Origin of the sequence: Candidatus Poriferisocius sp., assembly GCF_965208475.1 — a bacterium.
Classification (GTDB): domain Bacteria; phylum Actinomycetota; class Acidimicrobiia; order Acidimicrobiales; family Bin134; genus Poriferisocius.
Genome location: NZ_OZ242338.1, coordinates 973,053 through 1,199,239, shown reverse-complemented (window position 1 = coordinate 1,199,239; position 226,187 = coordinate 973,053). Strand labels below are relative to the sequence as shown.

Below are 226,187 nucleotides of genomic sequence, written 5' to 3'. Positions count from 1 at the left end.
GGGTTATCTGGCGGTGAATTGGGAGGCCACTGTGCCGGAAGTCGCCGAATTCGTTCAGCCCCACCCCACCATGAGCGAGCTGTTCGGCGAATCAGTGCTGTCGCTCACTGGTCGGGCCCTGCACTGAGGCCAATGCAGGCTGAGGGGCGACGGCAAGAGGCGACAACGCGGGCTGAGCAACCATGGCGACAATGAACGAGGAGGATTGATGTCTGAGGTCAAGATGCCGCAGCTAGGTGAAACCGTGATGGAGGGGACCATCACCCAGTGGTTCAAGCAGGTGGGCGACGAGGTGGCTGAAGACGAGCCGCTCTTCGAGGTGTCCACCGACAAAGTGGATTCCGAGGTTCCTTCCCCCATCTCCGGAGTGCTGGTGGAGATCGTGGCCGCAGAGGGCGACACGGTGGAGGTTGGCGAGGTAATCGCCATCCTGAGCGAGGACGGGGCTGTCGTCGAGCCCGCCCCTGCGCCCGCGCCCGCGCCGGTTGAGCCGGCGGCAGAGCCTCAGCCCGCCCCTGCTCCCGACCCTGCCCTCGAATCTGCGCCCGGTGCCCCAGCCGCCTCAGAGGGCATCGTCTTGTCGCCGGTGGTGCGCCGGCTCATCTCGGAGCACGGACTCGACCCTGCCCAGATCACCGGCACCGGCAATGGCGGGCGCATTACCCGCTCCGATGTGGAGGCCTTCATCGCTCAGAGCCGCTCGGCCGGCGGCCAGGCTGCTCCGCCGACTCCCGCTGCTCGGCCTGCTCCGCCCGCGCCGCCTGGCCCGCCACCCACAGCCGGGCGAGACACGATCGTCCCGTTGAGCAACATCCGCCGCATCACCGGAGAGCACATGGTGCGGTCCAAGTCGGTGTCGCCCCACGTGCTTACCGCGGTGGAGGTCGACTTCGAAGGGGTGGAGCAGGTGCGCCGGGCCCACCGGGAGGCGTTCAAAGCCGACCGCGGCTTCAGCCTGACCTATCTGCCGTTCATCGCCCGGGCGGTGTGCGATGCCCTCCACTCCTATCCCCACATCAACGCCACGGTGGGCGAGGGCGAGTTGGTGGTTCACAACTACATCAATCTGGCCATCGCGGTGGACCTCGACTTCCAAGGGCTCCTGGCGCCGGTGGTGGTCGATGCCGACCGCAAGCGGCTGGTGCCGATCGCCGAGGAGGTGGCCGACCTGTCGCGGCGGGCTCGGGCCAAGAAGCTGAACGCCGATGAGATCTCCGGGGGCACGTTCACCATCACCAACCCCGGCCAGTGGGGCACGATGATGCAGTTCCCGATCATCAACCAGCCCCAGGTGGCCATCTTGTCCACCGACGGCATCCGCCGCCGCCCCGTGGTCGTAACCTCCGAGGACGGTGGCGAGGCCATCGCCATCCACTCGGTGGGAGTGCTGGCCCTGGCCTGGGACCATCGGGCCTTCGACGGGGCCTACGTGGCCGCGTTCTTGGACCATGTGCGGTCGATCATCGAGACCCGCGACTGGCACGCCGAGATGCCGTGAGCATGAAATGAGCCTTCGCGTCCGATGGCTGGGGCGGGTGCCGTACCGGGACGCCCACGCCTGCCAGGAGGCCATGTTCGAGCGCAGCGGCAACTACCTGCTGCTGCTGGAGCATCCCCATGTGTTCACCCTGGGTTTGCGGGGCGACGAGGCCAACATCCTGGTGGATCCGGCCGAGGTGGGCGCCGAGGTGGTGTACACCAACCGGGGCGGCGACGTCACCTACCACGGCCCCGGCCAGCTCGTGGGCTATTCGGTGATGACCGTGCCCGGCAAGCGGGGCGGAGGCATGGCCGACACGGTGGCCTACGTCCGCTCGGTGGAGCAGTTGGTGATCGACGCATTGGGCGACCTGGGCCTGCCCGGCTGCGGTCGGCTGAGCGACTACCCCGGAGTGTGGGTGGACCCCGACGGCGAGAACCCCCGCAAGATCGCGGCCATAGGGGTGCGCCTAAACCGCACTCGGACGATGCATGGTTTCGCGCTGAACGTGGACTGCGACTTGGAGTGGTTTGGCCGCATCGTGCCCTGCGGGATCCCCGACAAGGCAGTCACCTCCCTGACGGCCGAGGGGCGCAGAGCCACCATGCAGGACGTGGTGGACGCGGTGGCCGCCCGGGCCGCCGACCGCTGGGGCGCCGGAGGAGCGGACCGGGCCGACGTGGCTTGGCGCCGGCGGCCAGAGGAGCTGAGCCCGTTCAGCCGAGGTCTGGGACCGGGCGAGGTGCCCGGTCGACCAGTTCGCCTTCAATCTCGCATGGACGAGGCGGGGCTGACCGATGGGCTGGCCATCAACGGGCGCAAGCCCGAGTGGATGCGGGTGCCGTTGCGAACCGGCCCCGAGTTCCGAAGGCTGCGGTCGGTGCTGCACAGCCGGGACTTGGTGACGGTGTGCGAGGAGGCCGGCTGCCCCAACATCTACGAATGCTGGAATGAGGGCACGGCCACATTCATGATCAACGGCGAGCGCTGCACCCGGGCCTGCGGGTTCTGCCTGGTGGACACTCGGCGCCCCGAACCCCTAGACCCGGCTGAGCCCGAGCGAGTGGCCGACGCGGTGGAGGCTATGGGGTTGGATTACGCGGTGATCACCGCAGTGGCCCGCGACGACCTGCCCGACGGGGGCGCCGCTGGGTTCGCGGCGGCGGCGGCGGCCATTCGCCAGCGCAGCCCTGATGTGCGAGTCGAGGTACTCATTCCCGACTGCAAGGGGGATCCCGAGGCGCTGGCCGTGATATTCGGCGCTGAGCCCGACGTGTTGAACCACAACATCGAGACGGTGGCCCGGCTCCAGCGGGTGGTGCGACCGTCGGCAGGCTATGCCCGCAGCCTCGCCGTGCTGGCCCGGGCCAAGGCCGCAGGGCTCACCACCAAGTCGTCGATCATCGTCGGCATGGGGGAGACCGACGACGAGGTGGCCCAGACCATGGCCGATCTTGCCGCGGTGGGCGCCGACATCGTGACCGTGGGCCAGTATCTACGGCCCACCACCCATCACCTGCCAGTGGCCCGATGGGTGCCGCCCGACCAATTTGAGCAATTCCAGGCCATCGGCCAGTCGCTGGGCATCGCCCACGTGGAGGCCAGCCCCCTGACCCGCAGCTCCCACCACGCCCAACACGCCCACGCCCAGGCTGTGTCGGCTTCAGTCGGAGTAGGAGTGGGCGCCGGGGCTGTGGGGCCTTCAGTCGGTGCAGGAGCGGGCACTCAGGCTGCGTCGGCTTCAGTCGGAGTTGGAGTGGGCACCGGGGGATAGTTTGTTGTCGGTGTTCCAGCCGCGGATCGATCGGGTACGGCGTCTCATGGCCGAACAGCAGGTAGACATGCTGTTGCTCTCCGTCGGGGCCGACCTGCCCTACTTCTGCGGCTATGAGGCCATGCCCCTGGAGCGATTGACCATGCTGGTGGTGCCCCGCGACGGCGACGCCCGGCTAATTGTGCCCCGGCTGGAGGCCCCTCGGGTGATAGAGCGGCCCGGCGTGTTCGATATGGCGGTGTGGGATGAGACCGACGACCCCATCGCGTTGGCCCGGTCGTTCATCGGCTCGGCCTCGGTGATAGCTGTGGGCGACCACATGTGGGCCGGATTTCTGGTGGACTTGGCCCGCCTGCTGCCCGGGGCCGAGTTCCGCCGGGCATCGGAGGTGACCAGCCCGCTGCGTTCGGTGAAAGACGCCGCTGAGGTGGAGTCGCTGCGGGCCGCGGCCGCCGCCGCCGACCGAGTGGCTGTCGACCTTCGTTCGGGCGATATCGAGTTGGCGGGGCGGACCGAGGCCGATGTGTCGGCCGAGTTGGGCCGGCGGCTGTTGGCTGAGGGTCACCAGAGGGTGAACTTCGCCATCGTGGCCGCAGGGGAGAACGCGGCCAGCCCCCACCACGAGCCGGGAGAGCGGGTGATCAAGTCGGGCGAGGTCGTGCTGTGCGACTTCGGGGGGACGATGGCCGATGCCGACGGGGTGGGGTACTGCTCCGACATCACCCGATGCGTACACCTGGGCGAGCCGCCGGCCGACTTGGTCGAGGCCTACGACGTGCTGTTCGAGGCCCAAGCCGCCCAGGTGACCGCTGCGGTGGTCGGCCAGCCCTGTCAGGAGGTCGACCGGGTGGGGCGGGCCATGATCGCCGAGGCCGGATTCGGCGACAACTTCATCCACCGCACCGGCCACGGCATCGGTGCCGAGGCCCACGAGGACCCCTACATTGTGGAGGGCAACACTGTGGAGTTGCGCGCCGGCCACGCCTTCTCCATCGAGCCCGGCATATATCTTGCCGGTCGTTGGGGATTGCGGCTGGAGGACATTGTGGTGGCTGCTTCAGATGGCCCCGACAACCTCACCACCACGGATCACCGCCTGGCCGTGATCGACGCGTGATCGAACTTCAACCGGCCACGCTCCTATTGCAATTGGCCGTCGGGGGTTTGGCGTTCACCTGGCTCACCACCCGGCGGCGGGAGGCCGGGTTGGGCTACGGGTGGCTCATGCGCAGCATTTTCGGGGTCATGGCCGCAGGTGGGGCCTGGCTGGGATTCGCAACCGACCCGCTGGCGGTGCGGGACTGGACAGCGGCAGCGACCGCCGCGGCCGCCGTCTTGGCGCTGACGATGTCGATCATCCGGCGGGGGGCTGGAGTGAGCGGCCAGCGGGAGCGTGTGGAACGGCGTAGTGCCGAAATCGCAGCCATGACCGGCATAGACCGAGAAGAGCAACGCTTCGATCGCAGCCTGCGGGAGTTCCCTCCGGTGTTGGATCTGATTGCGCCGGTGGTGGGTTTGGTCGGCGTGGTGGCCGGAGGGCTGGATGCCGGCGATCCCGCCGCGTTGGCGGTGGCCCGGACCGTGATCGGAGCGTTCTTCTTGGGAGCGGTCACCGACGCCATGCTCTTGGGCCACTGGTATCTGGTGCAGCCAGGTTTGGCCCGGGGCCCCCTGTTGGAGTTGGTCCGCTGGACCGGGCTGCTATGGCTTCCCGAACTGGTGGTGATGCTTTGGCCCACTGGTATGGCCTCGGTCCTCAGCGGAACGATCGACGACGGCTACAACGGGCTTTTGGGCTGGTTCTGGGCCGCGTGTGCAGTGACGACGGCAGGGCTGGTGATCTTGGCCCGGGCGGCGCTGCGAGAGCGGTTCTACTCCGCGGTAATGGCGGCTACGGGGCTCTTATATTTGGGGATTCTGACCGGGTTTGGGATGGACCTAGTGGCCCGAGTTCTGCTCGATACCACTTAGCGGGCGACGAAGTACTTGGCTTGGGGGTGGTGGCAGATGAGGGCGGAGGTGGTTTGCTCGGGCTGGTATTGATAGCTGGTTTCCTCGCCGACTTCGATGCCGATGCGGTGGGCTTCGAGGAGTTGGGCAACGGTGAGGTTGTCCTCGAGGTCGGGGCAGGCGGGGTAGCCCCAGGAGTAGCGGCCGCCTCGGTACTGCTGGCGGAACAGGCCTGCCAGGGTGGGGCCGTCCTCTTCGGCGAAGCCCCAATCGGTGCGGATGCGATGGTGCCAGTACTCGGCGAGAGCCTCGGCCATCTCCACCCCGAGGCCGTGCAGCAGCAGGTAGTCCTGGTAGCGGTTGTCGGCGAACAGCTTGGCGGCCGCCTTGGAAACCTCGGCGCCCATGGTCACGATATGAAAGGCGGCGTAGTCCACCTCGTCACCGGCGGCCGGGCGGAAGAAGTCGGCGATGCACAGGAATGGGTCTTTGCGCTGGCGGGGATACCGGAAGCGGCAGATCTCGGCAGTTCGTCCGGGGTTGTCCCACACCACCAGGTCGTCGCCGCTGCCGTTGACCGGGAAGTAGCCGTACACCACCTGGGGCACCAGCAGGCCCTGGGCGGTGGCCGAGGTGAGCTGCTCGCGCATGGTGGGGCGGATGCGCTCTTTGAAAGCGGCGTCGTCTTCGCCGTCGGTGGGGCGGAACTGCCATTGGTTGCGGAACAGGGCGGTCTCGTTCACGTACTCGGCGATGTCGGCCACCGGGACGCCCTTGACCACCCGGGCGCCCACAAACGGGGGTTCGAACACCGGGTTGTCTGCCGCCACCGAAGGAGCTCGTTCGGGCAGTTCGTCGCCCACCCCGCTGGCCGCGTCGCGGCGCGGGCGGCGGGGCAGGTCGCGCCCCCCGGGGCGGCGACCGAACTCGGGGTCGTCAACCCCGGTGCGGCGCAGCTCGCCCAGCCGGTCCATCACCGCTAGGCCCTCGAAGGCGTCCTTGCCGTAGAACACCCGGCCCCGGTAGGTCTCCCTCATGTCCCGCTCCACATAGGTGCGGGTCAAAGCCGCACCTCCCAGCAGGACCGGGAGGTGGTGGAGGTCTCTGGTGTTCAGCTCCTCCAGGTTGTCGCGCATGATGAGCGTGCTCTTCACCAAGAGCCCGCTCATGCCGATGGCGTGGGCGTCCACCTCTGACACCCGGTCGATCATTTCGCTGATCGACACCTTGATGCCCAGGTTGTGAACCTCATAGCCGTTGTTGGTCAAGATGATGTCCACCAAGTTCTTGCCGATGTCGTGAACGTCGCCCTTCACGGTGGCCAGCACGATTCGGCCCTTGCCCCCGGTGTCGTCGGCGCTCTCCATATGGGGCTCCAGATACGAGACCGCAGCCTTCATAGTCTCGGCCGACTGGAGCACGAACGGCAGCTGCATCTCACCGGAGGCGAACAGCTCGCCCACCACCTTCATCCCGGCCAGCAGCGTGTGGTTGACGATGTCCAGCGCCGGGGCACCGGCCAGGGCCTCGTCCAGATCGCTTTCCAGGCCATCTCGCTCGCCATCGATGATGCGCCGCTCCAGCCGTTGCTCGACCGGCCAGCCGGAGCGATCCTCATCGACGGCGGCTGCGGCGGTCACGTTCTCGAATGCGGCCAGCAACTCTGTCAGCGGGTCGTAGTCGGCTCGGCCCTCCGAAGCGATTCCGGCCGGGCCCCTCCGGTCGTAGATCAGATCCAAGCACACGTCGCGATGGCGGGGATCCACCCGGTTCAGCGGGATGATCCGCCCGGCGTGGACGATGGCGGAGTCGAGCCCGGCGTCGAGGCACTCATGCAGGAACATGGAATTGAGCACGTGGCGGGCAGCGGGCCTCAGCCCGAACGACACGTTGGACACCCCCAGCGTGGTGTGGGCGCCGGGCAGCTCGGCCTTTATCCGGCGGATGGCCTCGATGGTGGCCAGGCCGTCTTTGCGCAGGTTGTCGTCGCCGGTGGACAGCGGGAAGGTCAGGGCGTCAAAAATCAGATCGGACGGGGCCAGCCCGTAGCGCTCTGTAGCCAGGCGATACAGGCGGTGGGCCACCCGCATCTTCCACTCCAGATCGCGGGCCTGGCCCTCCTCGTCGATGAGCAAACACACCACCGCAGCGCCGTATTCTCGGGCCAGCGACAGCACCCGATCGAGGCGCGACCCCTCTGCCTCGCCGTCTTCCAGGTTGGCCGAGTTGAGCACGGCCCGGCCGCCGATCCACTCCAGCCCGGCCTGCATCACGTCGGGCTCGGTGGAATCCAGCACCAGGGGGGCGGCCACTCCGGTGGCGAACCGCCGGGCCAGTTCGTCCATGTCGGCGGCCCCGTCGCGGCCCACGTAGTCGACGCACAGATCCAACAGGTGGGCCCCCTCGCCCACCTGGTCGCGGGCGATCTGGAGGCAGCCATCCCAGTCGGCCTCCAGCATGGCGTCGCGGAACTTGCGGGAGCCGTTGGCGTTGGTGCGCTCGCCCACGATGAGAAACGAAGTGTCTTGGGCGAAGGGCACCGCGGTATAAATCGAGGTGGCCGACGGGGGCAGCTCGCCGGGCCGGGGCCCGGGAGCGAGGTCGGCACAGCGTTCGATCACGGCCCGCAGGTGATCGGGGGTGGTGCCGCAGCAACCGCCTATCACGCTCACCCCCAGTTCGGTGACGTACCGAGCCAGATAGCCGGCGAACTCGTCGGGGCCGACGTCGTAGTGCATGCGGCCGTCCACCACTTGGGGGAGCCCGGCGTTGGGGATGCAGGCCACCGGCATCGGGCACTGCTCAGACAGCACCCGCAGGTGCTCGCCCATCTCGGCCGGGCCGGTGGCGCAGTTCAATCCGAACACCGCCGGACTCAGGGGAGCCAGCGCCACCAGCGCGGCGCCGATCTCGGTGCCGGGCAGCATCCGGCCGGTCATCTCGATGGTGACCTGCACTTGCAACGGCACTTCTCGTCCCGCCGCGGCCATGGCCCGGCGGCATCCGTTGATGGCCGCTTTGGCGCCGAGCAAGTCGAACTGGGTCTCGATGACGAACAGGTCGACCCCGCCGTCGAGCAGGCCCCGGGCCTGGATCTCGAAGGCGTCGCGCAGCTCGGCGTAGCGGATCTGGCCGAGCGAGGCCAGCTTGGTGCCCGGCCCCACCGATCCGGCCACCCACCGGGGCCGCCCATCTGAGGCATGGCCCTGTGCTGCTTCCTTGGCGATGCGGGCCGCGGCCAGGTTGATCTCATAGGCCTGATCGGCGATGCCGTACTCGGCCAGCGGCACGGCGAAGGCCCCGAAGGTGGCGGTTTCCACTGCGTCCACCCCCAAGCCCAGATACAGGTCGTGCATCTCGGCTATGAGCTCGGGCCGGGTCAAGCACAAGAGTTCGTTGCAGCCTTCCAAGTCGGGGCCGCCGAAGTCGTCGGCGCTCAGGGGCTGCTCTTGGACATAGGTGCCGAAGGCGCCGTCGTAGATGAGGACGCGCTCTCGGGTCGCATCCTCATAGGAACCCATGGAAGGCGAGGCTACTGGGCATCGGGCGGCAAACCCGTGCCAGATAACATCGCAGGGCTTGAATCAATTCGAGGAGACCAGGTGATCGCGTTTCGAACCGGTAGAAGAAACCCGGCCAGTGCCGAACTGCACGCGGTGGGGGTGTGCTCGGGCGAAGACGCCGAGCGGCCCGACGGGCTGGACTGGGGGGTGCTCGACGGCCGCGGATTCGAGGCCAAGGCCGGGGAGGTGGAGATCGTCTCGGGACAAGACCGTCCGATTGCTGTGGTCGGATTGGGGCCGGCCGACAAGATTACCGCCGCGGTGATCCGAAAGGCAGCGGCCTCGCTGGCCCGGTCGGCCAAGCGGATGAAGCGCATCGCGGTGTCGGTTCTCGACGCCGTGCCCGACAGCATCGACCGCGCCGACGCGCTGGAGGCCCTGGCCGAGGGTATGACCCTGGGGTCTTACTCCTACGGCGAGTTCAAGTCGGAGCACCATCCCAACAAGCTGGAGAACGTGCATGTGATCGGCCCGGGAGGCAGAGCGGTGGCCGAGGCGCTGGAGCGGGGCCGGCGGGTGGCCGAGGCGGTGTGCTTTGTGCGCGATCTGGTCAACGAGCCGGGCGGGTCTCTTACCCCCACCCGGTTTGCCGAGATCGCGGCGGAGATGGCCGAGCGGGAGGATCTGGAGATCACCGTGCTCGACTTGGACGCCATCCGCGAGGCCGAACTGGGCGGACTGCTGGGAGTCAACCGGGGGTCGGAGCAGCCGCCCCGTTTCGTGGAGGTGTCGTACGCTCCCGGCCCGGAAGCCGAGTGCCGGGGGTCGGTGGCGCTGGTGGGCAAGGGCCTCACATTCGATTCCGGTGGGCTGTCGATCAAGACCGGCACCGGCATGATGACCATGAAGTGCGACATGAGCGGGGGTGCCGCGGTTCTGGGAGTGATGGCTGCCATTGCCGCAGTGGCGCCGCCGGTGAAGGTCACCGGCTACGTGCCCATGACCGACAACATGCTGGGGGGCGACGCCACCCGACCCGGCGATGTGCTCACCATGGCCAACGGCAAGACCGTCGAGGTGCTCAACACCGATGCTGAGGGCCGCCTAGTGCTGGCCGACGCCCTATCGCTGGCCTGTCGGGCTGAGCCCGACGCCATTGTCGACCTGGCCACCCTCACCGGAGCGTGCATGGTGGCGCTGGGCCCCAAGGTGGCCGGACTCATGGGCAACAACGAGGCGTGGATCAACCAGTTGGCCGACGCCGCCGAGCGCACCGGTGAGCGGGTATGGCGGCTGCCGTTGCCCGACGACTACAAGGCCCAGCTCGACTCGTCGGTGGCCGACATGAAGAACATCGGCGGCCCCCACGGCGGCGCGCTGACCGCCGGGCTGTTCTTGTCCAATTTCGTGGACGACGGTATCGCCTGGGCCCACCTCGACATCGCCGGTCCCGCCTTCACCGACGCCGAGGACGGCGAAACCACCAAGGGGGGTACCGGCTTCGGCGTGAGGATGCTCCTTGACGCCCTGGTTAACTTCGAGGTGCCTGCGGCCGGTTGAGTCATTGGGGAACTTGCCTGCCTAGAAGCCCACGGCATTCGGCTCGACATTGAGGCTCTGCTTTCCGATCTCGATGCCGAACGTCGGTGAGCCCAAGTCCCGTCGTTGCTGACGCCTCGGCTCTGGTTACCGCGGTTGCCGATGCTGACTTGATCGGAACCCGGGCGAGAGAGCGATTGCGAGATTGTCGGCGGGTCGCCCCGTTCTTGATCGATGCCGAGGTTGGCAGCGCCTTTCGCTTCATGGTCCTGCGGGGTGAACCGGTCGTCCGATATGTCTTTTGGATACCGTCCATTTTGTCACTTCGAGGATGTCCATTTTGTATAGTTAGATAGATGGACAGCTATCTGCCCAGGATTGTGGATCTTGAGATTGACGAACTGCTTGCTGGGTTGCCTGCGATTTCCATTGAGGGCCCCAGAGCGGTGGGGAAGACCGAGACAGCACAGCGCAGGGCAGCCACTGTGTATCGCCTCGACGATGCGGCTCAAGCAGAAATACTGCGAGCCGAACCTGAGCGCGTGGTCAGCGGCGATTCCCCGATTCTCATCGACGAGTGGCAGAGGATGCCGAATTCGTGGGATTTGGTGCGACGGGCCGTCGACCATGACCCGATCGCGGGCCGGTTCTTGCTCACTGGGTCGGCTGCGCCGTCTGTGGCTCCGACCCACTCAGGTGCTGGGCGTATTGTCATGGTCAGGATGCGGCCGCTCTCGCTGGCCGAGCGCAGTCTCGGCGAGGCAACTGTGGCCCTCAGTGAACTCCTTAGTGGACGAAGGCCCCTACTAGCGGGTGAGACTGATGTCAGATTGGCCGACTACGCAGCTGAGGTAGTCAGGTCGGGTTTTCCCGCAATCAGAGCCCTGCCGGATCGACTGCGACGGGCACAGCTTGATGGCTATGTGGAGCGCATTGTGGAACACGATCTGGGTGAACTAGGCCGCAATGTCCGAGATCGCGCCACCATGCTGAGTTGGATGACCGCATTCGCGGCGGCAACCTCCACCACCGCGAGCTACGCGACCATCCGAGATGCCGCAACCCCAGGAGAGCCGGACAAACCAGCGAGAGCGACGACAACCGCATATCGCAGCATGCTGGAGCAGCTATGGATGGTTGAGGAGGTGCCAGCGTGGTTGCCGACTGGCAACCGCTTCCGTCGACTGGCCGCTTCTCCTGTCCACCAGCTTGCCGATCCTGCACTGGCTGCACGCCTACTCGGCGTTGATGTCGACGCTCTCATCGAAGGTGCTGACATCGGACCTCACATTCCTCGGGATGGGACGCTGTTGGGCGCGCTGTTTGAGTCCCTTGTCACCCTGTCGATTAGAACATACGCCCAGCACAACGAGGCACGAGTCTCACACCTGCGCACCCGCGCTGGCGAGCAGGAAGTCGATCTAATCGTCGAGCGAGCCGATGGTGGAATTGTGGCCCTAGAGGTGAAGCTCTCGGCGCTGGTCGACGACACCGACGTGCGGCACCTTCACTGGCTTGCCAAGCGAATCGGACCGCGCTTGGCAGACGCCGTCGTTATCACTACCGGCCGAGAGGCCTACCGCCGCCGAGATGGCATCGGCGTGATCCCAGCAGCCCTGCTCGGCCCCTGAATCCTAGGAAACCCAGTTGGCTGCCCGTTGACCGAATGTTGGGGCGGTGATGCCATATCGGCACCATATCCACTCTGATTTCCTAGTTGATGTGGGGTGTTCTGGGGATTCGGTTCGACGCCCTAGTCAACTTCGAGCCGCCGCCGACGGCGTATGGACATTTGCTTGCAAATCAGCGCTGTAGCGCTATCATTTGGGTATGGCGACTATTCAGATTCGGGATGTCTCCGAGGAGGCCTATGAGGTCATCCGCCGACGGGCCCGAGCTGAGGGGCAGTCGATTCAGGGGTACATGAAGGGGCAGATCGAGCGGCTGGCCCGCGAGCCTGATGAAGGTGCGCTCTTCGGCGATGTGGAGCGCTTCGTGGATGCCCACGGCATTCGGCTCGACATCGAGGCCCTGCTTTCCGACCTCGATGCCGAACGTCGGTGAGTCCAGGTCCCGTAGTTGTTGACGCTTCGGCTCTGGTTGCCGCGGTGGCCGATGCTGACTTGATCGGAACCCGGGCGAGAGAGCGGTTGCGAGATTGTCGGCGGGTCGCCCCGTTCTTGGTTGATGCCGAGGTTGGGAGCGCCCTTCGCTCCATGGTCCTGCGGGGCGAGATTGGCGAAAAAGCTGCTGAATCGGCTCGGCTGCTTGCTGAGCGCATGGTTCACCGTCGCCACCCTCACCACGGCGTGCTGGCCTCTCGGGCATGGCAGCTTCGCCAAAGCGTCAGCTTCTACGACGCCCTATACGTGGCACTAGCCGAAAGACTCGACTGCCCCCTGATCACCGCCGACAAGCGCATCGCCCGAGCCCTGCCCCACAACGACCAGATCTACGTCATTGCATCTACACGAAGTTAGCGGGTAGGAGGCGAAGTTCTGGGTGATCCATAGCCATCCGGCTTTGAGGACGATGCCGACACCCATGTGGGTGGTTTCGGGGTCGACCATGGCGGCGTAGTGCAGTGGGCTGTTGACGAAGTCGCCAAAGGATTGCTGTACTGCGTCGGAGGTAGTGGTGGTGAGCTTGTTGAGGGCGATGTTCTCTCCGTTGAACAGGTACCCGGTTGGGTAGTCGGCACCGGCATTGGGATTGTGGTTGAAGTCGAATCCGGCACCCATGATTTGCGACCAACGGCGGGCCGCGGCCGCCACACCGGGGTCGTAAGCCAGCGTGTTAAGCCCGAGGCTGGATCGCAGCTCGCTGACCAGGGCGGCCATTTCAGCCTCGGCTGCTGCCATTTCTGCTTCGGTGAGCTGACGGCCGGAATCGCGCCCAGCCATCATCACGGTGACATAGGAGGTACCGTCGGCGGCGGTTGCGATGCCGGTGGCAAGGTGGGTGCATACCCCGCATGCCGGCAGCCGCGAGCCTTCTTCTCCCAAGAGGGCGGTGCTGAGTTCGGCAGGGGCTTGCGGGTCGTAGATGTCGCCGGTGATGCTCGCCGATTTACCGATGCTCCAAAAGTCCCAATCGGGTTCTAGGTGCGCCCAGTAATCGAACGGGGTCCGAAAGCTCTGCGCGTCGGCCATGGCCTGCGCGTGTGCCAGGGCGGTTGCTGACAGACCTGTGCTTGACCTGAGGACGGGCAATGATGTCGCAGGGCCGCGGATCTCGTTCATCGCGTCGAGCGTCAGAGACTCCAGCTGTGCTCTTAATCGGTCGAGGCGGGTGAGGGGACGTCCCGAGGCGCAGTCGTAGGGAACGATATGGGTGTCGACGTCGAACTGGCAGCGGTAGGAGTTCAGCAGGGATTCTTGGGCAGCAATCAACTCGTCGCGCACAGAAATGTCGCTCAGGGAGGGACCTCCGCCTGTATGCGATTGCCCTCCGACATTTGCGCCGAGCAAGGGAAGCATCAAGCACTCAACCGCCACCGCAATCGCCGTTCGCTTACGGATGCTGCGGCCTTGTTGTGTATTCATGCGGCGATCAAGAGCCAGGACGCCTCAAGGTGGTTGTGTTGGACTTGATGCCGTTCACAGTTACGTACACATTCGCGCTGTTTTCGGCCACGTCGTCGTACCAGCCGTTCCAGCAGACTCGCGAGTTGACGCCTGTGCCATCGTCCCCGACCGTTACGGTGTACTGGTCTGACAGATGGTATCTGAAGGCGGTCCCGTCCGCGGAGTCGAGCGACCAGCACTCGACTGTATAGGTGCCCAGCGGGAACCCCGACAAGGTGACTTGTTGCCATGTGCAAGAGAAAGTGCACCTCCCGTCGAGGACGGCGTCTGCGTCGGTCTGGGCCAACTCGACTGATGTGGCGCTGCTGTTGGGTTGGGGGTCCGGCGTGGCCGGGGGTGTGGCAGGGTAGCGGGCGAAGTTCTGGGTGACGTAGAAGCCGCCGCTGCCCACAGCGATGCCCGCTCCCACATGGGTGTAGTCGGGGTTGACCATGTTTGCGTAGTGGCCGGGACTGTCCACCAGGTTGTCGAAGGACTGGTGCACCGCGTCGCTGAGCGAACTGAACTGGAAGATCGAGGCGACGTTCTCGGAGGCGAGACGCCACCCTGACGGGTACTGGTCGCTGTAGCTGGGGTTGTGCCGGATCTCTCTTTTTGCGGCCATGGTCTGGGACCAGCGGCGGGCCACCGCTGCAACCCCGTCGTGATAGACGAGGCGGTCAAGCCCGAGGCCCACCCGAAGCTGGTTCACCAGTGCGGCCATTTCGGCCTCAGCGTCGGCAATCCGGGCCTCTGCCGGGGCGTGCCCGCCGACCACGAACGTAGCGAATGTCCGCCCGCTGCGCGAGGCAACGCCCACGCCCAGATGGGTGCAGATCTCGCAGCGCAGCGTCGCAGCTCCCGTCGAGCCCACCAGCAACCCGCTCAAGCGCACGTCGAGCTCCCTGGCCCTCGGACCGGCCCCGACCCTCGCTGACTGGCCCTCGAACCAGATGGCCCAGCCCGACAAAAGCGGGACGAAGTCGAAGTCATGCTGCCAGTCGTCGGCGTCGGCCTGTGCTTGGGCCTTTCGCTGCGCGGCAGCCGACAGGTTCGCGTCGAGCGCCAGCGGCGCCAGCCCGTCGCGCAGTTCGTTAGCCCCGTCCAACAACAGATGAGAAACCCGTTCGCCCGACTGCCGCTCCCAGAACCCAGTGCACCCGCCTGCCACGACCTGTGTGTCGATGTCGAACCGGCACCGGTAGGTGTTCAACAGCGCCTCCTGGGCCGCGATGAGCTCGTCGCGCACTGCAACGTCGCTGCGGTCCGGGACCCCGTCGAACACCGCGGGCTGAACCGGCCCCGACCGGGGCACCCCGACCACACAGCCGCCGCGCACAACCTCGGTGTCCACGAAGAACCGGCACCGGTAAGTGTTCAACAGCGTCTCTTGCGCCGCGATGAGCTCGTCGCGCAAGACGACGTCCTCCCGGGTCACCGCTGACTCACCCGAGCTCTGCGCCGGCACAGGAGCACCTGCCGCCAGCACCACCAGGACACAAGCCGCAGCCAGCGCCCGAGCAGCAAGACAACCTCTACGCCCCTGGCGATGTGCGCCGACGGTCCTCTTGGCGAACGATGGATCAGTTGCCACAGAACAAGCCTTCCAGACGAGTCTGGCCTGCCAATTCAGCCCGCCCGGGTCAGGCCATCGCAGGGCGCAACCTTCCGGTCGGGCGGCCTTCGCCGCGAGCGCACACGCAGCCAACCCGTCGTTTTGCGATCAGGTCCGACAGCCGCCGGGGGCCACTTGGGTATCGACGTTGAATTGACAGCGGTACACGTTGAGAAGCGCTTCTTGGTCGGCGATGAGCCGATCTCGCACTACGACGTCTTCCAGTGCGGGCCCACCAGCACCGGGCGGTCCGTCACCTCTCATGTCTGGTTCGGCGGAATCCTCCCCGGCGGAATCCTCCCCAGCAGGCTCCTCGACATCTTCGACTAAGCCCATTTCGGCGGCATCGCTGCCGTCAGGCAGAGAGGTCCCACTTTGGGCAAAGGCGGTGCTCATACCTGTCCAGGCCACAAGCGCCAATACCACGGCGACAAGAGTCAACTTGTTCTTATTCATTCATCGCTCCTTGGCTCGCATCGTCGGATAGCTGGCTTTTTCTTGTTTGGGCCGTAGCGTCGTATCCAGACCCTTGGAAGCTTGAAGCAGTCCATCCGAGCCGCATCAAAGGACATTGGCCTTCGCCCACTCTTGGAGCACCTTGTCCCGGTCGATGGTGCTGCTGAGGTTCTCGGCTGCGAGGAACTCGCGGATCATCTCTGCCCCGAGTTCCTTGGCGTTCTCGGCAGACCAATTGTCGGTGTCGATGGCGTGGGTCACGCAGTTGAAGACAAAGGCAAGCACATCCACCGCTGCTCTGGCAGCAATGGCCTTGCCCATCTCTTTGATCAGGGTAAGGATAAACTTCTTCAAGCTGTAGTCAAAGAGAACCTTTTTGACTATCTGCTTGGCAGCGATGATGATGGCTGCCTTAGCGCCCTGGGTGGCCATCACAGAAGTTCCTCCGGTGAAGATGGCGCCAGCGATACCCCCAATTGTGAGGATTAAATTGGCTGCGTCAATGGCTTTCTTCACATCTTCGATGGTGTTGTAGACCTGAATGGCCTGGCAGCCGGCTGTCAGCTTCGAACTGGGGTGATAAACCCAGTCGGACCAGTTTGTCTGCCACCAGGTATCGGCAGCGCTGCCGGTGAGGCCGTAGCCGTGGGCGCGAACACGCGCCTGCAACACATACTGCTTCTGGTTGCTGTGAATTCGGAATTCAGTTCTGTCTGGATTCCAATTATCGACCTTGTCGGGATTGGGCCGGGTATCTTGGTATGTACGAATATTGACATTGAAATTGATTTCAGGGTGCCCAGAAGAGGCAGGTCTAGAGTCTCCTGAAATCCTGCTGGCTCTTACTTCTTCACCTTCCAGCAATTCGGCAGCTCGACCTGAATACTGCTGGGCTTGACCTGATGACAGCCCTCCAGATTCAAGTCGGTTGTAGACACGCCTAAGAGCATCCGTGTCTATCTCAATATACCGCCAGTCAAGTTGATATTGTGTTGCACCCTGAATGGGTTCCCAGAACACAAGTGCATCGTCGTCATCTATGGGATTCCACCAAGGGCTCCCTTCCAGCTCGACGCTCACCCGCGGCGACGTTGTGACGTACGCAGTAGAGCATCTGCCCGTCCTGCCGTCTTGGTTTCTGGCGGTGACCCTTACGCGGTATCTCATCCCCGTATAAAGGTCGTCGGCTGTATATGACGTGCCGGTTGCCCTCCGGGTGGTAGTGAACTCGCCCAACCTTCCATGCGCGGGGTGGTTGTTGTAAGCGGGCCGGGAGAACACAACGTCGTAGTTCCTGATCGCCGAGCTGCCGCTGTCAGCCGGGGCATCCCAAGTGACGTTGACGATCCCCTCTCCTATTGATGTGGCGCGCACGTTTCTCGGCGGGCCCGGGGGGCCGACGGTTTGTTCTGGGATGGTTATGTCGCGGGCCGCTGCCCGGCTGGTGCTGTTGGAATTCCGGGCGGTCACCGAGACCGAATATGTGGTTCCGCGGAGCGGATTGCCGAAACTGAAGCTGCGCGAGCTGGCAGATGCGGAAAAGGGGCCGAAGGTGCGGCCTGGCCGCGAGACGGTGATTCTGTAGCCGGCGATCGCCGAGCTCCCGCTGCTGGCGGGCTGTGACCACGAGACGGCGATCTTGCGGTCTCCGGCCGTGTCCACGTAGCTCAATCGCACATTTGCCGGGGGCGACGGCGGCTGGGCGGCCCGGGTGGTCGCGGTGGCTGTTACCGGGCTGCTGGACAGGCCCTGTTGGTTCATGGCTGTGACCGCGACGGTGTAGGTGACCCCGAACCTCAAATTGCCGCTGGTGTGAGACGTGCCGGCCACGGTCGCAGATCCGCTCCAGGGGCCGCTTGCACCAATGGCGGGACGGGACCAGACGACCCTATAGCCGCTGATGGGCGAGCCGCCGTCGTCAGACGGCGGACTCCAACTCACGCGAATCTGGTTCGAGCCGTGGGCCGCGGCGTTCACACTGTGCGGCGGTGACGGAGGCAGTTGGGGTTGTGTCGTCTCGGATCTCGTGGGGACGGGACTTGGCGTGACTGAGGATGTTGGCGGTTGAGTCGTCGGATCGGGGGTTGGATTAGAGGCCGTACAATTGGAGACGCAGCGCATCATTATTGCGTCTACGCCGATCCTGCTATTCGCTTTGCCGTCGGTTTGGTAGTGCTGGAGGGCATCGTTGTCATTGAGGGTGATGGTGACATCAGCGCCGTTGAAGTCCCAGGTTCCGAGATTTATCCATTTTCCAGCATTGAGATTCTGATGAATCTGCGTTGAGTACTGTGCGGCCCCGTCGAATACAACAACGTAAGTAACAGCGGCAGTCGCCTTTGTCCCGGGGATATAAGCAGCAACTTGTTGTCTGCCAATGCGTTCGCCCATATACCAATGGACCCAGTTGTCTGCTGACCGCGCACCCCCGATGGCGTATGTCCACCGGTAGTTGTTAGTTCCGTGGCCTTGGCCCGCATCACCTTCGAACCACGCCTCTTGCGGACCCCACAGGATGGGCTTGTCGTTGACATACCAGTCGGTCTGCTGGGCTTGCTGGGCGTTGGCTGTCGTGACCGCGGTAGCCAACCCGGCGGCCAAGACGCAGATGACCAATAGGGGGATTGAGAGTCTTCGGTAGAGGCGTCTGGCCTTGCGGCCTGCTAGTTCAGGGTGTTCGTGCTTATCGGGGGGAGGAGGGGGGGGAGACTGAAGACTTCACGGTGTCAAGGTACTACGAGTCCATGCGGCCACGCCAAGCTTATGATGTCGTTACAAAAGCCACATGGCCACAACTCCAGCAAATCAACCTGTGCGGCAGGCCAACGTGGTGTGAATCACCCCGTGTTTTGTGGAGGCTCTGTTCCTTGAGAGGATGGAGCAATGCCAAATCATGGGAGATATCCCGCCGAGTTGCGTGAGCGGGCGGTGCGGATGGTGCTGGACAACGAGCGGCATCACGGGTCGCAGTGGGAGGCGGTCTGCTCGGTCGCTGACAAGCTGGGCCCGTCGGCGGAGACGGTGCGCAATCAGGTGCGCCGAGCGGAGGTCGACGGCGGGATGCGCCCGGGGGTGACGACCGCGGAGCGCGGGCGGCTCCAAAAGCTCGAGCGCGAGAACCGCGAGCTGCGCCGGGCTAACGAGATATTGAAAGCGGCGTCGGCTTTCTTCGGGGCGGAGCTCGACCGCCAGTCCAGGCTGTAGTGGCGTTCATCGACGCCTACCGGCACCGGTTCGGGGTCGAGCCGATCTGCGCGGTGCTCACAGAGCACGGCGTCGGGATCGCCCCGTCCACCTACTGGGCGGCCAAAAAGCGGGCCCCGTCGGAGCGTGCTTTGCGCGACGCCCGGCTGCGCCCGGTGATCGCTAGGGCGCACAAGGCGAACTACGGCGCCTACGGCGCGGCCAAGGTGTGGGACCACCTAAACCGCGTCGAGGGCGTGCGGGTGGCCCGCTGCACCGTCGAGCGGCTGATGGGCCAGATGGGCCTGGCGGGCGCCCGCCGGGGCAAAAAGCCCCGCACCACCACGCCCGCCGCCGGCGGCGAGATGCCCGAGGACATCGTGAACAGGGACTTCGGCGCCGACGCCCCGGATCGGCTGTGGCTCGCTGACCTCACCTGGGTGCGGACCCGCTCCGGCTGGGTCTACATGGCGTTCGTCGTCGACGCCTACTCCCGCCGGGTCCTGGGCTGGCAGGCGTCGCGCTCTTTGCGCACCGAGTTGGCGCTCGACGCTTTGGACATGGCCATCGCCGCCCGCCGGCGCTGCGGCCACAGCATCGACAAAGCCGTCCACCACAGCGACCGCGGATCGCAATATGTGTCGATCCGCTACAGCCAGCGCCTCGACGACAACGACATCGTCGCCTCGGTCGGCAGCAAAGGCGACAGCTACGACAACGCCATGATCGAGAGCTTCAACGGCCTGTTCAAATGGGAACTCATCTACCCGCACGGCCCCTGGCAGGGACAAAGCGACGTCGAGTTCGCCACCCTCGAATACATCGACTGGTACAACAACCGACGCAGCCACAGCCAACTCCTCAAAGGCCGATACACCTACACCACCCCCGCCGACCACGAAACCGCCTACCATAACAACACCACAGCCACCCCGGCCGTGACCCAACAAAAACAGTCTCTACCAAACCCGGCGTGATTCAATGGAGTGGCTTTTGCGATTCGGAATCTGCCTGGATTAGGCGTTGGAATGGGGTGGTCTCGATGAGATCAACTGGGGACAGGGCGACTGAGCCACGCGAACGCTCCGTAGGCCCCGGCCACTACTACGACAGCAAATGGGGCGAACAGCCATTGGCGGGTGTCGAACAGCTTGTCGATGGCCTCGAGGGGCCAGGAGGCGGCCAGCAGGCCGACTGCGACGGCTAGGACGTTCATAGTTACATGGCGCCTGGTGGCGGGCATTTCGATTCGGCCGAAACAGCCGCAGGGTTCTGCTGATCCTGAGCGGACCATGGCCGCGGCTACTACGGCGAATCCGGCATAGAGGGCGGCGAGGGCGGTGGCGGGGACGATGCCCCCCACAATGAAGGCGCTGGCGGCCACGATGAGCTCTATCAGGCCCAGCAGCCGCACTGCCCAGTGGCGGTGGTAGAGCTGGAGCCGGGCTAGGGCGGCGGACGCCGGCTCGGGGGTGACCGCCTTCGACGCTCCTGCCGCGCCCAGCAAGACCGCGGCCATGAGATAGACCGCGGCGACAGCTTCCACGGACTAGCCCTCAATCCCCGAAGGCTGTTGACGCCCGCAACGAAAGGGCCGCGGCCACGTACTCCATGGGCTACCTCAGGAAGCGGCGCAAAGCATGGCGGCGGCGCTCGGCGTTGATGGCAGCGCGGTCGTCGGCGCTGAGCCGGGGGGTGTCGGGGTGCAGGCACCCGGCGATCTCAGAGACGGGCATGAGCCGCAGCGTGGGCACCGGCGCGGAGTCGGCATTGTTCCACCGGTAGGTGAGTGCTCCCTGGGGGCAGCCGCCCAGGGCGATCCAGTTCTGGATGCCGGGGTCCTGGTGGGAGATCACCACCCGGAGCACGCCGTCGGGGTCTAGGCGGGCCTGGGAGTCGTTCATGGTGGTGGGGAGATTCACGTAGTCGAGGCTTTGGTACCAGGTGTCGCCCACCTGGATGTTCCAGTACAGGCAGTCGGGCGGGGTCACCTCGAATAGCAGGGCCTCGTCGGGGCCCACCTCGTACCAGCACTGCCCGTAAGACTGCTTTTCGCTTCCCCCCTGGGCGCTCTGACTCACCTTGTGAGGGGGAACATGGTCGAAGGAGTTGATTTGGCCTCGGTCGCGCTGACCTCCGGCAAAGTCGGTCCAGAACTTGGGTACGGTCTCGACCTCCCGGGCCAACTCGTCGAACAGCTCACAAGTCCGCACCGGATCGAGCCGGCTGGGAGGGCCCGACGGGTCTAGGCATTTGAAGTGCAGATCGGCCTGGTCCTCCGACGCCCAGTTAGAGAAGAACTGGCGCACAAACAGCCGGCAGGGGTGCGGCTCGACTTGGAACCAGTCGCCGACGTGGTCGCCGGGGTCCGGGTCGGGGCTGAAGACCACGTCGATGCGGCCATTGCCGATGTCGGTCAGGTCGGGACTGCCCACGTCGACGAGCTGAGTGATGCGCCCACGGCCGAAGCTGTGGTCCATCAACGACAGTCCCAGGTAGCGCAGGGTGTCGATCCGGCCGGTCAGGCGGTAGGTGTGGCTCAGGTCCACCGGCGCGGTCATGTACATCGCATCGGGATTGTCCTGGCCCACCTTGAAGGGGTACACCCAGCCCAGCTCGGGGTGGTCGGGGTCGTTGTTCTCCACGATTCGGTCGTAGGCCCAAAAGAACATCCGAATCTGATGGCGCAGACCCTCAGCCTGCTCGGATGCGTCGGCCCCCCGTGCTGGGTCGAAGATGTAGTCGGCCGACTCCTTGAGGGTGTCGCACAGCCGGTTCCAGGATGCTCTCAGATCGTTGTCCACGGCTTATTTCTAGCCGCGGCGCTTCCAACCGGGCAGACCGAGGGCCGGTGTTCTATCGAGTGAATCGGCGCAGGGCGTGGCGGCGGCGCTCGGCGTCAATCGCGGCACGTTCGTCGGCGCTGAGCCGGGGGGTGTCGGGGTGCAGGCATCCGGCGATCTCGGAAACGGGCATGAGCCGCAGCGTGGGCACCGGCGCGGAGTCGGCGTTGTTCCACCGGTAGGTGAGTGCTCCTTGGGGGCAGCCGCCTAGGGCGATCCAGTTCTGGATTCCGGGGTCTTGGTGGGAGACAACCACTCTCAGCACGCCGTCGGGGTCGATGCGGGCCTGGGAGTCGTTCAACGTGGTGGGGAGGTTCACGTAGTCGAGGCTCTGGAACCAGGTGTCGCCCACTTGGATATTCCAATAGAGGCAGGTCGGCGGGGTCACCTCGAACAGCAGGGCCTCGTCGGGGCCCACCTCGTACCAGCACCCTCCGTACGCCTGCTGGTCGCTGCCGCCGAGGCCTTCCCCGCTGAACTTACCCTCTACGTGGGCGAAGGTGTTTATCTCGCCCCGGTCGCGGTAGCCCACCGCATAGTCGGTCCAGAACTTGGGGACGGTGTTGGCCTCTTCAGCCACCGCGTCGATCAGTGACGCGGTGCGAACTGGGTCGAGTCGGGCGGGCGGATCTGTGGGGTTGAGGCACTCCAGGTGCAGCTCGGCATGGCTCTCGGTGGCCCAGTCGGAGAAGAACTGGCGCACCAACAGCCGAGAGATCTCGGGCTCAACCTGGTACCAGTCGCCGACGTGGTCGCCGGGGTCGGGGTCGGGGCTGAAGACGACGTCGATGCGGCCTCCGCCTATGTCGGTGAGGTCGGGCGTGCCGACGTTGAGCTGTTGGGTGATGCCTCCTCGGCCGGAGACGAAATTCAATATCGACAAACCCAGGTAGCGGACGTTGTCGATACGGCCGGTGAGGCGATAAGTGCGGCTCAGGTCTAGGGGCGCAGTCTGGTACAGCCCGTCGGGATTGTCCTGGCCGAACTTGGAGGGATAGGTCCACCCCAGTTCGGGGTGTTCGGGGTCGTTGTTCTCAAGGGTTCGGTCAACGGCCAGAAAGAGCATCCGCAGGTGGTGGCGGAGCCCTTCGGCCTGCTCGGAGGCATCTGCGCCCAACTCGGGGTCGAAGATGTAGTCGACCGACTCCTTGAGGGTGTCGCACAGCCTGTTCCAGGATGCTCTCAGGTCGTCTTCCACGCCAGATGTCTAGCGCAGTCCGACTCAGGCTGCGGACTTTGGCTGCGAGTAGCAGGAGGAGTGGGAGCGCTGGAGGTGCTGGGGCAGGCGGCGGAGTTGGGCGTTGTTGAGCGGGGGCAGGCGGCGACGGACGGCGAAGCTGGCGTGGCCCTCTGCGGCCAGCCGGAACATCACCAAACGATCCATCGTGCGATAAAGGCCCCCTCGCGGTCCGGCCTTGGGGCTGATCCCCAGTTGCAGGGCGATGTCATTCACGGGAAGCTCGAACCCGTCAGGCGAGTCGTCGAACTCGTAGGCCACATAGCGCATGAGCCAGGCGGCGGTGGGGCCGATTACCCCCAGCCAGTACTGCTCCACATATCTTGACCGAGGGTCGTGCCCGCTTTCCTCGGTGATCTGGTCTCGCCATGGCTCAATCCACAACGATGAGTGCTTGAAAGAGGAGTTCATGCAAGGATCGTTTCTGCCGGCTCTCACCATGCTGACTATAAGGGGGAAGATATAAGTGTATTTTGCTCATTTCCATATCAAACTGTCAATAGTCGAATAGGCGTTAGTCAGATAGGTGTTTGTCAACTAGGCGATTCTTATGCGGCCCATCGAAGAGCTGAACAGCGAGATTGAAACAGCCCGTGCAGTATTGCGGGGAGCAGGCAGGGTGGTGGTGCTCACCGGGGCGGGTATCTCCACCGACAGCGGCATCCCCGACTTCCGGGGGCCGGAGGGGCTGTGGACCAAGAATCCCGAGGCGGAGAAGACGGCCACCCTGTCGTCGTATGTGGCTGACCCCGGGCTGCGGAAGCGCAACTGGCAGCGGTTGTCCGAGGGGTCGATGTGGGCGGGGAAGGTGCCCAACGCCGGCCACCGGGCGCTGGTGGAGTTGGAGCACCAGGGCAAGCTGCACACCTTGATAACCCAGAACGTGGATGGCCTGCACCGGGCGGCGGGCACTTCAGAGGAGCGCTTGGTGGAGATCCACGGCACGACGTCCAAAGTCCGCTGCCTCGACTGCGGCGACACCGCCCCGATGGAGCGTGCTCTGGAGCGGGTCAGAGCAGGAGAGGCCGATCCTCCGTGCCGGCTGTGCGGGGGGATATTGAAGTCGGCCACCATCTCGTTCGGCCAGAACCTGGTTATGGCTGATCTGCACCGGTCAGAGCAGGCCGCCGTGGACTGCGATGTGATGCTGGCGGTGGGCTCCACGCTGACCGTGTACCCGATCGCCAACGTGGTCCCCATAGCCCATCAAGCCGGTGCTCAAGTGGTGATCGTGAACGCCGAGCCCACCCCGTTCGACGGCTTGGCCGCCGCGGTGGTGCCCGCATCGATCAGCGAGGCGCTGCCGCTGATCGTGGCTCCGTGAACAGGCGGGGGATTGGTAAAACCGGACTAACCCGGTAGGGTTTATGGGAGTTCCTTCCCCTGTCCGGCCCGATGTCCCGCCAACACCGAGGTGACCGTAGCGATGCCCACATTCAGAGACCTCCTGAGAGAAGCCAGAGCTGAGATCACTGAGACCGACCCCGCTGGCGCCGAAGCGATGCTGGCCGGCGGCGCAGTGCTGCTCGACGTGCGAGAGCCCGACGAGTTCGAGCAGGGGGCAGTGCCCGGCTCCGTACACATCCCCCGGGGCAACCTGGAGCCCAACGTGGAGAACCGCCTGCCCGACAAGGACGCCGCGGTGGTGGTCATGTGCGCGGGTGGGGTGCGCTCGGCGTTCGCCGCCCACACCCTCCAGGAGATGGGCTATGGCGACGTGGTGTCCATGGACGGCGGGTTCAACCGCTGGAAGGACGAGGGCCGGGACTGGGCCCTGCCGACAACCCTCACGCCCGACCAGCGCAACCGCTACCACCGCCACCTGCTGTTGCCCGAGGTGGGCGCCGAGGGGCAGCTCAAGCTGCTGGAGGCCAAAGTCCTGTGCCTGGGCGCCGGCGGGCTGGGCTCTCCCGCCGCCCTGTACTTGGCCGCCGCGGGGGTGGGAACCGTGGGCATTGTGGACATGGATGTGGTGGACGCCTCCAACCTCCAGCGCCAGATCCTCCACAACGTCGACCGGGTGGGGGACCGCAAGGTGGACTCGGCCAAGAAGACTCTCAACGCCCTGAACCCCGATGTGAACGTGGTGGCCTACGACGTGCGGCTGGGGGCCGACAACATCGTGGGCATAATCGGCGACTACGACGTGATCGTGGACGGCGCCGACAACTTCCCGGTGCGCTACATGCTCAACGACGCCTCGGTGAAGCTGGGCATCCCCGTGGTCCACGGGTCGATATTCCGGTTCGAGGGCCAAGTCACGGTGTTCGACCCCCGCAACGGCCCCACCTACCGGGACATGATCCCCGAGCCGCCTCCGGCCGAGATGGCCCCGAGCTGCGCCGAGGCCGGCGTGCTGGGCGTGCTGCCCGGCATCGTGGGGTCGATCCAGGCCCTAGAGGCCATCAAGCTGATCCTGGGCCACGGCGACACCCTGGTGGGCCGGCTGCTGGCGTTCGACGCCAGCGAGATGTCGTTCCGGGAGTACAAGCTGCGGCCCGACCCGGACCAGCCCATCACCTGGGAGAACCGAGACAAGATCCAGGTGGTGGAGCTAGACGGCCTCTGCGCCCCCGCCCCCGTGGGCTAGCCCGACGCGCTGCTAGCGCAAGGCCTCTCCGGCCAGCTCCCGACCCCAGCATTCCACACTGTGGTCGGGGCGCAGCCCGCACGAGATGTTCCCCCCGGCGTCCAGCGACAAGAACACACCGGCGGGGGGGTCCGCCCGGCCGTGGTCGTTGTTGCCCCAGCAACGGGCCTCACCGCTGGCCAGCAGGCCGCAAGAGTGCCGCTCTCCGGCGGCCACCGAGGTGAACTCCCCATCGGGCGCCTCGGTTTCGCCGTGCAGATTGGCGCCCCAGCATTCGACCGATCGGTCTGTCCTCAGGCCGCAAGTGTGGATCTCGCCCGCGCTCAGCGACGTGAACTGCCCGCCGGGCGGGTCCGCCTGGCCGTGGGAGTCGTCGCCCCAGCACACCGCGGACAGGTCGGGAACGATTCCGCAGGAATGCCACCGTCCCGCGCTGACCATGGCGAACTCGATGTCGGGCACGGCGCGGCGGTTGCGCTCGTTGTCGCCCCAGCAATCGACCCGGCCATCGGGCTTGACGGCACAGGAGTGGCGCTCGCCGATAGTGACCTCGGTATAGGTCCCGGCCGGGGCAACCGCCATGTTCGCCACCGGCGTGCCCCAGCATTGCACCTGCCCCGACGGCCTGATCCCGCACGCATGCCACGCTCCGGCCACGACCGACTCGAACGCTCCCCCCGGTATGTCGGCCCGACCGTCGAGGTCATCGCCCCAGCATGTGGCGGTCGAATCAGCAGCCCTCAGGGCGCACACTTGGTTCCAGCTGGCCGACACCGAGACATACTCCCCCGGGGGCTCGAATAGCGGTGTTGCCCGATCGTTCGGCCAGCAGACGAGTTCTCCGTTGGGCAGCTCAGCACAGGTTTCCGGCGCCGGGGCGCCCCCTCCGCTGTCTCGACCGGCCTCCCCCCTCGCTCTCCAGCAAATGGCGCCGTCTTCCGCGAGGCTGTCGCACCTGCCTTCCCAGACTGCGGCAACTTCCGCCACCACCTGGTCGGACACCCAAGACGAGCCGGTGCGATTCAGGTGTATCCCGTCATCCATGCGAACTCGCACCGGCGACCCCCCAGCCGGTGGTGCCACCCTCTCCGCGTAGGCCTCTCCTCCGAACAGATCCCAGATGTCGATCATCACCGCCTGGGGGAAGTCGGCGACAACGGCCGCGGCGGCCGCATTGATGGCGGGCACCCCGGCGGCGCTCCAGGCGGGCCGCATCGGCGGAAGGCCGACCCAGACGATCAGCCGATGGTCGGCCGCGAGTATGTCGAGGGCCACGCTCAAACGCCATGACCACTCTTGCAGCCATTCCGGCGTCCCCGGCTCGACCAGACTGCCGTCGGTGGTCTCCATGTTCTGCCATTCGCTGGCACCGAGGAACAGCACCACCACGTCGGGGTCGTCTCGTATGGACACCTTCAACAGCTCCGCCGGCCAGTTGAAGTAGTCGGGTCGAGCCAAGCTGGTCGAGTTGCGGCTGTTGACCGATACGTCGAACAAGCCGCCGGAGGCCCCTGCCAGCGTGTGCCCGACTTCATCGGCCTGGCTGTCGCCTGCCACATGCACCCGCAACGGTCGGTCGGGGGAGACCACCGCGAACTGCGCGGCGACCCCTGTCGGCGCCGGTCCGGCGCGGCCTCCGGCGCCGGCGGATTCAGCCGACACCGTCGGGACTCCGCCAATGCCGGCATCTTGGCGGGCCTCCACCACCTGGGCGACGGTGTCCACCCGCTCCCCCACATCTTGGCCCAGGCCCCGCCAGTCTGCGATCAAGTCGTAGGGCCGGTTCAACGACAAGAAGTTCGCGGCCCGGTCCACGGCCTCAGCCGCACTCACCCAGCGGTCCCGGCTATCTCCCAACGGCTGGCGCCCCGCGATCTCAACCAGCTTCCCGGTGGTCAACAGGGCGGTCGAGACAAGGCACAGCAAAACCAGAAAGGAGATTCGCAGGCCCATATTCGTGTGTCGGCTCATTGGGGGTCCCAGATCATCTCATGTGCTGGGCCGGCAGCACTCTTCAGCCCATTGCGTGTGTCGGGTCATGGTGTCTGGTGTGGCCCCCTCTGGGTGGTCTCGCGCCCAGACTCAGAGTCTGGCCAGCAGGTCCTCTTTGGTGGAGGCGGGGGCCTCGCAGGCGTAGTCGCGGCACACGTAGGCCAACCCCTCGGCGCGGCTTTCCCACAGTGGCGAGTCATAGGGCTCTCCCCAGGCCAGCACGGTGTTGGGCCGGTAGCCCTCCCATACCGCGTCCACCAGGTCGGGGCGGTCGCCGCCCACCACCACCTCGGTCAAACCTGTGGCGCTCATGTCAGCGGCCTCGAGCAGGTGGCCGAAGCCGCTGGGGTGGTTGGCGGCCACCTCGCCCAGAAGTCCCAGAATGTCCTGGGCTCGGTCGAGGTAGCGGGAATTGCCGGTGAGGGTTCCCAGCCGCAAGAGGGCCACGGCCGCGGCGCTGTTGGCCGAGGGAACGGCGTTGTCGGCGATCTCCTTGGGCCGGCAGATCAGCTCCTCGGCGTCCGAGCCGGTGGTGAACACCCCGCCCCGCTCGTGGTCCCAGAACAGCTCCAGCAGCCCATCGGCCGCCCTGACGGCCTCGGCGATCCAGCGGGCCTGGCCCGAGGCCTCGCCCAGCCGGGTGAATGCGTCGGCTGCGGCCGCGTAGTCGGCGGCGTAGGCCAGATGGCGGGCCTGGGCCGGGCGATCGCCGTCTCCCGCCTGCCAGGAGCGCAGCCAGCGGCCGTCGGATCGGCGGAGCCGGTCCAATAGGAAGCCACCGTTCTTGATGGCCGCTTCCAGCCACTGCTGGTTTCCGGTGGCCGCCGCCGCCTCGGCCAGAGCAGCCAGCATGAGGCTGTTCCACTCCAGCAGCACCTTGTCGTCCAAACCGGGGGGTATGCGCAAGTTCCGGGCCGACAGCAAGCGCTCGCGGCCCAACTCCACCGCGGCCGGGCGGAGCAGGTCGCCCCGAACCGGTCGCCACAAGATGTTGTGCCCTTCGAAGTTGCCGGCTTCGGTTACCCCATAACACGCCATGAAATCGGCCGCGTCGTCGCCCAGCACCGAGGTGATCTGATCGGGGGTCCACACGTAGAATCGCCCCTCCTCGCCTTCGGAGTCGGCGTCGAGGGCGGAGTAGAAGCCGCCGCTCTCGTGGCGGAGGTCTCGCAGCACGAAGCCGATGGTCTCGTCCAGCACCTGACGGAAGCGGGGCCGGCCGGTTACCTGCCAAGCGTGCAGGTACAGCCGGGCGAACAGGGCGTTGTCGTACAGCATCTTCTCGAAGTGGGGCACGATCCATTGGGCGTCCACCGAATAGCGGCTGAATCCGCCGCCCAAATGGTCGTAGATCCCCCCTGAGGCCATGGCGTCGAGCGAGTTGATCACCATGTTGAGCACGTCTTGGTCGCCGCTGTGGAGGTAGGAGCGCAGCAGCACCTCATGGCTCATGGTCTGGGGGAACTTGGGGGCCCCGCCGAAGCCGCCCCAGGCGGCGTCGTACTGCTGGCGCAGAGCGGCGGTCGCCTGGTCCATGGCCTCAGAGCCGGTTCTGGCCGCGCCCCACTGGGGATCGGGTTGGATCAATGCGGTGCGGTTCAGCGACTGGGTGATCTGGTCGGCCTGGTCGTCCACGTCTCGGCGGCGGTTGGCCCACACGTCTTTGATCCGGCGCATGATCTCGGTGAACGACGGCATCTGGCCTCGGCTGACCCTCGGGTAGTAGGTGCCACCGTGGAACGGCCGGCCGTCGGGGGTCATGAACACCGTCATGGGCCACCCTCCCCGGCCGGTGAGGGCCTGCACGGCCTCCATGTAGATGGCATCCACGTCGGGGCGCTCCTCCCGGTCAACCTTGACGTTCACGAACAGGTCGTTCATCATCGCCGCCGTCTCCGGGTCCTCGAACGACTCGTGGGCCATTACGTGGCACCAGTGGCAGGCTGAATAGCCCACCGACAGTAGAATTGGCTTGTCGGCGGCCCGTGCGGCGGCAAAGGCCTCGGTGCCCCACGGGTACCAGTTCACCGGGTTGTCGGAGTGTTGGCGTAGATAGGGACTGGTCTCGTCCCCGAGTCGGTTCATGGCTGCGACACTAACGAACGCCGGCGATGGACAAGACTTACAGGAGCGAGGCGGCAATGAGGCTTTGGATTCAGGGGGCTCGACCCCGGACCCTTCCCGCGGCGCTGGTGCCGGTGGCGGTGGGCACGGCGGCAGCGGCCCCCGATGTGGTGTGGTGGCGGGCCGTGGCTGCCCTCATTGTGGCGGTGGCCCTCCAAGTGGGGGTGAATTACGCCAACGACTACTCCGACGGCATCCGGGGCACCGACGCCAATCGGGTGGGACCGGCCCGGCTGGTGGGCGGTGGCGCGGTGGCGCCCGCTTTGGTGCGCCGAGCCGCATTCGGCGCGTTCGCAGCAGCGGCGGCAGCCGGGTTGGCCCTGGCGGTTGCGGTGGCTCTTTGGCTGGTGGCGGTGGGGCTGGCCTGCATAGTCGCCGCGTGGTTCTACACCGGTGGTCGGCGGCCCTACGGCTATTCCGGCTTCGGCGAGCTGTTCGTCTTCGTGTTCTTCGGGCTGGTGGCCACTGTGGGCGCGGCCTTCGTGCAGACCGAGGAGCTCACGGCGCTGGCCGCGGCTGCCGCGGTGCCGGTGGGCCTGATGGCCTCCGCGCTGTTGATGGCCAACAACCTGCGCGACATTCCCCCGGACCGGGAATCAGGCAAGTCAACCTTGGCTGTTCGCCTCGGGGAGCGCCGAGCCGGCTGGTTCTACGCCGCCTTGGTGGTGGCTGCCTTCGCGGTGACAGCCTCGCTGGCCGTTGTCCGTCCCTGGGCCCCGATTGCTTTGGCCTCGCTGGTGTTTGCCATCCCCGCTATGGGCCTCGCTCTTTCCCGGGCGCCCAAATCCCCCCTGCTCAACCAGACTGCTCGCCTTCATGTGGTGTTTGGCGCTCTGCTCGCGGCGGGACTGGCCCTCTAGCCCTCGAAACGGGGGACGCGCCGGCCGGCTGCCCGGAGGCCCCTGGCTGCGCCGTGCTCCAGCCCTTCCAATAGGGGGCCCGCAGAGCCTGCTTGTTGATCTTGCCCATGGCGGAGCGGCCCAAGAGCTCTTCGCTGACGAACTCCACCGATCGAGGGCACTTGTAGTGGGCGATGCGGTCGCGGCAAAAGGCGATGATCTCGGCCTCCGAGACCGGCTGGGCCGGGCCGGTTGGCACGACTAGGGCCTTGAGCTGCTCCCCCATCTCCTCATCCGGCACCCCGATGCAGGCCGCGTCGGCCACCCCGGGGTGCTCCACCAGCACTTTCTCGGCTTCAGCCGGATAGATGTTCACCCCTCCCGATACCACCATGTCGGAGAACCGGTCGGTCAGGTACAAGAACCCGTCTTCATCGACGTAGCCGATCTCGCCCAGCGTGAACACTCCGGGGCGCAAGTGGGCGGCCGCCGTCTTCTCCGGGGCGTTGCGATAGCGGATGCCCCGTCCGCTGCCGTCGGCGAAGTACACCCGCCCCTCTTGGCCCGGCGACAGCGCGTTGCCTTCCTCGTCGACGATCAGCACCTCGAACGGGGCAACCGGACGACCCACCGAACCGGGGTGGGCCAGCCAGTCCTCGGAGTTGATATGGCACGATCCGCCCACTTCAGTGGACCCATAGCCCTCGTACACGACGGGCCCGAGCCACTCGATGATGGCCCGCTTGACCGAGACCGGGCACGGCGCCCCGCTGTGGGTGACCGACACCAGGCTGTCGGTTCTGTACCGATCCCTGACCTCTGCCGGCAGGGCCAGCAGGCGGGTGAAGTGAGTGGGCACCATGAACACGGCGTTCACCCGGTAGCGGTCGATGGCCGCCAGGGTGCCCTCGGCGTCGAAGCGGCCCATGACCACCACTGGAGCACCGCCCATCAGATTCCGGGTGGCTGCGAACGGCCCGGCGTGATACATCGGTCCGACGACGAGGTGGGTGCCGATGGCGGCGTTGGGGGTGGCACAGGTGGCGAAGTACTCCGCCACGGTGGCGCCGCCCCTGAACAGAGCAGGGGGTGCGTCCACCCCCTTTGGCCGCCCGGTGGTGCCCGAGGTGTAGAAGAGATGGGGGACCGGCGGCATGTCGGCAGGCGGAGGCCGGTCGGGTGCCTGGGCCAAGCGCTGCTGCCAGGGAATCACCCCGGGATGGTCGGGGCAGCGCCATCCCATCACCGCGATGGGTGGCCCGCCGGTGGTGCTTGACACCGCGGCGGCCGCCAGCACGCCCCGTTCGGCGGTTTCGGGGCCCACCAGCAGCAGTGCCGCAGCGGAGTCTTCCAATATGTAGGCCAGCTCGTCGGGGGTGAGGTGGAAATTAACCGGCACGGCCGAAGCCCCGGCCAGCGCGGCGGCCACATAGGCCAACACCGCCTCAACCGAGTTCTCGGCGAACACCGCCAGCCGGCGCTCCGGACCCAAATCGAGGGCGCCCAGCAGGTTGACCGCCCGGTTCATCACCCCGTCGAGCTCGGCCCAGCCCAGGGTGGTCCGCTGGTCGGCCAGCGCCATCCGATCGGGCTCTTCGGGGGGAATGTGCTGAGCCAGCAGCGACATGGCAGAAGCAGCAGTCAGCGCTTGCGGGCGTCGGGAAGAAGTTGGGCGAGCAGCGACATGGTGATGGGCTGAGTCAGTCTTGGCGGGTGGCGGTAATCATCTGGGCGATGCCGCCGGACAGCAGGGCATGATCCAGCCCGCCGAAACCGTGCCCGGCCAACAGTCCGAGCATCTCTTCTGCGGGGGGCAGGTAGGCCACCGACTTGGGGAGGTACTCATAGGCCGCCCGGTCCGATAGCAGGCCCCCCACCAGGGGGATCACCCTGCCGAAGTACAGGCCGTGGCCGAACCGCAAGACCGGGTTGGGCGGTTCGGCCACCTCCAGCAGCGATACCCGCCCGCCCGGGCGCACCACCCGGGCCAGTTCGGCGAAGAGCCCGTCCAGGTCGACCACATTTCGCAAGGCGAACCCGCAGGTGATCCCGTCGACGCTTCCGGCTCGGACCGGCAGGCGCAGGGCGTCGCCCAGCACCATCGGGGCATTCAGCCTGCCCGACTCCCGGCGCCTTTGGGCTGCCTTGAGCATGCCGGACGAGAGGTCGAATCCCACTGGTTCGAGCCCGGCAGCCTCCAAGTCTCGGCACAGGTCGCCGGTACCGCAGGCCAGGTCGAACACCTGGGCCCCGGCGGGCAGCCCCAGTTCCCGAACAGACCGCCGTCGCCAGCGCCGGTCCATCCCGAAGGTGAGCAGCCGGTTGAGCAGGTCGTATCGGGGGGCGATGGCGTCGAACATCGAACGCACCGCGTCGGCCTTGGCCTGTCCTTGGGGCAGTGCTGAGCCGGCGGTCATTGAAGGGCTATTCGGTAGGCCCGGTTGGTGGAGTGGTGGTCGAAGCCCAGGCCGCGGTAGGTGGCCACCGCGGGTTGGTTGTCCGACTCCACATACAGGAATCCCACGGTGAGCCCCCGGTCGGCCAGATGGTCGAGCCCGGCCAGGGTCATGGGCTTGCCCAGGCCTTGGCCGTGGAAGTCGGGGTCGACGGCGATGGCGTAAATCTCCCCGCCCGGCGGCACCTCGTCGGGGTGGACCTTTGTCCAGCAGAAGCCGGCCAGGCGCCCGTCCTGCTCGTAGAGGCGGAAGCCCTCGGCGTCGAACCAGTGCTCGGCCATGCGGTCGGCCAAATCCCGATGGGTCATGCCCCCTTGCTCGGGGTGCCAGTGGAAGGCGCGGTTGTTCACCCGCAGGAAGTCATCCTCGTCAGAGCCGGGCACAAAAGCCCGGGTGGCGACGGTGGAGCGGTCGGCAGGCAGGGGCCGCTGCATCCGCCACAGGTCCCGGTAGGGGGCAAATCCAAGCCGGCCGGCGAATTGATCGTCGTTGGGACCGGCCCCCTCAATCCAGAGCTGTGCCGACACCGGGGTCTCCGCCCGGCCGAGGACCGCTGTGATCTGGCTGGCTGCGCCGGCGTCACGGGGCTGGTCGGATCCCAACGTGATCGACAACGCGAACTCTCCCTGGTCGGGCCGGACAACCGTAAGCGCCACAGGGCCACGGTAGCGGCCCCAACTCCAGACACCGAAGACGGGCCGCTACCATCCCGGCGATGGGCAAGCCGCGCACTCCCAAGGGCCGAGCCAGGCGCACGCATGAGCTGTTGGCCGAGGAGTACCCCGAGGCAGTGTGCGAGCTCGACCACGAAAACCCGTTCCAACTGCTGGTGGCCACCATCTTGTCGGCCCAGTGCACCGACAAGCGGGTCAACATGGTCACCCCGGATCTGTTCGCCGCCTATCCCACCCCTGAAGACCTGGCCGGCGCGCCCCTGGCCCATGTGGAGGAACTGGTGCGGTCCACCGGCTTCTACGCCAACAAGGCCCGCAACATCGTGGGCATGGCACAGGGTCTAGTCAGCCGTTTCAACGGCGAGGTGCCGGGCGCGATGGCCGATCTAGTGAGCCTCCCCGGCGTGGGCCGCAAGACGGCCAACGTTGTGCGCAGCGTGGCCCTCGGCCGGCCCGGCTTGCCGGTGGACACCCATGTGGCCCGCATAACCGGGCTCTTGGGCATCACCGATCAGAAAGACCCGGTGAAGATCGAACTGGAGCTCAATCCGATGGTGCCGGCTGCCGAGCGGGGCGAGTTCTCCCTGCGCCTCATCCTCCATGGCCGACGAGTGTGCGTGGCCCGCCGCCCTCGCTGCCACGACTGCGTGCTGGCCTCCTTCTGTCCCTCTGTCGGCGCCTGATGGCCGACTGCGGGGAACGGGACACTAGGGTTGATTGTCGCAAAGAGCGCTGGAGACGGGAGATGGCCGACAATGAAGGCAGCACGATTGGTCGATGGCGGACTGGCAATTCTGGATGTGCCGGTGCCGGAGCCGGGCTACGAGGAAGCGCTGGTGCGAATATCCTCCTCGGGGGTCTGCCACTCAGATCTGCACCTGGCCAGAGGGGACTGGGGCGTCGGCGGTGAGATAGACGCGCTGGGCCATGAGGCCGTTGGAGTGGTTGAGGCTCTGGGGCCCGGGGCCGACCGCTATACCCAAGTGGGCGACAGGGTAATCCTCGGGCTCGGCGGCACCGGCGGCGGCTATTGGTGCGGGGCCTGCGAGTGGTGCTTGCAGGGGGAGCAGCGGCACTGTGCCCAGTCCCAAGGGATCATGGGCACCTTTTCCGAACAGTTCTGCGTGTGGGCCAAGTCTCTGGTCAAGCTGCCCGACTCGGTGGGAGACGAGCAGGCGCCCCTCGCCTGCGGCGGGCTTACCGCCTACGGGGCGCTCAAGAAGCTGTTTCGCCACAATGTGACCCCCGGTCAATGGGTGGCCCTCGTCGGGGCCGCCGGCGGTCTTGGCCACTACGCGGTGCAGATGGCCAAGGCCCTGGGCTACAAGGTGCTCGGCGTGGACATCGGCGCTGAGCGCCTGTCATTCGTGGAGGCGCTGGGGGCCGATATGGTGGTCAGCGCCGAAGATGCCGCCAAGACAGTGGCCTCCGAGATCGGCGGCGTGAGCGCCAGCATCATATTCTCGGCCCAGATGGCCGGGTTCAAGCTCGGATTCAAGATATTGCGGCCCAAGGGACTCTTCGTGGCCGTCGGGCTGCCCCCTCTCAGCGAGGGCAAATTCGAGTTCAACCCGTTCCATTTCTTCGCCCTGGATGCCACGGTCATCTACTCTGCTGTGGGCAACGTGCAAGACATGCGCGAGGTGGTTGGCATGGCCGCATCCGGGCAGGTGACGACCCACATCGGGCGCACCGGCGCCCTGTCGGAGCTGGAAACCATCTTCGACGAGCTCGGTGCCGGAAAATATGTCGGCAGAGCCATCGTCGACGACATGGCCAACTAGTTTTCCGGCAACCCCTCCGGGGCTCTGATGCGCCGGGCTAGGTCCCCTCGGCGAGGGCGGGCATGACCTTGTCCACAACCAACTCCAGGGTTTCCCAGCCGATGGCGGGGTCGATGCCGCCGCACAGGGGATGCAGGGTGGCCGCCCCCTTGGTTCGGACCAGCTCGACGCATTCGCCGGGGGTGAGCACCTCGAATTGGCCGGAGGCCTTGAGGCCGGCGACGTCATCGGCTTCCACGTGCCAGCCGGAGCGCTGGTCGGGGTACTGCCAACTGGCATAGGCCTGGGCGTCGTACAACATGTTGGGGCCGATCTTGGCCCACAGCGCCTCGGGGTCTTCGGTCACCAGCACCAGGCCGGGACCGTCGGGGGCCATGGCGAACGCCCCCTCGAATCCGATCTCGGAGGCTTCGGCGTAGTAGAGGTCCACCAGATCCTGGTCGCCGATAGGGGGCATGTAGGGCAGCCTCAGCCGGGCGGCCCGCTTGGCCGACGCCGGCACCGAGCCGCCCACCATCACGAGGGGATGGGGCTGGGTCACCGGCTTGGGGGTCACCCACACTGTGCGGCCCTGGTACTCGAACGGCTCCCCGGTCCAGGCCTGCTGCATCACCCTGATGGCCTCCTCGGTGTCGCGGCCCCGCCGGGTGCGGTCTTTGCCGAACATCTCGAACTCGAACTCCCGGTAGCCCAGCCCGGCGATAATGATCAACCGGCCGGGGGCCATCAAGTCGATGGTGGCGATGTCCTCGGCGAGGCGCAGCGGGTCGTGGTAGGGCACCAACAGGGCCGACAACGTACACATCAGGTTGTCGGTCGACCCCAAGATGGCGGCTGAGATGGCTAACGGTGCCGACATGAACCCGTCCTCAGTGCCGTGGTGCTCGCTGGTGATGGCCCCGGCGAAGCCTCGGGTGTCGGCCCACTTCACCATCTCAAGCATGGCGCGGTACTGATCGCCGTGGGTCACCTCGGTGAATGGAGGGGTCCGCAGATCGAAGCGCAGATTGAACATTTCTTCTCCCGGTCAGGTCATTGGGTATGGGTAGGTTTGCAGATTTACAGACTTCGGGTGAGACGGTCGAGACGGCGGGTAGCTCCCCGCAAGCCTCGCTCCACCTCGTACAGCTCGAAAGAAACGTCCTCACGGTCGGTGCCCTCGTAGCGCCGGGACACTTCCGACACTCGCTCCATAAGATCACGTATCACGCTGCTCAGCGAGCTGAGTTCCGCCCCATCTGCCGTCATCGACCGGTCATCCACGGCCAAGGTTCTACCGCAAAACCGCGTGGCTCATTTCGGAGATTAGCGATGCTAGCAATACTGATAGCATCAAGTGATGGCGACAACGCGAACCACGTTTACTCTTGACGAGCAGCTAGCCGAGCAGGCTCGCAAGCTCGAGATCAACATGTCGGAGGCGGCTCGTGAGGGTGTTTTGGCTGCCGTGAGACGCGCGCTGGGGGAGGCTGACAGAGCGGCCTATCTGCGACATCCGGAAGAACCGGACGACTTCTGGGATGAGGCTCAGGCGTGGGGCGCCTGGGATGGGCCCAAACCGGGGAGTGATGGGTGAACCGCGGCGAAGTGTGGTGGTCTGAAATCGGCGGCAAGCGCCGTCCGGTGGTAATTCTCACCCGACCGGAGGTTGTCGACGTACGAGAGTTGGTTACGGTCGCCGAGCTGACAACAACGATTCGAGGGCTTGCCGTCGAAGTGCGAGTTGACAAGCACGAGACCGGTGTCTCCCAGGCGTCGGTGGTGAACTGCGATGGGTTGTACACCGTGCGGCGTTCCACGCTTTCGAACCGTGTCGGCAAGCTGAGCGACCTGACAATGCGGCACATCTGCCAATCGGTGACGTTCGCCCTCGGCTGTTAGCGGCAAACCCTTCGTCGGACGGTCATGTGGGCCAGTAGATTTCAAGGTCGTGCTTGACCGTGTGGACTTGCGGGGCGTAGATGACTTAGCTGCTTGCCTTCCCCGTCCTGAGCCTGTTTCCGAGGGCTCGGTGGCCGCGGTCCGCGAGATCGTCGAAGTGGTGCGAGCCGACGGCGACGCCGCGCTGGCCCTCTATACCGAGCAGTTCGACGGTGTCGTCCCCTTTAGTTGGCAGGTTTCTCCAACAGAGGTAGCCGCGGCCCGAGATGGCATCGATGCCTTGCTGCGGGTTGCTTTGGAATCAGCGGCCGACTCCGTCGCCGAGTTTCACCGGGGACAAGCTACGAAAGAGCAGACCCACAATCGCCAGGGCATCGCCATCCGGAGCTGGGACCAGCCGGTAGGCCGAGCTGGTTGCTACGTGCCCGGAGGGAGGGCCGCCTACCCCTCCACCGTGCTGATGACGGCGCTGCCAGCTCGGGCCGCCGGAGTAAGCCAGGTGGTGCTGTGCGTTCCCCCCGGCCCCGACGGCCGAGTGGCCGATGTCACCTTGGCCGCGGCCGCCATCGCCGGGGTCGACGAGGTTTACGCAGTGGGCGGCGCGCAGGCCATTGCCGCCATGGCCTACGGCACCGAGTCGATTGGGGCGGTGGACGTGATCGTGGGGCCGGGCAACGTGTACGTGGCCATCGCCAAGCAGCTAGTGGCCGGGGCCGTCGGCGTTCCCGCATCGTTTGCCGGGCCATCGGAGGTGGTGGTGGTGGCCGATGGCACTGTTCCGGCGGAATATGCCGCCATCGACCTGATCGTGCAGGCCGAACACGGCCCCGACGGGTTGGCCTGGCTCGTTACTTGGGATCCCGTCGCCGCCGACGCGGTGGAGGCCGCGGTGGCCGAGCTGCTGTCGGCGGCTGCTCGACGAGACGACGTCACGGCCACATTCAGCCGTAGCGGGCACACCGTGCTGGTCGACAGCCCCGAGGCCGCTGCCGAGGTCGTCAACTTCATCGCCCCCGAGCACCTGCAAGTGATGACTGAGGCGCCAGAGGCGGTCATCGACCGGGTGCGAAACGCCGGAGCCATCTTTCGGGGGCCGCTGGCCCCGGCGTCCATCGGCGACTATGTGGCCGGCCCGTCCCATGTGCTGCCCACCAACGGGTCTGCCCGATTCGCCGGCGCGCTCGGCGTTCGAGACTTTGTCAAGTCCATGCACGAGATCTCCGTGGCCCCTGAGGGGTTGGCCGTAGCCGGCCCACATGTGACCGCCATCGCCGATGCCGAGGGTTTGGATGCCCATGCTCAGTCGGTCCGCTTGCGCGGCATCGACGACAAGGTTCAGAGAGGAACTGACAATGAGTAGCCCCGATCAGCTCTTGGTGAGAGAGAGCGTGGCTCTGATGGACGGGTACCACTCGCCACAGCTCGATGTGGCTGTGCGGCTCAACACCAACGAGTCACCGGTACCACCGCCTGAGGGGTGGGCTGAGGCCTTGCAAGCAGCCCTGGTCGAGATCGATTGGCACCGCTATCCCGACCGGGCGGCGCACGAGCTGCGGGCGGCCCTGGCCAAACACGAACGGGTGGCGCCCGAGCAGGTGTTCGCGGCCAACGGCTCCAACGAAGTGCTCCAGTGCCTGATGCTGGCCTTCGGCGGCCCGGGCCGCTCCGCGCTGGCTTTTGAGCCCACCTATGCGCTCCATTCCCACATCTCCCGGCTGGCCGCCACCGAGGTGGTCACCGGCGAGCGGCGCGACGACTTCTCATTGGACGCCGACTACGTCTCGGCCATGGTGGCCGAGCACCGCCCCGCCGTCACCTTCTTGTGCTCTCCCAACAACCCCACCGGCATGGTGGAGCCACCGCAGTTGGTGGAAAGGCTCCTAGCCGAGGTTGCGGCACTGCCCGGCCTGCTGCTGATGGACGAGGCCTACGGCCAGTTCGACCCTCACACCGCGGTAGACCTGATCGATGAGAGCCGCCCCCTGGCGGTGGCCCGCACTTACTCCAAGACGTGGTCGATGGCCGCCGCTCGCCTCGGCTACGTCGTGGCCCCATCGTGGGTGGTGGCCGAGCTGGACAAGGTGACGCTGCCCTACCACCTGGACTCGTTCAAGCAGATCGCCGGTCGCCTGGCGCTGGACTACGAGGATGAGATGAACGACCGAGTGGCCGTGCTGGTAGCCGAACGGGAGCGGATCGCCTCGACGCTCGACCAACTGCCGGTTCATCACTGGCCCTCGGGGGCCAACTTCATCTTGCTTCGCCCTGACTCCGACGACGGCAGCGGGAGTGGGGTCTGGCAGGGTCTCGTGGATCGGTCGGTGCTCGTGCGAAACTGTTCTTCCTGGCCCCGGCTGGCCGGTTGCCTCCGGGTCACCGTGGGATCGCCAGCCGAAAACGACGCGTTTCTGTCTGCCTTGAGCGAGGTGCTGACATGACAACCCCATCCCGCACCGCCACTGCATCTCGGAGCACCGCCGAGACCAGCATCGACATCGCCATAGACCTTGACAGCGACGGCAGCGGCACGGCAACCACCGGCCTGCCGTTCTTCGACCACATGCTGAGCCAGCTCGGCCGCCATGGCGGCTTCGAGCTGCGGGTGGAGGCCACCGGTGATCTGGAGATCGACGCCCACCACACCGTGGAAGACGTGGGCATCCTGCTGGGCTCGTGCTTTGCCGAGGCCCTGGGAGACAAGGCCGGAGTGCGCCGATTCGCTTCGATCTCGGTCCCGTTGGACGAGGCCCTGGTGGAGGCGGTGGTCGACCTGTCGGGCCGGCCCTTCTTGCACTACGACGTGAACCCGCCCGGCCAGAAGATACTGGGCGATCCGCCGTTCGACCCCCAGCTCTGCGAGGAGTTCTGGCGGGCGTTCGCCACTTCGGCCGCTTTGACCCTGCACATCACGCTGGTGCGGGGCCGCAACACCCACCACATCATCGAGGCCAGCTTCAAGGCAGTGGCCCGGGCGCTGCGCGACGCCGTGCGGGTGGAGGGCGCTGGCATTCCCTCCACAAAAGGCGTTCTATGATTCGCCAGCTTGATGGTTCTCGGTGAGCTGGGGAGTTTCGTGAGCCGACCGCTCATCGCGGTGTTGGACTACGGCATCGGCAACCTCCGCTCGGCTCAGAAGAGCCTGGAGCGCATGGGTGCCGACGCCCGGCTGACGGCCGACCCCGGTTTGATCGCCGAGGCGGCCGGGGTGGTGCTGCCCGGCGTGGGCGCCTTCGGGCCGTGCATGGTCGCGCTCCGCGACACCGGGCTCGACGAGCAAGCCCGCGCCGCCGCCGTTTCCGGCCGTCCGTTTCTGGGCATCTGCATCGGCTTGCAGCTTCTCTACGAGGGCTCCGAAGAGGCGCCGGGCACAGCCGGCTTGGGCGTTCTTCCCGGCACCGTGCGCCTGCTTTCCGGCACCGTGAAGCGGCCGCAGATGCAGTGGAACCGCTTGGAGGCGCGAACCCTCGACCCCATGCTGGAGGGCTTGGGCGATGCCTGGGTGTACTTCGTCCACTCCTATGCCGCGCCGATGGCCGACAATGTGGTCGCCACGTGCGACTACGGGGGTCCGGTGGCCGCGGTGGTGGCCGACGGGAACGTGTGGGCCACGCAGTTCCACCCCGAGAAGTCGGCCCGCCCCGGTCTGCGGCTGCTGGAGAACTTCGTCAACCATGCCCGAACCGCAGCAGTGGGGGCGTGATGTCAAGATGCAGCTCTATCCGACAATGAGGGCGTGAGGTGCAGCTCTATCCGGCCATTGACCTGCGGGGTGGCCGCTGCGTGCGGCTCTACCAGGGGTCGTACGACGACGAGACCATCTTCAACGACGACCCGGTGGCCCAGGCCCGGCAGTTTGCCGACGGCGGGGCATCGTGGCTGCATGTCGTGGACTTGGACGCGGCCCGCACCGGCGAGCCGGTCAACCTGCCGGTGATCGCCGCGGTTGCCGCGGCAGTGGATGTTCCGGTGCAGGCCGGCGGCGGGGTCCGTAGCCTGGATGCCGCCGCCGCGCTGGCCGAAGCCGGGGTGGCCCGGGTGGTGATCGGGACTGCCGCGGTGGAGAATCCCGGGTTGGTAGAGAAGGTGGCCGCCCGCCAGCCCGTGGCGGTGGGACTGGACAGCCGGGGCCGGGAGGTGGCCACCCACGGCTGGGAGCGAGCCGGCGGCAAAGATCTGCTGGAGTTGGCGGCCCGATTCGAGTCGTCCGGCGCCGAGGCGGCCGTGGTTACCGAGATCAGCCGGGATGGAACCATGAGCGGGCCCGACACCGATGGGCTGGCCGCCGTTCTGGCCGCCACCGGGCTGGCGGTGATCGCGTCGGGCGGGGTGGCGGAACTGGGCGACTTGACCGCGCTGGCGGCAGTCAGGGGCGGAAACCGGCGGTTGGCCGGGGTGATCGTGGGCCGGGCGCTGTACGAGGGCCGCTTCACCGTGGAACAGGCCCTGGAGACGCTGGCCTTATGAGCACGCCGGCCACCGGGCCCAGCAACGCCCGGGTCGTCCAGCCGGGGAAAACCCGCAGACCGTGACCACAGCAACCCCGCCCAGCAACGCCCGGGTCATCCCGTGTCTGGACGTAGATGGCGGCCGGGTGGTCAAGGGGGTCAACTTCGTGGACCTCGCCGACGCCGGCGATCCGGTGGAGCTGGCCGCCCGCTACGACCAGCAGGGGGCCGACGAGGTGGTGTTCTTGGACATCACCGCGTCTTCGGACCGGCGGGAGACCACGGTGGAGTTGGTACACCGCACCGCCGAGGAGGTGTTCATCCCGTTCACCATCGGCGGGGGCATCCGCACCGTGGACGACGCCCGCCTCCTGTTGCGGGCCGGGGCCGACAAAGTGTCGGTGAACACCGCGGCGGTCAACCGCCCCGAGTTGGTGGCCGAGATCGCCGACGAGTTCGGCAGCCAGTGTGCAGTGGCGTCCATTGATGCCCGCCGCACCCAAGGCGGTTCATTCCTGTTCGAGATATTCACCCACGGGGGCCGCACCCCCACCGGGATAAACGCCATCGAATATGCCATCCGGGTAACCGAGCTTGGCGCGGGGGAGATCCTGCTCACTTCCATGGACCGCGACGGCACCCGCGACGGCTTCGACTTGGAGCTGACCCGGGCGGTGGTCGAGGCGGTAAACGTGCCGGTAATCGCCAGCGGGGGAGTGGGCACCCTGGACCATCTGGTCGAAGGCGTGCTCGAAGGCAAGGCAGACGCCGTTCTGGCCGCCTCCATCTTCCACTTCGGCGAGCACACCGTGGCCGAGGCCAAGTACCGCATGGCCGCTGCTGGCATACCCATCCGCCCCGCCGACGCGTGAGCACCATCGCTGCGGACTGAGCAACATCGCCGACGCCTGAGCAGCATCGCCGCGGCGGCGGCAATCCCCGGCGCCAAACCGGCGGCGCACCACTAGAGGGTGGCCAAGAAGCTGTCGATGAGGGCGTTGAGCTTGTCGGTGCGACCGACCAGGAAGTGGTCGGCCCCGCCGACGGGGCAGATCTCGGCGTTGGCCCAGTGGGCTATGGCAGCTTGGGCCTGCTCGGGGGGATTGAACTGGTCGCGCTCGGGCACCGCCAGCCACTTGGGTCGGGGGTCGGGGGCGGCTTTGAGGCGGTCGTGGCCCAGCACCCGCAACGGGGGCGCGACCAGGAACCAGCCGGCCAACTCGGGGGCATCGCAGGTCAAGGCCAGATCGGCGCCGAACGACCATCCGGCCAGCACCAGGAGGCTCCGGCTGTCGCCTGCTGCGGCCAGGGCGGAGACCGCGGCCCGCACGTCGAGCTGCTCACCCTCGCCGAAATCGTGCTCGCCCTCGGAGCCGCCCACTCCTCGGAAGTTGAAGCGCAGCACCGCGCAGCCGGCCCCCATCAGATGGGTGAATAAGGTCGAGACCACCAGCGAGTGCATGTTGCCCCCGTGCTGGGGGTGGGGGTGGGCGATCACCACCCGGGCCCGATGGCAGGGGGGAACCGCCCATTGGGCCTCCAGGCTCAAGCCGTCGGCCGTGGTCAGCGTGGTGGGGGTCGGCCCGAAGTCGTCTGCCATATGTCGGCCACGGTAGCGTTGTCAGCCCATGGCCAAGGCAGCAAACTCCAGTAGCAAGGTCGCGCCCGAGGACAAGCTCCCCATCAAGATGCTGAACGACCGCATTCTGGTGCAGCTCGATGCCCCCGAGGGGGAGCGGCGGTCCACCGGGGGCATCCTCATTCCGGCCACAGCCCAGGTGGGCAAGCGGCTGGCCTGGGCCGAGGCCATTGCGGTGGGTCCCAACGTGCGCACAGTGGAAGGCGGCGATCAGGTTCTGTTCAACCCCGAGGACCGCTACGAGGTGGAGGTGAGGGGCGCCGATTACCTCATCTTGCGCGAGCGGGACATCCACGCGGTGGCCGCCCCCCGCCTCGACGAGGGCAGCACTGGCCTGTATCTCTGAGTCTGGCGGGCAGATGGATCGGTGTCTCAGATTTGAGCGGGCAAATGGCTCTTTGCAAAACGGACTGTGATCCTACGATGGGGCGATGCCGGCAACGACGCCCATAGAGGCTGCGCCTGGTGCGCTGGACGAGGTGGCTTTCAACGACGACGGGCTGGTGCCCGCAATCGTGCAGGAGCACCAGGGGGGGCGGGTGCTGATGATGGCCTGGATGAACCGGGAGTCGCTGGAGCGCACGCTGGAGACCGGTCGCACCTGGTTCTGGAGCCGGTCTCGACAGGAGTACTGGTGCAAGGGAGAGACCTCCGGCGACCGCCAGTACCTGCGGGAGGCGTACTACGACTGCGACGGAGACACCCTGCTGCTCACCGTGGAACAGGAGGGCCGAGGGGCGTGCCACACCGGGGAGTACTCCTGCTTCTTCCGGTCATTCGACGAGCCGGTATCGCCTGCTCGGTGATCGAGATGGCGCATAACGATGGTCGTTTCGGATTGCTCGGAGTTCCCGCCATCCCGGTAACGCAGACGGCATGTCGGTGATCAGCCCGGATCGCCGGGAGTTCCACCGGCTGGCCGCCGAGTGGACGGTGGTCCCCGTGTGGCGGGAGCTGGTGGCCGATCTCACCACCCCGGTGGCCGCCTTCGTGCGAACCGTGGGCCGCGAGCCAGGTTTCTTGCTGGAGTCGGTAGAGCACGGCGAGCGCTGGAGCCGCTTCTCCTTCATCGGACGACGGCCTCTCGGCACGCTGGTTGCCCGCGGTCGTCGAGTTGCCGCCACCGGCCAATTTCCTGAGGGTACCCCTCTCGACCAGGGGATTCTGGCGGCCGTCGAGCATATCTTGGCGCAGTGGCGCTCCCCGGCAATCAAGGAGCTGCCTCCGCTGCACGGCGGCCTCATGGGATATCTGGGCTACGACGTGGTGAGGGAGGTGGAACATCTGCCCAACGTGCCCCACGACGACCAGGGACTGCCCGACGCGGTGCTGTCGGTGATCGGGGAGTTGGCGGTGTTCGACCACTGGCGCCAGCGGGTAACCCTTATCGAGAACGTGATCATCCCCCCCGGCGCATCATCGGCTGAGATCGACGGCGCCTATGACCGGGCCGCTGCCTCTCTTGAGAAGCTGGCCGCCGACGGCGCCCGCCCAGTGGCCGAGCCGCTGCTGGAATCCCCAGAGGAAGAAGGGGAGCTGCCTGAGGTGGTGTCCAGCATGGGCGCCCAGAATTACTGCGACGCGGTGGAGGCCGCCAAGGAGCACATCCTCGCCGGGGACATCTTCCAGGTGGTGCTGGCCCAGCGATACGACTTCGACCTGCAAGCCGAGCCGTTCGACGTGTACCGCTCGCTGCGCCAGGTGAATCCCAGCCCCTACATGTACTTCGTGCGCCTGCCCCAGGTGTCGCTGGTGGGATGCTCGCCGGAGCCGATGGTGCAGCTTCTCGACGGGCGGGTCATTTCCCGGCCGATTGCCGGCACTCGCCGCCGGGGCCGCACCGACGCGGAGGAGCGCCGCATGGCCGCCGAGCTGTCCGAGCACCCCAAGGAGGCAGCCGAGCACATCATGCTCTTGGACTTGGCCCGCAACGATGTTGGCCGGGTGGTGGCCTTCGGCTCTGAGACGGTGGACGAGATGATGACTCTGGAGCGCTACAGCCACGTAATGCACCTGACATCACAGGTATCGGGCGATCTGGCCCCCGGGCGCACTCCGGTGGACGTGCTGCGGGCCACTCTGCCCGCGGGCACGGTGTCGGGCGCGCCCAAGGTGCGGGCCATGGAGATCATCGACGACTTGGAACCGGTGAAGCGGGGCCCCTATGCCGGAGTGGTCGGCTATATGGACTTCTCGGGGAACATCGACACCGCCATCGCCATCCGCACCATGGTCATCCAGGGGGGCAGGGCATCGGTGCAGGCCGGCGCCGGCATAGTGGCCGACAGCATCCCCGAACAAGAAGACCTGGAGTGCCGCAACAAAGCCCGGGCCCTGCTTCTGGCCGTGCCCGCCGCCCGGCGGATGAGCCGGAGCCGGCCATCATGATCGGTGCGGCGTGACCAGGCCCGCGGACCGGTTGGCCGCGGTCGGCGCCTGCCCCGCAGAGCGAGGGGTGCTGGCCGTGTCCGGGCCCGATGCCGAAGATTTCTTGCAGGGCCAGCTCAGCCAGGATGTGGCCGCGTTGGCCGAAGGCCAGTCGGCCTGGTCGCTGATCCTTCAACCCCAGGGGCGCATCGACGCCTTCGTGAGGGTCACCCGGCAGGCCCCCGACCGGTTCGTCTTGGACACCGACGGCCCGCTGGGACAGGTGGTCGCCCGGCTGAAGCGCTTCATGCTGCGCACCGATGTGACCCTGGCGCCGCTGGACTGGCAGTGCATCGCGGTGCGCGGGCCGGGCGCGACCGGCGCGGCCGTCTCCGGGGAGATCGTCGCCCCGGTTCCCGCTGGCGGCGTCGATGTGCTCGGTGTTGCCCCCGCGGTGGCCGAGGATGTTCCCAGAATCGACCGGGAAACCCTGGAGGTGCATCGGATCAGGGCGGGGTTCCCCCGCATGGGGGTGGACATCGACGACCGCACCATCCCCGCCGAGGCCGAGGTGGTTTCCTTCACGGTGAGCTTCACCAAGGGGTGCTTCACCGGTCAAGAGCTGGTCGCCCGCATGGACTCCAGGGGCAGCACCGCTCCTCGCTACCTGCGGCTGTTGACCGTCGAAGGCCGGGTTGACCTGCCCGGCGGAGAACCCATCACCGTCGCCGACGGCACCGATATCGGGACTGTCACCAGCGCGGCCTGGGACGCGGCCGCCGGATCCACCGTGGCCCTGGGCTACATCAGGCGCTCCGTGGAGATGCCCGCTGTGGTGCAGGTGGCCGGCTGCTCGGCCCAGGCAGCAGCCGTCCCCCGCTGATCGGGCACAGAACCCATCCATTGGGATATTGAGCCGGTAGTTTTGGGAGCAGTGTTCATCAAGATCTGCGGTATCACCACGGCCGACGATGCCCTGCTGGCCACCGCTCTGGGCGCCGACGCGTTGGGATTCATCATGGCCCCGTCGACCCGCCAGATCGCCCCGCCCCGAGTGGAGGAGATCGTCCGCCGCATCCCGTCAGGCGTTCTCACTGTGGGCGTGTTCCGAGACGAAGCCCCCGGCCGGGTGATCGAGATCGTCAACCGCTGCGGCCTCGGCGCCGCCCAGCTTTCCGGCCGGGAGAGCGTGGAGGACACTCGCCTGATCCGAGAGGATGTGCCCGCGGTGATCAAGGCCTTCGCCGGCGGCAGCCCAGCCCTGTCTGCGGCCGACCGGTACGGCGCCGACATCGTGATGGTGGACTCCGACACCCCGGGGTCGGGCCAGGTGTTCGACTGGTCGTTGGCCGAGGGGGCCCCCGGCGGCATCAGGCTGCTTATGGCCGGTGGGCTCACCCCCGAGAACGTGGCCACGGCAATTGCCAAAGTCCGTCCCTGGGGGGTGGATGTGGCCACCGGGGTGGAGATGTCGCCGGGCCGCAAAGATCCGGCCCTGCTACGGGCCTTCATCAGCGCCGCCCGAGGGGTCGAGCCGGCCCACCCCGACCCGGCCGAACAGGCGGTCGATGAATACGCCCCCTACGACTGGCGGGAGGAGGAACCGCGGTGGCAATGACCGAGCCCGTTGGCGGTCGGTTCGGGGAATTCGGGGGGCGGTTCGTCCCCGAGACCTTGGTGCCGGCCTGCGAGGAGCTTGAGGCTGCGTTCCGATCGGCCTGGGCTGACGAGGGCTTTCGAGGCGAGCTGAACCGGCTGCTGGCCGACTACGCCGGCCGCCCGTCTCCGCTCACCGAGTGCCACCGCCTGTCTGGGGAACTCGGATTGCGCCTGCTGCTGAAGCGGGAAGACCTGAACCACACCGGCTCTCACAAGATAAACAACGTGCTAGGCCAGGCTCTGCTGGCCGTTCGCATGGGCAAGTCGCGACTGGTGGCCGAGACCGGCGCCGGGCAGCACGGCGTGGCCACTGCTACCGCCGCAGCCCTGTTGGGCCTGGAGTGCGTGGTGTACATGGGCGAGGTGGACATGGAGCGCCAAGCCCTCAACGTGTTTCGCATGCAACTGCTTGGCGCTGAGGTGCGGTCGGCGCTGTCGGGCAGCCGAACGCTGAAGGACGCCATCAACGAGGCCATGCGCGACTGGGTGGCCACCGTGGAGAGCTCCCACTACTGCCTGGGCTCGGTGATGGGGCCCCATCCCTATCCATGGATGGTGCGGGAACTGCATCGGGTGATCGGATCCGAAGCCCGCGAGCAGTGCCGCGGGCTGCTGGGGGCCGATCCCGACGTGGTCACCGCCTGTGTGGGCGGGGGCAGCAACGCCATAGGGATCTTCAGCGGCTTCGTCGACGGCGATGCCGCACTGGTGGGGGTGGAGCCGGCCGGGGGAGCGGCCATCGGCCGGGGCGTGCCCGGCGTCGTCCACGGGTCCAAGTCGTTTCTGATGCAAGACGAGCACGGCCAGGTTTTGGAGGCCGAATCGATCTCCGCCGGACTCGACTATCCCGGCATCGGCCCGGAGCATTCCCATCTGGCGGCCATCGGCCGGGCCCGCTATGAAACTGTCACCGACGACGAGGTGGTGAGGGCGTTCGAGCTGCTATCGCGCTCTGAGGGAATCATCCCCGCGCTGGAGCCGGCCCATGCCCTGGCCTGGGTGTCGCGGGCCCGAGAAGAGCTGGCCGGCCAGTCGGTGCTGTTGAACCTCAGCGGGCGGGGCGACAAGGACGTCGACCAGATGATGGGCCGGCTGGTGGTCAACGGCGGGCGAGCTGGGTGAGCGCCGGCATGGGGCCCTTGGAGGCTGCGCTGCGGGCCCGCCGATCCCGCGGCGGCAAGGCGCTGGTTCCCTATCTCACCGGAGGGCTGGGCAACTGGCAGAGCGCTTTGGCCGCAGCCGCCGACGCGGGGGCCGACGCGGTGGAGGTGGGCATCCCGTTCTCCGACCCGGTGATGGACGGACCGGTCATCCAGGAGGCCAACGACCGGGCGCTGGCGGCCGGGACCACCCCGCGGGGCGTGCTCGACGCCCTTGGCCGCCTCGACATCGGCGTGCCGCTGGCGGTCATGACCTACTACAACATCGCCTTTCGCTTCGGACTGGAGAGGTTCGCCTCTGTTCTCGCCCAACAAGGGGTGGCCGCGGCCATCTTGCCCGATCTCCCCTTGGAAGAGGCAGGGCCGTGGACTGAAGCGGCCGATGCCGCTGGGGTGGAGACCGTGCTGTTGGCCGCACCCACCGCCTCCGAGGAGCGGCTCAGCCGAATCTGCCGCCGGACGAGGGGATTCGTCTACGGAGTGGGGCTTTTGGGGGTGACTGGGGTGCGCGACGAGCTGGCATCGTCAGCGATGGTCATGGCCGAAAGGCTCAAGCAGGCAACCGACGTGCCTGTGCTGGTGGGCGTGGGGGTGGGCACTCCCGAACAGGCCGGGGAGGTATGCCGCGTGGCCGACGGCGCAGTGGTGGGTTCCGCAGTGGTTCGCCGGATGCTCGACGACCAGGGGCCGACGGCCGTAGGCGAGCTGATCGGGCGATTTCGCAGAGCCCTGGATTGAGCCTGAAGAACTTTGCATTTCCCGCGTGGGCTGCTTGACTCTGAGGACTTTGCGTCCAAAGCCGTAAGAATTACAATTCTGTGATTCACTATCGAGGAGGATTCCATGAACAAGTCTGAGTTGGTCAGCGCCATCAGCGATCGCACCGGCGAGAGCAAGAGCACGGTGGAGTCGGTGCTCAACAGCCTGGAGAAGACGGTCACCGAGCAGGTGATCTTGGGCGAGAAGGTGGCTATCACCGGATTCGTGTCGTTCGAGCAGACATCGCGCGGGGCCCGCAAGGGTCGGAACCCCCGAACTGGCGAGAGCATCGAGATCGCGGCGGCCAGAGGCTGCAAGGTCAGCGCCGGCGCCCGGCTGAAGGCGGCGGTCAAGGGCACCTGATCCGCTAGGTTTGCCCCATGGCTGATTGGCTGTTGTCACCCGGTGATCCTGCGCCGGCGTTCACTTTGACGGATCAGAACGGCGATGCTGTGTCGCTGGGCGACTTCGCGGGACAGAGATTGGCGGTTTTCTTCTACCCGAAGGCCCTCACGCCTGGTTGAACCACCCAGGCAATCGGCGTGCGTGACATCGCCGCAGAGAGAGGCATAGCCGCGGTGGGCATCAGCGGGGACAAGCCCGGCCGCCAGAAGCGGTTCGATGAGAAGTGCGGTCTCGGCTACACCCTGTTGTCGGATCCCGCCCATGAGGCCGCCGAGGCCTTCGGCGTGTGGCGGGAGAAGAAGATGTACGGCAAGACCTACCTGGGCGTCGTACGCTCGGCTTTTCTGATAGGGGCCGACGGCCGCATCGAGCATGCCTGGTACAAGATCAGCCCCAAAGACACTCCCGCCAAGCTGGCCGCAGCGCTGCCAGAGGAATAGCGGAACAAGAGCGTCTCCATGAGGCCTCCGGCCGAGGTTCTCCCGCACCGTCCCCCGTTCCTGTTCCTGGACGAGGTCGTCGCCATGGTGGCCGGGGAGCGGGCCGAGGGCTACTGGCAGCTCACCGGCGAGGAGCCGTTCTTTGCCGGGCACTTCCCCGGCCGTCCTACCCTTCCCGGCGTTCTGATGGCCGAGGCCATTGCCCAGCTCGGGGCCTACATCGTGCTCCACGACACGCGGTTCGCCGACAAGCTGCCCCTGTTCGGCGGCCTCGACGGCGCCCGTTTCCGCCGCCAGGTCACCCCCGGCGATCGCCTGGACCTCGAGGTGGAGATGACCCGTCTGTCGGCCCGTGGGGGCCGGGGGGTGGGAAAGGCGTCGGTGAGCGGCGAGTTGGCCTGCCAGTGCGAACTGCTGTTCGTAGTGGTGGATCCCGGCTGATAGAGGTCGATCAGCGGTCTCGGGTCATGCAGGAGGGGGCCCGATGACGATGGTCCCGTTGTGCCCGCCGAAGCCGAAGGAGTTGGACAGAGACGGCCCGGGAGTCCACGGCGCCGGTGTTCCGGCCACGATCTGGATGGGCGCCATGTCGGGGTCGGGGGTCTCATACCCGTAGGTGGGGGGGACAAGCCCGTGCTTCATGGCCAACAGCACGGCCACCGCCTCGATGGCGCCCGCCGCGCCCAAAGCATGACCGGTGACTCCCTTGGTCGAGGTGACCAGCGGCCCCGGGGTGCCGAACACCTTCTGGATGGCCTCGGCTTCGGCGGCGTCGTTCAGCGGGGTGGAGGTGCCGTGGGCGTTGATGTGGGCGATGTCTCCAGGCTCCAGGCCGGCATCAGCCAGGGCCAGTTCCATGCACCGCACCGCGCCGGCCCCCCCCGGTGACGGGGCGGTGATGTGGTAGGCGTCGGCCGTGCTGGCCCCGCCCAAGATCTCGCCCAGAATGGCCGCCCCCCGGCTGCGGGCCGTCTCCAGTTCTTCCAGCACCAGCACTGCCGCACCCTCGGCCTGGATGAACCCGTCTCGTTCCAAGTCGAACGGGCGGCTGATGTGGCATCTGGAGACCGCGGTCATGTTCTTGAAGGTGGCCTCGCCGGTTGCGGAGTTGGAGGCCTCGCTGCCGCCGGTGATGACCGCGTCGCAGCGATTGGCGCGGATCAACATGGCGGCGTTGGCAATCGACTGGGTGCCGGCCGCGCACGCGGTGACCGTGTTCTCGCACGGCCCCGAGTAGCCGTAGCGCATTGAGATGGCCGCCGACGCGGCGTTGGCCATCAGCATGGGCACCAGAAACGGGGAAACCCGGCGCTCGCCCTTCTCTATGCGGACCTGGATCTGATCCTCCAGTGTCCGAAGGCCGCCTACGCCGGTTCCCACCCACACGCCGATCCGGTCGGGATCGGCGCTGAGCTCGCCGGATTGCTCCAGCGCCTCTGCGGTCGCGGCCAGGGACATCTGGGCGAATCGGTCGGTTCGGCGGGCATCTTTGGGGCTGTCGAAATGGGGGAGGGGGTCGAAGTGGTCCATCACCCGTCGGCCCTCGGCGGGGGCCTCCAGCAGTCCCTGCCAAAAGGCGTCGCGACCGAGTCCGGGCCAGGCCAAGACGCCCATGCCGGTGACCGCGACCCGGCGCGGGGAAGTCATCGGCCGATGCCCTTCAGCCGGAGGCCGGTACTGGTCTCGTCGGATGGCTGTGGGGTCATCCCAGTTTGACGGTCACCAAGTCGAAGGCCTGGCCCACGGTCTCGATGCCCTCTAGCTCTTCTTCGTCGATGGCGATGTCGAATTCCTCTTCGAGCGCCATGACCAACTCGACCAAGTCGAGGCTGTCCGAGTCCAAGTCGTCGGCGAAGCTGGCCTCGGGGGTGACCTGGCCGGCCTCCACCGAGAGCACCTCCATGGTGCAGTTCTGGAAACGGGTGAAGTTGTCGTCGCTCACGCTGATTCTTCTCCTAGTCGTGGACGTTGAAGTCCTTGGACGGGGTCGATCGTGTGTTGTACGGGCATTTATCCTCCCATGCCCAAGCCTCCGTCTACCGGAATTACCGCCCCGGTGACATATCCGGCGGCATCGGAGGCCAGAAATGAGATGGCGGCAGCCACTTCGGCGGGATCGCCCAACCGCCCGAGGGGCACCGCTTCAATGATGGCCGAGCGGCGATCCTCGTCCAATTCGTTGAGCATGTCGGTGCCCACTGGGCCGGGCGCCACCACGTTGACGGTGATGTTCCGGCTGGCCAGCTCCTTGGCCAGCGATCGGCCCAGACCGATTAGCCCGGCTTTGGATGCGGCGTAGTTGGCCTGGCCGGCCTGTCCCATAATCCCCACCACCGACGACACGAACACGATGCGCCCCCAGCGTTTGCGCATCATCGACCGGGCCGCCCGTTTGGCCACCCGGTAGCCCGCGGTCAGGTTGGCGTCGATCACCTCGGTGAAGTCGTTCTCGCTCATGCGCATCACCAGCTTGTCCCGGGTGATGCCCGCATTCGATACGAGCACTTCGACGGGCCCCAGTTGTTCTTCGATCTCGGTGAAGGCGGCGTCGATCTGGCTCTCGTCTGTTACATCGCAGTGTACGCCCAGCAGATCGACCTGGCCGTTGGCCGATGGGCGTCCGCTGCGGTAGGTCACGGCCACCCGGTGGCCGTCTTCGGCCAAGTCGATGGCGGTGGCCAACCCGATGCCCCGGTTCCCCCCGGTAACCAGGACGACCCTGGATGTGCTCACTGGCCCCAGCGTAGCAGCGCGGCGGCCACGCTCATGCCCGCGCCGAAGCCCACGAGCAGCACCAGGTCGCCGTCTTGGATGCTGCCCTTGCAAACGGCCGAGTCCATGGCCAGAGGGATCGACGCAGAGGAGGTGTTGCCGGTGGACTCGAGCACGGTGGCCGCCCTCTCCAAGGGGATGCCCAGGCGTTTCATGGCGCTCTCTATGATTCGGGCGTTGGCCTGGTGGGGCACGACTGCGTCCACCTCGGATGCCTCCATCCCAGCGTCGGCCAGCACCCGCCTGCTGGCTGAGACCATGACCCGCACTGCTTGGCGGAACACCTCTTTGCCGTCCATGCGGATGAAGAGGTCGCTGAAGTCGCATGTCAAAAGGTCGGCGAAACGGCCTTCGGAGCCCATGTAGGTGCTGAGCACCCCCCGGTCGTCGCGGCTGGTCGGCTGCATGACCACCGCACCGGCGCCGTCGCCGAACAAGATGGCGGTGGAGCGGTCGTCCCAGTCGGTGAACCGGCTGAGGGTGTCCACCCCCACCACCAGCACCCGCTCCATGCCGGCGGCAATCTGGGATTGGGCCAGAGAGATCCCGTAAGTGAAGCCAGAGCAGGCGGCGTTCAGGTCGAATGCGCCGCACGTTGCCCCCAGCTCATTCTGTATGCGGTTGGACACCGCGGGGAACACTTGGTCGGGGGTGCAGGTGGAGCAGATGATCAGGTCGAGGTCGGTGGCGTCGATCTCGGCCTGCTTCAGGGCGATCTTGGCGGCTTGGCCTCCCAGCTCCAGGCAGCTGCCCCCTATCCGGCGCTCGTGGATGCCCGTCCGCTCCACGATCCACTCATCGGTGGTGTCGAGGGTTTTCGCCAAGTCGTGGTTGGTCACCACCTTGTGGCCCTTCGCGGTGCCCAGGCCGGAAATGGCCGCCCTTGTCATCAGTCCTGTCTCCTAGCTGGTCCGCAGCCAGGCGATGGGTTGGCTGGCGGTTACCCGCTCGCCGGCCACGGCCAGAAATCCCATGATCACACCGCCCCAGGGGGTGCGGACCTCGGTGTCGCCCACTTGCCCCAAGAGCTTTCCGGCGGGCACGGCGGCGCTCACAAGATCGTCATCGGTGGGTTGGAACACTCCGGCAGCGGGGCTCACCACCAGCCGCTCGGTGGCGAACAGGGCCTCGCCCTCCAGCGGGCCCGCGGCGGCCACCGGCGGCCCGGCTAGGGCCTCCAACACCGCGTCGATTTCGGCGGGGGCGCTCACCTTGAGCGGCTGGCATTCCTTGGCGGTTCTCTTGACCGTGCCGGTGAGCACTGCTCCCGGCCCCAACTCCACGAACGTGGTGTACCCGGCATCGCACATGTTGTGGACCGACTGACGCCACCGCACCGGGCTGGTCAACTGCAAGCTCAGCAGGTCGGCCCAGGCGTGGGCGCCGGTGTGGGCGGAGGCGTCCACGTTGGCATACACCGGATGGTCGGGAATCCGGAACTCGGTCTTGTCCACCGCTTTGGCCAGCCGGTCGCGAGCCGACGACATGAAGGGCGTGTGGAAAGCGCCGCCCACTGGCAGAGGCATGACCCGCTTGGCGCCGAGCTCTTTGGCGATGGCCCCGGCCGCCTCCACCATGGGAGGGGACCCGGCGATCACCACCTGCCCGGGGGCGTTGAAGTTGGCCACCCACACGTCTCCGTCGGCCTGAACGCAGGCCTGCTCCACCAGGTCGTCGTCGAGGCCCATGACCGCGGCCATGGTGCCGTCCTGCTCCTCGGCGGCAACCTGCATGGCCTCGCCGCGCTCGGTCACCAAGCGGACGCCGTCGACGAAGTCGACCACCCCAGCCGCCACCAGCGCGGAGTACTCGCCCAGGCTGTGTCCGGCATGGCCCGCGGTCTCGATGCCCACCCGGGTGATGGCGTCGAGGGCGATCATTGACGCTGTGAAGGTGGCTAGTTGGGAGTTGCGGGTGTGGCGCAATTCGTCGTCATCGGCGTCGAGCAGGAGACGGCCCACATCGCGCCCCGCTGCCTCAGAGGCCTCGGCCACCAACTCCCACGAGGGATGGTCGACCCATGCCGAACCCATGCCGGCCTTTTGGGATCCCTGGCCGGGATAGGTGAAACAGATCATCAGGGGTCAGACCTCTCAGACGGCAGTGGGGTTTCAACACTCTATGGGAGATAGGCGCTCAGACAAGATATCCGGCGAGGCTCCAGGGCCATGTGCTCTGTACACTTATCTTTCCTCAGCCAGCCCGCTGAGCAGCCCAGTGCCCTCCGCACTGGCCACCCCGCCCGGGTGGTGGAATTGGTAGACGCGCCGGACTCAAAATCCGGTTCCCGCAAGGGAGTGAGGGTTCGAATCCCTCCCCGGGCACCACTGTGATGTGTCAGGACATCGGAAACTTGTGAACCCACGGGTTGGGGTTTTTCAGGGTTGGTTTCGGGGTTGGTAGTCGCGTTCGGTGTTGACGGTGCGGGACCTTCCCGAGGCCATGTGTGATCCGCAGTTCCGCCATGGGCGGTTTCGGCCGGTGGTGCAGTTCATCATGGACTGGAACGACCAGCCGCAGCGGCGGGCGGAGATGCTGTGCGGAGGTGAGGCTCCCCCCGGCGGCACCCCTGGTGATCTGGCATTGGTGGCCGCAGTCGTGCACGGCTTGTGCGAGCGCGACGGGATCGGCGTCCCGGAGTGGGTTTTGTCACAGCGATTGGATTCTCCGGTGACGATGTCTGGGCGTCCGGCCGACTCTGATTGGGGGAGATGGGTAGTGTCTCAGGCGCCCCCGGTTTGCGAGGTGCACGGGGTGTTCTTCGAGGCCGATCTGCTCTCAGCCCGATGAGCGGGCCTGCCTCGGAGTCCTTCGACGCCGATTGAATAGGTGACTTGTATGTACTTTCGAGTGTAAGGTGCTCTTGGCGGAGAGGACCGTACCTATTCGGTTCCGTGAGCTTGCTCCTCTGCCGACAAAGCAGAACGTGCCCCGCCTCTGGCGGGGCACGAACGCGTAGGAGGGACTGGTGTATCTGTGCTTCGTTGACGAGTCTGGAACACACGGTGGAAGTCCTGTCTGATGTCCCAATGTTCGCCGATTCCCGAGCGTCTAGAGCTCTCCAGGCAGCAGATCTGGTCGCGTGTGCCTTGTACAGGTATTACTCAAAGCCAAGAGGAAGGAGGGATGAGCGCTACGTGCGGCGGCTTTGGTCTCAATTCGATGTGGACAACGGTCGGATGCGTGGGCTAATCCATGGCAGCGCCTACTTCAAGAGGTGCCAGTGCCCCGCATGTGTTAGTCGGCGGCAGGCATAATGTTGTACCTGGACTCTCGATGCGCATCGAAGGCATCTCTAATGATCGTTGCACGTGCCGGGTAATCGACAATCAGATTCGCTTCTATCTCGTTGAGGCGTTCTCGGAACACCTTCTCCATGATCTCGTCGATCGCGCTGGGCTCGTGACAGGACACCGGTTTCGACTCATCTGGCACTGTGCAAGCATGGGCACCGTGAGACAGGGCGACCCGGCAGAACAGCGCCACATCCGGTTTGAGCCCGACGACAGGCCGCCGCCAGCGCTGACTGTGGGAATGGGCCTCCAGTTTGCGGTGCTGACCATCGCGGGCATTGTGCTCACACCGGCGATCGTCATTCGAGCCGCGGGCGAAAGCGACTCGTACCTGACTTGGGCGGTGTTCGCGGCGGCCGCGGTCAGCGGTGTCAGCACAATTCTCCAGGCGGTGCGGTTTGGGCGCATCGGCGCCGGGTACGTGCTGCTCATGGGGACTTCGGGGGCGTTCATCGCCGTGTGCGTGACGGCGCTGGTCGAGGGAGGTCCCGGTTTGCTGGCGGTGCTGGTGGTGGCGTCGTCGCTGTTCCAGTTCCTGCTCGCCGCCGGACTCTCGCTGTTCAGGCGACTGGTCACGCCCGTAGTGGCCGGCACCGTGCTGATGCTCATTGCTGTGACCGTGATGCCGCTGATCTTCGACATGGTTAGGGCCTCACCGGAAGGCAAATCCGACTGGAGTGCGCCGACAAGCGCCCTCGTCACCATCTTGTTGGTAATCGTCATCGCGTTGAAGTCCTCCGGTGGCCTGCGCCTCTGGGCGCCGGTAATCGGCGTGGCGGCCGGCTCTATCGTGGCCGCCGCCTTCGGGCTTTACGACTTCGACAAGGTTGCCGACGCCGCCTGGATCGGCGTGCCCGACAGCGGATGGCCCGGCTTCGACTTCTCATTCGACTCGGCGTTCTGGGGCCTTTTGCCCGCGTTCGTATTGGTCACGATCATCGGTGCGGTCGAAACCATCGGCGACTCCGTGGCCATCCAGCGTGTGTCGTGGCGCAAGCCGCGAGCGGTGGACTACCGCGTCGTGCAGGGAGCGGTGGCCGCCGACGGCGCCGGCAATCTGCTGTCGGGGCTGGCCGGCACCGTGCCGAACACCACCTACTCAACGAGCGTCTCAATTGCCGAGCTGACCGGCGTCGCGGCGCGTCGCGTGGGTGTCGCCATCGGGGCCATATTCATCGTCTTCGCGTTCGTGCCCAAGTTCTTGGCGCTAGTGCTCGCTATCCCCGACGCGGTGGTCGCGGCTTACGTCACCGTTCTGATGGCGCTGCTGTTCGTGGTGGGTATGAAGATCGTGTCTGAAGAGGCCGCGGACTACCGCAAGGGACTGATCGCGGGCGTCGCATTCTGGCTCGGCGTCGGATTCCAGAACAGCCTGATCTTCCCGGAATACCTGGAGGGCTTCGCCGGTGGGTTCTTGGAGAACGGCATGACATCGGGCGGCCTCGTGGCCATCGTGCTGACGCTGTTCACAGAGGTCACCCAATCCCGCCGCCATCGGCTGCGCGCAAATCTGGCATTGCCGGAACTCCCCCGCATCCAAGAGTTCCTGAACGCCTTCGCAGCCCGCCACGGCTGGGGGACGCCGATGACGCAGAGGCTCGACGCGGTCGCCGAGGAGACACTGGTGACGCTGCTCGACGCCGAGCAGTCCGGAGACGCCCCAGACGACCGGGCGCTGCGCGTCACGGCCAGCAAGCAGGACGGATGGGCCGTGCTCGAGTTCGTGGCGGCGGCCCGGGGGGAGAACATCGAGGACCGGCTGGCTGTGCTCGACGAGCCGACGGCAGACAGGCCCGTCGAGCGCGACGTCTCATTGCGGCTACTTCAGCACTACGCGACGTCAGTCCTCCATCAGCAGTACCACGAACTCGAGATCGTCACCGTCCACGTCAACCCAGCCAGCGAACCGACCGAGAGTTAGCCCAGTTTCAGACCTGGGGTAGGGTTCTTGACCCCGCTTGTTCGGCATGTCGGATTGTGCCGTAGGCCATGGAGGCTCCGAGATAGCGTCGGAACCATGTTGGGAATGTGAGCCTCCACAGAATCCTGGCAGCCTGCGCAACACCCGGGGAGGTTCACTGGCGGACACTCGGTGATATGTGGTAACATATAGTCGTGTTGGTCGGGTCCTGGTCTTCTGGGCGTCAGCGAAAGGGTGAGGTCTTGTGAGTGGTTCGAAGGTTAATGTGAGTGGTTCGAAGGTAAAGGGGGGGGGGGGGGGGGGTTCTTAGGAGCCTCTTGACGGTGGCGGTGTTGGCTGCATTGCTGGTTCCGGTGCCGTTGTCGTCGGCTGGGGCGCAGTCGCCGACTGGGTCGGTGTTGGTGAGTAATTTGGGTCGGGGTAGTGTCAGTTTTCGCAATTTGATTCTCCACGATTTTGCTCAGGCGTTTACGACTGGCAGCAACTCGGCGGGTTACTCGTTGAGCAGTGTTGATGTGCATTTCGAGGGGTTGACGGATGCTGTTTGGGCTTCGAAGCTGGCAGTCACGGTGAATGCTGCTGCGTCCGGGAGTCCGGGCGCGGTTCTCGGGACTTTGACGCCGTCGTCAACCGGCACGTTCTCTACCGCCCAGAATTTGAGGTTCGCGGCGCCGGGGGGTGGTGTCGATCTTGCGGCGTACACCACTTATTTCGTTGTGTTGGATGTCACTGCTGGGTTCGGGCCCACTAGAAACGCGTTGCGGTCCACCTCGTCGACTGCCGAGGATGCCGGCGCGGCGGCGGGTTGGAGCATCGCCGACACGAGCCTGAACCGAACCCGTAGTAGTGGCGGTGCCTGGTCGGGCTATCAACAATCCCTCAAGATCGGTGTCAACGGCGTGGCGCTGGTTCCGTTGGTGTCTGCGCCGTCGGTGGTGTTTGTGGGTGAGGGTGAGACGGTGTCTGTGCGTTTGGATTTGGCTAAGGAGGTGACTGGCCGGGTGGAGGTGACGGCGTCGTCGTCTGATCCGTCGCGTTTTTTGGTGAATCATCCTGCGGTTTTGTATATGGGCCGCAAGTACGTGAATGTACACGACCGACGCGAAGGCGTTGAGGGCCATCAGGTGCAGGATGGTTATGTCTCGGGCCCTGGTCGTCTTGTTAGAAAGGGCACTATCACTCAGGTCGTGTATAGCGAGAGGCGTGAGCCGTCTGAGTCGATCAGTTTCGATTTCGGTGCTCGGGACTGGGCGGGCTATACGGATATTGACGAGCCTGCGCTGCACAAGGGCTATCGGGTGGTGGAGGTGACCGGTGTGGCTACTGGCGCGGACGGCCTGCCCGCGAATGGGCCTGACGCGAAGTTCCAGTTGTTGTTGTCGTCGTCTGACGCGTCGGTGGCGTTCGCGCCGATCACGGTGGTGGTGAAGCGCTCCCGGGGGTTGGATCCGGTGTTCAGCCCCGACCCGCGTTTCAGTTTCGGTTGTCGCGAGCGGGAGTGTCTGCGCGTCGATGAGGGCGGCACGGTGCAGTACACGGTGCGGAATTCCAACGTTCCGGCGGCGGGGTCGCCGTTGACGATCACCCCGGTGGGCGAGGGGCTGTCGTTCGACCCGCCGGTGGTGTCGTGGACTCACCGCGACCACGACGAGCCGCGCACGGTGACGGTGACCGCCGCTCACGACGGCGATGTGAGGTCCGAGACCCGCATCATCCGCCACGTGTTCAGCGAGAACTGGGACACGTCGGGGTCGCTGTCGAAGATCCTGCGGCGAAGCGAGTCCAAGGCCGAGGCGGAGTCGGACTTCAACATGGCGGTGCGGGTGGTCGACGACGACCTGAGGAGCTTCGATGCTGTGGGCGCCGATGGGGCGGTGATCGGTCAGGTCAGCGTGTTGAGCCGTGCGGGCGAGAGCCGTTCGGGGCTGGGAAGGTTCTGGCTCAGGGTCGGCGGGCCGCCCGACTGCACGACGGGCTACGGCCGGTCTGCGGGGTTGTGCTGGGATACGTTGCGCATCCGGCTGCGGACCGGCCGCCCGGACGGGTCGTGGGACAACGCGCCGGTGGCCGCGACGGTGCATCGCGCCGATCAGGCGGGCGCCGGTCCGTCGTCGTACACGAAGGTCGCGGGGCCCAGGCACTGGTTCGCGATGCATGTCAAGCCGGGCCACTGGGACAGGCTGTTGCGGGTCGATTTGACGCTGGACCCGGCGTTGTACGGTTCCACCGGCGCCTATGACATCTCGATGAGCCTGGAGCGCGACAACGGCGAGCCGTCAGCGCACCGCCAGGTCACAGTCAGCTACGGGCCGAACCTGGAGACCTCTCCCAGCGTCGACGACAACGCCCACCCGGTGTCCGACGGCGATCCGGTGCCCGACGACCAGCAGGCACCCCCCCACGACCAGGACCAGGCCGACCAGCAGCAGGCCGTCCCCGACGCGGACAGCGGCGGCGCGGGCATCTCGCCGGCGCTGGTCGCGGAGGTCGAAGCGCACATCGCGTCGTTCAGGGCGCGCCGCCACCAAGCAGGGGTGCGCGACTGGACTGCGGTGCTCGACCGGCTCGGGGGCCGCAGCGGCGGCATGAGCGACGAGGACATCGCGGCGTGGCTCGCCCGGTCGCGCCGTCACGGCTGGGCCGACGGCGTCGGCACGCTGCCCAAAGTGCAGGCAGCCCTCACCGCCCAGGCAGCCGCCCAAGCCCAGCAGCAGCAGGATCCCCCGCCGGTCGTAGTGCCTTCGGTGACCGTCAGCGCCGGCGGCGACGTCACCGAGGGCGACCCGGCGACGTTCACCGTCACCGCTGATGCTGCGCCGGCAGCGGACCTGGCTGTGACCGTCACGGTTGCTGCGTCGGGCGACTACGGCGTCGCTGCCGGCGCCCGCACCGTCACGATCCCCGCAGGCGCTACCGACAAGGTCCTGTCCGTGGCCACGACCGGCGACTCGGTCGACGAGGCTGACGGGTCGGTCACCGCGACCGTCGCCAACGGCGACGGCTACGACGTGGGCACCGCCAACTCGGCGACAGTGGTCGTCGCAGACGACGACGACCCGCCGCCGATCGCGCCCGACACCGGCACAGCCGACAGCGACACCGGCACAACCGGTTCGTATGCCGCGGATCCGCAGGTCGTCGCGGCGGTGCAGTACCTGGCGTCTCAGACCCACCACGGCTTCGCCCACGTCAACCGCTGGCAGCGGGCGCTCGCCGCGATCGGCGCACTGGATCCCGCCGACGTCGCCGGCGGCGCGCTCACCCTCGCCGAAGCGAGGCAGAACGCCCAGAGATACAGCAGCCCCGTGTGGGACCAGGTAGTCGCCGAGATCGAAGCCAAACAAGCCCACGACACATAGCAACAGCAGCCCCAACAGCAGGTGCCCCGACAACCACATCAGCCGCAGACGCGGCAGCCTGCCGGTACTGGTGGTGTGGTGGTCTGTGAGGGCAAGCCAACACCCCTAACCCTCATAAACAAACTCTCCACGATTAGGGGGGAATCTCCCATGTCGCGGTCTCCCATATAGTTCCGAAAGACCCCGGCGAGGACTGAAGGAGCGACTGGGTGGAACAGCACAGAACGGACATGGGGGGTGTTGTGGAGACGACGCATGGCCAGGTTCGGGGCAATGTTGTCGACACGCCCTATGGGGCGGTCCGGCAGTTCTTGGGGATTCCGTTTGGGAAGCCGCCGGTGGGGGAGTGGAGATTCTGCGCTCCTGAGGCGGTGGAGCCTTGGAGCGGCGTGCGGGAGGCTGTGTCGTTTGGGCCCGATCCTATTCAGTCGGTTGACGGGCCGTTCACCGGGATGATTCCGGGGACGAGCACGACCGCGGTGTCGGAGGACTGCTTGACCCTCAATCTGTGGGCGCCTTCGGAGGCTGAACCGGATTTGCCGGTTTTGGTGTGGATTTATGGTGGTGCATATTTGACTGGGGGAAGCTTATTCCCGCTCTACAACGGAGCGAGGTTGGCTGCCGAGCAGCAGGTGGTGGTGGCGTCGGTTAACTACCGGGTGGGGGCGCTGGGGTTCATGGACCTGCGCCAGATTCCGGGTGGCGAGGGCACTACGGCAAACTGCGGTCTCCACGACGTGCGGCTCGGGCTTGAATGGCTCGGGGCCAACGCGGCCCGCTTCGGCGGCGACCCGGCCACGCTTACCGCGTTCGGCGAGTCGGCGGGGGCGGGGTCGATCCTGCACCTGCTCGGCTCCCCCGACATCTCGTCAGTGCTGCGCCGGGCCATCATGCAGAGCCCCGGAGTCGAGATGACCCAAACGCCCGACACAGCGGCCGAGGTGGCCCGGGCCTTCATGGACCACGCCGGCGTAAGCGATGTCGCCGGGCTTCGGCAACTCAGCACCGAGGCGGTGGTGGCGGCTCAGTCGCAGACCGTGATGGGCCTTCTCGCCAAAGTCGGGCCGATGCCGTTCCACCCCGTAGTCGACGGATCGATCATCCCGGAGAAGCCCTTAGAACTGCTTGGCACCGGCGCAGTCACCGACATCGATGTGCTGCTCGGCGCGACAGCCCACGAGCTGCGCCTGTTCAAACAGGAACTGCCCGCCCAGAGCTCCGAGCAGATTCTGCATCGCACGGTGAGCGGCCATATGGCAGAGAGAACCGGCGCTGAGCCGACCGCAGCCGAAGTGGACGCGGTAGTAGGGGAGTATCGCCAAGGCGCCGCGGGCACTGCGTGGACATCGGATTCAGACGTCCTGACCGCCATCAACACCGATGTCTCCATGCGAGAGCCCATCCAGCGGATCGCCGACTTCCGGGTCGCCGCCGGAACCCTGACCTATATGTACGACTTCCGTTGGTGTTCGCAGGCCGATCCTGACATGGGGGCGTTCCACGCCATCGACCTGCCCTTCGTGTTCGATGGCTTCGGTGTGGACGGCTGGCGTGAGTTCATCGGTGCCGACGAAGCCGCCGAGGCGCTCGGCCGGGGCATGAGATCGGCGTGGGCCGCTTTTGCCCGCTCCGGCGATCCCTCCACATCCGAGCTCGGCCACTGGCCCAGTTACGAGCTCGACGAGCGGATGACGATGATCCTCGACTCGGACTCAACCCTGGCGTCCGACCCTCTATCGAGTGAGCGGGCCATGTGGCGGCCATCAGCCAGTGAGAATTGAAGGAGGACAGATGCGCGTCATCGTATTCGGAGCGACGGGCAAGACCGGGCGGCACATCTTGAGCCGTGCGCTAGAGCAAGGCCACGAGGTCACAGCCTTTGGGCGGTCCGTGGACAGGCTCGACGCAGAGTCGGGCCTGCGCCTTTCAAGAGGTGATGTGTTCGACTCCGACGTAGTCGAAAAGGCGGTTGCGGGCCACGATGCCGTCATCGTGAGCTTGGGCAGCACCGGCTTGCGGGACCGAACAACCCTTGCCGGTGGCACGGCGAATATCATCGATGCTGCGTGCAGCGGGAACATCAGGCGCCTCGTCGTTGTTTCCGCGGCAGGAGTGGGGGGCAGCTGGGCTCAGATTCCGTGGAGTTCGCGGCTGATGTTCAAGACCATGCTGCGCAATGTCTTTGCAGACCACCAGTCTCAGGAGGCCCTCGTTGAGCGGAGTTCTGCCAACTGGACGATTGTCCGCTCAGCCGTGCTGACTGACAAGCCGGCTACGGGTGCCGTCATCGCCGCCAATACAGGAGCGACGAAGCGCATCAGCCGGGCAGATCTTGCCGGTTTCCTCGTCGAACAACTCACCGACGATTCCTACATCCGGCAAGCGATTTCCATTACGTCGTAGCTTTCATTTCGCCCTGCGTCTTGGTCAAGGCTCAGTAGATCTCGGGGACGAAAGTCTGGTCCGTGATCGGCGGGCGCACGTAGCCGGTTCGGTCTTGGCGCTCGGGGAGCTCGACTTCCTCCCAGGGCACTTCCTCGTAGGGGATCATCGACAAGAGGTGCGAGATGCAGTTCAGCCGGGCCGCCTTCTTGGAGTCGGCGTTGACCACGTACCACGGCGCCTGCTTGATGTCGGTGTGGGCGAACAGTGTGTCTTTGGCCTTGGAGAACTTAACCCAGCGGGTGCGGCCCTCGATGTCTATCGGCGAGAGCTTCCAGCGCCTCATCGGATCGTTGATCCGATTGTGGAACCGGCGCTCTTGCTCCTCGTCGCTCACCGAGAACCAGTACTTGATCAATATGATCCCCGACCGCACCAGCATCCGCTCGAACTCGGGGCAGGATCGCAGAAACTCCTTGTACTCCTCCTCAGTGCAGAATCCCATCACCGGCTCCACCACCCCCCGGTTGTACCAACTGCGGTCGAACAGGATCATCTCGCCGGCGGTGGGCAACTCGGCCACATAGCGCTGGAACCACCACCCAGTCTTCTCCCGGTCGCTGGGCGTGCCCAGCGCCACCACCCGAACCACTCGGGGATTCGTCCGCTCGGCGATGCGCTTGATCACCCCGCCCTTGCCGGCCGCGTCGCGTCCTTCGAAGATCACCACCACCTTGAGGCCCTTGTGGCGGATCCAGCGCTGCAACCGCACCAACTCCTCCTGGAGGCGGGCCAGTTCGCGCTCGTAGTCCTTCTTCTTGATCCTCTGGCGCGGCTCGACAGACGGTGTGTCTGCTCCTGAGATTCCCAGAACGTCGTGGCCAGGTTCTGGACTCATGTCATGAGGGTAGTTCCAGCACCTTTTCCCGACAATAGGGCCAATTGATCGGGTCAGAAGCCGCAAGGGGAGACCCGACCAGCAATTCACGCGGCGGAGTCATATGATCCTGGTCGCGGGTGGGTCCACAGGGGGGGCGCAGGCAAGTCTTCTGGGGACCACAACAAGTGAACTATTACGTGATAGCCGCCGGCATGGTGGCCGGGGTGGCCATGGGTGCGGCTTCGGCCTATTGGATTCACCGGGGGGTCGGAACCGGCTGGGTTGTGCTGGGCGCGGCGGGTGTCGGCGTCGGCTGCACCATGGTCTTGACTGCGGTCGCTCTGGTTTTCACCGGACCAGACCACTTCATGGTCGTCCATGTCGTATATCTGGTTCTAGTGGTCGGCCTTCCGTTGGCCGGGGCGATCGTGCTGGCGTTTGGCCGCCCTTGCCCCGCGATCATCACCGCCCTCTGTCTCGTCTCGTTCGCGGCGATACCGGCCGGTGTCTACGCCACCCACATCGAGCCGTTTTGGCTGCGGGTGGATGCGGTGCAACTGACCGTCGAGGGCATCGGCGATGACATCCGCATCGGTGTGATCGCCGATCTTCAAACCACCTCCATCGGCAGCTATGAGAATGAGGCGATAGACCGCCTGATCTCCTTGGAGCCCGACATCGTCGTGTTCCCGGGAGACGTGCATCAGATCGAAACTGGTCAGTTCGATGAGCGGGCCCCGGAATTTACACAGCTGGTTGAGCGCCTAGTCAGCGCGGTGCCCACCGTCTATCTGGTGAACGGCCATTCCGACACTGTCTCCGACCTCTGGCGGATCACCCGGGGAACCGGCGCCAGGGTGCTCGACAACGAGATCGACACGTTTGAGATCAACGGCGCTGTCGTCCATCTTGCCGGAGTGTCGCTAGATGGCCGCGACTATGAGCCAGCGGCGCGACAGATCGCCGAGCGGATAACCGACCAGGATCTCCCTGGCGTGCGCATACTTCTCGCCCACGAGCCAGATGCGATCAAACTGCTTAATGGATCAACCGTGGATCTGCTTGTCTCGGGCCACACCCACGGCGGTCAGGTCGCGATCCCTTTCTTCGGCCCTCCAATCACTGCGTCCAGCGTGCCCCGGCAGGTCGCGGCCGGCGGGCTGCACGAACTGCACGGAACGCCGGTCTATGTGTCCACCGGGGTAGGCCGCGAGCGGGGCAATGCCCCTCAACTTCGGTTCGGTGTCCGCCCGACAATCGGAATCATCGACCTTGTTGCCAAGGGCTAGCTGGTCAATTCGGCCACGTCCATCACCCGGAGTGAGGGCGGGATGTCCTCCACCACCTGGTTGTAGCGCAGGCCCATGGTGCCGTGGCGGCGGTATGCCGTGTCGATCCAGTTGGCGAATCCAGGGTCGTCGTCGGCCACGATGATACGGGCCGTGCCGTCGGGCTCGTACACCGCGGTGTGCTTGTTGACCGTCACTTGAAGCCAGTCGTAGTCGAGCGACTCCTCCCAGATGTTGTTGAGCTGGAAGTTCCAGTAGTACGCGTCGATGGGCGGCACGTCGATCACCAGCGCTTGGCCGGGCTGAAGCGTCCAGTAGCCGTGGCGGAACAACTGGGTGGGGTCGCCCCAACCGCCGGGACCATCCCGCTTTGGAAGGAATTCGAGCGTGTTGGGCCGCTCCTGGAACATGTCCAGCCAGTCGACGAATCGCCGGGCGATGCCGTGTACCCCTAGCGCGGCCCGGGCGAGGCCGTTTGTCAGGCGTTGCGCGCTCAGCGGAGGAGGTAGTTCGTCGGGGCCGTTGAGGCACTCGATGTGGAGCTCGGAAGGCCGCTCGGCGGTGCGGTCGAGGTAGAAGTTGCGGATGGCGATCTGATTGCTATCGGGTGCCAGCCGGAGCCACCGCTGCCCGGGCTCGAGCTGCTCGGGTTCGCTGGCGCTGGCGATCACATCGACCTGCTCGCCCGGTTGGGGATCGTTGAACGCCAGAGCCCCTTGTCGGTCGGGCGGGGCCGACCCCATCCCAAAACCGCCCGAGAACGCGTTCAAGCTCAAGTAATTGACCGTGCCCCGCGGTCCGCGTATGCGGTAATCGTAGGACCCGCTTATGGGCACACCCTGGTAGAGGGCATCGGGGTTGTCGCAGCCGATCTTCACATTGTGGGGTATTGGCAAGATCTGGGTGTAGGCCGGGCCGTGGTTCTCCAGGCGCCCGAGCTCTCCTCGGGTGAGGCGTGTCAAGTAGCGGAAGCCCTCGAGCCGGTCGAGGTCGTCGGTGCTGTTGTCGAGGATGATCTGGCCGGCGTCCTTCAGGCTGTCGCAGAAACCGGCCCAGGCCTTGCCGCTCACCGCGTTGTCTCGGATCTCATCGCTCATAGGTGTGCTCCTTGTGTCGTCATGTCGGCTCAGCCGAGAAGAATCTAGCGATAGCATCGGCTCGTGACCCAGAGCAGGGTGGAACGCCGATTGTCAGATGTGGCCGACCGGTTGAAGCGGCTGAGAGCCGATCTCGAGGTTGCCGAGGAGCAGTGCCTTCATTTCGAGGATCTGGCCGACGATGCCCGTTTGCGGGCACTGGTCTCGGAGACCCCCGCCTCAGAGCGCCAGCATCGCGACGCCGCCCGCCAGGCGGAGACGATGGCCCGGCATCGGGCCCGGCTGCGCGAGGAGATCCATAGCCTGGAGGAGCAGCAGGACGATCTGCTGGACAGGTTCTACTCCGATGCCTGACCCGTCGGCCCAGACCGGCGCCCCTCAGCCGTCCGACCAGGTTCGCATCGTGCTGGCCGAAGACGAGGCCATCATCCGGCTCGACCTGCGAGAGACTCTGGAGGAGGAGGGATACCTCGTGGTGGGTGAGACTAGCCGGGGCGACCAAGTGCTGGACTTGGTGAGGGAGAAGCGTCCCGACGTGGCCATCCTCGACGTGAAGATGCCGGGGACCGACGGCATCACCGCAGCGGGCCAGATCCGCGACGAGCGGCTGTGCGCCGTGCTGCTGCTCACCGCCTTCAGCCAGCGCGACTTGATCGCCAGGGCCGCCGGCGCCGGGGCGCTGGCCTATCTGGTCAAGCCGTTCGAGCGGGCCGAGTTGGTGCCCGCGGTCGAGGTGGCCCTGGTGCGCTTCCGGGAGCTGGTGGCGCTCAATCACCAGGTGGAGCGGGCCGAAGCCCGGCTGGAGGCCCGCAAGGCCATCGATCGGGCCAAGGGGCGCCTCATGGACGTCTGCTCCATGTCGGAGGCCGACGCCTACAGCCTCATCCAGCACCGGGCCATGGGCGAGCGCCGGCCAATGGCCGATGTGGCCAACGAGATCATCGACATGAGCGCAGACCAATTGAAGGCGCTGAGTGGAGACAAGACCTATGGCTGAGCGAACAACGGTGATGCTGGTGGACGGCAACTCGCTGGCCTACCGGGCTTTCTTCGCCCTGCCCGAGGACATGGTTACCGCCAGCGGACAGGTGACCAACGCGGTGTACGGCTTCACCATGATGCTGTTTACCCTGCTGCGCGACCACCGCCCCGACCGGGTGGCGGTGGCATTCGACCGGCCCGAGCCCACCTTTCGCCACGAGCGGATTGCCAGCTACAAGGCCAATCGGCGGGAGACCCCCGAAACCCTGCGCCAGCAGATGGGGCTGGTCCGCAAGCTGGTGGACACTCTCCAGATCACTGCGGTGGAGCACGCCGGGGTGGAGGCCGACGACGTGATCGCCACGCTGGCCACCCAGGCCCGCGACCGGGGTGAGGACGTGATCGTGGTGACCGGCGACCGGGATGCCTACCAGCTGGTGGAGGATCCCCATGTGCGGGTGCTCTACAACAAGCGGGGAGTGTCGGACTACGCCCTCTACGACGAGGCCGGCATCGAGGAGCGCACCGGGGTGAGGCCGGCCGACTATGTGGCCTACGCCGCGCTGCGGGGTGACCCCTCCGACAACCTGCCCGGTGTGGACGGGGTGGGGGAGAAGACCGCGGCCAAGCTGATCAACTCCTACGGCGATATCGAAGAGCTGTATCGGCATGTGGAAGACCAGACGCCCAAACTCCAGGAGAACCTGGGCGCGGCCGAGGAGCGGGTGAGGCTGAACCTGGAACTGATGGAGCTGCTGCGAGACGTCCCCCTCGATGTGAGTGTGGGCGATCTGGATTTCGGCCGGCCCGATCCCGCCGAGGTCAAGGAGCTGTTCGACTTCTTGGAGTTCAGAAGGTTCGACGGCTTCGTGGCCGATGTGCTGAGCGTTGATCTGGGCTATGCCGACGGCAGCGCTGGGGTGCTGGAGGCCGAAGTCGAGACGGTGCCGACCGCCGAGGCCGCATTCGACACGCTCAGCCGTCTGGCTGCCGGCGGCGACCCGGTGGCGCTGGCCGCGGGCTGGGGCGACCCGGTAGATGAGCGCCAGCCCCATCGTCGCCGGCTGCTGGGCTTGGCGTTGGCCACCGACCGCGAGGGCGGCAAAGCAGTGTGGCTGTCGGCGGAGTTGCTGGAGTCTGCGGGGCTCACTGCGCTGGCTGAGTTCTTCGGTGCGGGCACCCCATTTTTCGCCCACGATGCCAAGCCGCTCGTCTTGTGGCTGCTGTCGCGGGGGGTCGATGCCGCGGGACTGGCCGTGGACACCAGGATCGCGGCCTATCTGCTGGACCCGGCCAGCGGTCGCTACGAGCTGGACGAGTTGCTGAGGTCCCGAACATCGTTGGAGCTTCCCGGACCCGGTCAGCCCGGTGAGGGCCAGCTGTTCGGCGACGATTCCGGGGACGCGCTGGCACCGTCGGTGCAGGCCGGCCTCCAGGCCCTGGCCGTGGCCCACCTGGCCGAGCCTCTGCGGGACGCGCTGGATGCCGAGGGCCTGCGCCTGCTCAACGACGACATGGAAGTGCCCCTGGTTCGGGTTCTGGCCCGGATGGAACACGTGGGCATCGGGGTTGACGTGGAGGGCCTCACCCGTTTGCGAGACCAACTGGCCTCCGATGCCGAGCGGCGCCGGGCTTCGGTGATCGACGCGGCCGGCGGGGGGAGCTTCAACGTGAACTCCCCCAAGCAGATCGGCGAGCTGCTGTTCGACAAGCTGGGGCTCGCCCCCCAGAAGAAGACCCCGGGCGGGGCCTACAGCACCGATGCCGCCACCCTGGAGAAGCTGCGGGGCGAACACCCGGTGGTGGACGAGTTGCTGGACTACCGGGAGGTCGAGAAGCTGCGGTCCACCTACGGCGAGGGGCTGGTGGCCGCGGTGGCCGCGGAGCCCGACAACCGCATCCGGGCCATGTTCAACCAGACGGTGGCCCGCACCGGGAGGCTCAGCTCCGACGCTCCCAACCTGCACAACATCCCGGTCCGCACCAAGACCGGCCGGGTTTTCCGGGAGGTCTTCGTGGCCGCCGCCGGCTGCGAGCTGCTGGTGGCCGACTACAACCAGATCGAGCTGCGCTGCATCGCCCATCTGGCCGAGGATCCCGGCCTGATCGGGGCCTTCGAGTCGGGCCAAGACATCCACACCTCCGTGGCCGCCCAGGTGTTCGGCATCGACCCCGAGGCGGTGGGGATCGAGGAGCGGTCCACCGCCAAGATGGTGTCCTACGGGTTGGCCTACGGCATGGAGGCCTACGGACTGGGCCAGCGGCTGAACGTCCCCACCGGAGAGGCCGCGGTGATCCTCGAAGCCTATTTCGAGGCGTTCCCCGCGCTGCGGGACTACATGGACAAGACGGTGGCCGAGGCCCGTGACCGGGGCTACACCGAGACCCTGTTCGGCCGGAGGCGCCGGATCCCCGAGATCAGCTCCTCCAACTTCCGGCTTCGCCAGGCCGCCGAGCGCCAGGCCATGAACGCGGGCATCCAGGGTTTGGCCGCCGACATATTCAAGGTGGCCTTGGTGAGGCTCGACCGCGCGCTGCAAGACCGGGGGCTCGAAAGCCGGATCATCCTCCAGGTACACGACGAAGTGATCTTGGAGGTTCCCGAGGGCGAGCACGACGTCGCGGCCGAGCTCACGGTGGCGACCATGGCCGGGGCCTGCCAGCTGAGAGTGCCCCTCGAGGTGCATCTGTCGTCCGGGCGCACCTGGGCCGACGCCAAATAGCCCAGAAGCAGGTAGATCGGCAGCGAGAAGTCGGGCAGCAAGTAGCCCGCCGGGGCGGTGGCTGTTAGCATCAGCGGGCCGGTTCAGGCTGCTGTGCCGCGCCCTGTGTCCCATCCATCTCCTCCCGTGAGGCTCAATCCAACGTGTCCGACCTCGATACCACCCCATCCGCCCCTCCCGCCCCGCCGTCGGCAACCGCAGTGCTAGACGCCCCCGACGGCGTGGGAACCTATGACGCCGAGGGCAACTACGTCCCCCGCCAGATCACCGACCACGACATCGAAGAGCAGTTCTTGGACGACGCCTACGCCGCCACCATGGTCCAAGTGGAGGACGGCCAGATCGTCTCTGGCAAGGTAGTCAAGGTGGACCGCGACGAGGTGCTGCTGGACATCGGTTTCAAAGCGGAAGGGATCATCCCCTCCCGGGAGCTGTCCATCCGCAACGTGATCGACCCCGGCGAGATCGTGACCCTGGGGGAGGAGATCGAGGCTCTGGTCCTCCAGAAGGAGGACAAAGACGGCCAGCTGATCCTGTCCAAGAAGCGGGCCCAGTACGAGCGGGCCTGGGGCAACATCGAGGAGGTCAAGGAGAAGGAGGGCACGGTCTCGGGCCCGGTGATCGAGGTGGTCAAGGGCGGCCTGATCGTCGACATCGGCCTGCGGGGCTTCTTGCCGGCCTCCCTGGTGGAGCTGCGCCGGGTGCGCGACCTACAGCCCTATATCGGCCAGACGCTCGAGGCCAAGATCATCGAGCTGGACAAGAACCGCAACAACGTCGTGCTATCCCGCCGGGCTTGGCTGGAGGAGACCGAGAAGGAGCAGCGCGAGGCGTTCTTGGACAACCTCAAGCCGGGAGAGCGCCGCAGCGGCGTGGTCTCCTCAGTGGTGAACTTCGGGGCGTTCGTCGACTTGGGCGGCATGGACGGCCTAGTCCATGTGTCGGAGCTGTCGTGGAAGCACGTCGACCATCCCAGCGCGGTGGTGCAGGTGGGCGATGAGATCGAGATCCAGGTGCTCGAAGTGGACCTCGACCGCGAGCGCATCAGCCTGTCGTTGAAAGCCACCCAGCAGGATCCCTGGCAGGAGTTCGCCTCCAGCCACCAGGTGGGCGAGCTGGTGTACGGCCGGGTCACCAAACTGGTGCCGTTCGGCGCCTTCGTCCAGGTGGGCGAGAGCATCGAGGGGTTGGTCCACATCTCGGAGATCTCCTCCCACCACATCGACTTGCCCGAGCAGGTGGTGACCCCCGGCGAGGAGCTGTGGGTGAAGATCATCGACCTCGACGTCAATCGCCGCCGCATCAGCCTGTCCATCAAACAGGCCGCCGAGGGCGGCGTGGTGGCCGCCGAGTTCCAAGAGCACTTCGGCGAGCACGCCTACGACGCCGAGGGGAACTACATCGGTGCGGTCGACGAAGTAGTGGCCGCCGACGAAGACCAGGCCTGGGCCCAGTACTACTCCGAAACCGGCGAGGCCATCAACCTCCCCCCCGGAGCCGAGGAGGGCGAAGCTGCCGCTCCCGCCCCCGGAGTAGAGGGGGGCGAAGATGTTGCTCCTGCCCTCGAGTTGGAGGGGGGCGAAGATGTTGCTCCTGCCCCCGACCTCGCGGCCGCCGATGACGGTGCCGAGATTGTCGAGGCGCCCGTCGAAGAGGCAGTCGAGGCGCCCGTCGAGCAGGTCTAGCCCTCTCGTCCTTCTGGCAGCCCGGCAGCCGATGGGAAAATCGGCGCTTCTTGTCTCCCTATGCCAGCGCTGGGTCTTGGCAGGGAATTGAGGCTGGCGGTGGGTCGAACGAGCGCGGCTCGGGGATGAACCCAGCGCCGGGACGATCGGTTTGCAGATAGGCGCTGATGGCAGCGGCTGTGGCTTTGGCGGCGATTCGGATGTATTCGTCAGTGGCGAACAGGGCGGCTTCGGAAGGATTGGAGAGGTACCCGTACTCGACGAGCGCGGCGGGGACAGCCGGGCCGCGCAGCATTCCGTAGGTGTCTTCACCGCTGGGAAGCAGCACTCGCAGCACGCCGGCGTCGGGTAGGCGGCTCCAAGAGACGTTGTCCAAGGTCGACATCGCGGCGGTGATCTCCTCATAGAGCAAGCCGCCGAGTCGAGCCGAGTCAGTTCGGGCTTGTTGGGCGGTCGCCGATTGCACGAACACCTCCGTGCCCGGAAGCTCGCTGAGGCTCCACGTAGGGGCGTTGTGGTGGATCGATACCAGTGCGTCGGCGCCGAGGGCATCGGCAAAGGCGGCGCGGACCGAGAGAGATGTCCCGTAGTCGCCCGTCCGGGTGGTGGCGGCGGGGATGTCGCTCTGGGAGAGTTCTTCGAGGACGGCACGGCTGAGTTTTAGATTCAAGTCACGCTCGATCAGCCCGTTGGGTCCAACCGCCCCGGTGTCCCACTTCCCGCCGTGTCCCGGATCGATGACCACCCGCGGGCTGTCAATCGGCACACCGGCAGAGACCTCAGCAGTACTGCCGCACGGAGTGCGGATCAGGTAGCCGGCCTCAGATTGTCCCAGCACTGCGACCGGGATGCCCGACGGGGTGAGCACCGCCGACGGAATGCCTCGCTGGGGTCCCGCCAATGGTTCATTTCCTTCTGAGGCTGGGCTTCCCGGCGACGCTGGCGGTGAATTCGCCGGCAGGCCAGGCTCGCCAGCGTCCTCATAGGCGAATTGGGATGGTTCATTGTCATCAGCGCTTGCCCCGCAGGCCGCGAGGATCACGAGTCCACAGACGAGTGCGATTCCCGGGCGTTGCAAGGTCAACTCGCAAGGTGTCTTTTGCCTCCGCGGCGGTCGCCTCTGAACTTTTTGGTGCGCCCAGGGCGCTCTCCGTTGACCAGATCGGTGGCCTTTTCCTCCAAACCGGCGATCATCTCATCAGCCTGGTCTTGGTCCAGTGCTCCGTCGGCCACCTTTGCTTCGATCCGGTCGGTCCAATCTTGGACCAGGGCCGCGATCACATCGTCAGCCCGGCCACCAGCCAATTGGGCCACGGTTTGGCCATTGCGCAAGGTCTCCACCAGGGAATCTCGATCCATGTCCAGAGCCTCGGCCAGCGTCGTCAAGGCGCTCGCTCGGATTCCATGGCGAGAGGATTTGCCCAGACGGCTTTGGCGCCCGTCACAACTGCCGTCATCATCCGCGGAATCGTCTGCTGTTGTGCTTTCGATCGAGGTTGCCTCGCTGGTGGCTGACACCGCCGTCAGGGTGGGCTGGGCCTCTGTGGGTTGTGGGGAAACCTCTTGGGCGCCGGCAAGTCCGAGTGGCGACACAGCGGTGACGACAAGCAGGCCCGCGGCCAGTGAAATAACGGCCACTCCGCCGGCGAGTAGCTTCTTGATGGTCGATATGCCCATGTTTGCCGCCTTTCTGCGGAAGGTAGGGGTTGTGTTGAATTGAGCACAGCTATTGTCCACGCCCTTTGTGAGCGAACAGTTAGCTCCTGGTCAGCGTTTCGCTAGGGAGCTCGTGAAGGCAGCACTACGGTGAATCGAGTGCCTTCGGGATGTCGGGCGGCAACGCTGGCCGTACCCCCCATGGCCTCAGCCAACTCGGCCACGATCGCCAATCCCAGGCCGGAGCCCACCTCTTGGGGGAGGGGTGTGTGCTTGGCGACGTAGATGCGCTCAAAAACGTGGGGCAAGTCCATCTCGCTGATACCGGGACCGTCGTCGGCCACGGAGATGACGGCCGTCTCCTCGTCGTCTTGGGATTCTCTCCGGTAGTTCACTTCCACCCGTGAATAGGCAAATTTCAGTGCATTCTGCACCAGATTGGCCACGATTTGGCTCAGCCGAACGGGGTCACACCATGCCGAAACCGACTCTTGACGGCTCCGCTCGAGCATGCCCACCTCCAACGCAATCTCCCGTTCAGCGGCTTCTTGGGCGAATCCGGCACATGCTTGGCGCACCACTGCGTCCACATCCACGAGTTGGTGCTCAATGGCGAATTCCCGGGCATCCAGGCGGGCCAGATCCAGCAAGTCGCTCACCAGTCGCTCGAGGCGGGCCGACTCGGCAATGATGACTCTGGCAGCCTGCTCCTGATCCGCTGCTGTACCGTCGGCGATGGCCTCGCTGTATCCCCTGATCGAGGTGAGCGGGGTGCGCAGATCGTGGGATACGGACATCAAGAATTGCCGTTCCAGATTCTGGGAGCGCTCCAGCGATTCCGCCATGTTGTTGATGGAAGTGGACAGGTCGCTGATCTCGTCGCCCCGGCGTTTTGCGACCGGCAGTCGGGTCTTGAGGTCGCCCTCGGCAATCTGCCGAGTGGCATCGCGGGCCCGTTGTATTGGCTCAGATATCCTGCGGCTCAACGCCACGGCCACCAAGGCGCCCAGTCCCAGGGAAATGGCCGAGGAAACCCCCAGCCATAGCAGCACTGTTCCCAGAAACTGGTCGGCGTCGTCGGTGAGGACTATTGCAGTGAAGTGCCGTCCGGGCCGCTCGCCGATGGCGGCTGCCCACGCGGTCGAACCCCTTATGCCGCTGACGGACTTCTTGTCGCCCGCGACCAGGGGGAGCAAGTCCTCTGGAAGGACGTTATCCGGGAACTCTCCCGAAATGGACTGGTTTCTCACCCGTAGGACGCTCACGTCGTTGCGTCGCAATTCCTCCACCGCCCGGAGCAGGCGTTGGCTGCGGCGCCGTTCTTCGAACGGGGTTGTCTCCATCAGCACAGCTAGTACGGTTGCCTCCTGCTCCAGTTCCGTTTGTGTGGCATGGCGGTCGGCCCAGCGCACTAGCAACAGCGAGACCAGGCCGGCCAGCAGAAGGGATACTGCCGCTGTGCCCAGCACCGCCACGATAAGCCGTCGCCTCATTTCGGGCCTTCAGTCCAGCCGGTAGCCCACGCCCCGCACCGTGGTGATCCTCAGGGCGTCACCCAGTTTCTTGCGGAGCTGTAGCACATGGACGTCAACGGTGCGCTCGTCGCCCACCCAGTCGTATCCCCACACGCCGTCCAGCAACTGGCGGCGGCTGAGAGCCAGCCCCAGGTTCTCGGCCAGGTATTGGAGCAGGTTGAACTCCCGAGCGGTGATGGCGACCGGTTGGCCGCCGAGCCGGACCTCGCGGCGGGCGATATCGACTTCGACCTCTCCTATATCCAAGACCGGGGGCAGGGAGGTTCGGGCCGCGCTGTCGGTGCGCCGCAGAACGGCCCGAATCCTGGCTACCAGCTCGCGGGGGGAGAAAGGCTTGGTCACGTAGTCGTCTGCCCCCAACTCAAGCCCCAGTATCCGATCGATCTCGCCGTCGCGGGCGGTGAGCATGATGATCGGGATATCGGAGGTAGCACGCAGCTCACGGCAAATCTGGATGCCGTCGAGATCGCCGGACAGCCCGATGTCGAGGATCACCAGTTTGGGCCGATGCTGTTTGATGCGGTCTATTCCGGTTTCGCCGTCGGCCGCCTGGTAAACCCGGTAGCCGTCTTGGCGTAGATACATGTCCACCAAACTGGCGATATTGGGGTCGTCTTCCACTAGGACCACGACTGGTTCTTCTGCTCCCGTCACAGCCGCCCATGCTCCTCTCAGGCCATCGCCCGCAGGTCGCGCTGCAAGTCCTTGATCTCGTCGCGCAGGCGGGCGGCGTACTCGAACTTCAGGTCGGTGGCGGCCTCGTTCATCTCCTCGGTGAGGGTGTGGATGAGGCGCTCGATTCCGCCTGTGTCCAGGTCGATCACCTCTGCGCTGCGCCGGGACCGGTCCATCGTTCGGGATCGCTGGCCACCGCCGGGAATGGGCACACCGTCATCGGCCGGTCGCAGCTCGGCCAGGATGTCGCTGACCGCCTTGCGGATGGTCTGGGGGTTGATGCCGTGCTGTTCGTTGAAGGCCTGCTGCAACCCCCGCCGCCGATGGGTCTCCGAGATGGCCCTCCTCATGGAGTCGGTCACCATGTCGGCGTACATGGTCACTTGGCCGTCCACGTTGCGGGCCGCCCGGCCGATGGTTTGGATCAGCGAGGTCTCGCTGCGCAGGAACCCCTCCTTGTCGGCATCCAAGATGGCCACCAGCGACACCTCGGGAAGGTCGAGGCCCTCTCGCAGCAGGTTGATGCCCACCAGCACGTCGAATTCACCCAGCCTCAGGTCGCGAAGGATCTCGATCCGCTCGATGGTGTCCACCTCGCTGTGCAGGTAGCGGACCCTCACCCCCAGCTCCAGCAGGTACTCGGTGAGATCCTCGGCCATCTTCTTGGTCAGGGTGGTGACCAGCACCCGCTGCTCCTGATCGATGCGGCCCTCGATGAGCTTCATCAAGTCGTCGATCTGACCCTTGGTGGGGCGCACCTGGACTTCGGGGTCCACCAGCCCGGTGGGGCGCACGATCTGCTCGACCACCTGATCGGAGACGTTGAGCTCGTAGTCGCTGGGCGTGGCCGACAAGAACACCACCTGGCCCACCCGCTCCATGACCTCCTCGAACCGCAGCGGCCGGTTGTCGGCCGCCGAGGGGAGCCGGAAACCGTGCTCCACTAGGGTCAGCTTGCGGCTCCGGTCGCCCTCGAATTGGCCGTGAAGCTGGGGCACGGCCACATGCGACTCGTCGATCACGGTGATGAAGTCGTCGGGGAAGTAGTCCAAGAGCGTGAAGGGCCGCTCTCCCGGGGCCCGGCCGTCTATGTGGCGGGAGTAGTTCTCGATGCCGTTGCAGAAACCGATCTCCTGCATCATCTCCAGGTCATAGGTGGTTCGCATCCGCAGCCGCTGGGCCTCCAGCAGCTTCCCCTCCTTGTCGAAGTAGGCCAGCCGCTCCTGGAGTTCGGCTTCGATACCCGTGATAGCCCGCTGCATCCGCTCCTCGCCGGCCACATAGTGGGTGGCGGGGAACACGACCACTTCGCTCAGGGTGTCGAGCCGCTCGCCGGTCACTGGGTCCACGGTGGTGATCTGCTCCACCTCGTCGCCGAAGAGTTGGATGCGCACCACATATTCCTCGTAGGCCGGGTGGACCTCGATGACGTCGCCCCGCACCCGGAACCGGCCCCGCACCAGGTTGGCGTCGTTGCGCTCATATTGCATGTCCACCAGCCGACGAAGCAGGTCCCGCTGGTCGTAGCTCTGGCCCACTCGGGAGATGCACAGGAGGTTTTGGTACTCCTCGGGCGCACCCAGCCCGTAGATGCACGACACCGACGCCACCACGATCACGTCGCGGCGGGTGAGAAGGGCCTCGGTGGTGGAGTGGCGGAGCCGGTCGATCTCGTCGTTCACCGACGAGTCCTTCTCGATGTAGGTGTCGGAGGTCGGCATGTAGGCCTCGGGCTGGTAGTAGTCGTAGTACGACACGAAGTATTCCACCCGATTGTCGGGAAAGAACTCCCGCATCTCGTTGGCCAACTGGGCCGCCAGCGACTTGTTGGGGGCCAGCACCAGCGTGGGCCGCTGCACCTGCTCAATGGTCCAGGCCATCGTGGCGCTCTTGCCCGACCCGGTGATGCCCAGCAGGGTCTGGAAACGGTCGCCCCGCCTCAATCCCTCAGAAAGCGCCGCAATCGCCTTAGGTTGATCTCCAGCGGGCTCGAACGACGACACCATCCGAAAGGCCGAGTCCCCCAAGCTGCTCACCGAACTGATGCTACCGACCTCATTAGTTGTTGAAGACTCTGGTCATTTCTCAGATCTCCCGGCCGACCCGGGCGCCGGCGTGGATGGCGGCCATGATGCTGTTGGTGCCGTTCACGTCGCCCACTAGGTGCATGGTGAACTTTGGGGCATCGGATCGATCAGACATCTCGGCGCGCAAGTAGTCGGCCAGCTCGTTGTTGCAGTCGTGGTAGCTCACGATCACCACGGTGTCGGCATCGAAGCCCCGCTCGTTGTAGGTGCCCAGGTCGCGGGTCATCACGGCCTCCGGGGTGATCTCCCGCAGAGCCACTGCGGGGGTGAATGAGAACCGTCCGCTGAACAGCCGCTCCCGGCTGGCCTCCACGGTGGCGGGCGGATAAAGAATCGCCGCTCCTAGTTGCTCGTGGCGGCTGAGGAGGGTGACCTCGGCGCCGGCGGCCATCAGGGCGTCGCACACTGAGATGGCCTCGAACGTGCCGGTGTCGTCGTATACCACGGCCTCTTGGCCAATGGAGGCCCGGCCGCCGAAGCCGAGCACTTCCCAGCTGGTGAACACGTGGGGCAGGTGGGCGCCGGGGATCGGATTCGACGGGGCGGAGATCTGAAAGCCTCTTCGGGGGGTGGTGCCGGTGGCGATGATCAGCTCATCGGGCCCCTCGTCGGCCACGACATCAGGGTCGACGGGGGAGCGGAGCTGCACGGTCACCCCCAGGCGGTGGAGCTCGTCGGCCAAGAAGGCGGTGATGGCCCCCAGGTCGGATCGGGGCGGGGCCGACGCCGCCATCCGCACCTGGCCGCCCAACTCGCCGGCCATCTCGCAGAGCACCACCTCGTGACCCCTCAGGGCTGCGGTGCGGGCCGCCTCCAAGCCGGCCGGTCCGCCCCCGGCCACCAGCACCCGCTTGGGCACGGCCACCCGGTCGGCGGGCTCGAACGGCACCCTGGTCTCCTGGCCGGCCGCGGTGTTGACCACACAGCGCATCTTGCCGGCCACCATGAACCGGGCCACGCAGCCCACCGAGGTGCCGATGCACGGACGGATCTCGCTCTCCCGGCCGTCGCGGGCCTTGGCCACCAACTCGGGGTCGGCGATCATGCCCCGCACGATGGACACCAGATCGGCCACGCCGCTTTTGATCAGGTGCTCGGCGTGGTCGAGCGTGGTGATGCGTCCGGTGACGATGGCGGGCACCTCAACCGCCGTGGTCACCACCTCGCTGGTGGGCACCTCGTAGCCCAGTCCTTCGTCAAGGGTGGACAGCAGCCGGTGGAAGCGCCAGTACGACGAAAGCGACACGTCCAAAAAGTCGATGTCGGGCTCCACCTGCTTGGCGATGGCGGCGGCCTCCTCAGGGTAGACCCCGCCCTCGATCTGGTCGTCAGCCGAGATGCGGAGGCCGACCGGGAAGCCGGGGCTGGTCTCGGCCCGGATGGCAGCCAGGATCTCCCGCAAGAAGCGAGTGCGGTTCTCCAGGCTGCCGCCGTAGTGGTCGTCGCGCAGGTTGGTGGCAGGGGACAGGAACTGGCCGATGAGGTAGCCGTGGGCGCCGTGGAGCTCCACCCCGTCGAGCCCGCCCGCCTCGCACCGCAGAGCGGCCGCCGCGAACGCTTCCACCAACTCGTCGATCATGGTGGTGGTCAGCACCTGGGGAACCACGCCCACCATGGGGCTGGGGATGGGGCTCGGGGCCAGCGGCTGCTGGAAATTGCTGAGCGAGCGCTGCTCGATGGCCGCTCCACCGTGCCATAGCTGCTGGAAAACCTTGCCTCCGGCGGCGTGCAGGCGGGCCGCCATCTCCTCGTAGAGCGGGAGCACCCGGTCGGTGTACACCGGGATGTCGGTGGGGGAGGTGGGGTGGACGCCCGCGATCTGGAGGATGGTGAGCGCCGCGCCCCCCTTGGCCCGGGCCTCGTGGTAGGCGATCAGGTCTTCGCCGACCGCCCCGGTGCTGTGGGCGGCCCTCACGATCCGGTTGGGCAGCGTGCAGCCGCCGATGTCGAGCGGCTGGAACACGTGGGGGTAGGCCATGGGGCTAATCAGGTCCCTTTTCTCCGACTCTTTCCATCTCTCCTGTCTCAATCGTCAGCGCGGGCCGGTAAGTTCACTGCGTGGCCGACGAGATCGTCATCCATGGTGCGCGTGAGCACAACCTGCGCGACGTCCATCTGACGATACCCCGCGACAGGCTCATCGTATTCACCGGCATCTCCGGGTCGGGCAAGTCGTCGCTGGCCTTCGACACCATCTACGCCGAGGGCCAGCGCCGCTACGTGGAGTCGCTGTCGGCCTACGCCCGCCAGTTCCTGGGCCAGATGGACAAGCCTGACGTGGACTTCATCGACGGCCTGTCGCCGGCCATTTCCATCGACCAGAAGAGCGCGTCGCGCAACCCCCGCTCCACGGTGGGGACCATCACCGAGGTGTACGACTACCTGAGGCTGCTGTTCTCCCGCATCGGCATCCCGCATGACCCCGAGACCGGCGAGCGCCTGGTGCGCCAGACCCCCCAGCAAATCGTCGACCGGGTGATGGAGATGGACGAGGGCGCCAGGTTCCAGGTGCTGGCCCCGGTGGTGCGAGGGCGCAAGGGCACCTACGACACGCTTTTGGCCGAGCTGGCCTCCGACGGTTTTGCCCGGGCCATCGTGGACGGCGACCTGATCGAGCTGGACAACGGCATCGATGATCTGGATCTGGCCCGCTATGAGATGCACAGCATCTCGGTGGTGGTCGACCGCCTGGTGATGCGAGAGGGTATCGAGCGCCGGCTCACCGAGTCGATGGAGACCGCGCTGGGTCTGGCCGAGGGCGTGGCCGAGTTGATGGTCATGCCCCAGGATCCCGATTCCGACGAGGAACCCCAGACCATCACGTTCTCCCAGCACCTGTCCAGGCCCTCCGACGGCAAGTCGTTCGAGGAGCTGGCCCCCCGCAACTTCTCCTTTAACTCGCCCTACGGGGCGTGCCAGTCGTGCGATGGGTTGGGGTCGGTGTTCGAGGTTGATCCCCGGCTGGTGATCCCCGATCCCGACCTGAGCCTGGCCGACGGCGCCATCGCCCCGTGGGCCAAGGGCCACAACCAGTATTTCAAGCGCCTGGTGGAGTCGGTGGCCGAGGACCGGGACATCCCCATGGACCAGCCGTGGGGGAGTCTCGATCGCCAGCACCATGATCTGCTGCTGTTCGGGAAGGGCATCGCCAACCAGCGCACCGAGGTCCGCTTCAAGAACCGCTACGGCCGGGTTCGCCGCTACAACGCCCGCTACGAGGGCGTGATCCCCTATCTCCAGCGCCGCCACAGCGAGTCGGACTCCGACGCGGTGCGAGCCCAGATCGAGGGGTACATGCGGGAGGTGCCCTGCTCAGGGTGCAACGGCGCCCGGCTCAACCCCCTGTCGCTGGCTGTGACCGTGGGCGACCGCACCATCGACGAGGTGTGCTCCCTCTCCATTCGGGATGCGGCCGCGGCCCTGGCCTCGCTGGAACTGTCGGAGCGCGATCAGACCATCGCCGGCCAGGTGCTCAAGGAGATCAACGCCCGGCTCAAGTTCCTTCTCGACGTGGGGCTGGAGTATCTGGCCCTGGGTCGCTCAGCCGGCACCCTCAGCGGGGGAGAGGCCCAGCGCATCCGACTGGCCTCGCAGATCGGCAGCGGCCTGGTGGGGGTGCTCTACGTGCTCGACGAGCCCTCCATCGGGCTGCACCAGCGGGACAATCGCCGCCTCATCGACACCCTTGAGCGGATGCGCGACCTGGGCAACACCGTCTTGGTGGTTGAGCACGACGAGGAGACGGTGCGGGTGGCCGACTACGTGGTGGACATCGGCCCCGGCGCCGGCGAGCACGGCGGCACCGTAGTCCACTCCGGGACGGTGGCCGGCCTGCTGGACAACAAGCAGTCGCTCACCGGCCAGTACCTGTCGGGCCGCAAGTCGATACCGGTGCCTCAGCACCGCCGCCATCCTGGCGACGACTGGCTCACCATCCGGGGCGCCCGGGAGAACAACCTCGCCGACATCGACATCGACATCCCGCTGGGCTGCTTCGTGACCGTCACCGGGGTGTCGGGTTCGGGCAAGTCCACCCTGGTGAACGACATCTTGTACCGGTCGCTGATGCAGCGCATCTACAAGTCGAAGATCCCGCCCGGCCTGCACAAGGGGATCGACGGCACCGAGGCCCTCGACAAGGTGATCAACATCGACCAGCAGCCCATCGGGCGCACCCCCCGGTCGAATCCGGCCACCTACACCAGCGTGTTCGACCACATCCGCAAGCTGTTCGCCCAGACCCCGGAGTCCCGGGTGCGAGGCTACATGCCCGGCCGGTTCTCCTTCAACGTCAAGGGCGGCCGCTGCGAGGCCTGCTCGGGCGACGGCACCATCAAGATAGAGATGCACTTCCTGCCCGACGTGTACGTGCCCTGCGAGGTGTGCAAGGGGGCGCGCTACAACCGCGACACCCTCGACATCGAGTTCAAGGGCCGCACCATTTCCGAGGTGCTCGACATGTCGTGCGCGGATGCCCTGGAGTTCTTCGGCAACCAGCCGGCCATCGCCCGCCACATGCAGACCCTGGTGGACGTGGGCCTGGGCTACATCCGCCTCGGCCAACCCGCCCCCACCTTGTCGGGCGGAGAGGCCCAGCGGGTGAAGCTGGCCTCCGAGTTGGCCAAGCGCCCCACCGGCCACACCATCTACATACTCGACGAGCCCACCACCGGCCTGCACTTCGACGATGTCCGCAAGCTGCTGGCCGTGCTCAGCCGCCTGGTCGACCAGGGCAACACCGTTCTGGTGATCGAGCACAACCTCGACGTGATCAAGACCGCCGACTGGATCGTCGACCTCGGCCCCGAAGGCGGCGACAACGGCGGCACTGTGGTCGCCGAGGGTCCCCCCGATCTGGTAGCCCGCTCCGATCACAGCTACACCGGCAAGTTCCTCCGCCCCGTGCTGGGCATCCGATAGCGATTCTGGCCGCTGCTGTATTCGCCCGTATGCGTCCAAGAGCGCGCCACACGTCATGGGGCTAGGGTGACTCCATGGATCGTCGCAGCTTCCTGCGCGGCACCGTTGTCGCCGCCGGCGGCACTGTCGTTGGGCCATTGGTGGGCAGCGCGGTGGGTGCCCAGGCTGGCCCCGGGCCTTATGGGGCTCTCGACGGCATCGAGCCTGACGGGAACGGCATCATCATGCCCCCGGGCTTCACCTCCCGTGTGGTGGCGATTGCCGGCGAGCCGGTAGGCAACACCGACTACCGGTGGCTTGTCTACCCCGATGGGGCGGCGGTTTTCGACGACGGTGAGGGTGGCTGGTACCACACGGTCAACAGCGAGGTGTTCCGAGCGGGGTTTGCCGGCGTCTCGGCCATTCACTACGGCCCCGACGGTGAGATCCTTGACGCCTACCGACTCCTGGAGGGCAGCAACGCCAATTGCGGCGGCGGACCGACCCCATGGGGCAGCTTCTTGTCGGGCGAGGAAGACTTCAGCGGCTACGGGGTGATTTGGGAGTGCGACCCGACGGGCGCTACTCCATCGGTGTCTCGTCCGGCTATGGGAGTGTTCACCCATGAGGCGGCTGCGGTCGATCCCGACCGCCAGCAGGTGTACATGACAGAAGACCAGTTCGACGGGCTCCTCTACCGGTTTACGCCGTCCAGCTACCCCGATTTGAGCGAGGGCCTGCTCGAGGCTGCCTCCGTTGCCGAAGACGGGACGGTCAGCTGGATCGAAGTTCCTGACCCCTCGGCAACCGAAACGCTTACTCGCCAACAGCTGGCAGGGGAGGCGACGGCGTTCTTGGGCGGCGAGGGCATCTGGTATCACAACGATGTCGTGTTCTGGTCGACCAAGTTCGACAACATCATTCATGCGATCAACACCGCCGACCAGACTTACAGCCGGATCTACGAGGCCGACCCGGCAATGGTGTCCGACGGCACCGCAATCCTCTCTGGAGTCGACAACCTCACCGTGGATGCAGGCAGCGGCGACGTGTACGTGGCTGAGGACGGCGGGAACATGGAGGTAGTCATCATCTCTCCCGAGGGCGAGGTGGCCCCGTTCCTGCGCGTGGTAGACCAGGACGGGTCAGAGATCACCGGACCGGTATTCAACCCCCGGCGCGACCGCCTCTATTTCTCCAGCCAGCGCGGTCCAGCCCTCAACAACGCGGAGGACGTCCTCCCCGAATCTGAAATCAAGGGCAACTTTACCGGCATCACCTACGAGGTGACCGGGCCCTTCCGAGGCATCGTGCCCGACGAGCCCGAGCCAACCCCGACGGCGGTCCCAACCGCCGCCCCAACCCCGGCACCGACCGCGGCCCTAACCCCAGCGCCAACGGCCGCCCCGACTCCGATTCCGACCCCGGTCTCGACGGCCGCGCCAACCCCGACTGCGACTCGAGCCCCTACGGCCGCGCCAACCGAGACCATCGCCGCGGCAGCCAGTTCCGGCGGCAATGGCGGCGGAGGGGGCAACACAGGAATCTTCGTCGGAGTGGGAGTGGCTGTGGCAGCTGCGGTGGCCGCAGCACTCGTGACAGTGCGCCGTCGGCGAGCCACCTAACAGACAGTTCCAAACGGGGGGGTTCGGCCAGTCTCTACCGGAACCGGGCTGAGTCACTGGTAATAGTGGCAACGTGGTCAACTCCTGAAGTCAGCATGGCGGCGGCTGGCTCTCAGCTAGTGGAGGCGGGAGAGACACTGAAGCGGAGTCCCAGTTGCTCTAGGACCATGAGAACGGATCCAAGATCGGGGTTGTTGTTGGCTGCTGCCCCTTGCGCTGTGAATCCCAACCCCGCGGCCATCGACGGCTTGCCCAAGGCGCGAACGACGTCGTGAAGCGCGGCAACCGTCAGCTCAGGGTCATTCTCAGCAAGGACGGCATCCAAGTAGGCAATGACGTCTGCTTCAGTGTTCAGGTGGTCAGTTGCCTCCCAAACTCGCGTCCTGATTGTGCCCACGCAAGTCCTCCTATCGGCTATAGGCGTTGAGCCATTTTAGTCGCTTTGTCGATGTCACGGTTCTGGCTGTTCTTGTTGCCTCCGACCAATAGCACCACTGATTGCTGGCGGCGGACGAAGTACACCCGGTAGCCGGGGCCATGATCGATGCGCATCTCCGAGACGCCTTTTCCCACGGGCCTGAAATCGCCGGGGTTGCCCAGCTGGAGCCTACGGATGCGGGCCAGTACGCGGGCACGGGCATTGCGATCTCGCAGGTTGTTGAACCATCGTTCGAACACATCGGTCTGAAGAACCTCCAATTCACGCCTCAACCTTCATTCCAAGTCTTCTGGGCTCGACTTGGGCACCTGCAAAGTGACCACGAATGTGCTGGTCACAGCCGTATCAACCATGTCAAGGACAATATCCACCACCTGTGACAGTTATTCCTGAACCGCCTACACTTGCCGGGCAGCGTGACCACTCATGTCCGACACAACCCTCCATCAACGCCTCAGAGCACAAGCAGATGAACGCACCCTCGGACTATCTCAACCCTGAGGCTCGTGCCCGGATGGCGATAGACGACCAATTGGCAGAGTGTGGCTGGGTGGTGCAGGACTACCAGCACGCTGCGGTGGCCACCGCCAGGGGAGTGGCGGTGAGGGAGGTGCCCACTGAGGCTGGACCGGCCGACTACGTGCTGTACGTCGACTCACAAGCGGTGGGCGTAATCGAGGCCAAGAAAGAGGGCACCACGCTGACTGGCGTGGAGCCCCAGACCCGCAAGTACCAGGCCGCCTATCCCGGCGAATTGCCGGCCTTCCTGGTCGATGGCGCGTTGCCGTACGGCTACGAGGCCACCGGCACCGAGACTCGCTTCACCAGCGGGCTCGACCCAAAGCCCACCTCCCGGCGAGTGTTCGCCTTCCACCGCCCCGAGACGCTTGCCCGCTGGCGAAGCAACTACAGCGAGTTCGGCGGCGTCGCCACCCTGCGCTCCGGCTTCAGCGGGCTGCCCGACTTAGGTGCAGGACCATCGGGGCTGTGGCCAGCGCAGGGCGAGGCGATCCGCAACCTGGAGGAGTCATTCAAGGCCAACCGCCCTCGGGCGCTGATACAAATGGCCACCGGGTCGGGCAAGACGTTCACCGCCGTCAATGCCGGCTACCGACTGCTGCGCCACGCCCGAGCCAACCGCATCCTCTTCCTGGTCGACCGGGCCAACCTGGGCCGCCAGGCGGTGAGAGAGTTCGAAGGCTTCGAGGTGCCCGGCGACCGCCGCAAGTTCACCGAGCTGTACAGTGTCCGCCGCCTCGCCTCCTCTGAGCTCGACATGGCCAACGAGGTCGCCGCCAAAGTCCACGTCAGCACCATCCAACGCCTCTACTCCATCCTGCGGGGAGAGGAGCTCGACGACGATCTCGACGAGCGGACCGGCTTCGACACCGCTCCCGAACAGCCGATTGAGGTTGCCTACAACCCCAGAGTGCCGATCGAATCGTACGACCTGATCATCATCGACGAGTGCCACCGCTCGATCTACGGCGTGTGGCGCCAGGTGCTGGAGTACTTCGACGCCTTCCTGGTGGGCCTCACCGCCACGCCCGGCATCCAGACGTTCGCCTTCTTCGACCAGAACCTGGTGATGGAGTACGGCCACGCCCAAGCAGTGGCCGACCGGGTGAACGTGGACTTCGACATATTCCGCATCCGCACCGAGATCACCGAGGGTGGCGGCACCGTCCCCTCGGGCTTCGTGACCGAGTTCCGCGACCGGGAAACCCGCAGCATCCGCCTCGAACAGGCTGACGCCGACATCGCCTACGACCCCGCCGAACTAGACCGCCGGGTGGTGGCCCCCGATCAGATCCGCACGATCGTTCGCACTTTTCGCGATTCGCTGCCCGAGATGTTCGAAGACCGGGAGCAAGACGACGACGGCTTTCTGGTCAACATCCCCAAGACTCTGATCTTCGCCAAAGACGACAGCCACGCCGACGACATCGTGCAGATCGTGCGGGAGGAGTTCGGCCTCGGCAACCAGGGTGCGGTGAAGATCACCTACCGCTCCGGCGAGTCGGGCGAGAGCGCCGAGCAACTCCTCCAGAAGTTCCGCACCGACTATCCCACCCGCATCGCGGTCACCGTGGACATGATCGCCACCGGCACCGACGTGAAGCCCATCGAATGCGTGGTGTTCATGCGCATGGTGCGAAGCCGCAACTTCTTCGAGCAGATGAAGGGCCGAGGCGTGCGGGTGATCGACAGCGATCAACTCCGCACCGTCACCCCCGACGCCCAGGCCAAAGACCGCTTCGTGATCGTCGATGCAGTGGGCGTAACCGAGGCCGACCTTCACGACACCGTCCCGCTGGAGCGCCAGCGCCACGTGAGCTTCGACAAGCTCCTCAACCAAATCGGCCTCGGCTCCAAAGATCCCGATGTGGTGTCGTCGGTGGCGTCACGCCTGGCCCGCCTCAACCGCCGAATCACCGCAGAAGACCGAGCCGAAGTGGGGTCGGTTGCCGGAGTGGAGCTGAGCGAGCTAGTCCGTCACATCACCGACGCCCTCGACCCCGACCGCCAGCACGAAGCCGCCGCAGCCGAGACGGGCACCGACGACCCCACCCCAGAGCAATTGGCGGCGACTACCCAGCGGCTCATTGCCGAGGCGATCCAACCCCTGGCTGGCAACCCAGAGCTACGCCAGAAGCTGGCGGACATCCGCCGCAGCTACGAACAGGTCATCGACAAAGCCTCTCGTGACCGGGTGATCTCCGGAGAGTTCTCCATCGACGCCGCCGACCGAGCCCGCGGCCAAGTCGAGTCGTGGAGACAGTTCGTCGAAGACCACCGAGACGAGATCACCGCATTAGAGGTGCTCTACCACCAGCCCCACGGCCGCGGCCTCACCTACGACGACATCAAGGAGTTGGTCAACGCCATCGGCCGCCCACCCCACCGCTGGACCCCCGACATCCTCTGGCAAGCCTATGAAACCCTCGACAAATCCAAAGTCCGAGCCTCCGGCCACCGAGTAGCCACCGACCTGGTAAGCCTTGTCCGCTACGCCCTCGGCAACACCGACGAGTTGGTGGCCTACCCCGACCTCGTAAACGAACGCTTCCGTATCTGGCTAACTCAACAGTTCGCCACCGGCACTGATTTCACCGACGACCAACTTGCCTATCTCGACCTCATCAAAGGCCGCATCGCCTCCAGCCTCAGCATCACCCCCGCCGACCTCCAGTCCCCACCCTTCAGCGACCGCGGCGGACTGGGCAAGGCCCGCCAACTCTTCGGAAATGATCTGAGTTCGCTGCTGGACGACCTGACTGAAGCGCTAGCCGCATGACAAGGGATCTGTCGTCGGGGTGGGAATCAGTGAGCGTTGGAGACTTGTGCAGCGTGGAGTATGGAAAGGGCCTTTCAAAGAAGCTACGAATCGAAACCGGGTCGGCGGATGTCTACGGCTCTGCTGGGTTAGTGGGACATCATGACTGTGCTTTGGTCGAAGAGCCTGTGATTGTCATTGGTCGCAAGGGAAACGCTGGGAGTGTGTGGTTGACGAATGGCCCATCTTGGCCTATCGACACCACATATTTCCTTCGGCCCCCTCGGGAGATATCGCCCGAATTCCTTGCTTGGCAACTTGGGAGCCGTGATCTAGTTCAGAAGGACTCATCCACCACCATCCCGAGCCTTCGAAGGCCTGATTTGGAAGCGACGCCCGTTGCTGTTGCCCCAATTGGCGAGCAAGAACGGATTGTCGCTGCCATCGAAGAACACTTCTCCCGCCTTGATGCGGTCGAATCGGTACTGGTATCAAACCCCAAGATCGAAGCTCTACGCCGATCAATCTTGCGGGAAGCCTTCTCCGGTCGACTCGTATCCCAAAACCCCAACGACGAACCAGCCTCAGCCTTGCTGGAGCGCATCGCTGCCTCTCGGCGGCCTGCCTAAGCCGGCAGCGGCTGGTGGTCCGTGTCGGTGTATCGGTTGCGGTAGATGTCCTGTAGGTTCAGCCATAGTTCGGGCCCGGTTCCGAGTGCCTGCCCGATCTCGTCGGCAATCTCAGCGGTGATCTCTGTCCGATCTTCGAGTATCGCCGAGGTCGCCTCAACAGTTCTCCCCAGGGTCTCAGCGAATCTGGCCGTGCTCCAGCCGCGCGCCTCCAACTCGTCGTTCAGGACCTCCCCTGGAGTGAAGCTCGGTTCGGCTCTGCCCATATTGGGCTCCTCTCTCATCGGTGGTAGTCCACGATTTCGATCAGGAGAGCAATCCTACTGCTTTCCTCATCGAGGAATGTGAAGATGAGTCGCCACTGATCGTTGACACGGATTGAGCGCTGGCCCGCACGCTTGCCTTTGAGCTTTTTGAAGTTGAGTGACCGCAACTGCCGCAGGGCCAGTTCGTTCTCAGCTGCCTCCAGTATGGCGACCTTCTTTCGGTATGCCTTCGCAAGGGCACGATCCATCCGCTTGGGGTAGTAGCCCTCGTCAAAGTAGAGACGTAGCAACTCGTCATCCGCGAACCTGATCTGCACCTCGTTGAACACCTTTCAAGCATATTTCAGCTATTATCAATATAGTTCATATTCCAATGACTGGCAAACTCGACCATCGACTACAGCCTGTGGCGGTTTGGCCGCTGAGTGCTAGGGGCTCCGGTGACGCCAGCGTTGACTGTGCGTGTCGGGTCGGCTGAGGAAGCTTGCGGGCGACGACGCGGTTGTGCCAGACCCTCAAAGCCCTGCTCAGCCTCAAATGCCACTGCGGACGCACCACGACAGGCGTCGCCGCGAACGTATTCACTCGACGGCTCGCTCTGACCACCGCCACCTGGCTCAACGGCGACAACCACTCCCAACCCGCTCGCTCATCGCCTTCGACCACTAACCCCCTCGAACCATTCATCTAGCGGCGGCCTAACTATGCTGTGACGGTTCCGAACAGAGAGGTACATGTGAACGAAGTTGGCAGCCCCGGCGGGCTTAGTGACGCACTCACTGAGATCGTCGCTGACCACGACCAGCAGAAGCAGACGTTTGTTGATCCAAAGCGCTTGATCGGTGATGTGATCCAGATTGACTACACAACAGCCGATTTCTTGCTGCACGACAGCGCCAAGCAGACCGTCGATGGCGTGCAGCAGGGGTGCCTGCTCGTCGCGGTCAGATTGGGTACCGACGACCGCCCCGACCCCAGAGCGCCCCGCCTGCTTCTGCGGGTGGTGTCGAGCACTCCGCTGCCAAATGACATGTCGATGCGGCAGGCTCGCTTTGACGCGGCCCAGCGGGTAGCGGACAGCACCGGGAACTGGGACGACAACGAGGTGACGGACCTGTTCACCTTGAACCTGATGAGGTATTCCGGGGTCCGGTGCCGGATTCTCGGGACGTACCAGCCTCCGGAGGACACAGATGCCCCGTGGCGGTTCAGCAGCGATGTGGACAACTTCTACAGCGGGCGGGGCCTGAAGGTGTACAAGCCCACCGGCGATGACTTGGAGCAGATCGTCAACAGCGCCAGCCGGGACGACAACGGAGGCCAGACCACCAAGATTGGTCATGTCCGCTATGCCACTGCGACGCCCGCCGACGCAGCCGCGGTGAACATCGCTGCCGAGGACTTCGTTGCTCAACGCACGGCTCTCTTTGGGATGACCCGCACCGGCAAGTCGAATACCGTCAAGATTGTCGCCCGGGCCGTTTTCGAGATGCGACGGCCTGAGGACGGCACCCGGGTCGGACAGATCATCTTCGACCCTGACGGCGAGTACGCCAACGCCAATCCCCAAGACCAGGGATGCCTGCGCAATATGGGCAACCACGAGTGGGCAGATTCCGACGACGTGGTTACCTACGGGCTCCACCCCCATCCGCACGACCCGAACCGGAACATCACCAAGTTTAACTTCTACGGGGACTCTGAACCTGTCCATCCCCCAGACGGCTACGACGCCAGCGACTCTCTGAGCAGCCTGACCCAAGGCAAACAGATACTCGACGACTATCTGTCAGGCGAGACCGCCGGATACATCAAGCCCTTCGTGAGCCAGGACATGGTGCCGCCGACGAACCCCGCCGACCGCAGCGACTGGACCAGGTACCGCAGGGCTTTGCTCGTTTATCGCGCGATTCTCGCCGCTGCCGGCTACGGATCTCCGAGCTATATCCCGGACACAACACGACTCTTCAACAAGGATCTTAGAGAGGCCATGGGACAAAGCGACGCTATGAGCCATTTTATTGATCAGTCCGGGGTGTCGCTGAACACTTGGTCGAGGGCAGCGGATTTTGCGGCGGCGTTCTCGGATTTTGTGGACACGAAAGAGTTCAAGGATTTCGACAGTGACCAGGAACGCAGACGCGGAAAGAAGTGGTCCGACAGCCGGCTGTTGGAGCTCCTCCAGATCTTCTCCAATACCCGCGGCCTGAACGTATTGAGGTCAGCACGCGACTGGCACGACCCGGAGGCGGGGTCGAACTACACAGACGAGATTGTGGAGCATCTCCAAGCTGGCCGGCTGGTGATCGTGGACCAGTCCACCGGCGACCCGAAGATGAACGAGACAGCCGCTCGCGATGTGATGCAGGCCATATTCCGCGCCCAGCAACGTGCATTCATCCAACCGGAGCCGGTGGGAGACACAGGGGAGCTCTCCAAACCCCCGGCTGTGATCGTCTATGTCGAGGAGGCCCACACCCTGCTGCCGCGTGACAGCAACGACATGTCTAGCATTTGGGTGAGGTCTGCCAAAGAGGGGGCGAAGTTCAACATCGGCATCGTGTACTCGACCCAGGAGCCGTCATCGGTGCACGCGAACATCCTTAAGAACACCGAGAACTGGTTCATAACCCACCTCAACAACACCGACGAGACCCGCCAGATTGCAAAGTTCAACGACTTTGCCGACTTTACGGACGGCATCATCGCTGTCAACGAACCCGGCTACGTGAAGATGCGGACCCGCTCCAGCCGGTTCACCGTGCCGGTGCAGATCGATGTTTTCGAGGCACCGACCGCCGGGAGCGACTCTTAGAGTGCCTTACGACGGTGAGTTCGCCACGGGCCACACGCTGGCCCGGCTAGTCGACAACCCCGCCGTGCGCGATTTCGATGGCGAGATCAAGAAGTCAACATCCGCCATCTCAGCAGCGCTACCCGTGACCATTGCGCCGCGCCGCGGGTCGACAAGGGTGAAGCGCCTAATCGCCATTGACGGCTCGTCTGTGACATCGAGAGTCGAGAACGGCCACCCAGGAGCTGAGGCATCGCTGCTGAACATTGCCGCAGTCGTGATCGCGTTGGCCGGGCTGCGGGAACTGGCCCAAATGGGAAAGAGCGCCACCGAGCCGATCCCGAGCCCCGCCGCCATCAGAGAACTCGAGAAGTGGAACACCCTCAGCGCCGTGCTGCCCGGACGCAACGTCATTGGCAAGTCCGTTGGCGCGGACACGCCCAAGAGATTCTTCCGCCAAGTCGTGCACCGCGAGATCAGCGGAGCGACCCTCTCGGGTGACCACGAGACGCTGCTGGATACGCTGCGAGCCATCACCAACGACCGGGCGAAACCCATCCAGTGTCCCGGCGATTCCTGTGACCAGCATGTGACCCCGCAATCTGAGCCGACGAGCTGCGGAGCCTGCGGAGAGACGGTATATCCGTCGGACTCGCTACGCTGCCACGAGAGGTTCGAGGACTACGGCAGCAGCGAGCAGGCCTTCACGATGGTGAGAATCGTCGTAGAGCATCTCTCGATGGTCAACCTAATCCGCTGGTTCGAGAGACACGATCGGTTTGACGTGCTCGACGGTATCGGATTCATCATGGACGGTCCGCTGGCCATCTTCGGCATGGCGGCGTGGCTGAAGAAGCACATACAGGACGAACTAACCCGTCTCCACCAGCTCTCCCTGCAAAAGGGCGGAGCGGGAGTGCTCCTGTTGGGAGTCGAGAAGCACGGGCTGTTTATGGACCATCTCGAGGCGCTTGACTGGTCCGCAGCCCGCGGCGAGCGAGGCCGACTGGAACCCGGCACGGTGATGGCCCCCGACGTTGGCTACATCCACCAGCACATCGCCTTGCGACCGCCGGATGCCAAGCCCCATGGGCAGGATACTTACTACGGCCGACACCTGATGTATAAGTCACGGAGCGGACAGCACGCCGCATTGACGCTGCCCATTGTCAACGACCAAGGAGCAGACCCGGCATGTGTGGAGGAGGACGCGTACCCGCGCGCTGGTGACGCTCTGGACCTCATCGACGAGTTGGGAACCCACCTCTATAAAGACGGATTCGCCCCGCTGGCGCGAGCCCATCTTCACGCCGCTGTACCGCTGCACCGCGGCACAGAGATTCTGGCCTCCATCTTTTCAGACCGATGACAGCCGCTGCGACCAAGCCGATTTCCGACTGCGGTGTAGGGTTCGCCACCCCCGAGGCCCGGTGGGCCCGTCTGGGCCCCTACTACGCGATGTTCCCTTTCAGCTTCGCGCAGGATGCCATAGACCGCTTCACCCGCCCCGGAGACCTGGTTTTGGACCCCTTTTGTGGCCGAGGCACCGCCCCCTATGCCGCCATGGTCGCCGGCAGGGATGCTCTCGCGTGCGAGATAAACCCGGTCGCCTGGGTGTACGCCGCGACCAAGACAGCCCCCGCGCCCGACCCTGAAACGGTCAAATACCGCATCGGCGAAATCGCCGAGTCCACTTTGCCGGAAGACCGCGAACCCAGATCGGAGTTCCAGAGTCTCGCTTTCTGCCAGACCGTTCTGGGGTTCCTGCACGCCGCCCGCCGCGAGCTGCGATGGCGGTATGACACCATTGACCGCACCGTCGCTGCATTGATCCTCCACTACCTGCATAGCAAGATCCCCCAGGGACTCTCGAACCAGATGCGACACTGCCGGTCTATGTCGCCGCTCTACTGCGTGCGATGGTGGAACGAGAACGGCTATGAGACACCACCCGAAGTCGACCCCGTCAGTTTTCTCAACACCAGAGTCGACTGGCGCTACCAGAAGGGAATCCCCCTGAGGTCCCACAACAGTGGCGTAACCGTGGCCCTTGGCGACTCGGCCACCAACTTGGGGCAAGCGACCCAGTTAGCCCGACTAGTAGTGACGTCGCCCCCATACAGCGGGGTTACTGACTACAAAGCCGACAGCTGGTTGAGATTGTGGGCGATCGGGGAGGGCCCCCCTTTGCCGAAGTGGGACTCTAAGCAGAAGCACGTCGATTTGGCCGCGTACCGAAAGATGCTGTGCCGAGTGTTATCGGCGACGGGGCAGAGGGCTCATCCCGATGCTGCATGGCTGGTGCGTTGCGATGCCCGTGAGAGAACGTTTGACGTAGTGCTTCCGATCTTGGCTGAGATCGCCAGCGGCCGAGATGTCGACGTGACTCCGGCCCCTTTCCGGCGACCCACCCAGACGTCGCTATACGGTGACCGGGCATCAAAACCCGGAGAGATGGACTTGCTTGTGCTCCCCAGAGCCATGACAGACCAACCGACAGCGCGCGCTGGCTAGCGAGGGGTTACCGGCTCTCACTGCCCTGCTATGACCTGGTGCCAATGGTGAAAAGTTGGTGGGACATCCGCGTTGTGCTCAGAGACGACGGCCTGTAGTAACGGGCAGTGTGGTTTCTGGCCAATACCATGCACTGATGGCTATGACGCTCCGACTGACCGAGGATGAGCAGAACGCTTTACGAGAGCGAGCGGCGTTCGAAGGTACGTCGATGCAAGAAGTGGCGCGGCGGGCAGTACGCGAGTACATCGCCAAGGCCGATCATCGCGACCGCGTTGCGGCTGCCGCCGAGTTCATCACGCAGCGACATGCCGTCGCGTTGCATCGTCTTGGCGAGTGAGCTCCAGCCTCGAAGAAATTGCCGAGGTGCCCCAGTTCAGACATGAGCAAGCCACGGGGTCATAGGTGAGCGGTATCCGACGGCGGATAAGGGGCTAAACGCCATACGATGGCAACCATGAGCCGACGCGACGAGATATTGACGCTCAGACGTGAAGCGATCAGCGATATCGCCGCGCGCAACAAGGCGCACAGTATTGCCCTCATTGGATCGGTGGCTCGTGGCGAGGACACAGACGCTAGCGACTGCGATTTCCTGGCAACCTTTGAGAACGGCAGTTCACTGCTTGACCAAGCGGGCTTGAACATCGAGCTAGAGGAATTCTTGGGCTGCAAAGTGGACGTCATTTCCAGAGGCGGTTTGAAAGAGCGTCATCAACGGATCTTGGTTGATGCGATCCTGCTGTGAGTCGGCCGACTTGGATCACCTGAACTATCAGGCGGGCGTCGATGACCTGGCAACTTCGACGCGATAGCAGCTCACCCGAGTTCCAGCGCGGCCTTGACCTCGTCCCAGGGCACATAGTCGTCTTCGGCCCGAGCTGCCTCGAGTTCTCGGCGATCCTCAATGTTGTCTGCAATATCGACAAGTCGGTCGAAGGCGTCAGAGTCCAAGATCACGGCGACCCGTCGGCCACGCCGTGTCACTGAGACCGGCTCGCCCGACCGTCGACACTCCTCGATCACCTCAGCCAGTCGGTTCCGCGCCTCGCTCACTGCCAGTTCTTTCATGTACGAAACGTGCATATCAACAAACGGAACCGCCACCAATTCGCTTGAGCGCAGATTTGATCTCGGAAGCCATCGGTTTCTCCAGAGTTTCGACAAGTCTGAAAAACAGAGCAGTCGAAACTATCGCGAAACTCTCCTAACGTGGTTGGAAACGGTTGCTGCGCTCTGACACGGTGAGGGGCTGATGACCTCTGACCCCAAGGCCATGGTGCAGAAGCTGTGGGACTTCTGCGATGTGCTCCGAGACGACGGGCTGTCCTACGGCGACTACCTGGAGCAGCTCACCTACCTGCTGTTCCTCAAGATGGCCGATGAGCAGCACGAGCTGCTGGGCCAGCGGGTGGTGCCCATCGGCTACGACTGGCCGACATTGCTGAACCGGTCTGGTGAGCAGCTAGAAGCCCAGTACAACAAGACCCTCACGGAACTCGGATCAGCCGACGACATGCTCGGCGTGGTGTTCCGCAAGGCCCGCAATCGGATCCAGAACCCGGCCAAGCTGGAGCAGCTCATCAAGGAGTTCATCGACCAGCACGAGTGGATGAGCTATGACGCCGACCTCAAGGGCGACGCCTACGAGGGCTTGATCGAGAAGACAGCCCAAGAGGGTGCCAGGGGAGCGGGGCAGTACTTCACGCCTCGGGCCCTGATTACCGCAATCGTCGATGTGATGCTCCCCGAGCCTGGCGACCGTATCTGCGACCCAGCCTGCGGGACCGGCGGCTTCTTTCTCGGTGCCTACCAGTCGATTGTCGGGCGGTTCCCGAACTTGACTCCCGACCAGGCCGCCCACCTCCGCTCCGGGGCTTTCACCGGCTGGGAGATCGCCGACCTGCCTGCCCGACTCTGCGCCATGAACCTGCTGCTCCACGGCATCGAGAGTCCAGAGTCCGATTCTCCCGTCAACGTGGATGACGCCCTGCGCGACGACCCCGGAGAGCGCTTCGACATGGTGCTGACCAATCCGCCCTTCGGCCGGTCTTCCTCCGACAGCTACGAACGCGAGGACTTCTGGGCTACCACCAAGAACAAGCAGCTCAACTTCGTCCAGCATGTCGTCAGCCTGCTCAAGGTCGGCGGCACAGCCGCGGTGGTAGTCCCCGACAACGTGCTGTTCGAGGCTGGCGCCGGCGAGACCATCCGCCGTCGACTCTTACACGACTGCGACGTCCACACCCTGCTCCGCCTCCCCACCGGCATCTTCTATGCCCAAGGGGTCAAAGCCAACGTTCTGTTCTTCCGCCGCCGCGAAGGTGCCGAGCAAGCCTGGACCAGAGAATTGTGGGTCTATGACCTCCGCACCAACAAGCACTTCACCCTCAAGCAGAACCCGCTCACCAGGCCCGACCTCGACGACTTCGTAGCCTGCTACAACCCCGCCAACCGCCACCAACGCCAAGAGTCCGAGCGCTTCAAGCGCTACACCCACGACGAGCTCATCGCCCGCGACAAGGTCAGCCTCGACCTCTTCTGGCTCCGGGACGAAAGCCTCGAAGACATCGACAACCTCCCCGCCCCCGCCGTCCTCGCCGCAGAAATCGCCGAAGACCTCCAATCCGCCCTCACCGAGATCCAAGCCCTCGCCGAAAACCTCGCGACAGCCGGTGAGCCTCCCGGCACTGGTACGTCAAGCTGAAGCGAAGTAGGTACATGTCACTCCTTGGGAGTATTCTCCACCCTTCTGCACGGCCTGTGGATAACTTGGCGACCGAAAGGCAGCGGTCATGGCCGATCGAACCGGTATCGAGTGGACCGAGACAACTTGGAACCCAACCACCGGATGCGATCGCGTCTCCGTGGGCTGCGACAACTGCTACGCGCTCACCCTTGCCAAGCGCCTCAAGGCCATGGGCAACCCCAAGTACCAGAACGACGGCGACCCCAAGTCCAGCGGCCCAGGCTTCGGCCTGACCCTTCACGACTACCAACTCGAGCTTCCCTACCGCTGGAGAGCACCTCGTTTGGTCTTTGTGAACTCAATGAGCGACCTCTTTCACAAAGACGTGCCGCTGGAGTTCATCCAGAAGGTCTTCGCCGTCATGGCCGACACTCCCCAGCACACCTATCAAATCCTGACTAAACGCTCGAAACGCCTTGCTGCTCTCGCCGAAGAGTTGGATTGGCCTTCGAATGTGTGGATGGGTGTTACTGTCGAGAACGACCGCTACATCTTCAGAATCGACCACCTCCGCTCCGTAGATGCCGCAGTCCGCTTCATCAGCGCCGAGCCTCTGCTAGGCCCGCTCTTTGATCTCGACCTCTCAGGAATCAGCTGGCTGATCGCCGGAGGCGAGAGCGGCCACGGTGCCCGTTCCATAGAAGAAGCATGGGTCCGTGACCTACGCGACCAGTGTGCCGTTACCGACACCGCCTTCTTCTTCAAACAATGGGGTGGCCGCACCCCCAAGGCAAACGGCCGCACACTAGACGATACCCATTACGATGAAATGCCGTCTACAGTTCCGGACTCTACACGCCAAGCAACTTGCGTCTACTGAGAGCAGGTATAAGCAGCCTTGAGCCAGGTGAATCGAGAATGGGGCTTCTGGAGTGAAGTCAAGCTGGACGCACTAGAGAGGTACTTGAAACGCTTCACGACTGCATCTAGGTCTGCACAAACGGTCCTGTATCTTGATCTGTTCGCAGGGTCGATCCTCAACGTGCGCCGTGACCAGCCCAATAGGACCTTTGAAGGTTCGACGGTTCGTGCGCTCAGGACGGAGCCGGCATTCACTCATTTGCGTTTTTTTGAGTTGGAATCCAAGGCTGAGAGTCTTGGCAACCATTTGGATCAGCAGTTCCCAGGAGATGAACGATACAGGGTGATACCAGGGGACTGTAATGCCTCAATTGCCCAATCCCTGTCAGAGTTAAGAAGTGAGGGACTGGACTGGTCGCCTACTTTCGCATTTATTGATCCAGATGCATTTGAATTGTCATGGACAACACTCTCATCCCTGGCCTCTTTCAAGAATTCGCAAGCCCGGACAAAAGCAGAGATGCTTATCTTGCTGTCTCACACTAGTATTCCTCGTTTAGCAGGATGGGATTCTGCCATGGGACTAGATGAAACTTTATCCCTATCGACAACTACTTTCTACGGGACATCAGTCTGGCGACAGATCTTTAACAGGCGCATTCAATATGGACTTAGTGCGAACGACGCTCGAGGTTTGTACACAGATCTCTTTCGACATAGGCTCCAATATGTATTGGGCTACCGGCAAACGCTATCAATTGAGATGAGGAATGAGCGTGGCTCTCCTGTCTATGTGCTTGTATTTGCAACAGATCATGATGCGGGTGTCCGTATAATGTCCTCAGTGTTCGAGCAAGCTAGGGAACAGTCGGCAGAGTACAGGGCCGAAATAGCTGATAGGCGTAAGCGGCAACAACTCGACGAGAGAGGAGAAATCCCTCTCCTTGATATGACGGATCCAGCATTGCAGCCGCAACCAATATATTTTGAATCTACTCAGACCGATGACGAGCCAGTCCTTCCTGACTGGCTCATGAGTGCGCTGGATCAAGAGTAGAATATGTGGCCTACCGAGCGGCCTTGAGTGATCGGTCGAATTCTCAGTGGCCGGCTTCACTCGGCTCGTTCAGGTGCCGGCGGGTCAGATCGGCCGGCCTGGGAAGCGGGTGCTTTTGGCGGCCACTCGACGCCTGGCTCAGGAAGTGGCTTGCCCCGAGCCAGCAAGTGCTCGACCGTCTCGGCAACCACAGCCCGAATTCCCGCCTCTGCTGCCTCCCGATCCGGTTCCAGCCAGCTGATCAAGGGGAAGCCGTCGCACAGGCCGACCCACTCGTCATCCTCGTCAGACCACTCGGTCCAGAACCGGTATTGATCAATCGTCATGGTGCTCCACCATCGTTTCAATGATAGGAGGGTTCTTCTACTTGGCTGCTGCTGCGTAGGCCTCGGTCAGAGCCGCAAGCAGTTCATCGCTGATATTTCGGGTCGTGTTCCCCTGGCCAATCCGGGTTTCCGCTAGATTCTCGATTTGCTCGATGAAGTCAGGTGCCTTCTTTTTAAAAACTGTTCTCCAGAACTGGAGGGAGGTGCCTCCGTCGTTCCAAATGGTGACTAGGCCGGCGTTCTCAGTTTTGAGCCGCGGCAGGAGGGTGAACCGCTTGGATCCCTTCCCTTCGTACGTGGCGAGATTGACAAGGCCCTGTTTCTCGAGGTCACGAGCCCATTGAAGAAGTTGGCGCAGTGGCGCCTGGTCCTCTGAGGAGGACTGACTGATTGTGGCCTCGAATTTCTCACTTCCGGGATGAAGTATGCCGGTTTCCTGGCTGCGGGACTTCTTGACAGTCATTTCGTGACGCTCGGGAGTCACACGCTGGGGAACCACCACTGACGTGCCATCGACGGCGTAGGAACTCACGGTGGCGAGGTCGACGACCAACTTGTCGGTGACGTGTCCCAGGTAGGCCACAAGGGTCATCAATTCTGCTAGTTCTTGGGACTGGCATTCGTAGTCAGGGTCATAGCAAAGATCGCGGGACATACAGTTTCACGACCGTCCGGGATTGGGGACGGGCACTCGGCCTAGGCCGTATCGCAGGTCACAGCGAAGGATCGATGATCTGGTCGATGTCGCGGTGCATCTTGTCGGGGTTGACGTGGGGAAGGTGGTGCCAGCGGTCGAGCCAGGCTTCACGGTCTGGGCCCTGGTGGTGCCCGTGACGAGGTTCTGTCTCGGGATGGTAAGATTGGGTCACACCAAAAGTCTATTGCCTGATTGGCGCTGCCCTGACGGCGATTTGGCTCGATTGCTCCCCGTTTAGTCATCGCTTGGGAGATTGACAGTCAGTCAGGGGCGAGACGCTGGAGCGGCAAGGAGGCGTAGGCCGAGGGCGTCAAGCACCTTGAGTACTGACCCGAGTTCGAGATCCTTGCAGATTGACAACTCGTCGGGCATGAGCCCTGCATCCTCTACGACCTCTGCCTTGCCTTGGGCGCGGGCGATGTCCTTGAGGGCAGCGACCGTCAATTCTGGGTTGCTCTCGGCGAGAACGGTATCCAAGTAGGCAACCATGTCGTCCTCAGTCCGCAGGTGATCCGATGCGTTCCAGGGGCGCGTCCGTGCTATTCCCACTTGGGCTCTCCTATCGACCTAAAGGTGCTGCGCTGCCACTTGAGGCGGCCACGTCACTCCAGGCTCTGGCAGCGGCTTGCCTTGAGCCTGTAGGAGTTCGATGGCTTCGGCGACCAGAGCCCGGATGCCTGACTCCGCCGCTTCCCGATCTGGCTCCAGCCAGCTGATTAGGGGAAACCCGTCGCACAGGCCGACCCACTCGCCATCCTCATCAGACCACTCGGTCCAGAACCGATACCGATCAGTTGCCATCGCATTTCTCCTTCTCATCTAACGCTCGGAGCGCCTGGCGTACCTGATAGGGCTTCGCCTTGCCTTTGCGGGGCTGAAGAACCAGCAAAGGGTGATCCATCCACGGAGTGTTATAGATCAGGTGGCTGCCCTTGCGTCGCCGCGGCTTGCCAAAGCATAGGTCGCAAACAGCGACCAGGTCAGCCCACGAAACATCATCCGGGTTGTTCCGGATTCTCTGCAATCGCTTTTCGTCTCGTGTCATCTAGCTTGAGCGAGGCACTGCGGGTTGGAAGGATTCATACTGCTGACCCAATGTCGAAATATTCATTTGACTTATAATATATGGATATATATTGTAATAGCTAGATATTATCGCACCCGGTGATCAGGGTGCCCAGGCAGTTCGCACAACGAGGAAAGCTCATGATGGGCACGGGCCTGATGGTGGCGTCGTACGGGTCTCTCGGGTTGATGATGTTCAACCTGGGGTTGTTGTACCCCTACTTGAGGAACAAGTGGTACCGGCGAAAGCTGAAGAAAGTGCGGGTCGTCGGACCTGATGGGACGGCGGTAACCAAAGATGACATCCGACGAGAGCTCATGCGGGATCCGGTGGCCAGTGACCTGTTCACCAGCGACGACACGCCTGACGACGTGGCCCGCTACCTGTTCCTGGAAGCTGAGCGGCGGGCCATGCTGCGCAAGTGCAACCGGCTCGAAGACGATGAGAACGACTTCTTCGCCCCTCCCAGGCGCGGTGGCCCCGACCCCGGTTTCCGCGGTTGCAACGAGTTGTGAGGATTCTGGTCTTCTTTGTCGGCCGTCCGGTCATCTTTGATCATGTGTATATTTGAGCACATGCGATTACACATACAGCTTGAGGACGAGTTGGTCGAAGACTTGGATCGCAGAGCTGGTCCTCGCAAACGGAGCGCGTTTATTGCCGCTTTGATTCGTCGCACTCTTGAAGATGAGCGACGGTGGGATGAAATTGAAGCGTCTTTGGGATCTATTGCCGACAGCGGACATGAGTGGGATGAAGAGCCCGCTGCGTGGGTTCGGGAGCAGCGGCGCAGCGACCCGAGACGGTCGGGCTGAGTGTGTCGCGCCTGCTTCTTGACACAACAGTGCTGATCGACGCGCTAAGGGAACGGGCCGCGGCAAAACGTCTGAGAGCACTGAGGCGACAAGGGGTCGACCCGTGGGTATCTGCGATATCGATTGAGGAAATCTGGCGTGGTTTGCGCGCTGAGGAAGAGATGGCAGCAAGCCGTTTGGTCGAGGCGCTTAGGCTCGCCCCGATAGGAGTTGCCGAAGCTCGACGGGCGGGTCGCTGGCGACGTGAATACGCGGCAGAAGGCATCACCCTTCACCAAGCGGATTGTCTAATAGCCGCCGCAGCAATTGGTGTCGGAGCGGCGCTGGCCACGGCAAACGTCAGGGACTTTCCCATGCCTGAAGTAGACGTGCAGAATTGGCCTTCCACTACAGGGGAGTAGGCCACGCATGTATCCGGGGAAGCACGCCCAAACCATGCCGGACAAGGCGGCGCAGATCATGGCCTCCACGGGGGAGGTCACCACCTACCGGGAGCTCAACGACGCCGTCAACCGGCTTGCCCAGCTCCTCTACGAGCGGGGGTTGCGGGAGGGCGACCACATCTCGATATTCGCCGAGAACAACCGCCGCTTCTACGAGGCCTTTTGGGCGGCGATGACCTCGGGGCTGTACTTCACCACCATCAACCGCTATCTGTCGCCTGAAGAAGCGGCCTATCTGGTGAACGACAGCGGCTCCACCGCGCTGATCACCACCGCGGCGATGGCCGATCCTGCCACCAAGATGCTCGACATCATCCCCGATTGCCAGCACAAGCTGATGATCGACGGCGCCGCCGACGGCTTCGAGTCATACGAAGACGCGGTGGCCGCCATGCCCGCTGAGCCGCTGCTCCGTTTGCCCAAGGGCGAGGTGATGCTGTACTCGTCGGGCACCACCGGCCGGCCCAAGGGGATCCTGCGCCCCCTGACCGGCCTCGCCATCGACGATTCCAGCCTCTCGGGCATCGGCATGCTTGAGCACCACCTCCTGGGAATGGATGAGAGCTCGGTGTATCTCACCCCGGCACCGCTGTATCACTCGGCCCCCCTCATGTATAGCGCCGGGGTACACGAGCTGGGCGGCACGCTGGTGATCATGGACCGTTTCGACCCGGAGCGCTTTTTGGCCTACGTCGAGCAGTATTCGGTGACCGACACCCAGATGGTGCCCACCATGTTCATCCGCCTGCTCAAGCTGCCTGAGGAGGTCCGCAACCGCAACGACCTCTCGTCGCTGAAGATGGCGGTCCACGCTGCTGCTCCTTGCCCGGTAGCGGTCAAAGAGCAGATGATCGAGTGGTGGGGTCCGATCGTCCACGAGTACTACGCCGCCACCGAGGGCAACGGGCTGTGCTTCATCGGCGCCGAAGACTGGCTTGGGCACAAGGGGTCGGTGGGCAAGGCGATCATGGGAATCCCCCACATTTGCGACGACGACGGCCGAGAGCTCGGACCCGGAGAATCCGGCGTCGTCTACTTCGAGCGGGAATCACCGACCTTCGAGTACCACGACGACCCGGAGAAAACCAAGGACTCCCGCCATCCCCGACACGACAACTGGTCCACGGTGGGCGACGTCGGCTACCTCGATGAAGAGGGCTACCTCTATCTCACCGACCGGGCCACGTTCATGATCATCAGCGGGGGGGTCAACATCTACCCCCAGGAGATCGAGGCCTGCTTCGCCCTGCACCCCAAGGTGGCCGATGTGGCTGTGTTCGGGCTGCCCGACGAGGAGATGGGGGAGTACGTCCACGCCGTGGTGCAGCTCGAGGACGGAATCGAGCCGTCCGATTCCCTGGCCGAAGAGCTGCGCAGCTACGTCCGCCAGCAGCTAGCCGGCTTCAAGGTGCCCCGCGAGGTGGACTTCCGGGCCGACTTCCCCCGTCTGCCCACCGGCAAGCTCTACAAGAAGCCCCTGCGCGAGGAATACCTGGCCCGCCAGTCGTGAAGACCGGCCGCAACAGCGGCCCAGTCTGGTTCCAAGTCAGATTTCCCCACTGGGTAGGGTTGACTGATGGCCTACACCGACGACGCGATCCGGGACTTGACCCGCCGGGTCTTCGATCTGTGGCAGGACGACACCACCGACCTGGCCCCCGACGTGATGCGCCAGTCGGTCCACGCCTACCTCGACCAAGAACGCTTCGAGTTCGAGTCCGGCCGCATCTTCAAGCACCTGCCGCTGGCGCTGGCCCTCGGATCGGAGCTGCCCGGCCCCAACACCTACAAGGCCATGGACGTCATGGGCGTTCCGGTGCTGCTCACCCGAGGGGCCGACGGCGCGGCCCGGGCGTTTCTGAACGTCTGCCGCCACCGGGGGTCGCCGCTGTGCGAGCCCGGATCGGGGTCGGCTCAGCGGCTGAGCTGCCCCTACCACGCCTGGTCCTACGACACCGCCGGCGACCTGGTGGGCATGTTCGGGGCCCACACCTTCGGCGACGTCGACCGAGACCACCTGTCGCTCACCCCACTGGCTTGTGCCGAGAAAGCAGGCTTCGTGTTCGCCTGCCTCACGCCCGGTGTCACTTTCGACATCGACACCTTTCTGGGCGACTTCGCCCCCTACGTCGCCGCCCTCGACCTCGACCAGTGGCACATCTACGAGCAGCGCACCCTCGACGGCCCAGGCTGGAAGGTGGCATGGGACGGCTACCTGGAGGGCTACCACCAGGAGCGGCTCCACCCCAAGACCGTCGGGCTGAACACCATCGGCAATCTCATGGCCCACGACACCTGGGGTCCCCACCAGCGCATCGTGTTCGGCCGCAAGTCGCTGCCCAAGCTGGTCGGCCAGCCCGAGGATGAGTGGAACCTCGACGAGCACATCCGCTTGATCCACTCGATCTTCCCCAACGTCTCGATCTCCGGGATCCTGGGCGACTACTGCCTGCTGAGCCAGCTGTTTCCCGGCCCGACCGTCGACACCAGCCTCACCATCCAAACAGTGCTGTGCCGCCACGAGCCATCCACTGATGAAGAGCGCGAAGCAGCCGGGCAGTTCAGCGCCCTAGTGCTCCAAGCCGTGCGCGACGAGGACTACTGGGTGGGCTTCCAGATCCAAAACGCCCTCAAGAGCGGGGCCACCGCCGAGGTGCTGTTCGGGCGCAACGAGCCGAGCTTGCAGCACTACCACCACGCGGTGGAGCGCTACGCCGAGCTGAGCGTGGACCGGGAGAACTAGGTAATACTGAGCATCCGGTCGAGAGCGATGCGGGCGTCGGCCGCGGTCTCGGGGTCCACGGTGATGCGGTTGCGCACCTTGCCCTCTGCCAGACCCTCCAGCGTCCAGGCCAGATGGGCGGCGTCGATGCGGAACATGGTCGAGCACGGGCAGATCAGCGGGTCGAGCGACACCACCGTCTTGTCCGGCATCTCGTCGTTCAGCCGGTTCACCAGATGGATCTCGGTGCCCACGCTGATCACCGAGCCAGAAGGAGCCGCGGCCACCGCCTTGATGATGTAGTCGGTGGAGCCCACCTGATCGGCTAGGGCGCACACCTCCCGGCTGCATTCGGGGTGGACCACCACGATCCCGTCGGGGTGCTCGGCCCGGAAGGCGGCCACGTGGTCGGGCTGGAACCGCTGGTGTACCGAGCAGTGCCCCTTCCACAGCAACAGCACCGACTCCTTGCACTCGGCCTCGGTCAGGCCCCCCAGGTCGAAGCGGGGATTCCACACCGCCATGTTGCCCTCGTCGTAGCCCATGTCGAACCCGGTGTTGCGCCCCAGGTGCTGGTCGGGGAAGAACAGCACCTGGTCGCCTCGCTTCAGTGCCCAGTCGAGCACCGCTCGGGCGTTTGACGACGTACACACCGCCCCGCCGTGGCGGGCCACGAACGCCTTCAGGTTGGCGGCCGAGTTCATATAGGTGATGGGCACCACTTGGTCGATGTCGGTCACCCTGGCCAGCTCTTCCCAAGCCTCTTCCACCTGGTCGATGTCGGCCATGTCGGCCATGGAGCAGCCCGCGTTCAAATCCGGGAGCACCACCTGCTGGTGGTCGCCGGTCAAGATGTCGGCTGATTCGGCCATGAAGTGGACGCCGCAGAACACGATGTAGGTGGCTTCGGGGCGCTGCTGGGCCAGCACCGACAGACGGAAGGAGTCGCCCCGGGCATCGGCCCAGGCCATGACCTCGTCTCGTTGGTAGTGGTGTCCGAGAATGAACAGCCGGTCGCCCAGGGTCTCCTTGGCGTCGGCGATCCAACTCGCCAACTGTTCGGGCGATGCCGCTGTGTACCGCTCAGGTAGCGGTCGCTGAACGCGCAACATGTTTTGGAAACCTCCGTGAGGTTAGAGAACTCCAATTAGCGGCCGGTGGGGGCAGCCAGGTCGCCTCGCCACGGGGATGTCGGCCTCAGAGTTAGATATGTCGCCGGAAACCTGGCCAGCGTGGGGAAAATGATACCCGTCCCGAACACAGAGTCAAAGGGCAAACGACAGGGTCGACTCAAGGGCAACCGGGGCTGGTCCGGCTCATAGGATGGGAAGGGCATGTTGAAGCGCCCGCCCCCTGGCACCATCCCCGACGCCGCGGGCTCATACCAGTTCAAAGACCGGCACGGACGCCTCATCTATGTGGGCAAGGCCAAGAACCTGCGGTCCCGGCTGGGCAGCTATTTCCAGAACCCGGCCTACCTGGCTCCCCGCACCGCCCAGATGGTGGCCGAGGCGGAATCGGTGGAGTGGATTCAGGTCGATACCGAGGTGGAGGCGCTGATGCTGGAGTACAGCCTCATCCAGCAGCACCAGCCCCGGTTCAACGTCCGCTACCGGGACGACAAAAGCTACCCGTTCCTGTGTGTGACCATGGTGGACGAGTGGCCCCGGGCCATGGTCATCCGGGGTCGCAAGAAGAAGGGCAACCGCTATTTCGGCCCTTACGGCCACGCCTACGCCATCCGCGAGACCCTCGACCAACTGCTGCGCACCTTCCCCATCCGCACATGCAGCGACAACAAGTTCAACCACCACGCCCGGCTGGGCCGACCGTGCTTGCTGTATCACATAGAGAAGTGCGCCGGACCGTGCGTGGGCGAAGTGGAGCGGGGGCACTATGACGAGTTGGTGGACGACCTGCTGGCCTTCCTGGGTGGCGACACCGATGAGGTGGTGAAGCGGCTGGAGGACGACATGGCCGAGGCCGCGGCCGCTTTGCAGTTCGAACAGGCCGCCCGCTGCCGTGATCGGCTGGCCAGCGTGCGCAAGGCCATCGAGGGCCAAGAAATGGTGGGGGGCCGCTCGGAGGACTACGACGTGGTCGGCCTGGTGGACGACGAACTGGAGGCCGCTTGCCAGGTGTTCTACGTCCGCAAGGGCCGGGTGATGGGCCGGCGGGGGTTCATCGTGGACAAAGCCGGCCAACTCAGCCGCCCCGAGCTGGTGAGCCGGGTGCTGGAAAGGCTGTATTTCGAGGACAACCCGCTGGGCGGCCCCAAGCAGGTGCTGGTACCCGACCTGCCCGACAACCAGGAGCTGTACGAGGAGTGGCTGCGGGAGCAGCGGGGGTCCAAGGTGGGCATCTCGGTGCCCCAGCGGGGGGCCAAGCGCAAGCTTCAAGAGACGGTGGCCCGCAACGCGGCCGATGCGTTCACCCGCCACCGGCTGAAGCGGACCACAGATCACAACAGCCGGGCGCGGGCGCTCAACGACCTTCAAGAGTGCCTGGGCCTGCCCGAGGCCCCGCTGCGGATCGAGTGCTACGACATGAGCCACCTCCAGGGTTCGGACTATGTGGGCTCGATGGTGGTTATGGAAGACGGGCTGCCCCGCAAGTCGGAATACCGCCGGTTCAAGGTGCGCACGGTGGACGGCAACGACGACTACGCAGCCATGGAGGAGGTGCTCACCCGCCGGTTGTCCAACTACCTGGCCGAGCGGGATCGGCCGGTGGAAGAGCGGGGGAAGTTCGCCTATCCGCCTCAGCTGTTGGTGGTGGACGGCGGCAAGGGGCAACTAGGCGTGGCCGAGCGGGTGCTGGCCGAGTTGGGCCTAGACGGCGAGATCTTTCCGGCCGGGCTGGCCAAGGAGTTCGAGCAGGTGTTCGTGCCCAGCCAACCCCAACCGGTGGAGATTCCCCGACCGTCGGAGAGCCTGTACCTGTTGCAGCGCATTCGAGACGAGAGCCATCGCTTCGCCAACGACTATCACCGCCACCTGCGGGGCAAGCGGATGACGAAGTCGTCGCTAGATGGGATCGAAGGCCTCGGCCCGACCCGCAGAACCCGGTTGGTCAAAGAGCTGGGCGGAGTGCGAGCGGTGGAGCGGGCCTCGCTCGACGACTTGATGGGGCTGAGCTGGCTCCCCGACGCGGTGGCCCATGCGGTGTACGAGAAGCTCCACGGCCCGCAATGACCGGAGAGCCCTCTAGCGAAGCCCCGGATCATGGCCTGTGGGAGCAACACGCCGGATGGTGGCAGTCGCAGTGTACCGATGGGGCCGACCCCGAGTACGCCGAGCTGATCGTTCCGCTGGCCGCTGAGCTTCTGGCCGGTTACGACCGCGTGCTGGACATCGGCGCCGGCGAGGGGCAGCTTTCCCGCCTAGCGGCCGGGCTGGGAGCGTCCCTGGCAGTCGGGGTCGACCCCACACGGGCGCAGATAGTCGAGGCCGCCTGCCGGGGAGGGGGAGCGGTCTACGCCAGAGGACAGGCCGAGGCGCTGCCGCTGGCTGATCAGTCGTTCGACGCCGCAGTGGCCTGTCTGGTGTTCGAGCACATCGACGCCATGGACGCCGCAGTGGCCGAGGCCGCCCGGATGCTGCGCGACGGCGGGCGGTTCCTGTTGTTCTTGAATCATCCACTACTGCAAACCCCCGACAGCGGGTGGATCGACGACCACATTCTCGACCCGCCCGAGCAGTACTGGCGGATTGGTCCGTATCTGCGGGAGAGCGTGATGATCGAAGAGGTGCAAAAGGATGTGTTCCTGCCTTTCGTACACCGCCCGCTCAGCCGATACGTCAATGCACTGCGCGACGCAGGGCTGGCCATCGACCGCATGCTGGAGCCCGCCCCGCCGCCGGGGTTCCTGGCCGCGGCCCCGGAATACGTCCAGGCCGAGACCATTCCCCGCCTGCTGGTGCTGGTGTGCCGGAAGGAACCCCAGTCGTCCTAATCCGTCCTTTCACCCCCGGGATTCGGGAATACCAAGAGCAATCCCATTTCGGCCATTAGCCTGAAGTGGTGGCCGAGTTCGTGGTGATCACCGGGATGTCGGGCGCTGGCCGATCACAGGCTGCCAACCACTTCGAAGACCTGGGTTGGTATGTGGTGGACAACCTGCCGCCTGCGCTGCTGCCCAAGGTGCGGGAGTTCGCCGACGCCCCCGACAGCGGCGTCTCCCGGGTGGGCCTGGTGCTGGGGCTGAACCTCTACTACGAGGATGTGGCCCCCGCACTGGTCGAGCTCAAGGATTCAGCCGAGGGATCGGTGCGCATCCTTTTCCTTGATGCTTCAACCCCTGAGCTGGTGAAGCGATTCGAGAGCACCAAGCGCCGACATCCGTTCTCCAGCGTCCCGCCGATGGGAGTGTCTGACGCCATCGAGGCCGAGCGTGAGGCTTTGGTCAACCTGCGCAGCGAGGCCGATGTGGTGGTGGACACCTCCGAGTACAGCATCTACCAGCTAAACCGCTTCATCGACGAGGTGTTCGACTTGGACGCCGGGCCCGAGTCGGTGACCACCCGGATCATGTCGTTCGGCTTCAAGCACGGCATCCCGCTCGATGCCGACCTGGTGTTGGACTGCCGCTTTCTGCCCAACCCCCACTGGGTGGAAGAGCTCCGCCCGCTCACCGGTCAACACGAGGCGGTGAAGGACTTCCTGCTCAACGGCCAGCCCATGGCCGAGACCTTCCTGCAAAAGACCGAGGATCTATTGACCATGCTGGTGCCCGCCTACGTGCGGGAGGGCAAGTCGTATCTCACCATCGCCTTCGGCTGCACCGGGGGCCACCACCGCTCGGTCTTCGTGGCTGAAGACATCAACCGCCGTCTCATCAACAACGCAGAACTCGGCGTCCGCCCCCTCGTCATCCACCGGGACATCGACAAATAGCCCGGGTGGACAGCGGGCAGGATCGAGTGGGCGGGGTGTCGGCGAAGGAGGTCGAACACCAGTCGAAAGCGGTGAGATTCGGCCTGCTGTTGACCTCGGTACACGACCGGTCGGTGCCCGTAGGCCAGCAGACCGCCGAGCACCACGAGCTGATCTCAGTTGCCGTGGATCATGGGTTCGACCTGGTGGTGGCCGGCCAGCACTTTGCGGCACCGACGCTGCGCTACCTCCAGCCCATCCCGTATCTGACCTCGATTGCCATGCAGTTCCCGACGGTCGAAGTCGCCACCGGCGTTCTGCTGCTGCCCTTGCATCATCCCCTCACCGTTGCCGAGGAAGTGGCCACCATGGACGCGGTGACCGGCGGGAGGGTGATCATGGGAGTGGGGATCGGCTACAGCCAAGACGAATTCGACGCCTTCGGCGTAGACCGCACTACCCGGACCGAGCGATTCGAGGAGTCAGTGGAGGTCATCCGAGGGCTGTGGGCCGGGCAGCCCCTAACCCACTATGGCCGCTTCTACCAGCTAGACAACATCGAGTTGTCCACGCTTCCGGTACAGCAGCCCCACCCTCCGATCTGGGTCGGGGCCCAGGTGGAGGCGTCGGTGCGCCGTGCTGCCCGGTTGGGCGACGCCTGGTACGCCGCGCCGTTTCCAACCCACCGGCAGCTCGTCGATCTCTATCGGGCCTATCGGGAAGAGCGGGCGGCTCACGGCCATCGAGCGCTCACCGCCATCCCAGTCCGCCGGGAGGTCTACATCGCCGACAACCCGGTTGAAGCCGAAGCCGCAGTGTCGTCGGGGGCGGCGTCGCGCTATGGCACCTATCGCTCGTGGGGGCTCGAGGTGGACAACGGCCTCGGCCACCGCGATTGGCTGGACAACCGGTTCGTGCTCGGCAGCCCCTCTGATGTGGCCGAGGGGCTCTCCTACCTCATGGCCCAGGTCGAGCACTCGCACTTCATCTACAAACCGCAGTGGCCGGGATACGACCATGCCCACGCCATGGCTCAACTCAAGCGGTTCGGCGCCGAGGTGATCCCGCTATTGTCCGGCACGAACCATCCCGCCCTATGAAGCTGGCATACACCCTGCACGCACTGCATGTGATGGAGGAACGCGGGATCCCCGCAGAGTGGGTGGAGCGGGCAGTGGCGACGCCTCAGCGGCGGACACGGGACTCCCATGATGAGTCTGTAGAGCGTTTCTTCATACGTATCCGCGAACGCGGCGATAAAGTGTTGCGGGTGGCGGTCAACACCGAGTCAGATCCCTGGCGTGTGGTCAGCACGTTTTTTGACCGTTCAATGCGAGGACAGCTATGAAACTTCAAGTCGACAAGCAGGCCGACGCTTTGTACCTTCGCCTCGATGACTCTGCTGTTGTTGAGTCCGTTGAGGTAGTGCCCGGAGTCGTTTTGGACTTCAACCAGGCTGAGGATGTTGTCGGCGTAGAGATGCTCCGGCTTTCCACGCGGTCACCGGAACTCAACCTTTCGGCGCTGCAATTCGAGACGATCTAGGCGCATCTTCTGCCTGATCGGGGGCTATTGAACCCTGGCCAATGGAGGGCAGGGCCTATGGGATCGGACAATACGCCATACCGGGGTCCAAAGATCGGCCTCTGCCTGCCCTATGAAGGCCCGGCCACGGCTCAAGACATCGTGGACGTCGCTCAAGCCGCAGAGTTGGCCGGGCTGGACTCGGTGTGGGTGGGCGACCACATCGCATTCCCGGTGGAGTTCTCCTCGCCGAACCCCACCACGGCCGATGGCAAGTACCCCTATCCCACCGACAACCCCCGGATGGAGGCCCTCACCACCTTGGCCTTTGTTGCCGGGGCGACATCCACCATCCGGCTCGCGGTCAATGCCTGCGTGCTTCCCCAGCGCAACCCCGTGATCGTCGGCAAGGCCGTGGCCACTCTCGACTACTTGTCGGGGGGACGGGTGATATTCGGAGTAACCCTCGGGTGGCTCCGCGAGGAGTTCGACGCCCTCGGTGCCGACTACCCCCGGCGTCGGCAGTTGCTGGAGGACGGCATCGAGATCCTGCGCACCCTGTGGGAACAAGACCAGCCCTCCTTTGCGGGGGAGACCCATTCGTTTTTGCCCCTCAACATGAGGCCCAAGCCGGTGCAGTCGCCGGTGCCCATTTTCGTGGGCGGCCACTCGCGGCCCGCTCTCCGCCGGGCCGCAGCAGTAGGAGACGGCTGGTTGGCCGCCCGAATGACTCCAGATGGGTTGCGGGAGCACGTGAGCTTTTTGCGCGAAGAGCGCAAGCAATCGGCCCGGGCCGACCAGCCGTTCACCGTGGCCACCACCTGGCCAGCGGCAGTAGGGGGTCACAACCCCAACGTGCTCGACCTCGGTGATCGGAACGCCACGGTGAGCACTCTGGCGGCGCTGGGCGAAGCCGGGGCCGACGTCGTCAACATGGTGGTCGTCTCCTATGACCCCGCCGAGACCCGGGATGCGGCCGAAGCTCTGGGCCAGCATTTGGGTTCGGGCCAGTAGGGGTCAGGCCGAGCCCGCCACTCCAGCCTCGACCATGGCTGCGATTTCCGCGGGGCTGTAGCCGGCCTCGGCCAGGATCTCCTCGCTGTGCTGGCCCAGCACCGGTGGGGGGCTGGTGATCGCGCCGGGGGTGTCGTGCAGGCCGATCACCGGGCCCAACTGCGGAATCTCGCCCAGGGTGGCGTGGTCCACCGACTGCACCAGCCCGGCCTGCTGCACCTGGGGATGGTTGAGGATTTGCGAAAAGGTGTGGACCGGCCCGAACAGCCCCCGGTGCTGGTTGAACGACTCCTCCCACTCGGCGCTGGTCCGGGTGATGAAGATGCCTTGCAGGTACTCGGTGAGCTCGGCCCGGGCGTCCACCCGCTGCTGGTTGGTCAGGTAGCGCTCGTCGGTGGCCAACTTCGGCTTCCCGATGGACTGGCAGAAGCGCTCCCACCCGTCTGCGCCACCCCATACCCCGGCCACGATGTAGCCATCGGCGGTCTGGAACGCCTCATAGGGCACCACCACGCTGTGGGCGCTGCCGTGGCGCTCCGGATCGCCGCCGTCCACCCAGTGCGAAGCCAGCCGGGTGGTCAGCGACGACATCAGGGCAAACAGCATCGACACGTCGATCATCTGGCCCTTGCCGGTTTGCTGTCGGGCGAACAGCCCGAGCATGGCGGCTTGGGCGCTGACCAAGGCTCCGGTGAAGTCGGCCATCGGGACGCCGACCAGGTTGGGTCCCCGATCAGGCTCACCGGTTACCGACATCACGCCTGAGACCGCCTGGACCACCGGGTCGGTTCCCGGGTAGGGGGCCAGCGGACCCTTGGGGCCGAAGGCGGTGAGGGAGACATACACGATCTGATCGTTGATGGCCGACAGGGTGTCGTAGCCAATGCCGATCTCGTCGGCGACACCGGGCCGGTAGCTGGTGACCACCACATCGACGGTGGCGGCCAGCCGGTGGATGGCCTCGAGCCCTTCGGGTTTGCGCATGTCCAGAGCGAGGCTGCGCTTGCCCCGATTCCAGATGAGGAACAGGGCGCTCTCCCCGTCGACGAACGCGGTGCCGATGCCTCGGCTGCCGTCGCCGTGGGGGAGGCTCTCCACCTTGATGATGTCGGCCCCGTAGTCCCCCAAGATCATGGTGCCATAGGGGCCGGCCATGTGGCGGGTGAAGTCCAGCACCCGGATTCCGTCTAGGGGCCTCGTCATGTCGTATCTCCCGAGAGGTCTTCTCCGACGAGCTGGCCTAAGCCGACTTCGGCCAGGATCTCGTCGGTGTCGGCACCGAGGTCGGGGGGTGGCGGCAAGTCGGCGAGGTTGGGTAGAGCAGCCTCATCGGGATCGGAGGAAAGCTGCACCGGCGAGGCCGCCATTTGGACCCGGCCATCGGGCACTTCGGTTCCTCTGAGCACTCGGTTTACCTGGGCGTGCTCACTGTTGACTGCCTCGTCGAGGGTGAGAATGGGAGCGAACGGGATCTCGGCCTCGTCGAGGAGGCGGTTCCACTCGTCGAAAGTACGCCGGCTGAAGGCCTCGGCGATCAGCGGGTACTCGTCGTCGTGTCCGAAGTCCATGCTGTGGGTCCACTCCCCGCGATCTCGGAGTTGGGCCAGCCCGGCCAAGTCGCAGAACCGCTCCCAGGCGACCTTCTCCAACGGGCAGATGAGCAGCGCCCGAGCGTCGGAGGTGGCATACATGGAGTAGCGCGACCCGAGGGAGCGGTACTCGTGCCAGGGCTCGTCGTTGTTGGCCCAGGTGTTCACGTCGCGCCAGTTCCACCACAGAGCGGTGTTCCAGATCGAAGTATGCACGAACTGCGGTCCGCCGCCCCGGTCTCGCTTCACGATGGCGGCCAGCACCCCCATGGCGCCGAAGACGCCGGCCAGCATCACGCCGGCTGAGCGCCATCCGACCCGGGTCTGGGGCTGGCCGTCGGTCCACTCGATGTCGACCCGTCCGGCCAGCGCGTCCATGTTCTGGCCGTGGGCCTTGTACTCGGCCCACGGTCCCGTGAGGCCATAGCCCGAGATCACGCAGTACACCAGTTCAGGGTTGGCCTCGAGCAGGGTGTGGAAGTCCAGGCCCCGTCCGACGGCGTCCTTCGGGCGGGCGCCGACGATTACCGCATCGGCCCACGCAGTCACCCCGGCCACCACGTCGGCCCAGTGGGGCGAGCGGGTGCTGACCGCGATGCTGCGGGTGCCGGGATTGAGGGCCAAGTGCAGGTCGCTGATCCCGGCGATCTTGGGCTCGTTCCCCCGGTTGCCATCGCCCTGAACAGGATGTTCGACCTTGATGACGTCGGCGCCCATCTCCACCAGCAGGTGCGAGGCCAGCGGCCCCGACATGTGGGTCGAGAAGTCCACGATCCGAAGCGGCTCCGGCTGGGTCATGTCAGCTTTGTCCGAGGATGGCCAGGATCTGGCGGGACTGGCACAGAAGCGTGCCGTCGGGGGCCCAGATGTCGAGGTCCCAATCTAGGTAGCCGCCCCGCACCAGCCCGGTGCGCGACCGCAGCAGCACCATGTCGTCGGCCTGCACGGTGGACAGATCGGCTCGGAAATAGGTGGTGTGGTCGAGCGTGGCGGTGGTGTACATACGGTCGAGGCGCACCCACCACCCCATCATCCCGATGTCGCCGATCATCAGCAGGCCGGGGGCGTCGATGGGGCGGGCCTGGATAAAGCCAGCCCAACCCACCCGTTCCATGGGCCCGTCGGGCGCGGTGAACGGTTTCGGTCCGAGGCGGTCTTGCATGACCACGTTGTCGCCGTACGGAAAGGCGAATTCGGGCACAAATCCGTCCGTCTCCCGTCCTGGGGTGGGCGGCGCCACCTCGGGCATGGGCAGTTCGTCGAACTCGGGGCTGGGCCGGTCGGTGGCGAAGCTGGCCAACGCGGTGGCGATCAGCTTGCCCTGTTGCACCACTTTGGCCGCCGTGCTCACGAGGGTGCGGCCGGTGCGCAGCACTTCGGTCTGCACCTCGTAGTCGCCTTCGCCCGGCGCCCGCAGCAGATGGGCGGTGAACGACAGCGGCCGGTACTGGGGGTCGGTGACCGTGGCCGCGAGACCGGCCATCAATTGCGCCTCCACCAGTCCGGCGGGAACCCGGCCCGAGGCCATCCACGACGGGGGAGTGGCGGCGCGGAACAGGCCTTCGCCCAACGGAGTGTGGGCGATGGCCTCGTCGAATGAAGCTGATGTCACATGGCCTCCAATGCCTCGGCGACCTCGTCGGCCACGGGAGCCAGCGAAGCAGGAATGTCCTCGATGGGCATAGGCGGGACTTCGGCCAGCGCGGGTATGACCTCGCGGCCCATGGTGTCGAGGTAGTCGATCACCTCGTCGATGTGCATTTCGGGCCATTGGGGCTTGACCACGAACGGGTCTATCGGAAGCTCTCGGGCCACCTCGGTGAAGTGGTCGATCACCTCTCGGGCCGTGCCAACGGCCACCGAGCCTTTCACCTCGTCGAAGAAGTTGTTCACGAGCGCTTCCTCGTCCAATATGTCGAGCTCCTTGCGGGCGTAGGTGAGATAGCGGTCTTTGCTGACTTCCACAAAGCTGGCGATGGCCTGCTCGGTAGTGGCGCCGACGAAGGCGTTGCGCCGCAGGGGTTGGTGGCCCATCGGCTTGCCCCGCTCAGCAAATCCGGCGGCCATGATGCCCAAACGGACCCGCATCTCATCGATGTCGTATTCGGGCGGGATGATGAAGCGGTCACCCACTCGGCCAGCCCGCCGAGCCCCCTTGCGGGAGTGCGCTCCCATCCAGATGGGGGGATGGGGCTGCTGCACGCACTGTATATGAGGGGTAGCGCCCTGAATCCGCCAATGCTGGCCGTGGTAGTCGAAGTCCTCCATGGCCCAGCACAGCTTCATGATGTCGAGGCACTCGTCGAACAGGCTCACACGCTTGTTGAACGGGACATTCATCAAGTCGAACTCTTCGCTCCGGTATCCGAGCCCCAGGCCGATGTCCAGCCTTCCCCGGGTAACGATGTCGAGGGTGGCCAGTTCCTCGGCCAGGATCACCGGGTGGTACTTGGGGGCCAGCAGCACGGTGGCGGCCAGCCGCACGTGGTCGTCGATCTCCGCGGCCAGGCGGGCCAGGAGGGGGACCGGCTGGAGCCAGCGCAGGTCGCCGTACAAGAAGTGCTGCCCGATCACAAAATGGCTGAGGCCGTTGCGCTGTCCGGCCTCCACTTGGCGCAGGATGCCGTCGAACTGCTCGATCGGGTCAACCTCACGCGGCACGTCGCTGATGATCATGCCGAACTGCATGGAAGCCTTTAGACCTCGATGCCGTAGAGCTCGGCCGCGTTGTCCTGGAGCACTCGGCGCCTCACATGGGGGTCGACGTCGGCCAGCACCCGGGCGAAGTGCTCCCGGGTGGAGGGGTACAGGCAGGTCGGGTGGGGGACGTCGGTCTCCACCAGAACGTTTTTGACCCCGATGTCTTCGATGAGCTTGGCCGGGGCCGACTTCTCGAACCAGAACATCACCCAGATGTGGTCGTTGAAGTACTCCCGGGGGCGGCGGGCACAGACGGCCACCTCGTGGGCCTCGGTGACCATCTCGTCGTACTGGTACTCGAGGGCTTCGAGGATGAACGGGACCCAGCCGATGCCGCTCTCCGCGGAGACCACCTTGAGGTTGGGATAGCGGTCGAACAGATCGCTCATGCACAGGTTGACGATGATGCGCACGTTGCTCATGTACATCTGGGTGGCGTGGATGGCCAGCCGGCGCTGGTGGTCGAACTGGCCCCACCAGGTCTTGGGGGCGTCGGGGATGGGGCGGGGGAGGTCCTCAGGGCCGACCTCACCGCCGACCCGGGCCTGTTGGAAGCGGGCGCCCCGGATGGTCTCCATCTCGGCCCGGCTCATGCCGGCGCCGATGTGGAAGTTGGCCACCGCTCCCGTTTGGTTGAACACGTCCCACATGGGCTCGAAATAGGGCTCCCACAGCTCGGGAAGGCCCACCATCTCGGGCTTGTCGGAGAGGGTGAACCCGGTGATGCCCTTGTCCAGCAGCCGGGCCATCTCGGCCACGGTGAATTCCATGTCCCAGATCGGCAGCATGGCCTGGGGAAACAGCCGGCCGTTGGATTCGTGTTGCACGTCGACGAAGAAGTCGTTGTAGATCTCCAGAACCATCCGCCGTTGGGCCAGATCCTCGATGGCGAAGACGTGGTTCGACGAGAAGCCGACGCCGTTGGGGTAGAGGATCTGGGCATGGACCCCGATCTCGTCGCAAAGCTCGAGCCGTTCCTTCACCGCCCAGGCACTGGTGTCGATTACGTCGAAGGGCTGGACCACATGGCTGCCCAGGATCTTCTCGTGGCCCGTCTGGATGGTGTTGCCGCCGGTGCTGGCCCACAGCTCGCCGTCGAGGTACCAGGCGGTGACGCCGTTGACGGTCTTCTGCACCGGTACTCGGTCTTGCATTGCTGCCGGTGCCCGCGAAGTCCACAACTCAGGCGGCTCGGTGAAGTGGGAGTCGCAGTCGATGATCTTCAAGCCGTCAAGCGGGTCGTGTGGGTCCATGGACTTCTCTCTCGTGGTCATTCCTAGGTTGACGCTGTCGCGAACCTAGCTAGCCGAATAGTAGGTTCTCGCCCTTCAGGTAGCATCCCTGCCCGTACTGATTGAACAAGCGGCCAGTACGGCGGCTACGTCGCATGGGGGTTGAAATGGGAGTGCTGGAAGGACGGGTGGCAGTGATCACCGCGTCGGGCTCGGGAATGGGTCGGGCCGCTGCGCTCCGCATGGCCGGCGAAGGCGCCCATGTGGTGGTGGCCGATCTTCGCGCCGATGCCGCGGCTGAGACCGTTGATCTGATCGCCAAAACCGGGGGAGCGGCCAGCTCATTCGTGCTCGATGTCAGCGATGTGGCCCAGATCGATGCGCTGATGGCCGAGGTCGGCTTAATCCACCACAAGATCGACGTGCTCTACGCCCACGCCGGTATTCCCGGTCCCGCCGGGCTGGATATGAGCGAGGCCGACTACGACGAGACCGCCGCCATCAACATGAAGTCGGCCTTTTTCACCGTCGCCCGGGCTGTGCCCTTATTGGAGGCGTCGGGCAATGCATCGGTCATCCTCACCGCCTCGACGTCGGGCGTGGTGGGCTCGCCGTTCTCGCCGCTCTACTCCATGACCAAGGGGGCAATCGTCACGTACGGAAAGTCGCTGGCCCTGGCGCTGGCCCCCAACGTCCGGGTAAACGTCATATGCCCCGGCCCGGTGGACACCCCCATGCTGCCGTTGTTCTTCGGGCGGGAGCCCGGTACCGACGTCAAGCCCCTCATGAAGGAGTTCTTGGAGACCTCAGTGCCACTGCAACGCCCGTCCCAACCCGAGGAGATCGCCGAAGTGGCCCTGTTCTTGGCCAGCGACGCCAGCAGCTTCGTGACCGGGGTCACTTTGCCGGTCGATGGCGGCTACCTGGCACGATGACTCGCAGGAGCATCTCGATTGGCAGCGGGTCGGCGTATTCCACCGATCGGCTGGACTGGGCACAGGAACTGGCCGACAGCGGCCTGGTGGATTACATGGGATTCGACTGCCTGGCCGAGCGGACGATGGCGCTGGCCCATGTGCGCCGCCTGGATGATGAGACCACCGGCCACGACCAGCGCATCCCTGAGCTCATGCGCCGCTTCGCCGGGTTCTTGGGGCGAGGCGGCAAGATGGTTGGCAACTTCGGCGCCGCCAATCCGACTGCGGCGGCCGACGATGTGCTTCGGGGGCTGAAGGCAAACGGCGTCACAGGGGTGCGGGTCGGGGTAATCCACGGCGACGATGTGCTCGACCATGTGCTCGATCAAGATTTAGAGCTGCCCGAGATGGGGGTGACCGCTCAGGCCATCGCCGCCCGGGTGGTGTCGGCCAATGCCTACATCGGCGCCGATCCCATCGTGGAACTCCTGGACGAGGGGGCGCGTTTCGTCCTCGGCGGCCGCATCGCCGACCCCTCGCTCTATGTTGGGCCGATCGCCTATGAGATGGGCTGGGCGCTGGATGACTGGGACAAGATGGGCACCGCAACCCTCGTCGCCCACCTGCTGGAATGCGGCACCCACGCCACCGGCGGGAACTACGTCGATCCTCCCTACCGGGTGCTCGACGACATCGTCCACCTCGGATTTCCCCTGGCCCACGTGAGCGACGACGAGCTGATCATCGCCAAGCTGGAGGGCACCGGCGGGGCGGTGGACATCGGCACCATGAAGACCCAGCTGGCCTATGAGATCCACGACCCGGCCGCCTATCTCACCCCCGACAGCACCGCGGATTTCACTCAAGTATGGGTGGAAGAGGTGGGCCCTGACCGGGTGCGGGTCGGCGGTGCGGCTGGCCATCCCCGCCCCGACACGCTCAAGGTGCTGGTGGGCGTGGATGAGGGATGGAAGGTGGTGACCGAGATCTCCTATGGCGGCCCGGGCTGCGTCGAGCGGGCGCAACTGGGCGCCGAGGTGGTGACCAAACGCCTAGAGCCGCTCCAGTCGGGCATAGACGAGATCCGTTATGACCTCCACGGGATGAGCGCCCTGTTCGAAGGCCAGCTTCCCGGTGGCGAACCGGCTGAGGTGCGCCTGCGGATCGCGGCCCGCTGCGATGACCGGGAGACCGCCGATGCGGTGGCCTTTGAGGGCCAATTCCTGTGGATGGGCCCGGCGGGCGGCGGCGGAGTCAACACCCAGATGGCCCCGGCCATCGGCGTCACCCCCGCGCTGTTGCCCCGCGACGATGTGAAGCTGATCACCGAGGTGATCGAGGCATGAAGCTGCGGGAGTTCGCCTACAGCCGCTCCGGCGACAAGGGCGACATATCGAACCTCTGCGTGTTCGTCTACGACGATGACAACTGGGACGTGCTGCGACGCGAGCTCACCGTCGAAAAAGTACGGGAGAAGTTCGGCGGCCTGGTCAAAGGCGAGATCACCCGCTATGAACTACCCGGCACCAAAGGCCTCAACTTCGTCATGACCGAGGCCCTGGGTGGGGGAGTGTCCCGCAGCCTGCGCACCGACCCCCACGGAAAGTCCTACCAATCCCTAATCCTCGACATCGACATAGACACCGACACCGAGATCAAGCGGTAGCTCGGCTGACAGACCACTCTTGGGCGCAACTGGCTGGTCAGTCGGCGGCGAGGTGCTCTCGGAGCTCGACTTTGCGGATTTTGCCGGTGACGGTGCGGGGGAAGCTGTCGACGGCGATGAACTCGTCGGGGACCTTGATCTTGGCCAGGCGATCGCGGCACCAATCCTGTAGCCCGTCGAGTGATTCCCCTGGTCGCAGCTCGACGAAGGCCACTGGGCGCTCGCCCCATTCGGGGTCGGGGCGTCCGACCACCGCTGCCTCGGCGATGGCCGGGTGGTCGTAGAGCACGGCCTCGATTTCGCTGGGGAATACGTTGACGCCGCCGCTGATGAGCATGTCCTTGGCCCGGCCCACGATGCAGAGGTAGCCGTCGTCGTCGAATCGGCCCAGGTCCCCGGTTCGCAGCCACCCGTCGACCAGGGCTTCCGCGGTCTGAGCGGGGTCGCGCCAGTATCCGGCCATCACCTTCTCGCTCTTCACCCAGATCTCGCCTACCTCACCCGGAGTCGCGGGGGTGCCGGTCTCGTCGTGGAGTTCGATCCGGACGCCAGGCACGACACGTCCGCACGAGTCCAACAGTTCGGAACGCCCGCCCATGGCCATTTCGTGGTCTTCCGGCAGCAGTCCGGTGAGGTTGGTGACGCACTCAGAGATGCCGTAGCCCTGATACAGCCCGCAGCCGAAGCGCTCATAGGCCTGTCGGATGAGCGGCCCGGCGGTGGGGGCCGCGCCGTAGACGATGAGGCGGAGGCTGGAGAGGTCGGCCTCGTCGAAGCCGGGGTGATCGAGGATGCGGCGCAACTGGGCGGGGACGAGGATCGAGATCGTCACCCGGTGCTCGGCCACCGCGGCGAAGAACGACTCGGGCGAGAAAGACCGCAGCACAACATGGGTCTGGCCGTCGGCCAGCATGGAGCACACCCGAGTGCCGGTGGCCGCGTGGTAAAGCGGCGTGGTCGACAGAAACACGTCATCGGGACGGAACCGCTGCACCAATGCCATGGTGAGCCCGTTGAAGGCCAGCCCCCGCTGGGTGAGGCACACCCCCTTCGGCCGTCCGGTAGTCCCGCTGGTGTAGATGATGAGCGCCGTGTCACCCTCGGTGGCGCGTTCCAGATCCGCGAACGGCTCTGACGCCAGAAGGTCTTCGTAGGCATCGCTATCGGTGTCGATAACCCGGCCGGTAGAGCCAATGGCCTCCAGGCGCTTGGCGTAATCGCTGGTCGCCAAGGTGAGGGTAGGCTCGGCGTTCGACAGGATGAAGGACAACTCGGGATCGGTGAGCTGGGTGTTCAGCGGCACAGCCGCCGCGCCCAGGTAGGCCGCCGCCAGATAAACATCGAAAAAGACCAGCCCATTGTCGGCCATGAGCCCCACCCGGTCGCCTCGGCCCACCCCAGCAGCCTCGAGTCCAGCCGCCAGCCGGCAAACCCGGTCGCGCAGGTCGGCGAACGTAACCGAAGGACCTCCGTGGACCGCTACCGCAATCCGCCGGGGATAGAGCGCCGCATCCCGTTCCAACAGGTCAACTATCCGCACGACCGCTCCCCAGTTCAGGCCCAGGCAATCTCTTCGTCCAAGCCCACCGAAAACACCTCATTCACCCCGGCAACGTACTCCCACGCCACGAGGAAGGCACACCCTCATCCTGTCACTGGGCACCGGTACGATTGAGAATTGTGGCAACGTGGAATCAGACGCAACACGCAGAGTGGGCGATCACTACGGGGCGGGCTGCAATTGATGGGGCTCGCCATCTCAGTGAGCGGGGGAGTTTGCCTCCGTTTGACCTCTAGTTGGCTCGATCACCACGAGGGAGACATTGTTGAGGGAGGCAGTGTGGATCTAGCAGGCAAGAGGATCGTTGTCACCGGGTGTGCCAGTGGGATGGGGGCGGCGACGGTGCGGGCCTATGTGAAGGCGGGGGCCCAGGTGGTGGGGATGGACATTGCCGACGATGCGGGGCGGGCGGTTTGCGCTGATGCGGCGACAGGCGGGCCAGGAGAGATTGCGTACGTCTCAGTTGACGTCTCCGATGGCGATCGGGTGGAGGCAGCGTTTGCGGAGGCCGACGACTTTTTGGGCGGGTTGGATGCGCTGGCGCATCCGGCTGCTATTCATGCCGCCTCCACTGCGGAAGAGGTCACGGTCGATGAGTGGGACCGGATGTTTGCGGTGAACGTTCGGGGCACGGTGCTGACCAACCAGGCGGCGTATCGGCGGCTCAAGGCTGCCGGGGGCGGGGCCATCATCAATTTCGGGTCCATCTCCGGCCAGCGGGCCGAGCCACTGGCCGCGGCCTATTCAGCGTCCAAGGGCGCGGTCCACGCCTGGACTCGCACCGCCGCCGGTGCCTGGGGGGCTGACGGCGTGCGGGTGAACGCCGTGCTGCCGGCCATCAAGACGCCTATGTTCCAAGCATCGTGGGATCAGGCCACTGATGAGGAGCGAACCGAGAAGTTCTGGCGGAACATCCATAGCATCGCATTGGGCCAGGAATACGGCGACCCCGATCGTGACCTCGGGCCGGTGATGGTGTTTCTGGCCTCAGATGCGTCCCGGTTCATCACCGGCCAACTCATCCCCGTCGACGGCGGACAGGGGAACGTGCGTTAGGCGCGCATGGCGTCGAGGTCGCCATGTCGGCCATCTGCACGCGCCTAGCCTCGGTGGTATCGAGTCGTTCGTATGGTGGCTCGACAGTGGTGGGGGTACTCTGCCCTAGCTGCGCATCCCATCCGATCTCGGTTCACGGTCCTAGCGCGGTGATGGGGACGACGCTCACGCCGTCATCTCGCTCGTAGCTGTATCCGTGGCCAGTGATGACCAGTTTCTTCGCCGGGCTGCCTCGCTTGCCGGCGTCAATGGAGCGGCATGCCTGGGCCAAGGAGTCAGCGGCCTCTTCCACTTGGGACAGGCCGAGCTTCACCTCAATGGCTATCCATCGCCCATCCCGGCGCTCCACCACCGCGTCTAGTTCGTGCTCGTAGCTGTTCTTGTAGTGGTATACCTCGGCCCGGTTGGCCGCGGCGTACACCCGCAGGTCGCGGATCACCAAGGATTCGAACAGCAGACCCATAGTCTCCAAGTCGTCCAACAAGCGGTCAGGATCTGCGCCCAGCAGGGCTACCGCTAGGGACGGGTCCACGAAGTGGCGCTTGGGGGCCTTTCTCAGCTTGGCCTTCGACCGAGTGCGCGTGACCCAGGCCGGCAAGTCCTCCACGAGGAACAGCCGCTCCAATTCATCCATATAGCTTGCGGTTGTAGGCCAGGAGAGTGGCGGTTCCCCGGCAACATCGGTGGCCAGGGTGGACAGCGAGGCTGGAGTCGACACATTCCTGGCCAACGATGTCAGGAGCCTGTGGACACGCCGAGGGTCGTGCCGAGTCCCATTTCCAGGCACTTCGACTCGGGCCATCTCATCCAAGTAGCCGTCCAAGTGCTCTTGCGCTGCAAATGTGGATCGCCCCAGATTGCGGGGCCATCCCCCTCGGCACAAGCTCTCGGCCAGGTCGGGTATGGACACAGCAGGTTCTCCGGTGTCGCAGGGGTCACCATCGAACAGGCTTCCCAGCGAGACCTCTCCCGTGGACTCGCCGCTTTCCACCAGTGACATGGGACGCATCCGGATCCGTCCGACCCGGCCCGCTCCAGAGTGCCTGGTGATGTCGTCCGCGGGGCGGGATGAACCGGTGAGGATGAAGCACCCGTTGTCCCGTCCCTCGTCCACGACGTGTTTGGCTGCGTCCCAAATAGACGGGACCATCGCCCATTCGTCCACGAGCCTTGGCCGCGGCCCATCGAGAACACGGCGCGGCAGAGTCTCGGCCTGCATCCTCGCTCCCGGCGTGTCGGCCAGCAGCACTTGGCTTTGGGCGTGGTGCATGCCGGTCCAGGTCTTGCCGCACCCCTTGGCCCCTTCAACGACCACAATAGGGTTTGCCTCCAGAGAGGCTGACACCAGCGAATCGACCACCCGCGGCATATACCCGCTTGGCGTCAAGCTGCCATCGCCTTGGCTGTCCATGCTTGCACTTTAGAACTTATCGGACTTCTATTTACTAACTTATTGGAGTATCATATGAGAACTTATTTGGTACGGGCCTTGAAGATTGGGGTCCTTGGCCTCGGATGCGTCCCGGTTCATCACCGGCCAACTCATCGCTGTGGACGGCGGACAGGGGAAGGGGCGTTAGTCCGGGCGGTATACGCGGGTTGCGGTGCCCGAGAACAGCTTGTTCAGAGATGCGTGCGAGCTTTCGGGAACTAGGGGTGGATATCCCTTTAGGTGCGTAAAGTCGCGACGGGCCTACGTTAGTGTCAGCCGCATGAGCATTCGCGTGGGTATCAACGGGTTCGGCCGCATCGGGCGGAACTGCTTCAGGGCGGCTCGTCAGGCCGGCGCCGACCTGGAATTTGTGGCTGTAAACGACTTGGGCAGCCTGGAAACCATGGCCCATCTGTTGCAATACGACTCGGTGATGGGCCGGTTCACCGACCCGGTTGCGGTAGTCGACGGCGGGTTGGACATCGGCGGCCGCGTCTTGCAAGTGCTTTCAGAGCGAAACCCGGCTGATTTGCCCTGGAAAGACCTGGATGTGGATGTGGTGGTGGAGTCCACCGGGTTTTTCACCGCCCGCGATAAGGCAGCCGCCCATCTCGACGCCGGTGCCCCGAGGGTGATCGTGTCGGCCCCGGCGTCGGGGGCCGATGCCACCTTCGTGGTGGGGGTGAATGACGGCGATTTCGACCCCGAAAACCACCTGGTGGTGTCCAACGCCTCGTGTACCACCAATTGCTTCGTGCCCATGGTGAAGGTGCTTGACGACGCCTTTGGGGTGGAGCGGGGCCTGATGACCACCGTCCACGCCTACACCGGCGACCAAGCGCTGGTGGACGGCCCCCACTCGGATCTGCGCCGGGCCCGGGCCGCCGGAGTGAATATCGTGCCCACCTCCACCGGTGCCGCTAGGGCCACCGGGCTGGTGCTCGAGGCCATGAACGGCCTGCTCGACGGAATCTCCTTGCGGGTTCCCATTCCCGACGGTTCCATTACTGACTTCACCGCGGTGGTGCGGGGCGAGCCGACCGTTGATGAGGTGAACGCCGCCTTTGCCGCCGCGGCAGCCGACGGACCGCTGGCCGGAGTGCTCGAATACAGCGAAGCCCCTCTGGTGTCTACCGACATCGTCGGGTCATCTGCATCCTGCACCCTCGATGCTGGCCTCACCATGTCGCTGGGCAACCTGGTCAAGGTGTCGGGCTGGTACGACAACGAGTGGGGCTACTCCAACCGGCTGGTCGATCTGGTCGCCATCGTGGGCGCAGCGGGCCGCTGAGCACCGAGGTGCTGCCCACCCTTGAAGCGTTAAGCGAGGCCTTGGGCGGGCTGGACGGCCGACGCATACTGCTGCGGGCCGATTTCAACGTCCCGCTGGATGACAGCGGTCAGATCGCCGACGACTTCCGCATCAAGGCCGCGCTGCCCACCATACGGTGGCTGACCGCTCAAGGAGCCGCGGTCGTGGCGTGCAGCCACTTGGGCCGTCCCGGCGGCAAGCCCGATCCCCGATACTCGCTGGCCCCGGTGAAGGCACGACTGGGTGAGCTGTCTCCTGGCGTCGAGCTGCTGGAAAACCTGCGCTTCGACCCGGGGGAGACCGGCAACGACGACAGCCTGGTGCGCCAACTCGTCGACGGCTGCGATGGCTATGTGAATGATGCCTTCGGGGCATCGCACCGGGACCACGCCTCCATTGTGGGCCCGCCCCGCTATCTGCCCAGCGCGGCCGGTCGCCTTCTGGCCAAAGAGGCGGAAGTGCTGCTCGGGCTGCGGGCCAAACCCAAGCGGCCCTTTGTCGCCGTGCTGGGCGGAGCCAAGGTCAGCGACAAGCTGGGGGTGATCGACGCGCTGCTGGAGACCGCCGATGAGGTGGTGATTGGCGGGGCCATGTGCTTCACCTTCCTGGCTGCGATGGGCCACAGCGTAGGAGACTCGCTGCTCCAGGCTGATCAGATCGAGGCCTGCGGTCGGCTGCTGAGTTCGGGGGCGCCCATCCGGCTTCCCTCCGACATCACCGCGCTGGCACCAGGCGAGCGGGTGGTGCAGGCCGGTGTGGATCTGCACCCCGACTGGAAAGGGCTGGACATCGGCCCGGGCACCGCAGCCGAGTTCAGCGATCTCATTGCCGAAGCTGGCACCGTGATGTGGAACGGCCCCATGGGGCTGTTCGAAGACCCCCGTTTCGCAGCGGGAACCAAGGTGGTTGCCCAGGCTCTGGCCGAAGGCCGGGCGTTCACCGTGGTGGGCGGGGGTGACAGCGCCGCCGCGGTCCGCCAGTTTGGGCTGGACCGGGAGATGGACCACGTCTCCACCGGGGGAGGGGCGTCGCTGGAGTTGATCGAACAGGGCGATCTGCCCGGTCTGAAAGCACTGAGAGAATCCGTTGGCACCCATTAGGAGGGACACCATGGCTGAGCGCAAGCCGCTGATCAGCGGCAACTGGAAGATGCACATGAACCATCTGGAGGCCATCCAGCTCATCCAGAAGCTGTCGTATGCCCTCGACCAAGCCGACTACAAGTCTGCCGACGTGTCTATCCACCCGCCGTTCACCAACCTGCGCTCGGCCCAGACGGTGCTCGACGCCGACAACATCCCCATCGCCTTGGGTGCCCAGCACTGCCACTGGGAGGAGAGCGGGGCATTTACTGGAGAAATTTCGCCAGCCATGCTGGCCAAGCTGGCGGTGAGCTACGTGATCGCCGGACACTCCGAGCGCCGCCAACTCTTCGGAGAGACCGACGAGAACGTGAACTTGAGGCTCAAGGGCATTTTGGCCGCAGGCATGACCCCGATCATGTGCTGCGGGGAGACCCTCGACGAGCGGGAGGCCGACCAAACCGAGGCCCGCATCGCCGCCCAGGTTGATGCCGGGCTGGCCGGACTGAAGCGAGATCAGGTGGGGGCCATAGTGATCGCCTACGAACCGGTGTGGGCCATAGGCACGGGCCGAACAGCCACCCCCGTAGATGCCCAGGCCGGCTGCGGGCTCATCCGAGAGCGGGTGGCGGCCAACTTCGGTGCAAACGCCGCCGCGGGGGTCCGCGTCCAGTACGGCGGCTCGGTCAAACCAGTCAACGTCGCCGAGCTCATGGCCCAGCCCGACATCGATGGCGCCCTCGTCGGCGGCGCCTCCCTAGAAGTCGACAGCTTTTCCCGCATCGTCCGCTTCCGGCTTCAGTAGCAGGCGCCCACAGGCAGAAGCTGCGGCGCCGAATAGGTGTATCCGCTACTGAGGTTCGGCGTTGACAGCCAGGGGGACCGACTTGTAGCCCCGAACGGTGGAGGTGTGGATCCACTCCAGATGCTCGTCGTCGACCTCCCAGTCGCGATAGCGCCGGAGCATCTGCTCGAGGCCGATGCGGCCCTCCAGCCGGGCCAGGGCGGCGCCTATGCAGAAGTGAGCGCCGTACCCGAACGACAGGTGGCGGTCGATCTTGCGGTGGATGTCGAAGCGGTCGGCGTCGGCGAAGTGCCGCTCGTCGCGGTTGCCGCTGCCGTTGATCAACAGCATGTTGGCCCCGGCGGGGATTACTTGGCCGTGCAACTCCACATCGCGCATGACCCGGCGTCCCTGTACGGGAGACGGAGCCTCATAGCGGAGGATCTCCTCTAGGGCATCGGGCACCAGGGAGAGATCGTCTCGCAGCTCGGCGAGCTGGTCAGGGTGCTCGGCGAGCAGGACCACCGCCCAGGCCAGAAAGCGGGCCACCGTCTCGGCGCCGGCCCCGCCGATGAGGGCGACATAGCCAGAGATCTCATCGAGGGTCAGAGGCCGGGTCGACCCATCGAGCAACTCACGCTCGTGGGTGGCCAGGATGGTCAGCAGGTCGTCAGCCGGTTCTCTCCGCTTCTGCTCGCAGAGCTCGGGAACGAGGGCGTACACCTCGTGGGACAGGTTGCCGGTTTGGTCGATGAGCTCGCGGCTGCTGCCCGCGGTGGCCGATTCCTCGATGTGCAGCCCGGCATCCATCGATTCCCTCAGGTTCTGCTCGAGGCCCCGGGGAAACCCCAGAAGCGCCAAGATCACCGTGGGGGGCATGAGCGCGGAGAACCGGTCTACGAAGTCGAAGACGCTCAAACCCTCAATGGGATTGAGCAGGTCGTCGCAGATGGCCTCGATCCGGCTCTCCAGGCCATTGATGGCCTTGGGGGTGAATGCCCGGCTCACCAGCTTGCGCAACAGCGTTTGCTCCGGCGGGTCCCGGAAGATGAACAGGGGTCCGGTCCATTCCTCGTCGCCCATGAGGTCGAGCGAAGTGGCATAGCGCGAAGAGTAGGTCTCCACGTCCAACAGGCCGGTGAGCACGTCGTCGTAGCGGGTCAGGGCGAAGAAGTTGTGCTCGTCGTTGCGATAGAGCGGGGCCTCGTCGCGCATCTGCCGCCACACGTCGTGGGCCCGAATGTCGATGTCGTAGTCGAACGGGTTGTAGTCGATCGAGCTCATGGCGATGTTCTAGCCGCGAATGAACCCAGCGGCATGGAGAATCCGGGGGTATGCCCGAGGGTCAGGTGATCTCGATGTCGTCCCATTCCACCTCGGTGCAGAGCCGGTGGTACTCGGGGCCGTACCACGGGGCGCTCATCTGAAGCCGGTTGTGGGCTTGGTTGAGGTAGTAGTTCTTGTCCGGGGCCCCCTCCTCATGCATGAGGAGGAGCTTGGAGGCCTCTTTGTCCAGTGCCTCGTTGTAGCGCTCGTAGGCGTCCATCGTCACCTCGACGCTGCTCTTGCCCTCTTCGAGCATCCTCACGATCAGTTGGCCGGCATATCCCGACCACACCTGGTACCAGATGGGAAGGCCGGTGCCGCCCGAAAGAGGCTGGGAGTTCGGGCCGTAGAGCATGAACATGTTCGGATAGTTCGGCACCATCATGCTCAGGTAGGCGCGGGGGCCGTCCTTGGACCAGAAGTCGTGCACGTTGAGGCCGTCACGGCCGAAGTAGTCGGCCGGCCACAGGAATTGGACCACATCGAAGCCGATGGCGGTGATGACGGCGTCGACCTCGCGGACGATGCCGTCGTCGGTTTCGATGCCCGACGGTGTCAGCCGGGCGATCGGGTCGGTGACCAACTCGACGTTGTCGCGGGTGAGTGCCCGGTACCAGCCGTTGTCAACCACCGGGCGCCGGGAGAAGGGCGCGTAGTCGGGCACCAGGTTGTCGACGAGGTCTGGGCGGTTGTCGGTTTGCTCGTGGATGTAGTTGGTGAGGAAGTCGCGCAACTGGTCGTTCATCTCGTTCCAGTGGCCACCGGCCGCCTGCCATTCCTCGTCGGCGTAGAGGTAGTTGTGGGTGGCGAACAGGGCGGCGATGGCCATGTAGCGCCACCAGTTCCAGTAGCCCGGGAAGTTGTCGAGCAGCCAGCGAATCTCCGGCTCGATGGGCTGGCCGTATTTTGGCCGCGGGCTGATCCACTGCTTGGAGCGCTGGAACACATACACCTGCTCGGCTTCCTCGGCGACCGGGGAGAGCAACTGCACCCCGGTCGATCCGTTGCCGATGACCGCGATCCGCCGGCCGCGGCAGTCGAAGTCCTCCGGCCATTGCGAAGGATGGATGACCGGTCCGGGGAAGTCTTCTAGGCCCTCGAAATGGGGGACTCGCTGGTTGGCGAAGGCGCCGACCGCGTTGATCACCACGTTGGCCTCGATCGTCTCGATTCCCTCAGGGGTGTCGGCCTCTAGCATCCACACGTCGCGGCCCTCGTCGTAGGTGGCCCGCTTCAGGTCGCGGTCGAATCGGGTGTTGTCGTACATCCCGTACTTGCGGGAGATGTGGAGCAGGTATTCCCTAACCAGCTGGCCCTTGCCGAAATACTCGGGCCACGGGTAGTTCTTCTCGAATGCGAACTCGTAGGTGATCGAGATGGTGTCCACTCGGATGTCGGGATAGCGGTGCCGACTCCAAGTGCCACCGGGCTCGGACCGGCGCTCGAGGATGACGTAGGGGATACCCAGCAACTCCATTTGGATGCCCGCAGCAAGCCCGCTGAAACCGCTGCCGATGATCGCCACCCGAAACCCATCAGGCAGCTCGGGCTTGCCGTTCGTCCAGCCCGCCGTCCAGGGAAAGGGCTTGAAGGCCATCAAGTCGCGCCGCGACTCGAACTCCAGGTCGCCCATCTCCTCTTTGGTGGCCAGGTTCATCAGATGGCGAAGGCGGGGCGCGGGCGGCTCATCGGGCATTCCCGGTCCAGCGTTCTCATCCAACCACGCCACGGTCTTGGTGATCAGCAATTCACGCTCGTCGTCGTCGAGCTCAAGGGCCCGGGGCAGCGCTTCGATCTCGGGATCGTCGGTGTGGTGGAACAGAGCCACCCGCACCGCGTCCAAATCGGCCAGCTCCACTGCTCGTCTGATGAACTCGGAATCCATACCTGGAAGTTTGGCAGAGCCAAGTTGCATTTCTTTAGTCCTCAGAGGGGCGTTTAGCCCAATGCCTCCGAGAACAGGGTGGTGTACACCTCGCGGGTCTGCTCTGTGTTCAGGCCGGCTCCTAGGAACTGGTTGTCGATGTGCAGCTCCCAGTGGAGATGGGGATCTTCGTAGAAGTCCCCGTTGGCTGCTGCGTGGGTTCCCCGGTTTCCGATCTCGCCCACTCGCTCTCCCGCCCTGATCGTCTGGCCTACCCGGATGTCGGGGTCTACTTCGTGGAGGTGGGCGTAGAGGGTGACGACATGACCGATAAACGGGACCAAACCGTGGTCGATCACCACATAGTTGCCATACAGCGACAAGAGCGTGAAAGGTGGCGTTGCCTCAAGGGCGCGGGCAACATCTAACAGTTCGTCGCGATCGTCGGGATCGGGGTCCTGGTAGTCGCCGACGGCCAGTACCACTCGACCGTCGAGCGCAGCTACCGCATGACGGCCCAGTGAGAAGCACAGGAAGTCCACACCTTGATGGATGCCGAACCGGTAGGCCCGGGGCGCATTGGGGAGCAGCTCGGGGTGGGGGAGCGGTGACATGCAGTCGCTGGGATAGTTGGTATGGGGTGCCAGGGCAGCAGCTATTGCCAGGGCATCTTCGTAAGTTGGCGGCTCTTTGTCCAGCACCGCAACGACGGGTGCGGGTTCGGATTCGGGAGCAGCCGGCATCGTCCCAGCGTCGTCACGGGGGGCGCTGGAGCTCGGCGCCTGATTCGAGCCCGGTGCGTCAGAATTCACCTGCCAATCTGCCGACCGGTCTCCGGAGGGCGGCTCACCATTTGGCTCAGCAGGGGTAGACGCCGGCGGGAGGCCGCCCTCCGCGGCGCCGCCGGGGGAGGCCGGGATGTTGTCGTCGGAACTGCCCGAAAACCAGACCTGGGAAATCAGCACTCCCACCGCGAAAGCCGCAGCCAGAGCGACAGCAGACAGAAGAACTCGACCGGATTTGAGGCTGCTCAAGCACCTGCCGGTCCAATTCCCCAACCAGCGGAAGGGCGAGGCCGCTGCTCGCCCGATGCCTCTCAGACCCTTGCTGATCGACCTCGCGCACCAGCGGACGACCGCAGATGCACTCCGAAACAGCCTCATGTCCGGTTCCGTACAGCAATCGAGGCTGCGGACAATTGACCTCCTCCGGTGCCGAAAACCCCTGACCCAGCGCGACCATGTAGAGCAGTCGGTGTTTCAGGAGGGTAATGGGTTGGCAAATGGATTGCGCGGACCCGCCCCCAACGTTGGTGTTGGGTGGGTCCACCGAGGAGCGGAGCAGGTAGAATCTTTTGCCGTGACCGTTGTCCTAGTGGTGATCGACGTGGTTTCCGCATTGGGGCTGTTGTTCCTGGTACTGCTGCACAGCGGCCGGGGCGGCGGGCTGTCCGACATGTTCGGCGGCGGATTCGGCACCCAAGCCGCCGGGTCGACGGTCATTGAGAAGAACCTCGACCGGCTCACCATCGTGGCCGCGTTGATCTTCGCGTTCTCCACGCTGGCGCTGGCCCTGCTGCTGGATTCCAGCTAGCCCCTCCCGCTTGGACTTCGAGCTCAGCCCCGAGTTGTTGGCCCTGCGTGACCGGGCGCGAGCGGTAGCAGCCGATGGTGTAGCCCGCTTCGGGCGGCACAACGACTCGTGGATCAACGGGTACTCCAAGGAGTTTGCCCGGGTCATGGCCGAAGAAGGCTGGATCGGCATGGGATGGCCCACCGAATACGGGGGGCAGGCCCGCCCACCCATTGAGCGGCTGATCGTGGCCGAGGAGATGATCGGTGCCGGGGCCCCGGTGGCGGCCATGTGGTTCGCCGACCGCCAGATGGGACCGACGCTGATCGCCCACGGTACCGAGCAGCAGAAGGCCGAGTTCCTGCCCCGGATGCTGTCGGGGGAAACCACCTGGTGCATCGGGATGAGCGAGCCCGACGCCGGCTCAGACTTGGCCTCCATCTCCACTCGGGCAGTGCGGGACGGCACCGACTTCGTGATCGACGGCCAGAAGATATGGACCAGCTTCGGGCATGTGGCCGACTACTGCTATCTGATCTGCCGCACCAGCGACGAGGGGCCTCCCCATCGGGGGGTGAGCGAGATAATCGTGTCGATGGACGCCCCGGGCATCGAGGCCCGCCCGATCACCGACATGATCGCCAACCGGCACTTCTGCGAGATCTACTTCACCGGGGTGCGAGTGCCGGCGGAGAACTTGGTTGGAACCGAGGGGGACGCCTTCAAGCAGACCATGGCGCAGCTGGCCCACGAGCGGGGCGGCATCGACCGGCTGGTGTCCAACCGGGCGCTGTTCTTGCATGCCCGCGCCCAGGCCGACCGATCCGATGCCAGGGTCCGCCAGGAGATCGCCCGATTGGAGAGCGAGTACCGGGTAGGACGCCTGCTGGTGTACCGGGAGGCTCTCGGCCAGGCCTCGGCTGGTTTCAGCGCGGCCACCAAGGCGTTCTGCACCGAGCACGAACAGCGGGTGGCCCAGTTCGCGGCGACCTCTCTAGGCGCAGCGGCCCTGCTAGACGACGAGTGGACCCGGGGGGTTTGCTACGCCTCGTCGTACACCATCGCCGGCGGCACCTCCAACGTCATGCGCAACATCCTGGGCGAACGCGTCCTGGGTTTGCCCCGCGAGCCCCGCTGAGCCCACCAGGCCCGGATGTGCGTCGGCATCAGCTCTCCGGACCCCTTCTACGGCGTTGCTGGGGGCCGCGGTCGTAGGTTGCGTCGTCCACGCCCTGCTCGCGCAGGACCATCTTGCGGACCTTTTCCGACGGCGTCTTCGGCAGCTCGTCGACCACGCGGAGATAGCGGGGCACCGCGAAGCTCGGGAGTTGTTTGTCGGCATAAGCCCAGATCTCCTCGATGCTGATCTCCGCCCCAGGCTCGGGCACCAAAAAGACCATCACCTCGTCTTCTCCGGCCTCCTCGTCGGCGGGGACGCCGATGGCGGCGACCTCGGCGAGAGCCCGATGGGATACCAGTCCCTGTTCCACCTCATAAGACGAGATGTTCTCTCCCCGCCGGCGGATGGCGTCCTTCAGGCGGTCCACGAAGTAGTACCAGCCGTCGGCGTCGCGGCGGAGCCCGTCGCCGGTGTGGAACCACAGGTTTCTGAAGGCTTCAGTCGTCTTGTCGGGCATGCCGAAATACCCCTGGCAGGTGGTCCACGGGTACCGGCCCCTTACGATGAGCTCGCCCACCTCCCCAACCGGCACCTCCTCGTCGGTGTCGGAGTACACCAGGCGGATGTCGAACCAGTCGGCGTTGAGGCGCCCGGCGGCGCCCGGGGGGCGGTCGACGCCGTAGGGGGTGAGGATCGGCATGCCGGTCTCGGTGAGGCCGAACACCTCGACAAAGGCCTCGACGCCGAAGCGCTCCTTGAACTGGTCGAGGATAGAGCTGGCCGTGGGCGCCGCGAAGATGCAGCGCAAGTCGTTGGCCCCATCGTCGAGCCGGGGCTCCTGCTGCCAGACGAAGTCCATCATCACGCCGACGAAGTTGGTGACCGTCGCTCCCGCGGCTCGGATCTGGTCGATCCATTCCGACGCGCTGAAGCGCTGGTGCATCACGTAGCGGGCGCCGGCGATCAGCGCGGGGTAGGCCGCCAGGAACTGTGAGTTGCCGTGGAACAGCGGGCCCACCGACAGGTAGGTGTCGGCTTCGGTCAGCCGGGTCAACGACACGCACTGGTCGGCGAACAGGTGCATGTGGGCGTGAGGCATCATCACGCCCTTCGACAGCCCGGTCGTGCCCGACGTGAAGAAGATCGAGCCGGGCTCGCGAGCCTCCACCGCAGGCAACTCGGCTTTCGCGAACGTGAGAAGCGAGGTCCACGGGCTGGCTTCATGGCCGGCGGCTGCCAACTCGGCGATCCCGGCCGCAACCGCGGCGTCATCTCCGACGACGAAGTAGTGGCGGATGGACGTGACAGCGTCTCCGATGTCGACGAAGCGATCCACGAACTCTGGCGCGATGACGGCCAGCACCGGCTCGGTAGTCCGGACCTGGTGGGCCAGGAAAGACCCCCGATAGGCCGTGTTGATCGGCACCTCCACGAGGCCGGCGACCGACGACCCCAGCCAGGCGAGAATGTGCGCCGAGCAGTTCGGGAGCATGAGCAGGACCCGGTCGCTCGGCTGGGCCCCGGCAGCCAGCATTCCCGAGCCGACACGCTCGGCTAGGTCGAGGGTTTCAGCGAACGTGTACGACTCATCAGACCACGGCACGTCGAGATACGTGCGCTGGGGATGTCGGGCGGCGCGGTCTCGGAGCACCCGGGGAGAGCTCCACGACGCCCTATCCCGATAGGTGGGCGAGTACTCGTCGTAGTACTGAGTCATTGGACGTGACCCGGCAAGGAGGTTCCGCTGTGGGACTCACAGCGGAGGTTGTTCAGATGACCCGCACGTTCTGCGCTTCCTCGCCCTTGCGGCCTGGGGCTACGTCGAACTCGACCGTCTGGCCTTCGTTGAGAGACTTGTGGCCCTCGCCGGCGATGTTCGAGTAGTGGACGAAGACGTCGTCGCCGCCATCTCGCGAGATGAAGCCGTAGCCCTTGTCGTTGTTGAAAAACTTGACAGTTCCTTGCATGTCCTCATGCTTTCGTTCGAGTCGATCTCGTGATCCACTCGCCCAAGACTCTACGGCGGCGCTAGGTCGCAACTCATAAGCCAAGCCGACTTTGCGAAAATTCGTTGTTTGGCCCAATAGGCGTTGGCGTCGGTTTCCCAGGCTCGGCAAGGCCCGGAGAGGGGGAATTGTCAGACGTGCTAGTTTTGGCGGCCAGTGCCCAAAACGGGCCGGAGTTCAAGTACCCCCTCGACACTATGAAGTACCGCGGCGCCAGCGAATTCAGCCACATCGCCATCCATGTGAGCAGCCTCGAGCGCTCATTGGAGTTCTATGCTGGCCGGCTGGGCCTTGAGGTGCTGACGGAGTTCGTCGAGGAGGGGGAGTCAGCTCGCGCCGCGATCGGCTACCCGGATGCGGTGTTGAATTTGGCCATGCTGCGCCTGCCCGGCACCCAGGCGATCATGGAGGTCATCGAGGTGCAGAATGTGCCGGGGACGCCGATCAATCCCGAACAGGCGAATCCCGGTACTTGCCACATCTGCTTCTACGTCGACGACCTGGACGCCACTTGGGCCGAACTGGAGGCTTTCGGCTCCGACATGGTCTCCACAGGCATCATCGACCTCACCGAAGGACCGCTTGAGGGCGGCAAAGTTGTCTTCTTGAAGGACCCTGACGGCATCCGCATCGAGCTGCTCCAAGCAGACCTCTCCCTTCCCGACGCCGTGCTAGCCGACACCTCTACGGGGTGAACTAGAAAGCCAAGGGAGTTCGGCTGGTGCTCAAGCAGTTGAGACGGCGACCCATCCTGTGGGTGGTTGTGGCCGCCGTAGTTGTTGTGGCGGTTTTGACTGTCGTCCTCATCTGGTGGTTGACCAGGGACGACGCACCACCCTCGGTAGACCTTCAGGCCGCGGTCTCGACATTGGACGATGATGGCGGCGCGGCAACGTCAGAACCCGCTTCGACACCAACGTTGGCTCCCACGGCTGCGCCGGCCGCTACACCGACCATTGGCGAACCCGAGGCAGTCCCAGCCTTAGAGGGGGTGAGTGGCCTCTGGACGGTGGATACTTCTATCGGCGAATTCAGCTATGAAGACTCCACCGGAACTTTCGTTGGCTTCCGGGTTGACGAGGAGCTGGCCAGCATCGGTTCCACCACCGCTGTGGGCCGCACCCCAGTGGTAACCGGGTCGATCACCATTGACGGCGAGACTGTGACCGCCGTCACGGTGGAAGCCGACATGAGCGCTATCACCACCAACGACTCGCGCCGAGACCGCCCGGTGCAATCCGCGCTAAACACGGCTGAGTTTCCAACCGCGGTGTTCACTCTCACCGAGCCCATCGACCTTGGCCCCGACCCTGACTCCGGCAATCCCATTGCCACCACCGCAGTAGGCGAGCTCACCGTCAAAGGCACCACCCAACCCGTCCAGATTGCGCTGGAGGCCCAGTTGGTTGACGACACTGTCGTCGTAGTCGGCTCCATCGAGATTGTCTTCGCCGACTACGACGTATCGGTCCCCCGAGTCCCCATCGTGTTGTCGGCTGAAGACCACGGCATCGTCGAACTCCAGCTATTTTTCGCCCGGAGCCCATGATGGTTTTGGGATCACCTATCTCGTAGTGAAGCAGGGTATTGGCGCGATAGTGTGCCCTCTGCGCCGGTTGCAAGGCGCCCACGTCGGAGTGGCGGAATTGGCAGACGCGCTAGCTTGAGGGGCTAGTGCCCTTTACGGGCGTGGGGGTTCAAGTCCCCCCTCCGACACCGCAACGCACGTTCGGTGCCGCGCAATGTGGCTGGGATTCTTGGCGGTGGTCTAGCGCGGGCAGATGGGTTAGGCTTGATCTCGCCTAGGGTGGCGAGATGGCTGGAAATGGTGCGGACCTGCTCGACCTGTCCCTCGACGAGTTGCTTACGACGACGAGGACGGTGCGCAAGCGGCTCGATCTGACTCGGCCGGTGCCGAGGGCGCTGATCACAGAGTGCCTCGAGGTCGCTGTGCAAGCGCCGAACGGATCGAACCAACAACGATGGAACTGGCATATCGTCGACGAACCGGACCTGCGGGCTGAAGTCGCCGAGGTCTACCGGAGTGGAATGAGCGGCCATCAGGCCGACCCGAACCGGGCCACCCGGGATATCGACTACAGCACCGACGAGCAACAACGGATCGCCTCTTCGGTGGCCTACCTCCGCGACCACCTGCACGAGGTACCGTCGTTGTTGATCCCGACCGTCGGAGGTCGGATGGACGGAGCCGATATCTTCCTCCAAGCCAGTGTGTGGGGGTCGATCCTGCCCGCGGTCTGGAACTTCATGCTCGCACTGCGGGCCCGGGGGCTGGGAAGTGCATGGACGACGATCCACTTGCACAAGGAAGCCGAGATGGCCGAGCTTCTAGGCATCGATGCCACCAAGCACACGCAGGTCGGCCTGTTCCCGATCGCCTACACAGTGGGTACAGACTTTCGAGCGGGAGCGCGCCAGGACCTGGCCGACCTGATCCGCTGGAACGGAGCGGGCTGATGCCGAACTACACCTCTACCGAAGAGCGCAACCTCAGCGTCGTTCGCCAGTTCCTCGGCGAGGAGAACGGTCCGGCCGACAAGTCTCAACTCTTCGCCGAGGACGCCGTTTGGTGGAACGGGCTACCGCTCATCCCCGGGGCGGAAGGCGTCACCGAGCACAAGGGCCGCGAGGCGATCCGCAACATATTGCCCTCCCAGTCGAAGGCCCCGCCGAGGCCCGGCGGCGACAAATACGACTTGGCAACGATGGCCATCAGCGACGTCGTCATGCTGGCCGACGGCGACTACGTCGTCCGGCAACAGACTTTCTCTGCTACGACCCTACGGGGCCAGGACTACAGCAACGTCTACTGTTTTGTGTTCCGATTCAACGACCGGGGCGAGATCGCCTACCTCACAGAGCACTGGAATACCTGGCACGCCTACAACGTGCTCTTCAATAATTTCGACATGGAGCCCGCCCACCCTGAAGGCTGACCTGGCTCTTCGTCTACGACGCGGAGTTGGATGCATTCGTTCCCCGCTAACCAGTGCCGGCTGGCGTTGGTGTTCAGACCGCGTGGTGGAAGCGTCGAGATCCGCCCTGCACCAGGGGCATGGCATCTTTGACAAAGGCTGCCCAGTGCGGGTCGGCAATGGTTGTGGCCCGGAGGTCGCAGTAGGCGGCAAGGGAGTCGATCTGCCAGGTGGAGTGGACCTCGGCCTCGAGGTAGCCCTGATCTACTGTGCGCCAGCGATTCAGGAGGGGGCAGCCGCCCTCGACCATGAATGGGTCATAGCAGCGTTCAAGCAACTCGACGTAGGTGTCGGCGTCGGCCACCGCGGTGCAGGCGGTGATGGTGTACAGCACTGGGGAGGTGTCCGGTGGCGTCGCGGGGGGCGACTGGTCTTCGACCGGTGAGAGCTCGAACGGGCAGGTGAAGATCTTCAGTGAGCCCAGGCTGATGCCGAGGCTGGCAAAGCCCTCAACACTCGAGCAGGCAATGCCGTTGGGTGTGCCGAGGTGGCGTTTCAACTGGGCCATATCGGTGAAGGCCTGCTCCCAGATATGGGTCCAGGCCCGGCCCTTGGCCGAAACCCACCCCACGTCGTCGGCGCCGAAGGCGGACGCCGCCATCTCCTGGGACTGCGCCGCGAGGGCTTCGATTGCTGCTGCGTCGGCGTCGGTGCTTGCGTTCAACAGCAGCACCCGGCGGATGCCTCCTCGCACCTCCTGGGTGGCGTCGGGAGTCGTGTAGCGCGTCGCGTACGTGTTGTCGGTGATGCACTCGGGGCTGTCGGGCATCACGTAATTGTCGATGGCCCCGATGTGGTAGGGGTGCACCATGTAAGGCCCGGAGTAGCTGGCCTCGTCGACGAAGGTGTTCTCCCACAGCACCGTGCGCGAGTCGAGATCGACGCCGGCTGAGGAATCCAACAGGCCAGGTATGAAGCGATCGGCGGCGCCCAACACCTCGATCATCTCTTGCGCTTTCACGTCGGGCACCCCGGGCATCAATGGCAAGACGTAAAACCGCCGGATCATGCTCGTCACGGGGCTCGAACTTACTCGACGTTTGGTTTCATGAGAATGCGGTCTTTCCGGCACCGTTGGCGCCGATCAATCCGACGGCCCCGCCGGGGTAGGCGATGAGGTCTACTCCGGCGAGACCGTGCGGGCACCGAAGCGAGACATGAGGTCGGCCGCGGCCGCCGAGCCTGGTGCCTCGGAGTCGGCCGGGATCACCGCGCCTCTTCAGCCTCGGCTGGGGGCCGGCATGTGACATCGACCGAGACCTCGGCACTCGGTTCGAACCCGATGCGATCGGCTCGCACGTGGACGGTGTGCAACTCGCCCGGTCCGACCCGAATTGGTCCGCGGTAGATGCGCCAATGCGGATCGCTGTCGAGGCGGTACTCAATGGAGGCGCCTTGGATACCGGAGTGCATCTGGAGCAGTGCCGGCCCGTCGAACTCGGCCGCACCGTCGATCGGCGCCGAACCGGCATCGGCAGCAGTCACGGCCACGACCAGCGGCGGTGGGACCTGGGGTACACCCTCGGGGTACCAGGTCGCGACCATCTGGGCTTCGGGGATCTCGCCGAAATCGCCGACGTCGTCGAGCCAGCGATCGCATTCAGCCCGGAGCCGCTCGAGCGTCTCGCGATGGTCAGGGTCGCCAGCGAGGTTGTGGGTCTCGTGCGGATCGGCGCGGCAGTCGTAGAGCTCCTCGACCGGTCGCTGGTCGGCTAAGAACTGCGCGGCCACGTCTGAGAGCTCGCCCTCTACATGGAGGCGCATCAGCTCCTGCATGATCGGGTGCGCGTTCCGGAAGGGCACCCATGACACGTAGGGCTGATGGGGGTAGTAGTGCCGGATGTACTTCCAGCGGCGGTCGCGCACGGCCCGGACTCGGTCGTAGGCGCTGTCGTGCCGGTCTCGAGACGCATGGACGTACTGTCGCGGTTCGGTCGCGGCGGGCCCGAGGAACGCTCGTCCGTGGAGGTGGCGAGGGACCGGGACCCCGCAGACCGAGAGCATGGAGGGGCCGAGGTCGATAGTGGAGACCAGCTGATCGCTGACCGCTCCGGCCTCGATGTGGCCGGGCCAGCGCACGATCATCGGGATGTGGATGCCAGAGTCATAGGGCCAGCGCTTGCCGCGGGGCAGGGGACCGTGGTCGGACCAGTGCACCACGATGGTGTCGTCGGCGAGGCCGTCTTCTTCGAGCTCGGCCAGAAGTTGGCCGAAGTACCGGTCGACTTTCTCGATCTGGGTGTACATCTGCGCCAACGCGGTCCGCACCTTGGGAGTGTCGGGAAACGTGGGCGGCACCACAACGTCGGCTGCGTCGAACGTGATCTCATCGACCATGCCCGGCCACATGCCGCTCTCGTGGCTGTCGTGGGGGTTGAAGACGGCGAAGAACGGTTGGCTCGGGTCAGGGCGGTTGCGCCAGTGAGCCGTTTCGGAGCAGTCGTCCCAGGCGCTGCGGGGCGGGGTGAACTGGTAGTCGGTCTTGGCGTTGTTGGTGCAGTACCAACCCTCGCGGCGGAGGTACTCGGTGAAGCACTTCACGTGGGGAGGCACGAGTGCGGAGTACGGCGTGGGCAGCTCGGGGACGTGCTGATTCTCGTGGGTAGTGCGCATGTGGTGGGTGCCGATGGAGACCGGGTACATGCCGGTGATCACTGCCGAACGCGCCGGTGCGCACACCCCGCGGTCGAGAACGCCAGTGGGTACCGGGTGCCTTCGGCTGCCAATCGGTCGACGGTCGGAGTGCGGGCCACGGTGTCGCCGTAGCAGCCATAGAACGGATTGGTGTCCTCGAAGGACACCCACAAGATGTTGGGGCGGTCTCTTTCGAAGCCGCCTCTGAACGCGTTGGCGGTGCTGGAGGCCATCTGGAGAACCGTAGCGGCCTCCGCGGCATCGAAACCCGCATCGAACAAGACGGTGAACGCAACCTCATCGCCGAACAGGAGGCGCTGGCCGGCCGGCTCGGCGAAACCCTTGAGAGCATCATCGGATCCGAGGCACTGGTACTTCTGACATCCGCTCGTTGATGCTTGAGCCAGGGTAAACACGGCGACCTTGTGGCCCCGAGTTTGGAATACTCGGGGTATGTTTCGTGTCACCCAGTTTTCGGATATGCACTTCTGTACTGAGCCGGAGGGGGAACCGCGCAATACCGACGACAGTTGGGATGCGGTTTTTGGAGAGGCGTTCGATTCGGGCAGGCCCACTCCGGATCTGGTGGTGATCACCGGAGACATCGCTCACAACGGCACCGAGGCCGAATACCAGAAGACCGCTGAGAAGCTTGCCCGCCTGCCGGTGCCTGCGGTGGTGTGTCCCGGCAATCACGACCGGCAGGTGCCCTTCGATGCCATTTTGCCCCGCCCGGGGGTGAGCAACGGGCGCACTCTGCGGTTCGGGAACTGGCTGTTTCTATTTGCCGACTCCAATGCAGAAGGTCGGGATCAGCGCCCAGACGGATCGCTGGTAGATCGCGAGGACCGGACCCATAAGCACGGACGCTTCGGGGATGCCGAGGTGGTGTGGATGGCCGAGACCGTCGAACGCAGTGACGCGGAGCACGCCTTTGTCTGGACCCACCATCCCCCGGGGGCGTTCGGCTTCTTCCACATGGCCGACCATGACGCCGAGTTCGCCCGACTCATCGAAATGGCCCCGGCAATACGTGGCATCGGAGCTGGCCACACCCACACCAATACTACTTTGGAGGTCGCCGGTCGACCCATCCACCAGTGCCCTTCGCTGTCCGTCAACATCGACCTCGAGAAGTTCACCACGATGCCGCCCGGTTACCGCACATACCAGTTTGCCGAAGACAGTTCGGTCACCAGCGAGGCCCATCTGGTAGGCGAAGACCGTTGGCCGAGAAGTCCGCTGTCCAATGTCACCCAGCGCATGCTCCGCGGCGAGATCAGCTTCGAGGAGATGATGGGCCAACTGGCCGCTGAGCGGGCCTGACCGCCACTTGGATGCGACGCCAGAGGCACTTACGCTGGCGGCACCGACCAGACCATAAGGAGCAGTAGTGGAGTTGAAGAACAAGACCATCGTGGTGACGGGGCCGACGGGGATGGTGGGGCCGCCGTTGTGCAAGACCTTGGCGGCTGACAATCGGGTGACCGCGCTGGCTCGGTTCTCGGATGCCAATGCTCGGGCTGATCTTGAAGCCGGGGGAGTGGAGTGCATCGCCGTGGACTTCGTCGAAGCTGATTTCTCGGCGGTTCCCCGCGATGTGGATGTGGTGGTGAACCTGGCGGTGATCAAGACCGGCGATTGGAAAACCGATCTGGCCGTGTGCTCAGAGGCAACCGGCCACTTGATGAGCCACTTCCGCGACTCCGAGGCGTTCTTGCACTGCTCGTCAGGGGCGGTCTATCAGCCCAACGGCGGCCAGCCGTTCACCGAGGACAGCCCTCATGGCAACCACCACGCCCACATGATGCCGACCTATTCGATCTGCAAGATCGCGGGGGAGTCGGTGGCCCGGTTCGGGGCTCAGGAATTCAACCTGCCCACGGTGATCGCCCGGCTCAACGTGCCTTATGGCGACACCACCGGCTGGCCCTTCTTCCATCTTCTGATGATGAGGGCGGGCATGGACATCGAAGTCCATACTGACGGCGCCCGCTACAACCTTGTCCACGACGAGGACATCGCCGCCGATCTGCCGGTGCTGCTCGACCAGGCCTCGGTGCCGGCCACCACGCTGAACTGGGCCAGCCCCGGACTGGTTTCAGTGGCCGAATGGTGCGCGTTCATGGCCGAGATAGACGGCTGCGACCCGCCCAAGATCGTGGAGAGCGATACCGCCATTCCCAGCACCGTCATGGACACCAGCCGCATTGAGGCCCTGCGGCCCGACCGCCTGGTGAACTGGCAAAACGGCCTCCGCCGCCTCGTCGAGAACCACCCGGCCCATTAGTCAACCAACAACCAAGTAACAACTCAAAGGAGAGTCCCATGACTGAGAGCACCAGCCAGTGCCCGTTTTCGGGCGCCAACACCGCCAAGGGCACATCGGCCACCGAGCAGTGGTGGCCAGAGCAGCTGAATCTGAAGATCCTGCACCAGCATTCCCCTGAAGCCGATCCGATGGAGGATGGATTCGACTACGCCGCAGAGTTCGAAACACTTGATCTGGCGGCGGTGAAACAGGACATCGCCGACGTGTTGACCGACTCCAAGGACTGGTGGCCCGCCGACTACGGCCACTACGGCCCGCTGATGATCCGGCTCACCTGGCACGCGGCGGGCACCTACCGGATCGGCGACGGACGGGGCGGTGGCGGCACCGGCGCTCAGCGTTTCGCCCCCCTGAACAGCTGGCCCGACAACGCCAGTTTGGACAAGGCCCGCCGGCTGCTGTGGCCCGTCAAGCAGAAGTACGGCCGCAAGCTCTCGTGGGCCGACCTGTTGATCCTGGCCGGCAACGTGGCCCTCGAGTCGATGGGCTTGGAGACCTTCGGATTCGGCGGCGGCCGCCCCGACATCTGGGCCCCGGAGGAGGACATCTACTGGGGTTCGGAGAACGAGTGGCTCGGCGACGAGCGCTACAAGGGAGAACGCGACCTGGAGACCCCGCTGGGCGCGGTGCAGATGGGCCTTATCTACGTAAACCCCGAGGGCCCCAACGCCAATCCCGATCCCATTGCCGCCGGAATCGATATCCGGGAGACCTTCGGCCGCATGGCCATGGACGATGAGGAGACCGTGGCGCTGATCGCCGGCGGTCACACCTTTGGCAAGGCTCACGGAGCCGCCCCCGACACCTACGTCGGGGATGATCCCGAAGCAGCCAGCATCGAAGAACAGGGCTTGGGCTGGAGGAACACCTTCGGATCCGGCGTGGGCGGCGACGCCATCACCAGCGGCCTTGAGGGCGCGTGGACCAACGATCCCGCGACATGGGACAACGGTTTCTTCGACAACCTGTTCGGCTATGAATGGGAGCTGACCCAGAGCCCCGCCGGCGCCCACCAGTGGCGCCCGACCGACCGGGCCGCCGATGACACCGTTCCCGAAGCCCATGATCCATCCGCGCGGTGCGCGCCGATGATGCTGACCACCGACCTGGCGCTGCGGTTCGACCCGATCTACGAGCCCATTTCCCGCCGGTTCCACGAGAACCCCGACGAGTTGGCCGACGCCTTCGCTCGGGCCTGGTTCAAGCTCACCCACCGCGACATGGGCCCGGTGGCCCGCTACCTCGGCCCCGAGGTTCCCGATGAGGAGCTGATCTGGCAAGACCCGGTTCCCGCGCCGGAAGGCGATCTGGTGGGCGACGCCGAGGTAGCCGACCTCAAGGGCCGAATCCTCGGTTCTGAGCTGTCGGTGTCGCAGCTGGCAGCCACGGCATGGGCGTCGGCCTCCACGTTCCGGGGCACCGACATGCGGGGCGGGGCCAACGGCGCCCGTATCCGGCTTGCGCCCCAGAACAGCTGGGACGTGAACGTCCAAGCGGGAGTGGCTGAGGTAGTAGCCGTCCTCGAGCAGATCCAAGCAGATTTCAATGCCCAAGGTGGCCCACAGGTCTCACTGGCCGATCTGATCGTCCTCGGCGGATGCGCCGCAGTGGAGAAAGCAGCCAGCGAACCCGGCCACAACGTGGCAGTTCGGTTCTCGCCGGGCCGCACCGACGCCTCCCAGGATCAGACCGACGTCGAGAGCTTCGCCGTGCTGGAGCCCACCGCCGACGGCTTCCGCAACTACTTGGCCGACTTCCACAAACGTCCCGCCGAGGAGCTGCTGGTGGAAAAGGCGTTCCTGCTCAACCTGACCGCACCCGAGATGACCGCGCTGGTCGGCGGGATGCGGGCGCTCGACGCCAACTCCGGCCAGTCCCAGCACGGTGTGCTCACCGACCGGCCGGGCACCCTCACCAATGACTTCTTCACCAACCTGTTGAGCATGGACACCGAGTGGCGGGTTTCCACCGATCAGGCCGGGGTATACGAAGGGCACGACCGGGCCACCGGCGAACTCCGCTGGACCGCGACGGCCGCCGACCTGGTGTTCGGCTCCAACTCCCAGCTCCGGGCCATCGCCGAGGTGTACGGCTGCGACGATGGCGATGCGAAGTTCGTCAACGACTTCGCTGCCGCCTGGGCCAAGGTAATGAACCTGGATCGCTTCGATCTGTAAGGTGAGCCTGTGGCAGCCATCGAACCGGACATTCTGTCCACAGCATTTGCCGAAGACCCCAATGCCGTCTTGGCGGTGATGCGTGAGGAATACCCTGTCGTGTATCACGAGGCGACCGAGGCATGGCTGATCTCTCGCTACGACGACGTCGAGAGGGCCTTCAAGGACAAGACCTTCACCAACAAGAACTATGAGTGGCAGCTCGAGCCGGTCCACGGACGGACGATCCTCCAGATGGAGGGGCGCGACCACTCCGCCCACCGAAATCTGATCGCTCCCGCCTTCCGGGGCAGCGAGTTGACGGCAAAGTTCGTCCCGGTCATCGCGGCCAATGCCCGCGACCTCATCGACGGCTTCCGCACCGACGGCAAGGTCGACCTGGTCGACCAGTTCTCGATCCGCTTCCCGATCAATGTGATCGTCGACATGCTGGGGTTGGACAAGTCGGACCACGAGCGATTCCAGAAGTGGTACCACTCGATCATGATGTTCCTCAGCAACCTCACTGGCGACGAGGAAGTTATGGCCCAGGGGCTCCAGACCAAAGACGAGCTCCAGGCCTATTTGATGCCGATCATCGCCGAGAGGCGCGCCAATCCTGGCGATGACCTCCTCAGCACGCTTTGCACCGCGGTTATCGACGGCGAGCAGATGACTGATTTGGAGATAAAGGCGTTTGTATCGCTGCTGTTGGTGGCCGGGGGAGAGACCACCGACAAGGCCATGGCCAACATGATGATGAACCTGATCGCCAACCCAGATCAGCTAGAGGCCGTTCGCAACGACCGCAGCCTCATCGACAATGCATTCGCCGAGACGCTGCGGCACTCGCCACCGGTGCAGATGATCATGCGCCAGCCTGAAGTGGACGTGGAGATGCACGGCGTGACCATCCCGGCTGGCTCGACTGTGACCTGCCTAATCGCCGGCGCCAACCGCGATCCTCGCCGCTACGACGATCCCGACCAATTCAACATCTTCCGTGAGGACCTCGACGTGTCCAAGGCGTTCTCGGGGGCCGCCAACCACACCGGATTCTGCTTGGGCCGTCACTTCTGCATCGGGGCCATGCTGGCCAAGACCGAAGTCGACATCGCCACCAACCAGATACTGGATGCGATGGATAATGTCGCGTTCGACGGCCTCCCACCCACGCCAGAAGGCGTGTTCACCCGGGCCCCCAAAACCATGCCACTTACCTTCACCCCAATCGGCAAGTAGCCCCGACGATCGCTAGTCCCCGGAATAGGTTGCCGAATCCTGCGTCCGCGCTGCTGCAAGTTGGACGGTTTACAAGGGACTTGTGTGCATTTACTTTGTAGCTTTGTAAACTAGGCGTGTGACTGTAGCGAGCTATCGAGTGTCGGGGAGGGGTCAGATGGCTCTGCCGGCTGAGACCCGCCGCCGATGGAATCTATTCGACGGGGGCGAGGTGGAGATCGCGGACCTCGGTGATGCATTGGTCATCGTTCCCGCAAGCCGGGGGGGACTGCGGTCACTCCTCCAGGAGGCTATCCACGACGCCGGTGGGTACGCCCTGCTCGCTGATCGGGTTGCAGCTGGTGATCCTGATTTGGCGTGATGAGCACCGTCCTGGTTGACGACCATGTATTGCTAAGGATCCTCCTGGACGACGAGCCCGACGAGCTGCGACCACTGGGGGCTGGGTTGGCAACCACTGGATTGTGGTACCACCGGTTGTGTCGAGCCCTGGCGGATCAGACCGTTGTGGGATCGATGTCGCGTCGACTCGGCAGCAGGGACTCGGCTATGGCTGCCGGCGTCATTGCCGCGGTGGTCGACCTACCTGACAACATCGAGCTGCTTACGCTGCGCACGCTGGGGTGGCCGATGGCTGAACTCGTTAGAAGCGGTATCCGACTCAACCTGTTGTCGTTGGAAGCACTGGCGGCCGCCCGTCACCTAGAGGCTGAGATCTGCCTTGCTGCCGCCGATCAGAACCGACCGCTCTTGGAGGCAGCCCAGGTGCTGAGCATTCCAATTCGCCAGTTGGCCAGCTGATTTAGACGTTCTTGCCCAGCGTCATCGCGGGGCTGGGCGTGTCGCCTTTGAGCTGGCGGCGGCGCTCGAACAGCTCCTCGGCCAGCGCGGCCGCCTGGATGCCGATTGCCTCTGCGGCACGGGCCGAGCCTTCCATTTGCCGCCACATGTCCAATACCGACGTGGTGCCGCCTCGCAGTCCCTCGGTTTAGGCCATCCACGAGGATTCCTCGGCCTGTCCGGCATGACGAATCGGCACCGCCCCGCTCTTCGAGTTGAGGGCCCGATGGAAGCAGTGGTTAGACGGGGGTCGATGGCCAGTTTGATGACTGGAGGGCGGTCTCCATATATGTGGGAGTTGGGGAGGCTCACGCGGATGGGGTTGACGAGAGGTGGGCGGGAACGTCTCGTCGGGCGTGCAGGATGCGCCAGATGTCAATGCGGTTGCCGGTGGCCTTGTAGAAGATGAGGTAGGGGAATTTCTGGAGAGGCCAGTTCCGAAGGTCTGGAATCTCCAATTCAAACGCGAATCGGAGCGACCCAGTGAACGGATGCTGTTGGAGGTGGCTGATAGCAGCTTCTAGCGCGGTTACGAAGTCGAGTGCGGTTCCATGGCCAGCTTCCTCGCGGTAGTAGTCCACCGCGGCCTCGACATCGTTGGCTGCGAGGGCGCGGAGGTGGGCTTGCACAGGTCAGGTGCTGGCTTGGGCTTGGTCTCGGAGTGATTCGAAGTATGCACTGTCGACTTCGGTAGCGATGGGGGACCGGGCGCCTTCGATGAGCGCGTCTCGAAGTTGACCACGGTCGTGGTCGTGTCGGATCAGGTCTCGTATGTACTCGCTCGTTGATCCGTAGTTGCCGTGGTTGACCTGAGAATCGACAAAGATCTTGAGGTCGTTGGGAAGCGACACGTTCATCGTGGCCATAATCCCAGAGTCTAGTGCTTTGGCAAACTTTGCCAAAGCACTTTTATTTCGATGACCACACCGCCATCTGGGACTGATCAGAGCCGCATCTGCGGGTCGCGATAGCGGCTAGAGGCTAGATTCAGTTCATGTACAGCCACCTTGACGAGGAGACCCGGGCCTGAGCGGTCGGGTCCGCGCTCGGAAACGCGCCATGCTCGTAGAAGGTAGATTCCGCTCGTGAATCCAGAGGCCCACCGAGCAGCCAACCTTGAGCGGATTCAGGAATATTTCGATCTGATCGCCACTGGCGATGTCGATGCGTTGGCGCAGTACTGGCACAACGAGATCGTGTTCGAAGCTCCGTTCTCGTTTACCGGGAAGCCCTCTCGCACCGTTGGCAAGCAGGCGGTTTACGACCGGCTCTCCACCTCGTACGGCCTGGTGAGCATGGCCTTCTACATAACCGACATCTACGAACTCTCCGACCCTGATCGCTTCCTGGTCGAGTATGACAGCGACGGCCACATGCTCGGGTCGGGAGAGCGGTACCAGAACAGCTACATCACGCTGGTGGAGATGCGAGATGACCTGATTAGCCGATTCCGCGAGTTCTACGACTCCCAGCGGTGCGCCGCCGCCTTCGGCCCGCTGCTTGACTCTGACCATTGATCGATTAGGAATGGTAAGAGCCAAGTGCCGATAGAAGGAGTTTCAGGTGGCTGACCGATCTGGACAGGTGTGGGACGAGCTCGTTGCGCTGATGGGCGATATTGAGCGCGATTGGTGGCGGGAGGCCAGTGCGATGCCGACTGCTGACGACCGTGCTGAGGCGCGGGTGTTTTCCTTGAATGGCTTGCAGCATGCCTTGGAGTTCTGGTCGCAGGCTGATCCGGCCCGGCCGTGGTTCTATCGGTGGTTCTCGCCCACCAAGAAGCTGCTGGGGGACAACCCGGATGCCATCTATTACGGCAGTGTGATCGACCCCGATCGCGACTATGTGATCCGAGGGAATCTGGCCGGGGCGGTGTACACCTCGTTTACGGTCGAGAAAGGGACCTCCGGTGGCGCCATGTCGAGCGGGCTCGGCGCCACGCTCAACGACGATGAGATCGAGATCAACGCCGATGGGAGTTACGAACTGCACGTCAGCCAGAACCCCCAGCCGGGCAACTGGCTAGCGCTCTCTCCGGAGTCCGGCAGCATCACCACCCGGCATTACTTCGAGTGGGATCGCCCCGCGGCCACTGACCCGAACATGCACGTTCCGTTGTCCATTGAGCCAACGGTCGATCCCGGCCCTCCGGCCATACCCGATGACGAGGCCTGCGCCGAAGGACTCCAGCGGGTGATCACCTTTCTTCGCAGCGTTACCGTGGACCGGCCCTCGGGCCCGCGAGAACCACTGGCGTGGAGCTCAACTGTTCCCAACCAGTTCACAAATCCTCCGCTCGACGAGGGCAATCTAGCCATTGGCTACGCCGCCGCCGACAACGCCTACCGCTCGACCCGCTATCAACTGGGTCCCGACGAGGCGCTTGAGATTCGCGGCCGGTTTCCGCAATGCCGGTTCGCCAACGTGGTGCTCAACAACCGCTTCATCCAGACCCCGCCCTACCGGGGCCGTCGGGTTTCACTCAACCGACGCCAAACTGCGCTCGAGTCCGACGGCTCGTTCCGCATGATCCTCTCCCACCGCGACCCCGGCGTCCCCAACTGGCTGGACACCGCCGGCGCCCCCACCGGGACCGTCTTCTGGCGCTACCTGCTCCCCAGCGAGCAGCCCGCACAACTGGTGACCCGTGTGCTGGCTGTCGACGCAGTGTGAGGATGATTCAATGAAGAGCCGCGGCGAAGAGCAGGTGCTATTGGTTTCGGGCGACTCTCATGTCGGGCCAACCTTGGGGACGCTGCGTTCATATTGTTCCCCGAAATATCTCGAAGACTTCGACGAGTTCGCCATCAGCCCGCAGGTTGAGGAGATGCGGGCAGCGGCGCGCCAGGGGCGGGCGCGGTACCTGAAGACTTCGGGACACGACGATCCGCAGGCTCGTCTGGCTGACATGGACCGAGATGGCATCGCCGCCGAGGTGATGTTCCACAACAGCTTCAACGGTGAGCCCATGCCGTTCAACGACCTGGGTTGGCCTGAACTGGACAATCCTGAGCTGGCCAGTGTGGGGTTCCGGATCTACAACCGCTGGCTAGCCGACTTCTGCTCGTCGGCCCCCGAGCGCCTGATCGGCCTGGCTCATATTCCGCTGTGGGATCTCGACTCGGCAATCGAAGAAGTTAGGTGGGCTGCGGCTCACGGGTTGCGGGCGGTGAACTTCCCCAGCGCCCGCCCGCAGTGGGTCCAGTACAACGAATCCCACTGGGACCCGTTTTGGGCCGCGGTGGAAGAGGCCGGGATGGTGCTGGCCACTCATGCTGGAGCAGCAACCGACCCAGCGGTGCGGGCGGTGAACGGGACACCGCTGCTGTTGATGGAAGCCGGAGGTGCCTACAACCGCAGGGCCATTGCCCGCATGATCCTGGGTGGGGTCTTCGAGCGATTCCCCGGCCTCAAGCTGGCCATGACCGAACAGCCCGGAGTTTGGATTCCGTCGGCCCTCGTCGAACTCGACTCGGCCGCGGCGGCCCCGCTGCCGCTGAGCAACGGCGAGCTCTCCAAGGCGCCCAGCGAATACTTCAAGACCAACGTTTTCGTCGGCGCCAGTTTCGTCGCCCCGTTCGAGGTCGAGGCCGCAGTGGTGGACTGGTGGTGGACCAACATCTTCTGGGGCCACGACTATCCCCATCCTGAGGGCACTTGGCGCTACTCCGACGACCCCGACGAGACGCCCATGACCCATCTGTCGCTGCGCCACGCCATGGCCGGCACCCCCCACGACAGAGTCCGAGCCATCGTCGGTGAGAACGCCGCCCGCGTCTACGGCCTCGATGTCGAAAAGCTGCGGGGGATCGCCGACCAGGTCGGCCCCACTATTGAAGAGATCACCACGCCCCTGGAGGCAGTGCCCGCCCTAGACGGACCAGAGCGCCAGGGCTACGGCTACTTCGCCTTCCGCACCACCGGCCCCTATTCCTAGAACCGGTTTCACAGATCGCGCCCGAGCAGGCTGAAGCACTGACCGGTCGGGCCGGCTTGCATTGAGCGGGTAGCGAGAAATGCTACGTAGTCGGCTACCTCGGAAGGGTCCTTCATACGATCTCCCCCAAGAGCCGGCTCCAGCTCATGCAGGCGCTCCATGGGCAGACCGACCGTCCAGCTCAACAGTTCAGTGGCAACCGCGCCGGGGACGATCTCGTTGACCGTGATACTCCGAGGCCGGAGTTCTAGTGCCAGCGCGCGGACGTACATGGACACAGCAGCTTTTGCCGAGCAGTAAGCAGCGGCTCCCGGTGAAGGCGAATGGCCCTGACCGGAGCCGACCATGATGATGTGTCCGCCGTCACCCGCGGCAAGCAGCTCAAGTGCGGTGTCGCAGCAGTAGTGCACCGCGTGCATATTGACGTCGAAGCAGCGGTGCCAGTCTTCGTCAACAAGCTCTCCCACCGGTACGAGCGGCTGCATCGCCCCGGCATTGTTCACCAGGATGTCCAGTCGGCCGAAGACTTCTTGGGTGTGTTCGAAAAGGTGGCGGACCTCAGCCCGTGCCGACACATCCGTCACAACCACTTCGGCCCGTCCGCCGGCAGCCTGGATCCCGGCTGCAACCTCATCGAGCTCATGGGCAGAACGAGCGGCAAGCACCACCGCGGCGCCTTCTTGGGCCAAACGCTCAGCACATGCCCGTCCGATACCCCGTCCCGCGCCCGTTACGACCGCGACATTCCCGCTGAGTGGCTTCGTCGACATGACACCTCCTGCGGCTTCGTGCGTTCTGGACAATAGATCATGTGGACCATGCCGCAGCACGGGCTAAGTCCGGTATCGCCAGGCGATGTGGGAGGAGCGGCGGGCGATCTGGGTTTGGCGGTCCACCAGTGGCAGGTCGAGCTCGCTGAGGGGCACAACCTGAGCGTCTACCACCGGAGTGTTGGGTGGGTGCCACCAGCGGATGGTGCACAGCACTGAGTCTCGGCCTTCGGTGTCGAGCCAATTGGGACCGCCGGGATCGGTGCCGGAAATGACGATGAGCCCGGGTTCGACGAGCGCGTGGTTGAGGCACGTCAGTCGGTTGGTGAAGTCGAGAGCCTCGTACCACGGGCGGTTGTAGAGCTGGATGTCCCACATGGCGGCCCCCCGGTGGTCGATCTCGACGACCAGAGCTTGATCGAGGTCAAGAGCTACTCCGGCATGGCTGTAGATCAGCGTCTTGACGCCGCGACCCATGCCTGCCGGTGACAGAAACGTATTGGGCGGCTGGTCGCCGAGCATCCGCTCTTGGTAGCCGTTCCAGAAGGCGAAGGAGTGCTCGATCTCGCCGAGTGCAATGCTGAGGATGGCGGCGGCGTCGACCTCCGGTTTCGGCTCGCCCACCGTGTCGAGGCGCTCGATCACAAACGTGGCCGGCTCGGCCGGCTGCCAGTCGAAGTAGTAGTCGCGAATGTGGACGAACGAGCCTTCGGGATCGAGGGGCAACCAGCTGCCACTCTGGTTGTCACGCTCTTCGCCGCCTAGCGTTATGTCGATGTCGTCGCCGGGGCCCAGCCCGAGGCTTGATCCGGTCACCTCCAGCCCCACTCCCGCGCCGCCGCTTTGCGTCGCGCCGAGCTTGACTTGGAGAACGAATTCCTCGCAGGCGCCCATTCGGCCCGAGATCCTGTACACCCCGTCCCCGTCGATTGCAGTCCTTCGGGCCACCTGGTCGGCGTTGGGCCCGCCCCATTGGTACACCGGATCGCTGCTCCGGAAGAAGGCGGGGTGACGGGGATCGTTGTGGCCTATCGAGTAAGTCAGCCAACAGGCCACTTGATTGGCCAGGTGCCGCTGCCCCTCGTCGTCGAGGCCCTCCCCGAGAATCCGAATCCGATCACAGAACTCGCTCCATGTAGTCATAGACGACCTGCAAAATAGACCACCCTCACTCTGGCAGCGACCCCAGTAGTCGCATGGGCAGCTGCCTATTGTCGGCCACGCTTGAGAACAGCCGGTCAAGCAGTGAGCGTTTCAATTGGATAGGCGAGGATTTTCTGGTCGGCTGTGACGAGGGGGCAGCCATGGGAGACCGCTTGGGCTATGAGGAGCCGGTCGAACGGATCGGCATGCAGCAAAGGCAGTACACGCAGTCCCATGGCGTGCGCGGCAGTCAGGTCGAGCCACGCCCCGTCGAGCCGAGACACCAGGGTTTGGCAGCTGTGTTCCATGGCCAGCTTGCCAAGCCGTCGCTTGATCTCGATCTCAGCAACCGACACAGCTGACACCAGTAGGCGGTTCGCCGGGTCTTCCAGCGCGGTGACGGCTCTGGGAGAAAGCCGCTCTGGCGCCTCGTTGGCCCAGAGTAGAACATGGGTGTCGAGCAGCAGGTCTTCCATCAAATCGGATCACTGAGGGAGTCGCGCACTTCAACCGGGGTGTCGTCGAAGTCGTCGGCGATGGTGATCGTTCCCCGGAGCTGCCCAAGCTGGCGGCGCTTTGATGGCAGAGCCACAAGTTTGAGCCCCTCAGTAAGGAGTTCATTGATGATTTCACCGAGCGTTCGGCGAGATTCAAAGGCGATTCGCCGGGCTTCTTCGTACACCTCATCATCAATGGTGATTGTGGTGCGCATATGCGCATCATAACATCTCCATCCTTGCCCGTCCTCAGGCCTGGGACACCCTTCGGGGTTCAGTATCCGGGTCGTGCTGACGGGGTAGTTGGCGAGGTCGCCGGCCGATTCCGGTCACAGCATTCGCAATTCAGGCGTAGATCAAGTAGAGCCATATGCCTGACGCCACCCAGTAACGGGAGGCCAACAACATGCGAATTGAACCGCTCACGGCAGCAATCGAGGCGGAGCTATTGGATGTCAACCTGGGGAATCTCGATGAAAGAATCTTTGGACGACCGGATTCAGCGGCTGCTGGACCGCGACGAGGAACTGCTGGCTTGTCCCTGGCCGCTATTCGACGATGTGCGGTCGGCATCCGATCCGGCGTTCTACAGCGAGGCCATGGGGGCCTGGGTCATCACCAGCTACCAGCTACTGCGCGACATCGTGCTCGACCCGGCCACATGGTCGAACCGGTCGCCCACTGCCACCTATGAATTTCGGAACCCCGTGGCTGAACACGCCAGTGCCATCGAACAAGAATCGGAGATGGCGGAGGCGGTCAGCCGCTTTCGCAACCGTTCCCGGGGCCGGGTGCTGAATACGGCCGACCCTCCTGAGCATGTGCGCCAGCGGAGGGCGCTGAACCGCGCCTTTCGGCCCGCGCGGCTTCGGGCATTGGAGCCCGAGGTCAAGTCGGTATCTGATTCGCTGGTTGCTGCTTTCGCCCACCGGGGCCGGGCTGATCTGGTCCAAGAGTACGCAGTGTTGTTGCCGATGGTGATGATCTCGCGGATGCTGGGGGTTCCCGAAGAAGAACTTGAGATGTTCAAGGGATGGTCGGACGACTTCGCCATTCCCATCGGGCGAGCCCGACCCAGTCGAGACGAGGTGCGCAGCTACATCAAATCGGAGTACGAGTTCGACGAGTACTTCTCTACTTTGGTCGAACAGCGCCAAGCCGAGCCCCGCAACGATCTGATCTCCGATGTCGCCAATGCTGAGGTTGACGGCGAGCCGCTGACCTACGAAGAGCGCATGGGGGCACTGCGGCAGTTCTTGCTGGCCGGCAACGAGACAACCACCACGCTGTTGGGCAACATTGGCCACCGCTTGGCCACCGACCACGACCTGTGCGATCGATTGGCGTCGAACCGAGACCTAGTGCCGGCGTTCGTCGAGGAGGCGCTGCGCCACGAAGGACCGGTAACTGGCCTATTCCGAGTTGCAACTCGCGATACCGACCTCGGAGGGAAGCCGGTAGCCACGGGAGAGTTCGCGTGGCTGGCATTCGCGGCCGCCAACCGAGATCCTGAAGCATGCCCGATGCCTGACGCTTTCAACATCGACCGGGAATCCAACGACCATGTGGCCTTCGGATACGGCGAGCACTATTGCATCGGCCAAGGTTTGGCCCGCTTAGAGGCCAAGGTGGGCACCAACGCCATGTTGGACCTTCCCAACCTGGCCCTGGCCGACGATCACACCGACGCCTTCATGGACAGCTACATCCTGCGAGGCCGCACAACGCTGCTGGTCACCTTCGATCCGCTTGGTGACGTCGCCAACCGCTGAAAGGAGCACATCACAGCAGCCGCAGACATCACTGGGCTGAACTTCTGCCTCGCTGGTTCAGCTCCTGGTAGCGACGCTGACCAGGCTGTGATTGGTGAAGACCCAGCCATCGGATCGACGCTCTCCGAGACGATGGAATCGCTCATCAAGGTCGTCCTTGTGGACATCAAGCGCACTGGCTCGGCCGGGGTCGATGCCCACCACGAGATCGCACCATTGGTCGAAGCTCTCGTAAACGGTCTCCGAGCTGTAGTTGAATCGGCGCAGCGGGCCGAACTGTCGCTGATCCAGGCCGTCAAGCGCTTGCTGGGCGGCGGTTCGAACCTCGGTCTCGTCGATAACCGGGTATCCGACCGAATCCTCAGGTCCGTCGATTTCAGGCTCGGCCACATAGAGCTGGCCACCGGGGCGGAGCACGCGACCCGCCTCAGCCAAGGCTAGGCCCATGTCGGCTGTCGGGATGTGGTGAAGGGAGTTCGAGAAGACGACGACATCAAAAGACTGGTCGTCGAACGGAAGGGCCTGGCCGGGCGCGTCCACATAGCACTCCGGATGTTCGGGATCGGCCTGGAGAGCTCGGTTCAGCATCTCGGCGCCGCAATCAGCGCCGACGGCACGGGCGCCATGGCCGCGCAGCCAGCGAACCAGCTGGCCCTCGCCGCAGCCAACATCAAGCACATCCTGGCCGCTGACTTCCACCGTTTCTGCGAGCACATCAGTGGGACGGCGATGAGTCATCTCGTCACGTTAGCGACGCGTTTGGGCAGTATGCTGCCTCCATCCTCATCTCGTTCGACATCGACGGCACGCTGGAGTGCGGCGATCCGCCGGGGCCTATCTTGCTGGAGGCCATGCGGCAGGCCAAGGCCAGGGGCTACGTGATCGGCAGCGGCTCCGACCGGGTGCGCTCTGACCAGCAGCGACTGTGGGATATCCACCAAATCGACGTTGATTTCGTGGGGGGCAAGCACCGCTTGGACGAGGTGCGCAGCCAGTTTGAGGCCTCCCGCTACATCCACATCGGCGACACCGACGTCGACCGCTATTACGCCGAGGCCGCCGGGTTTGAGTTCTTGCACGTCGAGGATCTAAACGGCGTCTCCAGCGCGTTGGCCGGCGCTGACTTCTTCGATTGGCTGGGCTAGCTGCGCAGCTTGCGCAATTCGGCCAGAGCTTCTTCGAGGGCTTCGACGGCCGCTTCCCCATCAGCGTCGGTGGTTGACCACCCCACTGAAAGACGCAGCGAATGATGGGCGTCAACGCCCATGGCCTCGAGCACCGGCGACGGCTCCAGCGACTCTGAGGCGCAGGAACTGCCCGAATGAGCTGCCACGCCAGCGCGGTCCAAGGCGATCAGAACGGCCTGGGGTTCCACATCGCCGATGCCCAAACACACCAAGTGAGGCAAGCGATGGGTGGGATGGCCGTAGAACACGACGTTTTCGATGTCTTGCGCCTTGTCTCGGATTCTGTCGGTTTGACTTTGAGCCCTGAAGGCCTCTCGCTCCAAGGCACCGTCCTCGAGAGCGGCGCACGCTGCTCCAAAGCCGGCGATGGCTGCGCCGTTCTCCAGCCCGGCCCGCCGGGCCCGCTCCTGCTCGCCGCCCTCCAATAGCGGGGCCAGGCGAAGCCCGCGGCGCACCAGCAAGGCCCCGATCCCTGGCGGGCCCCCGAACTTGTGGGCGCTGATCGACAGCAAATCGGCGCCGACCTCTTCAAAGCCGACCGGAATCCGCCCCGCGGCGGCGGCGGCGTCCACGTGGACCAGCACATCGGGGGACCGCTCTCGACAAGCGGCCACCACCTCGGCCACCGGCTGCACCGTCCCCACCTCGTGGTTGGCCCACTGGCAGTGGACCGCCGTAGTATCCGGCTCAATGGCCGCGGCCATCTCGTCGGGGTCCACCCGTCCTGTGCCGTCGGCCCCGACCACGGTGGCGCGGTGTCCTCGGGTCGATAGGCGTTGCGCCGACAGCCGCACCGCGGAGTGCTCCACCGCGCTCAGCACTTGATGGGGGCCCCGTTGCGATGCCCCCCACACTGCGGCCGCGATCGACTCGGTGGCCCCGCTGGTGAAGACCACCTCTCGGGATCGGGCGCCGAAGCAGTCGGCTACCTGCTGGCGGGCCTGCTCGATTTCGTATCGGGCGGCCAGCGCCTCAGCGTGCATCCGGGAGGGGTCGCCATGGCCCGCGGCCCACCAGCGGTTCATCGCCGCCACCGCCTCAGGCCTGATGGGCGAGGTGGAGGCGTGGTCGAGGTAGTGGCGACTGGTCACGGCGATGGAGTGCTCACGGCACAGGGATTTCTGGGTTGATGCCGTAATCTACCGGCATGGCTCCCGCCGGCGACACCCCCACCCCGCCGCGCCGGGCCATCCCCTTCGCAGATCCGGCATCCACCACGCGGGTGATGCTGATCGCCTCCGGCAAGGGCGGTGTGGGCAAATCGTCGGTCACGGTGAACCTGGGGGTGGCCCTGGCTGCGGCCGGGCACCGCACCGCGGTGGTGGATGCCGACGTGTGGGGCTTCTCCGTTCCCAAGATGCTGGGAATCGACCGGCTTCCCGAAATGGCCGGCGAGATGATCGTGCCCCCCCAAGCCCACAATGTGCGGTGCATTTCCATGGGGTTCTTCGCCGAAGAGGACCAGGCGGTCATCTGGCGGGGGCCCATGCTCCACAAAGCCCTGGAGCAGTTCCTCACCGACGTGGCGTGGGACGACCCCGATTTTCTGCTGGTCGACCTGCCGCCGGGCACCGGGGACATCTCCATCTCGCTGGCCCAGTTCCTCCCCCGCTCCGAGGTGTATGTGGTGACCACCCCCCAGCCCGCGGCCCAGCGGGTAGCCCAGCGAGCCGCGTTCATGGCCGAGAAGGTGAACCTCACCGTGCGGGGGGTGATCGAGAACATGAGCTGGTTCACCGGAGACGACGGCAAGCGATATGAGCTGTTCGGCGCCGGCGGAGGCCAAGAGTTGGCCGAAAAACTCGGTGTGCCCCTGATCGGGCAGGTGCCGCTGCTGCCCGCGCTGCGGGAGGGTGCTGATGCCGGTCGCCCCATCGCGGCCAAGGCCCCTGGCTCTGAGGCCGGCCGGGCATTCTCGGCAATGGCCGCCCACTTGGTGGACAACCCACCGCCCCGGCGCATCTACAGCCCAGAGCTCAAGATCAATTAGCAGGATCGAATCCCAAGGAGTTCATTCAATGCATGTGCGTATCGGCGTGATCCGGAGCCAGAAGGAAATCGAGGTGGAATTGGATCCCGACTCCGATGTGGAGTCGGTCAAAGAGGCCATCACCTCGGGGTTGGCATCCGGCGAGATGCTGTGGCTGACCGACCATCGGGGCCGCGAGGTGGGAGTTCCGGCCACCAGCGTGGCCTATGTGGAGCTCGACCCCTCGGCCGCCGGCCGATCCATCGGTTTCGGGAGCTGATCCGCTCCTGGTTGTCAGACAATAAGCTTGGCCGATGGCGAGCCTGGAGGAATTGGCCCCCGGCCTGCCCCAGTCGCGTCTGAACCATCTCCAGAGGCTGATGCGGACATGGGCGCCGCTGGCCGACATCTCCTTCGCCGACCTGCTGCTGTACGTGCCCACTAGTCGGGTGGCCCAAAACCGCCCAGCCGAGGGCCCAAACGGCTATGCCATCGCAGGCCAGATCCGGCCCACCACCGCCCGATCGGTGCATCGAAGCGATCTGGTGGGGGCTGTCTTCGCCCCCGAGCAGCGTCCGCTGGTGGACGTGGCCTACCGCGAGGGGAGGATCACCGACGGCGGGCGCATCGGTCGAGCCGACCAGCCCCGCATCCGCACGCTGACCGTGCCGGTGAGCTGCCACGGCGAGGTGATCGCGGTGATGGCCCGGGAGTTCGACCCCGACATCCAGCGGAATCCCGGCGAGTTGGAGATGAGCTACTTCAAGCTGTTCCGGCGGCTGGCGGCCATGATCGCCGAGGGGGAATACCCGTTCCCGGTAGACGACATCGAGACAGAGGAATCCCCCCGGGTGGGCGACGGCCTGATGCTGCTGGACGCCTCCGGCCGAGTTCTGCTCATCTCGCCCAATGCCGCTTCGGCCTTGCACCGCATCGGACTCCACAGCGAGGTCGAGGGCCGCCGGCTGGTGGAGATCGGTCTGGAGCAGCGGGCCATCCGAGCTGCATTCGCCTCCCGTCTTCCCCAGACCGAGGAGATCCAGCACGGCGATCAGAGCACGGTGGTGCTGCGCTGCCTGCCGCTGATCGGCGGGGGAGAGGTGACCGGGGCATTGGTCCTGATGCGGGACATCTCCGAGTTGCGCCGTCGAGACCGCCTGTTGATGTCCAAAGACGCCACTATCGCCGAGATCCACCACCGGGTGAAGAACAACCTCCAGACGGTGTCCTCGCTATTGCGCCTACAAGGGCGCCGGGTCACCGCAGCGGAGGCCCGAGATGCCATCGAGGAGTCGGTGAGGCGCATCCGGGCGATCGCCATCGTCCACGAGATTTTGTCGCGTGATGCCAGCAGCGACGTGCCCTTCGTCGAGATCGTGCTGTCGCTGGTGCGCATGGTGGAGGAGGGGCTGACCGGTCCCGACCGGCCGGTTGAGTTCAAGGTGACGGGCGATGCCGGGGAACTGGCCGCCGATGTGGCCACACCGCTGGCGGTGGTGCTCAACGAGTGCTTGCAGAATGTGATGGACCACGCCTACCCCGAGCCGCCCGGCGGGCAAGTGCGGATCGAGCTGGACAACGACGGCGACCGAGTGCAGGTGCGGGTAACCGACGACGGAGTGGGGCTCCCGGCTGGTTTCGAAGTGGACAACACCGAAGGGCTGGGGATCGCCATCGTGCGAAACCTGGTGAGCACCGACCTGCGAGGGAGCATCACCATGAGCAGTGGCCCAAGTGCCCCACCCCGGCCCGGAACAGTGGTGGAGGTGGCGATCCCCCTGCTGGGGTTCCGCTCCCCGGCTAGCGGCTAGACCGAGAAGATGGGGGCTTGGCGCTGCTCGGCCACCCTGAGTCGTCGAAGTTGCCGCCGCTCATCCTCAGACTTGCCGCCCCAGACGCCAGAGTCCTGGTTGGTGGCCAAAGCGAACTCCAAACAGGCGGTTTGGGAGTTGCACTGCTGGCAGACCACCTTGGCCGACTCGATCTGCTCGAGGGCCAGGCCGGTGCTGCCCACGGGAAAGAACAGATCAGGGTCGGTATCCCGGCAGGCCGCTTGGCAGCGCCAATCTTCAGCCGCGTTGTAGAAATCGAAAAGCAAACTCTTGGTCATCACGCGGCTATAAGGATAGAGGTGGTGTGCTGATGTGGCAAGAGGGGCTGTTGGGGAATGTGTTGGCTTCTGGTAGCCGTGTTGGTGTTGTGAATATGGGTTTCGTCACCGAGTTGGCAAGATTGCTGCCGTGAGGGTGATCGCCCATCGGGGGGCGTCGGCGGCTGAGAGGGAGAACACGCTAGAGGCATTTCGGGCCGCAGTGCGGCTGAACGCCGACGGTGTGGAGCTCGACGTCAGGAGGACGGCCAACGAGGTGCTGGTAGCTCACCACGACGCTCATCTGCCCGACGGCCGGGCCATCATCGACCTGCAAGACGATGAATTGCCCGACTGGGTGCCGACACTGGCCGAGGTCATGGAAGTGTGCCGGAATCCGACCGCCGAGCGGGAGTTCGTCATCAACATCGAGATCAAGAGCGCACCCGGTGACCCCGACTATGACACTGAGCACCAGGTGTCGGCCGCGGTGGCCGGATTGGTTCTGGGCTGGGGCATCGGCGACCACGGCGGCGGGGTAATCGTCTCGTCGTTCGACATGGAAGCCCTCAACCGCATCAGGGCCATCGACCCCGGGATTCCCACCGCCTACCTGACCTTCGAGGTACTGGCTCCCGACCTGTTGGTCGACCGGGTGGCCTCTGCTGGCCATACAGCAATTCATCCCTATGTGGCCTCCACCAGCCAGGCCCTGGTGGAGGCCGCTCATGCCGCCGGCCTAGAGGTCAACGTCTGGACCGTCAACGACCCCGACCAAATCACCCAACTGGCCGCCATGGGCGCCGACGCCGTCATCACCGACGTGCCCGACATCGCCCGCGAAGTCTTGAGCTAGGGCAAGCAGCTACGCAATCCCAAACGGCTAGGCTCTTCAACTTGAGGCCAAGCGCCGAACCTGGATCCGGCAAGTCCATCCCCTGAGTTGCCGATTCGTTCATATCGTGGCTCCCTGCCCCTAGATGCCGGCCTCAGCTCAGTAGCACCGGTTGGCGGTTGACCGGGCGTCCAGTGCTGGTTCCTGCTGTGGGAAACGGTTCGGTGTGTCGGGTGGCCGTGTCGGGTTTGGATTGCCAAGGTCGCGGGTGGGCGTAGGGTTTGGGCGGGGGTCTGAGTTCGTAGGCGCTGTTGTATCTCCGGCTAGCGGGCATGGTATCGGACATTGGTGCCACGGATTGCCCTCCATTGTGCTAATATCGCACAATGGAGGAAATGGCCGAGGAAGTCCAGTTAAGTGCTCGTATTGCTGAGGCCCGTGATCTCGTGGGGCTGACCCAAGAGCAGGTTGCTTCGAAAACGGGCTTGGGCCGAACGGTAATCGCGAAGATTGAGAAAGGAACGCGCAAGCTGGGAGCGACAGAGCTTGTGGCGCTTGCTGAAGCACTTGACCGACCGGTTGATTGGTTCTTTGTTCCCTCGCCGCCAGCAGTGGTCAGCCGACGATCTGATCCACTGGTCGGCGGCCAGTCGAGAATTCTCGACACAAGAGTAGAGCGGATCGCCCGCGACATAGATTTTCTCGCGAGCGAGGGAGAACTACCTCTCCTGACGAGGTTCGAACTCGACCCGCCGTCCACGATCCAGAGTGCCGAACAGGCAGCGATCAAGTTGCGTCAACACCTTGGGATGCCAAGTGGCCCATTGTTGGAACTTCAGGCACAGGCGGAACAAGTGGGGCTATTCACATTTTCCCTTGACCTCGGCAGGAACGGAGGAGATGCCGCATATGTGGAGGTTGGAGAAGTTGGGGTCGCAGTAATAAATGGCGCGTCTGAGCCGGGGCGACGCAGATTCAACCTCGCGCATGAACTCGGCCACCATGTTTTCATGGACGCCTATGCACCGGAGATTGGACTATCACCTCAAGACGAGCAGGAGAGGCTGATCAACGCTTTTGCAATCCACCTGTTGTTGCCGCGCCTTGATGCCGACGCTCTTTGGTCAGAGTTCAGGACTAACTATCGGCTTACGGCGGTTGCGGCCGCGGTTCGCTACCGGTTGAGTTGGACGGCGGTGTGCGCGCAGCTCCGCAATATCGGTGTAATCGATGCTGGAATCCGCGAAGAGCTTGCGGGTCAACCACCGTCTGGGGCGGACTTCATTGAGCTAGGAGAACATTGGGTATCTGAACTCGATCCACCTGCCGTACCCCCCCAGTACGGCAGGAAAGTTCTTACGGCGTACCGAAGGGGAAAACTCACCGCTGCTCGCGCTACCGAGCTTTTGTGGGGAACCGTCGATCGCATAGGGCTGCCACCTCAAGACGACATTCCACTTGAGGCTTATCGGAATGTGTTCGAACTCGAAGCGTGACACAGTTCCTCGTATTCGACAACTCGCCACTTAGCCACTTCGCCCGCGCCGGAAAGCTGAATACGCTGGAGGAACTGGTCCATGGCTATCGGTGCTTCGTTCCTGTAGAAGTTCGCGAGGAAATCGTCAAAGGTATGGTGGCGTTCCCGGATATTGCCGAAGCCTTGGTAGTGCCATGGCTTGAACCGATAGAGATCGCCGAATTTCGCGAACTGGCAGCGTTTGCTCGCTACAAGTCAGAACTTGGCGGAGGGCCGCATGAGAATACCGGCGAAGCCGCCGTGTTGGCCTGGACAAGCGTTCATGGTGGCGTGGCGGTTATCGACGAGCGTGCTGGCAGCCGTTTGGCCCAACGCGACGGGAGATTGGTTCAAGATTCGATGTGGCTGGTTGCCCAGGGAGTCCAGTCAGGAATCCTCGATAGGTCCGAGGCAGAGAACCTGGTTGATGACTTGCGGGCAACTGACATGCGGCTGCCGGTAAACGGAAAGGAGTTCTTTGCCTGGGCATATCAGAAGGGGCTGATTCCCTGATGCCCGTCACCCCACCGGCAAGGCCAGGGCGAGGGCCTGGGGGGAATGGTGGAACTCCAGGCGGGTGGTTTCGCCGAGATAGTCGCCGTCGAGTTGGTAGGGGAACGGGGTGTCGCTGGCCACGACGGCGCTGGTCACATCGGCACGGGAGTGGACGTGGCGATGTGCGGTGACCGGAGGGCCGTAGCCGAGGGCGCTGGCCGCGGTACGGAGAAGCCTGCCGGCACGCAGCGAGCGCAGGGTCACGAGGGCCAGGGGGGCATCCAGGGTGGTGTCGGGCATCACCTTGAAGGGACGCGACCCCAGATAGGTGTAGGGGTCGGTGTTGAGGCAGATGGCGAACTGGCCGGGTACCGCCTCCCCATCGGCGTGGTAGACGGTGAACCGGGGTTGCGACCGGTCGTAGTGGCGCATCCAGGTGTCGACCGCTGCGAAGGCGAACAGTGCGTGGTTGGCGTAACGCTTCAGCCCGGCCCGGCGCTCGACCTGCTGCACAACCGCGGCGTCGTAGCCCACCCCGGCATGGAACAGGAAATATCTCCCGTTCACCTGACCCAGTCCTATCCGCTCTATGCGCCCGGCGGCCAGAGTCTCCAACAGCATGGCGGCAGCCTCCACCGGGTCGTCGGGCAGCCCTATGGAGCGGGCGAAAACGTTGGTCGATCCACCCGGCAGGGGGGCCAGCGCCACGTCGGAGGCGGCCAGACCGTTGATGGCCTCATTCAGGGTTCCGTCGCCCCCCAGCACCGCCACCACATCGCACCCGTCGGCCACCGCCCCATGGGCCAGGCGAGAGGCATGCCCCCGCCGGTGGGTCTTGGCCAGCGTCACATCATGGTCGGCGGCCAGTGCCTTTTGGATTACCACCTGGGTGCGGGCGGTGACTGACGAAGCGTGGGGGTTGACGAGAAGCAGGAGTTTCAGGCTGTCAACGCTACTGCCTGCCCATCAGAGTCAAAAGCGGCCCTCCTCGCGAGAGCCCCAGTTCCCCCGCGTTTGGTTTTGCGCGCCAGAGGTGTGGTGGGAGACTTGTGCGCTATGGACATCGTCGTCTGTGTAAAGCAAATCCCCGATCCGGCCGATCCCGGACAGCTAGACCCCGCAACCAACACCCTCAAGCGGGACATGAAGCTCATCATGGACGAATCGGACTCCTACGGCGTGGAAATGGCCCTCCAGCTGCGCGACGCCGCCGGCGAGGGCGAGGTGACCCTGGTGTCGATGGCCCCCCACGAAGAGGTCAACGGGCTGCGCTCGGCATTGGCCATGGGCGCCGACAAGGCCATTCTGGTCAGCGACGAGGCCCTGGCCGGAACCGATGCACTCGGCACAGCCCGAGTGCTGGCTGCGGCCATCGGACGAGCCCAGGCCGACCTGATTTTGGCCGCCACCGAGTCGTCCGACGGCTACACCGGCACCGTTCCCGAGCAGGTGGCCGAGCTGCTGGGCCTGCCGTCGGTCACCTTCGCCAAGGAGATCCAAGCCGATGGCGGCGAGGTGGTGGTGAAGCGCCAGACCGAGGCCGGCTACGACGAGGTGCGATGCCCGCTGCCCGCGGTGGTCTCGGTGACCGCCGGGGTGGTCGAGCCCCGGTACCCGTCGTTCAAGGGCATTATGGCGGCCAAGTCCAAGCCGATGGACCAGGTGGGGATCGGCGACCTCGGCATCGAAGCCGACCAGGTGGGCTGGGCCGGCGGCGGCCAGGAGATCACCGATGTCAGCCCTGCTCCCGAGCGTGAGGCCGGCGAGATCATCACCGACGACGGCGACGCCCATGAGCGCATCATCACCCTGCTCGAAGAACTCAGGATCGTCTAGGAGCCAGGACAGGACGCTAGGAGGCAGTATGGGAACCATCTGGGTGTTTGCTGAGGCCTCGGGCGGCAAGGTCGCCTCGATCAGCCTGGAGTTGTTGACCAGGGCCCGCGAGTTGGCCGACACCGTGGAAGCAGTGGTGGGCGCGGCCGGCGAGCCGGTGGCTGCCGAACTCGGCGCCCACGGGGCAACCACGGTGCACGCCACCGGCGATCTGGGTGACGGCCTGGCCGGGCCGGCGGTGGCTTCGGCCATCGCGGCGGCCATCGAAGGGGGAGGAGGCCCCGACGCGGTGCTGTTCGGCACAACTTACGACGGCAGAGACGTGGCCGGACGGCTCTCGGTGAAGCTGGGCTCGTCGGTTATCACCAACATCGTCGAGCTGGAACGAGCCGACGGAGCATTGGTCGGCACCGAGCCGGTTTTCGGCGGCACGGTCAACGTCAGCACCTGTTTCAACCGGCCGGGCGTCGGCCTGTTCCTAGTCCGCCCCAAATCGTTCGCCGCAGAGGAGAACGGAGGAGCCCCAGCGGCGATATCGGCGCTGCCGGTACCCGATCTGGGCGCCACCGGGGCAGCCCGGGTGGTCGACCGCTTCGCCGAGGAATCCAGCGGGCCCAAGCTGGACGAGGCCGGCGTGGTGGTCTCCGGCGGACGGGGGTTGGGCGAGGCCGAGAAGTACGCCATGATCGAGGATCTGGCCAAGCTCCTCGGGGGAGCGGCGGGCGCGTCGCGTGCCATCGTGGACGCCGGCTGGGTGCCCTACTCCCATCAGGTGGGCCAGACCGGCAAGGTGGTCAAGCCCGACGTTTACGTGGCCTGCGGTATCTCCGGGGCCACCCAGCACATGGTGGGAATGAAGGGCTCCAAGAACATCATCGCCATCAACAAGGACGCCGAGGCCCCCATTTTCGGCATCGCCGACCTCGGCGTTGTCGGCGACGTACACAAGGTGCTGCCCAAGCTGATCGAAGCGCTGCAAGCCCGCGCCTGACGCGGTCTCAAACCAAAGGCCATGGGTGGCGGCGGCCGCTGGGGTCGGTGGGGAACCGGGCTTCTCCTACCAGTGCGCCCCACCGGGTCAGCAGGGCATCTCGCTCCAGCAGAGTGAGCAGGCCGGCCACCTCGGTGGGCAGGCCCTCGTCGAGCAGGCGGGCCAGGTCGTCGGCCAGTTCAGCGGGAAGGGGATCGCCGGCCCATTCCCAGATCACGGTGCGCAGTTTGAACTCGCAGTGGAACGACAGTCCGTTGTCGACGGCGTAGAGACGCCCGTCGTCGCCGAGCAGTATGTGGCCGCCCTTGCGGTCGGTGCTGTTGATGATGAAGTCGAACGCGCAGAGCCGCTGGAACCACCGATGGTGAGCGGGCTCTTCCCGCAGGGTGAAGTAGTGCTCGTCGTAGTCGGTGGGCACGTAGAGTTGCACCGAACCCTCGCCCAGCGGTCCATCTCGCCTGACGGTGGGGGGGATCAGCCCCCAGCCCAATGCTCGCGACAGTTCGAAGGCGGCGATTTCCCGCTTGTGCAGTCCGGCGGGGAAATCCCAAAGCGGTCGCTCGCCCCGCACTGGCTTGTACACGCCTTGGACGACGGGGGCGCCGGGAGCGTGAACGTCGACCAAGAAAGTCATGTTGGAACTCCACGGCATCCGCCCCAGCACGTCTAGTTCACCGGCACGCAGCAGGTCGACGGCCGCATCGTCGGAAATCGGGGGCCGCTCCCGGAACGGCGACTCGGTTCGGGGTTCAGGGGTGTTCACTGGAGATGGTCCGCTAGTTGGAGCAGGCACACCAGCCGCCGTCGTCGTTGAGCGGAGCCCCGCAGTAGCGGCAGGGGGGCCGACCGGCGCTCACCACCTCTCGGGCGCGGGCCACGAACCCGGCAACCTGGCCTCGGGTGATGTGGAACCGGGCGGTGGCCGGTTCGCCGGGGTCGTCTTGGGACGGCACCTCGGTGGCCATGATCAGCAGGCGGTCGGCGTCTGCGTCATAGCCGATGCCGATGTCGCCCACGGCCCATTCGGCTTCCACCGGGTCGATCAGGCCTAAATCGGCTTCGGGCAAGATGGCATCAGGATCGTCGGCGATCTCCCGCAGCGCCCCAGCCAGATACTCGGCCAACGCGGCCACCTGCTGTTTCTCCAACTTCAGCGTTACCAGCGTGCCGGTGACCCCCGCCTGAAGGTAGAAAACCCGCTGGCCGGGAGGGCCGATGGTGCCCACCGTGAAGTGCTCGAGGCCGTCCAGGTCGAAAGAGGCACTCATGACGGGACCAGCGATTTCAAGTCGGCAGTGCTGTTCACGGCCAGCACTAGCGGGCCGTCGGCGCCATAGAGAATGGCGGTGATCGAGCAGGGGGACACTGTGATCCTCTGGAACATGTCCAGGTGGGCGCCTGAGGCGTGCGACACCGCGGCTTTGATGGTGTCGGCGTGCGACACCGCCACCACGGTGGCGCCGGAGTGGCGTGCGGCCAGCGACTGCGCCGCGCCGGTGATCCTGGCTTGCATCTCAGCGAAAGACTCTCCGCCGGGAAAGCGGAAGCCGCTGGGGTTGTGCTGCACCTGGCGCCAATCGCGCCGGCGGCGCAGGTCAGCGAGCCGGCGGCCGGTCCATCGACCGAAATCGCACTCGTTGAGGCTGTCTAGCACCCGCACCCGGCGTCCCACCGCCCGGGCGATGGGCGCAGCGGTCTCACGTGCCCGCTCCATGGGAGACGCATACACCGCCCCGATGCGCTCGGCCCCCAAAGCGGCAATGCGGGCCGCAGCCTGATCGGCCTGCTCCCGGCCCCGGTCGCTGAGGTGCAGGCCCGGCGCCCGCCCGGGCAGCACGGCGCCGGTGGTGGGGGTCTGACCGTGGCGCACGAACAGCACCAGGGTGGGCTTTCCGGTCTTGCTGGTCATTTGCCTTGTGGATTCTCTTCCTTGTCGGGAAGTGCCGCTCGCCAAGCGTCGCCGGCCATTGCTCTCTCACATTGCCGGTGACTTATTCGCTCGTCCTCTAGCTTGCCTTGAATGGATTCATTTGACGAGTTGGCCACCGATGTGACCGCCTGCCGGGCCTGTCCCCGGCTGGTGGCCTGGCGGGAGGAGGTTGCCGAGGTCAAGCGGGCCTCATACCGGGATTGGACGTACTGGGGTCGGCCAGTGCCAGGATTCGGCGATCCTGAGGCCCGTATCGTGGTGGTGGGACTGGCCCCCGCGGCCCATGGGGCCAACCGCACCGGTCGCATGTTCACCGGCGACCGGTCGGGCGACTTCCTTTATGCCTCGCTGCACCGGATGGGCCTGGCCAACCAGTCCAACTCCTCCCATAGGGAAGACGGGTTGGAGCTGAACAACGTGTACATCACCGCACCGGTGCGGTGCGCGCCTCCCCAGAACAAACCGACCCCGGCCGAGCGGGACGCATGCCGCCCGTTTCTGGTTCGCGAGCTGGCCTTGTTGAGCCGGGCCCGGGTGTTCGTGGCCTTGGGGGCCATCGGCTACGCAGCAGTGGCCGCCGAACTGCGAGTGAGGCCTCGGCCCAAGTTCGCCCACGGCCTTGAGGCAGCCGCCCCCGGCGGCCGCGTCGTGGTGTGCTCTTACCACGTGAGTCAGCAGAACACCTTCACCGGTCGGCTCACCCCCGACATGCTCGACGACGTGTTCGCTCGGGCGTTGGAGATGGCCGACTCGGCGTAAGGCCGGGATTGGTTCGCGACCGCCGGGAATGGGGCGATACCGTTGAGGCCGTGATGAGAGCCCGTTTGCTAGCAGTGGTGGTCGCCTTGATTCTGGTGGCCGCCGCCTGCGGCAATTCCGGCGCCCCCACCTCTTATGCCGACAACCCCGCCGACTACCGAGGCGAGCCCGACGTCGGCCAGGCCGAGCGCAACTTCCGCGACGGCTGCGAAGAGGCAGGCCGCAATGATCTAGACGAGCAGGTGAGAGCCAACCTGGCCGAGGTGTGCAAGTGCGGATTCGACAAGATCAGAGACGCGCTGACCTTTGAGGAGTTCAAGGAGCTTGACGACGACCTCCGCAGCAACATCAACGCCGACCTGACTGAACAGGTGAACCTGATCATGCGCCGGTGCATCCTGGAGGAGTCCGGGATCTAGCCGGCCCGGCGCGACGCCGGCGTCCAGACGGGGCTCAGACCCCCAACCGGACTGCGCTCTCGGCCCAGCCGGGCCAGCGCTGGCGGCTCTTGGCGGCGAGCTTGTGCATGAGGGCCACCGCTCCCGGGTCGTCGTCTCCCGGCCGAGCCTGGATCACCCCGTGTTCCAGCATGGCGTTGATGACGGCCCGGCCCAGCTCGGTGCGGACCACAGTGAGGGTCCAGTCGGTGGCGTCGCCGATGCCGCCGGTGGAGATGTCTGCGTGCTCTGCGGCGAAGTCGGGGCAGAGGTTGCATCCCTCCCGAGTCCAAGCGTGGCACTCTTTGAGATTGATCTCGTGGTAGTCGCCGTTCTTCATCCACACCTGGAACGCTCCCTTGACGTTCATTTTGGCGATCTGGTCGGTGGGCAGACCGTACTTCACCCAGAACAGCTCCTCGAACATTGAGTCGTCGAAGGTCTTGGAGCACAAGAGCCCGATGTTCAGCTTGATGGGACGGCCCACCTTGCCCACCTTGCGGTTCCACATCACCGGGCCGATGGAGCTCTGGCAGCTCATGCCCACCAAGGCCAGCCTCTGGAGCCCCTGCTCTTTGGCCTCCCGGTAGGCCAGCGGGTTGGCCGAGTAGGTGTAACGGCTGCCTGCGCCCCGCAGCACATCCTCCCGGTTGACGGCCAGCCCGGGAACCGCCTTCCAACCATCTTCGTCGCCTCCCTCCAGAAATGAGGTGAGGGCGCCGTCGATCACATCGTTTTCCAGGCACCAGATCAAGATGGCCGACACCAGCCCGCCATCCTGGCCCAATTCGTACACATATTCGTCCGATGCCCGCACCAGCAAGATATCGCTGTAGATGCCCGACACCTCGTCCTCGGTGCGGATGCGGCCGAACAGGTGTTCATCGGCCTCAGCCTCCCAGGTGCGGAACCGAGGGCAGGCCCGGGTGCAGGAAGTACACCCCTTCTGGCCATGGATGCAGTCGGACAGGCCAAGCTCTTCTTCGAGATGGAAGGGCTTGTACTGGCCCGGCTCGTGTTTGTAGCCGATCACGTCGTGGGGGCAGGCGATCACGCAGCCGGCGCAGCCGGTACACAGCCCCGAGTCGATGACCTCCTCGTAGAGCTCTTTCCACTGGTGGGTCCAGCGAACCTTGGCTTCGGCCATGGGGAGACTTTGCCACGCCGAACACGGCATTCGGTCATTCAAAGCCCATTTGCCCTGCAAGAGGCTTTGGGGGAGGGGCAGGGGTAAATCCACTGCAACGCCGGTAGGATGCCCCTCATGTAGGCCCGAAGCGCATATCCCATGCCGGAGTGCGCACAGGACGACGAGTTAGGAAGGTCTGACAGATGGGTGACTGGTGGGAAGGTCTGACCGGCGACCTCCAGGTGTTCTATCTGATCGGCATCATCGCCGGCGTCTTTCTCATTCTCCAGCTTCTCCTATTGGGCTTCGGCGTCGGTTCCGACCTCGATATCGACCTAGACGACGAGGGGGCGGGAACGGGGTTCTTGTCCTTGCGGAGCCTAACGGCGTTCTTCTTCGCTTTCGGCTGGACCGGCGTATTGATGAAGGAGGCGGACAGCTCCACCCAGGTCTCGGTGATCGTGGCCATCGCAGTGGGGCTGGCGGTCTTCTTCGCCGTGGCCTACATGTGGCGGAAGTTCTCCCAGATGGAGGAGAGCGGCTCGGTCGACTACCAGAGCGCGGTCGGCATTGTCGGCACCGTGTACCTCCCAATCCCGGCCAACCGCTCCATGCCTGGCAAAGTCGAAATCCTCATCCAAGGACGGCTCCGAGTGATCGATGCCTACACCGACTCCGACAGCGATCTCCCGGCTCAGACCCGTGTCACCGTGATTTCTGTGGTGGATCAGTCCACCGTCCTCGTCGAACCCCTGTAACTCATACCTGGATAAACCCGAAAGGACTCGTTGATGGCTGCTATAGCCCTTGTTGCCGGCCTAATTGTCATTCTTCTCATCGCCTTGCTGTGGGTTTCCTCCCGCTACAAGCGATGCCCATCCGACCGCGTGCTGGTTATCTACGGTCGGATAGGCGGAGAGGGTCAGTCGGCCCGATGCCTCCACGGCGGAGGCGCGTTGGTGTGGCCCGTTGTCCAGGGCTATGCCTTTTTGGACCTCACCCCCATCCCCATCGAGATAAAGCTCCAAGGCGCCCTGTCCCAGCAGAATATTCGGGTCAACACGCCGGCCACTTTCACGGTGGGCATCTCCACCGAGCCCGGTGTGATGCAAAACGCCGCCGAGCGGTTATTGGGGCTGAGCCTGGTTGAGATCGAGAACCTGGCCCGGGACATCATCTTCGGCCAGATGCGGGTGGTCATCGCCACCATGCCCATCGAGGAGATCAACGCCGATCGGGAGAAGCTGATCACCAACATCACAGAGTCGCTGGAGATCGAGTTGCGCAAAGTGGGCCTGCGGCTCATCAACGTCAACATCCAGGACATCACCGACGAGTCGGGCTACATCGATGCCCTGGGCCGGGAAGCGGCCGCCCGTGCCATCAACGAGGCCAAGATAAAGGTGGCCGAGCAAGAGCGCGACGGCGACATCGGCGCGGCCGAGGCCCAGAGGGAGCGGCGCATCAAAGTAGCCCAGGCCAATGCCACCGCCACCGAGGGGGAGAACGAATCCCAGGTGGTGATCGCCCAGTCGGACGGCGAGCGCCGCCAGCAGGAGGCCGAAGCCGAGCGGGCCGCGGTCACCGCCGAACGGGTCACCCAGGCCCGAGCCGCTGAGGAGTCGTTTGCCGCCGAAGGCCAAGCCGAGCAGGCCAGGGCCTCTCGTGACAAGGCATCGCAGGAAGCCGACATCGTGGTGCCCGCCGAGGTGGAGAGGGAGCGGGTCCGCACCCTGGCCGAGGCCGAGGCCGACCGCATCAGGCTTGTCAAGGGCGGCGAAGCCGACGGCCAGCGCCTGCTCATGGAGGCCGAGGCGCTGGGCTTGCTGGCCCTACTCACCCGACGGGCCGAGGGTCTTGGGGCGCTGGTGGACAACGCCGGCGGCAATCCCCAGCTAGCTGCTTTGCTGCTGATCGCCGAGCAGATGCCGACCCTGGTGGCCGAGCAGGTCAAGGCCATCTCCAACCTGAAGATCGACCAGATCACGGTGTGGGACTCCGGCGGCAGCGACGGCAATTCCGGCAACAGCACCGCCAACTTCCTGTCCGGCCTAGCCGGCTCCCTGCCCCCCATCCACGATCTAGCCGCCCAGGTGGGGATCAAGCTCCCCGCCTATCTCGGGGAGTTAGACGACGAGACCGCCGTCGAGCGTCTGCGTGAGATCGCCGACGAACTCGGCACCGACGACTCTCCCGACTCCTAGCCCAAATCTCGTTGGCGTCCAACGGGGCGCCGCCCGCGACGACGTAATGTTTACGTCTGAGTACGGCTCATAGCCCTGCACAACAGGGTGGCGCACCGGTGCGGCGGCATCTGTCCCGGTACGCATCGAGATCGGAGCGGGCAGAGATGACCGAGGCAGCGGCAAGCCCACCCAAAGCGACCACGACCATTCCCGCTGGGCGCCAGAGCGCCGGCCTTGCGGTGATCGTCGCCCTGGCCGCCCCAATCCTCGCCGCATGCGCAGGGCCATCGATCGACTCCTCGGGATGCGACGTCGCGCTCATCGCCACCATGGAGACGCTGGACGCGGGCCTTACCGAGGACGGGATGCTGCGCCACGGTCGCGCCCACGAGCGGGCCGACGGCGAGTTCTTCGTAAGCGCCGAGCTGCTTCCCGCCGACAAGGACGACGACTTCGACGGCGACATCCTCACCTGGTTTACCGAGGATCCCGCGGGGGCTGACTTCTTCTCGGTGGACGAGCACGCCCGCGACCGTTCGGACTGGAAAGAAGCCGATTTCGGCGTGAGCGAGGACGGCGCGATCACCTCCCGCGGATGCGTCCTCGCCATTCGCGGCGAGCCGGAAAACGACGAGTGCCAAGAGCGCCGGGAGGAGTTCTGTTGAGCTCGCACACTCCTGTTCGCCATGCGCGCCGCCGAGCGTTTCGAGTGCGTCTGTGAGCCAGCTGAGCTCGCTCGCTCTTGTTCGCCACGGGCGCCAGGCGGTGATCTGGGGCGCTGCGCTCGGCGCGCTCCAGTTCATCTGGCCCACGCCGCCGGGCGTGATCGTTCAGGGCGTGGTGGTCGGCTCGCTCACCGCGCTGTTGGCGTTCGGCCTGTCGCTTGTCTATAAGACGAACGGAATCATCAACTTCGCCCAGGCCGACCTGGGAGTGGTGCCGGCCACGGTTGGCCTGTCGCTGCTGAGGGACTGGGACTGGCCGTACTTCGTGGTGCTCCCGATCACGATCGCGGTCGCCATGGCACTGGGCTCGGCGGTGGAGTTCCTAGTGATCCGCAGGTTCTGGAAGGCGCCGCGCATCATCCTCAGCGTCGCCACGATCGGCCTCGCCCAGATGCTGCTCGGCATCGGCTTCTACATCCCGACGCTATTCAGCGACGAGGACGGATTGGCGCTCCTGCGCTTCCCGAGATTCAGCCCGCCAATCGACTTCACTTTCGAGATCGATCCGATTGTCTTCACGGTCAACGACCTGCTGGCGATGATCATCGTGCCCGTCACCATCTTCGGCCTCATTGCGTTCCTCAACCGGACCGGTGTGGGCACCGCGGTGAGAGCCAGTGCCCAGAGTCGAGACCGCGCCTCGCTGGTGGGCATCGACGTGCGGGGAACCCAGAACGTAGTGTGGATCATCGCCGCGGTGCTGGCCGCCGTGGCCATGGTGCTGCGGGCGGGAATGTTCGGACTCCCACTCGGCCCCGCCTTTGGACCCGCGATCCTCCTGCGGGCGCTCGCCGTGGCAGTGATGGGGCGGATGGAGAACTACTCGGTGATGTTCGTCGGCGCCACGTTCCTCGGCGTGCTGGAGACGGCCATCATCTGGAACGAGGACACCGCGGCGCTGATCGACCCGGCACTGTTCGTGATTGTCGTCGTGGTGCTCTTGTTCCAGCGGCGGGTCCGCGGCCGAGCCGAAGCCCAGGCCGAGGGATCGCAGGTGGAGACCGCGTCGGTGAAGAAAGTCCCCCGCAAGTTGGCCTCTCTCCCAGAGGTGTTTTGGGGTGGATGGCTGGCCAAGCTGGCGCTGATCCTCGTCTTGTTGTGGCTGCCGACCGCGCTCGGCGACACCGACACCAACTTCGCTTCGGCAGTCATGATCTACGGGGTCATCGCCGTGAGCATGGTGATCCTCACCGGCTGGTCCGGAGAGATCAGCCTCGGCCATATGGGCTTCACCGCCATCGGCGCAGCCACCGCGGCGGTGGTGAACGTGCACTACCAGTGGGACCTCACCCTCACTCTGCTGCTGGCCGGGGTCGTCGGGGCGGTCGCGTCGGTGATCGTCGGGCTGCCGGCCCTGCGCATCCGCGGGCTCTTCCTCGCGGTGACCACACTCGCCTTCTCGGTCGCGACCGCGTCGTTCCTCCTCGACGAAGACCGGTTCACGTTCCTTCCCGACAACATCGGCGAACGGGTCACCCGGCTGCCTCTTTTGGGGCAGATAGACGTGTCGAGCGAACACGCCTTCTACTACGTGTGCCTCGCCGCGCTCCTTGCCGTGATCTGGACCGTGGGGCGCCTAGAGGCAACCCGCACAGCGCGGGTCCTCCGGGCGGCCCGCGACAACGAGGACAACGCCCAGGCGTTCGGCGTGAACCTGACCCGGACCAAGCTGATGGCGTTTGCCATCTCAGGTTTCTACGCCTCTTTGGCCGGGGGGCTGTTCACGCTGCACCAGCAGGCGCTCGGCCAGGGCTCGTTCTCTCCCGCTGAGAGCATCCGGATCCTCACGATGGTGGTCATCGGCGGTCTCGGGTCGGTGCCGGGCGCGATCCTCGGCGCGGTGTTCCTCCAGGGCACCGAGTTCTTCAGCGACGACATCCCTGCCGATATCCGGCCGCTGTGGCTGTTCGCCAGCAGTGGCGTCGGCCTGCTGGTGGTGTTGATGTTCCTGCGCGGGGGACTCGGCGGGCTGCTGTACGAGGTCCGTCGGCGTTTGCTGGCCATCGTGGCCTTCCGCCGCCAGATCCCGGTTCCCAATATCTTCGCCGACCAGCGCATCGACGACCACGGCGAGACCGCCGGGCTCGGGTACTCGGCGCCGGTTGCCGTGTCGAGGTCGCCTCGACGCGACGCGGAGGGCGTGTTCTGCTATCTGCCGAGCAGGCAGGCCCCGCCCACCGACTACTTCTCGTTCCCCGACATCCTCATCGGCGACGATCACGACGGCTCGCTGTTGAGCGTGCGGTCGATCGACGTGTCGTACGGGCCGGTGCAGGTGTTGTTCAGCGTCAGCATCGAGGTTGCTGAAGGCGACTTCGTGGCGCTGCTGGGAACCAACGGCGCGGGAAAATCCACCGTGCTGCGGGCCGTCTCCGGGCTTTCGACAGCAGACGGCGGGTCGGTGTCGTTCGAGGGGGCCGACATCACCACGATGGCGCCGCACCGGATCGCCGCGCTGGGGATCGCCCACATGCCCGGCGGCAGGGGCGTGTTCGGTTCCCTCACCGTCGCCGAGAACATCGACCTGGGCGGATGGCTGCACCGCCGCGACAAGCAGCACATGGAGCGGGAGACCGCCCGAGTGCTCGAAGTGTTCCCGGGCCTCGGGGAGAAGCTGAACGAGCCCGCCGCGAACCTGTCCGGCGGCCAGCAGCACATGCTCGGCGTGGCGATGGCGCTCATGGCCAAGCCCCGGATCCTCCTCATCGACGAGCTGTCGCTGGGCCTTGCCCCGTAGTGGTGGAGCAACTCCTCGACGTGGTGCGTGCCTTGAACGACGACGGAGTCACGATCGTGGTGGTCGAGCAATCCGTGAACGTGGCGCTGGCAATCGCGGAAACCGCGTTCTTCATGGAGAAGGGCGAAGTCCGCTTCCGGGGACCCACGAGCGACCTGCTGGAGCGCGACGACGTCCTCCGGTCGGTGTTCTTGGGCGGGGCCGCGGCAGACGCGTCGCAGCGGCGACGGCCGGAGGGCGCCGCCACCGGGGCCACCACCGCGCCGCGGCTCGAAATCGAGGGACTGTCCAAGTCGTTCGCCAGAAACTGTGCGGTGGATCGGGTCTCGCTCCGAGTGGGCGAGGGAGAGATAGTCGGCCTCATCGGGCCGAACGGCGCGGGGAAGACCACGGTGTTCGAGCTGATCTCGGGCCTCCAGACCCCCGACGAGGGAAGGGTGCTGCTCGATGGGCGCGACATAACCCCCCTCTCGCCCCATCGTCGGGCTCTACTGGGGCTCAGGCACTCGTTCCAGGACTCCCGGCTTTTTGGATCGCTCACCGTGGAGGATGTGTTGAAAGTGGCCCTCGACCAGACCATGGCCTCCCGCGATCCGGTAGCCGCCGCTCTCGGATTCCCCGAAGTCCGCAGGGCCGAGAACCGCCTCCAGCACCAGGTCGACGAGCTGATCGGGGTGCTCGGGCTCGACGCCTACCGGGAGAAGTTCGTGTCTGAGCTGTCCACCGGAACCCGGCGGATCGTCGATCTGGCGTGTCAATCAGTGGGCGCGCCCCGGGTGATCCTCTTCGACGAGCCCTCCTCGGGTATCGCCCAGCGTGAGGCGGAGGCACTCGGGCCGATGTTGGAGCAGATCCGCGACGACACCGGCGCGAGTCTCCTCGTGATCGATCACGACATGGCTGTGCTGGCGTCGATCTGCGATCGGATGGTGGCCCTCAATCTCGGCGCCAAGGTGGCTGACGGCGTCGTGGGCGAGGTTCTTGAGGATCCCGCGGTGATCGCCTCCTACCTCGGTGGGTCTCGCTCTGCCATCGAGCGATCTGCCATCAAGCGATCCGGCGGGGTGATCGAGGGGCATGATCCCGACCCCAGCAGGGCGACATGACCAGGCTCGAGTCGATGCGGGAGCGAGCGGCCACCACCGCCACAGCGGCGCGCCGGTCGCTGGTGTGGATGCTTCTGTCGCGCCAGAGGGGCCCGGTGCGCGCCGTGCTCGCCTTGATAGTCCTGCACAGCATCTTGACCCTCATGATCGCCCAGGCGGTGGTGAAACTGGTGGACAACGGCATCGTCGACCAGGCCGCCCCCATCGGGCCCTATGTGGCACACATTGCCAAGCTGGCCCTGCTGGCCTTCATAGTGGGCTTTGCCAGCCGCCAGATGACAGCCCGGATCGGCTATCAGCTGGAGTACGACCTGCGGGCCTGGCTCTACACCCGGGTGCAGTGGGCCGACCTCCGCATGCCCAAGCAGATGGCCACCGGGCAGCTGGTCACCCGGTCGATGACCGACCTCAAGATGGTGCAGCGCATCATCCAGTTCCTCCCCTCCATCGTGACGCTCGCGCCAGCCACAATCGCCCTGCTCGTATACCTCGCGTATCTCAGCCCCCCGCTGGCGGTGATCGCGTCGCTGGCGCTTCCCTTCAACCTGTGGGTCCTCTCCAAGTTCCGGGTGCGCCTGTGGGGGTTGAGCTGGGCAGAGCTGAACGAGCGAGCCGAGGTTGCCTCCGCCATCGACGAGCCCGTCCGCGGGGTGCGGGTCATGCGGGCGTTCGGGCGCGAGGAGCACGAACGGGAGCGGCTGGGGGCCACGGCTTTGCGGGCCTACCGCTACTCGATGACCCGGGTCCGGCTGCTGGCCCGCTACGACATTCTGCTCAAGGCCGTTCCCCTCCTCGTCAACGCGCTTGTACTGGTGGCTGGCGCGCAGCTCATCGCCGCGGATCAGCTGTCGGTGGGAGTGTTCCTCGTCACCTTCCAGGTCGCGGGATACGTCATCGCCATCGCCCAGTTGCTCGATGAGCTGGCCAGCTCCTGGCAGTTCTTGCGCACCGCCCAGAGTCGGCTAGCCGAGGTGCTCTCGCTGGGCGCCCGACCCACCGAGGGCCGGCCCGCCGCCAGCCGTTTCGAGTCGATCGAGCTTCGCGACGCAGGAGTCTCCTTTGGCTGCACCCCGGTGATCGACCGCATGTCGTTTGTGGCTCGTCCGGGCCAGATCGTGGTGGTGAACGGGCCGCCCGGCTCCGGTAAAACCACACTGGCCGGCTTGGTCGGAGGTCTGGTCGAACCGACGAGCGGAGAGGTGCTGCTCGACGGACGGCCGCTGGGCGAGCTCGACGTCACCACCATTCGCACGATGGTGCGCATCGTCTCCGAGGATCCGGTGCTGTTCTCTGGATCGCTTCGCCAGAACCTCGACCTCGGGGCGGTGTGGATGGTTTCCGACGACGAGATCAACGCCGCGGTCTACGCGGCGGGTGCCGACGACATCGTAGCCGGGATGCCCGACGGGCTGAGCACCCATGTGGGCGACCGGGGCCTCACGCTATCGGGCGGGCAGCGCCAGCGACTGGCCCTCGCCCGAGCGCTGGTGGCCCGACCCCGGGTGATCGTGCTCGACGACGCCCTGTCGGCCGTCAACCCCTCCCACGAGATGGAGATCATCCGCCGGGTGGCCGAGTTCCTGCCCGAGGCTGCGATCGTGGCGATCACCCGGCGCCCCGGCCCCGCATCGATGGCCGACACCGTGGTGCAGCTCGGCCGACCCGGCGCGACGGCCCCGCCCGCCCCCATTGCGGCCCCCGGGCAACAGGGCGACCGCGAGGTTGCGTCCGAGCTGATGGACGTCGTGCACTCGCTTGAGGTGAGCGAGGAGGCACCCATTGTCTCCGACGCCGAATGCCAGGTCGACGCCATGCCCCGGGTGCGGTGGCTGGCGGGAATCACCCTGTTCACCCTCTTCGCCGTGCTCATTTTGCTGGTGGTGAACTCCCTGGCCGGGCTCGGTCCCGAGATTCTCTTCGCCCAGGCCACCGAGTCGGCCGTGGACGGCGAGACGAGCGCCATCTACGGGATCGGGCTCGCAGTGGTCGCCGTCGGGGTCGGCTTCGCCGTCAGCGGCTACTTCGTGAGGATCCTGTCGATGAAGATCGCCCAATCGATCGGCTACCTGCTGCGCCGTCGCATCTTCTGTCGGCTCACCAACCTCGGCATCGACTTCTACGACCGCGAGCTGCCGGGCGAGGTGGCCACCCGGGTGGTCAACGACCTCGACACAATCCTCGGATTCGTGGGCGAGAAGCTGTTCCGATTCATCTCGAGCCTGGGCCGCTTCGCCGTGGGAGCTGTGGTGGTGATCGTCCTCGTCCCGCAACTGACCCCCACGATCATCGGCCTGATCGCGGTGATCCTCGCCCTTACCGCCGCCCAGCTCTACCTGGGCATGCGCGCCTTCAATCGGGCGCGCGACGACCTCGGCCGCACCGTTGCCACCTTCGAGGAGCACTTCGCCGGGCGCAGCGAGCTGCGGGGTTGCGGGGCAATCGACAAGGCGAATCGCCGGTTCGTCGAGGATGCCTGGGAGCTGCGCCAGAGCCGGAGGTGGGCGACCTCGATCGCCAACCTGTACTCGGAGCTCGTGGCGTTCATCACCCACGTGGGCGGGGCGCTCATCCTGTGGGGCGCGGGCCACGAGGTGCTCGCCGGCACGGTCGCGGTGGGCACCGCCCTGTCGGCTCGGCTCGTGGCCCAGCAGGCCCTTCAGCCCCTGTCGTACATGAGCTCGATCTACACCGAGCTGCTCGAGGCCCGAGTCTCCTGGCACCGCCTCGCAGAGCCGTTCGACACGCCGATCCTGCCGGTCGAGCGGGTCGGCGCGGCCCAGGCGGGGCCTCTCGATGGCGACGTGGCCTTCGAGGCGGTCGCCTTCGCCTACCCGCACACCGCCCGTCCCGTTCTCGACGACATCTCGTTCACGCTCCGGTCGGGCGCGGTGACCTGCCTTGTGGGGTTCACCGGCGCAGGAAAGTCGTCGATCACCAAGCTGCTCGCCCGGATCTACGACCCGACTGCGGGCCGGGTCCTCGTCGGCGGCGTCGATATCGCCGACCACGAATCGCGCTCCTACCGGCAAAGGCTCGGAATCGTCCCCCAGGACGCGTTCTTGTTCAAGGGCACCATCGGCTCCAACATCGCGTACTCGCGACCCGACGCCTCGCTCGATGAGATCGACCGGGCGGTGCGCGCCATCGGCGCCCACGACGTGCTCACCGGCCTCGACGGCGGCTACGAGCACACCGTCGACGAGGAGGCCCGCAACCTCACCGCCGCCCAACGCCAACTCGTGGCGCTGGCGCGGGTGTGGCTCGCCCGGCCCGACATCTTGGTGCTCGACGAGGCGACGTCCAGTCTCGACGGCCCGATGGAGGATCGGGTCCTCGAGGCGATCAGAGCCTTGGGAGTCACCACCCTCACCGTCACCCACCGCCAAAACGTGGCCCAGCACTCCGACCTCGCGATCGTGCTCGAGGCTGGCCGGGTGGTCGAGATCGGCCCACCGGACGAGCTGGTCGGGACCGGCAGCGCCTACGACCGCCTGTGGGCTGCGGTCGACGACGACAGCACGGAGGTCTCCAAAAGAGCGTGAGCTCCGCGGTCGGCTCGCCTAGCGCTCGTAGCTCGGCGGGGTGTCGTTGGGGGGATATTCGTAGAGGATGCCGAGGGCCGCGTCCGGATCGAACACCCTTGGCTGCTGTTCGGGCCACTCGCCGACTGCGTAGCGGCGCCCGTCGTCGACCTTCATGTATTCGCCGACCACAACGCGCCCGGTCGCCGTTGTGCGCTCGAACGCGGGATCCCACCACTTCTCGGTCATGTCGTCGAAACCGGTGTAATCGGTCCAGGGAAGCCGGCCGTCGCCAAAGGCTGCGCCTGGGGTGGTCACGCAGTCGCAGTACGACCCGAGCGACGGGGGCAGCGCGAAGCAGCCCTCGGTGAAGCTCTCGGCGGTGAGATCTGGTCCGGCGAGATGGAGACACGCCATGGGCCACTTCAGGGTCGAGAGGGAGAATCTCTCGGACAGCGAGACCGGCTCTCTGCCGTGGTGCCATTCGAAAAACACTGCAAGCGCGGTGGGCTGGTCGGCGACGCTCAACCCGATCGGACCCGGCCCGAAGGCGCGGGCCCACTGCTCCTGGTCGTAGCCGCGGGCAAAGAAGGCCGTGTCCTGGCCGCTGTAGCCGGTGATGATCCACTCCGGGAACCACTGCTGGTCGGTGGCAGCCGCGGTGATTGTCCTGGTGAACAAGTTGTCGGTCCCGGCGATCACCGTGGTGACGCCGGCATCCTTCATCCGGGCGGCGATCACCCGGGCTCGCTCCTGTCGCTGCGTGTTCTCGGCGCCCTCGTCGTAGCTCACCGCCTCCACGAGCTCGAAGCCGTTCTGTGCAGCCTGATCTTCCATGAAGTCCCTGCTCCACCGGTCGGTGTAGATCATCCCGATCCGCCGGGGCTCGCCGATCATGTCGTCGCCGGCCCACCGCACCGGATAATCGGCGACGCGTTTGCCGATGTACTCGGCCACGTGGAGCATCGTCACCCGGTCGTCGGCCAGGGCCGACCAGCGGAAGCCGGCCTGATCCTGGGTTTCCTGCCAGGAGACGCCCGTACTCCACACGACCACCCCTCGGGCCGCCATCTCGGCCTCGAAGATCGCCTTCCCCTCACCGGTGGTGGTGGCGTCGGTGGCGAGGAAGGGCTGGAAGTCGTTCACGGCCCGGGTGGCGTCGGCCCTCTGGGCGACCTCAGTTGATCCGCTCGCATCGATGAACTCGAGTCGGACCTGGCGGCCCCACAATTCGTAGTTCTGGTTGAAGATGTCGGCGCCGTCTAGCCAGCCGCGGGGGATGCTGCCGACGTTGTTGACGAACTCCGTCTGGCCGGCGTCCACCCTCACCGCCATGACAATCTCATCAGCGGTGACGCCCGGGGCCGTATTTCCACCATTGTCGGCGCCCGCAGGCCACTCGAGAACGCACGGAGGGGCGTCCACTAGGGGAACCCGTATCTTCCCGGTCTCCGGATCGCAGTGCGGGTTGGCCAGCGCTGCCCGGGACCCGATCCCTGGAAACTCGGGCTCGGCCGGCTCAACCGGCTCAGGTGAATCGGCAGTGGAAGTGTCGCCGTCGGCGGCGGGGGTGTCGACCTCACCGTCGCCCATCACGTCGCCGTCGTCCGTCGAGTCGTTGCCCGCGGGCTCATCGGCCGCTGGGGCCGCGGTGTCAACTTCACCGGCGTCGGTGTCGTCGTCCGCCGAGTCGTCGCCCGCGGGCTCATCGACCGCCGGGGGAGCGGTGTCGACCGACGCGTCGTCACCATCGTCGTCCCCGTTTCCGCCGCCGGTCACGACCAGCACGACGACCACTACGGCGGCTACCACCGCTATGGCAAGGTATGGACTCAGGCGGCGCAGAAGGCTCTTTTCCGGCGCTGTCTCGTCCGGATTTGCTGGATCGGTCATGTGGTGGGCTCCTCTCCGAGGCTCACGGCTGGTCTGGGCGGGTCACTCCTGCCCCGTGGTCGGCGCAATCAGGTACTCGTCGAACCGGGTGATCCGCCCGTTCGCCACCAGAGCCACCATGCACCCCGGGATCTCGATCGCAACACCCTCGGCGCTGGTCAAGCGGATCACGAACTGGCGCACGAAGCCGCGGTCGGTGATATGGCAGCGCACTTCGTCGAGCGTCATGTCAACGTTGTCGGCCTCCCACTTGGCGCCTTCGACGAGGGAGTCGACGGTGAGTTCTCGGCCCCCGAAGGAGCTGGTCCATCCCTGGAAGTCGAGGGCGAGGACCTCGCGGATGCCGTCTTCATCGGCGGCGGAGTAGGCGGCAAAGAACCGATCGGCTACCGCTTCGATGCTGGCCTGGTCGGTCGTCATGACTTACCTAGGATCTCTAGGCCGGCCAGTTTGTCGGCTGAGCGCCAGTCGCTGAGGAGCTGGAGGAACTCGATGGTGCCCGGGCCCAGGCCATAGGCGCCGTTTTGGGGGTTACGGGCTTGCCCCTCGTTGTTGTAGTACCCGGGTGTGCAGTCGCTGAGGCCCCCGCGCGCGTTGGCCTTCTCGAGGCACGCGGCCACCCAGGCGTCCTCGGCATCGGCCGCTGCCTCCACCGTCACCGCCCCCATCTCGCGGGCGCGGGCGATGATGTAGGCGAGGTGGGTGGCCTGCTCGTCGAGCATGTGCGTGTAGTTCACGGTGTTGCCCGATTGGCCGATGGACATGAGGAAGAGGTTGGGGAAGCCATGCATGTGCATGCCGTGCAGCGTGCGAAGGCCGTCGGCCCATTTCTCCATGAGCGTCTCGCCATGCCCGCCGATGATCTCGAATCCCCCCCGCTGCGATAGCGGGGTTCCAACCTCGAAACCGCTGGCGTAGATCAGGCAATCCACCTCGTACTCTTGCCCGTGGACCACCACACCCGTCGCCGTAATGCGTTCAACGCCTTTGCCCGACGTGTCCACGAGGGTCACGTTCGGACGGTTGAACGTGGGGAGATAGTCGTTGTCGATGCAGGGTCGCTTGCAGAATTGCCGGTAGTAGGGCTTGAGATGCTCGGCGGTCTCGGGGTCGTCGACAAGCTCGTCCACTCGCGCCCTGATCTGCTCCATCTTCTGAAGGTCGGCCAGCTCCACGGTGCGCTGTATGCCTTCTGGCGACATGTCGGCGCCGTCGCCCCCCCGCAAGAGCTTCATGATGTTGCCGATCAAGTCGGTCCAGCCGTCGTCGACCAGATCCTCCTCCTGGGGGACACCGGACACCAGCGCGTTGAAGTTGTCGCGGCGGTACTGGTGCCAACCCAGCGGCAGCGAATCGGCCCACTCGGGGTCGGTATCGGGATTGAGCTTGATGTCCACCGACGACGGGGTCCGCTGGAACACGTAGAGATGCTCGGCCCACTCGGCAATGCGGGGCACCACCTGCACACTGCTCGCTCCGGTGCCGATCACACCGACCCGCTTCCCGCTCAGACCGGTGAGGTTCCCCTCCTGATCGCCACCGGTGTAGTGGTAGTCCCAGCGGCTGGTGTGAAACGACTTGCCCTCGAAGTCCTCGATGCCGGGAATGCCAGGCAGTTTGGGCCGGCTCAACTGGCCGAGGGCGAGACACACGTACTGGGCCTTCATTTGATCGCCGCGGTCGGTCTCCACGATCCAGCGCGATGCGTCGTGGTCCCAGCGGAGCTCGGTGACCCGGGTCTGGAAGCAGGCGTCCCGGTAGAGGTAGAACTGGCGGGCTATCGCGTGGCTGTGGTCCAGGATCTCCTGTCCATACGAGTACTTGCGTTTCGGAATGTAGCCAACCTCTTCCAGCAGGGGGAGATAGACGTAAGACTCGACATCACAGGAAATGCCCGGGTACCGGTTCCAGTACCAGGTTCCACCGAAGTCGGACGCCGGATCGACGAATCGGATCTTGTCGAGGCCCTGCTGGCGCAGCCGCGCCCCGGCCAGCAGGCCGCCGAAGCCTCCACCGACCACGACGACCTCGACCTCGTCGCACAGCGGCTGGCGCGCGAAATCTGCGTCGGCCCAGGGGTCGTCGATGTAGTGGGCAAACGACCCCCTTACCTGGATGTACTGGTCGGGGCCGTCAGACCTCAGGCGCTTTTCGCGCTCGGTGCGGTACCGGTGTCGAATCTGGTCTAAGTCCGGCAAGGGATGCGACGGCTGGTCATCGGTGATGCTCATATGCTCCGTCCGCCATGGCCAACTTCTTAGTAATCTTGGTACATTAGCAAGAGTCGAGACAAGGAACAGGCCCGCAGGCACCCTATGCCGGACCTCCAGGAGGTCGACCGATGAGCACTACCGCTAACGATCCCGGCAGCGGGGTCCGAGCTGGCATGGAGGAGGCCCTGTTCGAAGTTGGGCCGATGCGGCCCGACCCGGCAGCCGTGTCCGACCTGAGCCGACGCGTTCGGATCCGACGGGAAGGTGCTGGAGAGAAGCGCTATCCGTTCCCGATCCCCAATGGCTGGTTCGTCGTCGACGAGTGCCGCGAGCTCGCACCTGGTGAACACAAGTGCCTCTTCGCCTTTGGCAAAGACCTCGTCCTGTTCCGCGCCGAGAGCGGCGAAGCCCGGCTCATGGACGCCTATTGCCCCCACATGGGCGCCCACATTGGTGTGGGCGGCAAGGTCGACGGCGACGGCATGCGGTGCCCGTTCCATGGCTGGCACTTCGACGGTGGCGGTCGTTGCATCGACATCCCCTACGCCGAGGGCAAGGCCATCCCAGCGAAGGCGAGGGTGCGCACATATCCGATCATCGAGCGCGACCAGATGATCTGGGCGTGGCACCATATCGAGGGCGGGGATCCGTTCTACGACGTGCCCTTCTTCCCCGAGTTCGAGGACCCAGACTGGCAGCCCTACCAGGTCCTCAACTTCGAGGTGGCCACCATTGTCCAAGAGTTCTCGGAGGGCGAGTTCGATGTTCATCACTTCAAATACGTGCACGGCGCACCCCCGCTGCCCAGCACAGACATGGTCGTCGAAGGGACCTACCGACACAACAGCAACGGCAGCTTCACGATCGAGAACTTCGGCCTCGGCTGCACTCTCATCTCGATCGGCGACTCGGTGCGCATCGGCCAGTCGCTTCTGCCGACCGACGAGGAGAACGTGAAGATGACATGGTGGTTCACCATGCCCCGCTCGCTGGGGGAGCCAGCACTGAAGGGCCTCGTCGCCAGCTTCGCCGACGGCATCAGCCAGGACATCGTCATCTGGGAGAACAAGCGCTACCAGCCCAAGCCGCTCCTGACCGCCGTCGAGCGAAACGTCCGCGTCGGTCGACAATGGGCGCTCCAGTTCTACTCAGGACTCGACTCGTAGGAGCGAGGGCACGATCACGACTCCTCGCGGCGGGCCCGCCGTGGTGAGAGGGACGGCTTCGGCTGGTTATCCTCTCGGCTGATGCCCCGGTCGCCCGAACCCGCCCGTGAAGCGCTCATTGCCGTCGCCGAGCGCCTATTCGCCGAGCGAGGCGTCGACGCCGTGCCGGTGGGCGACGTCGTGAAAGCAGCCGGGCAACGCAACAGCTCGGCTGTTCAATACCATTTCGGCAACAAGGCCGGGCTCTTGAAGGCGATCCTGGATCCCCACCTGGCCCGCCTCGACGCTCGACGAGCCGAGATGCTCGACGAACTCGGCGAGGGGCCGGGGCTAGACGCCCTCATCGAGGTGCTGGTTCGGCCCCTCGCCTCCCTTCTCGACGACGAGTCGGGCCGCTGCTACATCAGGATTCGGGCACAGCTCGTCAGTGCAGCAAGGCTTCCCAGCGACTCCGACCTGATGCGAGATGTGGTCGCGGGCGCAGGCGGAGGCAAGCTCTCCGCCGAGCCGAGGCCCGGCATTCGGCGCGTGGCTCTAGCCCTCGTCGACCTGGTGGGCAACGAGCAGATGGCCGACCTCGGACACCGGCTGACGCTCACGGCGGTGCTGTTGCTGCACGGACTGGCCGACTTCGCCCAACGGCGCCCCGACGCCACCGAGGCAGAGCGCGAGGCGTTCACCGGCGTACTCATACGCTCTGTCGCGGCAATAAACCTCGTCGATGGCAGCGCTGAGGACGCTTCACCGGCACCCAACCGCACACCAGGCAGCTAGTTTGGGCGCCTCCTCGGCGAGGTTTTCAAGCGCTCGTGTCCTGGTCAGGGCCGCTATGTCGTTCGACGGTGGCGGGCGATGAAGCGGTCTTGCTCTTCGGCAAGCTCGCAGTCTTCGGGCGTAGTGCCGCCAAAACCACCGTGGGGCATTGCATCGCCTACGTGCAACTCCGCCTCGACGCCCGCGTTTCGAAGGCTGCGGTGCATCCTGACCGTGTTTGAGAGGAACAGGTCACGCGTTCCCGTCTGCAAGTACGTGGGAGGGAACCCTCGAAGGTCGCCGAAAAGCGGTGACAGATACGGGTGGGAGAGATCGTGGCCGTCGGCGTACAGGAGATTGGACTCCATGAGAAGGCCAAGCACCCCGTCTATCCCGAGGTTCGTCTGAAAGCTGTCGCCCGACTCTGTGAGGTCGACCTCCGGGGTCAAGAGCACAAGGGCCGCCGGCATGGCCAGCCCTTCGTCTTTGGCTCGAAGGAGCAGAGCCGCGGCCAGGTTGCCGCCGGCAGAGCCTCCGCCAACGAAGATGTCGCTCGGATCCCGCTCGCCAAGCGCCCTGAGGTACACCGCCATCAAGTCGTCCAACGCCGCCGGATAGGGATGGTGCGGCGGCATCCGGTAGTCCGGCGCCCAGGTGACCATGTCCCGCTCAACTGCACCCCCTTTGGTCAAGGCAACGCACGCTTCGCCAGCGCCATTCACCAGTCCGCCTCCATGTATGTCGATGTACAACGGAGCAGATGCATCTTTCTCCACCGATTCAGGGGTGAACACGTTCGTACGAACCCCGTCAAGCTCAAACTCCGTCTGCACAATCGGCGCATCGGCAGGCACGCGGGCCCCGAGCACCATGACGATCATGTCGTTGCACGCCGCCGACCAGTTCTCCCATTCCTGCGGATCATCACCGTGTTTGGGAGACTCGGACACCCCGGCGAACTCCGACATGACATTCAGAACCTGCTGGGCCTCCTCGCTGAGACCTACCGGCGCCGGCGGCGGCGTTCTCACAACTTTCGACATAGCAAAATCTCCCGGTGCTGATCAGGGCCGCCCAGGCCCGTCGCTGGCTGCCAAGCCAACTGCCTAGAGTACATACGCGCCAATCAAACGACAACAGTACACGCCCTGTGCGATCAGGAGTCGATGGCGGTCCCGTCGTAGGTCTACCGCCCCGCCAAACGCTGCAGTCGCCGCACGCAACGGCCTGAGGTCCGACTGTCAACAACCTCCATCAGTATTAGACCACCACGAAGCGAAAAAAACTCCGGATACGCTGGGACTCCGGGCACTAACGGGAGCATCCGGGAAACCCCGGCATCACAAAGCGCCCACGGCAGGATTCGAACGCCAATTGTTATCCCTGGTGAACGGGCATTTGTCGTCGGAATTTCCTGTCTGTCCCACATTCAGTCCCACATTTGGGCGGGCTTGCTGGGCCGGTACTTCGATCTTGTGCTCAATAGGCCGAGTTGTGGTATCGGGCCGGCTCCACAGCGGTCGCCCGCCAGCCTAGGGTGCATCGCGCAAAACCACCTCGCGGCGCCCCTTGGACCGGGCACGGCCCCTGCAACCATCAGAAAACACCCGCAGCCCACCAGGAGTCTGCACACTCACCACCACCTCCCCAGCCTCCTCGCCAACACCGGTCACCTCGAAACCGGCCGCGCCGACCCACGCCGCTGAACTATCTTGAACCATCAGGGGCCTCCTGACTCTTCGACTATGTGTCAGGCACAAGAATCGGCGAGGTCCCCCACTCAGTGGTGGACCCCTACAATCACCCCGGCCCCAACTTCAACGCGAAGACCCCGTAAAGGGGGCTTCTGGGGGAGCGGTTGGGCTGTGCGCTGTTGGGGTCAGGCTCGTTGTTGTGCCCAAGGCCCATGACCCCAGAATCCAACATCAGCCCTACGCGAAACAGCGAAGATGTGTGCGGGGCGGTCCGGTGGCAGCTGTCCTCAAATACGACAAGACCGAGCAATTCAACCGTGATGGCAATTTCTGGGAGACCGCTATAGGGAAGTCGCAGCGGGCGGGCCGCGGTTCGAATGGGTGGGCGCCTGTGAGGCCCTACTCAGCCAGTTCCCCGCCTGAGAAATGTTCGGCTTTGAAACTGTCGACGGTCCCCGTTCCTTCTTTCCAGGCCGGAGGCAGTTCATCGAGATGGTCGAAACCGCCGATCAGCTCACCTGAGGACACATCCTCAATGAGAAAGCCGTCGGCATAGGGCGAGAGCACGGGTGCTCCGTCAGGAATCGATGACGCCTTTTCCACGACCCGGAAAGGCGTGAGGCCTTCTGTGTAGTCATCGAGGAAGAGAACCAGCCGCTGGTTCACAGGCACAGCTCTTTGAAAGGTCTCTACCGGGAGTTCCTTGGTACGGGCGATTTCGATGTACACGAGACCGTCCTGAACCAGCGACTCGTCGCCCCCGAGGACGCTTTCCACTTTCACGGTAAGCGTCAGGTTCAGAAACGCTGGCTCGGTGTCCCGTGTTTCACCGACGCCGAACACGCGGCCGTCAGCCACGTCTGCGACAGTCCCGATCACGGTCAGTGACGCCTTGTCACCAAGGATGGCGGGCGAGTCATGGAGGCCGTAGTCGAGGCTCTCGCCAATGCTGCGCATCACCGAGACGAGAGCACCAGAGTCGGTGGCATGGCCCGGGGAAGAACCCGCTGAGTTGTCGCTTCCCTCGCCGCAGGCGGAGGCGACCAGGACCAAACCGATCAAAGCGATCATCATCCTGTGAGGGAAGCAGATGGAGTTACTAGAACCAAGCATTGATGTGCTCCTTGTGGTGGCCTGAATAGCGTTCGTATTGACTGTTCGTGCTGGGCCGTTCGCCTGAGATCATGCAGTCATCGGCTCCGCCGTCGCCCCCGCCTGAGCCGTGGGTTAGTCCGACGGTGTGGCCTAGTTCGTGGCAGACGGTCTTGTCTGTGTCGGCCTCGTCGTTGGTTCCCTTGTTGATTTCAGCAGGATCAAGAGTCACGAAGTACTGATCGCAGCGGCCGTCGTCATAGGCCTCGCACGGTGCCCTGCCGCGAATCGAACCCGGGAGGTCGGCGTCAAACCACACCACGTCGGTCTCGCCAGAGCCCGAGAATTTGCAGGTGGACTTGTACTCTGCCGTGGCATCCGTTGGGCCATCAAGAGCGTATTCGAACATCTCGTCCACGTTGTCCCGCAGGTTGGAGTCGAATCCGCTGCCCCAGCACTAGTTGTGGGTTGAGCCATCGGGATGGGCACCGGTGGTTGAGCTTTGCGAGCCCCAAACGTCGGCACCCACAGGTGAAGCGAGCACCGACACCGTAAGGGCTGCAAGGCCGAGGAGGAAACCAAGGCGCCATCGGATCGATAGTCCCCTTTCTTGCCTACTCGGTAGCATTTGTTGATCCTTCCTGTTTAGGGGGACAGACATTCAAGGATCCCGTCATTCTTCATGCTTGGCAGGCACTCCCGCATCTGCGAGCCATGGTTGACCATAACGTCTCGGTTAAGAAGATGTAGACAATATGGCCGTCAAAAGGTGACAAGTCTATGTCGCCTTTTGACATTGAAGATCTTGTGTCCCGCGTCAAGGATTTGAGACAGTTTCGCCGCATGGGGGTTGCGACCGGTCGTATCGGTTTGCGACCGGTGCTTCGGGGGTTTGTGACCGGTCGCGACCGGTGCGCTGTTGCATGATTGCGGGCGTGATCGCAGCTGTTGACCGTCGACGCAGGCTTTTGGCGGGCGCGGTGCCCGCGGGCGGTTTGAGGCTCGTGGGGGCCGTGGCCGGCTTGGTGCGGGTGTTGGGCGTTGTGGGGGCTGGAGGTAGGATTGGGGGATGGGTTTGGTGGCTTCGCGAGTGTCGGAGGCTCCGGGTTCGGAGGCTGCGGGTGCGGCGTCTTTGGTGTTGTGGGGAGTTCCGTGTTTGGAAGACGCCCGTGTGGTGGGCGAGGGTTTCGTCGCGCTGGGGGCGGCGCAGGTGTTGGCGTTCGGGTCTGTGGCCTGTGGCGAGGCGGTCGATGGCAGCGACATCGACCTGGTGGCGGTGTTCGACGATTTGGGCGATTACCGGTGCCGGCCGGACCTTCAGCGGCGCTTGGTGGCAAGAGCTGGCGAGTTGTGCGAGTTCGGGGTCGATGTGTGGGTCACCGACCGGGCCGAGTGGGCGCGGCGCACCACGCAGGTGTCCTCGTCGTTGGAGGCGGCCATCGCCGGTGGCGCGGTCGTGGTGGCCGACGCTGGAGCGGACGGGCAAGCCGATGTGGACTGGAGAAAGGAGATCGGGATGCCCCCCGACAACAGAGCCGAGGCGCTGAGCAGGCTGGGAGATACCATCAACGCCCTGGGCGAGGTGGAGGAGCGGCTGGATGAGGGTGCCCGGGAACAGCGGGCCGCCGCGGCCGGCGACGCCCGCCGCTACCGCAAAGCACGCTATGAGCGGATGGCCGGCATCTGCTTCCACTCGCAGAAGACCGTAGAGAGCGCTCTGAAGACCGTGGTGTGCCTGGTCGGAGGGCGCCCCGAGCGCATCCACTCCCTCGACAAGCTCGCCTCCAAGATCCCGGCCCGGTACCGGGATGTGACATGGCCTGCCATGGACCCCGCGAACCGCGCCACGCCCGAGGAGATCTCGCTGTGGCACCGAGCCGGCCCCTACAGCGACCAGCGGCCCCAGCTCACACTGGCACAGATCGAGGCCACCGCGGCCGAGCTCGCACGCATCGCCTGCGACACCGCCGCAGCACTAGCCGGCCACTTCGAGACAGCAGACGACTCCCGCTCACTGGCCGACGACCTCGCCGACACAGTCCGGGTAGTCCGCGACGGCCTCGAAGCATCCGACATCGCGCTGGCCGCCGAACGCGACCTCCCGCGCCCCGACCTCCCCGGCGATGTCGGCTTGGACCTGTAACCAAGCACGCCAACCCCACCTCGAAAATGCCGTCCCATGGCCGCTCCATTCATGGACGGCACAAGCGCTTCAGATGCAGCGACAAGGAGCGTCCGATCACTGGGCAGATCCGGTAGAGAGACCGACATCGCCCTCACCCCTTCTGCGGCTCTTGGTGACCAGCCCGCTTCCTCTGAGGCCTCGGCTGGCGCGGTGGATGCTGACAGCGGCAGATCAGGACAGCGGGGTTTCACAGTGGGCCTCTCGAAGATGCGCGCTGTTACCAGTGGGCCACTGTCATGGGTACCGGTCGGTGCGGACGCCCTTGCGATCCGCCTCCGCTTTCAGGGCGACAGCGTGGGGGTTGTCACCGAGGTGGTCCAAGAGGCTGGTGACGGTGAAGTCGAGGTGCAGTCTGGTACCTGCCGTCTCCGGTGCGGAGAGATCCCCGAAGCCGGCCAGCATGTGTGCCAGGAGCCGGGCGGCCTGCTCGGGCGGGCACGACGACGGGCCTTCTTTCTCCGGCCAGACGCCTGCTTTGGCCAGCACTCGGGGCAGTTGGCTCTCGCCATCAATCGCAAGCGCTGGTTGGCGGGTGGCAAGGTCGACAGCCTCTTTGGCTCGGTCGCCTAGATGGAAGGCCCAGCAAGCTAGCTCGGTGGCACAACGGCCTCACTCGCCGGTCTTCATCGGTGAGCGGTGGGGCGCATTGGCAACAGCGGGTTTTGGATGGTGCCCAGTGAGTTGGGCTGTCTTGGATCGGGCTGTCGGATTTCCTGTGGGCGGTTTCAATCGGTCGTTGCTTCGGCGGCTGGGAGGCTGTCGGTGTTTGAGCGGAGATTTCGTAGACGAGAACAGGGTCGGCCTCCAAGCGGGCGTCGACGCCTCGTGGGGGCCGGCGTTGACTATCGGCCGGCTCAGGGCGATCTTGGATCAGTTCTCCGACGACATGCTCGTAGTCACAACCGGGCTCGACGGCACCGGCTTCGCCCGAATCAGGCCGGGGAACTGCAACGGCATCAAAGTCGAGCAGGCCGTGGCATTCACTCCGACCGGGGTGTGCTACATGTACTGGCCACAGGCCCTGGGCACGGACCCCGCCGACGGCGCCGACATACTCGCGATCGGCGACTGAGCACCGCCAACGCGGCTGCCGCCAGTCGACAACCCCGAAACCCGCCCTGCGAAGGGCCACTAGGCCCCCGCCCGCAATTGCCCGAGCCCCGGCCGCGTGGCTCGACGGAGCTCCTCCCGCCGCCACTGGGGCGGTCAGCCAGCCGGGGCCCTTCTATGGCCGCTGCAGGTAGTCGGCCCACCGGTCCATGAGCTTGCGGCGTTTGGCGTAGGCATCGCCTCGGATGTAGGCCTGTTGGGTTGAGTCGCCGAGGCTGTGTGCGAGTGCGGCCTCGCACACAGCCCAGGGGGTGTCGGTCTGCTCCAGCGCCCAAGTGCGGAAGCTGGCTCTGAATCCGTGGACGGTGGCCCGCTCCGCCAGGTCTGCGTCGCGAAGGATTTTCGTGAGCGTCATGTCGCTGAGGGGGCGGCCTGGCCTGAGGGGGGGACGGGAACACCAGATCGGAGCCGTCGTGGTTGTCCTTGGCCTCGTCGAGAACTTTGAGGGCGGCGTCGCTGAGGGGCACCCGGTGCTCGGTCGCGGCCTTCATCTTGTCGGCGGGGATGCGCCACTCGCGGGCGGCGAAGTCGATCTCGGACCATGAGGCGTTGCGGGCCTCGCCGGAGCGGGCCGCCGTCAACACCGTGAACCTCAGGCACAGCTTGGCCGACGCAGACGCGCCGGTGCGGTCCGCAACGCCGAGCGCGTCGGCCACCTCGCCATAGGGCAGGGAGCGGAAGTGGGCCTTTACGCGGGGCATGGGCGGCAGTGCGCCGTCGATGGCCTCGCCGGCCGAGTTCACGGTGACGTAGCCGTGGGCCTGGCACCAGCGAAGCACGGTGCGGATCCTCTGGCGGACCTTGCGGGCCGCTTCAGTGCGGTTCGTCCAGATCGGCTCCACACATCCCAAGACGTCGGACTGGGTGATGCGGTTCACGGCCATGTCGCCGATGGCCGGAAAGGCGTGGTTTTCCAGCGACGCCCACCACAGCACCGCGGTCCGCTCGTTGCACCACCGGGCCCTGTTCGCCTCCCATACCACCCTCGCCGCCTCGCGGAATGTCGGCACGTCGCAGCGGCGCCTGTCGGCGAGCGGGTCGCGCCCGTCGGCGGCGGCCGCGTGGTGCTCATGGGCTTTGCGGCGGGCGTCGGCCAGGCTCACCGCGGGCCAGCCGCCCAAGCCGATCTCGCGGCGGCGCCCGTCCACCGTCAGGCGTAGAACCCAGCACCTGGACCCCGATTTGTACACCCGCAAAAATAATCCGCGCCCTTCATGGTGCTTTCCCACACCGGCATTTTTGACTTCCACAGCGGTCAAAAGCGACATTCCCATCCCCCAATCCATCCCCCACTTTTTCGGGGGTAGCCCGGTAATTGCTGAGGACAGCCTACCACCCCAAACTGACAGAAACGGTCGCTACGCTGGGAAAACAAGGACCATCTGGGACCATCGAGCAACTACTGAGAACACCCGGAAGCGCCCACGGCAGGATTCGAACCTGCGGCCCCTTGCTCCGGAGGCAAGTGCTCTATCCCCTGAGCTACGTGGGCAGTAACTGGCTGAGTATACCCAGCGGGGCGCCGGTACCATGTGCCAGTTCATGGCCGACATTCGCACCTCTCTTTCTGACGCCCTGCGGGCCGCGCTCGTGGCCGCGGGCGTTGACCTGCCTGCTGGCTTCTCGGTGGGGCTGGAGCGACCGGCGCGGCGCGAGCACGGGGACTGGGCGTCGAACGCTGCGCTGGCTGTAGCCAAGCGAGCAGAGCGCAACCCTCGGGAGTTGGCTGGGGAGTTGGCTGCTTGGCTGGAGGAGAACCAGCCAGAGCATGTGTCCGAGGTAAGCGTGGCCGGCCCTGGGTTCATCAACTTCAAACTGGCTCCCAGCTGGCTGCACGGGGTGGTGGCCGACGCAGTGACCGCCGGTGTCAACGGCTACGGCCGCCAGAACCTGGGCCAAGGTCGCACGGTGATCGTGGAGTTCGTGAGCGCCAACCCCACCGGGCCGGTCCACGCCGGGCACGGTCGGGGAGCGGCCTACGGCGACGCGGTGGCCCGGTTGCTGGAGTGGTGCGGCTTCGACGTGCAGCGGGAGTTCTACATCAACGACCGAGGCACTCAGATGGAGCTGTACGCGGCCTCTTTGGCTGCGGTCCGGGAGGGGCAGCCGGTGCCCGAGGACGGCTACAACGGCCAGTACATCGTCGACTGGGCTGCGGATATGCCCGCCGACGCCGACCCCCGCCAGTGGGGGAGGGAGAGGGCTCTCGCCGATCAACGGGAAGCACTGGGCACGATGGCGGTGGAGTTCGACACTTGGTTCAGCGAGCAGGTCCTGGTGGACTCGGGCACCATCAAAGACACGCTGGCCGCGCTCGACGCCGCCGGAGCAACCTACGAATCAGACGGTGCTTTGTGGCTGCGCTCCAGTGACCACGGTGACGACAAAGACCGGGTGCTGATCAAGTCCGACGGGGAGTACACCTACCTGCTGCCCGACATCACCTATCACCGCGACAAGCTCGAACGGGCCGGTTCGCAAGGTCTGCTGGTCAACGTATGGGGGGCCGACCATCACGGGTATGTCGCCCGGATGAAGGCGGCCATGGCCGCGCTGGGCTGTAACCCAGCGGGTTTGGAGGTGGTGGTCACCCAGTTGGTGCGCCTAGAGCGCGACGGCGAAGAGGTGCGGCTGTCCAAGCGCACTGGCGACCTCATCGAGCTTCGCGACGTGATCGACGAGGTTGGGGCCGACGCCGCCCGGTTCACCTACCTGCTCCAGTCGATGGATACCGCTCCGACCTTCGACTTGGCCAGAGCCGCCGCCCAGGTGATGGAGAACCCGGTGTTCTATGTGCAGATGGCCCACGCCCGGGTGTGCTCAATAGCGGCCCGGGCCCGGGCCGATGGGGTGGTGCGCCAGAGCGCCGACCAGGTGGACTTGGGCGTGCTGGTTCACGAGCGGGAGTTGGAGATAATGCGCCAGCTCTCCACATTGGGCGAGGTGATCGCCGCCGCGGCCAGCGAGCGGGCCCCCCACCGGGTAACCACATGGCTGCGGGATTTCGCCGCGGCGGTTCACAGCTTCTACCACGACTGCTATGTGGTGGGCACTGGCATTCCCCCCGAGTTGACCCAGGCCCGTCTCGCGCTGATCGACGCCGCCCGAGTGGGCCTAGCCGTCGGGCTCGGCACCTTGGGCGTGAGCGCCCCCGAGGCGATGTAGGGAGCTGGCAATGTCGGCGCTTCCCCCGCACCTTCTGCCCGACAACTCCGCAGTGGGCGACGGCGGGCGACTGTCCATCGCCGGGTGCGATGCGCTGGAGCTGGCCGAGCAGTACGGCACGCCGCTGTTCGTGTACGACGAAGACCACGTGCGGGCGCGGTGCCGCCAAGCCAAGGCGGCCTTCGCCGGATCGGTGGCCTATGCCTCCAAGGCGTTCTTGTGCCTGGCCATGGCGCGTCTGATTCACGAGGAGGAGCTCGACCTGGATGTGGCCACCGGCGGGGAGCTATTCGTAGCCAAGGCCGCGGGATTGCCCGGCGACCGTTTGGTGATGCACGGCAACAACAAGTCGGCCGATGAGCTAGCCGCCGCGGTCGAGGCCGGAGTGGGCCGAATCGTGGTGGATTCGTTCGACGAGCTCGACCGCCTTGACGTGCTCCACGCCACCACCGGCGCCCGGCCCAAGGTGCTGCTGAGAGTCACTCCGGGGGTGGAAGCCCACACCCACGAGTACGTCACCACCGGGGTGGACGACACCAAGTTCGGCTTCACCGCATCCACCGGGCTGGCCGACGCCGCCATCCGCCGAGCCGCGGAAGCTGACTCGGTGGAGCTCGTGGGCCTGCACGCCCACATCGGCAGCCAGGTGTTCGAGCTGCGCTCTTTCCAGCGGGCGGTGGAGGTGATCGCCGGGTTTGCCCGCCCCTACGGACTGCCTGAGCTGTCGCTGGGCGGTGGGTTGGGGGTAGCCTACGTGGAGGGGGAGTCGGCCCCCACCATCGCCCAGTGGGCTGCGGCCATCGACGAAGCCTGCTCGTCGGGCGGATTCACCGCCCCGGTGAGCGTGGAGCCGGGCCGGGCTCTGGTGGCCGCTGCTGCGGTCACGCTTTATGAGGTGGGAACGATCAAGGAACTGCCCGGCATCCGCACCTACATCTCTGTTGACGGCGGCATGAGCGACAACCCCCGCCCGGTGCTCTATGGCAGCGGCTATGAGACGTTTCTGCCCCGGGCGGCCGACCGCGACCGCAACAAGGCGGTGCGGGTGGTGGGCAAGCACTGCGAGTCGGGCGACCTGTTGGTGCGCGACGGCCGAGTGCCCAGCGATACCGCGGTGGGCGACATCCTCGCCACCCCGGTGACCGGTGCCTACGGCCACTCCATGGGCTCCAACTACAACAAAATCCTCCGCCCCGCCGTGGTGTTCGCCCGCAACGGCGACGCCCGCCTAGTGGTCCGCCGCGAGACCCACCAAGACCTCCTCCGCAACGACGTCTGAGGCTACGCCCATCGGAATAAGTTGCACGTCGGCAATACCCTGGCTGGTTTGCCACGTCCTGATCAACTCCATAAGTTGTACGGGGGTATCAGCGACCGCCATGAAGTCACCGTCATCTTCGCACCACCAGTCGGCACCCTCTTCAGAGTTGAAGAAGACCCTCACTTCCCTCATCGGGGATTCCTCGCTTTCGGGGGAGTAGATGTTGTTCACAATATCGACCGCAGCTCTTCGGCTTTGAGTGATCGAAAGCGAATTGGTGGTGGCATCAAGTTGCCTTGTGCTTTGCGAGCTGGATGATCGAGGGTTGGCCGTTTTGGATGAGGTAGCCGCGGCCGGGTAGTGACGGGAGGGTGGGGCGAGTGGGGAGTTGGATGGTGAACAGGTCGCCGTCGAGGGGGGTGGGTTGCAGCAGGACTCCGGTGCGGGAGAAGCGGATCTCGGCGGTCCAGTGGCCGTAGGCGGTGCGGAGTCGGTCGGCACGGCCGGCGGCCACGATGTGCAGGCTGGGGCGGCTATCGGAGGCCAGTGCTTTCAGGGCGCCGTCGGGGTCGCCCACCGTCTCGGCGTCGTCGATCAGCACCAGGGTTGGGGGCTCGGCTGCGTGTACGGCGGCGAGCAGCTCACCGACGTCGGTCACAAGATTGACATTGGGGCTGTCGGCCAGCGGCGGTTCCTGGTTGGCCAAGGCGACTACCTGCCCGCCGCCGTCAGCTGCCAACGCTGCCAACAGAGCTAGAGCCGAGGACCGGCCCGAGCGAGCAGGTCCCAAGATCAGGGCATGCTCGCTGGGGTAGAGGGTGAGCCCAACCGGGGTCAGGGAGTCGTCGCTCAGCCCCAGCGGTAGATACGCCGGGGAACCCTTCAGGCAGGCTGGGTCCAAGCGGGCTGGGTCGACCACCGCGGACAGAGTCTCAACCGGCGGCGGGCCGTGAGTCCGGGGGTGTTCGGCAGCCACTTCGACAACGGCGCGGGCCAGACCGCCTTCAGGCACCGCCACTTGGAACTCGATGCCCGATGGGATGGTGAAACCCCGGCCGGGCGGAAGCGTGGCCGGGTCTTCCACGGTCACACCCCACTGGCGGTACAGCGCGGGATCGCCCAGGCGGAACACGAAGGTCTGGGGGGTGGCCGCCTGGATAGCCCGATTCACCTTGGACAGCTGGTCGGCGGCCGCGGCCAGATACAGGCCAACGGCGGGACCCTCAGACCACACCCGCTCCAGCGCAGTCAGCAAAGCGAGGTCGGACACGTTGTCCAGGCTCTTGGCCAAGCCGCCCCAGTTGTCGATCAAAGCCACCACGAGCGGGCGGCTGGACTCCTGGGATGTCCGACCCTGGCCCATCCGCTGGTCGAGCTCGTCTTCCAACCGTCGGATGAGCCGCCGAATTCGGTCGCGCTCATCAGGACTCACTACCGCGCCGCAATGGGGCAGACCCTCCAGCGGGGCCAGTTGCCCGGTACCGGAATCCAAGGCGTACAGGTGGAACTCGCCGGGCGGGTAGCGGCGGGCCAGGGCCAGGGCCAACGAACCCAATGCCGTTGTTGTTCCGCTGCCCGGGATGCCCACGAACAAGGCATTGCCTTCGGTGGGATCCCACGTCAGGGGATACTGGCACTGCCGGTTTGGGTCGTCGGCCAGTGCAAGCGCCACTCCGGCGACCGATATGCCGTCAGCAGTCAGCTCATCGAGCGAGACATTCGACGGCAGGGGGTCGGGCCAAGGTTGGCGGGGTGGGACACCTTCCCAGCAGTCCCAGGCGGTGTTCACCGCAAGGGCCAGCCGGGACAGGTCGTCAGGACTCTCATCGTCGGTAGCGGCCTCCGGCTCGGATTCAGGCATGCCGTCGGGGGCGGGGACGACCCTGGGACCTCGCTGGGCGGCAGTGACCCCGGTGACCAGGGCGCACTGGAACTCAACCAACTCGCCAGGGCCGAATCGGGCGTACGCTCGGCCGGGCCGGTGCCGGCCGATGGTGGCGGCCTCTGGGCTGTCGAGCACGTCGACCGAGTCGGCGGCGTCGAGGACTCGCAAGGCAATGCGCAGAGCGGTGTTGGTGCGGATGTTGGCATTGACGGCCCCCGCGGGTCGCTGGGTGGCCAACACCAAGTGCATGCCCAGGCTGCGGCCCCGTTGGGCCACATTCACCAGGGCGTCCATGAAGCCGGGCAGCTCGTTGACCAAGGCGGCGAACTCGTCGATGATTACCACCAACCGGGCCAGCGGTGCCCCCCGGGATCCGCCCTCGGTCTGGGCCAGCGACCGATAGTGGCTCAAGTCGGTGGCCCCCCGTTCTCGCAGAACTTGCTCCCGATGGCGGAGCTCGGCTTCCAGACAGCGCAGGGCCCGCTCGGCCAGCCGGTCATCTAGATCAGTGACCAATCCGACCACATGGGGCAACGAAGCGCAGGCGTCGAATGCGCTGCCTCCCTTGTAATCGATCAGCACGAAGTTGACCTGCTCGGGAGAGCAGGTGGAGGCCAGAGAAGCCACCAGCGTGCGCAGCAGCTCGCTCTTGCCCGACCCGGTGGTGCCTCCCACCAGCGCGTGGGGGCCGTCGGCGGCCAAGTCGGCAAACAGCGGGCCGTGGCCGTCGGCGCCGATGGGGGAGGCCAAGCTGTCGGCGTGCTGGGTTTGCCGCCAACGGGCGGCGACGACTTCGCCCAGCGACGGCAGGTCCGCAATGCCCGCGGGACTGTCGAGGACGGGAAGGCCGAGAAGGTCGAACAGCGATGATCGGTCGGGAATACCCGAACCAGTGCCAGGCTGTTCGGGATCCTCATAGCGGGCCAGGCCGCGGGCCGTGGCTCGAGCCAGTCCCAAGCTCATGCCGGTGGCAAGCACGGAACCGAAGGTCTCCCCGGCTTCGGACACATCGACAGCGCCAGTCGTGTCGCGGGCCTCGACAACCGCAGTGGCAGTGGCTGGGAGTTGGTCGACACTGGAAGCCAGCACGATTGCCGAGGTCGGCCCGGCCAAGCCTTGGAGCAGGGGACGAAGCGGCGGCGTCCTGCCGGTAGCCAAGTTCTCTCCGTCGACCACCACCAGCAGCTGCGGCCAGTGGACCTCTTCCCTCCGACCCCAGGCTTGGGCTAGCTCAGCCGCGATCTCTGCCGCCGCGACACGGCAATCGGCCAGCAAATGAGGTCGGCCTATGGCCCGGTGGACGGTGTGAGGGAGCCAGGCGGTCCACGCCCAAGCCGGCGCGGTCACCTCGTCGGCGGCAATCAGAACCGCCAGGTCGGCCGGTCCGTGACAGGCGGCTGCCTGGAGCAGCAGTCCACGGGCCATGGCCGTGGTTGCGCCGCGGGGACCCACCAAGCCGAGGAGCTTGCCCGGCCCTAAATCTACGGAAATGGGCACGTCGAGCAGGGGCCCAAGCTGTTCGATCACCGCGGCCGCCTCCTCGAAGTCCCCCGCATCGGCGCCGCCCAGGTCGGGAGCGAAGGGTCGAGACCCGTGGGCCGCCACTAGCGACATGAAATCGCCATGGTCAGGCCTCCGCTCCCAGAGTCGAACGCTGGGCTGGCGAATCCGCCTGACTGCTTCGGCCAGGTGGGGGTGCAGATCGCGTCTGCGGCGCATTTCAGCGGCGTGGGCCGCCTCGGCCGCGCTCTGAAAGTCGGCGAGCGATGCTTGGGCCCTTCGGCGGGATCGGCGGCGGTCGAGGCGATCGCGACGGCGATTGTCGAACCAGGTGGCCCCCATCATCAAGGGGCTCAACAGGGCGAACAAGGCCATGTAGGGGCTGTAGAGCACGGCCATCAGCAGTCCGACCAGCAGTGGTCCAGCCAGCGCGGCCCAGCCGAATGCCACGGTTCGCGCCGATCGCCGCTGCTCTGGGGAGGGAGCAGGAAGCGGTTCTGACCGCACCGGTAGTGCTGGTCGGGGAGGACGATTGAAGGCGATCTTCCCGCAAGTGGTGGGCCCCGCAATACCGGCCAGGTGGGCAGGACGGTCGTCGGGGGCATCGGACACCTGTATCAGAGCGCTGCCTTGCCGAAGCGGCGTGGAGATTTCGACCGTAGTCGGCTCGTCCTCGCCCGACTGGGCAACGACCATTCCGTCGTGGAACACCAAGCGGGCGTGCTCCGGTCGGAGCCCGACACTCGGCAGGGTCAGGTCGGCGCCGGGGGAGCGGCCGACGCTCAGCCCTTCGGCGGGCAACAGACGCCGGTCGCCGGCGCACAGTCCCCCGACCACCTCCAGTGTCCTCCCCGGGGGGTCGGGACCCGGGCCCGAGCGCAAGCCCACTCGGGCGCCGTCGGCCAACCCGGCTTCTTCGAGTTGGCGTTCGGCGGCCGCCCATCGGTCGTCAATCCAGAGCCCGTCGACGGGCTCTGACAAACCCAGGATCTGTGCCAAGTCGCCCACAGTGGCAGGCAGTTCGCCTTGGATGCCCACCTCTCGACCACCATCCGGGCCGTCGTAGAAGAGGCGCACGGGCTCGGCCGAAGAGGCAACGGGGACTGTGGCTCAGACCATAGGAGGACGACGCCGCTAGACCGAGTCGAGGGCCGCGACGGTGTTCTGGCGCTCGAGGCCCACCGCGGTGGCAAGTTCGGTGAGCGCCTCTTGCAACTGCCCCAGCGAGGGCGACCATTGCTCATGCCACGTTCCCCTGAACCGCTCGGAGCGGCTACCCGTCCAAGTGGTTCCCTCCAAAGCGGCGGTGAGGCGGGTGCGGAGGTCTTCCACCTGGCCGGCAAAAGCAGTGAGCTGCTGCTGGAGATGGTCCATCTCCTCGGTGTTCATGGTCAAAACAGACATGGCAGGGCCTTTCTCTCGGGTGATCTCTCAGGCAGATCAAGTTATCCTCTTTGATAATCTAACTGCACTGGAATAGCAAGAAGATTATTGAAAATAAGTAGCTTGGAGTGCTAGCTCGCGAGCTTCCTCCCTGCGGGCCGCCTCAGCGGCGTGCTCAACGCGGGCTGCATCGGCATGGAGTTCGTCGGCTCGGGCTTGCAGACGATTGGCCGTGTTCTCAATCTCGTAGCGCAGCCGCGCCAAGTGGGTCCGCCGGTTGTGCAGGCGCAACCGGCTGGCATCGGCGGCCGCAGACTTCCACAGGAGGGGGACATGGCGGGCCACCGGCCCGTCGAGCAAGTTGTCGAGGCCATACCAGATTCGATCTACGTCACCCCGGACCCGCTCGCAGGCCACTGCCTGTTGGCGGAGATCGCTGGCCAATGAAAATAGTTCGTAAGACATCATAGAATGTCTAAACTAGAGCGTATATCACAAAAAGCAATAGTGATTTAGAATCGAGTGAAATCTTGCCCGACCGCCGGACACCAGCCGGTACGGTGGGGATGGTGAGCGACTCCCCTCAAAAGCGAATCGGCGTTGGCGTTCTGGGCTGTGGAAACGTGGGATCGGCGTTGATTGCCCTGCTTCAAGAGCGGCAGACGGCGATCGCCCAGCGCACCGGATTGAAGCTGGACGTGGTTCGGGTGGCGGTGCGCAACGCGGCACGCGACCGCTCCGTGGCTCTGGCCGATGGAGTGCTGACTGCTGATGCCGCCGCGGTGGTGAATGACCCCAGAGTGGACATAGTGGTGGAGTTGATCGGGGGGATCGAGCCGGCCCGCGAACTGGTGTCGAACGCCCTAGAGCTCGGCAAGCCTGTGGTTACCGGGAACAAAGAACTGCTGGCCAACTACGGCGCCGAACTGTTTGCCGCCGCTGACGCCGCCCAGGTGGATCTGCTGTTCGAGGCGGCAGTCGGAGGGGGCATACCCCTAATCCGCCCGCTGAGCGAGTCGCTGGCGGCCGAGCCGGTCCGTCGGGTTATGGGCATTGTCAACGGCACCACCAACTACATCCTCAGCCAGATGACCGAGCACGGAACCAGCTACCAAGACGCTCTGGCCGATGCTCAGTCGCTGGGGTACGCCGAGCAGGATCCGACCGCCGACGTAGAGGGGTTCGACGCCGCCTCCAAGGCCTCCATCATCGCCACTGTGGCCTTCGGGGCTCGGGTGCCGGCGGGCAGCGTCTACCGAGAAGGCATCTCCAGCGTCGGTCCTGCCGACATCGCCTTCGCCCGAAGGCTGGGCTACGCGATAAAGCTCTTGGCCATCGCCGAGCGGGTGGGCCATATCGGCGGCCAGCCCGAACTGGCGGTTCGAGTCCACCCGGCGATGGTGCCTGCCGACCATCCGCTGGCCGCGGTTCGGGACTCCTTCAATGCAGTCTTCATAGAGGGCGACGCGGTGGGAGAGCTCATGCTGTATGGGCGGGGCGCGGGCGGGCGGCCGACAGCCAGCGCCGTGCTGGGGGACCTGATCGACGCGGCCGGCAATTGGGGTCGGGGCACGTGGACGCCCATCGGCGATCGGGGTGAGGCGGTCATCTGCTCCATCGACGATCTGGAGTCGGAGTTCTACATCAACATGGAGGTCTTGGACCGGCCGGGCGTGCTGGCCGCGGTGGCCGGGGTGTTTGGCCGCCATGGGGTGAGCATCCGCTCGATGGAGCAGGAGGGCCTGGGCGATCAGGCCCGTCTGGTGTTCATCACCCATGAGGCGGCCGAGCGGGACGTGCAGGCCACCCTGGGCGATCTCCGAGAGCTGGATTCGGTACGGGGCGTGCCCGCGCTGTTGCGAGTCGTCAGCCGGTGAAGTACATCAGCACCCGGGGCCGGGCCCCGGTTCTGGGTTTCGGCGATGTGCTGTTGGCCGGGATGGCCGCGGACGGCGGGCTCTATGTGCCCGACCACTGGCCGGAGCTGTCGCCCGAGGCGCTGACCGGGAACGTTGGAACAGGGGACTACTCCGATCTGGCCTCGGAGGTGATGTGGCCGTTCGTGGACGGGGCCTACCCCCGGGCCCGCTTCGACAAGTTGGTGCGGGACGCCTACGCGGGGTTCGCCCATCCCGAGGTGGTGCCGATGGTGGAACTGGGCCGCGGGCTGTGGCTCATGGAGCTGTTCCATGGCCCGACGCTGGCTTTCAAGGACATCGCCCTTCAACTGGTGGGGCGCCTGTTCGACGAGGAGCTGGCCCGTAGAGGTGAGAGGGTGACCATCGTGGGCGCCACTTCAGGCGACACCGGGTCGGCGGCCATCGAGGCGGTGCGCGACCGGGAGAACATCCAGGTCGTGATCCTGCACCCCAAGGGGCGGGTCTCGGACGTGCAGCGGCGGCAGATGACCACGGTGGACAGTGCCAACGTCCACAACGTGGCCATCGAGGGGACGTTTGACGACTGCCAAGATCTGGTGAAAGCCATGTTCGCCGATGCCGCCTTTCGGGCCGAGCAGCGGCTGTCGGCGGTCAACTCCATCAACTGGGCCCGAGTTATGGCCCAAACCGTGTACTACGTGGCGGCCGCAACCCGATACGGCCTGGAGCGGGTGTCGTTCTCGGTGCCCACCGGCAACTTCGGCAATGTGCTGGCTGGCCATGTGGCCCGCCAGATGGGCCTGGCAATCGACCGATTCATGGTGGCCAGCAACCGCAACGACATCTTGACCCAGTTCTTCACCACCGGGTCGATGGCCATCTCCCAGGTGCGCCCGACGTTATCGCCGAGCATGGACATACAGGTGTCGTCCAACCTCGAGCGCCTGCTGTTTGAGCTCTTCGACCGGGATGGGATTCGCACCGCCCAAGAACTAGAGGACTTCCGGGCCACCGGAGAGATGCGGATCGACGCCCGCATCGCCGCCGACCTCGAGCGGGGCTGGTCGGGGATCCGGGTAGATGACCGGGAGACCACCGCCACCATCGCCGAGCTCTACCGCGACACCGGCATGATCATCGACCCCCACACCGCGGTCGGCCTGACCGCGGCGCGGCGCTGCCGGACCAGTTCAGAGGGCCCGATCGTGGTGCTGGCCACCGCCCATCCGGCCAAGTTCGGGGATGCGGTGGAAGCGGCCATCGGGGTGAAGCCTCCAATGCCGCAAACCCTGGCCGAACTGGCCGACCGCCCTGAGCGCTGCACCCGCCTGGCCAACGACCTCGCGGCGGTGAAGGCCCATGTTGCCCGATGCTCGGGTCGTGGCGCCGGATAGCGCCAAGCCCAAGGTGATCTGGCAGAATCGGGCGTCGTGAAGAACGTGGTGTGCTTGTCCCGCCTCCGGCGCTGTCGGTTGAAGCGAGAGAGTCGTTTTTCGTGAAGTACGTGGTGTGCATCCCTGATGGGTGTGCTGATTTGCCGGTACCCGAACTAGGCGGGGCCACCCCGTTGGAAGCCGCCCACACCCCGGTTTTGGATGCGCTGGCCAGCCGAGGACAGGTTGGGCTGGCCCAGGTAATTCCTCCGGGGATGCCGGCAGGCAGCGATGTGGGGAACATGTCTATATTCGGCTATGACCCCACCCGCTACCACACGGGGCGCTCACCCATAGAGGCCGCAGCCCTAGGTCTCGACCTCACTCCCGATCAGGTTGCCTACCGATGCAATCTGGTTACCGTGACCGACGACGGGATCATGGCCGACTTCTCCGGCGGACATCCCGACTCGGAGCAGGCTGGCGAGGTGATTGCCGCTTTGGATGCCGAGTTGGGCGGCGAGGTCAGCTTCCACGCTGGCGTTCAGTACCGCCACACCATGATCGCCCCCGCCGATTGGGCCGACGCCGATTGTACGCCGCCCCACGATCTCTCCGATCAGATGGTGGTGGGCCCCCGAGGCCCGGCTGGCCCCAAGCTGGCCGCCCTGGAGGAGGCTTCTCGATCAGTGGTGTCCGAGTTCGGGCTCAAGGCCAACCGGATATGGCTGTGGGGGCAGGGTTTCCAGCCGAAGATGCCCTCATTTCGGGAAATGCACGGCGTGGAGGCCGGACTGGTCAGCGCGGTGGACTTGGTGCGGGGGATCGGGGCGCTCACCGGAATGACGGTGGCCGACGTCCCCGGGGCCACCGCGTGGTACGACACCAACTACGAGGGCAAGCGGGATGCGGCCCTGGCCGGGCTGGCCTCCGGGGCCGACTTGTATGTGATCCATGTGGAGGCCAGCGACGAGGCCGGACACGAGGGCAACGTGGCGGAGAAAGTGAGGTGTCTGGAGAATTGGGATCGGCGCATACTGGCCAGCCTGATAGACGGCCTCGACCAGACTGGTCCGTGGCGGTTGCTGCTGCTGCCCGACCATGCCACGCCACTGACATTGCGGGGCCACACCGGCGATCCAGTTCCCTACTTGCTGGTGGACTCGCGGGTCAACGGCCCCGGCGGCGTCTACACCGAACAGGGAGCAGCCTCGGCTGAGGTAGTGCCTGGCCACCACTTGATGGCAAACCTGCTGGCTGAGACCTGACTGACCAAAATGGCGGGAATGTTGCCAGCGGTCGAGGCTTGGGCTATCATTCCCGGCGTTAGGACTGCGGTATTGCTTGCGGTCCTACGGGAAGCCTTCTGACCGCTCGGTCGATTTCGGCATTTGCTTGTCAGCGTCCCGGTGGTTAACGGCTGCTCGAATCATGCCCTCCGAATTCGCGGTCGGTGTGCCTATCAAAACGAAGTGCCATCACAGGTGTGGCATCTCAAAAGAGAAACGAGTGCCCATGAGTTGCGGCACTTCAAGGGAGCAGTGTGAGCGTAGAGACCACTGAGCTATCTCAGTCCAAACTTCAACGCAAAGATCGGGCGCAGCTTCAGATCATTGCTAGGGCCATGGGCGGGCGGCCAGACGCCAAGGCCCGTAAAGCAGACATCGTGGACTTGATCCTCGAGCTTGCCGGCATCGGTGCCGACGGCGATGGCCAAGCCGCACCCGACCCGAATGGCAACGGGGCCGCCCCCGCCCAGGCGGCTAGCGCCGAAGACGGCGGCGGTGCAGAGCCGAGCGATGAGACCGAGGGCAAGGCTGATCTGGTTGAAGCGCGCCGCGCCGAAGAAGCCGACTCCTCAAGCTCCGATGAAGGACAAGCCCGCCAAGAGGAATCGGCCGAGGACACTGCCCCTGAGAAGAAGGCCGACCGCGGCCACACCGATGAGGACCGCGGAGATCGCCAAGGCCGCGGGGAACGCCAAGACCGAGAGCGCCAGAGCCGAGACGGCCAAGGCCGCGGGGAACGCCAAGACCGAGAGCGCCAGAGCCGAGACGGCCAAGGCCGCGGGGAACGCCAAGACCGAGACGGCCAAGGCCGCGGAGAGCGCCAAGACCGAGAGCGCCAGAGCCGAGACGGCCAAGGCCGCGGAGAGCGCCAAGACCGAGAGCGCCAGAGCCGAGACGGCCAAGGCCGCGGAGAGCGCCAAGACCGGCCCCGGCACCAGGAAGACCAACCCGAGGCCGGCAACCGCCGCCGGCGGCGGCGGGGCCGCAACGAGCGCGAGCGGTCCGATGAGCCTTGGGAGGGCGATCCCATAGCCATCTCGGGCTATCTGGATCTCAGGGATGACGGTTACGGCTTCCTGCGGATCAAGGGCTTCCAGCCCAGCAAGGAAGATGCCTACGTGTCGGTCAAGCAGGTCCGCCAATTCGGATTGCGCAAGGGCGACTACGTCACCGGCGGCTGCCGGCCGGCCACCCGCAACGAGAAGAACCCGGCCATCCTGCACATCGACAGCGTCAACGGACAACCGCCCGAATCGGTCAAGCAGCGCCCTGAATTCGAAGACCTGACCCCGCTGTTCCCCGATGAGAATCTGCGGCTGGAACGCGTCGACGACCCGGCCAACATGACTTGTCGCATCATCGACCTCTTGTCGCCCATCGGCAAGGGCCAGCGCGGCCTGATCGTGTCGCCCCCCAAAGCGGGCAAGACCACCATCTTGAAAGAGATCGTTCGTTCTATCGAGCTCAACAACCCCGAAGTACACCTGCTGGTGCTGTTGGTGGACGAGCGGCCTGAAGAGGTCACCGACATGCGGCGCTGGCTGCTGCGGGGCGAAGTGGCGGCGTCCACTTTCGACCGTCCGGCCGATGAGCACACCCATGTGGCGGAGATGACCATCGAGCGGGCCAAGCGCATGGTGGAGCGAGGCGAGGACGTGGTGATCATGCTTGACGGCATCACCCGGTTGTCGAGGGCCTACAACCTGGCCGCTCCGGCCACCGGGCGCATCATGTCGGGCGGTATCGACACTGGCGCCCTTTACCCGCCCAAGAAGTTCTTCGGCGCGGCCCGCAATGTGGAGGAGGGCGGCTCGCTCACCATTCTGGCCACCGCGCTGGTGGAAACCGGATCCCGTATGGACGAGGTGATCTTCGAGGAGTTCAAGGGAACCGGAAACATGGAGCTGCGCCTCGACCGGCATATCGCCGAGCGACGCATCTATCCGGCCATCAACGTGGACGCCTCATCCACCCGCCACGAGGAGTTGCTGTTCGAGCGCCGCCAGCTTCAGCAGGTGTGGAAGCTGCGCCGGGTGCTCAACGGCCTGTCCAGCGACGGAAACGGGGGTGGGGCAGCGGGCTTGGAGCTGTTGATGGATCGCCTGCGGACCTTCCCGAACAATGCCGCATTCCTCGAGGAAGTAGCGAAGGGCCCCGCCGGGGTGTGAGGCTAGGAGACCCATGAAGCCCGATATCCATCCCGAGTACCGCTTGGTGGTGTTCCAGGACACCTCCGCGGGCACGTCCTTTCTGACCCGCTCCACCATCGATACCTCCGAGACTGTGGTATGGGAGGACGGCAACGAGTACCCATTGGCCAAAGTGGGGATCTCCAGCGCCAGCCACCCGTTTTTCACCGGCCAGATGACCATCGTGGACACCGCTGGACGGGTGGAGCGCTTCGAGCGCCGCTACGGCCACCGCAAGCGCTCGTCCAAATAGGGCCGAGTCCGCGCGCTGCCCTCCCTTTTCTGTACCCTCCCCAAGCCTGCCTGAGGGTAGCTTGAAGGCATGGACCGAAACTCTGCCTACGAGGAGATTGAGGCGGAGTTCAACGCGCTCGAGAAGCAGCTAGCCGACCCGGAGCTGCTGGCCGATCGAGACGGCTATGCCGCCGTGGCTCGGCGCTACAAGGAACTGGAGGCCAAGGCTGCCCGCATTCGAGAGCTGCGGGGTCATCGGGAAGACATAGAGGCGGCTAACGAGATGCTGGCCGAGGCCGATGCCGACGAGCGGGAACTCCTGGAAGCCGAGATCGAAGAGGCGGCCGCCGCCTCTGACGGGCTAACGGCCGAGCTAGCTGAACTGATGGCCCCGAAAGATCCCAACGACGGCAAGAACGTGATAGTGGAGATCAAGGGGGCCGAGGGGGGTGAGGAGGCCAACCTATTCGCCCGCGACCTGTTCGACATGTACCAGGCCTTCGCCGGGCAGAACCGCTGGGAAGTGGAGATGATGAGCGCCCAGAACTCCGACATGGGGGGATACACCGATGTGGTGTTCATGCTTCGGGGCGAGGAGGTGTGGCGCAAGATGAAGTTCGAAGGCGGCCCCCACCGGGTGCAGCGGGTGCCGGTCACCGAATCGCAGGGCCGGGTACACACATCATCGGCCACCGTGGCGGTGCTGCCCGAAGCCGAGGAAGTGGAGGTCCAAATCGATGAGAAAGACCTCCAGGTCGACGTCTACCGATCATCGGGGCCGGGGGGGCAGTCGGTGAACACCACCGACTCCGCAGTACGCATCACCCACAAGCCCACCGGGATGGTGGTGTCCATGCAGGATGAGAAGAGCCAGCTCCAGAACCGCAACAAGGCCATGGCCGTGCTGCGGGCCCGGCTGCTCCAAGCTGAGCAGCAGCGCCGCCAAGACGAGTTGTCGGAGCGGCGCCGGGGCCAAGTGGGAGGCGGGGGCCGGTCAGAGAAGATTCGCACCTACAACTTCAAGGAGAACCGGGTCTCCGACCATCGCATCGGCCTCACCCTGTACAAGCTGGATCGCATCCTGGCTGGTGACATGGACCAGGTGGTGGCCGCCCTAGCCGAGGCCGAACGCCAGGAAAACCTGGCCGGGTCGTGAGCTTGGCGGCCCAGCATGTTGTCTGGGGCGATGTGGTGGCCGACGCCACCCGGCGCCTGGGCCAGGCTGGTGTGGCCGATGCCGAGGCGCAGGCCCGCCGAATGACAGAGCAGGCCTCGGGGTACGAGGGTGGCGAGTACTACGCAGGGCTGACCAAGGCGCCAACCCAACCGCAGATGGCCTATCTCGACTCGATGCTGGCCCGCCGAATGGCGGGGGAGCCGTTGCAGTATGTGCTTGGCCGCTGGGGGTTTCGAGGCTTGGATCTAATGGTCAGCCCCGCGGTGCTCATTCCCCGTCCCGAGACGGAGACGTTAGCCGGATTGGCCATCGCCGACCTCGCCCGCCGCGACCCGCCCGGCGGCGTGGTGGTGGACCTCGGCACGGGCAGCGGGGCTGTGGGCCTGGCGGTGGCTGTGGAGTGCGACACTGCACAAGTGGTGCTGACCGACGCATCGCCCGACGCGCTGGCCGTGGCCCGCGCCAACCTGGCCGGACTGGGACGGGCCGCGGTACGGGTGTCGGCTTTCCAAGGATCATGGTACGAGGCTTTGCCCGAGTCTTTGGTTGGGTCGGTAGATGTGGTGGTGAGCAACCCGCCATACATTCGAGACGATGAGGCGCTTCCTGCCGACGTGGCCGATTGGGAGCCCGCACTGGCACTGCGGGGCGGACCCGACGGTCTCGACGGCGCCCGCCACATTCTGGCCGACGCCGGCAGATGGCTGAGTCCCGGGGGAGCAGTGCTGTTGGAATTGTCGCCCGATCAGATGGACGGGGCCGCGGCCATCGCGGGCGCCGGCGGGCTGGCCGTAGAGGCAGTCCACGCTGATTTGGCCGGCAGAAACCGGGTGCTGCAATGCCGGAACCGATGAGCGCGGGCGGAACCCGATGAGCGCGGGCGGAACCCGATGAGCGCGGGCAGCCCGGCCGAGTTGGTGGAGATGGCCACAGCCGAGTTGAGGGCGGGCCGGGCCGTGATAATCCCCACCGACACGGTGTACGGGCTGGCTGCCCTGCCGGAGAATGTCGACCTGCTGTTCGAGCTCAAACAGCGCCCTTCCCACAAAGCCGTGGCCATCCTTGTGGCCCGCCCGGCCGACGCCGAGAGCCTTTTCGATCCGCTTCCCGCCACCAGTCGGCTCATGGATGAGTGCTGGCCGGGAGCGCTCACCATCGTCCAAGACGGCTGGGGGGTGCGCTGCCCCGACCACCCGCTGGTACAGGCTTTGGCCTCCGCGGTCGGCCCGATCGCCACCACCAGCGCCAACCTGAGCGGCCACCCCACCCCCCATACCGCAACCGAGGCCGCCGCCGCATTTCCTACCGTGCAACTGGTGATCGACGGCGGCAGGCTCCAATCCCCGCCCTCTACCGTCGTAGAGGTCACCGAAACTGGGCTCTCCATCCTTCGCCAGGGGGCCGTTGACGTGAATGGGATCGTCTAATGAACCGGCCCGGAAGCCCCGCTTCCCGAGGTCGCAAGACCAATCCGCGAGACCGCAGGTCCAATGCATCAGGTCGCAAAACCAACTTGGCACTGCTGATAACGCTGACATTGATCTTGGTAACCGGTGGGGCCTCATTCTTGCTCGGGAGCTCCGCCTCCGCGTGGCTCGTGACCCTCCATGGCGTGCTTGGATTCGTCGTTCTGGTTTTGGCCCGTCCCAAGTCGCCGGTTGTGCAACGCGGCCTCAGTCGCCGCCGTCCCAACCGCTTGGCCTCCGTTGCGCTGGCCGCGATGGTCACCGGCGCGCTGATCACCGGGTTGATCCACACGCTGAATGTTTGGGCCCCGTTCGGCTTGTGGTCGCCTATCGGCCTGCACGTCGTGTTCGCCATCGGCGCCGCGCCCCTGGCGATGCTGCACGTCGTGACCCGTCCTCAACGGGTCCGCCCGGTGGACCTCTCCCGGCGCACATGGCTGCAAGCGCTGGGAGTGGCCGGGATCGCCTTCGGGCTTCACTCGGTCTTCGACCGATGGGCCGCAGCCGACCGGCGCTTCACCGGCTCGCATGAAGTGGGCTCGGGCCAGCCTGGGGAGATGCCGGTGGTGCAATGGTTCAACGACTCGCCCCCTCGCATCGACCCGGCCGACTGGGTGCTCCGCCTGCGGGGATCGGTTGAGCGAGATGTGGACTATGAGGAGCTTGCTGCCCACACCACTACCAGGGAGGCAACGCTGGACTGCACCAACGGGTGGTACAGCACGCAGGACTGGACCGGCGTCATGCTGTCCGACCTTCTCGGTCCGGGGGCCGCTGGCCGCAGCCTGGAGGTGCGCTCGGCTACCGGGTACACCCGCCGCTTCCCCCTCGGCGACGCCGACAAGATGATGTTGGCCCACAAGCTGGGCGGAAAACCCCTGTCGCGGGGCCACGGCGCCCCGGTCCGGCTGGTGGCCCCCGGTCGGAGGGGGCTCTGGTGGGTGAAGTGGGTGACCGAGGTAAGGACCAGCGACTGGCCTTGGTGGTTGCAATCGCCGATCTCATTCACCTGAGCGGCATCAGGCAAGAACAAGGGCAGAACGATGGGGCAGGAAGATCGCGGCAAAGAGTCATCAATCAGACCGCGGGCTGGGTAGATTGAGGCCCATGGCTCGAATCGCCGCCGGAGCCGACCACGCTGGCGTGCAGTTGAAAGATGTGCTGGTGGCCCACTTGCGGGACACGGGACACGAGGTGTTGGACTGCGGCACCCACGGCACCGACCGGGTGGACTATCCCGACTACGGCGAGGCAGTAGCCCGCAAGGTGGCCGCCGGCGAGGTCGAGCTGGGCCTGTGCGTCTGCGGCACCGGCATAGGCATCGCCATGGCGGCCAACAAGGTGCCCGGCGTGCGTGCGGGCACCGCTCACGATGTGACCTCAGCCCGGCTGACCCGCGAGCACAACGACGCCAACGTGATCTGTCTGGGAGAGAGGCTGATCGGCCCGGAAGCGGCCCGGGAGGCCCTGGACGCATTTCTTGGGGCCTCCTTCGAGCAGGGCCGCCACGTTGCGCGGGTAGCCAAGATCGACGCCCTGTTGCCCACAAGAGGGGTAGCACTTTGATGTGGCCAGACAGCAGCGAATCCACGCCCAGTAGCCCAAGGAAGAGGTAGCGCAGTGATGTGGCCAGACAGCAGCGGCGACCCGGTGTTCGACATGGTCCGCCGGGAGGAGGAGCGCCAGAACACCACCGTGCAGCTCATCGCTTCGGAGAACTTCACCTCACCCGCGGTGCTGAGCGCTACCGGGTCGGTGCTCACCAACAAGTACAGCGAGGGGTATCCCGGACGTCGCTACTACGGCGGCAACATGGTGATCGACGAGGTGGAGTCCATCGCCCGAGAGCGGGCCACCGCCCTGTTCGGGGCCGACCACGCCAATGTGCAGCCCCATTCGGGGGCCAACGCCAACGTGGCGGCGTACCTGGCCGTGCTGGAGGCAGGCGACACCGTGCTGGGCATGAGCCTGGACCACGGTGGCCACCTCACCCACGGCTCCCCGGTGAACATCAGCGGTCGCACCTACCGGTTTGTGGCCTACGGAGTCACCCCTAGCGATGAGCGCATCGACTACGACCAAGTGCGGGATCTGGCCATCGAGCACCGGCCCAAGCTCATCGTGGCCGGCGCCACCGCCTATCCCCGCATCATCGATCCGGCCCCGTTCCGCTCAATCGCCGACGAAGTGGGTGCCCTGTTCATGTTCGACGCGGCCCACATCGCAGGGCTCATCGCCGGCGGCGCCCACCCCAATCCAGTGCCCCATTCAGACATCGTCACCTTCACCACCCACAAAACGCTGCGCGGCCCCCGGGGTGGGGCCATCCTGTGTACGCAAGATCTGGCTCCGGCCATCGACAAAGCCCTGTTCCCCGGGCTCCAAGGCGGGCCCCTGGAGCATGTGATCGCAGCCAAGGCGGTGGCCTTCAGCGAGGCGGCCAGCCCCGAGTTCGCCGACTACGCAGCCCGCATCGTGCGCAACAGCGGGGCACTGGTGAAGGGTCTGGCCGAAGAGGGATTCCGCCTGGTATCGGGGGGCAGCGACAACCACCTTCTACTGGTGGATCTGCGGGCCTTCGACGAGGAGCTAACCGGCAAGGTGGCCCAAGAGGTGCTCGACCGGGCGGGCATCACCCTCAACAAGAACACCGTGCCCGACGACCCCCGCTCCCCGTTCGTGACCAGCGGCGTGCGGATCGGCACGCCGGCCACCACCACACAGGGCATGGGCCCAGCGGAGATGGGCCTCATCGCGGCCATGATCGGCCGGACCCTGCGCCAGCGCGACGACGAGGGCACAGTGGCCGACGTCCGATCCGATGTTGCCGACCTCTGCCGGCGGTTCACCCCCTATTCACTGGCCGGATAGGCGCCGAAAAGGGCGGCTGCCAACGCCATGGCCCCCGGTTTTGACAGCTACGTCATTGTCTTCGTCGTAGCCGCGGGGGTCACGCTGGTGGCCACCCCGGTGTTCCGCGGGATCAGCGAGCGCTTGGGTTTCATGGTGGAGCCCGATGCCCGTCGGGTCCACGAGCGATCCACCGCGGTGCTTGGCGGCGTGGCCATGTTCCTCGGCTTTCTGTCGGCCATGGGCACAGCCTGGCTGCTGAGCGATTTCGACGTGGTGTTCGCCACCCCATCAGAGGCCGTGGGCATCGTGATCGCTGGGCTGGTGATGATCGCGTTCGGCACCTATGACGACGTGAGGGAGATGTCGGCCCCGGCCAAAGTGGCGTCGATGGTGCTGGCCGGCAGCATCCTGTCGTTTGCCGGAGTGACGGTGCTGAACCTGAGGCTGCCGGTGTTGGATGCGCTGATTCTTTCCCAAGACTTGGCCTTCGTGGTCACGGTGCTGTGGCTGGTGGCCATCGCCAACGCCATCAACCTGATCGACGGCCTCGACGGGCTGGCTGCGGGCATCGTGGCCATCGCCGGGCTCACGTTCTTCGTGTACTCCATCAAGCTCACCGACGAAGAGGTGCTCTTGCCCAACAACATCGGGCCGCTGGTGGCCATCGTGGCCAGCGGGGTGGCGGTGGGCTTTCTGCCCCAGAACTTCCATCGGGCCCGCATCTTCATGGGCGACGGTGGGGCGTATTTCCTGGGCACGCTCTTGGCCGCTTCCACGGTTTCGGTGGGGGGGCGCAGCAGCGAGCCGTTTGCCGGCCAGACCTATTTCCTGTTCGCCCCCATGCTCATACCGCTGATCATCCTGGCCGTGCCGGTGGTGGACGTGCTGTGGGCGGTGCTGCGCCGCACCCGGGCCCGCACCAGCATCACCGCCCCCGACAAAGAGCACCTGCACCATCGCCTGATGAGCCTGGGCCACGGCCACCGCCGCAGTGTGCTGATCCTATGGCTGTTTACCGCCCTTATGTCCACGCTGGTGCTGTACCCCACCTACACCGGGGAGGGAGAGGTGATCATTGTCCCGGTCGCCGCGGCGCTGGTGTTGCTGCTCTACACCGTCTTCCACCCCATCCTGCGCCGCCGCACCCCCTGATCGGCTTTTCGGGCAGCCAGGCTGATGATTTGGCCCCGCAGCGTGGTTCGCGAAACCATTTCGGCGAGGCCAATCCATTCGCCATAGGGGTCCAACCCGTGCCAACTGCAATGACGCAGAATCGCCAGTTTCACAACCGCCAGAGCGCGGGAGATGCCCTTTCCATCGCCTTTGAGTTGGTGGCCACGCCAGCGGTGTTCGCCTTCTTCGGCTGGCTCATCGACCGTGCCCTCGGCACCCAGCCGATTTTCACGCTGGTCTTGTGCCTGTTAACTGCTTCCTACACCTCGTGGAAGGCCATGAGGGCCTATAGCGAGCGCATGGAGGCCTACGACCGCGATCTGCCCAGTCGACGGGCCGAGTCTCAGCCGGAGTCCGCCGATGGCTGAGCAGACCGCTCAGACTCCGGCAATAGGCGAGGAGGCCCCAGAGCGGGCCTTGGCCCAGGACATAGTTCGCCGGGGGTTGATCGGCGGCCCGGTGCTGGTGGGAGTGTGCGCCGGGGTGTGGGGATTCGATGGCCTGTGGTCGAGCGGCTATATCTTCGGGCTGATCATGGTCAACTTCTGGTTGGCCGCCTCGCTCATCACCTGGTCGACGCGGATTTCGCCCACCATGCTCATGGCCGGGGTGATGGGCGGCTACTTCATCCGCCTGGGAATTATCACCGGGGCCTACTTCCTGGTTCGGAATACCGGCTGGTTCGAGGTGCTGCCGTTTGCCATCACGCTGGTCGCGGCCCATATTGTTCCACTGGTTTGGGAGATCCGATACGTCTCCATGTCCCTCGCCTATCCCGGCTTGAAGCCGCAAGGAGCCACTCAGTGAACGTGTTTGCCCTGGATTTTCCCCCGGTCTCGCACCTGTTCGTATGGCCCGACTTCTTGTTCACCGACACGCCGGTGGCCCTCAACAAGACAGGGCTTATCTACATCGTCGCGACGTTGCTTACCGCCGGGTTGTTCTGGGCTGCGGGACGACGGCGGGCGCTGGTGCCCACCGGAGCGCAGACGGTGGCCGAAGCGGGGATCGAGTTCGTTGAGAACAGCATCATCATGCAGACCATCGGCCCCGACGGCCGCCGGTATCTGCCCTTTTTGACCACGCTGTTCTTCTTCGTCTTCTTCAGCAACATCTTCGAGGTCGTCCCGTTCATCCAGTTCCCGGCCAACTCGAAGATGGCCATTCCGCTGGCTCTGGCGCTGGTGGTGTGGGTCATCTACCACGTCGTCGGTATCCGGGCTCAGGGTTTCTACCACTATTTCAAGGGAGCGCTGTTCCCGCCGGGGGTGCCCAAGGCGCTGTACATCTTGGTGGCGCCCATCGAGCTGCTCCAGATCCTGTTGATCCGCCCGCTGTCACTGGCCATCCGGCTCTGGGCCAACATGGTGGCCGGCCACTTGCTGCTGGTGACCTTCGCGGTGCTGTCGGCCGCTTTGTGGGGAACCCTGTATGTGCCCGCAGTGCTGCCGTTTGCCGCGCTGATCCTGCTCACCGCCTTCGAGATCTTCGTCTCGGCCCTTCAGGCCTTTATCTTCACCATTCTCACCGCCGTGTACATCGGCGGATCCCTACACCCCGAGCACTAGGAGACACGTACCTTGCTTGCACTTATTTCCATCCTTGCCGAACTTACCGGCGACGCCCAAGAAGGCCTGAAAGCGATCGGCGCGGGTCTTGGATACGGCCTTGCCGCCATCGGCCCCGGCATCGGCATCGGCATCGTGGTGGGCAACGCCATCACCGCCATGGCCCGTCAGCCTGAGTCGGCCGGTGTGGCCCGGACCACGATGTTCTTGGGGATCGCCTTCACCGAGGCGCTGGCCCTCATCGGTTTCGTCGTCTTCATCCTCCTTCTGCCGGCATGAGCAGGCGGCTCTTGGCCGCGGCCACCGTGATGGTGGCCGCGATCGCACTCAGCGCGTCGGTGGCCAACGCCGTCGGAGAAACGGTGGGTTCATGCATCTTTGATGAGGTGGTCACAGTCGAAGAGCTGGTCAACGAAGACTTCGATGAGATCAAAGCTCTCAAAGCGACCATCGGCAACGAAGCGGCATCAGAGCACGAGCGAGAGGCTGCGAAGGAAGCCAAAGAGGAGATCGTTGAAAAATACGAGACGGACCTCGAGGGCTGTGTAGAAGCACCCAACCCGATCGTCCCCGATCCGACTGAGATCATCTGGGGCGGAGCGGCGTTTGTGGTGTTGCTGGCGCTGATGAAGTGGAAGCTGTTCCCGGTGGTGAAGAACCTCATGGAACAGCGCACCCAGCGGATCCAAGACTCCCTCGACGACGCCGACCGGGAGCGGGCTGAGGCCGCCGAGGTCAAGGCCCGCTACGAAGCGGAACTGGCCGACGCCAAGGCTGGGGCCGTCCGCATCGTGGACGAAGCCCGGGATCAGGCCGCCACCGTGCGAGCCGACCTTCAGGCCCGGGCCGAGGCCGATATCGCCGACATGCGAGAGCGGGCAGCGGCCGACGTTGAGGCCTCTAAGCGCCAAGCCATCGCCGATTTGCAGTCGGAGGTGTCCGACATCGCCCTCGGCGCCGCCGAGGCGGTGCTGGGCCGCAGCTTGGAAAACCCGGAGATGCAGCGCCAGCTAGTCGACGACTACATCGCCCGCGTGGGCGCCGACCAGGGTTAGGGCCATGGCCGAACGGTCAGCCAGCTACGCCGACGCCGTGGCCGCAGTGGCCCGGGCCGAGGGCAACCTCGACGTGGTGTCTGACGAGCTTTTCCGCGTTGCTCGGGCGCTGGAGGGCTCCGATGAGCTGCGGATGACGCTGTCCGATCGGCAAGTCCCCGCGGCGCGCCGTCAGCAGATCGTGGAAGACCTGCTGGGCGGCCAGGCGTTGGAGACCACCACCGCGGTGGTGTCGATGATCGTGGCCGCGGGGCGGTCTTCCGATCTGATCGGCATCGCCCGAGAGGCAGTGGAGATCAACGCCCGCGACCGGGGCCGCTCGGTGGCCGAGGTGCGCACTGCGGTAGCGCTGACCGACGACCAGGCTGGAAGGCTGTCGGCCGCGCTGAGCGCAGCCACCGGCCATCAGGTGGATATCAAGGTGGTCGTCGATCCCAGCATCATGGGCGGCGTGGTGGCCACCATCGGCGACGAGGTGATCGACGGATCGGTGCGCCACCGCCTGAGCCAGCTTCGGGACACCTTCTAGCCCGATGCGATTGATTTGATGAACGTTTCTTACCGAGGAGAGCAATGGCAGAGCTGACCATCGACACTGGCGCTATCGCCGAGGCCATCCGCCGAAACCTGGAGGGATTCCAGCCCGAGGTCGAGTTGGCCCAGGTGGGGCGGGTCACCGAGGTGGGCGACGGCATCGCCCGCATCTCCGGGCTGCCCGGCGCGGCGGTGAACGAGATGCTGGAGTTCGAGAACGGGACTATTGGCTTGGCCCTGAACCTCGACGAGGGCTCCATCGGCGCAGTGGTGCTCGGCGAGGTGGACGAGATCGAAGAGGGCCAGGCCGTCCGTTCCACCGGCGACATTTTGTCGGTTCCAGTGGGCGATGCCCTTTTGGGCCGGGTGGTGAACGCCCTCGGCGAACCGGTGGACGGCAAGGGTCCCATTGTGGGCGCCGAAACCCGCCGCATGGAGGTGCAGGCCCCCGGTATCACCGGGCGCAAGCCGGTGCATGAGCCCATCCAGACCGGTATCAAGGCCATCGACTCGCTCATTCCCATCGGCCGGGGCCAGCGGGAGCTGATTATCGGCGACCGCAAGACGGGCAAGACCACCGTGGCCATGGACACCATCTTGAACCAGAAGGGCCAGGGGGTGAAGTGCATCTATGTGGCCATCGGCCAGAAGGCCTCCACCGTGGCCCAGGCGGTGGCCACGCTGGCCGAGCGGGGCGCCATGGAGTACACGGTGGTGGTGGTGGCCCCGGCCTCTGATCCGGCGCCGTTCAAGTACCTGGCCCCCTACGCCGGCTGCGCCATGGGCCAGCACTGGATGGACAACGGCGGTCACGCCCTAGCGGTGTACGACGACTTGTCGAAGCAGGCCGAGGCCTACCGCCAGATGGCGCTGCTGTTGCGCCGCCCGCCCGGTCGAGAGGCCTATCCCGGCGATGTGTTCTACCTGCACAGCCGGCTGCTCGAGCGGGCGGCCAAGCTGAGCGACGAGCGGGGGGCGGGCTCTTTGACCGCGCTGCCCATCATCGAGACCAAGGCCGGCGACGTGTCGGCTTACATTCCCACCAACGTGATCTCCATCACCGACGGGCAGATCTTCTTGCAAGACGACCTGTTCAAGTCGGGAGTGCGGCCCGCGGTGGATGTGGGCATCTCGGTTTCCCGGGTGGGATCGGCCGCCCAGATCAAGGCCATGAAGACCGCGGTGGGCACGCTCAAGGCCGACCTCCAGCAGTTCCGCGAGCTTGAGGCATTCGCCGCCTTCGGCTCCGACCTCGACGCGGTGTCCCAGGCCCAGCTCGACCGGGGCTACCGCCTTACCGAGTTGCTCAAGCAGGGCATCCAGACGCCCATGCCGGTGGAGGAGCAGGTGGTGTCGCTGTTCGCCGGAACCAGGGGCTATCTCGACACCATCCCCGTCGAGGACGTGGCCCGCTTCGAGTCGGAGTTGTTGGAATGGGTCCGGACCCGCAACGCCGGGCTGATGTCGGCTGTGGTGGATTCCGGCGCGGTGGACGAAGAGGGGCTGGAAGCCGCGGTTTCGGCCTTCGCCGCCCAGTTCGAGTCGTCGGCCGAGCCCGAGGGCGACGAGCCCGACGCCGAGGCTCAAGCCGCGGCAAAGGCCGGGGTGATCGACGCCGACCACACACTTCCCGAGACCGACATCCAGCGGCCCGAGGAAGACTGATCTATGCCGGGTGGTCAAGAGCGCGCACTTCGCCGACGCATCTCGTCGGTGCAGTCCACCAAGAAGATCACCCGTGCTATGGAGCTGATCGCCGCCACCCGAGTGGTCAAGGCCCAGCAGCGGGCCCACGCCGCCCGCCCCTACTCGACGAAGCTCACGAGCGTCATCGAGGATGTGGCCGCCGGAGGCGCTGAGGCCTCCCATCCGCTGCTGGAGCGGCGGGAGCCGGTGCGCCGGGTGGGATTCGTGGTCATCACCTCCGACCGGGGCCTGGCCGGGCCGTACAACAGCTCGGTGATCAAGGCCGCTGAGCGGGAGCTGATGGACGCCCAGACCAAGGGGCAGGACTATTCGCTCATGCTCATCGGCAAGAAAGGGCAGGACTACTTCCGATTCCGCAACTACCGGATCGACGAGTCTTTCACCGGCATGAGCGACACCCCCACCTACGACGATGCCCGCCAAGTGGCTGAGGTGGTGGCCGACCGGTTCGAATCAGGCTACATCGACGAGGTGATCCTGGCCTACATGGAGTTCTTCACCATCGGCACCCAGCGGGTGGCGGTGCGGCGCTTCTTGCCGCTGGAGAGCATCGATGTGATCGCCGCGGCCGGCTCGGGCGAGCTGCGGGCCGCGTTCGAGTTCGAGCCCTCTCCCGAGGGTGTGCTGGAGTCGCTTTTGCCCCGGTATGTGGAGTCGAGGCTGTTCTCGGCGCTGTTGGACGCGGCCGCCTCCGAGCACGCCAACCGCCAGCGGGCCATGAAGGCGGCCACCGACAACGCCGAGGATCTGATCACCAAGCTCACCCGGGCCATGAACCGGGCCCGCCAAGACGCCATCACCACCGAGATCATGGAGATCGTCGGCGGTGCCGAAGCCCTTAAGGACGAGGACGATGACGGCGAAATCGCCGATCTCCTCGCCACCGCCAACCAGTAGGAGTAGGAATACAGATGTCGGAGAACCTCAAAGACGGCCGGGTTGTCGCTATCGCCGGCCCGGTCATCGACGCCGAGTTCCCCCCGGACGCACTGCCGGAGATCAACACCGCCCTCGAGTTCGATGTGAACGTCGACGGGGAGACCGTGACCGTCAAGGCCGAGGTGGCCCAGCAGATCGGCGATGGACGGGTGCGAGCCATAGCCCTCAAGCCCACCGACGGCCTCACCCGGGGCACACCAGTGCGCAACACCGGCCAGGGCATGACCGTGCCGGTGGGCGACGTCACCCTGGGCCACGTGTGGAACGTGGTGGGGGATTGCCTCGACACCGACCGCAGCACTCTTGACGTGGGCGAGGAGTGGGAGATCCACCGCCCGGCCCCGTCGTTCGACTCCCTGGAGCCGTCCACCCGCATGTTCGAGACCGGCATCAAGGTGATCGACCTGCTCACCCCCTACAAGGAGGGCGGCAAGATCGGCCTGTTCGGCGGCGCCGGTGTGGGCAAGACGGTGCTCATCACCGAGATGATCAACCGGGTGGCCACCCAGCACGGCGGCGTGTCGGTGTTCGCCGGTGTGGGCGAGCGCACCCGTGAGGGCACCGACCTGTTCTTGGAGATGGAGGAGTCGGGCGTTTTGGACAAGGCCGCCCTGGTGTTCGGCCAGATGGACGAGCCCCCCGGCGTGCGGCTGCGGGTGGGCCTAGCCGGGGTGACCATGGCCGAGTACTTCCGCGACGTGCAGAACCAGGACGTGCTTCTGTTCATCGACAACATCTTCCGCTTCGTGCAGGCCGGCTCGGAGGTGTCCACCCTGTTGGGCCGCATGCCATCGGCGGTGGGCTATCAGCCCACACTGGCCGACGAGATGGGTGAGCTCCAGGAGCGCATCACCTCCACCCGGGGTCGGTCCATCACCTCATTGCAGGCCGTGTACGTGCCCGCTGACGACTACACCGACCCGGCGCCGTTCACCTCGTTCACCCACTTCGACGGCACCACCGAGCTGAGCCGCGACATCGCCGCGCTCGGTATCTACCCGGCGGTGGACCCGCTGGCCTCCACCTCGACCATCCTCACTCCTGAGGTGGTGGGGGACCGCCACTACGGCGTGGCCCGCCGGGTGCAGGAGATCCTCCAGCGCTACAAGGAGCTTCAGGACATCATCGCCATCTTGGGCCTCGACGAGCTGTCGGAGGAGGACAAGGTGATCGTGTCCCGGGCCCGCAAGGTGCAGCGGTTCTTGTCGCAGCCCATGTTCGTGGCCGAGGTGTTCACCGGCATGGGCGGGATCTTCACCTCGGTGAACGAGACGGTGGACTCGTTCGAGGCCCTGGTGAACGGCGACCTCGACGACCTGCCCGAGCAGGCCTTCTTCATGGTCGGCGGCGCCGAGGACGCCCACCGCAAAGCCGCCGAACTCGAGGCTCAGGCGGCCTAGCTGTGGCTGAGGGTTGCGAAGCGTTGGAGCTGGGGAAGTAGCGATGTCTCTGACCGTAGAGCTCGTCTCCCCCGAGGAGATCGTCTACACCGGCGAAGCCGAAATGGTGGTGGCCCGCACCACCGACGGAGAGATCGCCTTCCAGCCCGGCCACGTGCCCTTCCTGGGCGTCCTGGTGCCCAGCGAGGTCCGGGTGTACACCACCGACGGCGCCAAAACCACCATCGCCGTCGAGCGCGGTTTCGTCGAGGTATCCCACGACAACATCGCCCTCCTCAGCGACACCGCTGTTTTGGCCTAGCCGCCAGCGGCGAGCCTCATGGCGCCGCTACGGGGGTCGTCCCAGAAGCAGGCTAACTCCGTAAGGGCACCACAGATGCCTGTGCTGCCACTGCTGCCACCGATCGCAGGAACGTGGCGGGACACCGGCTTGCCTCGATTTAGGTTCCGATTGCACTTTAACATTGATGTGAGCCATGTTGCTTGTGTTCACATCCTAGTCAATAGTTTTCAATATAACTTCGCTTATACACGTTTATTCAGATGGTTGTTGTCACTGGGGTTGGTATACTTGCATGTATGGAGTTTAGAACCCCCAAGCAGGGGAAACGGGCTGGCGGCGAACCTTCTGGGCCGGTTTGGCCGGAGGCGGTTGATGTGGCCGGGCTGTCGTTGTCGGAGTTGCGGGGGCGGTTGGGGTTGATCAAAGGGGCCGAGGCTCGGCTGGCGGCGATGAAGGCGGCTGCGCTGGCTGAGTATGCCAGCCGAGGAGGCGAGGGTTTGGCGCGGCGGGTGGCTCTAGACGAGCTTCAAGCGTCCAAGCAGCAGGCCCGCCGGGAGGTGGAGACGGCCTCTCAGCTCTCGCAGGTTCCCGAGACCCTCGATGCGTTGGGCACCGGGGAGATTCCCGAAGCCCACGCCAAGCAGATCGCCAAGGCTGCTTCCCAGGGTCCGGTTGACGAGACCGTTCTGGTCGAAGCAGCCCGACACCAGGACTTCGGCACGTTCTCCCGCATGTTGCGCGATCACCAACATGAGCGGTCGGGCGACGACGGCAAGTCGTTGATGGCCAAACAGCGCGAACGCCGCTCTGTGAGCTTCTTCAAGTCTCCCGACGACGGCATGTTCATCTTGAACGGGCGGTTCGACCCGGTTGCCGGGAACCGGTTCGAGGCAGCGCTGGCCGATGAGGTGCGCCGTCAGCGCAACGCCAGCGACGCCGGCGATCAGACCGCCTTCCAACAGCGGATGGCCGACGCGTTGGAGAATCTGGTCTGCGCCGACGCCAAAGACCGCAAGCCCCAGAGCACCACCTTGATCTTGACCGCTGACTGGGACGCGCTGAACCAGAAGCTGGCCGATGCCCGCCTGCTCGACGGCACACCCTTGCCTGTCTCTGAGGCTCTGCGGCTGGCTTGCAACGCAGACGTTGTGCCCACCGTGTTCGACACCAAGACCCAGGAACTGTGGGTGGGACGCAAGCACCGCTTGGCCACCGAGGCCCAGCGGGCCGCGCTCATCATCCGCGACAAGCACTGCATCGGCTGCGGACGATCAGCGGTGTGGTGCGAGGCCCACCACATCGAAGAATGGCTGTCGGGCGGTCCAACCGACATTGACAACCTGGTCCTGGTCTGCAAGAGCTGCCACCACAACATCCACGACGACGGCTGGGTTGTGTACCGAAACCGGAACGGCGCCTACGAACTACGACCACCGCCTTCGCCCTACGCCGATCTCCTGCCTGGACAGGCACGCTCAGGGCCACCCTGCCCGGAATCGCAATCCAGCCCCGATGACTACCCCGGCGCCTTCCCCGAAAAAGGAATCACCACCT

General features: G+C 65.2%; 221 protein-coding genes, 3 tRNA genes, 2 pseudogenes and 1 other annotated feature (2 of these 227 cut by a window edge). Of the genes and pseudogenes, 140 read left to right on the top strand and 86 right to left on the bottom strand.

All coding sequences use genetic code 11. The annotated features are described in order from the left end of the window. The 5 genes from lpdA to ACOGXA_RS05595 form a co-directional block, all read left to right on the top strand. Positions 1-127, top strand: partial view of a dihydrolipoyl dehydrogenase gene (gene lpdA, locus ACOGXA_RS05615; RefSeq protein WP_419926292.1) — the 3' portion only. The gene continues 1,271 nt to the left of window position 1, outside the view; only the last 127 of its 1,398 coding nucleotides appear in the window; its start codon lies beyond the left edge, outside the window; it ends in the stop codon at positions 125-127. Between the two features lie 81 nt (positions 128-208). After that, the gene (locus ACOGXA_RS05610; protein ID WP_419926291.1) at positions 209-1,498 is read left to right on the top strand and encodes a dihydrolipoamide acetyltransferase family protein; all 1,290 of its coding nucleotides are present in this window, start codon (positions 209-211) and stop codon (positions 1,496-1,498) included. A 7-nt stretch (positions 1,499-1,505) separates the two neighbouring features. Then, entirely contained in the window at positions 1,506-3,254 is a 1,749-nt protein-coding gene (gene lipA / locus ACOGXA_RS05605; protein WP_419926290.1) for a lipoyl synthase, read from the top strand. Between the two features lie 10 nt (positions 3,255-3,264). Further along, complete coding sequence (locus tag ACOGXA_RS05600; protein WP_419926289.1) at positions 3,265-4,371, top strand: M24 family metallopeptidase; 1,107 nt, start codon at positions 3,265-3,267, stop codon at positions 4,369-4,371. Next, entirely contained in the window at positions 4,368-5,225 is an 858-nt protein-coding gene (locus ACOGXA_RS05595) for a hypothetical protein (protein ID WP_419926288.1), read from the top strand. Before ACOGXA_RS05600 ends, ACOGXA_RS05595 begins: the two co-directional genes overlap by 4 nt. On the opposite strand, the gene metH is transcribed toward ACOGXA_RS05595, so the two are convergent. Then, on the bottom strand, positions 5,222-8,725 hold the full coding sequence (gene metH / locus ACOGXA_RS05590; protein ID WP_419926287.1) for a methionine synthase: 3,504 nt from the start codon (positions 8,723-8,725) through the stop codon (positions 5,222-5,224). The two genes, ACOGXA_RS05595 and metH, sit on opposite strands and share 4 nt — an antisense overlap. An 81-nt stretch (positions 8,726-8,806) precedes the next feature. Between metH and ACOGXA_RS05585 the strand changes: the two genes are divergently transcribed. The 5 genes and pseudogenes from ACOGXA_RS05585 to ACOGXA_RS05565 all read left to right on the top strand — a co-directional run bounded on the left by ACOGXA_RS05585 (position 8,807) and on the right by ACOGXA_RS05565 (position 12,726). Further along, complete coding sequence (locus ACOGXA_RS05585; protein ID WP_419926286.1) at positions 8,807-10,267, top strand: leucyl aminopeptidase; 1,461 nt, start codon at positions 8,807-8,809, stop codon at positions 10,265-10,267. A 335-nt stretch (positions 10,268-10,602) separates the two neighbouring features. Further along, positions 10,603-10,980: pseudogene (locus tag ACOGXA_RS05580) on the top strand (AAA family ATPase); the annotation flags it as partial. Positions 10,981-11,076: 96 nt separating this feature from the next. Further along, positions 11,077-11,877 (top strand): ATP-binding protein, encoded by an 801-nt coding sequence (locus ACOGXA_RS05575; protein WP_419927049.1) that lies wholly within the window; start codon positions 11,077-11,079, stop codon positions 11,875-11,877. A gap of 199 nt (positions 11,878-12,076) precedes the next feature. Beyond that, entirely contained in the window at positions 12,077-12,310 is a 234-nt protein-coding gene (locus tag ACOGXA_RS05570; RefSeq protein ID WP_419926285.1) for an antitoxin, read from the top strand. Further along, a complete protein-coding gene (locus ACOGXA_RS05565; RefSeq protein ID WP_419926284.1) occupies positions 12,307-12,726 on the top strand; it encodes a type II toxin-antitoxin system VapC family toxin in 420 nt (139 codons plus the stop codon). Before ACOGXA_RS05570 ends, ACOGXA_RS05565 begins: the two co-directional genes overlap by 4 nt. Here ACOGXA_RS05565 and ACOGXA_RS05560 read toward each other — a convergent pair. The 5 genes and pseudogenes from ACOGXA_RS05560 to ACOGXA_RS05540 form a co-directional block, all read right to left on the bottom strand. After that, on the bottom strand, positions 12,622-13,650 hold the full coding sequence (locus ACOGXA_RS05560) for a CAP domain-containing protein (RefSeq protein WP_419926283.1): 1,029 nt from the start codon (positions 13,648-13,650) through the stop codon (positions 12,622-12,624). The two genes, ACOGXA_RS05565 and ACOGXA_RS05560, sit on opposite strands and share 105 nt — an antisense overlap. A gap of 148 nt (positions 13,651-13,798) precedes the next feature. Further along, on the bottom strand, positions 13,799-15,250 hold the full coding sequence (locus ACOGXA_RS05555; RefSeq protein WP_419926282.1) for a CAP domain-containing protein: 1,452 nt from the start codon (positions 15,248-15,250) through the stop codon (positions 13,799-13,801). A 285-nt stretch (positions 15,251-15,535) separates the two neighbouring features. Beyond that, on the bottom strand, positions 15,536-15,883 hold the full coding sequence (locus ACOGXA_RS05550) for a hypothetical protein (RefSeq protein ID WP_419926281.1): 348 nt from the start codon (positions 15,881-15,883) through the stop codon (positions 15,536-15,538). Positions 15,884-15,988: 105 nt separating this feature from the next. Next, a complete protein-coding gene (locus tag ACOGXA_RS05545; protein WP_419927062.1) occupies positions 15,989-16,963 on the bottom strand; it encodes a hypothetical protein in 975 nt (324 codons plus the stop codon). 99 nt (positions 16,964-17,062) lie between these two features. After that, a pseudogene (locus ACOGXA_RS05540) lies at positions 17,063-18,004 on the bottom strand (fibronectin type III domain-containing protein); the annotation flags it as partial. Between ACOGXA_RS05540 and ACOGXA_RS05535 the strand changes: the two are divergent. Together ACOGXA_RS05535 and ACOGXA_RS05530 are read left to right on the top strand one after the other, a co-directional pair. Beyond that, complete coding sequence (locus tag ACOGXA_RS05535; protein ID WP_419927061.1) at positions 17,948-18,169, top strand: hypothetical protein; 222 nt, start codon at positions 17,948-17,950, stop codon at positions 18,167-18,169. The pseudogene ACOGXA_RS05540 and the gene ACOGXA_RS05535 sit on opposite strands and share 57 nt — an antisense overlap. A 597-nt stretch (positions 18,170-18,766) precedes the next feature. Then, positions 18,767-20,043, top strand: a protein-coding gene (locus tag ACOGXA_RS05530) for an IS3 family transposase (protein ID WP_419925131.1) whose coding sequence is annotated in 2 segments (ribosomal slippage) — positions 18,767-19,046 and positions 19,046-20,043 — 1,278 coding nt in all. Because the reading frame shifts where the segments join, the coding sequence is not laid out codon by codon here. Beyond that, positions 19,045-19,173 (top strand) — a sequence feature (AL1L pseudoknot). Its footprint overlaps the gene before it by 129 nt. Before the next feature lie 71 nt (positions 20,044-20,114). Here the strand turns inward: ACOGXA_RS05530 and ACOGXA_RS05525 are convergent. The 4 genes from ACOGXA_RS05525 to ACOGXA_RS05510 form a co-directional block, all read right to left on the bottom strand. Further along, a complete protein-coding gene (locus ACOGXA_RS05525; RefSeq protein WP_419926280.1) occupies positions 20,115-20,612 on the bottom strand; it encodes a MauE/DoxX family redox-associated membrane protein in 498 nt (165 codons plus the stop codon). A 70-nt stretch (positions 20,613-20,682) separates the two neighbouring features. After that, positions 20,683-21,870: a hypothetical protein gene (locus tag ACOGXA_RS05520; RefSeq protein WP_419926279.1), complete on the bottom strand. Its 1,188-nt coding sequence runs from the start codon at positions 21,868-21,870 to the stop codon at positions 20,683-20,685. Positions 21,871-21,922: 52 nt separating this feature from the next. Beyond that, positions 21,923-23,107, bottom strand: coding sequence for a hypothetical protein (locus ACOGXA_RS05515; protein ID WP_419926278.1), 1,185 nt, complete (start codon positions 23,105-23,107; stop codon positions 21,923-21,925). Between the two features lie 24 nt (positions 23,108-23,131). Beyond that, positions 23,132-23,557, bottom strand: coding sequence for a hypothetical protein (locus ACOGXA_RS05510; protein WP_419926277.1), 426 nt, complete (start codon positions 23,555-23,557; stop codon positions 23,132-23,134). Positions 23,558-23,696: 139 nt separating this feature from the next. Between ACOGXA_RS05510 and ACOGXA_RS05505 the strand changes: the two genes are divergently transcribed. Both ACOGXA_RS05505 and moeB read left to right on the top strand, forming a co-directional pair. Next, positions 23,697-24,470 carry an SIR2 family NAD-dependent protein deacylase gene (locus ACOGXA_RS05505; RefSeq protein ID WP_419926276.1) on the top strand — a complete coding sequence of 258 codons (774 nt, stop codon included), beginning with the start codon at positions 23,697-23,699 and terminating at the stop codon, positions 24,468-24,470. 102 nt (positions 24,471-24,572) lie between these two features. Continuing rightward, complete coding sequence (moeB, locus tag ACOGXA_RS05500) at positions 24,573-25,736, top strand: molybdopterin-synthase adenylyltransferase MoeB (RefSeq protein ID WP_419926275.1); 1,164 nt, start codon at positions 24,573-24,575, stop codon at positions 25,734-25,736. A 12-nt stretch (positions 25,737-25,748) separates the two neighbouring features. On the opposite strand, the gene ACOGXA_RS05495 is transcribed toward moeB, so the two are convergent. Both ACOGXA_RS05495 and ACOGXA_RS05490 read right to left on the bottom strand, forming a co-directional pair. Beyond that, positions 25,749-27,707: a DUF459 domain-containing protein gene (locus ACOGXA_RS05495; RefSeq protein WP_419926274.1), complete on the bottom strand. Its 1,959-nt coding sequence runs from the start codon at positions 27,705-27,707 to the stop codon at positions 25,749-25,751. A 111-nt stretch (positions 27,708-27,818) separates the two neighbouring features. Beyond that, positions 27,819-29,813 carry a thioredoxin domain-containing protein gene (locus tag ACOGXA_RS05490; RefSeq protein ID WP_419926273.1) on the bottom strand — a complete coding sequence of 665 codons (1,995 nt, stop codon included), beginning with the start codon at positions 29,811-29,813 and terminating at the stop codon, positions 27,819-27,821. 56 nt (positions 29,814-29,869) lie between these two features. Between ACOGXA_RS05490 and ACOGXA_RS05485 the strand changes: the two genes are divergently transcribed. Beyond that, entirely contained in the window at positions 29,870-30,712 is an 843-nt protein-coding gene (locus ACOGXA_RS05485; protein WP_419926272.1) for a 1,4-dihydroxy-2-naphthoate polyprenyltransferase, read from the top strand. Here the strand turns inward: ACOGXA_RS05485 and ACOGXA_RS05480 are convergent. The 3 genes from ACOGXA_RS05480 to mshD all read right to left on the bottom strand — a co-directional run bounded on the left by ACOGXA_RS05480 (position 30,648) and on the right by mshD (position 33,803). After that, entirely contained in the window at positions 30,648-32,318 is a 1,671-nt protein-coding gene (locus ACOGXA_RS05480) for an AMP-binding protein (RefSeq protein WP_419926271.1), read from the bottom strand. The two genes, ACOGXA_RS05485 and ACOGXA_RS05480, sit on opposite strands and share 65 nt — an antisense overlap. A 73-nt stretch (positions 32,319-32,391) precedes the next feature. Continuing rightward, the gene (locus ACOGXA_RS05475; protein ID WP_419926270.1) at positions 32,392-33,108 is read right to left on the bottom strand and encodes a ubiquinone/menaquinone biosynthesis methyltransferase; all 717 of its coding nucleotides are present in this window, start codon (positions 33,106-33,108) and stop codon (positions 32,392-32,394) included. Then, entirely contained in the window at positions 33,105-33,803 is a 699-nt protein-coding gene (mshD, locus tag ACOGXA_RS05470; RefSeq protein WP_419926269.1) for a mycothiol synthase, read from the bottom strand. Before mshD ends, ACOGXA_RS05475 begins: the two co-directional genes overlap by 4 nt. A gap of 59 nt (positions 33,804-33,862) precedes the next feature. Between mshD and nth the strand changes: the two genes are divergently transcribed. Together nth and ACOGXA_RS05460 are read left to right on the top strand one after the other, a co-directional pair. Continuing rightward, the gene (nth, locus tag ACOGXA_RS05465) at positions 33,863-34,504 is read left to right on the top strand and encodes an endonuclease III (protein WP_419926268.1); all 642 of its coding nucleotides are present in this window, start codon (positions 33,863-33,865) and stop codon (positions 34,502-34,504) included. Positions 34,505-34,576: 72 nt separating this feature from the next. Then, the gene (locus ACOGXA_RS05460) at positions 34,577-35,605 is read left to right on the top strand and encodes a zinc-binding dehydrogenase (protein WP_419926267.1); all 1,029 of its coding nucleotides are present in this window, start codon (positions 34,577-34,579) and stop codon (positions 35,603-35,605) included. Positions 35,606-35,642: 37 nt separating this feature from the next. Here ACOGXA_RS05460 and ACOGXA_RS05455 read toward each other — a convergent pair whose 3' ends face one another. Together ACOGXA_RS05455 and ACOGXA_RS05450 are read right to left on the bottom strand one after the other, a co-directional pair. Next, positions 35,643-36,620: an LLM class flavin-dependent oxidoreductase gene (locus ACOGXA_RS05455; protein WP_419926266.1), complete on the bottom strand. Its 978-nt coding sequence runs from the start codon at positions 36,618-36,620 to the stop codon at positions 35,643-35,645. 44 nt (positions 36,621-36,664) lie between these two features. Beyond that, on the bottom strand, positions 36,665-36,868 hold the full coding sequence (locus tag ACOGXA_RS05450) for a hypothetical protein (protein WP_419926265.1): 204 nt from the start codon (positions 36,866-36,868) through the stop codon (positions 36,665-36,667). Positions 36,869-36,944: 76 nt separating this feature from the next. Between ACOGXA_RS05450 and ACOGXA_RS05445 the strand changes: the two genes are divergently transcribed. From ACOGXA_RS05445 to hisF, 8 genes are all read left to right on the top strand, one after another. Next, positions 36,945-37,181 (top strand): type II toxin-antitoxin system CcdA family antitoxin, encoded by a 237-nt coding sequence (locus tag ACOGXA_RS05445; RefSeq protein WP_419926264.1) that lies wholly within the window; start codon positions 36,945-36,947, stop codon positions 37,179-37,181. Beyond that, positions 37,178-37,486, top strand: a complete 309-nt coding sequence (locus tag ACOGXA_RS05440; RefSeq protein WP_419926263.1) for a type II toxin-antitoxin system PemK/MazF family toxin — start codon at positions 37,178-37,180, stop codon at positions 37,484-37,486. Before ACOGXA_RS05445 ends, ACOGXA_RS05440 begins: the two co-directional genes overlap by 4 nt. 49 nt (positions 37,487-37,535) lie before the next feature. Further along, positions 37,536-38,846, top strand: coding sequence for a histidinol dehydrogenase (gene hisD / locus ACOGXA_RS05435; RefSeq protein WP_419926262.1), 1,311 nt, complete (start codon positions 37,536-37,538; stop codon positions 38,844-38,846). Then, positions 38,839-39,924: a histidinol-phosphate transaminase gene (gene hisC, locus ACOGXA_RS05430; RefSeq protein WP_419926261.1), complete on the top strand. Its 1,086-nt coding sequence runs from the start codon at positions 38,839-38,841 to the stop codon at positions 39,922-39,924. Before hisD ends, hisC begins: the two co-directional genes overlap by 8 nt. Further along, complete coding sequence (gene hisB, locus ACOGXA_RS05425) at positions 39,921-40,520, top strand: imidazoleglycerol-phosphate dehydratase HisB (RefSeq protein ID WP_419926260.1); 600 nt, start codon at positions 39,921-39,923, stop codon at positions 40,518-40,520. Before hisC ends, hisB begins: the two co-directional genes overlap by 4 nt. 12 nt (positions 40,521-40,532) lie before the next feature. Then, positions 40,533-41,186, top strand: a complete 654-nt coding sequence (gene hisH / locus ACOGXA_RS05420) for an imidazole glycerol phosphate synthase subunit HisH (protein WP_419927048.1) — start codon at positions 40,533-40,535, stop codon at positions 41,184-41,186. Positions 41,187-41,224: 38 nt separating this feature from the next. Then, positions 41,225-41,950 carry a 1-(5-phosphoribosyl)-5-[(5-phosphoribosylamino)methylideneamino]imidazole-4-carboxamide isomerase gene (hisA, locus tag ACOGXA_RS05415; protein ID WP_419926259.1) on the top strand — a complete coding sequence of 242 codons (726 nt, stop codon included), beginning with the start codon at positions 41,225-41,227 and terminating at the stop codon, positions 41,948-41,950. Between the two features lie 61 nt (positions 41,951-42,011). Next, a complete protein-coding gene (gene hisF, locus ACOGXA_RS05410; RefSeq protein WP_419926258.1) occupies positions 42,012-42,803 on the top strand; it encodes an imidazole glycerol phosphate synthase subunit HisF in 792 nt (263 codons plus the stop codon). Between the two features lie 92 nt (positions 42,804-42,895). Here the strand turns inward: hisF and ACOGXA_RS05405 are convergent, their stop codons facing one another. Then, on the bottom strand, positions 42,896-43,531 hold the full coding sequence (locus ACOGXA_RS05405; RefSeq protein WP_419926257.1) for an alpha/beta hydrolase: 636 nt from the start codon (positions 43,529-43,531) through the stop codon (positions 42,896-42,898). A 28-nt stretch (positions 43,532-43,559) separates the two neighbouring features. Here ACOGXA_RS05405 and ACOGXA_RS05400 point away from each other — a divergent pair, with 28 nt between their 5' ends. The 10 genes from ACOGXA_RS05400 to fabZ all read left to right on the top strand — a co-directional run bounded on the left by ACOGXA_RS05400 (position 43,560) and on the right by fabZ (position 50,801). Beyond that, complete coding sequence (locus ACOGXA_RS05400) at positions 43,560-43,916, top strand: GroES family chaperonin (RefSeq protein WP_419926256.1); 357 nt, start codon at positions 43,560-43,562, stop codon at positions 43,914-43,916. 85 nt (positions 43,917-44,001) lie between these two features. Continuing rightward, a complete protein-coding gene (gene hisI / locus ACOGXA_RS05395) occupies positions 44,002-44,376 on the top strand; it encodes a phosphoribosyl-AMP cyclohydrolase (protein WP_419926255.1) in 375 nt (124 codons plus the stop codon). A 70-nt stretch (positions 44,377-44,446) separates the two neighbouring features. Further along, complete coding sequence (gene trpE / locus ACOGXA_RS05390; RefSeq protein ID WP_419926254.1) at positions 44,447-45,958, top strand: anthranilate synthase component I; 1,512 nt, start codon at positions 44,447-44,449, stop codon at positions 45,956-45,958. A 10-nt stretch (positions 45,959-45,968) separates the two neighbouring features. After that, positions 45,969-46,820, top strand: coding sequence for a YgfZ/GcvT domain-containing protein (locus ACOGXA_RS05385; protein ID WP_419926253.1), 852 nt, complete (start codon positions 45,969-45,971; stop codon positions 46,818-46,820). Between the two features lie 51 nt (positions 46,821-46,871). Further along, a complete protein-coding gene (locus ACOGXA_RS05380) occupies positions 46,872-47,555 on the top strand; it encodes a phosphoribosylanthranilate isomerase (protein ID WP_419926252.1) in 684 nt (227 codons plus the stop codon). Next, a complete protein-coding gene (gene trpB, locus ACOGXA_RS05375) occupies positions 47,552-48,718 on the top strand; it encodes a tryptophan synthase subunit beta (protein WP_419926251.1) in 1,167 nt (388 codons plus the stop codon). The genes ACOGXA_RS05380 and trpB overlap by 4 nt, the downstream gene beginning before the upstream one ends. After that, positions 48,715-49,494, top strand: coding sequence for a tryptophan synthase subunit alpha (gene trpA, locus ACOGXA_RS05370; RefSeq protein ID WP_419926250.1), 780 nt, complete (start codon positions 48,715-48,717; stop codon positions 49,492-49,494). The genes trpB and trpA overlap by 4 nt, the downstream gene beginning before the upstream one ends. A gap of 105 nt (positions 49,495-49,599) precedes the next feature. Continuing rightward, positions 49,600-49,878: an HU family DNA-binding protein gene (locus tag ACOGXA_RS05365; RefSeq protein ID WP_419926249.1), complete on the top strand. Its 279-nt coding sequence runs from the start codon at positions 49,600-49,602 to the stop codon at positions 49,876-49,878. A gap of 17 nt (positions 49,879-49,895) precedes the next feature. Then, the gene (gene bcp, locus ACOGXA_RS05360) at positions 49,896-50,360 is read left to right on the top strand and encodes a thioredoxin-dependent thiol peroxidase (protein ID WP_419926248.1); all 465 of its coding nucleotides are present in this window, start codon (positions 49,896-49,898) and stop codon (positions 50,358-50,360) included. An 18-nt stretch (positions 50,361-50,378) separates the two neighbouring features. Continuing rightward, a complete protein-coding gene (fabZ, locus tag ACOGXA_RS05355; protein ID WP_419926247.1) occupies positions 50,379-50,801 on the top strand; it encodes a 3-hydroxyacyl-ACP dehydratase FabZ in 423 nt (140 codons plus the stop codon). A 24-nt stretch (positions 50,802-50,825) separates the two neighbouring features. Here fabZ and ACOGXA_RS05350 read toward each other — a convergent pair whose 3' ends face one another. From ACOGXA_RS05350 to fabD, 5 genes are all read right to left on the bottom strand, one after another. Beyond that, complete coding sequence (locus ACOGXA_RS05350; protein ID WP_419926246.1) at positions 50,826-52,007, bottom strand: beta-ketoacyl-[acyl-carrier-protein] synthase family protein; 1,182 nt, start codon at positions 52,005-52,007, stop codon at positions 50,826-50,828. A 55-nt stretch (positions 52,008-52,062) separates the two neighbouring features. After that, positions 52,063-52,302 carry an acyl carrier protein gene (gene acpP / locus ACOGXA_RS05345; RefSeq protein ID WP_419926245.1) on the bottom strand — a complete coding sequence of 80 codons (240 nt, stop codon included), beginning with the start codon at positions 52,300-52,302 and terminating at the stop codon, positions 52,063-52,065. A 68-nt stretch (positions 52,303-52,370) separates the two neighbouring features. Then, positions 52,371-53,093 (bottom strand): 3-oxoacyl-[acyl-carrier-protein] reductase, encoded by a 723-nt coding sequence (fabG, locus tag ACOGXA_RS05340; RefSeq protein WP_419926244.1) that lies wholly within the window; start codon positions 53,091-53,093, stop codon positions 52,371-52,373. Beyond that, positions 53,090-54,022, bottom strand: a complete 933-nt coding sequence (locus ACOGXA_RS05335; protein ID WP_419926243.1) for a beta-ketoacyl-ACP synthase III — start codon at positions 54,020-54,022, stop codon at positions 53,090-53,092. The genes fabG and ACOGXA_RS05335 overlap by 4 nt, the downstream gene beginning before the upstream one ends. 12 nt (positions 54,023-54,034) lie before the next feature. Continuing rightward, on the bottom strand, positions 54,035-55,210 hold the full coding sequence (fabD, locus tag ACOGXA_RS05330; protein ID WP_419926242.1) for an ACP S-malonyltransferase: 1,176 nt from the start codon (positions 55,208-55,210) through the stop codon (positions 54,035-54,037). Between the two features lie 162 nt (positions 55,211-55,372). Here fabD and ACOGXA_RS05325 point away from each other — a divergent pair. The 3 genes from ACOGXA_RS05325 to ACOGXA_RS05315 all read left to right on the top strand — a co-directional run bounded on the left by ACOGXA_RS05325 (position 55,373) and on the right by ACOGXA_RS05315 (position 56,389). Then, positions 55,373-55,459: transfer RNA gene (locus ACOGXA_RS05325), tRNA-Leu, on the top strand. Positions 55,460-55,544: 85 nt separating this feature from the next. Next, positions 55,545-55,922 carry a hypothetical protein gene (locus tag ACOGXA_RS05320; protein ID WP_419926241.1) on the top strand — a complete coding sequence of 126 codons (378 nt, stop codon included), beginning with the start codon at positions 55,545-55,547 and terminating at the stop codon, positions 55,920-55,922. Between the two features lie 104 nt (positions 55,923-56,026). After that, positions 56,027-56,389 (top strand): DUF3800 domain-containing protein, encoded by a 363-nt coding sequence (locus ACOGXA_RS05315; protein ID WP_419926240.1) that lies wholly within the window; start codon positions 56,027-56,029, stop codon positions 56,387-56,389. On the opposite strand, the gene ACOGXA_RS05310 is transcribed toward ACOGXA_RS05315, so the two are convergent. Next, entirely contained in the window at positions 56,370-56,567 is a 198-nt protein-coding gene (locus ACOGXA_RS05310) for a hypothetical protein (protein WP_419927060.1), read from the bottom strand. The two genes, ACOGXA_RS05315 and ACOGXA_RS05310, sit on opposite strands and share 20 nt — an antisense overlap. A 9-nt stretch (positions 56,568-56,576) precedes the next feature. Here ACOGXA_RS05310 and ACOGXA_RS05305 point away from each other — a divergent pair, with 9 nt between their 5' ends. The 4 genes from ACOGXA_RS05305 (at position 56,577) to ACOGXA_RS05290 (ending at position 64,108) form a co-directional block, all read left to right on the top strand. Beyond that, positions 56,577-58,346, top strand: coding sequence for a uracil-xanthine permease family protein (locus tag ACOGXA_RS05305; RefSeq protein WP_419926239.1), 1,770 nt, complete (start codon positions 56,577-56,579; stop codon positions 58,344-58,346). Positions 58,347-58,669: 323 nt separating this feature from the next. Continuing rightward, positions 58,670-61,705 (top strand): choice-of-anchor R domain-containing protein, encoded by a 3,036-nt coding sequence (locus tag ACOGXA_RS05300; RefSeq protein WP_419926238.1) that lies wholly within the window; start codon positions 58,670-58,672, stop codon positions 61,703-61,705. Positions 61,706-61,914: 209 nt separating this feature from the next. Further along, positions 61,915-63,486, top strand: coding sequence for a carboxylesterase/lipase family protein (locus tag ACOGXA_RS05295; RefSeq protein ID WP_419926237.1), 1,572 nt, complete (start codon positions 61,915-61,917; stop codon positions 63,484-63,486). Between the two features lie 10 nt (positions 63,487-63,496). Then, the gene (locus ACOGXA_RS05290) at positions 63,497-64,108 is read left to right on the top strand and encodes an NAD(P)-dependent oxidoreductase (protein ID WP_419926236.1); all 612 of its coding nucleotides are present in this window, start codon (positions 63,497-63,499) and stop codon (positions 64,106-64,108) included. Positions 64,109-64,139: 31 nt separating this feature from the next. Here ACOGXA_RS05290 and ppk2 read toward each other — a convergent pair whose 3' ends face one another. Further along, a complete protein-coding gene (ppk2, locus tag ACOGXA_RS05285; protein WP_419926235.1) occupies positions 64,140-64,985 on the bottom strand; it encodes a polyphosphate kinase 2 in 846 nt (281 codons plus the stop codon). Positions 64,986-65,152: 167 nt separating this feature from the next. Here ppk2 and ACOGXA_RS05280 point away from each other — a divergent pair, with 167 nt between their 5' ends. After that, a complete protein-coding gene (locus ACOGXA_RS05280; RefSeq protein WP_419926234.1) occupies positions 65,153-66,256 on the top strand; it encodes a metallophosphoesterase in 1,104 nt (367 codons plus the stop codon). On the opposite strand, the gene ACOGXA_RS05275 is transcribed toward ACOGXA_RS05280, so the two are convergent. Further along, positions 66,253-67,353: a hypothetical protein gene (locus ACOGXA_RS05275; protein ID WP_419926233.1), complete on the bottom strand. Its 1,101-nt coding sequence runs from the start codon at positions 67,351-67,353 to the stop codon at positions 66,253-66,255. The two genes, ACOGXA_RS05280 and ACOGXA_RS05275, sit on opposite strands and share 4 nt — an antisense overlap. A gap of 63 nt (positions 67,354-67,416) precedes the next feature. On the opposite strand from ACOGXA_RS05275, the gene ACOGXA_RS05270 reads away from it, so the two are divergent. The 4 genes from ACOGXA_RS05270 to rpsA all read left to right on the top strand — a co-directional run bounded on the left by ACOGXA_RS05270 (position 67,417) and on the right by rpsA (position 72,742). Further along, the gene (locus ACOGXA_RS05270) at positions 67,417-67,707 is read left to right on the top strand and encodes a hypothetical protein (protein ID WP_419926232.1); all 291 of its coding nucleotides are present in this window, start codon (positions 67,417-67,419) and stop codon (positions 67,705-67,707) included. Further along, positions 67,700-68,350: an ANTAR domain-containing response regulator gene (locus ACOGXA_RS05265; protein ID WP_419926231.1), complete on the top strand. Its 651-nt coding sequence runs from the start codon at positions 67,700-67,702 to the stop codon at positions 68,348-68,350. The genes ACOGXA_RS05270 and ACOGXA_RS05265 overlap by 8 nt, the downstream gene beginning before the upstream one ends. Then, a complete protein-coding gene (polA, locus tag ACOGXA_RS05260; RefSeq protein ID WP_419926230.1) occupies positions 68,343-71,057 on the top strand; it encodes a DNA polymerase I in 2,715 nt (904 codons plus the stop codon). Before ACOGXA_RS05265 ends, polA begins: the two co-directional genes overlap by 8 nt. A 221-nt stretch (positions 71,058-71,278) precedes the next feature. Beyond that, entirely contained in the window at positions 71,279-72,742 is a 1,464-nt protein-coding gene (gene rpsA / locus ACOGXA_RS05255) for a 30S ribosomal protein S1 (protein ID WP_419927047.1), read from the top strand. A 58-nt stretch (positions 72,743-72,800) separates the two neighbouring features. On the opposite strand, the gene ACOGXA_RS05250 is transcribed toward rpsA, so the two are convergent. The 6 genes from ACOGXA_RS05250 to ACOGXA_RS05225 form a co-directional block, all read right to left on the bottom strand. Further along, positions 72,801-73,643 carry an N-acetylmuramoyl-L-alanine amidase family protein gene (locus ACOGXA_RS05250; protein WP_419926229.1) on the bottom strand — a complete coding sequence of 281 codons (843 nt, stop codon included), beginning with the start codon at positions 73,641-73,643 and terminating at the stop codon, positions 72,801-72,803. 179 nt (positions 73,644-73,822) lie between these two features. Beyond that, a complete protein-coding gene (locus ACOGXA_RS05245; protein WP_419926228.1) occupies positions 73,823-74,419 on the bottom strand; it encodes a hypothetical protein in 597 nt (198 codons plus the stop codon). A 101-nt stretch (positions 74,420-74,520) separates the two neighbouring features. Further along, the gene (locus ACOGXA_RS05240; RefSeq protein ID WP_419926227.1) at positions 74,521-75,891 is read right to left on the bottom strand and encodes a sensor histidine kinase; all 1,371 of its coding nucleotides are present in this window, start codon (positions 75,889-75,891) and stop codon (positions 74,521-74,523) included. 9 nt (positions 75,892-75,900) lie between these two features. Further along, the gene (locus ACOGXA_RS05235; protein ID WP_419926226.1) at positions 75,901-76,587 is read right to left on the bottom strand and encodes a response regulator transcription factor; all 687 of its coding nucleotides are present in this window, start codon (positions 76,585-76,587) and stop codon (positions 75,901-75,903) included. 17 nt (positions 76,588-76,604) lie between these two features. Beyond that, positions 76,605-78,614, bottom strand: a complete 2,010-nt coding sequence (gene uvrB, locus ACOGXA_RS05230; RefSeq protein ID WP_419927046.1) for an excinuclease ABC subunit UvrB — start codon at positions 78,612-78,614, stop codon at positions 76,605-76,607. Between the two features lie 79 nt (positions 78,615-78,693). Continuing rightward, positions 78,694-80,673, bottom strand: coding sequence for an FAD-dependent oxidoreductase (locus ACOGXA_RS05225; protein WP_419926225.1), 1,980 nt, complete (start codon positions 80,671-80,673; stop codon positions 78,694-78,696). Positions 80,674-80,753: 80 nt separating this feature from the next. Between ACOGXA_RS05225 and uvrA the strand changes: the two genes are divergently transcribed. Both uvrA and ACOGXA_RS05215 read left to right on the top strand, forming a co-directional pair. Continuing rightward, positions 80,754-83,615, top strand: a complete 2,862-nt coding sequence (gene uvrA / locus ACOGXA_RS05220; RefSeq protein ID WP_419926224.1) for an excinuclease ABC subunit UvrA — start codon at positions 80,754-80,756, stop codon at positions 83,613-83,615. 74 nt (positions 83,616-83,689) lie between these two features. Further along, positions 83,690-85,219, top strand: coding sequence for an alkaline phosphatase PhoX (locus ACOGXA_RS05215; protein ID WP_419926223.1), 1,530 nt, complete (start codon positions 83,690-83,692; stop codon positions 85,217-85,219). Positions 85,220-85,331: 112 nt separating this feature from the next. Here ACOGXA_RS05215 and ACOGXA_RS05210 read toward each other — a convergent pair whose 3' ends face one another. Continuing rightward, positions 85,332-85,616: a DNA-binding protein gene (locus ACOGXA_RS05210; protein ID WP_419926222.1), complete on the bottom strand. Its 285-nt coding sequence runs from the start codon at positions 85,614-85,616 to the stop codon at positions 85,332-85,334. Positions 85,617-85,633: 17 nt separating this feature from the next. Beyond that, positions 85,634-85,918: a type II toxin-antitoxin system RelE/ParE family toxin gene (locus tag ACOGXA_RS05205; protein WP_419926221.1), complete on the bottom strand. Its 285-nt coding sequence runs from the start codon at positions 85,916-85,918 to the stop codon at positions 85,634-85,636. A gap of 209 nt (positions 85,919-86,127) precedes the next feature. Between ACOGXA_RS05205 and ACOGXA_RS05200 the strand changes: the two genes are divergently transcribed. Beyond that, the gene (locus tag ACOGXA_RS05200) at positions 86,128-88,956 is read left to right on the top strand and encodes a DEAD/DEAH box helicase family protein (RefSeq protein ID WP_419926220.1); all 2,829 of its coding nucleotides are present in this window, start codon (positions 86,128-86,130) and stop codon (positions 88,954-88,956) included. Next, positions 88,953-89,564: a restriction endonuclease subunit S gene (locus ACOGXA_RS05195; protein WP_419926219.1), complete on the top strand. Its 612-nt coding sequence runs from the start codon at positions 88,953-88,955 to the stop codon at positions 89,562-89,564. Before ACOGXA_RS05200 ends, ACOGXA_RS05195 begins: the two co-directional genes overlap by 4 nt. On the opposite strand, the gene ACOGXA_RS05190 is transcribed toward ACOGXA_RS05195, so the two are convergent. Next, positions 89,561-89,830, bottom strand: a complete 270-nt coding sequence (locus tag ACOGXA_RS05190) for a HigA family addiction module antitoxin (RefSeq protein WP_419926218.1) — start codon at positions 89,828-89,830, stop codon at positions 89,561-89,563. The genes ACOGXA_RS05195 and ACOGXA_RS05190 overlap by 4 nt on opposite strands. Positions 89,831-89,844: 14 nt before the next feature. Next, positions 89,845-90,159, bottom strand: coding sequence for a type II toxin-antitoxin system RelE/ParE family toxin (locus tag ACOGXA_RS05185; protein ID WP_419926217.1), 315 nt, complete (start codon positions 90,157-90,159; stop codon positions 89,845-89,847). 407 nt (positions 90,160-90,566) lie between these two features. Here ACOGXA_RS05185 and ACOGXA_RS05180 point away from each other — a divergent pair, with 407 nt between their 5' ends. From ACOGXA_RS05180 to ACOGXA_RS05160, 5 genes are all read left to right on the top strand, one after another. Then, entirely contained in the window at positions 90,567-92,645 is a 2,079-nt protein-coding gene (locus ACOGXA_RS05180) for a helicase HerA domain-containing protein (RefSeq protein ID WP_419926216.1), read from the top strand. Between the two features lies 1 nt (position 92,646). Then, complete coding sequence (locus tag ACOGXA_RS05175) at positions 92,647-93,993, top strand: hypothetical protein (RefSeq protein WP_419926215.1); 1,347 nt, start codon at positions 92,647-92,649, stop codon at positions 93,991-93,993. Beyond that, a complete protein-coding gene (locus tag ACOGXA_RS05170; protein ID WP_419926214.1) occupies positions 93,990-95,138 on the top strand; it encodes a DNA methyltransferase in 1,149 nt (382 codons plus the stop codon). Before ACOGXA_RS05175 ends, ACOGXA_RS05170 begins: the two co-directional genes overlap by 4 nt. A 136-nt stretch (positions 95,139-95,274) precedes the next feature. Next, positions 95,275-95,478: a DUF6290 family protein gene (locus ACOGXA_RS05165; protein WP_419926213.1), complete on the top strand. Its 204-nt coding sequence runs from the start codon at positions 95,275-95,277 to the stop codon at positions 95,476-95,478. A 117-nt stretch (positions 95,479-95,595) separates the two neighbouring features. Beyond that, the gene (locus tag ACOGXA_RS05160; RefSeq protein ID WP_419926212.1) at positions 95,596-95,886 is read left to right on the top strand and encodes a nucleotidyltransferase family protein; all 291 of its coding nucleotides are present in this window, start codon (positions 95,596-95,598) and stop codon (positions 95,884-95,886) included. A 71-nt stretch (positions 95,887-95,957) separates the two neighbouring features. Here the strand turns inward: ACOGXA_RS05160 and ACOGXA_RS05155 are convergent, their stop codons facing one another. After that, positions 95,958-96,209, bottom strand: a complete 252-nt coding sequence (locus ACOGXA_RS05155) for a type II toxin-antitoxin system Phd/YefM family antitoxin (RefSeq protein ID WP_419926211.1) — start codon at positions 96,207-96,209, stop codon at positions 95,958-95,960. Between the two features lie 184 nt (positions 96,210-96,393). Between ACOGXA_RS05155 and ACOGXA_RS05150 the strand changes: the two genes are divergently transcribed. The 3 genes from ACOGXA_RS05150 (at position 96,394) to tcmP (ending at position 99,745) form a co-directional block, all read left to right on the top strand. Then, positions 96,394-97,845, top strand: coding sequence for a type I restriction-modification system subunit M (locus ACOGXA_RS05150; RefSeq protein WP_419926210.1), 1,452 nt, complete (start codon positions 96,394-96,396; stop codon positions 97,843-97,845). Positions 97,846-97,933: 88 nt separating this feature from the next. Further along, a complete protein-coding gene (locus ACOGXA_RS05145) occupies positions 97,934-98,707 on the top strand; it encodes a DUF5131 family protein (protein ID WP_419926209.1) in 774 nt (257 codons plus the stop codon). Positions 98,708-98,734: 27 nt separating this feature from the next. Next, positions 98,735-99,745 (top strand): three-Cys-motif partner protein TcmP, encoded by a 1,011-nt coding sequence (tcmP, locus tag ACOGXA_RS05140; protein WP_419926208.1) that lies wholly within the window; start codon positions 98,735-98,737, stop codon positions 99,743-99,745. A gap of 56 nt (positions 99,746-99,801) precedes the next feature. Here the strand turns inward: tcmP and ACOGXA_RS05135 are convergent, their stop codons facing one another. The 5 genes from ACOGXA_RS05135 to ACOGXA_RS05115 all read right to left on the bottom strand — a co-directional run bounded on the left by ACOGXA_RS05135 (position 99,802) and on the right by ACOGXA_RS05115 (position 101,569). Next, positions 99,802-100,071, bottom strand: a complete 270-nt coding sequence (locus ACOGXA_RS05135) for a hypothetical protein (RefSeq protein WP_419926207.1) — start codon at positions 100,069-100,071, stop codon at positions 99,802-99,804. A 37-nt stretch (positions 100,072-100,108) separates the two neighbouring features. Then, positions 100,109-100,663 (bottom strand): hypothetical protein, encoded by a 555-nt coding sequence (locus ACOGXA_RS05130; protein ID WP_419926206.1) that lies wholly within the window; start codon positions 100,661-100,663, stop codon positions 100,109-100,111. A gap of 121 nt (positions 100,664-100,784) precedes the next feature. Then, positions 100,785-100,940, bottom strand: a complete 156-nt coding sequence (locus ACOGXA_RS05125; protein ID WP_419926205.1) for a hypothetical protein — start codon at positions 100,938-100,940, stop codon at positions 100,785-100,787. A 92-nt stretch (positions 100,941-101,032) separates the two neighbouring features. After that, the gene (locus tag ACOGXA_RS05120) at positions 101,033-101,317 is read right to left on the bottom strand and encodes a DNA-binding protein (protein WP_419926204.1); all 285 of its coding nucleotides are present in this window, start codon (positions 101,315-101,317) and stop codon (positions 101,033-101,035) included. 18 nt (positions 101,318-101,335) lie between these two features. Beyond that, entirely contained in the window at positions 101,336-101,569 is a 234-nt protein-coding gene (locus tag ACOGXA_RS05115; RefSeq protein ID WP_419926203.1) for an antitoxin HicB, read from the bottom strand. 408 nt (positions 101,570-101,977) lie between these two features. On the opposite strand from ACOGXA_RS05115, the gene ACOGXA_RS05110 reads away from it, so the two are divergent. The 4 genes from ACOGXA_RS05110 to ACOGXA_RS05095 all read left to right on the top strand — a co-directional run bounded on the left by ACOGXA_RS05110 (position 101,978) and on the right by ACOGXA_RS05095 (position 105,835). Next, the gene (locus tag ACOGXA_RS05110) at positions 101,978-102,349 is read left to right on the top strand and encodes a hypothetical protein (protein WP_419926202.1); all 372 of its coding nucleotides are present in this window, start codon (positions 101,978-101,980) and stop codon (positions 102,347-102,349) included. Between the two features lie 254 nt (positions 102,350-102,603). Beyond that, complete coding sequence (locus ACOGXA_RS05105) at positions 102,604-103,050, top strand: PIN domain-containing protein (protein ID WP_419926201.1); 447 nt, start codon at positions 102,604-102,606, stop codon at positions 103,048-103,050. Positions 103,051-103,057: 7 nt separating this feature from the next. Then, entirely contained in the window at positions 103,058-104,602 is a 1,545-nt protein-coding gene (locus ACOGXA_RS05100) for an AMP-binding protein (RefSeq protein WP_419926200.1), read from the top strand. 66 nt (positions 104,603-104,668) lie between these two features. Then, entirely contained in the window at positions 104,669-105,835 is a 1,167-nt protein-coding gene (locus ACOGXA_RS05095) for an aromatic ring-hydroxylating oxygenase subunit alpha (RefSeq protein WP_419926199.1), read from the top strand. Here the strand turns inward: ACOGXA_RS05095 and nadA are convergent. Then, complete coding sequence (nadA, locus tag ACOGXA_RS05090; protein ID WP_419926198.1) at positions 105,832-106,926, bottom strand: quinolinate synthase NadA; 1,095 nt, start codon at positions 106,924-106,926, stop codon at positions 105,832-105,834. The two genes, ACOGXA_RS05095 and nadA, sit on opposite strands and share 4 nt — an antisense overlap. Positions 106,927-107,148: 222 nt before the next feature. Here nadA and uvrC point away from each other — a divergent pair, with 222 nt between their 5' ends. The 7 genes from uvrC (at position 107,149) to ACOGXA_RS05055 (ending at position 113,227) form a co-directional block, all read left to right on the top strand. After that, entirely contained in the window at positions 107,149-109,008 is a 1,860-nt protein-coding gene (uvrC, locus tag ACOGXA_RS05085) for an excinuclease ABC subunit UvrC (protein WP_419926197.1), read from the top strand. After that, positions 109,005-109,769, top strand: a complete 765-nt coding sequence (locus tag ACOGXA_RS05080; protein WP_419926196.1) for a class I SAM-dependent methyltransferase — start codon at positions 109,005-109,007, stop codon at positions 109,767-109,769. Before uvrC ends, ACOGXA_RS05080 begins: the two co-directional genes overlap by 4 nt. A gap of 68 nt (positions 109,770-109,837) precedes the next feature. Beyond that, positions 109,838-110,710 (top strand): RNase adapter RapZ, encoded by an 873-nt coding sequence (gene rapZ, locus ACOGXA_RS05075; RefSeq protein ID WP_419926195.1) that lies wholly within the window; start codon positions 109,838-109,840, stop codon positions 110,708-110,710. 5 nt (positions 110,711-110,715) lie between these two features. After that, the gene (locus ACOGXA_RS05070; protein ID WP_419926194.1) at positions 110,716-111,789 is read left to right on the top strand and encodes an LLM class flavin-dependent oxidoreductase; all 1,074 of its coding nucleotides are present in this window, start codon (positions 110,716-110,718) and stop codon (positions 111,787-111,789) included. Further along, positions 111,786-112,037, top strand: a complete 252-nt coding sequence (locus ACOGXA_RS05065; protein ID WP_419926193.1) for a DUF4258 domain-containing protein — start codon at positions 111,786-111,788, stop codon at positions 112,035-112,037. The genes ACOGXA_RS05070 and ACOGXA_RS05065 overlap by 4 nt, the downstream gene beginning before the upstream one ends. Further along, on the top strand, positions 112,034-112,234 hold the full coding sequence (locus ACOGXA_RS05060) for a DUF2283 domain-containing protein (protein ID WP_419926192.1): 201 nt from the start codon (positions 112,034-112,036) through the stop codon (positions 112,232-112,234). Before ACOGXA_RS05065 ends, ACOGXA_RS05060 begins: the two co-directional genes overlap by 4 nt. Positions 112,235-112,291: 57 nt before the next feature. Then, the gene (locus ACOGXA_RS05055) at positions 112,292-113,227 is read left to right on the top strand and encodes an LLM class F420-dependent oxidoreductase (RefSeq protein ID WP_419926191.1); all 936 of its coding nucleotides are present in this window, start codon (positions 112,292-112,294) and stop codon (positions 113,225-113,227) included. Positions 113,228-113,230: 3 nt separating this feature from the next. Here the strand turns inward: ACOGXA_RS05055 and ACOGXA_RS05050 are convergent, their stop codons facing one another. From ACOGXA_RS05050 to ACOGXA_RS05030, 5 genes are read right to left on the bottom strand one after another with little or no spacing between them, the layout of a single operon-like run. Then, a complete protein-coding gene (locus tag ACOGXA_RS05050) occupies positions 113,231-114,430 on the bottom strand; it encodes a CaiB/BaiF CoA transferase family protein (RefSeq protein WP_419926190.1) in 1,200 nt (399 codons plus the stop codon). Beyond that, positions 114,427-115,614 carry a CaiB/BaiF CoA transferase family protein gene (locus ACOGXA_RS05045; protein ID WP_419926189.1) on the bottom strand — a complete coding sequence of 396 codons (1,188 nt, stop codon included), beginning with the start codon at positions 115,612-115,614 and terminating at the stop codon, positions 114,427-114,429. The genes ACOGXA_RS05050 and ACOGXA_RS05045 overlap by 4 nt, the downstream gene beginning before the upstream one ends. A gap of 1 nt (position 115,615) precedes the next feature. Continuing rightward, a complete protein-coding gene (locus ACOGXA_RS05040; RefSeq protein WP_419926188.1) occupies positions 115,616-116,428 on the bottom strand; it encodes an acyl-CoA thioesterase in 813 nt (270 codons plus the stop codon). Next, on the bottom strand, positions 116,425-117,504 hold the full coding sequence (locus ACOGXA_RS05035) for an LLM class flavin-dependent oxidoreductase (protein WP_419926187.1): 1,080 nt from the start codon (positions 117,502-117,504) through the stop codon (positions 116,425-116,427). The genes ACOGXA_RS05040 and ACOGXA_RS05035 overlap by 4 nt, the downstream gene beginning before the upstream one ends. A gap of 8 nt (positions 117,505-117,512) precedes the next feature. Next, on the bottom strand, positions 117,513-118,769 hold the full coding sequence (locus ACOGXA_RS05030; protein ID WP_419926186.1) for an amidohydrolase family protein: 1,257 nt from the start codon (positions 118,767-118,769) through the stop codon (positions 117,513-117,515). Positions 118,770-118,903: 134 nt separating this feature from the next. Here ACOGXA_RS05030 and ACOGXA_RS05025 point away from each other — a divergent pair, with 134 nt between their 5' ends. Genes ACOGXA_RS05025 through ACOGXA_RS05015 form a run of 3 tightly spaced genes read left to right on the top strand, consistent with a single transcriptional unit; the run spans position 118,904 to position 121,331 of the window. After that, positions 118,904-119,683: an SDR family NAD(P)-dependent oxidoreductase gene (locus ACOGXA_RS05025; protein WP_419926185.1), complete on the top strand. Its 780-nt coding sequence runs from the start codon at positions 118,904-118,906 to the stop codon at positions 119,681-119,683. Continuing rightward, entirely contained in the window at positions 119,680-121,011 is a 1,332-nt protein-coding gene (locus ACOGXA_RS05020; RefSeq protein WP_419926184.1) for an acyclic terpene utilization AtuA family protein, read from the top strand. The genes ACOGXA_RS05025 and ACOGXA_RS05020 overlap by 4 nt, the downstream gene beginning before the upstream one ends. Beyond that, the gene (locus ACOGXA_RS05015; protein WP_419926183.1) at positions 121,008-121,331 is read left to right on the top strand and encodes an AtuA-related protein; all 324 of its coding nucleotides are present in this window, start codon (positions 121,008-121,010) and stop codon (positions 121,329-121,331) included. The genes ACOGXA_RS05020 and ACOGXA_RS05015 overlap by 4 nt, the downstream gene beginning before the upstream one ends. Before the next feature lie 37 nt (positions 121,332-121,368). Here the strand turns inward: ACOGXA_RS05015 and ACOGXA_RS05010 are convergent, their stop codons facing one another. Beyond that, complete coding sequence (locus tag ACOGXA_RS05010; RefSeq protein WP_419926182.1) at positions 121,369-122,871, bottom strand: class I adenylate-forming enzyme family protein; 1,503 nt, start codon at positions 122,869-122,871, stop codon at positions 121,369-121,371. A 300-nt stretch (positions 122,872-123,171) separates the two neighbouring features. On the opposite strand from ACOGXA_RS05010, the gene ACOGXA_RS05005 reads away from it, so the two are divergent. Beyond that, positions 123,172-123,948, top strand: a complete 777-nt coding sequence (locus ACOGXA_RS05005; protein WP_419926181.1) for an SDR family NAD(P)-dependent oxidoreductase — start codon at positions 123,172-123,174, stop codon at positions 123,946-123,948. A 133-nt stretch (positions 123,949-124,081) separates the two neighbouring features. Here ACOGXA_RS05005 and ACOGXA_RS05000 read toward each other — a convergent pair whose 3' ends face one another. Continuing rightward, positions 124,082-125,359: an ATP-binding protein gene (locus tag ACOGXA_RS05000; RefSeq protein WP_419926180.1), complete on the bottom strand. Its 1,278-nt coding sequence runs from the start codon at positions 125,357-125,359 to the stop codon at positions 124,082-124,084. A gap of 301 nt (positions 125,360-125,660) precedes the next feature. Here ACOGXA_RS05000 and gap point away from each other — a divergent pair, with 301 nt between their 5' ends. The 3 genes from gap to tpiA are packed head-to-tail and all read left to right on the top strand — an operon-like array spanning position 125,661 to position 128,579. Further along, entirely contained in the window at positions 125,661-126,671 is a 1,011-nt protein-coding gene (gene gap / locus ACOGXA_RS04995; RefSeq protein WP_419926179.1) for a type I glyceraldehyde-3-phosphate dehydrogenase, read from the top strand. A gap of 11 nt (positions 126,672-126,682) precedes the next feature. After that, positions 126,683-127,792, top strand: coding sequence for a phosphoglycerate kinase (locus ACOGXA_RS04990; protein ID WP_419927045.1), 1,110 nt, complete (start codon positions 126,683-126,685; stop codon positions 127,790-127,792). Between the two features lie 10 nt (positions 127,793-127,802). Further along, positions 127,803-128,579 carry a triose-phosphate isomerase gene (tpiA, locus tag ACOGXA_RS04985; RefSeq protein ID WP_419926178.1) on the top strand — a complete coding sequence of 259 codons (777 nt, stop codon included), beginning with the start codon at positions 127,803-127,805 and terminating at the stop codon, positions 128,577-128,579. Positions 128,580-128,624: 45 nt separating this feature from the next. On the opposite strand, the gene ACOGXA_RS04980 is transcribed toward tpiA, so the two are convergent. From ACOGXA_RS04980 to ACOGXA_RS04970, 3 genes are all read right to left on the bottom strand, one after another. Further along, complete coding sequence (locus tag ACOGXA_RS04980; RefSeq protein WP_419926177.1) at positions 128,625-129,842, bottom strand: cytochrome P450; 1,218 nt, start codon at positions 129,840-129,842, stop codon at positions 128,625-128,627. Positions 129,843-129,903: 61 nt separating this feature from the next. Further along, positions 129,904-131,769 (bottom strand): flavin-containing monooxygenase, encoded by a 1,866-nt coding sequence (locus ACOGXA_RS04975; protein ID WP_419926176.1) that lies wholly within the window; start codon positions 131,767-131,769, stop codon positions 129,904-129,906. 53 nt (positions 131,770-131,822) lie between these two features. After that, positions 131,823-132,782, bottom strand: coding sequence for a peptidoglycan DD-metalloendopeptidase family protein (locus ACOGXA_RS04970; protein ID WP_419926175.1), 960 nt, complete (start codon positions 132,780-132,782; stop codon positions 131,823-131,825). A gap of 325 nt (positions 132,783-133,107) precedes the next feature. Here ACOGXA_RS04970 and secG point away from each other — a divergent pair, with 325 nt between their 5' ends. Both secG and ACOGXA_RS04960 read left to right on the top strand, forming a co-directional pair. After that, entirely contained in the window at positions 133,108-133,341 is a 234-nt protein-coding gene (secG, locus tag ACOGXA_RS04965; protein WP_419926174.1) for a preprotein translocase subunit SecG, read from the top strand. Between the two features lie 10 nt (positions 133,342-133,351). Then, the gene (locus ACOGXA_RS04960) at positions 133,352-134,458 is read left to right on the top strand and encodes an acyl-CoA dehydrogenase family protein (RefSeq protein WP_419926173.1); all 1,107 of its coding nucleotides are present in this window, start codon (positions 133,352-133,354) and stop codon (positions 134,456-134,458) included. Between the two features lie 28 nt (positions 134,459-134,486). Here the strand turns inward: ACOGXA_RS04960 and ACOGXA_RS04955 are convergent, their stop codons facing one another. After that, entirely contained in the window at positions 134,487-136,157 is a 1,671-nt protein-coding gene (locus ACOGXA_RS04955) for an AMP-binding protein (protein ID WP_419926172.1), read from the bottom strand. Positions 136,158-136,209: 52 nt separating this feature from the next. After that, positions 136,210-136,407, bottom strand: a complete 198-nt coding sequence (locus tag ACOGXA_RS04950; protein ID WP_419926171.1) for a cold-shock protein — start codon at positions 136,405-136,407, stop codon at positions 136,210-136,212. 176 nt (positions 136,408-136,583) lie between these two features. Here ACOGXA_RS04950 and ACOGXA_RS04945 point away from each other — a divergent pair, with 176 nt between their 5' ends. The 5 genes from ACOGXA_RS04945 to ACOGXA_RS04925 all read left to right on the top strand — a co-directional run bounded on the left by ACOGXA_RS04945 (position 136,584) and on the right by ACOGXA_RS04925 (position 139,403). After that, positions 136,584-137,141, top strand: a complete 558-nt coding sequence (locus ACOGXA_RS04945) for a VOC family protein (RefSeq protein WP_419927044.1) — start codon at positions 136,584-136,586, stop codon at positions 137,139-137,141. Between the two features lie 314 nt (positions 137,142-137,455). Continuing rightward, entirely contained in the window at positions 137,456-137,995 is a 540-nt protein-coding gene (locus ACOGXA_RS04940; RefSeq protein ID WP_419926170.1) for a YceI family protein, read from the top strand. 82 nt (positions 137,996-138,077) lie between these two features. After that, positions 138,078-138,162 (top strand) — tRNA-Leu (locus ACOGXA_RS04935). Positions 138,163-138,261: 99 nt separating this feature from the next. Then, positions 138,262-138,924: a nitroreductase family protein gene (locus ACOGXA_RS04930; protein ID WP_419926169.1), complete on the top strand. Its 663-nt coding sequence runs from the start codon at positions 138,262-138,264 to the stop codon at positions 138,922-138,924. After that, entirely contained in the window at positions 138,924-139,403 is a 480-nt protein-coding gene (locus tag ACOGXA_RS04925) for a nuclear transport factor 2 family protein (RefSeq protein WP_419926168.1), read from the top strand. Before ACOGXA_RS04930 ends, ACOGXA_RS04925 begins: the two co-directional genes overlap by 1 nt. A gap of 73 nt (positions 139,404-139,476) precedes the next feature. Here the strand turns inward: ACOGXA_RS04925 and ACOGXA_RS04920 are convergent, their stop codons facing one another. From ACOGXA_RS04920 to ACOGXA_RS04910, 3 genes are all read right to left on the bottom strand, one after another. Next, positions 139,477-140,451 carry an NIPSNAP family protein gene (locus ACOGXA_RS04920; RefSeq protein WP_419927043.1) on the bottom strand — a complete coding sequence of 325 codons (975 nt, stop codon included), beginning with the start codon at positions 140,449-140,451 and terminating at the stop codon, positions 139,477-139,479. Between the two features lie 197 nt (positions 140,452-140,648). Then, positions 140,649-142,097, bottom strand: a complete 1,449-nt coding sequence (locus ACOGXA_RS04915; protein WP_419926167.1) for a sulfatase — start codon at positions 142,095-142,097, stop codon at positions 140,649-140,651. Further along, complete coding sequence (locus ACOGXA_RS04910; protein WP_419926166.1) at positions 142,094-142,543, bottom strand: hypothetical protein; 450 nt, start codon at positions 142,541-142,543, stop codon at positions 142,094-142,096. The genes ACOGXA_RS04915 and ACOGXA_RS04910 overlap by 4 nt, the downstream gene beginning before the upstream one ends. Positions 142,544-142,556: 13 nt before the next feature. On the opposite strand from ACOGXA_RS04910, the gene ACOGXA_RS04905 reads away from it, so the two are divergent. The 6 genes from ACOGXA_RS04905 (at position 142,557) to ACOGXA_RS04880 (ending at position 148,607) form a co-directional block, all read left to right on the top strand. Next, a complete protein-coding gene (locus tag ACOGXA_RS04905) occupies positions 142,557-143,402 on the top strand; it encodes a metallophosphoesterase (RefSeq protein WP_419926165.1) in 846 nt (281 codons plus the stop codon). A gap of 67 nt (positions 143,403-143,469) precedes the next feature. Continuing rightward, on the top strand, positions 143,470-144,366 hold the full coding sequence (locus ACOGXA_RS04900) for an NAD-dependent epimerase/dehydratase family protein (protein WP_419926164.1): 897 nt from the start codon (positions 143,470-143,472) through the stop codon (positions 144,364-144,366). Positions 144,367-144,404: 38 nt separating this feature from the next. Beyond that, complete coding sequence (gene katG, locus ACOGXA_RS04895) at positions 144,405-146,585, top strand: catalase/peroxidase HPI (RefSeq protein ID WP_419926163.1); 2,181 nt, start codon at positions 144,405-144,407, stop codon at positions 146,583-146,585. A 9-nt stretch (positions 146,586-146,594) separates the two neighbouring features. Beyond that, entirely contained in the window at positions 146,595-147,806 is a 1,212-nt protein-coding gene (locus ACOGXA_RS04890; protein ID WP_419926162.1) for a cytochrome P450, read from the top strand. A 118-nt stretch (positions 147,807-147,924) separates the two neighbouring features. Continuing rightward, positions 147,925-148,167, top strand: a complete 243-nt coding sequence (locus ACOGXA_RS04885; RefSeq protein ID WP_419926161.1) for an AbrB/MazE/SpoVT family DNA-binding domain-containing protein — start codon at positions 147,925-147,927, stop codon at positions 148,165-148,167. After that, positions 148,167-148,607, top strand: a complete 441-nt coding sequence (locus tag ACOGXA_RS04880) for a hypothetical protein (protein WP_419926160.1) — start codon at positions 148,167-148,169, stop codon at positions 148,605-148,607. The genes ACOGXA_RS04885 and ACOGXA_RS04880 overlap by 1 nt, the downstream gene beginning before the upstream one ends. 1 nt (position 148,608) lies before the next feature. On the opposite strand, the gene ACOGXA_RS04875 is transcribed toward ACOGXA_RS04880, so the two are convergent. The 3 genes from ACOGXA_RS04875 to ACOGXA_RS04865 all read right to left on the bottom strand — a co-directional run bounded on the left by ACOGXA_RS04875 (position 148,609) and on the right by ACOGXA_RS04865 (position 149,512). Continuing rightward, a complete protein-coding gene (locus tag ACOGXA_RS04875) occupies positions 148,609-148,755 on the bottom strand; it encodes a hypothetical protein (RefSeq protein ID WP_419926159.1) in 147 nt (48 codons plus the stop codon). 199 nt (positions 148,756-148,954) lie between these two features. Next, positions 148,955-149,275: a type II toxin-antitoxin system RelE/ParE family toxin gene (locus tag ACOGXA_RS04870; protein WP_419926158.1), complete on the bottom strand. Its 321-nt coding sequence runs from the start codon at positions 149,273-149,275 to the stop codon at positions 148,955-148,957. A gap of 3 nt (positions 149,276-149,278) precedes the next feature. Next, on the bottom strand, positions 149,279-149,512 hold the full coding sequence (locus ACOGXA_RS04865) for a type II toxin-antitoxin system ParD family antitoxin (protein ID WP_419926157.1): 234 nt from the start codon (positions 149,510-149,512) through the stop codon (positions 149,279-149,281). A gap of 219 nt (positions 149,513-149,731) precedes the next feature. Between ACOGXA_RS04865 and ACOGXA_RS04860 the strand changes: the two genes are divergently transcribed. The 3 genes from ACOGXA_RS04860 to ACOGXA_RS04850 are packed head-to-tail and all read left to right on the top strand — an operon-like array spanning position 149,732 to position 152,583. Beyond that, positions 149,732-150,163 carry a nuclear transport factor 2 family protein gene (locus ACOGXA_RS04860; RefSeq protein ID WP_419926156.1) on the top strand — a complete coding sequence of 144 codons (432 nt, stop codon included), beginning with the start codon at positions 149,732-149,734 and terminating at the stop codon, positions 150,161-150,163. Positions 150,164-150,209: 46 nt separating this feature from the next. Next, positions 150,210-151,319, top strand: coding sequence for a DUF1214 domain-containing protein (locus ACOGXA_RS04855; protein ID WP_419926155.1), 1,110 nt, complete (start codon positions 150,210-150,212; stop codon positions 151,317-151,319). Positions 151,320-151,329: 10 nt separating this feature from the next. Beyond that, the gene (locus ACOGXA_RS04850) at positions 151,330-152,583 is read left to right on the top strand and encodes an amidohydrolase family protein (protein WP_419926154.1); all 1,254 of its coding nucleotides are present in this window, start codon (positions 151,330-151,332) and stop codon (positions 152,581-152,583) included. A gap of 8 nt (positions 152,584-152,591) precedes the next feature. Here the strand turns inward: ACOGXA_RS04850 and ACOGXA_RS04845 are convergent, their stop codons facing one another. From ACOGXA_RS04845 to ACOGXA_RS04830, 4 genes are all read right to left on the bottom strand, one after another. After that, the gene (locus ACOGXA_RS04845) at positions 152,592-153,353 is read right to left on the bottom strand and encodes an SDR family NAD(P)-dependent oxidoreductase (protein WP_419926153.1); all 762 of its coding nucleotides are present in this window, start codon (positions 153,351-153,353) and stop codon (positions 152,592-152,594) included. A 63-nt stretch (positions 153,354-153,416) separates the two neighbouring features. Continuing rightward, the gene (locus ACOGXA_RS04840; protein ID WP_419926152.1) at positions 153,417-154,496 is read right to left on the bottom strand and encodes a hypothetical protein; all 1,080 of its coding nucleotides are present in this window, start codon (positions 154,494-154,496) and stop codon (positions 153,417-153,419) included. A gap of 95 nt (positions 154,497-154,591) precedes the next feature. Then, positions 154,592-154,972: a type II toxin-antitoxin system VapC family toxin gene (locus tag ACOGXA_RS04835; RefSeq protein ID WP_419926151.1), complete on the bottom strand. Its 381-nt coding sequence runs from the start codon at positions 154,970-154,972 to the stop codon at positions 154,592-154,594. After that, the gene (locus tag ACOGXA_RS04830; RefSeq protein ID WP_419926150.1) at positions 154,972-155,208 is read right to left on the bottom strand and encodes a hypothetical protein; all 237 of its coding nucleotides are present in this window, start codon (positions 155,206-155,208) and stop codon (positions 154,972-154,974) included. The genes ACOGXA_RS04835 and ACOGXA_RS04830 overlap by 1 nt, the downstream gene beginning before the upstream one ends. Before the next feature lie 258 nt (positions 155,209-155,466). On the opposite strand from ACOGXA_RS04830, the gene ACOGXA_RS04825 reads away from it, so the two are divergent. Continuing rightward, positions 155,467-156,765: a cytochrome P450 gene (locus tag ACOGXA_RS04825; RefSeq protein ID WP_419926149.1), complete on the top strand. Its 1,299-nt coding sequence runs from the start codon at positions 155,467-155,469 to the stop codon at positions 156,763-156,765. A 57-nt stretch (positions 156,766-156,822) separates the two neighbouring features. Here the strand turns inward: ACOGXA_RS04825 and ACOGXA_RS04820 are convergent, their stop codons facing one another. Further along, positions 156,823-157,503, bottom strand: a complete 681-nt coding sequence (locus ACOGXA_RS04820) for a class I SAM-dependent methyltransferase (protein ID WP_419926148.1) — start codon at positions 157,501-157,503, stop codon at positions 156,823-156,825. A gap of 113 nt (positions 157,504-157,616) precedes the next feature. Here ACOGXA_RS04820 and ACOGXA_RS04815 point away from each other — a divergent pair, with 113 nt between their 5' ends. Next, positions 157,617-157,910, top strand: coding sequence for a DUF7124 domain-containing protein (locus tag ACOGXA_RS04815; RefSeq protein ID WP_419926147.1), 294 nt, complete (start codon positions 157,617-157,619; stop codon positions 157,908-157,910). Here ACOGXA_RS04815 and ACOGXA_RS04810 read toward each other — a convergent pair. Continuing rightward, positions 157,907-159,043 (bottom strand): cysteine desulfurase family protein, encoded by a 1,137-nt coding sequence (locus ACOGXA_RS04810; RefSeq protein WP_419926146.1) that lies wholly within the window; start codon positions 159,041-159,043, stop codon positions 157,907-157,909. The genes ACOGXA_RS04815 and ACOGXA_RS04810 overlap by 4 nt on opposite strands. 56 nt (positions 159,044-159,099) lie before the next feature. Here ACOGXA_RS04810 and ACOGXA_RS04805 point away from each other — a divergent pair, with 56 nt between their 5' ends. From ACOGXA_RS04805 to ACOGXA_RS04795, 3 genes are read left to right on the top strand one after another with little or no spacing between them, the layout of a single operon-like run. Beyond that, a complete protein-coding gene (locus ACOGXA_RS04805; protein WP_419926145.1) occupies positions 159,100-159,942 on the top strand; it encodes an Mrp/NBP35 family ATP-binding protein in 843 nt (280 codons plus the stop codon). A 28-nt stretch (positions 159,943-159,970) separates the two neighbouring features. Further along, entirely contained in the window at positions 159,971-160,201 is a 231-nt protein-coding gene (locus tag ACOGXA_RS04800) for a DUF3107 domain-containing protein (protein ID WP_419926144.1), read from the top strand. A 34-nt stretch (positions 160,202-160,235) separates the two neighbouring features. Continuing rightward, entirely contained in the window at positions 160,236-161,732 is a 1,497-nt protein-coding gene (locus ACOGXA_RS04795) for a sensor histidine kinase (RefSeq protein ID WP_419926143.1), read from the top strand. Here the strand turns inward: ACOGXA_RS04795 and ACOGXA_RS04790 are convergent. After that, the gene (locus ACOGXA_RS04790) at positions 161,729-162,031 is read right to left on the bottom strand and encodes a WhiB family transcriptional regulator (RefSeq protein ID WP_419926142.1); all 303 of its coding nucleotides are present in this window, start codon (positions 162,029-162,031) and stop codon (positions 161,729-161,731) included. The two genes, ACOGXA_RS04795 and ACOGXA_RS04790, sit on opposite strands and share 4 nt — an antisense overlap. 130 nt (positions 162,032-162,161) lie before the next feature. On the opposite strand from ACOGXA_RS04790, the gene ACOGXA_RS04785 reads away from it, so the two are divergent. The 3 genes from ACOGXA_RS04785 to ACOGXA_RS04775 all read left to right on the top strand — a co-directional run bounded on the left by ACOGXA_RS04785 (position 162,162) and on the right by ACOGXA_RS04775 (position 164,874). Continuing rightward, the gene (locus tag ACOGXA_RS04785; protein ID WP_419926141.1) at positions 162,162-162,866 is read left to right on the top strand and encodes a glycerophosphodiester phosphodiesterase; all 705 of its coding nucleotides are present in this window, start codon (positions 162,162-162,164) and stop codon (positions 162,864-162,866) included. Between the two features lie 365 nt (positions 162,867-163,231). Then, positions 163,232-164,341, top strand: a complete 1,110-nt coding sequence (locus tag ACOGXA_RS04780; protein WP_419926140.1) for a helix-turn-helix domain-containing protein — start codon at positions 163,232-163,234, stop codon at positions 164,339-164,341. Continuing rightward, entirely contained in the window at positions 164,338-164,874 is a 537-nt protein-coding gene (locus ACOGXA_RS04775) for a hypothetical protein (RefSeq protein WP_419926139.1), read from the top strand. The genes ACOGXA_RS04780 and ACOGXA_RS04775 overlap by 4 nt, the downstream gene beginning before the upstream one ends. Positions 164,875-164,880: 6 nt before the next feature. Here the strand turns inward: ACOGXA_RS04775 and ACOGXA_RS04770 are convergent, their stop codons facing one another. Continuing rightward, positions 164,881-165,741, bottom strand: a complete 861-nt coding sequence (locus ACOGXA_RS04770; RefSeq protein WP_419926138.1) for a diacylglycerol/lipid kinase family protein — start codon at positions 165,739-165,741, stop codon at positions 164,881-164,883. 171 nt (positions 165,742-165,912) lie between these two features. On the opposite strand from ACOGXA_RS04770, the gene ACOGXA_RS04765 reads away from it, so the two are divergent. Together ACOGXA_RS04765 and ACOGXA_RS04760 are read left to right on the top strand one after the other, a co-directional pair. Continuing rightward, the gene (locus tag ACOGXA_RS04765) at positions 165,913-166,692 is read left to right on the top strand and encodes an electron transfer flavoprotein subunit beta/FixA family protein (protein WP_419926137.1); all 780 of its coding nucleotides are present in this window, start codon (positions 165,913-165,915) and stop codon (positions 166,690-166,692) included. A gap of 28 nt (positions 166,693-166,720) precedes the next feature. Continuing rightward, complete coding sequence (locus ACOGXA_RS04760; protein WP_419926136.1) at positions 166,721-167,683, top strand: electron transfer flavoprotein subunit alpha/FixB family protein; 963 nt, start codon at positions 166,721-166,723, stop codon at positions 167,681-167,683. A 7-nt stretch (positions 167,684-167,690) separates the two neighbouring features. Here the strand turns inward: ACOGXA_RS04760 and ACOGXA_RS04755 are convergent, their stop codons facing one another. From ACOGXA_RS04755 to ACOGXA_RS04745, 3 genes are read right to left on the bottom strand one after another with little or no spacing between them, the layout of a single operon-like run. Then, the gene (locus ACOGXA_RS04755; protein WP_419926135.1) at positions 167,691-168,446 is read right to left on the bottom strand and encodes an SCO1664 family protein; all 756 of its coding nucleotides are present in this window, start codon (positions 168,444-168,446) and stop codon (positions 167,691-167,693) included. A gap of 13 nt (positions 168,447-168,459) precedes the next feature. After that, entirely contained in the window at positions 168,460-168,951 is a 492-nt protein-coding gene (locus tag ACOGXA_RS04750; protein WP_419926134.1) for a DUF3090 family protein, read from the bottom strand. Then, on the bottom strand, positions 168,948-169,592 hold the full coding sequence (locus ACOGXA_RS04745) for an MSMEG_4193 family putative phosphomutase (protein ID WP_419926133.1): 645 nt from the start codon (positions 169,590-169,592) through the stop codon (positions 168,948-168,950). The genes ACOGXA_RS04750 and ACOGXA_RS04745 overlap by 4 nt, the downstream gene beginning before the upstream one ends. A gap of 111 nt (positions 169,593-169,703) precedes the next feature. On the opposite strand from ACOGXA_RS04745, the gene ACOGXA_RS04740 reads away from it, so the two are divergent. After that, on the top strand, positions 169,704-170,372 hold the full coding sequence (locus ACOGXA_RS04740) for a uracil-DNA glycosylase (protein ID WP_419926132.1): 669 nt from the start codon (positions 169,704-169,706) through the stop codon (positions 170,370-170,372). A 53-nt stretch (positions 170,373-170,425) separates the two neighbouring features. Then, positions 170,426-170,791 carry a hypothetical protein gene (locus ACOGXA_RS04735; RefSeq protein ID WP_419926131.1) on the top strand — a complete coding sequence of 122 codons (366 nt, stop codon included), beginning with the start codon at positions 170,426-170,428 and terminating at the stop codon, positions 170,789-170,791. 34 nt (positions 170,792-170,825) lie between these two features. Here the strand turns inward: ACOGXA_RS04735 and ACOGXA_RS04730 are convergent, their stop codons facing one another. Further along, positions 170,826-171,956: a Coenzyme F420 hydrogenase/dehydrogenase, beta subunit C-terminal domain gene (locus ACOGXA_RS04730; protein ID WP_419926130.1), complete on the bottom strand. Its 1,131-nt coding sequence runs from the start codon at positions 171,954-171,956 to the stop codon at positions 170,826-170,828. Between the two features lie 185 nt (positions 171,957-172,141). Between ACOGXA_RS04730 and ACOGXA_RS04725 the strand changes: the two genes are divergently transcribed. The 6 genes from ACOGXA_RS04725 to ACOGXA_RS04700 all read left to right on the top strand — a co-directional run bounded on the left by ACOGXA_RS04725 (position 172,142) and on the right by ACOGXA_RS04700 (position 182,234). Continuing rightward, a complete protein-coding gene (locus ACOGXA_RS04725; RefSeq protein WP_419926129.1) occupies positions 172,142-172,696 on the top strand; it encodes a hypothetical protein in 555 nt (184 codons plus the stop codon). 33 nt (positions 172,697-172,729) lie between these two features. Continuing rightward, entirely contained in the window at positions 172,730-174,142 is a 1,413-nt protein-coding gene (locus ACOGXA_RS04720) for a flotillin family protein (protein WP_419926128.1), read from the top strand. Between the two features lie 146 nt (positions 174,143-174,288). Beyond that, positions 174,289-174,789, top strand: a complete 501-nt coding sequence (locus tag ACOGXA_RS04715; protein WP_419926127.1) for a hypothetical protein — start codon at positions 174,289-174,291, stop codon at positions 174,787-174,789. Between the two features lie 52 nt (positions 174,790-174,841). Then, on the top strand, positions 174,842-177,586 hold the full coding sequence (locus ACOGXA_RS04710; protein ID WP_419926126.1) for an ABC transporter permease subunit: 2,745 nt from the start codon (positions 174,842-174,844) through the stop codon (positions 177,584-177,586). A gap of 2 nt (positions 177,587-177,588) precedes the next feature. Continuing rightward, complete coding sequence (locus ACOGXA_RS04705) at positions 177,589-178,692, top strand: ATP-binding cassette domain-containing protein (protein ID WP_419926125.1); 1,104 nt, start codon at positions 177,589-177,591, stop codon at positions 178,690-178,692. After that, positions 178,689-182,234: an ABC transporter ATP-binding protein gene (locus ACOGXA_RS04700; RefSeq protein ID WP_419926124.1), complete on the top strand. Its 3,546-nt coding sequence runs from the start codon at positions 178,689-178,691 to the stop codon at positions 182,232-182,234. The genes ACOGXA_RS04705 and ACOGXA_RS04700 overlap by 4 nt, the downstream gene beginning before the upstream one ends. 18 nt (positions 182,235-182,252) lie before the next feature. On the opposite strand, the gene ACOGXA_RS04695 is transcribed toward ACOGXA_RS04700, so the two are convergent. Genes ACOGXA_RS04695 through ACOGXA_RS04685 form a run of 3 tightly spaced genes read right to left on the bottom strand, consistent with a single transcriptional unit; the run spans position 182,253 to position 186,337 of the window. Then, on the bottom strand, positions 182,253-184,106 hold the full coding sequence (locus ACOGXA_RS04695) for a hypothetical protein (RefSeq protein ID WP_419926123.1): 1,854 nt from the start codon (positions 184,104-184,106) through the stop codon (positions 182,253-182,255). A gap of 42 nt (positions 184,107-184,148) precedes the next feature. After that, complete coding sequence (locus ACOGXA_RS04690; protein WP_419926122.1) at positions 184,149-184,526, bottom strand: hypothetical protein; 378 nt, start codon at positions 184,524-184,526, stop codon at positions 184,149-184,151. Further along, positions 184,523-186,337 carry a flavin-containing monooxygenase gene (locus tag ACOGXA_RS04685; RefSeq protein ID WP_419926121.1) on the bottom strand — a complete coding sequence of 605 codons (1,815 nt, stop codon included), beginning with the start codon at positions 186,335-186,337 and terminating at the stop codon, positions 184,523-184,525. The genes ACOGXA_RS04690 and ACOGXA_RS04685 overlap by 4 nt, the downstream gene beginning before the upstream one ends. 110 nt (positions 186,338-186,447) lie before the next feature. Between ACOGXA_RS04685 and ACOGXA_RS04680 the strand changes: the two genes are divergently transcribed. Next, a complete protein-coding gene (locus tag ACOGXA_RS04680) occupies positions 186,448-187,485 on the top strand; it encodes a Rieske 2Fe-2S domain-containing protein (RefSeq protein WP_419926120.1) in 1,038 nt (345 codons plus the stop codon). 81 nt (positions 187,486-187,566) lie between these two features. After that, positions 187,567-188,259 carry a TetR/AcrR family transcriptional regulator gene (locus ACOGXA_RS04675; RefSeq protein ID WP_419926119.1) on the top strand — a complete coding sequence of 231 codons (693 nt, stop codon included), beginning with the start codon at positions 187,567-187,569 and terminating at the stop codon, positions 188,257-188,259. A gap of 53 nt (positions 188,260-188,312) precedes the next feature. On the opposite strand, the gene ACOGXA_RS04670 is transcribed toward ACOGXA_RS04675, so the two are convergent. The 4 genes from ACOGXA_RS04670 to ACOGXA_RS04655 form a co-directional block, all read right to left on the bottom strand. After that, entirely contained in the window at positions 188,313-189,281 is a 969-nt protein-coding gene (locus ACOGXA_RS04670) for an alpha/beta hydrolase (protein ID WP_419926118.1), read from the bottom strand. A gap of 489 nt (positions 189,282-189,770) precedes the next feature. After that, positions 189,771-189,959, bottom strand: coding sequence for a hypothetical protein (locus ACOGXA_RS04665; RefSeq protein WP_419926117.1), 189 nt, complete (start codon positions 189,957-189,959; stop codon positions 189,771-189,773). A gap of 372 nt (positions 189,960-190,331) precedes the next feature. Next, entirely contained in the window at positions 190,332-191,006 is a 675-nt protein-coding gene (locus ACOGXA_RS04660; protein ID WP_419926116.1) for a hypothetical protein, read from the bottom strand. 25 nt (positions 191,007-191,031) lie between these two features. Next, complete coding sequence (locus tag ACOGXA_RS04655) at positions 191,032-191,442, bottom strand: hypothetical protein (RefSeq protein ID WP_419926115.1); 411 nt, start codon at positions 191,440-191,442, stop codon at positions 191,032-191,034. 651 nt (positions 191,443-192,093) lie between these two features. Between ACOGXA_RS04655 and ACOGXA_RS04650 the strand changes: the two genes are divergently transcribed. Further along, positions 192,094-193,167, top strand: coding sequence for a HEPN domain-containing protein (locus ACOGXA_RS04650; protein ID WP_419926114.1), 1,074 nt, complete (start codon positions 192,094-192,096; stop codon positions 193,165-193,167). Between the two features lie 276 nt (positions 193,168-193,443). On the opposite strand, the gene ACOGXA_RS04645 is transcribed toward ACOGXA_RS04650, so the two are convergent. Then, positions 193,444-193,695 carry a hypothetical protein gene (locus tag ACOGXA_RS04645; RefSeq protein WP_419926113.1) on the bottom strand — a complete coding sequence of 84 codons (252 nt, stop codon included), beginning with the start codon at positions 193,693-193,695 and terminating at the stop codon, positions 193,444-193,446. A 280-nt stretch (positions 193,696-193,975) separates the two neighbouring features. Between ACOGXA_RS04645 and ACOGXA_RS04640 the strand changes: the two genes are divergently transcribed. Next, positions 193,976-194,281 carry a hypothetical protein gene (locus ACOGXA_RS04640; protein WP_419926112.1) on the top strand — a complete coding sequence of 102 codons (306 nt, stop codon included), beginning with the start codon at positions 193,976-193,978 and terminating at the stop codon, positions 194,279-194,281. Here ACOGXA_RS04640 and ACOGXA_RS04635 read toward each other — a convergent pair. Together ACOGXA_RS04635 and ACOGXA_RS04630 are read right to left on the bottom strand one after the other, a co-directional pair. Next, entirely contained in the window at positions 194,190-195,587 is a 1,398-nt protein-coding gene (locus tag ACOGXA_RS04635; RefSeq protein WP_419926111.1) for a tyrosine-type recombinase/integrase, read from the bottom strand. The genes ACOGXA_RS04640 and ACOGXA_RS04635 overlap by 92 nt on opposite strands. Positions 195,588-195,738: 151 nt before the next feature. Further along, a tRNA-Arg gene (locus tag ACOGXA_RS04630) sits at positions 195,739-195,811 on the bottom strand. Positions 195,812-195,861: 50 nt separating this feature from the next. Here ACOGXA_RS04630 and ACOGXA_RS04625 point away from each other — a divergent pair. Further along, entirely contained in the window at positions 195,862-197,484 is a 1,623-nt protein-coding gene (locus ACOGXA_RS04625) for an arginine--tRNA ligase (protein ID WP_419926110.1), read from the top strand. Between the two features lie 10 nt (positions 197,485-197,494). After that, a complete protein-coding gene (gene lysA, locus ACOGXA_RS04620; protein WP_419926109.1) occupies positions 197,495-198,763 on the top strand; it encodes a diaminopimelate decarboxylase in 1,269 nt (422 codons plus the stop codon). Positions 198,764-199,031: 268 nt separating this feature from the next. Here the strand turns inward: lysA and ACOGXA_RS04615 are convergent, their stop codons facing one another. The 3 genes from ACOGXA_RS04615 to ACOGXA_RS04605 form a co-directional block, all read right to left on the bottom strand. Further along, entirely contained in the window at positions 199,032-203,207 is a 4,176-nt protein-coding gene (locus tag ACOGXA_RS04615; protein WP_419926108.1) for an FtsK/SpoIIIE domain-containing protein, read from the bottom strand. Between the two features lie 57 nt (positions 203,208-203,264). Further along, complete coding sequence (locus tag ACOGXA_RS04610; protein WP_419926107.1) at positions 203,265-203,534, bottom strand: WXG100 family type VII secretion target; 270 nt, start codon at positions 203,532-203,534, stop codon at positions 203,265-203,267. An 84-nt stretch (positions 203,535-203,618) separates the two neighbouring features. After that, positions 203,619-203,978 carry a hypothetical protein gene (locus ACOGXA_RS04605; RefSeq protein WP_419926106.1) on the bottom strand — a complete coding sequence of 120 codons (360 nt, stop codon included), beginning with the start codon at positions 203,976-203,978 and terminating at the stop codon, positions 203,619-203,621. Between the two features lie 101 nt (positions 203,979-204,079). Between ACOGXA_RS04605 and ACOGXA_RS04600 the strand changes: the two genes are divergently transcribed. The 23 genes from ACOGXA_RS04600 to ACOGXA_RS04490 form a co-directional block, all read left to right on the top strand. Further along, entirely contained in the window at positions 204,080-205,390 is a 1,311-nt protein-coding gene (locus tag ACOGXA_RS04600; RefSeq protein WP_419927042.1) for a homoserine dehydrogenase, read from the top strand. Continuing rightward, the gene (gene thrC, locus ACOGXA_RS04595) at positions 205,387-206,787 is read left to right on the top strand and encodes a threonine synthase (protein WP_419926105.1); all 1,401 of its coding nucleotides are present in this window, start codon (positions 205,387-205,389) and stop codon (positions 206,785-206,787) included. Before ACOGXA_RS04600 ends, thrC begins: the two co-directional genes overlap by 4 nt. Positions 206,788-206,837: 50 nt before the next feature. After that, positions 206,838-208,034 (top strand): 2,3-bisphosphoglycerate-independent phosphoglycerate mutase, encoded by a 1,197-nt coding sequence (gene apgM / locus ACOGXA_RS04590; RefSeq protein WP_419926104.1) that lies wholly within the window; start codon positions 206,838-206,840, stop codon positions 208,032-208,034. Between the two features lie 275 nt (positions 208,035-208,309). Further along, on the top strand, positions 208,310-210,223 hold the full coding sequence (gene rho, locus ACOGXA_RS04585; protein ID WP_419926103.1) for a transcription termination factor Rho: 1,914 nt from the start codon (positions 208,310-208,312) through the stop codon (positions 210,221-210,223). 13 nt (positions 210,224-210,236) lie between these two features. Continuing rightward, positions 210,237-210,497, top strand: coding sequence for a type B 50S ribosomal protein L31 (locus ACOGXA_RS04580; protein ID WP_419926102.1), 261 nt, complete (start codon positions 210,237-210,239; stop codon positions 210,495-210,497). Between the two features lie 69 nt (positions 210,498-210,566). Further along, positions 210,567-211,634, top strand: a complete 1,068-nt coding sequence (gene prfA / locus ACOGXA_RS04575) for a peptide chain release factor 1 (RefSeq protein WP_419926101.1) — start codon at positions 210,567-210,569, stop codon at positions 211,632-211,634. After that, positions 211,631-212,509: a peptide chain release factor N(5)-glutamine methyltransferase gene (gene prmC / locus ACOGXA_RS04570; RefSeq protein ID WP_419926100.1), complete on the top strand. Its 879-nt coding sequence runs from the start codon at positions 211,631-211,633 to the stop codon at positions 212,507-212,509. Before prfA ends, prmC begins: the two co-directional genes overlap by 4 nt. 36 nt (positions 212,510-212,545) lie before the next feature. Next, a complete protein-coding gene (locus tag ACOGXA_RS04565; protein ID WP_419926099.1) occupies positions 212,546-213,082 on the top strand; it encodes an L-threonylcarbamoyladenylate synthase in 537 nt (178 codons plus the stop codon). 185 nt (positions 213,083-213,267) lie between these two features. Beyond that, positions 213,268-214,134 (top strand): molybdopterin-dependent oxidoreductase, encoded by an 867-nt coding sequence (locus tag ACOGXA_RS04560; RefSeq protein WP_419926098.1) that lies wholly within the window; start codon positions 213,268-213,270, stop codon positions 214,132-214,134. A gap of 94 nt (positions 214,135-214,228) precedes the next feature. Next, positions 214,229-214,687: a ribose 5-phosphate isomerase B gene (gene rpiB / locus ACOGXA_RS04555; protein WP_419926097.1), complete on the top strand. Its 459-nt coding sequence runs from the start codon at positions 214,229-214,231 to the stop codon at positions 214,685-214,687. A gap of 57 nt (positions 214,688-214,744) precedes the next feature. Then, complete coding sequence (gene glyA, locus ACOGXA_RS04550; RefSeq protein ID WP_419927041.1) at positions 214,745-215,992, top strand: serine hydroxymethyltransferase; 1,248 nt, start codon at positions 214,745-214,747, stop codon at positions 215,990-215,992. A 27-nt stretch (positions 215,993-216,019) separates the two neighbouring features. After that, positions 216,020-217,126: a glycosyltransferase family 4 protein gene (locus ACOGXA_RS04545; protein WP_419926096.1), complete on the top strand. Its 1,107-nt coding sequence runs from the start codon at positions 216,020-216,022 to the stop codon at positions 217,124-217,126. Between the two features lie 98 nt (positions 217,127-217,224). Then, complete coding sequence (locus ACOGXA_RS04540) at positions 217,225-217,515, top strand: AtpZ/AtpI family protein (RefSeq protein ID WP_419926095.1); 291 nt, start codon at positions 217,225-217,227, stop codon at positions 217,513-217,515. Next, positions 217,508-217,954 carry an ATP synthase subunit I gene (locus tag ACOGXA_RS04535; protein WP_419926094.1) on the top strand — a complete coding sequence of 149 codons (447 nt, stop codon included), beginning with the start codon at positions 217,508-217,510 and terminating at the stop codon, positions 217,952-217,954. Before ACOGXA_RS04540 ends, ACOGXA_RS04535 begins: the two co-directional genes overlap by 8 nt. Next, entirely contained in the window at positions 217,951-218,715 is a 765-nt protein-coding gene (gene atpB / locus ACOGXA_RS04530; protein ID WP_419926093.1) for a F0F1 ATP synthase subunit A, read from the top strand. The genes ACOGXA_RS04535 and atpB overlap by 4 nt, the downstream gene beginning before the upstream one ends. Positions 218,716-218,745: 30 nt before the next feature. Further along, positions 218,746-218,994, top strand: coding sequence for an ATP synthase F0 subunit C (atpE, locus tag ACOGXA_RS04525; protein WP_419927040.1), 249 nt, complete (start codon positions 218,746-218,748; stop codon positions 218,992-218,994). Then, complete coding sequence (gene atpF / locus ACOGXA_RS04520; protein ID WP_419926092.1) at positions 218,991-219,770, top strand: F0F1 ATP synthase subunit B; 780 nt, start codon at positions 218,991-218,993, stop codon at positions 219,768-219,770. The genes atpE and atpF overlap by 4 nt, the downstream gene beginning before the upstream one ends. 4 nt (positions 219,771-219,774) lie before the next feature. Next, positions 219,775-220,299, top strand: coding sequence for an ATP synthase F1 subunit delta (atpH, locus tag ACOGXA_RS04515; protein ID WP_419926091.1), 525 nt, complete (start codon positions 219,775-219,777; stop codon positions 220,297-220,299). 44 nt (positions 220,300-220,343) lie between these two features. Continuing rightward, positions 220,344-221,969: a F0F1 ATP synthase subunit alpha gene (atpA, locus tag ACOGXA_RS04510; RefSeq protein ID WP_419926090.1), complete on the top strand. Its 1,626-nt coding sequence runs from the start codon at positions 220,344-220,346 to the stop codon at positions 221,967-221,969. A 3-nt stretch (positions 221,970-221,972) separates the two neighbouring features. Continuing rightward, positions 221,973-222,908: a F0F1 ATP synthase subunit gamma gene (locus ACOGXA_RS04505; protein WP_419926089.1), complete on the top strand. Its 936-nt coding sequence runs from the start codon at positions 221,973-221,975 to the stop codon at positions 222,906-222,908. Between the two features lie 14 nt (positions 222,909-222,922). Beyond that, positions 222,923-224,350, top strand: a complete 1,428-nt coding sequence (gene atpD, locus ACOGXA_RS04500; protein WP_419926088.1) for a F0F1 ATP synthase subunit beta — start codon at positions 222,923-222,925, stop codon at positions 224,348-224,350. A 43-nt stretch (positions 224,351-224,393) separates the two neighbouring features. Beyond that, positions 224,394-224,651 carry a F0F1 ATP synthase subunit epsilon gene (locus tag ACOGXA_RS04495; RefSeq protein ID WP_419926087.1) on the top strand — a complete coding sequence of 86 codons (258 nt, stop codon included), beginning with the start codon at positions 224,394-224,396 and terminating at the stop codon, positions 224,649-224,651. Positions 224,652-224,929: 278 nt separating this feature from the next. Next, on the top strand, positions 224,930-226,187 hold the 5' portion of the coding sequence (locus tag ACOGXA_RS04490; RefSeq protein WP_419926086.1) for a DUF222 domain-containing protein. 50 nt of this gene lie beyond the right edge of the window; the window shows 1,258 of its 1,308 coding nt (coding positions 1-1,258); it begins with the start codon at positions 224,930-224,932; the stop codon falls past the right edge of the window.

What these genes read in the sequence shown, in the direction of transcription:
- ACOGXA_RS05610 (WP_419926291.1), top strand. Translation starts at nt 209, where the DNA reads ATGTCTGAGGTCAAGATGCCGCAGCTAGGTGAAACCGTGATGGAGGGG.
- lipA (WP_419926290.1), top strand. Translation starts at nt 1,506, where the DNA reads ATGAGCCTTCGCGTCCGATGGCTGGGGCGGGTGCCGTACCGGGACGCC.
- metH (WP_419926287.1), bottom strand. Translation starts at nt 8,725, where the DNA reads ATGGGTTCCTATGAGGATGCGACCCGAGAGCGCGTCCTCATCTACGAC.
- ACOGXA_RS05570 (WP_419926285.1), top strand. Translation starts at nt 12,077, where the DNA reads ATGGCGACTATTCAGATTCGGGATGTCTCCGAGGAGGCCTATGAGGTC.
- ACOGXA_RS05550 (WP_419926281.1), bottom strand. Translation starts at nt 15,883, where the DNA reads ATGAATAAGAACAAGTTGACTCTTGTCGCCGTGGTATTGGCGCTTGTG.
- ACOGXA_RS05510 (WP_419926277.1), bottom strand. Translation starts at nt 23,557, where the DNA reads ATGAACTCCTCTTTCAAGCACTCATCGTTGTGGATTGAGCCATGGCGA.
- ACOGXA_RS05505 (WP_419926276.1), top strand. Translation starts at nt 23,697, where the DNA reads ATGCGGCCCATCGAAGAGCTGAACAGCGAGATTGAAACAGCCCGTGCA.
- moeB (WP_419926275.1), top strand. Translation starts at nt 24,573, where the DNA reads ATGCCCACATTCAGAGACCTCCTGAGAGAAGCCAGAGCTGAGATCACT.
- ACOGXA_RS05495 (WP_419926274.1), bottom strand. Translation starts at nt 27,707, where the DNA reads ATGAGCCGACACACGAATATGGGCCTGCGAATCTCCTTTCTGGTTTTG.
- ACOGXA_RS05490 (WP_419926273.1), bottom strand. Translation starts at nt 29,813, where the DNA reads ATGAACCGACTCGGGGACGAGACCAGTCCCTATCTACGCCAACACTCC.
- ACOGXA_RS05485 (WP_419926272.1), top strand. Translation starts at nt 29,870, where the DNA reads ATGAGGCTTTGGATTCAGGGGGCTCGACCCCGGACCCTTCCCGCGGCG.
- ACOGXA_RS05480 (WP_419926271.1), bottom strand. Translation starts at nt 32,318, where the DNA reads ATGTCGCTGCTGGCTCAGCACATTCCCCCCGAAGAGCCCGATCGGATG.
- ACOGXA_RS05475 (WP_419926270.1), bottom strand. Translation starts at nt 33,108, where the DNA reads ATGACCGCCGGCTCAGCACTGCCCCAAGGACAGGCCAAGGCCGACGCG.
- nth (WP_419926268.1), top strand. Translation starts at nt 33,863, where the DNA reads ATGGGCAAGCCGCGCACTCCCAAGGGCCGAGCCAGGCGCACGCATGAG.
- ACOGXA_RS05460 (WP_419926267.1), top strand. Translation starts at nt 34,577, where the DNA reads ATGAAGGCAGCACGATTGGTCGATGGCGGACTGGCAATTCTGGATGTG.
- ACOGXA_RS05455 (WP_419926266.1), bottom strand. Translation starts at nt 36,620, where the DNA reads ATGTTCAATCTGCGCTTCGATCTGCGGACCCCTCCATTCACCGAGGTG.
- ACOGXA_RS05445 (WP_419926264.1), top strand. Translation starts at nt 36,945, where the DNA reads ATGGCGACAACGCGAACCACGTTTACTCTTGACGAGCAGCTAGCCGAG.
- hisC (WP_419926261.1), top strand. Translation starts at nt 38,839, where the DNA reads ATGAGTAGCCCCGATCAGCTCTTGGTGAGAGAGAGCGTGGCTCTGATG.
- hisB (WP_419926260.1), top strand. Translation starts at nt 39,921, where the DNA reads ATGACAACCCCATCCCGCACCGCCACTGCATCTCGGAGCACCGCCGAG.
- hisH (WP_419927048.1), top strand. Translation starts at nt 40,533, where the DNA reads ATGGTTCTCGGTGAGCTGGGGAGTTTCGTGAGCCGACCGCTCATCGCG.
- ACOGXA_RS05405 (WP_419926257.1), bottom strand. Translation starts at nt 43,531, where the DNA reads ATGGCAGACGACTTCGGGCCGACCCCCACCACGCTGACCACGGCCGAC.
- ACOGXA_RS05400 (WP_419926256.1), top strand. Translation starts at nt 43,560, where the DNA reads ATGGCCAAGGCAGCAAACTCCAGTAGCAAGGTCGCGCCCGAGGACAAG.
- hisI (WP_419926255.1), top strand. Translation starts at nt 44,002, where the DNA reads ATGCCGGCAACGACGCCCATAGAGGCTGCGCCTGGTGCGCTGGACGAG.
- trpE (WP_419926254.1), top strand. Translation starts at nt 44,447, where the DNA reads ATGTCGGTGATCAGCCCGGATCGCCGGGAGTTCCACCGGCTGGCCGCC.
- trpB (WP_419926251.1), top strand. Translation starts at nt 47,552, where the DNA reads ATGACCGAGCCCGTTGGCGGTCGGTTCGGGGAATTCGGGGGGCGGTTC.
- ACOGXA_RS05365 (WP_419926249.1), top strand. Translation starts at nt 49,600, where the DNA reads ATGAACAAGTCTGAGTTGGTCAGCGCCATCAGCGATCGCACCGGCGAG.
- fabZ (WP_419926247.1), top strand. Translation starts at nt 50,379, where the DNA reads ATGAGGCCTCCGGCCGAGGTTCTCCCGCACCGTCCCCCGTTCCTGTTC.
- ACOGXA_RS05350 (WP_419926246.1), bottom strand. Translation starts at nt 52,007, where the DNA reads ATGACTTCCCCGCGCCGGGTCGCGGTCACCGGCATGGGCGTCTTGGCC.
- ACOGXA_RS05335 (WP_419926243.1), bottom strand. Translation starts at nt 54,022, where the DNA reads ATGACAAGGGCGGCCATTTCCGGCCTGGGCACCGCGAAGGGCCACAAG.
- fabD (WP_419926242.1), bottom strand. Translation starts at nt 55,210, where the DNA reads ATGATCTGTTTCACCTATCCCGGCCAGGGATCCCAAAAGGCCGGCATG.
- ACOGXA_RS05305 (WP_419926239.1), top strand. Translation starts at nt 56,577, where the DNA reads ATGGGCACCGTGAGACAGGGCGACCCGGCAGAACAGCGCCACATCCGG.
- ACOGXA_RS05290 (WP_419926236.1), top strand. Translation starts at nt 63,497, where the DNA reads ATGCGCGTCATCGTATTCGGAGCGACGGGCAAGACCGGGCGGCACATC.
- ppk2 (WP_419926235.1), bottom strand. Translation starts at nt 64,985, where the DNA reads ATGAGTCCAGAACCTGGCCACGACGTTCTGGGAATCTCAGGAGCAGAC.
- ACOGXA_RS05275 (WP_419926233.1), bottom strand. Translation starts at nt 67,353, where the DNA reads ATGAGCGATGAGATCCGAGACAACGCGGTGAGCGGCAAGGCCTGGGCC.
- ACOGXA_RS05265 (WP_419926231.1), top strand. Translation starts at nt 67,700, where the DNA reads ATGCCTGACCCGTCGGCCCAGACCGGCGCCCCTCAGCCGTCCGACCAG.
- polA (WP_419926230.1), top strand. Translation starts at nt 68,343, where the DNA reads ATGGCTGAGCGAACAACGGTGATGCTGGTGGACGGCAACTCGCTGGCC.
- ACOGXA_RS05245 (WP_419926228.1), bottom strand. Translation starts at nt 74,419, where the DNA reads ATGGGCATATCGACCATCAAGAAGCTACTCGCCGGCGGAGTGGCCGTT.
- ACOGXA_RS05240 (WP_419926227.1), bottom strand. Translation starts at nt 75,891, where the DNA reads ATGAGGCGACGGCTTATCGTGGCGGTGCTGGGCACAGCGGCAGTATCC.
- uvrB (WP_419927046.1), bottom strand. Translation starts at nt 78,614, where the DNA reads ATGGTGTCGTCGTTCGAGCCCGCTGGAGATCAACCTAAGGCGATTGCG.
- ACOGXA_RS05225 (WP_419926225.1), bottom strand. Translation starts at nt 80,673, where the DNA reads ATGGCCTACCCCCACGTGTTCCAGCCGCTCGACATCGGCGGCTGCACG.
- ACOGXA_RS05215 (WP_419926223.1), top strand. Translation starts at nt 83,690, where the DNA reads ATGGATCGTCGCAGCTTCCTGCGCGGCACCGTTGTCGCCGCCGGCGGC.
- ACOGXA_RS05200 (WP_419926220.1), top strand. Translation starts at nt 86,128, where the DNA reads ATGAACGCACCCTCGGACTATCTCAACCCTGAGGCTCGTGCCCGGATG.
- ACOGXA_RS05195 (WP_419926219.1), top strand. Translation starts at nt 88,953, where the DNA reads ATGACAAGGGATCTGTCGTCGGGGTGGGAATCAGTGAGCGTTGGAGAC.
- ACOGXA_RS05190 (WP_419926218.1), bottom strand. Translation starts at nt 89,830, where the DNA reads ATGGGCAGAGCCGAACCGAGCTTCACTCCAGGGGAGGTCCTGAACGAC.
- ACOGXA_RS05170 (WP_419926214.1), top strand. Translation starts at nt 93,990, where the DNA reads ATGACAGCCGCTGCGACCAAGCCGATTTCCGACTGCGGTGTAGGGTTC.
- ACOGXA_RS05165 (WP_419926213.1), top strand. Translation starts at nt 95,275, where the DNA reads ATGGCTATGACGCTCCGACTGACCGAGGATGAGCAGAACGCTTTACGA.
- ACOGXA_RS05160 (WP_419926212.1), top strand. Translation starts at nt 95,596, where the DNA reads ATGAGCCGACGCGACGAGATATTGACGCTCAGACGTGAAGCGATCAGC.
- ACOGXA_RS05155 (WP_419926211.1), bottom strand. Translation starts at nt 96,209, where the DNA reads ATGAAAGAACTGGCAGTGAGCGAGGCGCGGAACCGACTGGCTGAGGTG.
- ACOGXA_RS05150 (WP_419926210.1), top strand. Translation starts at nt 96,394, where the DNA reads ATGACCTCTGACCCCAAGGCCATGGTGCAGAAGCTGTGGGACTTCTGC.
- ACOGXA_RS05145 (WP_419926209.1), top strand. Translation starts at nt 97,934, where the DNA reads ATGGCCGATCGAACCGGTATCGAGTGGACCGAGACAACTTGGAACCCA.
- ACOGXA_RS05135 (WP_419926207.1), bottom strand. Translation starts at nt 100,071, where the DNA reads ATGACGATTGATCAATACCGGTTCTGGACCGAGTGGTCTGACGAGGAT.
- ACOGXA_RS05130 (WP_419926206.1), bottom strand. Translation starts at nt 100,663, where the DNA reads ATGACCCTTGTGGCCTACCTGGGACACGTCACCGACAAGTTGGTCGTC.
- ACOGXA_RS05115 (WP_419926203.1), bottom strand. Translation starts at nt 101,569, where the DNA reads ATGGCAACTGATCGGTATCGGTTCTGGACCGAGTGGTCTGATGAGGAT.
- ACOGXA_RS05110 (WP_419926202.1), top strand. Translation starts at nt 101,978, where the DNA reads ATGGGCACGGGCCTGATGGTGGCGTCGTACGGGTCTCTCGGGTTGATG.
- ACOGXA_RS05100 (WP_419926200.1), top strand. Translation starts at nt 103,058, where the DNA reads ATGTATCCGGGGAAGCACGCCCAAACCATGCCGGACAAGGCGGCGCAG.
- ACOGXA_RS05095 (WP_419926199.1), top strand. Translation starts at nt 104,669, where the DNA reads ATGGCCTACACCGACGACGCGATCCGGGACTTGACCCGCCGGGTCTTC.
- nadA (WP_419926198.1), bottom strand. Translation starts at nt 106,926, where the DNA reads ATGTTGCGCGTTCAGCGACCGCTACCTGAGCGGTACACAGCGGCATCG.
- uvrC (WP_419926197.1), top strand. Translation starts at nt 107,149, where the DNA reads ATGTTGAAGCGCCCGCCCCCTGGCACCATCCCCGACGCCGCGGGCTCA.
- ACOGXA_RS05080 (WP_419926196.1), top strand. Translation starts at nt 109,005, where the DNA reads ATGACCGGAGAGCCCTCTAGCGAAGCCCCGGATCATGGCCTGTGGGAG.
- ACOGXA_RS05065 (WP_419926193.1), top strand. Translation starts at nt 111,786, where the DNA reads ATGAAGCTGGCATACACCCTGCACGCACTGCATGTGATGGAGGAACGC.
- ACOGXA_RS05060 (WP_419926192.1), top strand. Translation starts at nt 112,034, where the DNA reads ATGAAACTTCAAGTCGACAAGCAGGCCGACGCTTTGTACCTTCGCCTC.
- ACOGXA_RS05055 (WP_419926191.1), top strand. Translation starts at nt 112,292, where the DNA reads ATGGGATCGGACAATACGCCATACCGGGGTCCAAAGATCGGCCTCTGC.
- ACOGXA_RS05050 (WP_419926190.1), bottom strand. Translation starts at nt 114,430, where the DNA reads ATGACGAGGCCCCTAGACGGAATCCGGGTGCTGGACTTCACCCGCCAC.
- ACOGXA_RS05045 (WP_419926189.1), bottom strand. Translation starts at nt 115,614, where the DNA reads ATGACCCAGCCGGAGCCGCTTCGGATCGTGGACTTCTCGACCCACATG.
- ACOGXA_RS05035 (WP_419926187.1), bottom strand. Translation starts at nt 117,504, where the DNA reads ATGCAGTTCGGCATGATCATCAGCGACGTGCCGCGTGAGGTTGACCCG.
- ACOGXA_RS05030 (WP_419926186.1), bottom strand. Translation starts at nt 118,769, where the DNA reads ATGGACCCACACGACCCGCTTGACGGCTTGAAGATCATCGACTGCGAC.
- ACOGXA_RS05025 (WP_419926185.1), top strand. Translation starts at nt 118,904, where the DNA reads ATGGGGGTTGAAATGGGAGTGCTGGAAGGACGGGTGGCAGTGATCACC.
- ACOGXA_RS05020 (WP_419926184.1), top strand. Translation starts at nt 119,680, where the DNA reads ATGACTCGCAGGAGCATCTCGATTGGCAGCGGGTCGGCGTATTCCACC.
- ACOGXA_RS05015 (WP_419926183.1), top strand. Translation starts at nt 121,008, where the DNA reads ATGAAGCTGCGGGAGTTCGCCTACAGCCGCTCCGGCGACAAGGGCGAC.
- ACOGXA_RS05000 (WP_419926180.1), bottom strand. Translation starts at nt 125,359, where the DNA reads ATGGACAGCCAAGGCGATGGCAGCTTGACGCCAAGCGGGTATATGCCG.
- gap (WP_419926179.1), top strand. Translation starts at nt 125,661, where the DNA reads ATGAGCATTCGCGTGGGTATCAACGGGTTCGGCCGCATCGGGCGGAAC.
- tpiA (WP_419926178.1), top strand. Translation starts at nt 127,803, where the DNA reads ATGGCTGAGCGCAAGCCGCTGATCAGCGGCAACTGGAAGATGCACATG.
- ACOGXA_RS04980 (WP_419926177.1), bottom strand. Translation starts at nt 129,842, where the DNA reads ATGAGCTCGATCGACTACAACCCGTTCGACTACGACATCGACATTCGG.
- ACOGXA_RS04975 (WP_419926176.1), bottom strand. Translation starts at nt 131,769, where the DNA reads ATGGATTCCGAGTTCATCAGACGAGCAGTGGAGCTGGCCGATTTGGAC.
- ACOGXA_RS04955 (WP_419926172.1), bottom strand. Translation starts at nt 136,157, where the DNA reads ATGACTCAGTACTACGACGAGTACTCGCCCACCTATCGGGATAGGGCG.
- ACOGXA_RS04950 (WP_419926171.1), bottom strand. Translation starts at nt 136,407, where the DNA reads ATGCAAGGAACTGTCAAGTTTTTCAACAACGACAAGGGCTACGGCTTC.
- ACOGXA_RS04930 (WP_419926169.1), top strand. Translation starts at nt 138,262, where the DNA reads ATGGCTGGAAATGGTGCGGACCTGCTCGACCTGTCCCTCGACGAGTTG.
- ACOGXA_RS04925 (WP_419926168.1), top strand. Translation starts at nt 138,924, where the DNA reads ATGCCGAACTACACCTCTACCGAAGAGCGCAACCTCAGCGTCGTTCGC.
- ACOGXA_RS04920 (WP_419927043.1), bottom strand. Translation starts at nt 140,451, where the DNA reads ATGATCCGGCGGTTTTACGTCTTGCCATTGATGCCCGGGGTGCCCGAC.
- ACOGXA_RS04905 (WP_419926165.1), top strand. Translation starts at nt 142,557, where the DNA reads ATGCACTTCTGTACTGAGCCGGAGGGGGAACCGCGCAATACCGACGAC.
- katG (WP_419926163.1), top strand. Translation starts at nt 144,405, where the DNA reads ATGACTGAGAGCACCAGCCAGTGCCCGTTTTCGGGCGCCAACACCGCC.
- ACOGXA_RS04880 (WP_419926160.1), top strand. Translation starts at nt 148,167, where the DNA reads ATGAGCACCGTCCTGGTTGACGACCATGTATTGCTAAGGATCCTCCTG.
- ACOGXA_RS04875 (WP_419926159.1), bottom strand. Translation starts at nt 148,755, where the DNA reads ATGTGGCGGCAAATGGAAGGCTCGGCCCGTGCCGCAGAGGCAATCGGC.
- ACOGXA_RS04865 (WP_419926157.1), bottom strand. Translation starts at nt 149,512, where the DNA reads ATGGCCACGATGAACGTGTCGCTTCCCAACGACCTCAAGATCTTTGTC.
- ACOGXA_RS04850 (WP_419926154.1), top strand. Translation starts at nt 151,330, where the DNA reads ATGAAGAGCCGCGGCGAAGAGCAGGTGCTATTGGTTTCGGGCGACTCT.
- ACOGXA_RS04845 (WP_419926153.1), bottom strand. Translation starts at nt 153,353, where the DNA reads ATGTCGACGAAGCCACTCAGCGGGAATGTCGCGGTCGTAACGGGCGCG.
- ACOGXA_RS04840 (WP_419926152.1), bottom strand. Translation starts at nt 154,496, where the DNA reads ATGACTACATGGAGCGAGTTCTGTGATCGGATTCGGATTCTCGGGGAG.
- ACOGXA_RS04835 (WP_419926151.1), bottom strand. Translation starts at nt 154,972, where the DNA reads ATGGAAGACCTGCTGCTCGACACCCATGTTCTACTCTGGGCCAACGAG.
- ACOGXA_RS04830 (WP_419926150.1), bottom strand. Translation starts at nt 155,208, where the DNA reads ATGCGCACCACAATCACCATTGATGATGAGGTGTACGAAGAAGCCCGG.
- ACOGXA_RS04825 (WP_419926149.1), top strand. Translation starts at nt 155,467, where the DNA reads ATGAAAGAATCTTTGGACGACCGGATTCAGCGGCTGCTGGACCGCGAC.
- ACOGXA_RS04820 (WP_419926148.1), bottom strand. Translation starts at nt 157,503, where the DNA reads ATGACTCATCGCCGTCCCACTGATGTGCTCGCAGAAACGGTGGAAGTC.
- ACOGXA_RS04815 (WP_419926147.1), top strand. Translation starts at nt 157,617, where the DNA reads ATGCGGCAGGCCAAGGCCAGGGGCTACGTGATCGGCAGCGGCTCCGAC.
- ACOGXA_RS04805 (WP_419926145.1), top strand. Translation starts at nt 159,100, where the DNA reads ATGGCTCCCGCCGGCGACACCCCCACCCCGCCGCGCCGGGCCATCCCC.
- ACOGXA_RS04800 (WP_419926144.1), top strand. Translation starts at nt 159,971, where the DNA reads ATGCATGTGCGTATCGGCGTGATCCGGAGCCAGAAGGAAATCGAGGTG.
- ACOGXA_RS04795 (WP_419926143.1), top strand. Translation starts at nt 160,236, where the DNA reads ATGGCGAGCCTGGAGGAATTGGCCCCCGGCCTGCCCCAGTCGCGTCTG.
- ACOGXA_RS04790 (WP_419926142.1), bottom strand. Translation starts at nt 162,031, where the DNA reads ATGACCAAGAGTTTGCTTTTCGATTTCTACAACGCGGCTGAAGATTGG.
- ACOGXA_RS04780 (WP_419926140.1), top strand. Translation starts at nt 163,232, where the DNA reads ATGGAGGAAATGGCCGAGGAAGTCCAGTTAAGTGCTCGTATTGCTGAG.
- ACOGXA_RS04765 (WP_419926137.1), top strand. Translation starts at nt 165,913, where the DNA reads ATGGACATCGTCGTCTGTGTAAAGCAAATCCCCGATCCGGCCGATCCC.
- ACOGXA_RS04760 (WP_419926136.1), top strand. Translation starts at nt 166,721, where the DNA reads ATGGGAACCATCTGGGTGTTTGCTGAGGCCTCGGGCGGCAAGGTCGCC.
- ACOGXA_RS04750 (WP_419926134.1), bottom strand. Translation starts at nt 168,951, where the DNA reads ATGAGTGCCTCTTTCGACCTGGACGGCCTCGAGCACTTCACGGTGGGC.
- ACOGXA_RS04745 (WP_419926133.1), bottom strand. Translation starts at nt 169,592, where the DNA reads ATGACCAGCAAGACCGGAAAGCCCACCCTGGTGCTGTTCGTGCGCCAC.
- ACOGXA_RS04740 (WP_419926132.1), top strand. Translation starts at nt 169,704, where the DNA reads ATGGATTCATTTGACGAGTTGGCCACCGATGTGACCGCCTGCCGGGCC.
- ACOGXA_RS04735 (WP_419926131.1), top strand. Translation starts at nt 170,426, where the DNA reads ATGAGAGCCCGTTTGCTAGCAGTGGTGGTCGCCTTGATTCTGGTGGCC.
- ACOGXA_RS04730 (WP_419926130.1), bottom strand. Translation starts at nt 171,956, where the DNA reads ATGGCCGAAGCCAAGGTTCGCTGGACCCACCAGTGGAAAGAGCTCTAC.
- ACOGXA_RS04725 (WP_419926129.1), top strand. Translation starts at nt 172,142, where the DNA reads ATGGGTGACTGGTGGGAAGGTCTGACCGGCGACCTCCAGGTGTTCTAT.
- ACOGXA_RS04720 (WP_419926128.1), top strand. Translation starts at nt 172,730, where the DNA reads ATGGCTGCTATAGCCCTTGTTGCCGGCCTAATTGTCATTCTTCTCATC.
- ACOGXA_RS04715 (WP_419926127.1), top strand. Translation starts at nt 174,289, where the DNA reads ATGACCGAGGCAGCGGCAAGCCCACCCAAAGCGACCACGACCATTCCC.
- ACOGXA_RS04700 (WP_419926124.1), top strand. Translation starts at nt 178,689, where the DNA reads ATGACCAGGCTCGAGTCGATGCGGGAGCGAGCGGCCACCACCGCCACA.
- ACOGXA_RS04695 (WP_419926123.1), bottom strand. Translation starts at nt 184,106, where the DNA reads ATGACCGATCCAGCAAATCCGGACGAGACAGCGCCGGAAAAGAGCCTT.
- ACOGXA_RS04690 (WP_419926122.1), bottom strand. Translation starts at nt 184,526, where the DNA reads ATGACGACCGACCAGGCCAGCATCGAAGCGGTAGCCGATCGGTTCTTT.
- ACOGXA_RS04685 (WP_419926121.1), bottom strand. Translation starts at nt 186,337, where the DNA reads ATGAGCATCACCGATGACCAGCCGTCGCATCCCTTGCCGGACTTAGAC.
- ACOGXA_RS04680 (WP_419926120.1), top strand. Translation starts at nt 186,448, where the DNA reads ATGAGCACTACCGCTAACGATCCCGGCAGCGGGGTCCGAGCTGGCATG.
- ACOGXA_RS04675 (WP_419926119.1), top strand. Translation starts at nt 187,567, where the DNA reads ATGCCCCGGTCGCCCGAACCCGCCCGTGAAGCGCTCATTGCCGTCGCC.
- ACOGXA_RS04670 (WP_419926118.1), bottom strand. Translation starts at nt 189,281, where the DNA reads ATGTCGAAAGTTGTGAGAACGCCGCCGCCGGCGCCGGTAGGTCTCAGC.
- ACOGXA_RS04665 (WP_419926117.1), bottom strand. Translation starts at nt 189,959, where the DNA reads ATGGTTCAAGATAGTTCAGCGGCGTGGGTCGGCGCGGCCGGTTTCGAG.
- ACOGXA_RS04660 (WP_419926116.1), bottom strand. Translation starts at nt 191,006, where the DNA reads ATGATGATCGCTTTGATCGGTTTGGTCCTGGTCGCCTCCGCCTGCGGC.
- ACOGXA_RS04650 (WP_419926114.1), top strand. Translation starts at nt 192,094, where the DNA reads ATGGGTTTGGTGGCTTCGCGAGTGTCGGAGGCTCCGGGTTCGGAGGCT.
- ACOGXA_RS04635 (WP_419926111.1), bottom strand. Translation starts at nt 195,587, where the DNA reads ATGTCGCTTTTGACCGCTGTGGAAGTCAAAAATGCCGGTGTGGGAAAG.
- ACOGXA_RS04625 (WP_419926110.1), top strand. Translation starts at nt 195,862, where the DNA reads ATGGCCGACATTCGCACCTCTCTTTCTGACGCCCTGCGGGCCGCGCTC.
- lysA (WP_419926109.1), top strand. Translation starts at nt 197,495, where the DNA reads ATGTCGGCGCTTCCCCCGCACCTTCTGCCCGACAACTCCGCAGTGGGC.
- ACOGXA_RS04610 (WP_419926107.1), bottom strand. Translation starts at nt 203,534, where the DNA reads ATGTCTGTTTTGACCATGAACACCGAGGAGATGGACCATCTCCAGCAG.
- ACOGXA_RS04605 (WP_419926106.1), bottom strand. Translation starts at nt 203,978, where the DNA reads ATGTCTTACGAACTATTTTCATTGGCCAGCGATCTCCGCCAACAGGCA.
- ACOGXA_RS04600 (WP_419927042.1), top strand. Translation starts at nt 204,080, where the DNA reads ATGGTGAGCGACTCCCCTCAAAAGCGAATCGGCGTTGGCGTTCTGGGC.
- ACOGXA_RS04580 (WP_419926102.1), top strand. Translation starts at nt 210,237, where the DNA reads ATGAAGCCCGATATCCATCCCGAGTACCGCTTGGTGGTGTTCCAGGAC.
- prfA (WP_419926101.1), top strand. Translation starts at nt 210,567, where the DNA reads ATGGACCGAAACTCTGCCTACGAGGAGATTGAGGCGGAGTTCAACGCG.
- ACOGXA_RS04565 (WP_419926099.1), top strand. Translation starts at nt 212,546, where the DNA reads ATGAGCGCGGGCAGCCCGGCCGAGTTGGTGGAGATGGCCACAGCCGAG.
- rpiB (WP_419926097.1), top strand. Translation starts at nt 214,229, where the DNA reads ATGGCTCGAATCGCCGCCGGAGCCGACCACGCTGGCGTGCAGTTGAAA.
- glyA (WP_419927041.1), top strand. Translation starts at nt 214,745, where the DNA reads ATGTGGCCAGACAGCAGCGGCGACCCGGTGTTCGACATGGTCCGCCGG.
- ACOGXA_RS04545 (WP_419926096.1), top strand. Translation starts at nt 216,020, where the DNA reads ATGGCCCCCGGTTTTGACAGCTACGTCATTGTCTTCGTCGTAGCCGCG.
- ACOGXA_RS04535 (WP_419926094.1), top strand. Translation starts at nt 217,508, where the DNA reads ATGGCTGAGCAGACCGCTCAGACTCCGGCAATAGGCGAGGAGGCCCCA.
- atpF (WP_419926092.1), top strand. Translation starts at nt 218,991, where the DNA reads ATGAGCAGGCGGCTCTTGGCCGCGGCCACCGTGATGGTGGCCGCGATC.
- atpH (WP_419926091.1), top strand. Translation starts at nt 219,775, where the DNA reads ATGGCCGAACGGTCAGCCAGCTACGCCGACGCCGTGGCCGCAGTGGCC.
- atpA (WP_419926090.1), top strand. Translation starts at nt 220,344, where the DNA reads ATGGCAGAGCTGACCATCGACACTGGCGCTATCGCCGAGGCCATCCGC.
- ACOGXA_RS04505 (WP_419926089.1), top strand. Translation starts at nt 221,973, where the DNA reads ATGCCGGGTGGTCAAGAGCGCGCACTTCGCCGACGCATCTCGTCGGTG.
- atpD (WP_419926088.1), top strand. Translation starts at nt 222,923, where the DNA reads ATGTCGGAGAACCTCAAAGACGGCCGGGTTGTCGCTATCGCCGGCCCG.
- ACOGXA_RS04495 (WP_419926087.1), top strand. Translation starts at nt 224,394, where the DNA reads ATGTCTCTGACCGTAGAGCTCGTCTCCCCCGAGGAGATCGTCTACACC.